The organism is Bacillus infantis NRRL B-14911 (assembly GCF_000473245.1).
GTDB lineage: Bacteria > Bacillota > Bacilli > Bacillales > Cytobacillaceae > Bacillus_AB > Bacillus_AB infantis.
In genome coordinates, this window is sequence record NC_022524.1 from 3,199,312 (window position 1) to 3,429,997 (window position 230,686).

At 46.9% G+C, this 230,686-nt stretch carries 239 protein-coding genes, 1 tRNA gene, 1 other RNA gene and 2 riboswitches (1 of these 243 cut by a window edge); of the genes, 43 read left to right on the forward strand and 198 right to left on the reverse strand.

Features of this window, described 5'->3' with window-relative positions:
- Together N288_RS16245 and N288_RS16250 are read right to left on the reverse strand one after the other, a co-directional pair.
- On the reverse strand, window positions 1-180 hold the 5' end (the start) of the coding sequence (locus tag N288_RS16245) for a CoA transferase subunit A (protein WP_009794740.1). 510 nt of this gene lie to the left of the window's left edge; the window shows 180 of its 690 coding nt (coding positions 1-180); the start codon lies at window positions 178-180; its stop codon lies off the left edge, out of view.
- 59 nt (window positions 181-239) lie between these two features.
- Entirely contained in the window at window positions 240-1,427 is a 1,188-nt protein-coding gene (locus N288_RS16250; RefSeq protein ID WP_009794739.1) for an acetyl-CoA C-acetyltransferase, read from the reverse strand.
- 180 nt (window positions 1,428-1,607) lie between these two features.
- Here N288_RS16250 and N288_RS16255 point away from each other — a divergent pair, with 180 nt between their 5' ends.
- From N288_RS16255 to N288_RS16260, 3 genes are all read left to right on the forward strand, one after another.
- The gene (locus tag N288_RS16255) at window positions 1,608-2,534 is read left to right on the forward strand and encodes a hydroxymethylglutaryl-CoA lyase (RefSeq protein WP_009794738.1); all 927 of its coding nucleotides are present in this window, start codon (window positions 1,608-1,610) and stop codon (window positions 2,532-2,534) included.
- A 73-nt stretch (window positions 2,535-2,607) separates the two neighbouring features.
- On the forward strand, window positions 2,608-2,739 hold the full coding sequence (locus N288_RS25720) for a hypothetical protein (protein WP_009794737.1): 132 nt from the start codon (window positions 2,608-2,610) through the stop codon (window positions 2,737-2,739).
- Window positions 2,740-2,890: 151 nt separating this feature from the next.
- The gene (locus tag N288_RS16260; RefSeq protein WP_009794736.1) at window positions 2,891-3,823 is read left to right on the forward strand and encodes an alpha/beta hydrolase; all 933 of its coding nucleotides are present in this window, start codon (window positions 2,891-2,893) and stop codon (window positions 3,821-3,823) included.
- Window positions 3,824-3,891: 68 nt separating this feature from the next.
- On the opposite strand, the gene N288_RS16265 is transcribed toward N288_RS16260, so the two are convergent.
- The 5 genes from N288_RS16265 to N288_RS16285 all read right to left on the reverse strand — a co-directional run bounded on the left by N288_RS16265 (window position 3,892) and on the right by N288_RS16285 (window position 7,135).
- Window positions 3,892-4,440 (reverse strand): hypothetical protein, encoded by a 549-nt coding sequence (locus N288_RS16265; protein ID WP_022544167.1) that lies wholly within the window; start codon window positions 4,438-4,440, stop codon window positions 3,892-3,894.
- 402 nt (window positions 4,441-4,842) lie between these two features.
- Window positions 4,843-5,169 carry an iron-sulfur cluster biosynthesis family protein gene (locus N288_RS16270; RefSeq protein WP_035403064.1) on the reverse strand — a complete coding sequence of 109 codons (327 nt, stop codon included), beginning with the start codon at window positions 5,167-5,169 and terminating at the stop codon, window positions 4,843-4,845.
- A gap of 144 nt (window positions 5,170-5,313) precedes the next feature.
- Window positions 5,314-5,466, reverse strand: a complete 153-nt coding sequence (locus tag N288_RS25415) for a hypothetical protein (protein WP_009794732.1) — start codon at window positions 5,464-5,466, stop codon at window positions 5,314-5,316.
- Between the two features lie 61 nt (window positions 5,467-5,527).
- A complete protein-coding gene (locus N288_RS16280) occupies window positions 5,528-5,863 on the reverse strand; it encodes a YolD-like family protein (protein ID WP_009794731.1) in 336 nt (111 codons plus the stop codon).
- A gap of 12 nt (window positions 5,864-5,875) precedes the next feature.
- On the reverse strand, window positions 5,876-7,135 hold the full coding sequence (locus N288_RS16285) for a Y-family DNA polymerase (protein ID WP_009794730.1): 1,260 nt from the start codon (window positions 7,133-7,135) through the stop codon (window positions 5,876-5,878).
- Window positions 7,136-7,405: 270 nt separating this feature from the next.
- Between N288_RS16285 and N288_RS16290 the strand changes: the two genes are divergently transcribed.
- Window positions 7,406-7,612 (forward strand): YqzH family protein, encoded by a 207-nt coding sequence (locus N288_RS16290; protein WP_009794728.1) that lies wholly within the window; start codon window positions 7,406-7,408, stop codon window positions 7,610-7,612.
- 236 nt (window positions 7,613-7,848) lie between these two features.
- On the opposite strand, the gene N288_RS16295 is transcribed toward N288_RS16290, so the two are convergent.
- Both N288_RS16295 and N288_RS16300 read right to left on the reverse strand, forming a co-directional pair.
- Window positions 7,849-8,643, reverse strand: coding sequence for an SDR family NAD(P)-dependent oxidoreductase (locus N288_RS16295; protein ID WP_035403059.1), 795 nt, complete (start codon window positions 8,641-8,643; stop codon window positions 7,849-7,851).
- A 12-nt stretch (window positions 8,644-8,655) separates the two neighbouring features.
- Complete coding sequence (locus tag N288_RS16300) at window positions 8,656-9,621, reverse strand: MBL fold metallo-hydrolase (RefSeq protein WP_009794726.1); 966 nt, start codon at window positions 9,619-9,621, stop codon at window positions 8,656-8,658.
- A 581-nt stretch (window positions 9,622-10,202) separates the two neighbouring features.
- Between N288_RS16300 and proC the strand changes: the two genes are divergently transcribed.
- From proC to namA, 3 genes are all read left to right on the forward strand, one after another.
- Window positions 10,203-11,048, forward strand: coding sequence for a pyrroline-5-carboxylate reductase (gene proC / locus N288_RS16305; protein WP_009794723.1), 846 nt, complete (start codon window positions 10,203-10,205; stop codon window positions 11,046-11,048).
- A gap of 55 nt (window positions 11,049-11,103) precedes the next feature.
- A complete protein-coding gene (locus N288_RS16310; RefSeq protein WP_022544169.1) occupies window positions 11,104-12,246 on the forward strand; it encodes a glycosyltransferase family 2 protein in 1,143 nt (380 codons plus the stop codon).
- Between the two features lie 83 nt (window positions 12,247-12,329).
- Window positions 12,330-13,346 (forward strand): NADPH dehydrogenase NamA, encoded by a 1,017-nt coding sequence (gene namA, locus N288_RS16315; RefSeq protein WP_009794721.1) that lies wholly within the window; start codon window positions 12,330-12,332, stop codon window positions 13,344-13,346.
- 385 nt (window positions 13,347-13,731) lie between these two features.
- Here the strand turns inward: namA and N288_RS16320 are convergent, their stop codons facing one another.
- Together N288_RS16320 and rnz are read right to left on the reverse strand one after the other, a co-directional pair.
- Window positions 13,732-14,277: a histidine phosphatase family protein gene (locus tag N288_RS16320; protein ID WP_009794719.1), complete on the reverse strand. Its 546-nt coding sequence runs from the start codon at window positions 14,275-14,277 to the stop codon at window positions 13,732-13,734.
- Between the two features lie 12 nt (window positions 14,278-14,289).
- The gene (gene rnz / locus N288_RS16325; protein WP_009794718.1) at window positions 14,290-15,216 is read right to left on the reverse strand and encodes a ribonuclease Z; all 927 of its coding nucleotides are present in this window, start codon (window positions 15,214-15,216) and stop codon (window positions 14,290-14,292) included.
- 428 nt (window positions 15,217-15,644) lie between these two features.
- On the opposite strand from rnz, the gene zwf reads away from it, so the two are divergent.
- Window positions 15,645-17,147, forward strand: coding sequence for a glucose-6-phosphate dehydrogenase (gene zwf / locus N288_RS16330; RefSeq protein ID WP_041825238.1), 1,503 nt, complete (start codon window positions 15,645-15,647; stop codon window positions 17,145-17,147).
- An 82-nt stretch (window positions 17,148-17,229) separates the two neighbouring features.
- On the opposite strand, the gene gndA is transcribed toward zwf, so the two are convergent.
- From gndA to mce, 6 genes are all read right to left on the reverse strand, one after another.
- Window positions 17,230-18,636, reverse strand: coding sequence for an NADP-dependent phosphogluconate dehydrogenase (gndA, locus tag N288_RS16335; RefSeq protein WP_009794716.1), 1,407 nt, complete (start codon window positions 18,634-18,636; stop codon window positions 17,230-17,232).
- A gap of 162 nt (window positions 18,637-18,798) precedes the next feature.
- Window positions 18,799-20,097 (reverse strand): DNA polymerase IV, encoded by a 1,299-nt coding sequence (locus N288_RS16340; protein WP_009794715.1) that lies wholly within the window; start codon window positions 20,095-20,097, stop codon window positions 18,799-18,801.
- Window positions 20,098-20,302: 205 nt separating this feature from the next.
- Window positions 20,303-20,782 carry a chemotaxis protein CheW gene (locus N288_RS16345; protein WP_035403057.1) on the reverse strand — a complete coding sequence of 160 codons (480 nt, stop codon included), beginning with the start codon at window positions 20,780-20,782 and terminating at the stop codon, window positions 20,303-20,305.
- Window positions 20,783-20,937: 155 nt separating this feature from the next.
- The gene (locus N288_RS16350; RefSeq protein WP_009794712.1) at window positions 20,938-22,062 is read right to left on the reverse strand and encodes a M20/M25/M40 family metallo-hydrolase; all 1,125 of its coding nucleotides are present in this window, start codon (window positions 22,060-22,062) and stop codon (window positions 20,938-20,940) included.
- A 148-nt stretch (window positions 22,063-22,210) separates the two neighbouring features.
- Window positions 22,211-23,761: an acyl-CoA carboxylase subunit beta gene (locus N288_RS16355; protein WP_009794711.1), complete on the reverse strand. Its 1,551-nt coding sequence runs from the start codon at window positions 23,759-23,761 to the stop codon at window positions 22,211-22,213.
- Window positions 23,758-24,174 (reverse strand): methylmalonyl-CoA epimerase, encoded by a 417-nt coding sequence (gene mce, locus N288_RS16360; RefSeq protein WP_022544170.1) that lies wholly within the window; start codon window positions 24,172-24,174, stop codon window positions 23,758-23,760. The genes N288_RS16355 and mce overlap by 4 nt, the downstream gene beginning before the upstream one ends.
- Before the next feature lie 144 nt (window positions 24,175-24,318).
- Here mce and prli42 point away from each other — a divergent pair, with 144 nt between their 5' ends.
- Complete coding sequence (gene prli42, locus N288_RS25215) at window positions 24,319-24,414, forward strand: stressosome-associated protein Prli42 (protein WP_022544171.1); 96 nt, start codon at window positions 24,319-24,321, stop codon at window positions 24,412-24,414.
- A 360-nt stretch (window positions 24,415-24,774) separates the two neighbouring features.
- On the opposite strand, the gene N288_RS16365 is transcribed toward prli42, so the two are convergent.
- The 17 genes from N288_RS16365 to N288_RS16445 form a co-directional block, all read right to left on the reverse strand.
- The gene (locus N288_RS16365) at window positions 24,775-25,317 is read right to left on the reverse strand and encodes a L,D-transpeptidase (RefSeq protein WP_009794991.1); all 543 of its coding nucleotides are present in this window, start codon (window positions 25,315-25,317) and stop codon (window positions 24,775-24,777) included.
- A 53-nt stretch (window positions 25,318-25,370) separates the two neighbouring features.
- Complete coding sequence (locus N288_RS16370) at window positions 25,371-26,339, reverse strand: aromatic acid exporter family protein (protein ID WP_009794990.1); 969 nt, start codon at window positions 26,337-26,339, stop codon at window positions 25,371-25,373.
- 155 nt (window positions 26,340-26,494) lie between these two features.
- Window positions 26,495-27,217, reverse strand: a complete 723-nt coding sequence (locus N288_RS16375; protein WP_009794988.1) for an amino acid ABC transporter ATP-binding protein — start codon at window positions 27,215-27,217, stop codon at window positions 26,495-26,497.
- Entirely contained in the window at window positions 27,210-27,869 is a 660-nt protein-coding gene (locus tag N288_RS16380; RefSeq protein WP_009794987.1) for an amino acid ABC transporter permease, read from the reverse strand. Before N288_RS16380 ends, N288_RS16375 begins: the two co-directional genes overlap by 8 nt.
- Before the next feature lie 158 nt (window positions 27,870-28,027).
- A complete protein-coding gene (locus tag N288_RS16385) occupies window positions 28,028-28,831 on the reverse strand; it encodes a transporter substrate-binding domain-containing protein (protein WP_022544173.1) in 804 nt (267 codons plus the stop codon).
- Window positions 28,832-29,129: 298 nt separating this feature from the next.
- Entirely contained in the window at window positions 29,130-29,567 is a 438-nt protein-coding gene (locus tag N288_RS16390; RefSeq protein WP_009794984.1) for a BrxA/BrxB family bacilliredoxin, read from the reverse strand.
- Between the two features lie 257 nt (window positions 29,568-29,824).
- On the reverse strand, window positions 29,825-30,946 hold the full coding sequence (gene meaB / locus N288_RS16395; protein WP_009794983.1) for a methylmalonyl Co-A mutase-associated GTPase MeaB: 1,122 nt from the start codon (window positions 30,944-30,946) through the stop codon (window positions 29,825-29,827).
- Window positions 30,946-33,141, reverse strand: a complete 2,196-nt coding sequence (gene scpA, locus N288_RS16400; RefSeq protein ID WP_009794982.1) for a methylmalonyl-CoA mutase — start codon at window positions 33,139-33,141, stop codon at window positions 30,946-30,948. The genes meaB and scpA overlap by 1 nt, the downstream gene beginning before the upstream one ends.
- The gene (locus tag N288_RS16405; RefSeq protein ID WP_022544174.1) at window positions 33,134-34,993 is read right to left on the reverse strand and encodes a methylmalonyl-CoA mutase subunit beta; all 1,860 of its coding nucleotides are present in this window, start codon (window positions 34,991-34,993) and stop codon (window positions 33,134-33,136) included. The genes scpA and N288_RS16405 overlap by 8 nt, the downstream gene beginning before the upstream one ends.
- 191 nt (window positions 34,994-35,184) lie before the next feature.
- On the reverse strand, window positions 35,185-36,489 hold the full coding sequence (locus N288_RS16410; protein WP_009794980.1) for a dihydrolipoamide acetyltransferase family protein: 1,305 nt from the start codon (window positions 36,487-36,489) through the stop codon (window positions 35,185-35,187).
- A gap of 378 nt (window positions 36,490-36,867) precedes the next feature.
- Window positions 36,868-37,851, reverse strand: coding sequence for an alpha-ketoacid dehydrogenase subunit beta (locus tag N288_RS16415; protein ID WP_009794978.1), 984 nt, complete (start codon window positions 37,849-37,851; stop codon window positions 36,868-36,870).
- A gap of 12 nt (window positions 37,852-37,863) precedes the next feature.
- Window positions 37,864-38,859, reverse strand: coding sequence for a thiamine pyrophosphate-dependent dehydrogenase E1 component subunit alpha (locus N288_RS16420; protein WP_009794977.1), 996 nt, complete (start codon window positions 38,857-38,859; stop codon window positions 37,864-37,866).
- Window positions 38,860-39,090: 231 nt separating this feature from the next.
- The gene (gene lpdA / locus N288_RS16425; RefSeq protein WP_009794976.1) at window positions 39,091-40,512 is read right to left on the reverse strand and encodes a dihydrolipoyl dehydrogenase; all 1,422 of its coding nucleotides are present in this window, start codon (window positions 40,510-40,512) and stop codon (window positions 39,091-39,093) included.
- Between the two features lie 11 nt (window positions 40,513-40,523).
- On the reverse strand, window positions 40,524-41,630 hold the full coding sequence (gene buk / locus N288_RS16430) for a butyrate kinase (RefSeq protein WP_009794975.1): 1,107 nt from the start codon (window positions 41,628-41,630) through the stop codon (window positions 40,524-40,526).
- Window positions 41,631-41,760: 130 nt separating this feature from the next.
- Window positions 41,761-42,855 (reverse strand): branched-chain amino acid dehydrogenase, encoded by a 1,095-nt coding sequence (gene bcd / locus N288_RS16435; protein ID WP_022544175.1) that lies wholly within the window; start codon window positions 42,853-42,855, stop codon window positions 41,761-41,763.
- 31 nt (window positions 42,856-42,886) lie between these two features.
- Complete coding sequence (gene yqiS / locus N288_RS16440) at window positions 42,887-43,789, reverse strand: phosphate butyryltransferase (protein WP_035403056.1); 903 nt, start codon at window positions 43,787-43,789, stop codon at window positions 42,887-42,889.
- A gap of 134 nt (window positions 43,790-43,923) precedes the next feature.
- A complete protein-coding gene (locus tag N288_RS16445) occupies window positions 43,924-46,002 on the reverse strand; it encodes a sigma-54 interaction domain-containing protein (protein ID WP_009794972.1) in 2,079 nt (692 codons plus the stop codon).
- Window positions 46,003-46,150: 148 nt separating this feature from the next.
- On the opposite strand from N288_RS16445, the gene N288_RS16450 reads away from it, so the two are divergent.
- Together N288_RS16450 and N288_RS24800 are read left to right on the forward strand one after the other, a co-directional pair.
- Window positions 46,151-46,411: a DUF2627 domain-containing protein gene (locus tag N288_RS16450; RefSeq protein ID WP_009794971.1), complete on the forward strand. Its 261-nt coding sequence runs from the start codon at window positions 46,151-46,153 to the stop codon at window positions 46,409-46,411.
- Between the two features lie 154 nt (window positions 46,412-46,565).
- Window positions 46,566-46,700: a YycC family protein gene (locus N288_RS24800; RefSeq protein ID WP_009794970.1), complete on the forward strand. Its 135-nt coding sequence runs from the start codon at window positions 46,566-46,568 to the stop codon at window positions 46,698-46,700.
- A gap of 7 nt (window positions 46,701-46,707) precedes the next feature.
- Here the strand turns inward: N288_RS24800 and N288_RS16455 are convergent, their stop codons facing one another.
- The 14 genes from N288_RS16455 to accB all read right to left on the reverse strand — a co-directional run bounded on the left by N288_RS16455 (window position 46,708) and on the right by accB (window position 61,997).
- Entirely contained in the window at window positions 46,708-48,282 is a 1,575-nt protein-coding gene (locus N288_RS16455; RefSeq protein WP_156917016.1) for a DUF342 domain-containing protein, read from the reverse strand.
- A gap of 234 nt (window positions 48,283-48,516) precedes the next feature.
- Window positions 48,517-49,305 carry a sporulation transcription factor Spo0A gene (gene spo0A / locus N288_RS16460; RefSeq protein WP_009794968.1) on the reverse strand — a complete coding sequence of 263 codons (789 nt, stop codon included), beginning with the start codon at window positions 49,303-49,305 and terminating at the stop codon, window positions 48,517-48,519.
- 267 nt (window positions 49,306-49,572) lie between these two features.
- Window positions 49,573-50,868: a SpoIVB peptidase gene (spoIVB, locus tag N288_RS16465; protein ID WP_009794966.1), complete on the reverse strand. Its 1,296-nt coding sequence runs from the start codon at window positions 50,866-50,868 to the stop codon at window positions 49,573-49,575.
- Window positions 50,869-50,980: 112 nt separating this feature from the next.
- On the reverse strand, window positions 50,981-52,672 hold the full coding sequence (recN, locus tag N288_RS16470) for a DNA repair protein RecN (protein ID WP_009794965.1): 1,692 nt from the start codon (window positions 52,670-52,672) through the stop codon (window positions 50,981-50,983).
- A gap of 16 nt (window positions 52,673-52,688) precedes the next feature.
- Window positions 52,689-53,138 carry a transcriptional regulator AhrC/ArgR gene (gene ahrC, locus N288_RS16475; RefSeq protein WP_009794964.1) on the reverse strand — a complete coding sequence of 150 codons (450 nt, stop codon included), beginning with the start codon at window positions 53,136-53,138 and terminating at the stop codon, window positions 52,689-52,691.
- A gap of 157 nt (window positions 53,139-53,295) precedes the next feature.
- Window positions 53,296-54,141 carry a TlyA family RNA methyltransferase gene (locus tag N288_RS16480; protein ID WP_009794963.1) on the reverse strand — a complete coding sequence of 282 codons (846 nt, stop codon included), beginning with the start codon at window positions 54,139-54,141 and terminating at the stop codon, window positions 53,296-53,298.
- Between the two features lie 3 nt (window positions 54,142-54,144).
- Window positions 54,145-56,037: a 1-deoxy-D-xylulose-5-phosphate synthase gene (dxs, locus tag N288_RS16485; RefSeq protein ID WP_009794962.1), complete on the reverse strand. Its 1,893-nt coding sequence runs from the start codon at window positions 56,035-56,037 to the stop codon at window positions 54,145-54,147.
- A gap of 373 nt (window positions 56,038-56,410) precedes the next feature.
- On the reverse strand, window positions 56,411-57,307 hold the full coding sequence (locus N288_RS16495) for a polyprenyl synthetase family protein (protein ID WP_009794960.1): 897 nt from the start codon (window positions 57,305-57,307) through the stop codon (window positions 56,411-56,413).
- On the reverse strand, window positions 57,307-57,540 hold the full coding sequence (locus tag N288_RS16500; RefSeq protein WP_009794959.1) for an exodeoxyribonuclease VII small subunit: 234 nt from the start codon (window positions 57,538-57,540) through the stop codon (window positions 57,307-57,309). The genes N288_RS16495 and N288_RS16500 overlap by 1 nt, the downstream gene beginning before the upstream one ends.
- 5 nt (window positions 57,541-57,545) lie before the next feature.
- Window positions 57,546-58,886: an exodeoxyribonuclease VII large subunit gene (gene xseA / locus N288_RS16505; RefSeq protein ID WP_009794958.1), complete on the reverse strand. Its 1,341-nt coding sequence runs from the start codon at window positions 58,884-58,886 to the stop codon at window positions 57,546-57,548.
- A gap of 211 nt (window positions 58,887-59,097) precedes the next feature.
- Window positions 59,098-59,490: a transcription antitermination factor NusB gene (nusB, locus tag N288_RS16510; protein ID WP_009794957.1), complete on the reverse strand. Its 393-nt coding sequence runs from the start codon at window positions 59,488-59,490 to the stop codon at window positions 59,098-59,100.
- 216 nt (window positions 59,491-59,706) lie between these two features.
- Window positions 59,707-60,111: an Asp23/Gls24 family envelope stress response protein gene (locus N288_RS16515; protein ID WP_009794956.1), complete on the reverse strand. Its 405-nt coding sequence runs from the start codon at window positions 60,109-60,111 to the stop codon at window positions 59,707-59,709.
- 14 nt (window positions 60,112-60,125) lie between these two features.
- Window positions 60,126-61,484 (reverse strand): acetyl-CoA carboxylase biotin carboxylase subunit, encoded by a 1,359-nt coding sequence (gene accC, locus N288_RS16520; RefSeq protein WP_009794955.1) that lies wholly within the window; start codon window positions 61,482-61,484, stop codon window positions 60,126-60,128.
- A gap of 12 nt (window positions 61,485-61,496) precedes the next feature.
- Window positions 61,497-61,997 (reverse strand): acetyl-CoA carboxylase biotin carboxyl carrier protein, encoded by a 501-nt coding sequence (gene accB, locus N288_RS16525; RefSeq protein ID WP_009794954.1) that lies wholly within the window; start codon window positions 61,995-61,997, stop codon window positions 61,497-61,499.
- 1,108 nt (window positions 61,998-63,105) lie between these two features.
- Here accB and N288_RS25880 point away from each other — a divergent pair.
- Entirely contained in the window at window positions 63,106-63,705 is a 600-nt protein-coding gene (locus N288_RS25880; RefSeq protein WP_404802209.1) for a methyl-accepting chemotaxis protein, read from the forward strand.
- 314 nt (window positions 63,706-64,019) lie between these two features.
- Here N288_RS25880 and N288_RS16535 read toward each other — a convergent pair whose 3' ends face one another.
- From N288_RS16535 to spoIIIAA, 8 genes are read right to left on the reverse strand one after another with little or no spacing between them, the layout of a single operon-like run.
- Entirely contained in the window at window positions 64,020-64,583 is a 564-nt protein-coding gene (locus tag N288_RS16535; RefSeq protein WP_009794951.1) for a SpoIIIAH-like family protein, read from the reverse strand.
- A 1-nt stretch (window position 64,584) separates the two neighbouring features.
- A complete protein-coding gene (gene spoIIIAG, locus N288_RS16540; RefSeq protein WP_009794950.1) occupies window positions 64,585-65,250 on the reverse strand; it encodes a stage III sporulation protein AG in 666 nt (221 codons plus the stop codon).
- Window positions 65,250-65,870 (reverse strand): stage III sporulation protein AF, encoded by a 621-nt coding sequence (gene spoIIIAF / locus N288_RS16545; RefSeq protein WP_009794949.1) that lies wholly within the window; start codon window positions 65,868-65,870, stop codon window positions 65,250-65,252. Before spoIIIAF ends, spoIIIAG begins: the two co-directional genes overlap by 1 nt.
- 11 nt (window positions 65,871-65,881) lie before the next feature.
- The gene (spoIIIAE, locus tag N288_RS16550; protein ID WP_009794948.1) at window positions 65,882-67,081 is read right to left on the reverse strand and encodes a stage III sporulation protein AE; all 1,200 of its coding nucleotides are present in this window, start codon (window positions 67,079-67,081) and stop codon (window positions 65,882-65,884) included.
- Between the two features lie 37 nt (window positions 67,082-67,118).
- A complete protein-coding gene (gene spoIIIAD / locus N288_RS16555; RefSeq protein WP_087944257.1) occupies window positions 67,119-67,508 on the reverse strand; it encodes a stage III sporulation protein AD in 390 nt (129 codons plus the stop codon).
- A 14-nt stretch (window positions 67,509-67,522) separates the two neighbouring features.
- Window positions 67,523-67,729 (reverse strand): stage III sporulation protein AC, encoded by a 207-nt coding sequence (spoIIIAC, locus tag N288_RS16560; protein ID WP_009794945.1) that lies wholly within the window; start codon window positions 67,727-67,729, stop codon window positions 67,523-67,525.
- A 56-nt stretch (window positions 67,730-67,785) separates the two neighbouring features.
- Window positions 67,786-68,301, reverse strand: coding sequence for a stage III sporulation protein SpoIIIAB (spoIIIAB, locus tag N288_RS16565; protein WP_009794944.1), 516 nt, complete (start codon window positions 68,299-68,301; stop codon window positions 67,786-67,788).
- Window positions 68,298-69,227: a stage III sporulation protein AA gene (spoIIIAA, locus tag N288_RS16570; RefSeq protein ID WP_022544178.1), complete on the reverse strand. Its 930-nt coding sequence runs from the start codon at window positions 69,225-69,227 to the stop codon at window positions 68,298-68,300. The genes spoIIIAB and spoIIIAA overlap by 4 nt, the downstream gene beginning before the upstream one ends.
- A gap of 188 nt (window positions 69,228-69,415) precedes the next feature.
- Between spoIIIAA and N288_RS16575 the strand changes: the two genes are divergently transcribed.
- Window positions 69,416-70,141, forward strand: a complete 726-nt coding sequence (locus N288_RS16575; RefSeq protein WP_009794942.1) for a uracil-DNA glycosylase family protein — start codon at window positions 69,416-69,418, stop codon at window positions 70,139-70,141.
- A 68-nt stretch (window positions 70,142-70,209) separates the two neighbouring features.
- Entirely contained in the window at window positions 70,210-70,875 is a 666-nt protein-coding gene (locus N288_RS16580) for an SIMPL domain-containing protein (RefSeq protein ID WP_069358519.1), read from the forward strand.
- A gap of 41 nt (window positions 70,876-70,916) precedes the next feature.
- Here N288_RS16580 and ssrS read toward each other — a convergent pair.
- Window positions 70,917-71,099: non-coding RNA, 6S RNA (ssrS, locus tag N288_RS24805), on the reverse strand.
- Between the two features lie 125 nt (window positions 71,100-71,224).
- On the opposite strand from ssrS, the gene N288_RS25420 reads away from it, so the two are divergent.
- Window positions 71,225-71,386, forward strand: a complete 162-nt coding sequence (locus N288_RS25420) for a hypothetical protein (RefSeq protein ID WP_009794940.1) — start codon at window positions 71,225-71,227, stop codon at window positions 71,384-71,386.
- Window positions 71,387-71,449: 63 nt separating this feature from the next.
- Here the strand turns inward: N288_RS25420 and efp are convergent, their stop codons facing one another.
- The 4 genes from efp to N288_RS16600 form a co-directional block, all read right to left on the reverse strand.
- On the reverse strand, window positions 71,450-72,007 hold the full coding sequence (efp, locus tag N288_RS16585) for an elongation factor P (protein ID WP_009794939.1): 558 nt from the start codon (window positions 72,005-72,007) through the stop codon (window positions 71,450-71,452).
- Between the two features lie 24 nt (window positions 72,008-72,031).
- Complete coding sequence (locus N288_RS16590) at window positions 72,032-73,093, reverse strand: M24 family metallopeptidase (protein WP_009794938.1); 1,062 nt, start codon at window positions 73,091-73,093, stop codon at window positions 72,032-72,034.
- Window position 73,094: 1 nt separating this feature from the next.
- Window positions 73,095-73,535, reverse strand: coding sequence for a type II 3-dehydroquinate dehydratase (aroQ, locus tag N288_RS16595; RefSeq protein ID WP_009794937.1), 441 nt, complete (start codon window positions 73,533-73,535; stop codon window positions 73,095-73,097).
- A 78-nt stretch (window positions 73,536-73,613) separates the two neighbouring features.
- Window positions 73,614-74,129 carry a YqhR family membrane protein gene (locus N288_RS16600; RefSeq protein WP_009794936.1) on the reverse strand — a complete coding sequence of 172 codons (516 nt, stop codon included), beginning with the start codon at window positions 74,127-74,129 and terminating at the stop codon, window positions 73,614-73,616.
- A gap of 247 nt (window positions 74,130-74,376) precedes the next feature.
- On the opposite strand from N288_RS16600, the gene N288_RS16605 reads away from it, so the two are divergent.
- Together N288_RS16605 and N288_RS16610 are read left to right on the forward strand one after the other, a co-directional pair.
- Window positions 74,377-75,321, forward strand: a complete 945-nt coding sequence (locus N288_RS16605; protein ID WP_009794935.1) for a DUF1385 domain-containing protein — start codon at window positions 74,377-74,379, stop codon at window positions 75,319-75,321.
- A gap of 47 nt (window positions 75,322-75,368) precedes the next feature.
- Window positions 75,369-75,749, forward strand: coding sequence for an SA1362 family protein (locus N288_RS16610; RefSeq protein WP_009794934.1), 381 nt, complete (start codon window positions 75,369-75,371; stop codon window positions 75,747-75,749).
- An 89-nt stretch (window positions 75,750-75,838) separates the two neighbouring features.
- On the opposite strand, the gene N288_RS16615 is transcribed toward N288_RS16610, so the two are convergent.
- From N288_RS16615 to N288_RS16630, 4 genes are all read right to left on the reverse strand, one after another.
- Window positions 75,839-76,726: a patatin-like phospholipase family protein gene (locus tag N288_RS16615; RefSeq protein ID WP_009794933.1), complete on the reverse strand. Its 888-nt coding sequence runs from the start codon at window positions 76,724-76,726 to the stop codon at window positions 75,839-75,841.
- A 102-nt stretch (window positions 76,727-76,828) separates the two neighbouring features.
- Entirely contained in the window at window positions 76,829-77,854 is a 1,026-nt protein-coding gene (gene splB / locus N288_RS16620) for a spore photoproduct lyase (protein ID WP_009794932.1), read from the reverse strand.
- A 138-nt stretch (window positions 77,855-77,992) separates the two neighbouring features.
- Entirely contained in the window at window positions 77,993-80,542 is a 2,550-nt protein-coding gene (locus tag N288_RS16625) for a vitamin B12-dependent ribonucleotide reductase (RefSeq protein WP_009794931.1), read from the reverse strand.
- A 356-nt stretch (window positions 80,543-80,898) separates the two neighbouring features.
- Window positions 80,899-81,735 carry a lipoate--protein ligase family protein gene (locus N288_RS16630; protein ID WP_009794929.1) on the reverse strand — a complete coding sequence of 279 codons (837 nt, stop codon included), beginning with the start codon at window positions 81,733-81,735 and terminating at the stop codon, window positions 80,899-80,901.
- A gap of 240 nt (window positions 81,736-81,975) precedes the next feature.
- On the opposite strand from N288_RS16630, the gene N288_RS16635 reads away from it, so the two are divergent.
- Window positions 81,976-82,359: a rhodanese-like domain-containing protein gene (locus tag N288_RS16635; protein ID WP_022544180.1), complete on the forward strand. Its 384-nt coding sequence runs from the start codon at window positions 81,976-81,978 to the stop codon at window positions 82,357-82,359.
- 226 nt (window positions 82,360-82,585) lie between these two features.
- Here N288_RS16635 and gcvPB read toward each other — a convergent pair whose 3' ends face one another.
- From gcvPB to gcvT, 3 genes are read right to left on the reverse strand one after another with little or no spacing between them, the layout of a single operon-like run.
- A complete protein-coding gene (gene gcvPB / locus N288_RS16640; protein ID WP_009794927.1) occupies window positions 82,586-84,049 on the reverse strand; it encodes an aminomethyl-transferring glycine dehydrogenase subunit GcvPB in 1,464 nt (487 codons plus the stop codon).
- Window positions 84,042-85,388 carry an aminomethyl-transferring glycine dehydrogenase subunit GcvPA gene (gcvPA, locus tag N288_RS16645; RefSeq protein WP_009794926.1) on the reverse strand — a complete coding sequence of 449 codons (1,347 nt, stop codon included), beginning with the start codon at window positions 85,386-85,388 and terminating at the stop codon, window positions 84,042-84,044. Before gcvPA ends, gcvPB begins: the two co-directional genes overlap by 8 nt.
- A gap of 14 nt (window positions 85,389-85,402) precedes the next feature.
- On the reverse strand, window positions 85,403-86,509 hold the full coding sequence (gene gcvT, locus N288_RS16650) for a glycine cleavage system aminomethyltransferase GcvT (protein WP_009794925.1): 1,107 nt from the start codon (window positions 86,507-86,509) through the stop codon (window positions 85,403-85,405).
- Window positions 86,510-86,626: 117 nt separating this feature from the next.
- A riboswitch (glycine riboswitch) is annotated at window positions 86,627-86,704 on the reverse strand.
- 3 nt (window positions 86,705-86,707) lie between these two features.
- Window positions 86,708-86,795, reverse strand: a riboswitch (glycine riboswitch).
- A 245-nt stretch (window positions 86,796-87,040) separates the two neighbouring features.
- Here gcvT and N288_RS16660 point away from each other — a divergent pair.
- Together N288_RS16660 and N288_RS16665 are read left to right on the forward strand one after the other, a co-directional pair.
- Window positions 87,041-88,729: a DEAD/DEAH box helicase gene (locus tag N288_RS16660; protein ID WP_009794923.1), complete on the forward strand. Its 1,689-nt coding sequence runs from the start codon at window positions 87,041-87,043 to the stop codon at window positions 88,727-88,729.
- Window positions 88,707-89,501, forward strand: a complete 795-nt coding sequence (locus N288_RS16665) for a YqhG family protein (RefSeq protein WP_009794922.1) — start codon at window positions 88,707-88,709, stop codon at window positions 89,499-89,501. The genes N288_RS16660 and N288_RS16665 overlap by 23 nt, the downstream gene beginning before the upstream one ends.
- Before the next feature lie 58 nt (window positions 89,502-89,559).
- Here the strand turns inward: N288_RS16665 and N288_RS16670 are convergent, their stop codons facing one another.
- The 10 genes from N288_RS16670 to comGA all read right to left on the reverse strand — a co-directional run bounded on the left by N288_RS16670 (window position 89,560) and on the right by comGA (window position 94,492).
- Window positions 89,560-89,721, reverse strand: coding sequence for a hypothetical protein (locus tag N288_RS16670; RefSeq protein ID WP_156917017.1), 162 nt, complete (start codon window positions 89,719-89,721; stop codon window positions 89,560-89,562).
- A gap of 71 nt (window positions 89,722-89,792) precedes the next feature.
- Window positions 89,793-89,987 (reverse strand): YqzE family protein, encoded by a 195-nt coding sequence (locus tag N288_RS16675; protein ID WP_009794920.1) that lies wholly within the window; start codon window positions 89,985-89,987, stop codon window positions 89,793-89,795.
- A 38-nt stretch (window positions 89,988-90,025) separates the two neighbouring features.
- Window positions 90,026-90,526, reverse strand: a complete 501-nt coding sequence (locus N288_RS16680) for a shikimate kinase (RefSeq protein WP_009794919.1) — start codon at window positions 90,524-90,526, stop codon at window positions 90,026-90,028.
- A gap of 15 nt (window positions 90,527-90,541) precedes the next feature.
- The gene (comGG, locus tag N288_RS16685) at window positions 90,542-90,931 is read right to left on the reverse strand and encodes a competence type IV pilus minor pilin ComGG (protein WP_009794918.1); all 390 of its coding nucleotides are present in this window, start codon (window positions 90,929-90,931) and stop codon (window positions 90,542-90,544) included.
- Window positions 90,918-91,400 carry a competence type IV pilus minor pilin ComGF gene (comGF, locus tag N288_RS24360; RefSeq protein WP_022544181.1) on the reverse strand — a complete coding sequence of 161 codons (483 nt, stop codon included), beginning with the start codon at window positions 91,398-91,400 and terminating at the stop codon, window positions 90,918-90,920. Before comGF ends, comGG begins: the two co-directional genes overlap by 14 nt.
- The gene (locus N288_RS16695; RefSeq protein WP_009794916.1) at window positions 91,345-91,665 is read right to left on the reverse strand and encodes a hypothetical protein; all 321 of its coding nucleotides are present in this window, start codon (window positions 91,663-91,665) and stop codon (window positions 91,345-91,347) included. The genes comGF and N288_RS16695 overlap by 56 nt, the downstream gene beginning before the upstream one ends.
- Entirely contained in the window at window positions 91,652-92,089 is a 438-nt protein-coding gene (gene comGD / locus N288_RS16700; RefSeq protein ID WP_009794915.1) for a competence type IV pilus minor pilin ComGD, read from the reverse strand. Before comGD ends, N288_RS16695 begins: the two co-directional genes overlap by 14 nt.
- The gene (comGC, locus tag N288_RS16705; protein WP_009794914.1) at window positions 92,082-92,417 is read right to left on the reverse strand and encodes a competence type IV pilus major pilin ComGC; all 336 of its coding nucleotides are present in this window, start codon (window positions 92,415-92,417) and stop codon (window positions 92,082-92,084) included. The genes comGD and comGC overlap by 8 nt, the downstream gene beginning before the upstream one ends.
- Window positions 92,407-93,438, reverse strand: coding sequence for a competence type IV pilus assembly protein ComGB (gene comGB / locus N288_RS16710; protein ID WP_009794913.1), 1,032 nt, complete (start codon window positions 93,436-93,438; stop codon window positions 92,407-92,409). The genes comGC and comGB overlap by 11 nt, the downstream gene beginning before the upstream one ends.
- The gene (comGA, locus tag N288_RS16715; protein WP_022544183.1) at window positions 93,425-94,492 is read right to left on the reverse strand and encodes a competence type IV pilus ATPase ComGA; all 1,068 of its coding nucleotides are present in this window, start codon (window positions 94,490-94,492) and stop codon (window positions 93,425-93,427) included. Before comGA ends, comGB begins: the two co-directional genes overlap by 14 nt.
- Window positions 94,493-94,619: 127 nt before the next feature.
- On the opposite strand from comGA, the gene N288_RS16720 reads away from it, so the two are divergent.
- Window positions 94,620-94,691 (forward strand) — tRNA-Gln (locus N288_RS16720).
- Between the two features lie 52 nt (window positions 94,692-94,743).
- Here N288_RS16720 and N288_RS16725 read toward each other — a convergent pair.
- Window positions 94,744-95,124, reverse strand: a complete 381-nt coding sequence (locus tag N288_RS16725; protein ID WP_009794911.1) for a Spx/MgsR family RNA polymerase-binding regulatory protein — start codon at window positions 95,122-95,124, stop codon at window positions 94,744-94,746.
- A gap of 200 nt (window positions 95,125-95,324) precedes the next feature.
- Between N288_RS16725 and N288_RS16730 the strand changes: the two genes are divergently transcribed.
- Both N288_RS16730 and N288_RS16735 read left to right on the forward strand, forming a co-directional pair.
- A complete protein-coding gene (locus N288_RS16730) occupies window positions 95,325-96,026 on the forward strand; it encodes a helix-turn-helix transcriptional regulator (protein ID WP_009794910.1) in 702 nt (233 codons plus the stop codon).
- Between the two features lie 84 nt (window positions 96,027-96,110).
- Entirely contained in the window at window positions 96,111-96,356 is a 246-nt protein-coding gene (locus tag N288_RS16735; protein ID WP_009794909.1) for a DUF2626 domain-containing protein, read from the forward strand.
- Between the two features lie 120 nt (window positions 96,357-96,476).
- Here the strand turns inward: N288_RS16735 and N288_RS16740 are convergent, their stop codons facing one another.
- Both N288_RS16740 and N288_RS16745 read right to left on the reverse strand, forming a co-directional pair.
- Entirely contained in the window at window positions 96,477-97,541 is a 1,065-nt protein-coding gene (locus N288_RS16740; RefSeq protein ID WP_009794908.1) for a class I SAM-dependent methyltransferase, read from the reverse strand.
- Between the two features lie 28 nt (window positions 97,542-97,569).
- Window positions 97,570-98,202 carry an MBL fold metallo-hydrolase gene (locus tag N288_RS16745; protein ID WP_009794907.1) on the reverse strand — a complete coding sequence of 211 codons (633 nt, stop codon included), beginning with the start codon at window positions 98,200-98,202 and terminating at the stop codon, window positions 97,570-97,572.
- Window positions 98,203-98,312: 110 nt separating this feature from the next.
- On the opposite strand from N288_RS16745, the gene N288_RS16750 reads away from it, so the two are divergent.
- Both N288_RS16750 and N288_RS24810 read left to right on the forward strand, forming a co-directional pair.
- Entirely contained in the window at window positions 98,313-98,801 is a 489-nt protein-coding gene (locus N288_RS16750) for a hypothetical protein (RefSeq protein WP_009794906.1), read from the forward strand.
- 83 nt (window positions 98,802-98,884) lie between these two features.
- On the forward strand, window positions 98,885-99,058 hold the full coding sequence (locus N288_RS24810) for a DUF2759 domain-containing protein (RefSeq protein ID WP_009794905.1): 174 nt from the start codon (window positions 98,885-98,887) through the stop codon (window positions 99,056-99,058).
- A gap of 87 nt (window positions 99,059-99,145) precedes the next feature.
- Here the strand turns inward: N288_RS24810 and N288_RS16760 are convergent, their stop codons facing one another.
- The 15 genes from N288_RS16760 to N288_RS16830 all read right to left on the reverse strand — a co-directional run bounded on the left by N288_RS16760 (window position 99,146) and on the right by N288_RS16830 (window position 114,858).
- Window positions 99,146-99,466 carry an MTH1187 family thiamine-binding protein gene (locus tag N288_RS16760; RefSeq protein ID WP_009794904.1) on the reverse strand — a complete coding sequence of 107 codons (321 nt, stop codon included), beginning with the start codon at window positions 99,464-99,466 and terminating at the stop codon, window positions 99,146-99,148.
- A gap of 95 nt (window positions 99,467-99,561) precedes the next feature.
- A complete protein-coding gene (locus tag N288_RS16765) occupies window positions 99,562-100,722 on the reverse strand; it encodes a YqgU-like beta propeller domain-containing protein (protein WP_022544184.1) in 1,161 nt (386 codons plus the stop codon).
- A 122-nt stretch (window positions 100,723-100,844) separates the two neighbouring features.
- Window positions 100,845-102,032, reverse strand: a complete 1,188-nt coding sequence (locus N288_RS16770) for a M14 family metallopeptidase (RefSeq protein ID WP_022544185.1) — start codon at window positions 102,030-102,032, stop codon at window positions 100,845-100,847.
- Window positions 102,033-102,141: 109 nt separating this feature from the next.
- Window positions 102,142-104,019: an LTA synthase family protein gene (locus N288_RS16775; protein WP_022544186.1), complete on the reverse strand. Its 1,878-nt coding sequence runs from the start codon at window positions 104,017-104,019 to the stop codon at window positions 102,142-102,144.
- 350 nt (window positions 104,020-104,369) lie between these two features.
- A complete protein-coding gene (locus N288_RS16780) occupies window positions 104,370-105,335 on the reverse strand; it encodes an ROK family glucokinase (protein ID WP_009794898.1) in 966 nt (321 codons plus the stop codon).
- An 18-nt stretch (window positions 105,336-105,353) separates the two neighbouring features.
- Entirely contained in the window at window positions 105,354-105,557 is a 204-nt protein-coding gene (locus N288_RS16785) for a YqgQ family protein (RefSeq protein WP_009794897.1), read from the reverse strand.
- Window positions 105,558-105,886: 329 nt separating this feature from the next.
- Window positions 105,887-107,347 carry a spore germination protein gene (locus N288_RS16790; RefSeq protein WP_009794895.1) on the reverse strand — a complete coding sequence of 487 codons (1,461 nt, stop codon included), beginning with the start codon at window positions 107,345-107,347 and terminating at the stop codon, window positions 105,887-105,889.
- Between the two features lie 164 nt (window positions 107,348-107,511).
- Complete coding sequence (locus N288_RS16795) at window positions 107,512-109,047, reverse strand: rhomboid family protein (RefSeq protein WP_022544189.1); 1,536 nt, start codon at window positions 109,045-109,047, stop codon at window positions 107,512-107,514.
- A gap of 226 nt (window positions 109,048-109,273) precedes the next feature.
- Entirely contained in the window at window positions 109,274-109,465 is a 192-nt protein-coding gene (locus N288_RS16800) for a hypothetical protein (RefSeq protein WP_009794893.1), read from the reverse strand.
- A gap of 85 nt (window positions 109,466-109,550) precedes the next feature.
- Window positions 109,551-110,342 (reverse strand): DUF92 domain-containing protein, encoded by a 792-nt coding sequence (locus N288_RS16805; protein ID WP_009794891.1) that lies wholly within the window; start codon window positions 110,340-110,342, stop codon window positions 109,551-109,553.
- Window positions 110,332-110,889, reverse strand: a complete 558-nt coding sequence (locus N288_RS16810) for a 5-formyltetrahydrofolate cyclo-ligase (RefSeq protein ID WP_022544191.1) — start codon at window positions 110,887-110,889, stop codon at window positions 110,332-110,334. Before N288_RS16810 ends, N288_RS16805 begins: the two co-directional genes overlap by 11 nt.
- A 144-nt stretch (window positions 110,890-111,033) precedes the next feature.
- Window positions 111,034-111,183 (reverse strand): 50S ribosomal protein L33, encoded by a 150-nt coding sequence (rpmG, locus tag N288_RS16815; RefSeq protein ID WP_022544192.1) that lies wholly within the window; start codon window positions 111,181-111,183, stop codon window positions 111,034-111,036.
- Between the two features lie 111 nt (window positions 111,184-111,294).
- A complete protein-coding gene (locus N288_RS16820) occupies window positions 111,295-111,870 on the reverse strand; it encodes a hypothetical protein (protein WP_009794887.1) in 576 nt (191 codons plus the stop codon).
- A gap of 41 nt (window positions 111,871-111,911) precedes the next feature.
- The gene (locus tag N288_RS24815; RefSeq protein WP_198018080.1) at window positions 111,912-114,254 is read right to left on the reverse strand and encodes a glycosyltransferase; all 2,343 of its coding nucleotides are present in this window, start codon (window positions 114,252-114,254) and stop codon (window positions 111,912-111,914) included.
- Window positions 114,208-114,858: a DUF4912 domain-containing protein gene (locus N288_RS16830; protein WP_022544193.1), complete on the reverse strand. Its 651-nt coding sequence runs from the start codon at window positions 114,856-114,858 to the stop codon at window positions 114,208-114,210. Before N288_RS16830 ends, N288_RS24815 begins: the two co-directional genes overlap by 47 nt.
- A gap of 322 nt (window positions 114,859-115,180) precedes the next feature.
- On the opposite strand from N288_RS16830, the gene N288_RS16835 reads away from it, so the two are divergent.
- On the forward strand, window positions 115,181-115,552 hold the full coding sequence (locus N288_RS16835; RefSeq protein WP_009794884.1) for a hypothetical protein: 372 nt from the start codon (window positions 115,181-115,183) through the stop codon (window positions 115,550-115,552).
- Window positions 115,549-116,082 carry an endolytic transglycosylase MltG gene (locus tag N288_RS16840; protein WP_009794883.1) on the forward strand — a complete coding sequence of 178 codons (534 nt, stop codon included), beginning with the start codon at window positions 115,549-115,551 and terminating at the stop codon, window positions 116,080-116,082. The genes N288_RS16835 and N288_RS16840 overlap by 4 nt, the downstream gene beginning before the upstream one ends.
- A 94-nt stretch (window positions 116,083-116,176) precedes the next feature.
- On the opposite strand, the gene phoU is transcribed toward N288_RS16840, so the two are convergent.
- The 10 genes from phoU to N288_RS16890 form a co-directional block, all read right to left on the reverse strand.
- A complete protein-coding gene (gene phoU, locus N288_RS16845; RefSeq protein ID WP_009794882.1) occupies window positions 116,177-116,836 on the reverse strand; it encodes a phosphate signaling complex protein PhoU in 660 nt (219 codons plus the stop codon).
- A 53-nt stretch (window positions 116,837-116,889) separates the two neighbouring features.
- Window positions 116,890-117,717 carry a phosphate ABC transporter ATP-binding protein PstB gene (gene pstB / locus N288_RS16850; RefSeq protein WP_009794881.1) on the reverse strand — a complete coding sequence of 276 codons (828 nt, stop codon included), beginning with the start codon at window positions 117,715-117,717 and terminating at the stop codon, window positions 116,890-116,892.
- Between the two features lie 96 nt (window positions 117,718-117,813).
- Window positions 117,814-118,692, reverse strand: a complete 879-nt coding sequence (pstA, locus tag N288_RS16855; protein ID WP_009794880.1) for a phosphate ABC transporter permease PstA — start codon at window positions 118,690-118,692, stop codon at window positions 117,814-117,816.
- On the reverse strand, window positions 118,692-119,666 hold the full coding sequence (gene pstC, locus N288_RS16860; protein ID WP_009794879.1) for a phosphate ABC transporter permease subunit PstC: 975 nt from the start codon (window positions 119,664-119,666) through the stop codon (window positions 118,692-118,694). Before pstC ends, pstA begins: the two co-directional genes overlap by 1 nt.
- Before the next feature lie 52 nt (window positions 119,667-119,718).
- On the reverse strand, window positions 119,719-120,708 hold the full coding sequence (locus N288_RS16865; protein ID WP_009794878.1) for a PstS family phosphate ABC transporter substrate-binding protein: 990 nt from the start codon (window positions 120,706-120,708) through the stop codon (window positions 119,719-119,721).
- A 363-nt stretch (window positions 120,709-121,071) separates the two neighbouring features.
- Window positions 121,072-123,240: a peptidoglycan D,D-transpeptidase FtsI family protein gene (locus N288_RS16870; protein ID WP_035403010.1), complete on the reverse strand. Its 2,169-nt coding sequence runs from the start codon at window positions 123,238-123,240 to the stop codon at window positions 121,072-121,074.
- A gap of 146 nt (window positions 123,241-123,386) precedes the next feature.
- Window positions 123,387-124,604 carry an MFS transporter gene (locus N288_RS16875; protein ID WP_009794875.1) on the reverse strand — a complete coding sequence of 406 codons (1,218 nt, stop codon included), beginning with the start codon at window positions 124,602-124,604 and terminating at the stop codon, window positions 123,387-123,389.
- A gap of 129 nt (window positions 124,605-124,733) precedes the next feature.
- Window positions 124,734-125,342 carry a superoxide dismutase gene (locus tag N288_RS16880; RefSeq protein WP_009794873.1) on the reverse strand — a complete coding sequence of 203 codons (609 nt, stop codon included), beginning with the start codon at window positions 125,340-125,342 and terminating at the stop codon, window positions 124,734-124,736.
- A 184-nt stretch (window positions 125,343-125,526) separates the two neighbouring features.
- Complete coding sequence (locus N288_RS16885) at window positions 125,527-126,009, reverse strand: DUF456 domain-containing protein (RefSeq protein ID WP_009794872.1); 483 nt, start codon at window positions 126,007-126,009, stop codon at window positions 125,527-125,529.
- 83 nt (window positions 126,010-126,092) lie between these two features.
- Entirely contained in the window at window positions 126,093-127,727 is a 1,635-nt protein-coding gene (locus tag N288_RS16890; RefSeq protein ID WP_009794871.1) for a Na/Pi cotransporter family protein, read from the reverse strand.
- 225 nt (window positions 127,728-127,952) lie between these two features.
- On the opposite strand from N288_RS16890, the gene N288_RS16895 reads away from it, so the two are divergent.
- Complete coding sequence (locus N288_RS16895) at window positions 127,953-128,726, forward strand: DUF1189 domain-containing protein (RefSeq protein ID WP_009794870.1); 774 nt, start codon at window positions 127,953-127,955, stop codon at window positions 128,724-128,726.
- A gap of 91 nt (window positions 128,727-128,817) precedes the next feature.
- Here N288_RS16895 and N288_RS16900 read toward each other — a convergent pair whose 3' ends face one another.
- On the reverse strand, window positions 128,818-130,578 hold the full coding sequence (locus N288_RS16900; RefSeq protein WP_009794868.1) for a methyl-accepting chemotaxis protein: 1,761 nt from the start codon (window positions 130,576-130,578) through the stop codon (window positions 128,818-128,820).
- A gap of 171 nt (window positions 130,579-130,749) precedes the next feature.
- Between N288_RS16900 and N288_RS16905 the strand changes: the two genes are divergently transcribed.
- Window positions 130,750-131,088, forward strand: coding sequence for a hypothetical protein (locus N288_RS16905; protein ID WP_009794867.1), 339 nt, complete (start codon window positions 130,750-130,752; stop codon window positions 131,086-131,088).
- A gap of 150 nt (window positions 131,089-131,238) precedes the next feature.
- The gene (ispG, locus tag N288_RS16910; RefSeq protein ID WP_022544197.1) at window positions 131,239-132,354 is read left to right on the forward strand and encodes a flavodoxin-dependent (E)-4-hydroxy-3-methylbut-2-enyl-diphosphate synthase; all 1,116 of its coding nucleotides are present in this window, start codon (window positions 131,239-131,241) and stop codon (window positions 132,352-132,354) included.
- 76 nt (window positions 132,355-132,430) lie between these two features.
- On the opposite strand, the gene N288_RS16915 is transcribed toward ispG, so the two are convergent.
- On the reverse strand, window positions 132,431-132,862 hold the full coding sequence (locus tag N288_RS16915; protein ID WP_009794864.1) for a DUF308 domain-containing protein: 432 nt from the start codon (window positions 132,860-132,862) through the stop codon (window positions 132,431-132,433).
- Between the two features lie 166 nt (window positions 132,863-133,028).
- On the opposite strand from N288_RS16915, the gene N288_RS16920 reads away from it, so the two are divergent.
- On the forward strand, window positions 133,029-133,598 hold the full coding sequence (locus N288_RS16920; protein WP_022544198.1) for a nucleotidase: 570 nt from the start codon (window positions 133,029-133,031) through the stop codon (window positions 133,596-133,598).
- A 39-nt stretch (window positions 133,599-133,637) separates the two neighbouring features.
- Here the strand turns inward: N288_RS16920 and N288_RS16925 are convergent, their stop codons facing one another.
- The 3 genes from N288_RS16925 to N288_RS16935 are packed head-to-tail and all read right to left on the reverse strand — an operon-like array spanning window position 133,638 to window position 135,759.
- Window positions 133,638-134,051 carry a Fur family transcriptional regulator gene (locus tag N288_RS16925; protein WP_022544199.1) on the reverse strand — a complete coding sequence of 138 codons (414 nt, stop codon included), beginning with the start codon at window positions 134,049-134,051 and terminating at the stop codon, window positions 133,638-133,640.
- 56 nt (window positions 134,052-134,107) lie between these two features.
- A complete protein-coding gene (locus tag N288_RS16930; RefSeq protein ID WP_009794860.1) occupies window positions 134,108-134,971 on the reverse strand; it encodes a metal ABC transporter permease in 864 nt (287 codons plus the stop codon).
- Window positions 134,968-135,759: a metal ABC transporter ATP-binding protein gene (locus N288_RS16935; protein ID WP_009794859.1), complete on the reverse strand. Its 792-nt coding sequence runs from the start codon at window positions 135,757-135,759 to the stop codon at window positions 134,968-134,970. The genes N288_RS16930 and N288_RS16935 overlap by 4 nt, the downstream gene beginning before the upstream one ends.
- A 170-nt stretch (window positions 135,760-135,929) precedes the next feature.
- Here N288_RS16935 and N288_RS16940 point away from each other — a divergent pair, with 170 nt between their 5' ends.
- A complete protein-coding gene (locus N288_RS16940) occupies window positions 135,930-136,184 on the forward strand; it encodes a DUF2624 domain-containing protein (protein ID WP_022544200.1) in 255 nt (84 codons plus the stop codon).
- Window positions 136,185-136,782: 598 nt separating this feature from the next.
- Here the strand turns inward: N288_RS16940 and N288_RS16945 are convergent.
- Together N288_RS16945 and N288_RS16950 are read right to left on the reverse strand one after the other, a co-directional pair.
- Window positions 136,783-137,679 carry a deoxyribonuclease IV gene (locus N288_RS16945; protein ID WP_009791421.1) on the reverse strand — a complete coding sequence of 299 codons (897 nt, stop codon included), beginning with the start codon at window positions 137,677-137,679 and terminating at the stop codon, window positions 136,783-136,785.
- A 28-nt stretch (window positions 137,680-137,707) separates the two neighbouring features.
- Window positions 137,708-139,018: a DEAD/DEAH box helicase gene (locus N288_RS16950; protein ID WP_009791420.1), complete on the reverse strand. Its 1,311-nt coding sequence runs from the start codon at window positions 139,016-139,018 to the stop codon at window positions 137,708-137,710.
- A gap of 383 nt (window positions 139,019-139,401) precedes the next feature.
- On the opposite strand from N288_RS16950, the gene N288_RS16955 reads away from it, so the two are divergent.
- A complete protein-coding gene (locus N288_RS16955; protein ID WP_022544201.1) occupies window positions 139,402-139,974 on the forward strand; it encodes a YqfQ family protein in 573 nt (190 codons plus the stop codon).
- A gap of 195 nt (window positions 139,975-140,169) precedes the next feature.
- Window positions 140,170-141,111 carry a 4-hydroxy-3-methylbut-2-enyl diphosphate reductase gene (locus N288_RS16960; protein WP_009791417.1) on the forward strand — a complete coding sequence of 314 codons (942 nt, stop codon included), beginning with the start codon at window positions 140,170-140,172 and terminating at the stop codon, window positions 141,109-141,111.
- A gap of 36 nt (window positions 141,112-141,147) precedes the next feature.
- On the opposite strand, the gene N288_RS16965 is transcribed toward N288_RS16960, so the two are convergent.
- From N288_RS16965 to rpsU, 27 genes are all read right to left on the reverse strand, one after another.
- The gene (locus N288_RS16965) at window positions 141,148-142,263 is read right to left on the reverse strand and encodes a Nif3-like dinuclear metal center hexameric protein (protein WP_009791416.1); all 1,116 of its coding nucleotides are present in this window, start codon (window positions 142,261-142,263) and stop codon (window positions 141,148-141,150) included.
- Window positions 142,250-142,972 carry a tRNA (adenine(22)-N(1))-methyltransferase gene (locus tag N288_RS16970; protein ID WP_009791415.1) on the reverse strand — a complete coding sequence of 241 codons (723 nt, stop codon included), beginning with the start codon at window positions 142,970-142,972 and terminating at the stop codon, window positions 142,250-142,252. Before N288_RS16970 ends, N288_RS16965 begins: the two co-directional genes overlap by 14 nt.
- Before the next feature lie 171 nt (window positions 142,973-143,143).
- Window positions 143,144-143,509, reverse strand: a complete 366-nt coding sequence (gene cccA / locus N288_RS16975) for a cytochrome c550 (RefSeq protein WP_009791414.1) — start codon at window positions 143,507-143,509, stop codon at window positions 143,144-143,146.
- Between the two features lie 194 nt (window positions 143,510-143,703).
- Window positions 143,704-144,843, reverse strand: coding sequence for an acyl-CoA dehydrogenase family protein (locus N288_RS16980; RefSeq protein ID WP_009791412.1), 1,140 nt, complete (start codon window positions 144,841-144,843; stop codon window positions 143,704-143,706).
- Between the two features lie 96 nt (window positions 144,844-144,939).
- Window positions 144,940-145,461, reverse strand: a complete 522-nt coding sequence (locus tag N288_RS16985; protein ID WP_035401200.1) for a hypothetical protein — start codon at window positions 145,459-145,461, stop codon at window positions 144,940-144,942.
- Window positions 145,462-145,557: 96 nt separating this feature from the next.
- A complete protein-coding gene (rpoD, locus tag N288_RS16990) occupies window positions 145,558-146,682 on the reverse strand; it encodes an RNA polymerase sigma factor RpoD (RefSeq protein WP_009791410.1) in 1,125 nt (374 codons plus the stop codon).
- A 48-nt stretch (window positions 146,683-146,730) separates the two neighbouring features.
- Complete coding sequence (gene dnaG / locus N288_RS16995; RefSeq protein WP_009791409.1) at window positions 146,731-148,542, reverse strand: DNA primase; 1,812 nt, start codon at window positions 148,540-148,542, stop codon at window positions 146,731-146,733.
- Window positions 148,543-148,587: 45 nt separating this feature from the next.
- On the reverse strand, window positions 148,588-149,055 hold the full coding sequence (locus tag N288_RS17000) for a YaiI/YqxD family protein (RefSeq protein ID WP_224951682.1): 468 nt from the start codon (window positions 149,053-149,055) through the stop codon (window positions 148,588-148,590).
- Between the two features lie 278 nt (window positions 149,056-149,333).
- The gene (locus N288_RS17005; RefSeq protein ID WP_009791407.1) at window positions 149,334-150,152 is read right to left on the reverse strand and encodes a pyruvate, water dikinase regulatory protein; all 819 of its coding nucleotides are present in this window, start codon (window positions 150,150-150,152) and stop codon (window positions 149,334-149,336) included.
- Window positions 150,153-150,176: 24 nt separating this feature from the next.
- Window positions 150,177-150,809 (reverse strand): helix-turn-helix transcriptional regulator, encoded by a 633-nt coding sequence (locus N288_RS17010; protein ID WP_009791406.1) that lies wholly within the window; start codon window positions 150,807-150,809, stop codon window positions 150,177-150,179.
- Between the two features lie 188 nt (window positions 150,810-150,997).
- Window positions 150,998-153,070, reverse strand: a complete 2,073-nt coding sequence (glyS, locus tag N288_RS17015) for a glycine--tRNA ligase subunit beta (RefSeq protein ID WP_009791405.1) — start codon at window positions 153,068-153,070, stop codon at window positions 150,998-151,000.
- Window positions 153,057-153,953 (reverse strand): glycine--tRNA ligase subunit alpha, encoded by an 897-nt coding sequence (gene glyQ / locus N288_RS17020; protein WP_022544204.1) that lies wholly within the window; start codon window positions 153,951-153,953, stop codon window positions 153,057-153,059. Before glyQ ends, glyS begins: the two co-directional genes overlap by 14 nt.
- Window positions 153,954-154,752: 799 nt before the next feature.
- Entirely contained in the window at window positions 154,753-155,514 is a 762-nt protein-coding gene (recO, locus tag N288_RS17025; protein ID WP_009791403.1) for a DNA repair protein RecO, read from the reverse strand.
- A gap of 29 nt (window positions 155,515-155,543) precedes the next feature.
- Window positions 155,544-155,687, reverse strand: a complete 144-nt coding sequence (locus tag N288_RS24820; RefSeq protein WP_009791402.1) for a YqzL family protein — start codon at window positions 155,685-155,687, stop codon at window positions 155,544-155,546.
- A gap of 156 nt (window positions 155,688-155,843) precedes the next feature.
- The gene (era, locus tag N288_RS17030) at window positions 155,844-156,773 is read right to left on the reverse strand and encodes a GTPase Era (protein ID WP_009791401.1); all 930 of its coding nucleotides are present in this window, start codon (window positions 156,771-156,773) and stop codon (window positions 155,844-155,846) included.
- The gene (locus tag N288_RS17035) at window positions 156,766-157,164 is read right to left on the reverse strand and encodes a cytidine deaminase (RefSeq protein ID WP_009791400.1); all 399 of its coding nucleotides are present in this window, start codon (window positions 157,162-157,164) and stop codon (window positions 156,766-156,768) included. Before N288_RS17035 ends, era begins: the two co-directional genes overlap by 8 nt.
- A gap of 312 nt (window positions 157,165-157,476) precedes the next feature.
- Window positions 157,477-157,872: a diacylglycerol kinase family protein gene (locus tag N288_RS17040; protein ID WP_009791399.1), complete on the reverse strand. Its 396-nt coding sequence runs from the start codon at window positions 157,870-157,872 to the stop codon at window positions 157,477-157,479.
- A complete protein-coding gene (gene ybeY / locus N288_RS17045; protein WP_009791398.1) occupies window positions 157,850-158,320 on the reverse strand; it encodes an rRNA maturation RNase YbeY in 471 nt (156 codons plus the stop codon). Before ybeY ends, N288_RS17040 begins: the two co-directional genes overlap by 23 nt.
- A complete protein-coding gene (locus N288_RS17050; RefSeq protein WP_022544205.1) occupies window positions 158,317-160,497 on the reverse strand; it encodes an HD family phosphohydrolase in 2,181 nt (726 codons plus the stop codon). The genes ybeY and N288_RS17050 overlap by 4 nt, the downstream gene beginning before the upstream one ends.
- A gap of 194 nt (window positions 160,498-160,691) precedes the next feature.
- On the reverse strand, window positions 160,692-161,654 hold the full coding sequence (locus tag N288_RS17055; RefSeq protein WP_009791396.1) for a PhoH family protein: 963 nt from the start codon (window positions 161,652-161,654) through the stop codon (window positions 160,692-160,694).
- Window positions 161,651-162,844: a sporulation protein YqfD gene (gene yqfD, locus N288_RS17060; protein ID WP_009791395.1), complete on the reverse strand. Its 1,194-nt coding sequence runs from the start codon at window positions 162,842-162,844 to the stop codon at window positions 161,651-161,653. The genes N288_RS17055 and yqfD overlap by 4 nt, the downstream gene beginning before the upstream one ends.
- A gap of 70 nt (window positions 162,845-162,914) precedes the next feature.
- Entirely contained in the window at window positions 162,915-163,199 is a 285-nt protein-coding gene (gene yqfC, locus N288_RS17065) for a sporulation protein YqfC (protein ID WP_022544206.1), read from the reverse strand.
- A gap of 82 nt (window positions 163,200-163,281) precedes the next feature.
- Window positions 163,282-163,749, reverse strand: a complete 468-nt coding sequence (locus tag N288_RS17070) for a hypothetical protein (RefSeq protein ID WP_009791393.1) — start codon at window positions 163,747-163,749, stop codon at window positions 163,282-163,284.
- Window positions 163,750-163,784: 35 nt separating this feature from the next.
- Window positions 163,785-164,783, reverse strand: a complete 999-nt coding sequence (gene floA, locus N288_RS17075) for a flotillin-like protein FloA (RefSeq protein ID WP_009791392.1) — start codon at window positions 164,781-164,783, stop codon at window positions 163,785-163,787.
- 51 nt (window positions 164,784-164,834) lie between these two features.
- A complete protein-coding gene (locus tag N288_RS17080; protein ID WP_022544207.1) occupies window positions 164,835-166,175 on the reverse strand; it encodes an NfeD family protein in 1,341 nt (446 codons plus the stop codon).
- Window positions 166,176-166,401: 226 nt separating this feature from the next.
- Entirely contained in the window at window positions 166,402-166,845 is a 444-nt protein-coding gene (locus N288_RS17085) for a GatB/YqeY domain-containing protein (RefSeq protein ID WP_009791390.1), read from the reverse strand.
- A gap of 17 nt (window positions 166,846-166,862) precedes the next feature.
- On the reverse strand, window positions 166,863-167,036 hold the full coding sequence (gene rpsU / locus N288_RS17090) for a 30S ribosomal protein S21 (RefSeq protein WP_009791389.1): 174 nt from the start codon (window positions 167,034-167,036) through the stop codon (window positions 166,863-166,865).
- A gap of 243 nt (window positions 167,037-167,279) precedes the next feature.
- On the opposite strand from rpsU, the gene N288_RS17095 reads away from it, so the two are divergent.
- Window positions 167,280-168,200, forward strand: a complete 921-nt coding sequence (locus N288_RS17095; RefSeq protein WP_009791388.1) for a Na/Pi symporter — start codon at window positions 167,280-167,282, stop codon at window positions 168,198-168,200.
- Window positions 168,201-168,249: 49 nt separating this feature from the next.
- Here N288_RS17095 and deoC read toward each other — a convergent pair whose 3' ends face one another.
- The 13 genes from deoC to gpr all read right to left on the reverse strand — a co-directional run bounded on the left by deoC (window position 168,250) and on the right by gpr (window position 183,525).
- Window positions 168,250-168,921, reverse strand: a complete 672-nt coding sequence (gene deoC / locus N288_RS17100) for a deoxyribose-phosphate aldolase (protein WP_022544208.1) — start codon at window positions 168,919-168,921, stop codon at window positions 168,250-168,252.
- Window positions 168,922-169,152: 231 nt separating this feature from the next.
- Window positions 169,153-170,505 carry a tRNA (N(6)-L-threonylcarbamoyladenosine(37)-C(2))-methylthiotransferase MtaB gene (mtaB, locus tag N288_RS17105; protein WP_009791386.1) on the reverse strand — a complete coding sequence of 451 codons (1,353 nt, stop codon included), beginning with the start codon at window positions 170,503-170,505 and terminating at the stop codon, window positions 169,153-169,155.
- Between the two features lie 5 nt (window positions 170,506-170,510).
- A complete protein-coding gene (locus N288_RS17110) occupies window positions 170,511-171,257 on the reverse strand; it encodes a 16S rRNA (uracil(1498)-N(3))-methyltransferase (protein ID WP_009791385.1) in 747 nt (248 codons plus the stop codon).
- 143 nt (window positions 171,258-171,400) lie between these two features.
- Window positions 171,401-172,339, reverse strand: a complete 939-nt coding sequence (prmA, locus tag N288_RS17115; protein WP_009791384.1) for a 50S ribosomal protein L11 methyltransferase — start codon at window positions 172,337-172,339, stop codon at window positions 171,401-171,403.
- 21 nt (window positions 172,340-172,360) lie between these two features.
- Window positions 172,361-173,482 carry a molecular chaperone DnaJ gene (gene dnaJ / locus N288_RS17120; RefSeq protein WP_009791383.1) on the reverse strand — a complete coding sequence of 374 codons (1,122 nt, stop codon included), beginning with the start codon at window positions 173,480-173,482 and terminating at the stop codon, window positions 172,361-172,363.
- A gap of 331 nt (window positions 173,483-173,813) precedes the next feature.
- A complete protein-coding gene (gene dnaK, locus N288_RS17125; RefSeq protein WP_009796260.1) occupies window positions 173,814-175,643 on the reverse strand; it encodes a molecular chaperone DnaK in 1,830 nt (609 codons plus the stop codon).
- 30 nt (window positions 175,644-175,673) lie between these two features.
- A complete protein-coding gene (gene grpE, locus N288_RS17130) occupies window positions 175,674-176,297 on the reverse strand; it encodes a nucleotide exchange factor GrpE (RefSeq protein WP_009796261.1) in 624 nt (207 codons plus the stop codon).
- A 133-nt stretch (window positions 176,298-176,430) separates the two neighbouring features.
- Complete coding sequence (gene hrcA, locus N288_RS17135) at window positions 176,431-177,462, reverse strand: heat-inducible transcriptional repressor HrcA (RefSeq protein WP_009796262.1); 1,032 nt, start codon at window positions 177,460-177,462, stop codon at window positions 176,431-176,433.
- Between the two features lie 84 nt (window positions 177,463-177,546).
- A complete protein-coding gene (gene hemW, locus N288_RS17140) occupies window positions 177,547-178,686 on the reverse strand; it encodes a radical SAM family heme chaperone HemW (protein WP_022544210.1) in 1,140 nt (379 codons plus the stop codon).
- A 123-nt stretch (window positions 178,687-178,809) separates the two neighbouring features.
- Entirely contained in the window at window positions 178,810-180,645 is a 1,836-nt protein-coding gene (lepA, locus tag N288_RS17145) for a translation elongation factor 4 (protein ID WP_009796264.1), read from the reverse strand.
- Window positions 180,646-180,786: 141 nt separating this feature from the next.
- Window positions 180,787-181,128, reverse strand: coding sequence for a YqxA family protein (locus N288_RS17150; protein WP_224951539.1), 342 nt, complete (start codon window positions 181,126-181,128; stop codon window positions 180,787-180,789).
- A gap of 11 nt (window positions 181,129-181,139) precedes the next feature.
- Window positions 181,140-182,330 (reverse strand): stage II sporulation protein P, encoded by a 1,191-nt coding sequence (spoIIP, locus tag N288_RS17155; protein ID WP_009796266.1) that lies wholly within the window; start codon window positions 182,328-182,330, stop codon window positions 181,140-181,142.
- A 70-nt stretch (window positions 182,331-182,400) separates the two neighbouring features.
- Window positions 182,401-183,525, reverse strand: a complete 1,125-nt coding sequence (gpr, locus tag N288_RS17160; RefSeq protein WP_009796267.1) for a GPR endopeptidase — start codon at window positions 183,523-183,525, stop codon at window positions 182,401-182,403.
- Window positions 183,526-183,819: 294 nt separating this feature from the next.
- Here gpr and rpsT point away from each other — a divergent pair, with 294 nt between their 5' ends.
- Window positions 183,820-184,086 (forward strand): 30S ribosomal protein S20, encoded by a 267-nt coding sequence (gene rpsT, locus N288_RS17165; RefSeq protein ID WP_009796269.1) that lies wholly within the window; start codon window positions 183,820-183,822, stop codon window positions 184,084-184,086.
- Window positions 184,087-184,169: 83 nt separating this feature from the next.
- Here rpsT and holA read toward each other — a convergent pair whose 3' ends face one another.
- On the reverse strand, window positions 184,170-185,210 hold the full coding sequence (holA, locus tag N288_RS17170; RefSeq protein WP_009796270.1) for a DNA polymerase III subunit delta: 1,041 nt from the start codon (window positions 185,208-185,210) through the stop codon (window positions 184,170-184,172).
- A gap of 301 nt (window positions 185,211-185,511) precedes the next feature.
- Between holA and N288_RS24825 the strand changes: the two genes are divergently transcribed.
- Window positions 185,512-185,646 carry a YqzM family protein gene (locus tag N288_RS24825; RefSeq protein WP_009796271.1) on the forward strand — a complete coding sequence of 45 codons (135 nt, stop codon included), beginning with the start codon at window positions 185,512-185,514 and terminating at the stop codon, window positions 185,644-185,646.
- 107 nt (window positions 185,647-185,753) lie between these two features.
- Here the strand turns inward: N288_RS24825 and N288_RS17180 are convergent, their stop codons facing one another.
- The 3 genes from N288_RS17180 to N288_RS24830 form a co-directional block, all read right to left on the reverse strand.
- Window positions 185,754-188,081: a DNA internalization-related competence protein ComEC/Rec2 gene (locus tag N288_RS17180; RefSeq protein WP_022544211.1), complete on the reverse strand. Its 2,328-nt coding sequence runs from the start codon at window positions 188,079-188,081 to the stop codon at window positions 185,754-185,756.
- Window positions 188,082-188,098: 17 nt separating this feature from the next.
- A complete protein-coding gene (locus N288_RS17185; protein WP_009796227.1) occupies window positions 188,099-188,686 on the reverse strand; it encodes a ComE operon protein 2 in 588 nt (195 codons plus the stop codon).
- Between the two features lie 83 nt (window positions 188,687-188,769).
- Window positions 188,770-189,420: a helix-hairpin-helix domain-containing protein gene (locus N288_RS24830; RefSeq protein WP_022544212.1), complete on the reverse strand. Its 651-nt coding sequence runs from the start codon at window positions 189,418-189,420 to the stop codon at window positions 188,770-188,772.
- 84 nt (window positions 189,421-189,504) lie between these two features.
- Here N288_RS24830 and comER point away from each other — a divergent pair, with 84 nt between their 5' ends.
- Window positions 189,505-190,329, forward strand: coding sequence for a late competence protein ComER (gene comER / locus N288_RS17195; RefSeq protein WP_022544213.1), 825 nt, complete (start codon window positions 189,505-189,507; stop codon window positions 190,327-190,329).
- A 109-nt stretch (window positions 190,330-190,438) separates the two neighbouring features.
- On the opposite strand, the gene N288_RS17200 is transcribed toward comER, so the two are convergent.
- From N288_RS17200 to N288_RS17235, 8 genes are read right to left on the reverse strand one after another with little or no spacing between them, the layout of a single operon-like run.
- A complete protein-coding gene (locus tag N288_RS17200) occupies window positions 190,439-191,185 on the reverse strand; it encodes a class I SAM-dependent DNA methyltransferase (RefSeq protein WP_009796231.1) in 747 nt (248 codons plus the stop codon).
- Complete coding sequence (gene rsfS, locus N288_RS17205; protein WP_009796232.1) at window positions 191,182-191,538, reverse strand: ribosome silencing factor; 357 nt, start codon at window positions 191,536-191,538, stop codon at window positions 191,182-191,184. Before rsfS ends, N288_RS17200 begins: the two co-directional genes overlap by 4 nt.
- The gene (yqeK, locus tag N288_RS17210; RefSeq protein WP_009796233.1) at window positions 191,539-192,108 is read right to left on the reverse strand and encodes a bis(5'-nucleosyl)-tetraphosphatase (symmetrical) YqeK; all 570 of its coding nucleotides are present in this window, start codon (window positions 192,106-192,108) and stop codon (window positions 191,539-191,541) included.
- Window positions 192,098-192,667, reverse strand: coding sequence for a nicotinate-nucleotide adenylyltransferase (locus N288_RS17215; RefSeq protein ID WP_009796234.1), 570 nt, complete (start codon window positions 192,665-192,667; stop codon window positions 192,098-192,100). The genes yqeK and N288_RS17215 overlap by 11 nt, the downstream gene beginning before the upstream one ends.
- Before the next feature lie 45 nt (window positions 192,668-192,712).
- Window positions 192,713-193,003: a ribosome assembly RNA-binding protein YhbY gene (gene yhbY, locus N288_RS17220; RefSeq protein WP_009796235.1), complete on the reverse strand. Its 291-nt coding sequence runs from the start codon at window positions 193,001-193,003 to the stop codon at window positions 192,713-192,715.
- On the reverse strand, window positions 192,997-193,836 hold the full coding sequence (gene aroE / locus N288_RS17225; RefSeq protein WP_009796236.1) for a shikimate dehydrogenase: 840 nt from the start codon (window positions 193,834-193,836) through the stop codon (window positions 192,997-192,999). The genes yhbY and aroE overlap by 7 nt, the downstream gene beginning before the upstream one ends.
- Window positions 193,837-193,854: 18 nt before the next feature.
- Complete coding sequence (yqeH, locus tag N288_RS17230; RefSeq protein WP_009796237.1) at window positions 193,855-194,958, reverse strand: ribosome biogenesis GTPase YqeH; 1,104 nt, start codon at window positions 194,956-194,958, stop codon at window positions 193,855-193,857.
- A 3-nt stretch (window positions 194,959-194,961) separates the two neighbouring features.
- Complete coding sequence (locus tag N288_RS17235; RefSeq protein ID WP_035403638.1) at window positions 194,962-195,477, reverse strand: YqeG family HAD IIIA-type phosphatase; 516 nt, start codon at window positions 195,475-195,477, stop codon at window positions 194,962-194,964.
- A gap of 558 nt (window positions 195,478-196,035) precedes the next feature.
- Between N288_RS17235 and N288_RS17240 the strand changes: the two genes are divergently transcribed.
- A complete protein-coding gene (locus N288_RS17240) occupies window positions 196,036-196,176 on the forward strand; it encodes a sporulation histidine kinase inhibitor Sda (RefSeq protein WP_009796240.1) in 141 nt (46 codons plus the stop codon).
- Between the two features lie 91 nt (window positions 196,177-196,267).
- Here the strand turns inward: N288_RS17240 and N288_RS17245 are convergent, their stop codons facing one another.
- Entirely contained in the window at window positions 196,268-197,053 is a 786-nt protein-coding gene (locus N288_RS17245) for a phosphatidylserine decarboxylase (RefSeq protein ID WP_035403641.1), read from the reverse strand.
- Window positions 197,054-197,178: 125 nt separating this feature from the next.
- Here N288_RS17245 and pssA point away from each other — a divergent pair, with 125 nt between their 5' ends.
- Window positions 197,179-197,718: a CDP-diacylglycerol--serine O-phosphatidyltransferase gene (gene pssA / locus N288_RS17250; protein WP_009796242.1), complete on the forward strand. Its 540-nt coding sequence runs from the start codon at window positions 197,179-197,181 to the stop codon at window positions 197,716-197,718.
- A gap of 53 nt (window positions 197,719-197,771) precedes the next feature.
- Here pssA and N288_RS17255 read toward each other — a convergent pair whose 3' ends face one another.
- Window positions 197,772-199,568, reverse strand: a complete 1,797-nt coding sequence (locus N288_RS17255) for a M3 family oligoendopeptidase (protein ID WP_009796243.1) — start codon at window positions 199,566-199,568, stop codon at window positions 197,772-197,774.
- 107 nt (window positions 199,569-199,675) lie between these two features.
- Window positions 199,676-199,816 (reverse strand): hypothetical protein, encoded by a 141-nt coding sequence (locus N288_RS25425; protein ID WP_009796244.1) that lies wholly within the window; start codon window positions 199,814-199,816, stop codon window positions 199,676-199,678.
- A gap of 489 nt (window positions 199,817-200,305) precedes the next feature.
- Between N288_RS25425 and N288_RS17265 the strand changes: the two genes are divergently transcribed.
- Entirely contained in the window at window positions 200,306-201,274 is a 969-nt protein-coding gene (locus N288_RS17265) for a F510_1955 family glycosylhydrolase (RefSeq protein WP_009796247.1), read from the forward strand.
- A 41-nt stretch (window positions 201,275-201,315) separates the two neighbouring features.
- Here N288_RS17265 and sigK read toward each other — a convergent pair whose 3' ends face one another.
- A complete protein-coding gene (sigK, locus tag N288_RS17270; RefSeq protein WP_009796248.1) occupies window positions 201,316-202,038 on the reverse strand; it encodes an RNA polymerase sporulation sigma factor SigK in 723 nt (240 codons plus the stop codon).
- Window positions 202,039-202,231: 193 nt separating this feature from the next.
- Between sigK and N288_RS25220 the strand changes: the two genes are divergently transcribed.
- The gene (locus N288_RS25220; protein ID WP_009796249.1) at window positions 202,232-202,396 is read left to right on the forward strand and encodes a hypothetical protein; all 165 of its coding nucleotides are present in this window, start codon (window positions 202,232-202,234) and stop codon (window positions 202,394-202,396) included.
- Window positions 202,397-203,088: 692 nt separating this feature from the next.
- Here N288_RS25220 and N288_RS24835 read toward each other — a convergent pair.
- The 6 genes from N288_RS24835 to N288_RS17295 form a co-directional block, all read right to left on the reverse strand.
- On the reverse strand, window positions 203,089-203,229 hold the full coding sequence (locus tag N288_RS24835) for a YrzI family small protein (RefSeq protein ID WP_009796252.1): 141 nt from the start codon (window positions 203,227-203,229) through the stop codon (window positions 203,089-203,091).
- 450 nt (window positions 203,230-203,679) lie between these two features.
- Window positions 203,680-203,940: a YrhC family protein gene (locus N288_RS17275; RefSeq protein WP_009796253.1), complete on the reverse strand. Its 261-nt coding sequence runs from the start codon at window positions 203,938-203,940 to the stop codon at window positions 203,680-203,682.
- Window positions 203,941-204,065: 125 nt separating this feature from the next.
- Complete coding sequence (locus N288_RS17280; RefSeq protein ID WP_009796254.1) at window positions 204,066-205,202, reverse strand: bifunctional cystathionine gamma-lyase/homocysteine desulfhydrase; 1,137 nt, start codon at window positions 205,200-205,202, stop codon at window positions 204,066-204,068.
- 1 nt (window position 205,203) lies between these two features.
- The gene (locus N288_RS17285) at window positions 205,204-206,127 is read right to left on the reverse strand and encodes a PLP-dependent cysteine synthase family protein (RefSeq protein ID WP_009796255.1); all 924 of its coding nucleotides are present in this window, start codon (window positions 206,125-206,127) and stop codon (window positions 205,204-205,206) included.
- 28 nt (window positions 206,128-206,155) lie between these two features.
- Complete coding sequence (gene mtnN, locus N288_RS17290) at window positions 206,156-206,860, reverse strand: 5'-methylthioadenosine/S-adenosylhomocysteine nucleosidase (protein ID WP_009796256.1); 705 nt, start codon at window positions 206,858-206,860, stop codon at window positions 206,156-206,158.
- A gap of 15 nt (window positions 206,861-206,875) precedes the next feature.
- On the reverse strand, window positions 206,876-207,514 hold the full coding sequence (locus N288_RS17295; RefSeq protein WP_009796257.1) for a class I SAM-dependent methyltransferase: 639 nt from the start codon (window positions 207,512-207,514) through the stop codon (window positions 206,876-206,878).
- A 216-nt stretch (window positions 207,515-207,730) separates the two neighbouring features.
- Between N288_RS17295 and N288_RS17300 the strand changes: the two genes are divergently transcribed.
- On the forward strand, window positions 207,731-207,940 hold the full coding sequence (locus N288_RS17300; protein WP_009796258.1) for a YrzA family protein: 210 nt from the start codon (window positions 207,731-207,733) through the stop codon (window positions 207,938-207,940).
- 191 nt (window positions 207,941-208,131) lie between these two features.
- On the opposite strand, the gene N288_RS17305 is transcribed toward N288_RS17300, so the two are convergent.
- The 23 genes from N288_RS17305 to N288_RS17405 all read right to left on the reverse strand — a co-directional run bounded on the left by N288_RS17305 (window position 208,132) and on the right by N288_RS17405 (window position 230,467).
- Entirely contained in the window at window positions 208,132-208,824 is a 693-nt protein-coding gene (locus tag N288_RS17305) for a DUF1510 family protein (protein WP_022544215.1), read from the reverse strand.
- Window positions 208,825-208,930: 106 nt separating this feature from the next.
- Window positions 208,931-210,691, reverse strand: a complete 1,761-nt coding sequence (locus tag N288_RS17310) for a peptidoglycan D,D-transpeptidase FtsI family protein (RefSeq protein ID WP_009791708.1) — start codon at window positions 210,689-210,691, stop codon at window positions 208,931-208,933.
- Window positions 210,692-210,763: 72 nt separating this feature from the next.
- On the reverse strand, window positions 210,764-211,240 hold the full coding sequence (greA, locus tag N288_RS17315) for a transcription elongation factor GreA (RefSeq protein WP_009791707.1): 477 nt from the start codon (window positions 211,238-211,240) through the stop codon (window positions 210,764-210,766).
- A gap of 166 nt (window positions 211,241-211,406) precedes the next feature.
- Entirely contained in the window at window positions 211,407-212,042 is a 636-nt protein-coding gene (udk, locus tag N288_RS17320; RefSeq protein ID WP_009791706.1) for a uridine kinase, read from the reverse strand.
- Between the two features lie 4 nt (window positions 212,043-212,046).
- Window positions 212,047-213,315, reverse strand: coding sequence for a peptidase U32 family protein (locus N288_RS17325; RefSeq protein WP_022544216.1), 1,269 nt, complete (start codon window positions 213,313-213,315; stop codon window positions 212,047-212,049).
- A 47-nt stretch (window positions 213,316-213,362) separates the two neighbouring features.
- Entirely contained in the window at window positions 213,363-214,292 is a 930-nt protein-coding gene (locus N288_RS17330; RefSeq protein ID WP_009791704.1) for a peptidase U32 family protein, read from the reverse strand.
- Window positions 214,293-214,297: 5 nt separating this feature from the next.
- Entirely contained in the window at window positions 214,298-214,936 is a 639-nt protein-coding gene (locus N288_RS17335) for an O-methyltransferase (protein WP_009791703.1), read from the reverse strand.
- Window positions 214,937-215,345: 409 nt separating this feature from the next.
- On the reverse strand, window positions 215,346-216,479 hold the full coding sequence (gene mltG / locus N288_RS17340) for an endolytic transglycosylase MltG (RefSeq protein WP_009791702.1): 1,134 nt from the start codon (window positions 216,477-216,479) through the stop codon (window positions 215,346-215,348).
- A gap of 370 nt (window positions 216,480-216,849) precedes the next feature.
- Window positions 216,850-217,137 (reverse strand): DUF1292 domain-containing protein, encoded by a 288-nt coding sequence (locus N288_RS17345; protein ID WP_009791701.1) that lies wholly within the window; start codon window positions 217,135-217,137, stop codon window positions 216,850-216,852.
- A gap of 12 nt (window positions 217,138-217,149) precedes the next feature.
- Window positions 217,150-217,566 carry a Holliday junction resolvase RuvX gene (ruvX, locus tag N288_RS17350; protein ID WP_022544217.1) on the reverse strand — a complete coding sequence of 139 codons (417 nt, stop codon included), beginning with the start codon at window positions 217,564-217,566 and terminating at the stop codon, window positions 217,150-217,152.
- A gap of 6 nt (window positions 217,567-217,572) precedes the next feature.
- Complete coding sequence (locus N288_RS17355) at window positions 217,573-217,839, reverse strand: IreB family regulatory phosphoprotein (protein WP_009796225.1); 267 nt, start codon at window positions 217,837-217,839, stop codon at window positions 217,573-217,575.
- A 127-nt stretch (window positions 217,840-217,966) separates the two neighbouring features.
- The gene (gene alaS, locus N288_RS17360; protein ID WP_009796224.1) at window positions 217,967-220,600 is read right to left on the reverse strand and encodes an alanine--tRNA ligase; all 2,634 of its coding nucleotides are present in this window, start codon (window positions 220,598-220,600) and stop codon (window positions 217,967-217,969) included.
- A gap of 418 nt (window positions 220,601-221,018) precedes the next feature.
- On the reverse strand, window positions 221,019-222,089 hold the full coding sequence (locus tag N288_RS17365; protein ID WP_022544218.1) for an AI-2E family transporter: 1,071 nt from the start codon (window positions 222,087-222,089) through the stop codon (window positions 221,019-221,021).
- Window positions 222,090-222,162: 73 nt separating this feature from the next.
- Window positions 222,163-222,297, reverse strand: coding sequence for a YrzQ family protein (locus N288_RS24840; protein ID WP_022544219.1), 135 nt, complete (start codon window positions 222,295-222,297; stop codon window positions 222,163-222,165).
- 17 nt (window positions 222,298-222,314) lie between these two features.
- Window positions 222,315-222,506, reverse strand: a complete 192-nt coding sequence (locus tag N288_RS17370) for a hypothetical protein (protein WP_009796221.1) — start codon at window positions 222,504-222,506, stop codon at window positions 222,315-222,317.
- Window positions 222,507-222,561: 55 nt separating this feature from the next.
- Window positions 222,562-223,035: a PRC-barrel domain-containing protein gene (locus N288_RS17375; protein ID WP_022544220.1), complete on the reverse strand. Its 474-nt coding sequence runs from the start codon at window positions 223,033-223,035 to the stop codon at window positions 222,562-222,564.
- 350 nt (window positions 223,036-223,385) lie between these two features.
- Window positions 223,386-223,547, reverse strand: coding sequence for a hypothetical protein (locus tag N288_RS25430; protein WP_009796218.1), 162 nt, complete (start codon window positions 223,545-223,547; stop codon window positions 223,386-223,388).
- 61 nt (window positions 223,548-223,608) lie between these two features.
- Complete coding sequence (recD2, locus tag N288_RS17380; RefSeq protein WP_009796217.1) at window positions 223,609-226,029, reverse strand: SF1B family DNA helicase RecD2; 2,421 nt, start codon at window positions 226,027-226,029, stop codon at window positions 223,609-223,611.
- Window positions 226,030-226,072: 43 nt separating this feature from the next.
- The gene (locus N288_RS17385) at window positions 226,073-226,723 is read right to left on the reverse strand and encodes a tetratricopeptide repeat protein (RefSeq protein ID WP_009796216.1); all 651 of its coding nucleotides are present in this window, start codon (window positions 226,721-226,723) and stop codon (window positions 226,073-226,075) included.
- A gap of 195 nt (window positions 226,724-226,918) precedes the next feature.
- Window positions 226,919-228,031 carry a tRNA 2-thiouridine(34) synthase MnmA gene (gene mnmA / locus N288_RS17390; RefSeq protein ID WP_009796215.1) on the reverse strand — a complete coding sequence of 371 codons (1,113 nt, stop codon included), beginning with the start codon at window positions 228,029-228,031 and terminating at the stop codon, window positions 226,919-226,921.
- A 90-nt stretch (window positions 228,032-228,121) separates the two neighbouring features.
- Window positions 228,122-229,264: a cysteine desulfurase family protein gene (locus N288_RS17395; RefSeq protein WP_022544221.1), complete on the reverse strand. Its 1,143-nt coding sequence runs from the start codon at window positions 229,262-229,264 to the stop codon at window positions 228,122-228,124.
- A gap of 94 nt (window positions 229,265-229,358) precedes the next feature.
- Window positions 229,359-229,778, reverse strand: a complete 420-nt coding sequence (cymR, locus tag N288_RS17400; protein WP_009796213.1) for a cysteine metabolism transcriptional regulator CymR — start codon at window positions 229,776-229,778, stop codon at window positions 229,359-229,361.
- Window positions 229,775-230,467 carry a YczE/YyaS/YitT family protein gene (locus N288_RS17405; protein ID WP_009796212.1) on the reverse strand — a complete coding sequence of 231 codons (693 nt, stop codon included), beginning with the start codon at window positions 230,465-230,467 and terminating at the stop codon, window positions 229,775-229,777. Before N288_RS17405 ends, cymR begins: the two co-directional genes overlap by 4 nt.
- Window positions 230,468-230,686 lie beyond the last annotated feature (219 nt).

Sequence of the window (230,686 nt, forward strand, 5' to 3'; positions counted from 1 at the left end):
ACCCCAATCGTCCACTCCGCAGTTGTTGGAGATAACGGTCAGATCCTTCACCCCTTTTTCCACGAGGGCAAGTATTAGATTCTCAGGAATGCCGCAAAGTCCGAAGCCGCCCACCATCAGTACCGCTCCGTCCTGGATGCCGGCAACTGCTTCCTGGAAGGATGTATGTATTGTTTTCATCGTTTCTCTCCTCTCATTTTTTTCTTTTTTTGCTGTTCTTCCCCTCAGTGCAGACGGGACTAGGCAAGCTCAACCACTGTCGCTACTCCCTGGCCGCCGCCAATGCATAGTGCTGCCAGCCCTTTCTCTGCATTCCGCTTTTTCATTTCATGCAGGAGCGTAACAAGGACCCTTGCACCGCTGGCGCCAATCGGGTGGCCAAGCGCAATTGCCCCGCCGTTTACGTTCAATATTTCATTGTTGAAGCCGAGCTCTTTTCCTACTGCAAGCGATTGAGCGGCAAAAGCCTCATTTGCCTCGATCAAATCCAGTTCTTCCATTGAAACTCCTGCCTTCTCCAGCACCTTCTTGACCGCCGGCACCGGTCCGATTCCCATGATGCTCGGATCTACGCCGGCACTTGCGTTCGCTCTGATGACAGCAATCGGCTGGACCCCGAGCTCTTCCGCCTTTGCCCTGCTCATCACAACAAGGGCGGCTGCACCGTCATTAATGCCCGATGCATTGCCGGCAGTAACTGAGCCATCCTTTTTGAAGGCCGGCCTCAAGCCGGCAAGCTTTTCGGCTGTCGTCCCTTTTTTCAAATATTCGTCGCTGTCAAAGATGACCGGATCCCCTTTGCGCTGAGGAATTTCGACAGGCACAATTTCATCCTTGAAACGCCCGGCCTCTTGTGCTTTCTGCGCTTTTTCCTGGCTCCATGCTGCAAATGTGTCCTGCTCTTCCCTGCTGAGGCCATACTGCAAGCAGAGTTTTTCCGCTGTCATGCCCATATGGTAGTCATTGAATGCACACCACAGCCCGTCAGAGACCATGCTGTCCACCAGCTTCTGATCGCCCATCTTAAACCCATCGCGGGCGCCTTTTAGCAGGTAAGGGGCCTGGCTCATATTTTCCATGCCGCCCGCAACGACGACTTCTGCATCCCCTGCCATAATCGCCTGATAGGCAAGATGCACTGCCTTCAAGCCGGAGCCGCAGACTTTATTGATCGTCATAGAGGAAACGCTTTCAGGAATCCCCGCCAAAATAGCTGCCTGCCTTGCCGGATTCTGGCCCAGCCCCGCCTGCAGCACGTTTCCCATGATAACTTCATCCACCTGTTCTGCCTCAAGCCCTGCCTTTTCCAATGCACCCTTTATGGCAGCGGCCCCAAGCGCCGGAGCTGAAACTCCCTTCAGGCTCCCGTTAAAGCTCCCGATCGCCGTCCTTACAGCACTCGCTATTACGATGTCTGTCTGCTTCAAGCTATTCACCCTTTCTAACTGCAATATGTATTAGTTCGAGCCAAAAATGAGAAATTCCTTTTATTTTGTCAAAATTTCTATTATTCTTGCTTTTTATTTTTCTTTTCTCCTACAATATAAGAAAGCCCTTTCATTAATCTTGCAATCTACAAATAAAAATATGTTGTCAGGAGTGAAATCATGACCCTCTGCCTGCCAAAGAAAGCGACCATCATAGAAGTAGGCCCGCGCGACGGGCTCCAAAATGAAAAAACGTTCATTCCAACCCCTGTTAAAAAGGAATTCATATCCGCGCTGAAAAAAGCCGGCTTTGCCGAGATGGAGCTTACCTCCTTCGTCTCACCTAAATGGGTGCCGCAAATGGCGGATGCAGCTGAAATTGCCGCCAGCTCTATTGGATCAGGTGTGCGCGATTTTGTCCTTGCCCCCAACAGGAAGGGCATTGAACGCGCCTATATGACCGGCTGCCGCGCGATTGCTGTCTTCGTTGGGGTAAGCGACAGCTTCAACAAAAAAAATATCAACAAAACAACAGCAGAAAGCATGGAGGAAATCCTGCCGCTGGTCAGGGAATTGAAGGAAAAAGGCTACTTTGTGCGCGCCTGCATCTCGACCAGCTTCTACTGCCCTTATGAAGGCAAAATAGAGGAAGACAGGACTGTGGAGCTTTGCCGCCAATTTACTCTCGCCGGGGCAGATGAGCTGAGTGTTGCCGATACGATCGGCATGGCTGCCCCGCATGAGGCATACTCCCTGTTCAGCAGGCTGAAGCACGAATTTCCGGATGTTTTGCTGACAGCGCATTTCCATGACACAAGGAAAATGGCTTTGACGAATATCTTTGCCGCTCTCCAGGCAGGGATCGACCGCTTCGACAGCTCTGCAGGCGGCCTTGGCGGCTGTCCGTTCGCTCCAGGTGCGGCAGGTAATGCGGCAACCGAGGATGTTGTGAATATGCTTGAACGGATGGGAATCAGCACTGGCATCAATTTGGACCTCCTTATGGATGCCATTGATATTGTACAGCCCCATCTCAGCCGGCCGATTGAAAGCGCGATTTACCAGCTGTATTTGGGAGAGGCATCCAGGGAACGAGCAGGTTCATAATCTGTTTTATCTGCATAACTTCCGCCTTTGTGAGCACTTTAAGAATTAATGCTAAATCAAAGGAGGAATTAGCATGAGCCAGAAGCGGGACAAAGGGAACAGCCAGAAAGGCAAGCCTGCAAGCGATACTGTCAATCATACGATTGCGGCTGAAGAGCTGGAAAAAGCCATTCACCCGGCAAGGGGCCAGAATTCTCCGCAATAGCCGTTCAGCAGCCGCGATTGCCGCGGCTGTTTTTCGTTCACAGAGCAGAATTTTTCTTTAGGAAGAAAACGATGATTTTCCGTCCGTTTTCATTTCGAAGAGCATCTGCTAATGGTAAAATAAAGAAAAACCTTATTTTGGAGGGATCGTCTTGAGAAAGGCATTCCGTTACCTTTTTTCACTCCTTGTCTTTTTAACCTCGATCGGTGTGTATTTTACCAATCGGATCATGTATATGAAGAAAAAGGATGACAGCTTTATCCTCAACAGGGAAACTGAAGCCGGAAGGGTAGATCCTCTTTCCTTCAGCAGCCTTGCAAAAAAGGAGGTTTTGATCCCATCCCCTTTTGGTTACTCCCTGAAGGCGGTTCTCGCAGAGCCGCACTCTTCGAACAAATATATTATCATCTGCCACGGAGTGACAGAAAATAAAACAAACAGCATTAAGTATATGAATCTGTTCCTCAACCGCGGATTCAACGCCCTCATCTATGACCACCGCCGGCATGGAGAATCCGGCGGCAAGACGACGAGTTATGGGCACTATGAAAAATTCGACCTTCAGGCCGTTGTCCAGTGGCTGAAAAAAGAGAAAGGCGATGACCTGCTCCTGGGGATCCACGGCGAATCGATGGGAGCGGCCACCATGCTGCTGTATGCCGGAATGCTGGAGGATGGAGCCGATTTTTATATAGCCGACTGTCCGTTCTCGGATTTCAGGGAGCAGCTTTCTTACCGGCTGAAAACAGAAATGAAGCTGCCGCCACAGCTGGTTCTTCCGGTGGCAGACATTTTCCTGCGCCTAAGGGAAAAATATTCTCTGAACGAAGTATCCCCCATCGCTGTCATCGACCAGATCAAAAAGCCGGTGCTGTTCATCCACAGCACGAAGGATGATTTTATCCTGCCCACCATGACAGAGGCCCTTTTCCTGCGCAAGCCCGGCCCGAAAAAACTGTTTCTTGCCATGAACGGGGTCCATGCCCAGTCCTTGAATGAAAACCGCAATGACTATGAGAAAGCCATCGACGAATTTCTTGAAGACTATATTTTTAAAAAGGGGCCGATGGCCGCCGGTTCTTAAACAGATAGGGAGGAGGCTTTTTGAAAGCCTCCTCCCTTTATGCTCCCGCAGCATAACAGCCGCCGTCACTATCTGTTTTTCTGCTGGCTGACGGCCTTCCCCTCGGCAGACAGGCCCCTCACGAGTTCGAACTCACCGGCCGCAAAATAAAAGCGCCCCTCTTCCGTCTCTATCAGCTTCGCCGGCTGGAATGAATCCTTCTTTCCCGCTTCCACTGCTGTTATGTCATTGTTCAGGATCCGCCCAAACACAATCGGCACTTTATGCTTCAGATTGCCTTCTGTGTCATACTGATAGAAGGTTTCCGGATAGACCGTCATATGATCGTTCTGCTTATATTCCCAATGGTTATGGCCCGCGTTCTTCCAGCCGGCCTTCTTGCTTTCCTGCAGATAGGCGGCGGCAACTGCCTGCACCTTTTCCGCCCCATTGTCCGCTTCCCGCTCCTGCTCTGTCAGATACAACACAACCGTGCCGCCCTTCACCTTTTCTTTATGTATCACCTTCTGGACATTGAAAGGCACTTCTGTACTCATCGCTTCCTCGAAGGTTTTAGGCTGGCATGCTGCAAGGAAGATGGCCGCCAGCATGATCCATAAGCCTGCCTTTTTCTTCATTCTCCCGCCCCCTTTAGCATCTCTTTTATCATTAAATGAAGGAACAGCCTGTAACATGCGCCAAGGTGCGCTATGGTTCTCTAGCCTTATTCGGCTTTTTTGAAACCTGAATTGATAAAAAATTCCATTTTGAGTTTTGAGCCGGAACAAAAGCGCAAGCGCCTTGATCACCTTAAGGAACGCAGACTAAGAACGCCACGTCCTGTGGCAACATCTGCATGACCAGCTTCCTGGGGGCCTCAAGACGAACCTCCCGGAAAGGCGTTCTTTGCCTTTTTGGGAGGTTCGGCTTATGACTTCGGCGCTGCTGCTGGACGTGGATCAAGAATTGAAAATTATCCACAAGTCTTCCAATTTATAAATTCTTCAACTACAAAAAAACAGACCGCATTGCGGCCTGCCTCAGGAAATCTTATTAATGAAGCTCATTCTCGGATTCAAGTATTGATTCGGGCTTTTCAGCTGAAAACAATTGGCTTGATCGGAATAATCGATTGTCATGCTTTCATCGAAAAAGACTTCTTTTGATTTTTCTATATAGATGCTGCCGGCTTCGGTGCTGATTTCCCTGTCGCCGGAATCCACTCCATCCACCAGCCATAAGGCGCTTACGCCGCTGACAACACAGCCGCAGCCTTCTGTATCATATTTTAATTTTAAATAGCCTTCTTTTCCGGCTGTTTTTTCTTTGAGTTTTTCCTGTGCTGTTCTAGTGACTGCAATTTTCATGGGAAAATCACCTGCTTTCGTTTCATAATCCCATTCTAGCATAAAGCAGGCATTCCACCTTTTCATGTGCTCAGCACTTCCGCCCTGCTGGACAAGCCGGCCCGCCGGTATGGGAATAACCCGGCAGGTGACAGCTCTGCCGGATCAAGGCTGGCTTTTCCCGGCATCTTCCGGACGGGGCTGGTCTTTCCGCTCCATTCCGCTGAGCGAATGGCGGTTAAACCTTCCTTTATCCGCCCCTGCTCCCGGAGCAATATTGGACATGGGCAGCTGCTCAAGCTCTTTGCCTCTTGGCATAAGAAACACCTCCTGCCTTTAAGGTGCTCCCCCTGCGCAAATCCATTCTCTTTTCCTGCCGCTATTCCCCGGCGGCCCTGACATCGGCAACCGTGTTCAGCGGGATGCGGTGGACCTCGCCAAAATGGTCTATGACATGAAGCTTTTGGCCGATTTCATCCCAATAGTGGATGTTTCCGATTACGAGTTCATGACGGTGAGTGCGGAAGTGGGTGATGGCAACCGCCTGGCCGAACTCCATCGCTTCAGCAAGTGTCTCATTCATCTGTTCAAGCTGCTGCTCATCCAGTTCTTTCGGCTTTTCATAGGTGTCCTCTTTCGCCCAGTCCCGGAGCAGCTTTACATGCTCTGGGAGCATCATCGACGTCCATTTTATCCTTCCCCTGTCCCGGATCATATCTCTGCCTCCTTACATTTTATGGCCCCCGACCAGTGTAGCCCGATGTTTGGCTGTCCCTGCCGCAGTATATGATATCGCCCGCAGCAGCGCACCGGATCCGAAACGGCGGCGGATGCTGTCGACGGTGTATCCGAGCTCCCTGCTTTTCCAGCTGTTCAGGTCAAAAAGGCTGAGCTGGAATTCATGGTCATCCACAATATTGCCAAGGGCCATTGAAATTTTCCTGACCGTCTTCCCAGAGTAATTTTCCTGAAAAAGTTCCAGGCAGACCCGGTAAATATCCATGGTGACATTGGTCGGCTGATCGATGGTGCGCGACCGGTAGAAGCCGCCTCCAAATTCATCCTGGCTGTATCCCACGCCAAAGCTGACTGTCCTTCCCGCCTTGCGGTGGTTTCTGGCCCTCCTTGCCAGCTCTTCGCACATTTCAAGGATCACCTGCTTGATTTCCCCTTCATCCTTATAATCGCGCAGCAGGATCTGGCTTTTCCCAAAACTGATCTGCCCCTCCATGATCGGCGCGCCGATGTCGGAAAGATCAACGCCCCAGGCATGGTGGTAAAGCTGGTTCCCCATGATGCCGAATTTCTTTTCCAATGCTTCCAGATCATAGCGGGCCAGCTGCCCTACAGTGAAAATGCCCATCCCGTTCAGGGTCTTCTCCACCCTTCTTCCGATCCCCCACATGTCCCTCAGGGGCGAAACCTTCCAGAGCTTCTCCTTGACATCATCGTATGTCCATTCAGCAATCCCCTTCTGCTTCGCCTCAAGATCAAGGCACAGCTTGGAGAGCAGCATATTAGGGCCGATGCCGATGGCACAGGGCAGCTGGAACTCCCTTTCAATATCATCCTTGATTTTCTCGGCAATGGTATAAGCGCCTCCCCAAAGCTTTGCAGCTCCGTCAACTTTGATGAAGCTTTCATCCACACTGTAAGTATGGATGCTTTCCTTCGGGACATAGCGGTGGAATACACGTGTAATCTCGGTGGAAATTCTCAGATAGGTGGCCATTTTCGGTTCTACCACGATAATGCGGGGATCTTTCGGGATTTCAAAATAGCGGGTTCCGGTCTTGACGCCAAATTCTTTTTTCATCCGCGGGGAGGCGGCGAGGACAATGCTTCCTTTCCGTTTTTTATCACCTACTACAGCAAGATAGCATTCAAGCGGGTCGAGGCCCTCCATCACAGCGGAACAGCTTGCATAAAAGCTTTTCATATCCACACATAAAATTTGGTTGTTCGGCATCGTGCTGTAATCGATCATTTCTTTTCTCTCCCTTGGCGCTTGGCTGCATTCCTCTTAGGCCCAATTAGCTTACAGATTCAGATATCCAAAAAGAACATCTGTTCTAATTCATTATACCCACTATATTAAGCGAATATGCGTTCGCATTCAATGGAAATTTTACGACGAATTTCTTGATTCCGGTTTGCCTGCCAGCAGATAAGCTGTTTTTCCATTGTTTCGCAGCCTGACGGCCCGGGCTTCCATTGGGGGAAAGATTGGCTATAATGGCAGGAGGGAGGAATCTCGATGGACAGAAAATTGATATACAAAATGGCGGCCGGCTGCCTTGGCCAGTACGGCTTTGACGGCAGCTTGATCAAGCCTGGCAGCAGGGAATTTGAAGAACTTTACAGGCGTATTGAGGAGAAGAAAAATGAAGATGCAGAAGCGGATTTGCACGAAATAGTCGAAGATGCGGTATATGGATTTGTCACCGGGTCTCCTTACTTTTAAGAACAGCAAGAATGAAAAACAAACAGGACCCTCTGCTGGAGGGCCCTGTTTGTTGGCGAAAGGCGGATTTTTGACTTTATTAGCAAGTTTTTCAGTTTATTAGCAACTTTTTTATTTTATTAGCAAGCTTTTCAGTTTATTAGCAAATTTTCCCGTTTATTAGCAACTTTCCGGTTTTATTAGCAACTCTGCAAAACTGAAGGCACTATTACAATTCCCTCCAAAAAAAACCGCACTCATTTTTTATTGAATGCCCGCCGGCCGGCCTTTTCAAAAAGGCGCGGGAAAAGGGCATAAATGGTGCTTCCGGCATTCATCCAGCGCGGGAGATTGATTTCCCTCCGGCCCGTCAGCATGCTGTCCACCACTTTTTCTGCCACATAGCGCGGCTGCAGCATAAAACGCTGGACATTTTTCACATAGGTCCCTTTTTCATCTGCAATATTAAAGAAATTAGTGGCAATCGGGCCCGGGTTGACAGTCGTCACATGCACCCCGAGATCAGCAAGCTCCATCCGGAGGCTGTTCGAATAGCCCAAAACAGCGTGCTTCGTGGCAGAATATACGCTCGATTTTGGCGTAGCGATCTTTCCTGCCTGGGATGCGATGTTAATGATGTGCCCGCTATTCCTGCTTCTCATAGAAGGCAGGACCATGCTCGTTGCGGCCATCAGCCCGATGACATTAACATCGAACATCCCTTTTATTTCCTCGATCGGCGCTTCATGCGCTTCCCGGAATACCCCGAAGCCGGCATTGTTCACAAGCACATCGACATGTCCCCACTCACCCAGGATCCGGGCGAAAACGGCCTGGACCGCATCTGTATCCGAAACATCCAGCCGGTCTGTATTTACTTCAGCACCATAGCGGGTTCCAAGTGCACCGGCAATCTCCTCCAGCTTTTCCTGATTCCGCGCCAAAAGCCACAGCCTCGCTCCTCTTTCCGCGCAAAGGGCAGCCATTTCCGCTCCGATGCCTCCTGATGCCCCGGTGATGACAATATTCTTTTCTCTAAGACGTCCTGACAGCAAAAAACCACCTCATTCAGCAATTGTATAAAAGAAGGCGCCGTCTTCCTCCTTAATAACAATTTCTCCTAACGACTCCAAATAGTCAAGCTGGGCTACTGTCTCCGAGAGAGTCAGGGTGAATTCCCGTTCATAAACGGCCGGAAACAGCCTCTGGCATACTTGGAAGGCAGTAAGCGGCCCTTCCTCAAGCCATCCTTTAACCTGCATTGCCCGGTCATGCTGGCGGCCGAGCCTCTTTTCAATCAGCGGGGGAACTTCGCTCACTTCAGGTCCATGGCCCGAATAAACAAGGCTGATAGGAATCTCCAGCAGCTTTTTCAGTGACTCATTATATTGAAGCATCGGCCTTGGACGTTCTGTTTCTCCAGAAAGCGGAGGCTCGAGGAGAGGATTTGGAGAAATACTGGCAAGCAGATGGTCTCCCCCGATGTAAGTGCCATCCTTTTCGCGGTACAGGCCTATATGGCTTTGTGCATGCCCCGGAGTTTCCACCACACTCCAGCCCGGCAGGCCTGGCGGTTCATCGCCTTCGCAGATCGAGCCGGTAAGAGAGCGGCTGCAGGAAAATCTAAGCGTTTTCTTCATCAGGGCAATGAACGGCAAATAAGCATCCGGAATGCCAAATTCGCGGAAAAGCCCCATGTAAAAACGGTCATGCATATCAAAAAAGGCCTCTGTCCTGTTCAGCCAGCGTTCATTTGCAGAATGTCCGTAAACCTCGAGTTCAGGGGAAAAATAATCAAGCAGGCCGGCATGGTCGGGGTGGTGATGGGTGAGGATCACCTGTTCAATATCCTGCGGCTTCAGCTTCAGCTCCTTCAGCTGATGGTTCAGTGCTTCCCATGCTTCTTCTGTTTTGGGGCCGGCGTCCACCAAAGTCAGCCTGTCGCCTTTAATCAGGTAAACATTCACATCTCCAACCGGAAAAGGGGTGGGGATGACTAACTTCGCGATATCATTCTTCCATTCAGCCATTTTTCTTAACTCCTTGAAATTATATTTAAATAAAGTAATGGATATAAAAACACTGGCTTCTCCAGCAGCACCATCATTTCAGCGGAAAATAAACAGGGCTGCTGCCGGAAAAAACACAGAATCTATGTATACTTTGGAAAATTGGCAGACAGTATATACTGTAAGTTTAACTTTATTCGAGGTAATTGTCATTATTTTCACATAACTTTTCTTGAGTGGTTAAAAAAATCCTGATGAAAGCCTATTGACAGGTCCGCTCCTTTTCTTGCATAATCACAAAAACATCTTTTTTATAAAGAACGAAGCGTTGAATAGGGCCAGTAAATGGGAAATGGCGAAAGAGAGTGAAGCCCGCCGGCTGAAAGGCTTCACCGCCCGCTTGAACATTGAACCTACCTTATGAGCTGTCAGGAAAACCTGACGTCCCGTCCCGGCGTTAACGGGCGCTAAGCTGCATCAGACCTGAACAATGGCAGGCCTGGTGAATGAAGGTGGTACCACGGAAGCAAAGCCTTTCGTCCTTTACCGGACGGAGGGCTTTTTATTTTTAACGGACCAAAAACAGAAAGGATTTGATCACTATGAAAAAACTGGCGGTCATCGGGGCAGGATCCATGGCGGAAGCCCTGATTGCAGGAATGATAGAAAATGGGCTTGTGAAAGCTGAGCGTATTTATGTGACCAATAAAAGCAATGAGGAACGGCTTGAAAGAATGGCAGGCACTTATGGCGTACACGCCACCCACAGCATGGTGGAGGTGATGTCCGGAGCGGAAGCAGTCATCCTGGCCATGAAGCCAAAGGATGCGGCAGAAGCGATGGAGCGCCTTGTTCCTTATCTGAATGAAAGTATGCTGATTATTTCTGTCCTTGCAGGCGTGCCGATGGAGAGCATTGAAAGACTTTCCCGCCTCAAGCCTGCCATCATAAGGGCTATGCCTAATACATCTGCAGCTGTCTGCAAATCGGCCACAGCCCTGGCGGCAAATCTTAAAGCCACCCAGGAACAGGCTGCACTCGCCAGGGAAATTTTCGAGACTGTCGGGACGGCGGTGTTTGTGGAGGAGGAACAGCTGGACGCAGTGACAGGCCTGTCGGGGAGCGGCCCTGCCTATATCTATTATTTGGCGGAAGCAATGGAGAAAAGTGCAGCCGAGGCCGGCCTCGATCAGCCTGTAGCAAAGGAGCTCATCATCCAGACACTGGCAGGCGCAGCGGCCATGCTAGCCCGATCTGATAAAGAGCCAGAAGAGCTGCGGAGGAATGTCACCAGCCCGGGAGGCACAACAGAGGCCGGTATCCGTGTGCTCGACAGCCATGGCGTCCAGGAAGCTTTCATGTTATGCATCAAAGAGGCGGCCCTGCAGTCAGGACGCCTTGGCAAAGCGATTACGGAAGAGCTGCGGCAGAAGAATAGCCAAAGTTGAACATCTCCTCCCCTTTCCTTAAAATGGAGCCAAATACAGGGAGGGAGTGAAAAAAATGCTGGCCATTCTTCTGGCACTCTGCATGATCATCTGGATATGCGCCATAGCTGATGCTTTTTTGGGACTGCGGAGGCTTGACCAGCTTGAAGAGGAAGAAGAGCTGGCTTCCGGCCCCCTTCTGTCAATTGTCACAGCAGCACGAAATGAAGCAGCCGTGATCGAAGAGAGCATCCGCACTCAGCTTTCACAAAATTACACACACCTCGAATGGATCCTTGTGAATGACCGGTCAGAGGATGGCACGGGGGAGATCATGGAAAGGCTGGCCCAGGAAGATGCAAGAATCAGGGTTCTTCATATCCATGACCTGCCTGATGGCTGGCTCGGGAAAAACCATGCCCTGTGCAGAGGAGCAGGAATGGCAAAGGGAGATATAATCCTCTTTACTGATGCCGACGTAATGTTCCGGAAAGATGCCATCGGCAGGGCACTTTCTTATTTCAGGCGCCAGGGCCTCGATCATCTTACAGCTGCCCCGGCTTTGAAAGCACACAGCTTCTGGCTCAAAGCGTTCATCGGCTTTTTCCTTTTCGGTTTTTCCTATTATAAACGCCCCTGGCAGGCCAACCGGCCACAATCAAAAACGGGGATCGGGATCGGCGCATTCAACCTTATTTCCAAAAAAGCTTACGAAGATGCCGGCACACATGAATCCATCCGGATGAGGCCGGATGATGACCTGATGCTCGGTATGCTGATGAAGAGGCTCGGGTACAGGCAGAAAATCGCTGCAGCGCTGGAGCTGCTTGAAGTCGAATGGTATACAAGCCTGGGAGAAGCATTCAGGGGCCTTGAGAAAAATACATTCGCCGGCCTCCATTACCGAATCAGCATGGTGCTTTTGGCCATTGCCGGCACTTTCATTTCCCAGGTGGTTCCCTTCTTTGCCGTTTTTTCGCCGGATCGGCTTGTCATGGGGCTAAGTGCGGCAAACATCATTCTGCTGGGGGGCCTTTATACGATGATTTCAAACCGCATGACCCCCTTTTCCTCCGCCCTTTTTCTCGTTTTTCCGTTAACGGCGCTTCTTTTCATCTACAGCATCATGCGCGCAAGTTTCTTGACGTTTAAGAGGGGAGGCATCGTCTGGCGGGGTACAAAATACAGCCTGAAGGAGCTGCGCCGAAAAAATAAATAAGCGCGAGCGCTTTCTTTTTCCTTCCCTTCTGCCCCCTGCTATACTAAAAGTGTTTAGCTGCACGAAATAAGAAGGAGGCAATTATGGACACAAAGTTATTTTCTTCATACACAGTGAAAGACGTCACACTAAAAAACCGCATCGTCATGGCGCCGATGTGCATGTATTCCAGCCATAATGAAGATGGAAAAGTAGAAAACTGGCATTTGACCCATTATACAAGCAGAGCTGTTGGACAGGTTGGCCTGATCATTGTGGAAGCGACCGCTGTAACTGCGCAGGGCCGCATTTCACCACAGGATCTGGGGATCTGGAGCGATGATCATATCGAGGGGCTGCAGCAGCTGACAGGCATGATGAAGGAGCATGGCACCCGTGCCGGCATCCAGCTTGCGCATGCAGGCAGAAAAGCGGTTATTGAGGGCGAAATCATTGCTCCATCTGCCGTGGCTTTCAATGAAAAAATGAAAAAGCCTAAAGAGATGACAAAAGAAGAGATTAAAGAAACGATCGAAGCCTTTAAGGAAGGCGCTGTCCGTGCTAAAAAAGCAGGCTTCGAGGTTATAGAAATCCATGCTGCCCACGGCTATCTGATCAATGAGTTTCTATCCCCGCTTTCCAATCTGCGGGAGGATGAATACGGCGGGATCGCAGAAAACCGCTACCGCTTCCTGAGGGAAGTCATCGACAGCATCCAGTCTGTTTGGGACGGACCTCTCTTTGTAAGGGTATCAGCGAGCGATTATAACGAAAACGGACTTGATGTTGAGGATTATGTCACGTTCGGGCGCTGGATGAAAGAGCAGGGCATCGACCTGATCGATGTAAGCTCCGGAGCACTGGTGCCGGCCCGCATTCACGCTTATCCAGGCTACCAGGTCAAATTCGCTGAAACCATCAAGAATGAGGCAGACATCCCGACAGGCGCCGTCGGCCTGATTACATCCGGACTGCAGGCTGAAGAGATCCTGCAAAACGACAGAGCAGACCTTATCTTCATCGCACGTGAGCTGCTCCGCGATCCATACTTCCCAAAAACCGCAGCCAAACAGCTCGGCACCGAAATCGAACCCCCGAAACAATATGATAGAGGGTGGTAAGAAAAGCGGAGGGCGCTTGCCCAGCCCCGACTAGCATAAGACGAGCAGGGCGGAAGGTTGTTCTTTAACCTTCTGGCCTGATTGGCTTATGACTCGAGGGGCTAGCGCCCGGAGCTGGACACTAAGAAAAGCGGAGGCGACTGTTCAACTAAGGAACGCAGACTAAAAACGCCACGTCCTGTGGCAACGTCTGCATGACCCACATCCTGTGGGCCTCAAGCATAAGACGCTTTGGAATTGAAGGTGTTCTTTACCTTCGGTTCCAAAGTGGCTTATGACTCGAGGCTCTAGCCGATGGAGCGGGACAATAAGAAAAGCGGAGGGCGCTTGCCCTCCTCGAGATACAAAAAGAGCGTGCAGCCACATAAGGCTGCACGCTCTTCTTTCATTCTTCCTTCCAAATCCGCTCCAGAACATGTCCCTCACCACTGATGGCAATCCTGAAAACATCAGGATTGGACATTTTCATCAGCACATCAAAGCCGCTCTGTTCGTCGAAATATCTGAGCAGGAGCGTGCTCAGATTTCCATGGCTGGCAAGCAAGATATGCTCCTCCGGGCGCTGGAGGGCTTCTTTCAAGACGGATGCAGCCCTTGCCATCCCCTCTTCCTGGGTTTCTCCGTCTTCAAAGCGCAGTCCGAAATCATCAAAGCTCTGCATAAGCTTAGTCTGCCAGTCATCAAAATAGAGAGAACTCAAAATCCTTTCCCCTAGCCGCGGGTCAGCAGAAACATCAAGCCCTTTAGACTCAGCAAGAGGCCTGACCGTCTCCAGGGCCCTGATGAAAGGGCTGGAATAGATAAAATCAACAGGCTTATCCTCAAAAAAACCGGCAAGCTTCACCGCCTGCTTTCTTCCCTCTCCAGTCAGCCGGGATTCAAACGGCTGGCCTTCGGCTTTGGCATGGCGAACGATATATAGTGTCTTCAAGCTTTCGCCCCCTTACTTATTCACCGGGATATGGAATTCCTTAAAATCCTCTGCTATATCGGCATCTGGAAACACTGTGCGCGCTTCATCGGTGAGCATTGCCCAGTCTGCTCTTTCGTAGCGTGCACTGATATGTGTGAGGCATAATTTCTTTGCGTTAGCCTGTTTGGCTATTTCCGCAGCCTGAACGGTTGTAGAATGGTAATAGTCGCGTGCCATGGTTTCTTCGCCCGCCTGGAAGGTCGCTTCATGGACAAGCAGATCAGCATCTCTGGCAAGTTCTAGGGCGGTTGCGCACATCCTTGTATCACCAAGGATCGTGATGACCCTCCCTTTAATATCCGGACCGAGAAAATCTGCCGGATTCAAAACAGTGCCGTCCGCCAGCACAGCAGGAATCCCATTTTTGATATCCCTGTAAATCGGACCCGGCATGACTCCCGCTTCCTTCAGCTTATCAGCCTGGAGAGTGCCCGGTTTGTCTTTTTCCATGATCCTGTAGCCAAGAGAAGGGATTCCATGGTCAAGAAGCTTTGCCTCCACTTTAAAATCTTCATCTTCGAAAATAACGCCCTCTATTGCCTCAATGATCTTCAGCGGATATTTTAAGCAGGTCCCGCTCACCGAAAGGCTGATTTCAATATAATCCTTCAGCCCCTTTGGCCCATAAACCTCCACCTCTGTCTCGCCTCCCTGGAAGGAGCGGCTTGAGAGAAGTCCGGGAAGCCCGTATATGTGGTCGCCATGCATATGGGTTATAAAAATCTTTTCGATCCTCCTGGGCTTCAGTGATGTATGCAGGATTTGATGCTGGGTAGCCTCGCCGCAGTCAAACAGCCAGACTGTGCCCCGCTCTTCCAGAAGCTTCAATGCCATTGAGGTAACATTTCTAAGCTTTGCCGGTATTCCTGCCCCCGTTCCTAAAAATAATAAATCCACCCATGCCCCCCCCTTTACCTGGTAAATATGTTCACTTGCCGTTAAATCGAGTTTTTATAATCAACACTATATCATAAATGCCGGCAGAAAGGTCCTCCCCGACTTCATCCCCATAAAAAACGGATAGTTTCCCGCCCTATTGCGGAAACTAATCAGGCAGCAGCCAAAGGCAGCGCTTTCGCAGGAGAAAGGCGCATATTATTTGCGATTTCATTGGATAAGCTATAAAATTTTATACTTGTATGGGTGTTCTTTTAATGGAAGACTTTTTATAGCCTTTGTTTGTGTCAGGGGCTTCATCCGGGTTGGACCCGATCCAGTGAGCGTGCCGGCATAAAAAGAGCTTTTTTAAAGATAAATCCCGCTGCAGGCCTACAGCATAAGAACTTACATATATTGAAATTTTGTTGAAGAGAGGTTTATGTACCGTGAAACAGAACGAAAAACCAACAGGATTAATCATGATTTTCGGAGCTACCGGCGACCTTGCCAATCGTAAACTGTTCCCTTCCCTCTACAGGCTTTTTGAAAAGGGAAATCTTTCAGAGCGTTTTGCTGTCGTCGGAGTTGCAAGAAGACCGCTTTCCAACGAGGAATTTCAGGAAAATGTAAAAAATTCCGTTCAGTCTGCGATAAAGGACAGCACCAGGCTGGATGAGTTTGCATCCCATTTTTACTATCACTCACATGATGTGACAGATTCAAGCTCATATCTAGCTTTAAAGTCAATGGCTGAAGATCTTGATAATACCTATGGCCTCGAAGGCAACCGTATTTTCTATCTGGCCATGGCACCGGAATTCTTCGGCACCATTGCGGTTCATTTGAAGCAGGATGGCCTGACCGAAACCAATGGATTCAAGCGCCTTGTCATAGAAAAGCCGTTCGGCCATGACCTCGAGTCTGCAAAAGAACTGAACAGCCAGATCAGGCATGCTTTTTCCGAAGATGAAATTTACCGTATTGATCACTACCTTGGTAAACAAATGGTCCAGAATATTGAGGTAATCCGTTTTGCCAATGCACTGTTTGAGCCGCTCTGGAACAACCGCCATATTTCCAATATCCAGGTGACATCAAGCGAGGTCCTTGGGGTAGAAGAACGCGGCCGCTATTACGAAAAGAGCGGGGCCTTAAGAGATATGGTTCAGAATCATATGCTGCAAATGGTGGCACTGCTTGCGATGGAGCCGCCGATCCGTTTGACGACCGATGAGATCCGCTCAGAGAAAGTAAAGGTCCTCCGTGCGATGCGTCCGCTTGAGGGCGATATGGTTCACGAACACTTTGTGCGGGGACAGTATGGCAAAGGCATGCTTGACGGCGAACAAGTGCCGGGATACCGTGAAGAACCAATGGTTGACAGCGAGTCCAATACCGAAACTTTTGTGGCCGGAAGATTGACTATCGACAACTTCCGCTGGGCCGGCGTCCCAATCTATATCAGGACAGGAAAGAGGATGGCCGTCAAGTCAACGAAGATCGTCATCCAATTCAAGGATATTCCGATGAACCTGTACTATGAAACAGGGCAGACAGTCAATCCGAATCTGCTGATCATCCACATCCAGCCTGATGAAGGGATCACGCTTCACCTTAATGCCAAAAAGTCAGGAAACCAGCTTGAAGCGAATCAAGTCAAGCTGAACTTCTCGAATAAAAGCGGCAGCGGCATAAACACGCCGGAAGCCTATGAGAAGCTGCTGTATGACTGCATGAGAGGCGATGCCACAAACTTTACCCACTGGGACGAAGTGGCATTATCCTGGAGCTTCGTGGATAAAATTTCCGAAGTATGGGAAAACCATAAAGCGAAAAACTTCCCTAACTATGAAGCCGGGACAATGGGACCTGAAGAAGCAGATCAGCTGCTTGCAAAAGAAGGATTCTCCTGGTGGCCTGTGGCAGACTTAGACGTGGATAATTGCTAATACAAAAAATCCCTTCGGCTACCCGGAGGGATTTTTATCATTCAAAAAGCCGCCTCGATTGGCGGCTTTTTGAATGCATGTATTAAATCCAGTTCGTATGGAACGTGCCTTCTTTGTCCGTACGCTGATACGTATGGGCCCCGAAATAATCGCGCTGTGCCTGAAGCAGATTGGCCGGGAGGGTTTCCGTCCGGTAGCTGTCATAATAAGAAAGCGCGGCTGAGAAGCATGGAACCGGTATTCCGTTCTGTACAGCAGAGCTGATGATTTCCCGCAGGGCTGCCTGGTAGCTTTCGGCGATTTCCTTGAAATATGGATCAAGCAGAAGATTTTTAAGACCCGGTTCCCTGTCATAAGCTTCTTTGATTTTCTGCAGGAACTGGGCGCGGATGATGCAGCCTCCGCGGAAAATCATGGCGATATCCCCGTATTTCAAATCCCAGCTGTATTCATCCGATGCAGCCCGCATCTGGGCAAACCCCTGTGCATAGGAACAGATTTTGCTCATATATAAAGCTTTGCGGACAGACTCAATGAATGCTTCCCTGTTTCCTTGAAAGCTCTTCGCTTCAGGTCCTTTCAAAAGCCTGCTCGCGTGGACGCGCTCCTCTTTCATGGCCGAAAGGAAGCGTGCAAAGACGGACTCAGTGATAATCGGAAGCGGGACACCTAAATCAAGGGCACTTTGGCTTGTCCATTTCCCTGTACCCTTTTGGCCGGCTGTATCGAGGATCACATCCACGAGCGGCTTGCCTGTTTCCTCATCCTTTTTAGTAAAAATATCTGCTGTGATTTCAATCAGATAGCTGTCGAGTTCGCCCTTATTCCAGTCTGCAAAGACGGTGTGCAGCTCTTCTGCCGACAAGCCGAGTACATTTTTAAGAAGGAAATAAGATTCGGAGATCAGCTGCATGTCTCCATATTCGATCCCATTATGGACCATTTTGACATAATGTCCTGCCCCATCCGGACCTATGTACGTTGTACAAGGCTCGCCATTCACTTTTGCAGAAATATCCTTAAAGATTGGTGCGACAAGGTCATAGGCTTCCTTTTGCCCGCCAGGCATGATGGACGGCCCTTTCAGTGCGCCCTCTTCTCCCCCGGACACCCCGGTTCCGATAAAATGGATGCCAAGCTCGCTCAGCTCTTTATTCCTCCGCTGTGTATCAGCGAAAAAAGTATTTCCGCCATCTATCAGGATATCACCCTTTTCAAGATGAGGCTTAAGCTGCTCAATCGTTGCGTCCGTTGGGCCGCCCGCTTTGACCATCAGCATAATTTTCCGCGGCTTTTCAAGGGAATTGACAAACTCTTCAATCGAGTAAGTTCCGGTAATATTCTTCCCTTCGGATTCTTTAAGCATTTCTTCCGTTTTTTCAGAAGATCTATTGTAGACAGAAACAGCATACCCCCTGCTTTCAATGTTCCAGGCAAGGTTTTTTCCCATAACGGCAAGGCCGATAACTCCTATTTCCTGTTTAGTCATATCATTCTCCCTTTCTGCTTCTGAAGCTGGTATCTACACCCGGCAAGCCACGCCATCGAAAGGCTGCTGCCAATAATAATGTCTCAAAACGGCAAAAGGAATGCAACTAATCAAACTTGGGCTTTCCCTTCTTAGTTTGACGTTCCATTCCTTTTATAAACATTATTCATGATTTTTTTGAGCCGGATGCTGGATTTGGCGTTTTCCCGCACCGTGGAGGAAATCCTTATTGAAGCTGGTATCTGTCCCAATTACAGGTTTGTCCGCCTCATCGCCCCCAGCTCCGGCAAGGTCGATGATTTTATCCCCGAATTTGGTCCGCAGATCGGCCAGGGTTTTGAAAAGCGGCTCTTTCCTGGCCTCTTTCTCATAAGAAAATAAATCAAGCTGGCGGACAGCCTGGTCCTGCTCCACGAGTTCCTGAGCCGTAACCCCGAGGAGGCGGACGGGATCTCCATTCCAGTGCCTAATGAACAGCTTCCGGCTGAAAGCAGCCAGATCTTCCTTTAAGCTGACAGGGTTATCCAGCTTCCTGCTCCTTGTAATTGTCTTTCTGTCTTTATAGCGGATGGTGATGCCCAGGGCTGACGCATATACCTTCTTTTTTTTCAGGCGGACAGCTACCTTTTCCGACAGCATATCAAGCACCTTAAAGAGCTCCTGCTGATTGGACACATCCCTTGGGAGCGTAGTAGAATTGCCCACACTCTTAAATTCAGCTGCAGACTCCGGGTCTACGGGCCTGCGGTCGATCCCGTTCGCCCTCTCTTTCAGTCGCGGCCCGTTGATGCCAAGCAACCCTTTCAGCTGAAGATCATTAGCTTCGGCGAGGCTGCCAATCGTCTCAATCTGGAGGGTGCGAAGCTTCTCGGCTGTCTTTTTGCCGACTCCATGCATTACCTCCACAGGCATCGGCCAAAGGATATTTCCTATATCGCGTTTCCGCAGCACGGTGATGCCCATCGGTTTCTTCATATCTGAAGCCATTTTAGCAAGAAATTTATTGGGGGCCACCCCTATGCTGCAGGGCAGATCAAGCTGATCAAGTATCTGCTTCTGGATGCTCCCGGCAATTTCAAGCGGCGCTCCATACTCATAGCTATCTGTAATATCGACATACCCTTCATCGATGGAGACAGGCTCAACAAGCCCGGAATATTGGCCGAGTATATTGAACATTCCCATAGAGGCAGCGCGGTACCGTTCAAAATTCGGTGTCATTACGATCAGCTGCGGGCACAGCTTTTTGGCCTCCCATAAGGGCATTGTTGTCCTGACGCCGAACTTTCTTGCTTCATAGCTGCATGTGACGATTATTCCCCTTCGCTCTTCTGCATTTCCGGCAATCGCCAGCGGCTTCCCTTTCAGCTCAGGATTATAGGCCATTTCGACTGAAGCGTAGAAGCTGTTCATATCAACGTGCAAAATGACCCGCCCGTTCTTTGGATATAATTCTCTCATGCCTCTGCACTTCCCTGACTTAATGATAGCTATATTTTATCAAAATTCCGCATCCAAGGCTAAGAAAGCAAAAGAGCCTGCAGCAGCAGGCCCTTCTAAAATGCGCAAGCGCCCTGGCCATCCTTAAGGAACGAGGGGACATCAGGCGCAGCTGCTAGACAGTAATCAAAGTCGCAAAAGATATATACTTACTTTGATAAAAAAGTTAGACAGCCTCTTCTTTCCTATCTTTCATAAACTCTTTGATTTCGCGGATGCCTTCAAGCGCTTGTACGAGCCTGAGAGGATCGATGATTGTGATAAGCCGGCTTCCTAAGGCTGCAACTCCGCTGAAGTAGGTGGTTTTCTGATAAGCAGCAAGTCCAAGTTCTTTGACAGCTTCCTTTGGCATATCAATAATTTCCTTAGCCTCTGCTACCGAAGCCCCAAGGGAAAGCTCTTCTGTCTGCAGCACAATCATTCTGGCTGCATCAGAATCTGCCTGGCTGCGGTCATAGAGAATATGCTCAAAATCAATGACAGGAATCAATTCTCCCCTTACCTTTGAAATTCCCTTCACATATGCAGGGAGATGAGGTATCGGTGTGATATCCTCAGCCTTTTCGATTGAAATGACATATTCAATCGGGATCGCATATTCCTCTTTGCCTACCTGAAACACAATCATTTTTTTATTTTCATCCATTGCTTTTGTCCCTCCGTCCGCTAAAAGTCCCTGGCGGCTATGCATATCTATTACAAATATACCATATTTTTTACTGATCCGGGAATTAACTATGTAAAATGTACCTTCTGTTAAGAAGAAAAAACGGGAGGAGCCGCTGGCCCTCCCGCTGATCATTATTCGTTGCCGGATACTTCATTGATGATTGCTACAACCATTTCTCCAAGCTTGTTCAGCTCTTCAACCGGCATGCGTTCATTGGTTGTATGGATTTCCTCATAGCCTACAGCCAGGTTGACTGTCGGGATGCCGAAGCCGGCAATCACATTCGCGTCACTGCCTCCGCCGCTATGGAGAAGCTCACTGCTGCGGCCGATTTTGGCTGCAGCTTTCTTTGCTACTTCCACCACATGATCCCCTTCTCCATATTTGAAGCCTGGGTACATAACCTGGATTTCAACATCGGCTTTGCCGCCCATTTCTTCTGCTGCGCTTTCAAATGCTTCCTTCATCTTGGCTGCCTGCGCTTCCATCTTTTCGCCAATAAGGGAACGGGCTTCTGCCAGGATGTCGACACGGTCGCAAACGATATTTGTCTGCTGACCGCCTTCAAATCTGCCGATATTGGCAGTCGTTTCCTCATCAATGCGTCCAAGCGGCATGCGGGCCACTGCTTTTGCTGCGATGGTGATGGCAGAAACGCCTTTCTCAGGTGCCACACCGGCATGAGCAGTTTTGCCTTGGATGACAGCTTTCACCTTGGCCTGTGTCGGAGCTGCTACAATAATATTCCCAACCTTGCCGTCGCTGTCGAGCGCATAGCCAAACTTGGCCTTTACAAGGGAACGGTCAAGCGCCTTCGCTCCGACCAGCCCTGATTCTTCGCCGGCTGTGATGATGAACTGGATGGTACCATGCTCTATATTCTGCTCTTTAAGAACCCTGACGACCTCAAGCATAACTGCAAGGCCTGCTTTATCGTCTGCACCAAGGATGGTAGTTCCGTCAGTCACCACATAGCCGTCCTTAATTGATGGCTTGATGCCCTTCCCGGGAACAACAGTATCCATATGCGAGGTAAAATAAATAGTATCAACGCCCTCTTTTGTGCCTTCAAGCGTGCAAATCAGATTTCCGGCACCATGGCCTGTTTCAGCAGTCGTATCGTCCTCAAAAACATCGACTCCAAGATCAGTGAATTTCTTTTTCAGGACTTTGGCGATTTCTGCTTCATGCTTTGTTTCGGAATCCACCTGGACAAGCTCCAGGAATTCATTTAGTAAACGCTCCTGATTGATCATAATGTTAAAACCTCCAATATGTATGCGTACTAACCTAGTATACCGCTCACATCATTCAACAGCAACCGGAGAGCCTGCCTGGGGAGAGGACTGCAGACTGGTGCCATAAGAAAAAAGGAAGGGAGTATTCCCTTCCAATCAACAGCATTTATAAGGGGATATTCCCATGCTTTTTGGCCGGCCGCGACTCCTTTTTATTCCGGAGCATCTCAAGTGCCTGAATGAGTTTAATTCTCGTATCCCGTGGATCAATGACATCATCCACCATGCCGCGGCTGGCAGCCACATAAGGATTGGCGAACTTTTCGCGGTATTCTTCGATTTTCTGTTCCCTGACTGCTTCGGGGTTGCTGCTGCCCTGGATTTCGCGCGCAAAAATGATATTGGCTGCTCCTTGAGGGCCCATGACCGCAATTTCAGCATTGGGCCAGGCAAACACAAGGTCAGCGCCGATGGATTTGCTGTTGAGGGCAACATAGGCGCCGCCATAGGCTTTCCGGAGGATCACGGTCAGCTTCGGAACAGTCGCCTCCGAATAGGCATAAAGGATCTTGGCCCCATGCCTGATGATCCCTCCGTGCTCCTGCTTGATGCCCGGGAAGAAACCGGTTACATCTTCAAAGGTAATGAGCGGAATGTTGAAGGAATCGCAGAAGCGGATAAATCTTGAAGCCTTATCGGAAGAATCAATATCAAGCCCGCCTGCCATTACCTTGGGCTGATTGCAGACAAGACCGACTGATTCGCCTTTGATCCTCGCCAGCCCGACAACAATATTCCTGGCAAAATCCTGCTGAACCTCCATGAACGATCCTTCATCCACAATCTGTTCCACTACTTTGCGGACATCATAAGGCCTCAGGCTGTCAAATGGGATGCAGTCAGTCAGATCAGGCCGGTAATCGTCCTCTTCATCTGCTGAAAGCCGCGGCGGCTTTTCCCCGCTGTTCTGGGGAAGGTAGCTGAGAAGCCTTCTTACCTGCTGGAGGACTTCCTCTTCTGTTCCGCCCATGAAGTGGGCATTGCCGCTTATTGAATTATGTACCTCTGCGCCGCCAAGGTCTTCTGAAGAAATCTTTTCGCCTGTGACGGTCTCAATCACTTTCGGGCCGGTAATGAACATTTGGCTCGTTTTTTCGACCATAAAGACAAAGTCTGTTATAGCTGGCGAATAAACGGCCCCGCCTGCACACGGGCCCATAATGACAGAAAGCTGCGGAATCACGCCGGAATAGATGCTGTTGCGGTAGAAAATGTGGCCATAGCCGTCAAGCGACACAACCCCTTCCTGGATCCTTGCCCCTCCTGAATCGTTCAGCCCGATGAAGGGAGCGCCGTTTTTGGCAGCAAGATCCATAACATTTGCGATTTTCTTTGCGTGCATCTCGCCAAGTGCGCCGCCAAATACGGTGAAGTCCTGGGAAAATAAGTAGACAGGCCGGCCGTTTACCTTTCCATAACCTGTAACAACCCCGTCTCCCGGCCCCTTTGCCCTGTCAAGGCCAAAGTCTGTCGATCTGTGCTCAATAAAGGGATTCAGTTCCACAAAGGTCCCTTCATCCAGCAGCAAGCCGATCCTCTCCCTTGCAGTAAGCTTCCCTTTCTCATGCTGCTTCTCTATCCTCTCGTCGCCTCCGCCCAGTTCCACCTCCCGGCGCCGGTCGTACAGCTCATTGATTTTTTCATAGATGTCCGTCATGCTTCTTCCAGTCCTTTCTTCTCGCAGAATTCATAGAGTACGCTCCCGGATGACTTTGGATGGATAAACGCCACCTTCGCACCGCCTGCGCCTTTCTTTGCTTCATCATTAATCATTCTGATGCCTTTTTCTTTTATCTCTGCTATTCTTTCATTGATAGAGTCCACACCCAGTGCAATATGGTGGATGCCTTCTCCCCGCTTTTCGATGAATTTTGCTATTGGGCTGCCTTCTCCCAGCGGTTCGAGCAGCTCAAGCTTTGCATTTCCTGCAAGAAGGAATGCCACCCTGACCCGCTCAGATTCGACATCTTCCACACCAAGCAGCTCGAGGCCGAGCACATCTGTATAAAATGGAAGAGCACTGTCAAGCGAGCTGACAGCGATCCCAATATGATCCACTTTGTTAATCATTTATGAACCCCCCGCTTGCATAATACTCTTAATATTCGATAAAAATGTCGAAATTCCTTCAAATATTGAGCGGTTGTTCATTTTGAATTTTCTTAGTAGAATAGAGTAATAATAGATTAGAATGTCAGAAGGAGGGGCTCCTGCTTGTCTAATAAAAAATTCCGCAAGATCATCGTATATTTAATGATTTTTGCCATGCTCGCATCCACCCTTGCTGTTGGAGCAGCCATGTTTTTATAGAAACGAAAAAAAGGATCGCCTTATGGCGGTCCTTTCTAACTATAGATAGATTCAATGAAATTTGAGCTTTACCATGATTTCTTTTGGTAATGAGAATGTTGATTTCCGTTCCAGGCACTTCGCTTTCCGCGGGGCGGCGCTGCAATCACGCAGGAGTCTACGTGCCTTCCACTCCAATCGACAGATTTACAAATTTTTATGGCATTATGTGGCCTATTTAAGGGCATCTGATCCTTTAATACAACAACGAATTCAAAAAGGCCGTCTTAGGAAGCGGATCAGAAAGGTTTCTATTGGGCCCGCTTTTAAGCACGATCTTTTTTATTTGGAGATTTGCCTGCTGCTCTTATTTTAAGTATTTTACTGCTTATAAGGCCACACTGTATTTAGTTCACTGATAGCACCGTACTCTTTACCCAGCTCTTCAAAGCTTTGGCCGGTTGATACAACCAGCACTTTGGTCCCGATGGGGATGAGTTCGAACAGGGACTCGATTGCTTCATTCTGCATGCGGACACAGCCGGAGGAGACATATTTGCCGATGGATCCGGGCTCATTTGTCCCGTGTATCCCATATATCCGCCCGTCCGTCTCCTCAGCATCAAAGCCGATCCATCTCGTTCCGAGAGGATTTTCCGGAGAACCGCCAGGAATGTTTTTTCTTCTGTAATAAGGCTCCTTCGCCTTGACTGTGACAGTAAAAAGCCCCTCCGGCGTCAAATCAGCCGTCTTGCCGGTGGCAGCGCTTATGACCGTCTGGACCCTGTTTTCGTCAACAAGCGCAAGCTCATTTGTCTGTTTATTGATGATGACGAAAGGGTCTCCAGGCAGCGGATTGGGCCCGATCGGCCAGATAGGAGAAAATGAAAAAGAAAGCGCAAGGATCGAAAGCATTTTAAGCATCCATTTCACCAGCCTGTATCATTTTTGAATAGCTTCTGCCTGCATGCCCCCGATTATGCGCTTTTCTCTTTTTTCAATCCTTTAAAAGAGCTTTTAATGACCAAATATTGTTCCATTTCTTTAACAAAATGCAGGAGGGCCGCACGCGCTTCAAACTCCTCCCTTGTTCGTGGGAGGTCGCTCTCTTCGAAAGAAAGCTTCATCCGCAGCAGCTTTTCCAGATACACAATCGCTGTATTGCCGGGATGAATATTGTTTGACAGCTCTTCGATGAAATCAGCGACAATCTCTCCCTGCTCCACAGTAAGGCCGATCGATGTAACGGTCGGCAGCACCCTTTCAATGATTTCAAATTGCTTTTCCCTCATTTTAAAATAATGGTAGTAGGAGTTTTCATTGCGCAGGAAGTGATTTTCAACATCCCTGAAGGCAAGGGTCTTGGCTTCCGAGATCAGCCTCTCTGTACCGGTGATCTCCCTGCCGTCCCAGTCACTTTCATTGGTTCGGAGATAGGTGATGATTTCATCAAATATCCTTTTGAAGTTATCTTCAATCTGAAGCTGATATTTTTCAAGCTTTCTGTCAAGGCTTGGCATATACAGATTCGCCAGCAGTGCCACTCCTATCCCGACAGTTATGATTCCAAGTTCATTCAAAAGCAGGCTGCCAGTAACCTCGCCCGCAGAATAAATATGCAGGGTGATTACACTGCTGGACACCACCCCTTCACTTGCCTTCAGCATCACAGCCGTGGGGATGAAGAATAACAGCAGCAGCCCGATCACAGCCGGATGATATGCAATACCTTCAAAGAATACGGTGGAAAAGACCATAGAAAGCAGACAGGCCAGGAATCTGGCCCAGGAAGCTGTAAGCGACCTTTTTTTTGTCACTTGGATGCATAAAATCGTCAATATGCCTGCAGATACAAAGTTATTAAGCCCAAGCATTTGTGCAATGATAATGGAAACAGCTGTCCCGGCAGCAGTTTTAATCGTTCGGTATCCTATTCTGAATTTCATATCATGCACTCCTATACAAGCAGCCATTCAGCGGAAATGAATACCCCTGAAGGCTGTAAATAAACTTATGTAAAGCCTCCCCGATATGCCGTGGGAAAAGCCGGCCAATTGAAAAAGAAGATGATCTGGGACCATCTTCTTCCTAATTATACGTTTTAAAGCACTTTTTGCAAGAAGTCTCTTGCCCTTGGACTTTTGGGACTCGAGAAAAATTCTTCCGGAGGAGAATCCTCTACAAGAACCCCTCCATCCAGAAAGAGGACCCGGTCTGCCACTTCCTTGGCAAAGCCCATTTCATGGGTCACGATCACCATGGTCATACCGCTGTGGGCAAGGGATTTCATGACGTCCAGCACTTCCTTGACCATTTCGGGATCCAGGGCAGATGTCGGCTCGTCAAACAGCATCATGTCCGGCTGCATAGCCAACGCCCTGGCAATGGCCACCCTCTGCTTTTGTCCCCCTGACAGGCGGTTCGGATATTCATTAGCCTTCTCTGAAAGGCCAACCTTCTGCAAAAGCCCGGTGCCGATTTTTTCAGCTTCCTGCTTGGAAACTCCTTTTACTTTCATCGGGGCATATGTGAGATTCTCCAGCGCTGTCATATGCGGGAACAGGTGGAAGTGCTGAAAAACCATGCCTACTTCCTGCCTCACCTTCATAATATCCGTTTTCCGGCCGGTTACTTCCTCTTTGCCGATGAATATCCTGCCATCCGTTGGCTGCTCAAGCAGATTCAGGCACCGCAGAAATGTTGATTTCCCGGAGCCGGAAGGGCCGATGACCGCCACCACTTCACCGTCCTGGACCGTTGTGCTGATCCCTTTCAGCACCTCCAGGCTGCCGAAATTTTTGTGCAGATTCTCTACCTTAATCACTTCGCCTCATCCTCCTTTCAACCGCTTTGCCGATGATCGTCAATGTGATGACCATTACATAATAAATCAGGCCCGCAATCAGAAGAGGCTCAAAGAAGGAATATTTCTCGGCGCCCACCTGATAGGAACGGCGCATAATATCCATGACTCCTATTGTTGTAACGATCGCTGATTCCTTCGTAAGTGTGATAAATTCATTCATGAGGGCTGGAAGGATGTTTTTCAGTGCTTGCGGGAGGATGATATCCCACATCATCCTTTTATAAGGAATCCCAAGGGCCATTGAAGCTTCCCGCTGCCCTTTGTCCACCGCCAGTATCCCGGCTCTGATGATCTCTGATATATAAGCTGCGGAGTTAAGTCCGAAAGACAGCACTGCTGCTGCATAAGGCTCTATTTGAAAGCCGAGGATCTGGGGAGATCCATAATAGATGAGCATCAGCTGAAGCACGAGCGGCGTTCCTCTAAAGATGGAAGTATACGCATCCGCCAGCCAGCCAAGATACTTTAAAGAGCTTATCTTAAATAATGCAAGAATAATTCCGAGTGCAAAGCCAAGAAGGCCGGCAAGCAGCACAATTTGCAGGGTGACGCCAATCCCTTTTAATATATATGGCATTGATGGGATAAACTGAGCAAAATCCAAATTCATAACCTGTCTCATTCCTCTCTTTCTGAGGCGCATTCAATGGCAGCCTGCTTATCTTCGGCAGCTTGTCCATTCGGTTCGCTAGCCCGGACTGAAAGGCTGTCCATTCCAGCGGATGCAAAATGTCCAGCAGGAATTCCTGCTGAACATCAGCCACAAAATTACTCTTCTCCGCCAAACCATTTCAGTACTAATTCTTCAAGCTCGCCGCTGTCCTTCATTTCCTGAAGGGCTTTGTTGAAATCGTCTGTCAGCTCGCTGTCCTTCGGAAGGGCAATAGCAGATCCAAGCTCCTCTTCATCTTCAATGACAAATCCATTGAGATCTTCATTTGATTCAAAATAGCCTGTTGCTACTGTATCTTCAATGATGGCAGCATCAAAGCGGCCGGTCATCAACTCCTGAACAATCTCAGGGATACGGTTGCGGTTTTCAACTTTGATATCGATCTCTTCAGCAATGTCGTTTGCTTTCCCTTCCTGGATGGATCCCAGCTGGACGCCGACTGTCTTGCCTTTTAGATCCTCAAGCTTTTCGATCCCGCTGTCCTTCTTTGTCACAATCATATGTCTCGCAGTGTAGTAGATATCTGTAAAGTCAATATTCTTTTTGCGTTCTTCAGTCGGAGACATTCCCGCCAATACAATATCTACCTGGCCGGATTTCAGCGCTTGAACGAGCCCGCTGAATTCAATATCCTCAACCTGAACTTTATAGCCAAGCTTTTCTGCCAATGCATTTGCAAGATCAACATCGAAACCGATAATATCATCGCCTTTTGCAGTATCGATGTACTCGAATGGCGGATAATCAGCCGAAGTACCCATAATCAGCACCTTTTCATCATCTGATCCTGAATCTCCCGCTTCACCGCCGCTTGAAGCAGGCTGTTCACTCGCCCCGCAGGCTGCCAGGATTCCAGCTGCCAATATACTTACCAAAAACAGCAACATACTCTTTTTCATTTTACTTTCCTCCTATAGTTTTTAGAAAATTAATTATTTTCATAATTAGTAGTATTTTATAGTGTTAGATCCTGTTATTTCAAGTAAAAACACTAAGTTAATACTTATTCACTACAATGAATTTTAACACATATTAATATTTATGCAATAATATAATTAAATATAAATATATATTTTAATTATATTATTACTATTTAATAAAAGTTTTATAGCTTTTTTCCGGAGAAATCAGGGTTTGCCGGTTTACTGCACGAAAAAAAAAACCCCTGCGTTCAGCAGGGGTTTTCTTGTATGATACTTAAACTTCTTCGCAATATTTATCAAAAGCATCCTGAAGCTTTTGGACTACTGCCATTGGTTCGTGCCCTTCAATTTCATGACGCTCCACCATTGTAATAATTTCTCCGTCTTTCATAAGTGCGAAAGATGGTGATGATGGAGGGAATCCGGTAAAATAAGACCGCGCCTTTTCTGTCGCTTCCTTGTCCTGCCCCGCAAAGACCGTCACAAGCTGGTCAGGGCGCTTATCATAATGCAGAGAGTGAGCTGCAGCAGGGCGTGCAATCCCGCCGGCACAGCCGCAGACAGAATTGACCATTACAAGCGTCGTGCCTTTCTGGGACAGCGCATGATCAACATCCTCCGGAGTGGTGAGCTCTGTATATCCGGCTGCCACAATTTCCTGGCGGGCCTGGCGAACGACATCGTTCATAAACAAATTAAAATCCATATTCATTCTTTATCGCCCCTCATATAAATAGTTAGACTTATATCTCTTCTAATAATAGCAACTTCATGCTGCTTTTTTCAATGCATTCAACTCAAAGAAGCCTGCTTAGGCCAAGTAACAATAAAATCCGCCCACTAAAATCCAATAAAATTCTAAAATAAAGTTTATTAGCCAGATATTGGGGAATGATAACAGTACAGCTAGATCCATACCCCTAAACTCCCTAGATATGGCCGGTGTTCCGTTGAACACCGGCCGCTTTTTTATTCTCTCGCCTCTTTAAAAAGAGCAAATAAATGCTCAACGGCAGAAGCAACCGTCCTTCCGCCGGAGATCACTTCATTTTCCATTTGCGGCAGCTCTTTTCTGACCTCTGGATGCTGGAAGAAGCTATATTGAAGCTGATCCATGATCATGCTGTTTATCCATTCCTTCGACTGCTCCCGCCTTCTCTGGCTGAACACGCCGGAATGGGAGGCAGAGTCCTTAAAGCTTTTAATCTCTTCCCAAATTTCCAGGATGCCTTTGCCGGTCAGGGCAGAGCAGGCATGAGCTTTCGTTTCCCAGCCCTTTGTAGCCGGCTGAAGAAAATGGACAATGCGTGAATATTCTTCTCTTGTCTTCAATGCCTGGGGTTCATTAGCACCGTCTGCTTTATTGACGATGATGGCATCTGCAATTTCCATAATGCCTTTTTTCATCCCCTGGAGTTCATCTCCGGCCCCGGTCAGGACAAGCAGCATAAAGAAATCGACCATTTCCCTGACAATGATTTCGCTTTGGCCAACCCCGACTGTTTCAACAATAATCACATCATAGCCTGCCGCCTCGCACAAAAGCATGGTCTCCCGGGTTTTCCGGTGCACGCCGCCAAGCTTGCCACCTGCAGCTGATGGCCTGATAAAGGCATTTGGATTTCTCGAGAGATTTTCCATCCGCGTTTTATCGCCAAGAATGCTTCCGCCGCTGATGCTTGAGCTCGGGTCGACAGCCAGCACTGCCACTGAATGCCCTTGCCCGCAAAGAAGGCTCCCAAACGCCTCGATAAAGGTGCTCTTTCCTGCCCCGGGCACTCCAGTAATGCCGATTCTGATCGAATTGCCGGTGTGGGGAAGAACCTCCTGCAGCAATTCCTGAGCAGTTCTGAAATGGCGCTCTGCATTGCTCTCAACCAGCGTGATTGCTTTTGCCAGAAGGCTCCTGTTTCCTGAAAGGATCCCCTTCTTCAGCTCATCCGCCGACAGATGGTCCGACTTCTTTTTTTGGAATTTCGGGCCCTTCTGTACAAAAGGCTGGGGAGCAGCCATCTCCTTCCCCTCACGAAGGGAAGTGGAGAAAAGGTCTGGCGGCCTGCCATCATGCCAGCTCGGCTTCTTGTCCTTCATTATTCAGCCACTTCCTCATAGCCAAGCTTTCTGTAAATCTCCTGCACGACTTTCTGGGCAGCGGCAGGAATGACCGTCCCAGGCCCAAAAATGGCGGATGCCCCGTTATCGTATAAATATTGATAATCCTGAGCTGGTATCACTCCCCCGATAATGACGAGTATATCCTCCCTGCCCAGCTTTTTTAGCTCTTCAACCAGCTGTGGAAGAAGTGTTTTATGGCCGGCTGCAAGCGAGCTCATGCCAATCACATGAACATCATTCTCCACTGCCTGAAGAGCTGTTTCAGCCGGAGTCTGGAAAAGCGGTCCGATATCCACATCAAAGCCCAAGTCTGCAAATGCCGTGGCAATTACCTTCGCTCCCCTGTCATGGCCATCCTGGCCCATCTTGGCAATAAGGATTCTCGGGCGCCTTCCTTCATTTTCAAGAAACCCGTCCGTAAGGCTCTTCACCTCGGCAATTTCTTCTTCATTGGTAAAAGCAGAACTGTACACGCCGCTGATAGAACGAATGACTGCTTTATGGCGCCTCGCTGACTTTTCGATAGCAAAAGAAATCTCCCCAAGAGTCGCTCTGGCCCTGGCAGCCTTCACGGCAAGATCTAAAAGGTTCCCTTCTCCTGTATCTGCAGCTTTCGCCAGGGCTTCAAGCGCCGCGGCAGCTTTTTCACTGTCCCTTGTGTTCTTCAGCTTTTCAAGCTTATCCAATTGCTTAAGCCTTACGGCTGTATTATCAATATCAAGTATGTCGATCGGGTCTTCTTTTTCAAGCCTGTATTTATTCACTCCGACAATGGTTTCTTTCCTGCTGTCAATCTGGGCCTGCCTCCTGGCAGCCGCTTCTTCAATCCTCATTTTCGGAAGACCGGTTTCAATAGCTTTGGCCATGCCTCCAAGGCTCTCAATCTCTTCAATATGCTGCCACGCCTTTTGGATCAGCTCATTGGTCAAAGATTCTACATAATAAGATCCTCCCCATGGGTCGATCACATCCGTGATGCCTGTCTCTTCCTGCAGGTAGAGCTGGGTATTGCGGGCAATCCTTGCGGAAAAATCAGTCGGGAGCGCGATGGCTTCATCCAGTGCGTTCGTATGAAGCGACTGGGTATGCCCCATCGCCGCAGCATGGGCTTCTATCAGCGTCCTTGTTACGTTATTGAATGGATCCTGCTCTGTGAGGCTCCACCCCGATGTTTGGGAATGCGTCCGCAAAGCCATGGATTTCGGATTTTGCGGGTCGAAGGATTTCATCATTTTCGCCCAGATATACCTTGCCGCCCGCATTTTTGCCACTTCCATAAAATAGTTCATCCCAATTGCCCAAAAGAAGGAGAGCCGAGGGGCAAAAGAGTCAATGCCGATTCCGGCCTTCAGCCCGGTCCTGACATATTCAAGCCCGTCTGCAAGCGTATAGGCGAGCTCAATGTCTGCAGGTGCTCCCGCCTCCTGCATATGGTAGCCTGATATACTGATAGAGTTGAACTTTGGCATATACTGGGATGTATATTCAAAGATATCCGCAATGATCTTCATCGACATGTCAGGCGGATAGATATATGTATTGCGGACCATATATTCCTTAAGGATATCGTTCTGGATCGTGCCTGACAGTTTTTCCTGGCTCACACCCTGCTCCTCGGCCGTTACAATAAAGAATGCCATAACAGGCAGGACAGCACCGTTCATCGTCATCGACACAGACATCTGGTCAAGCGGAATCCCGTCAAACAGGGTCTTCATGTCAATGATTGAATCAATGGCCACCCCCGCTTTTCCTACATCCCCCACCACCCGCGGATGATCAGAATCATAGCCGCGGTGTGTAGCCAGGTCAAAAGCAACCGATAGTCCTTTTTGCCCCATGGCCAGGTTTCTGCGGTAAAACTGATTGCTTTCTTCTGCTGTTGAAAAGCCGGCATACTGGCGGACTGTCCATGGCCTGTTGACATACATGGTCGCATAGGGACCCCTTGTGTACGGAGGAAGGCCGGGCTTATCATCCAGATGGTCCAGTCCTTTAATATCCGATTCCGTATACAGCGGCTTGATCCCAATATGTTCATTGGTCTCGAACCGCAGGCTGCCGGCATCCCCTCCAGCCAGCCTGCCGGCCTCCTGCTTCCACTCATATTCCGCTTCCTTTTGGCTTGCGCCGAACAAACTGATGCTCTTGAAATCCGGTTTGTTAGCCATTCATTTTCACCTCTGTTTCTTCTAGCAGCTTTCCAAGAATTGAACAGACATTGCTCTTGGCAGTTATGAAGTCATGAATGCCAAGCTCCCTCCATTCTTCCGCCGGTGAATCGGGATGCCCCGCAAGGTAAACAACCGATTCCGGATACCTCTCCTTTAATTCTCTTAGCAGCTGTTTGCCAGCCGTCTCATACTGCTGATTGGTTCCGCAAATACAATAGCAGGTATAATCCCTTTTCAGGAGCGCTTCTGCATCAGGGAATCCACTGACACCCGGGCTGTGTTCAGCAGCAATTCCCCCGGCAGCGAAAAAGCCGGCAGCAAAGTCGGTTCTTGTTTTATGCTCCTTTAATTCCCCGAGTGAAATCAGCCCCGCCTGCAATTGCCCGCCGCCGCGTCTCAATTCCTGGGCCTTTGTCCTGATATTCTCAAATGTGGCTGATAGCCTCTCCTGGTGAAGCGGCCTAATTGTCCAGCCGGAGTTAGCCCCCTCTTTAAGCCTGCCTCCCCTGTCAGGCAGCTTATCCTCAAGATTCGCATAAACATTTGTGCCAATTATACTTTTCTTCCTCGTCTCGGCATCATGCTTCTTTTTCTCCAGGATTTCTCTTGTCTGCTCCTGGATCCATCCTTTCTCCAGCGCATCAGCCATGCCGCCGAAGGATTCAATCTGAAGGAAGATATCCCACGCTTTTTCCGCCAGTTCATTTGTCAGGCTTTCAATATACCAGGATCCCCCTGAAGGGTCTGCCACCTTCAGAAGATGCGCCTCTTCTCTGAGAAGCAGCTGTATATTGCGGGCAAGCCGCTGCGAAAAAGATCCTGAACTCCCCAAAACTTCATCAAATGCTCTCACCTGCAGGTACTGGACTCCTCCAATCACCGCGGCAAAAGCTTCATTTCCTGACCGAAGCAGATTGACATAAGGATCAGCCATCGTTTTTGTGAAATACGATGTTTCTGCTGCAATGACCATTTTTTGCATGTCTTTTGGTGCTCCGAAGGCAGCTGCGATTTTCCCCCATATAATTCTGGCGGCCCTCAGCTTGGCAATCTCCATAAAGAAGTTTCCGCCTGACGCGAAGCTGAAAACCAATTTTGAAAGTATATCCTCCAGGGAAAGATGGCGGTCCAAAAGTCTGCTCACATGCTCTGTCGCTGCAGCGGCTGCAGCTGCCACTTCAAGCGCAGCATGGGCTCCCCCATTATGATAAGGGACAGCATCGGCAAGAATCGTCCTAAGCTTCGGCATCTCAGCCCCCGCTTTCTCCAATGTAACCGCCCAATCATCATAAAGCCCTTCCACCATTTGATCTCCTGGAAGACCCTCTGATGCAGCTTCAGCCAGCGGGTCCCTTCCTATATAACCGTGTATCTCCTTAGATTGCGGCAGGTTTTCCAGAACAGCAAGCATGCTGGATTGGCTGCCCGCAGCATTGATGGCAAAAGGGTATTCTCTATGTGCTCCATCCAGTATTCCCGCAAAGCTTTCAAGGAAATGCTCTTCAACAGGAAGAACAATAGCATTCTGGCCATTCTCCAGCGCCCGCTTTAACTCCTGCTTCAGGTCTTCTGCAGTTTCTCCGGAAATCCTTTGGGCAATTTTCCAATCAGCTTTGCTGTAGCCGAGAGGTTCAATGCCCCGCCGGAAATCCTCCTGCCCCGGATATTGCGATTTTGGAGTAAGGGCTGATGTTTCTGCAGAATAAAGCGGTTTCAATTTTATGTTTTCATATGTAAGCCGGTCTAATGACTCTGCCGCCCTTCCTTTTAAAGCGGATTCTGCTGCCCGCTTCCAATCTTCCATCGTTTTTTCGGGAAATGATATTTTCTCCATCTCTTGATAACTCATAGAACGCTGCTTGTGACAGCAGCTTCCCTCCTCCCAGGAACTGAAATTCATCAATATTCTAAATTATTTTTCTAATATTATTGTAGTATACAAGAGCTAAACTGGCAACGAAGGACAAAGGACGTTCTCCCTTTTCAAATAAAGCCAAAAAACGCTGCAGCTTGATTAAACTGCAGCGCCTTTCGTTCTTCTTAATACACAGATGTATTTTCTTTTGATGTGTTCTCAAGTATCTCTTTAACCCTCTGCAGAAACCGTCCGCACACAAGGCCATCAAGGACACGGTGGTCCAGCGACATACAAAGGTTGACCATATCCCGGACTGCGATCATGCCATTGTTCATGACGACCGGGCGCTTAACAATCGATTCAACCTGCAGGATTGCAGCCTGAGGATAGTTGATGATGCCCATTGACTGGACAGACCCAAATGAGCCGGTATTATTGACTGTGAATGTGCCGCCCTGCATTTCTGCTGAAGTCAGCTTGCCGCTCCGCACTTTGCCGGCAAGCTCTGCGATTTCACGGCCGATGCCTTTGATCGTTTTTTCATCAGCATGCTTGATTACTGGCACAAAAAGCGCATCGTCTGTTGCGACTGCAATGGAGATATTAATATCTTTTTTCTGGATGATCTTGTCCCCTGCCCACATTGAATTAATCTGCGGATATTCCTTAAGGGCCTGGGCTACTGCTTTGACAAAGAATGCAAAGAAAGTCAGGTTGAATCCTTCCTTTGTTTTGAATTCATTTTTGATGGAGTTGCGGTAGTCGACAAGATTCGTAACATCCACTTCCATCATTGTCCACGCATGCGGTGCTTCATGCTTGCTTCGGAGCATATTTGCGGCAATTGCCTTACGGACACCTGTTACCGGAATTTCTATATCACCAGGCACGACTGGAACATTCGGCGCAGCAGCTGGCTGCTTTGCTGCCGGCTCAGCTTGAACCTGAGTCTGTGCAGCAGGCTCTTGTGCCTTCTGTGAGGCTGCCGGCTCTTCCTGCCTTGCCTCAGCCTGAGGAATATCCCCTGAATCAATCAGCTTCTGGAGATCCTTCCTTGTAATGCGGCCTCCTGCACCTGTTCCGTTCACCAGGTTCAGGTCGATGCCGTGCTCTTGGGAGAGCTTTAGCACTGCAGGCGAATATCTTGCCTTGGATGGACTGCTTTCTTCCAGCTTTGTTTCTGAAGATGCCGCTTTTTCTTCTGTCTTGAAATTCTCTTTTCCAGCTGCCTCGTCAGTATTCCCGCCTTCAACCTCAATCGTCAGGATCACTTCACCCACTGCAAGTGTGTCTCCCTCCCCGGCAATCAGTTCTTTTATTACACCGGTAAAAGAAGATGGGACTTCTGCATTCACTTTATCTGTCATGACCTCAGCTAAAGGGTCGTATTTATTTACTGTATCGCCGACAGAAACAAGCCACTTGGAGATGGTGCCCTCTGTCACACTCTCACCAAGCTGCGGCATTTTTATTTGTTCAATAGCCAATTGGCATACCCTCCATTGCTATAGATATTTTATGGGCGGCGCTGCTAAGGCAGCGCCCTCCGCTTTTCTTACTGTCCAGCTCCGGCTCCTAGGTACTCGAGTCATAACCCAATCAGGCCAGAAGGTTAAAGAACAACCTTCCGTCCTGCTCGTCTTATGCTGGGCCCGCAGGACGCGGGTCATGCAGGCGTTGCCACAGGACGTGGCGTTTTTAGCCTGCGTTCCTTAATTCTGAACAGTCGCCTCCGCTTTTCTTACTGTCCAGCTCCGGCTCCTAGGTGCTCGAGTCATAAGCCATTCAGGCCAGAAGGTTAAAGAACAACCTTCCGTCCTGCTCGTCTTATGCTTGTCGCACCTGAACAGTCGCCTCCGCTTTTCTTAGTACTCAGCGAGTTCTCTCATGGCTTTTTCTACTTTGTCAGGGTTGACCATGAAGTATTTTTCCATCGTTGGCGCATATGGCATTGCCGGGATATCAGGCCCTGCAAGGCGCTTGATTGGCGCGTCAAGTTCAAACAGGCAGTTTTCGGCGATAATGGCAGACACTTCGCTCATAATGCTTCCTTCTAAATTATCTTCTGTAAGGAGAAGCACTTTTCCTGTTTTGGAAGCAGCTTCAATGATTGCTTCCTTATCAAGCGGATAAACAGTCCTCAAATCAAGGATATGTGCAGAAATGCCATCCTTCGCAAGTCTCTCTGCAGCCTGGAGGGCAAAGTGAACACAAAGGCCATAAGTGATGACTGTGATGTCTTCGCCTTCCCTCTTCACATCTGCCTTGCCGATTGGAAGCACATAATCATCATCTGGGACTTCGCCCTTGATCAGGCGGTATGCCCGCTTATGCTCGAAGAACAGGACCGGATCTTCATCCCGGATAGCTGCCTTCAGCAGCCCTTTTACATCATAAGGAGTAGAAGGCATGACAATCTTCAGTCCTGGCTGATTGGCAAATACGGCTTCAACTGACTGGGAATGGTAAAGGGCACCATGGACTCCCCCGCCGTATGGGGCACGGATGACCATCGGGCAGTTCCAGTCATTGTTTGAACGGTAGCGGATCTTGGCAGCTTCCGAAATGATCTGGTTAACGGCAGGCATGATGAAATCGGCAAATTGCATTTCTGCAATCGGGCGCATTCCGTACATCGCTGCACCAATTCCAACACCCGCGATGGCAGATTCAGCAAGCGGGGTATCGATTACGCGTTCCTCGCCAAATTTTTCATACAGGCCTTGAGTCGCTTTAAATACTCCGCCTTTTTTCCCAACGTCTTCCCCTAGAACAAATACTTTTGAATCTCTTTCCATTTCTTCGCGGATTGCCATAGTTACGGCATCAATATAAGAAATTACAGCCATTTTCTTTCCCCCTTACTTCTCAGCATAGACATATTTCATCGCATGTTCCGGATCAGCATACGGTGCGTTTTCTGCATATTCAGTTGCTTCATTAACCAGTTTCATCACCCGGTCATTGATTTCTTTTTCCAGCTCATCATTCATGAGGCCTGTTTCCTTCAGATAAGCGCCAAAAGTGATGATCGGATCCTTTGTCTTTGCTTCAGCCACTTCATCCGGTGCACGGTAGCTGCGGTCATCATCGTCTGATGAGTGCGGTGTCAGCCTGTATGATACTGTTTCAACAAGTGTAGGACCTTCTCCGCGGCGGCCGCGGTCGGCAGCTTCCTTCACAGCCTTGTATACTTCAAGCGGGTCATTGCCGTCAACAGTCACGCCAGGCATCCCATAGCCGACAGCACGGTCGGCAACATTTTCGCATGCCAGCTGTTTTTCAATCGGGACGGAAATGGCATATTTGTTATTTTCACACATGAAAATGACAGGAAGCTTATGGACCCCTGCAAAGTTTGCACCTTCATGGAAGTCACCCTGATTGGAGGATCCTTCTCCAAAGGTAGTGAAGGTTACAAGGTCCTTTCCTTCCATCTTTCCTGCAAGGGCAATTCCTACAGCATGAGGAACCTGTGTTGTAACTGGGGATGAGCCCGTTACGATTCTGTTTCTCTTCTGCCCAAAGTGGCCCGGCATCTGACGGCCTCCCGAGTTCGGATCTTCAGCCTTTGCAAAACCTGACAGCATCAGCTCTGTTGCCGTCATCCCGAATGTAAGCACTACGCCCATATCGCGATAGTATGGCAGTACATAATCCTTATCAGTGTCAAGGGCGAAAGCAGCGCCTACCTGTGCTGCCTCCTGCCCCTGGCAGGATATAACGAAGGGGATTTTGCCTGAACGATTTAAAAGCCACATCCGCTCATCAATCCGGCGGGCAAGCAGCATGGTCTCATACATTTCCAATACCTTATCATCGCTTAGCCCTAAATCTTTATGACGATTTTCAGCCATTTGTTTGCCTCCTCAAAATTCAATATGTAGCAGGAGCACGAGACTCCTTTTTGCTGTTAATGATCTTATAAAATCAGATATAAGCGGGTAAGCATCCTCCGCTTTTCTTTCTGTCCAGCTCCGGCGGCTAGAGCCTCGAGTCATAAGCCACCCAAGAATTAAAGGCAAAGAACGCCTTTTATTCTTGGGCGTCTTGTGCTTGTCGGCTCTGGGCAAGCCGCCTCCGCATTTCTAGCCATGTATAGCTTTGCCGTCTACTGCGAGGGCTGCTTCTCCGATGGCTTCGGAAAGGGTTGGGTGCGGATGGATGGTGTGAGCTACTTCCCATGGTGTAGCATCCAGCACCTTTGCCAGTCCGGCCTCGGAAATCATATCTGTGACATGAGGGCCGATCATATGGACCCCAAGGATATCATCTGTTTCTTTATCAGCGACAATTTTGACGAAACCGTCCGATTCCCCGAACACAAGGGCTTTGCCGATAGCACGGAAGGAGAATTTGCCTGTCTTTACATCATGGCCCTTTTCCTTTGCTTCATCCTCTGTCAGCCCCACACTCGCAGCTTCAGGTGAGCTGTATATGCATTTGGATATCAGGCTGTAATCCAGCGGTGAAGGATTTTCATTTGCGATATGCTCCACTGCAGTGATTCCTTCATGGGAAGCCACATGGGCGAGCTGCAGTCCGCCGATGACATCGCCAATTGCGTAGATATGCGATTCTTTTGTCTGAAAATATTCATTGACCGAAATAAACCCTTTTTCAATCTGGATGTCGGTGTTTTCAAGACCGATGCCTTCCGTATTAGCCTGGCGGCCCACAGAAACGAGGAGCTTTTCAGCAGAGAATTCCTTCTTCTCGCCTTTAATTTCAGCAGAAATTTTCACTTCTTCACCTTTTTGGAGCGTTTCTGGAAGGACCTTGGCCCCAACAGCAAACTTAACGCCTTTTTTCTTCATCAGCCGCTGCATTTCCTTGGAGATCTCCCTATCTTCTGTTGGAATGATGCGGTCTGCATACTCGATGACTGTAACTTCTGATCCGAAATCGGAAAGCATGGAAGCCCACTCAATGCCAATTACTCCGCCGCCTACAATAATAATAGACTTTGGAATCTCGGTCATCTCGAGTGCTTCGTCAGATGTCATCACCTGGGTTCCATCTATTTCGAGTCCAGGGAGCGTCCGCGGGCGGGACCCCGTGGATACGATGACGTTTTTGGGAATCAGCATTTCATTCTCGCTGCCATTGTTCATTTCAACTGAAATGGTTCCCGGCATAGGAGAAAAAATGGATGGGCCCAGGATTCTGCCAAGACCTTCGAAGACATCGATTTTCCCTTGCTTCATCAGATGCTGGACACCTTTATGGAGCTGGTCAATAATCTTGTTTTTCCTTTCCTGCACCTTGCCGAAGTTGACCGAAACATCTCCTGTTAAAACGCCGAACTCTTCAGCATGGCGGGCGGTGGCATATACTTCTGCACTTCTAAGGAGCGCCTTGCTCGGGATGCATCCGTTATGGAGGCAAGTGCCCCCCAGTTTCCCTTTTTCGACAACTGCCGTCTTTAGGCCCAGCTGTGAAGCGCGGATGGCGGCTACATAGCCCCCTGTGCCTCCGCCTAGTATGACTAAGTCGTATTCTTGTGCCAATTCTATTCCTCCTAAACCGTTGCTTTATTTTTTTCCGAGCCGGGATAATTCTTTTCTGCTTCCTCGCCGCGCAGCACCCTCAGGGCTCCTTCTGCCAGTGCCTGAAGCTCGTTCTCACCAGGCTGCACAATGACATCCGCTATCCAATTGATCCGGCTGCTTATATCCTTGATGAATTCCTTCCCGTAGGCTAGTCCGCCTGTCAAAATAATGGCATCCACCCTGCCGGATAGGGCTGCACCTGCCGATCCAATCTCCTTGGCGACCTGATAGGCCATCGCGGAGTAGACCAGCTTAGCTTCTTCACTGCCCTTTTCAATCATTTTTTCGACCTCGACCGCATCGTTCGTCCCCAAATAACCGACAAGGCCGCCCTGGCCAACAAGCTTTTTCATGATTTCATCGCGATAGAAGTCCCCTGAAAAACAAAGGTCCACCAGATCTCCTGCCGGGACGGTGCCTGCCCTTTCCGGGCTGAATGGGCCATCTCCATGAAGCCCGTTGTTCACATCAGCGACTTTTCCCATCTTATGGACGCCCACAGTGATCCCGCCGCCCATATGGGCAACGATCAGATTTAAATCTTCATATTTCCTGCCCAGCTTTTTAGCGACCCGTCTGGCTACCGCTTTCTGATTAAGGGCATGGAAGATGCTCTTTCTTTCGATCAGGGCAAATCCTGAAATCCTCGCAATATCTTCAAGCTCGTCCACTACGACAGGATCTACTATATAAGAAGGAATGTTAAGGCCTGACGCTATTTCGAAGGCAATGATCCCGCCGAGATTGGATGCGTGCTGGCCTGAATAGCCTTCCCTCAGATCGCGGAGCATCTCTTCATTTACCCCGTATGTGCCCCCCTCGATCGGCCGCAGAAGACCGCCGCGCCCGCAGACGGCATCAAGCTTGGAAATATTCATGCCTTCTTGGTCCAGTGCTTCGAGGATTGTCCTTTTCCTGAAGGCATATTGATCGATGATTTTTTCAAATGAATTGATTTCCCCGGAATCATGGCGGATCGTCTTTTCAAAAATGGATATATCATTATCGAATACTCCGATTTTCGTGGAAGTTGAACCTGGGTTGATTACGAGAATTCGATGGTTGTGTACCTGCAAGATTAAACCTCCAATTCAGATTGTCTCTTTCTATCATTATAGCCGCTGGATATGCTGCTATATCATTAAAATCAAAGAGGCTGAATAAATTATTCAGCGCTCTTGTTGTCCTTTTTCAGCAGTCCCCGGGTTAGCGCCTGCTAAGGATGTGGTGCCCGTTCTGAAGAAATTGGCTCCGTGAATTACGCATTCTTTCAATTCTTTCCTCAGCCATACGGTCAGCGGCCTTATAAGTAGGAATAGCGTCTCTTTTGGCGATTTCAATTACTTTTTCAATATTGTTGTAAATGGTCTCAACTTTTTTCATAGCCCTGTCGCGGTTATACCCGTACAGCTCGTCAGCTACATTGATGACCCCGCCGGCATTGATGACATAATCAGGGGCATAGACGATTCCCATTTCATGGATCAGATCACCGTGAGCAGTATCTTTCAGCTGGTTGTTGGCTGCACCGGCAATTACCTTGGCCTTCAGCTGAGGTATGGTTGAATCATTGATGACAGCTCCCAGGGCACATGGTGCATAGATGTCACATTCTACTCCGTAAATCTCATCCGGATTCACTGCCTTTGCACCAAACTCATCGACTGCGCGCTGAACTGCCTCTTTGTTGATATCAGTCACAATCAGACTTGCGCCTTCTTCATGCAGATGGCGGCAAAGATTGAATGCCACATTTCCTACTCCCTGCACGGCAATGACTTTCCCTTCCAGTGAATCGCTGCCGAAAGCTTCTTTTGCAGCTGCCTTCATTCCGCGATATACGCCGTATGCCGTGACCGGTGAAGGATTTCCGGAAGAACCGAAAGCCGGTGAAATGCCCGTGACATAATCTGTTTCCTCATGGATCATATCCATGTCTGCTACCGTTGTGCCTACATCCTCGGCAGTAATATAACGGCCGTTCAGCCCTTGGATATAGCGGCCGAACGCACGGAACAGCTCCTCATTCTTGTCCTTGCGGGGATCTCCGATGATGACCGTTTTGCCTCCGCCCAGATTCAGGCCGGCTGCTGCATTCTTATAAGTCATCCCCCTGGCCAGGCGCAGGGCATCTTCAATTGCCGCCTCTTCAGACTCATACGTCCACATGCGCGTACCGCCGAGAGCCGGTCCAAGAGTTGTATCATGGATGGCGATGATTGCCTTCAGTCCTGATTGTTTATCCTGACAGAATACAAGCTGCTCATAATCATAAGTCTCCATATATTTGAATAGTTCCATTTTCATATTCCTCCCCTGTTTTTCAAAAAAATTAAGATGATGCAGAGCAAAGGGCCAAAGCGAGTGAGTTCAGCTTGCTATCTGCCGAATCAGCCCGTGATGTCAGGACGATCGGCGCTTTGGCGCCTGCAATGACTGCCCCGACCTTTGCACCTGCGAAATACATAAGCGATTTATATAAAGCATTGCCTGTCTCAATAGCAGGGACAAGCAGTATATCTGCATTTCCTGCAACTTCGCTGCTGATTCCTTTATGCTCGGCTGCCGCTGGCGAGATTGCATTATCCAGTGCAAGCGGGCCGTCAACAATGCAGTTTCTGATCTGGCCCCTTTTATTCATCATGGCCAGAGCGGCAGCATCCAAAGTTGCCTGCATAGAAGGATTGACCGTTTCAACGGCAGCAATCGGAGCCACCTTTGGATTGTCGATGCCTATGCTTCTCGCAATCTTGACTGTATTATTAATGATTTGCTCTTTCTGCTTCAAATCCGGCGCAATATTCATGGCTGCATCCGTAATGATGATGAGCCTGTCGTAGCCAGGCACTTCAAAAACAGCTGCATGGGAAAGGACACTGCCCGTTCTAAGCCCATAATCTTTATTAAGCACTGCTTTTAATATGATCGAAGTTGAAAGATTGCCTTTCATCAGCACACTGGCTTCTTTTTGGCTTACTGCCCTTACAGCCATTTCAGCTGCTGCTTCTGCTGTTCGTGCATGGATAACTTCTATCCTTCCACCCGCAGCCGCAAGATTTCTATTATAGATCAGTTCTTCAATTGCTTCTCCGTCGCCGAATAATTTAAAATGAGCCAAATTGCGCTTGGCCGCTTCCGCTACTGCGTCCATTACTTCATGGTCTTCTGCTGCGGCAACTGCGACTGTCTGTTTTCTGTTTCCTGCTGCTTTTTCTATGAGCGAGCTCAACCTCAATTTGTTTTCAACCCCTTTAATCAAATGCTGCGACACCAATATTATACTATGCAAGAAATGTGCCAGCCTACATTTACTGAAAACGCTTTATTCATCCCACTAAAGAACCTGCAGAATTTTTCACGCTATGAAAATTATTGCACGCCATTATTTGCAAGGTTATATTTTTCAAGCTTATAATACAAATTCCGGACAGACAATCCCAGGCTTTTGGCAGCTGCCGTTTTATTGCCATTATGCTTATCCAGGGCCCTTTTAATCATGGAGGCTTCAAAGTTTTCGACAAGCTCGGCAAGCGGGGCGTCATTCCCGCCATATTCTTCCGGAACTGAACTTGCTGGCGTTTCACCCTTATGCTGCTTCAAAATCATTTCAGGAAGATGCCTTACTTCAATTTCCGTTTCATGATAGCCCATAAAAATAATGGCGCGCCCCAGAATATTATCCAGTTCCCTTACATTGCCCGGCCAGTCATAGGACATAAGTGCTGATATAGCCTCTTCCGAAGCCTTATCGACATTGCGCCCATATTCCTGATTGATCTTCTGGATCAGCCTGCTGCAGAGCTGTGGAATATCCTGCTTTCTATTCCTTAAAGGAGGAATATGTATCGGCATCCTGTTTATCCGGTAATATAAATCCTCACGGAAAGTGCCGGCAGCAATCCCCTTTTCCAGATTTACATTGGTCGCAGCAATGATCCTTACATTTATCGGAATCGGCTTAGTGCCGCCAACTCTTGTGATCTCATTCTCCTGCAGCACCCTTAGCAGCTTGGCCTGTGTATTGGCTGTCATTTCGCCAATTTCATCGAGGAAAATGCTGCCGTTATGGGCCTCTTCAAACAGGCCGCGCTTCCCTCCCCGTTTGGCGCCGGAAAAGGCGCCCTCCTCGTAGCCAAAAAGCTCGCTTTCCAGCAGGGTTTCCGACAAGGCCGCACAATTGACCCTTATAAATTTATTGTATTTTCTCCCGCTAGCATTGTGGATGGCATGGGCAAACAATTCCTTGCCCGTTCCGGACTCTCCCCTGAGAAGAATGGTTGCCGGCGTTTTAGCCCCCAGCTTTGCCTGCTCAATCGCCAATGTCATTTCTTCGGATGTGCCGATAATATCCTCAAAAGAATATTTTGCTTCAAGCGTACGGATAATTTGCCGTGCCCTAGTAAGTTCCCTGTTCAGGCTTTTGATTTCTGACATATCATGGATGACACCTACGCTGCCCTTCAGCTTGCCGTCCACAATTACCGGAGCGACATTGACAACCACTTCCTTTTTGCCGGGGCCGACTCTCATCGCCGCCCCCCTTACTGCCCTTCTCGACTGAAGGACCTTCATATGTACACTTTCTCCTTCAGAAATATCTGCCGTTGCCGGCTGTCCGATTACCTGCTCCTCTGTCAGTCCAGTGATCCTTGTATAAGCCGGATTGATCAGCAGCCCCTTTCCATTTTCATCCACCACCGAAATCGCTTCATCGCTTGATTGGATGATAGCCTGGAGCATGGTTTGTATTTCTTTCAGGTTTGTGATTTCTTCGGCGAGATTGACTACTTCGGTAATATCCTTAAAAACAGAGAACGCACCGATCAGCTCTCCCTTTTCCCCAATCATCGGTATCCTGGTCGTTATGATTTCCAGTCCATTCGCAAGCACAAGCTCCTGATTCAGCTCTGTCCTTTTCGTTTCCAGTACCCTCGGAAGGCAGCTGCCTGGTATCACATCAAGTACGTGTTTTCCGATTGCCTTTCCGCCTGGGATGCCTGTCATCCTTTCGGCGCTTCGATTAAAGAGGATGATCCGGCCTTCTCCATTGACAACGACCATTCCATCGTCCGTAGAATTGAAAATCAGGTCATGCTTATATGTTTCATTTTTGAATTCCTCAATAAGCTCTTCTTTTTCCTCAAGCAGCTTGCTGATAAGAAAGGCTACACTTCCGGGAATAAGCACTGTATTTTTCGACCGTGCTTCCCTGAGATCGATAAAAACCTTCTCTTCACCCGTCACTTCAATGATGATATCTGGATCTTCTTTTATGTATTCTCTCCAATCGGGACCGGTCCGAATCCCTTCCAGGCGTGCAAGCTGGATTCCCGGAGCATTGTCATTGATATCGACAACTGCCGATACATCAAGGACCGCCGTTTCTCTCAGGAGCCGCAAAATGGCCGTTCCGCCTTTTCCGGCACCGACTATCATAACTGTCTGCATGGCTATCCCTCTCTTAGTACGAAGATTTTTTCACTGATAGTCTGCAAGATCTTTCAATACTATTGTAATTATTTTCTCCATGCTTGACAAATTTCTTCTATAATTTATCATTACCGATGAAGAGACTTTTTTAAATAAGGGGCAAAATATGATAAGAATCGCTGCATTAGTTGTTTTATTGATACCCGGCTTTATTGCTGCCATTGGTGTTAAACTGATGAGGGATATGGTATTTGGCATTCTCCAAAGCCCTTTCCCCTATTTATGGCTTCAATTCCTGGCCGGCCTGCTTTTCTTTTTGCTGGGGCTGGGGTTTGTCGCCGGCTTCATACTGTACCGCGACCGAAAAAGGAATAAGGTGCAGGACCGTTTTAGAAGAGAGAGGATCCAGGCTAAAAAGGCTGATTGATTATTTACACAGGCAACCCGGGAGCACAGAATATTTCATTCCCGTTATATAAAGAACAGCACCCCGTTCGCTGCCGGGGTGCTGTTCTTTGCAGATAAGTATTATTATTGGAAATTTATCATTTGCTGCTGATATTCAGAAAGGAGGGACGGAGATGAAGCCATTGCAGATTTCCCCCGAAACGGCAATCAAGCTTGCCGAGAAGCTCAATGTTCCACTAGAGCAAATCATGCACATGCCCCAGCATATTTTAATACAGAAGATGATGGAACTTGAAAAAAAGAATTGATTGAGGACTATTCGAAATGCATGCTGTTCCTGACAGCATAGAAGGTGCCCCTGACTGAAGTATCCAGCTTTCTTGATTGGCTTTTAATCTGGAGCTGTGTTTCCGGATATGCGACCTGCAGGATGGATACTTCCCCTTCACCCTTCGTCTCAAGCAGGCCCGTCAATATCTTCCTTTGATGGTCAAGTACGGCGATTTCCTCCATCTGCCTCTCAAACAGGCTTAATGTCTGTTCATACTGCTTCTGCTGCTTGTCGCTCAGCTGATTTATGTATTGTTCGAAGATTTCAAGCTGCTTTTTGCCTTTTTCCATTTCAGCGGCCCTTTTTCGGTATGCAAGAAGGAGTGTCTCAAGCTCTTCGTTGACTGTATTTCTGTCAAATCCTTCAATCTGTATAATCGTTTTCCTTTCCAGCCTGTTGCCGATGATGCCGGCCTGCACCCTTCCTTTAGCCTCTATCAGGCCTCCTATCAGCTTTCCTTTTCTTTCATCCGCAAAGATGTTTCTTCCTTTCAGGATTCCGCCGATCGAATAATAGCCGATATGAATATCACCGCCTGCTGTCAGGCTGCATTCATTAGAGTGCTTTATATAAATATTCTTTCCCGCCTTTATCATGCCGGATCCCTGGCCGAACGCGCCTCCTTTAATGAAAATATCCCCTTTTTCCGAAACGATTTCTTTAAACCCGCTGATGCCGAGTTCTCCTAAAATAGAAATGTCAAGAGAAGCATTGACGCTGTAGCCCGGCTTGACAATACCCCTGACTGTAATGCTTCCATCAAATTCGATATTGCCTGTTTCAGGGCCTGCATCGCCTTCTATGACTAGATGGCGGCCTACAGATACCTTGCCGCCCCGGAATGTGACAACACCGTCGCATAACGCCCTCAGCACCATTTTACCGTCCTCTTCACAAGCTTTTACCGTTTTTTTGTCATAAAGCAGTTTTTTATCTTTTCCTTTTAACGGAGGAACCGGATCTCCTGTCAGCGTTTCACCAAAAACCCCTTCTTCTGCAGGAATTTTCTCGCCGAGCCAATCCCCTTCCTGAACCTCATCAATGAAGTTCATATCATAATAATTCACGGTGCCGTCTTCCCTTATGGCGGGCTTCCTTTCACTCTGCTCAAAATAGCAGATGACAGCATCGCTTCCATGCCGGGGAGGAAGGCCCTTTGCAATGACAGCTTCCTTTTGCACAGGGACGCTTCTCAGCACATCCTCCTCAATCGCATGTTCCACCCCGAGTTCCTGAAGCTGTAAGGCTATTTGATCGGCTATAGCCTTAAATTCTGCATTGAAATAAGCTTCCGTGCAGTTCAGCCGGAGCTTTGCTTCCATCATGTCCCTGCTAAGGCTTACAGCTGCCAGGGGTTTCAGTTCGCCAATAAGCTTCCTTCCTGAATCGGCCAGTTCAAGCGCCTCTTTCAGTACCATAAATTTTGTAATTGAAATTCTCGGAAAATTCAACAGTTCTTTTTCCAGACTTTTTAAAGAATAGCCTTTTCTGAGAACAGTTATATAAACTTCATCTTCTTCACATTCAATTCTTAGCGACTCATCAGAAAATATTTCCATATGACTATTCCCTTTCCAGCAGGCATTTGTATTCATTATAGCGGAAAAATAGGCATTTTGGCAGGTTCCTTCATAAACTAACAGAATATTTGCCATTATCCTGTCCTTTTAGCCAAAATAAAAAGCACCCCAGAATGGAATGCTCTCCTTTAAAAGTATATGATTTCATTTTTAAGGCCTTCTTTCAGGCAGTCGCGGCATAAATTAAAAAAACCTTAAAAATGCCTAGCCCTTTCAAGAAGCTTTATGCTCCAGGCGCAGTTTATCAGCAACCATCGCGATGAATTCCGAGTTGGTGGGCTTGGCTTTTGTCATGCTTACAGTGTAGCCGAAAAGAGAAGAGATGGAATCGATATTCCCCCTGCTCCATGCTACCTCGATCGCATGGCGGATTGCCCTTTCCACCCTGCTGGCAGTGGTATTATACTTTTTGGCGATATCCGGGTAAAGAACCTTTGTAATGGATCCGAGCAGTTCAATATCGTTATAGACCATGGATATTGCTTCGCGCAAGTATAAATAACCTTTAATGTGGGCAGGCACACCAATTTCATGAATGATGCTTGTGATGCTTGCATCAAGATTTTTAGGCTTGGATTCTTGGCTTCTGTAGGCGGATGACTGGGACTTGCGGATGACCGGGTTGGACTTGCCGCTTACCTGGCGGATATGTCCGGCGAGATTCTCCATATCAAATGGTTTGAGGATGAAATAGGAAGCCCCAAGATCCACCGCTTTTTTCGTAACATCCTCCTGGCCGAAAGCTGTAAGCATGATGACATTCGGCATCGATGATCTCCGTGATTCACGCAGCTTTTCAAGCACTCCAAGCCCATCCAGATGCGGCATGATTATATCAAGGACTAGAACGTCCGGTTCAGTTTCTTCCAGTACCTCCAGGCATTCCTGGCCATTATGGGCCACCCCGCTCACTTCCATATCATCCTGGGATGCGATATATTCCTCCAGAAGCCCGACAAGCTCGCGATTGTCATCCACGATACATACTTTTATTTTTCTCACGTATTGTTTCCTCCTCAAATCCATTTGTGGTCTCTTTTTCTATCTAGTTCTATTCTAAATGACAAATTCGACAATGCAAACGAAATTCCTTTTGTTTTTTGAATTTTTCTTAAAAACCTGATAAAACCTTTATTTTTCTTCTGTTTTCTTCCTCATTCGACTTTATTCGCATATACATTGATCATTTGGCTGGTTTTTGTCGATTTTTCTTTAGAGCTCACAAAAGAAAAAAGAAGGCCCCGTGCACGCCTTCTTCCTCCACACATTTCAGCTTGCTTTTTCTTCGCTTTTTTCATAAATATCTATTCCTGCTTCATTGAGCATCCACTCGATATGGACTCCGTACCCGCTGGTAGGATCATTCACGAATACGTGCGTGACTGCCCCGACAACCTTTTCGTTCTGAATGATCGGGCTCCCGCTCATCCCCTGAACAATACCGCCTGTTTTATCCAGCAGTTCAGGATCTGTCACTTTGATGACCATCCCTTTTGTTGCAGGGAACTTCTGAGGTATAGTGCTGACAATTTCAATATCAAACAGGTCTACCTCGTCATCATCTACAACTGTAAGAATCTGGGCCGGCCCCTCTTTCACCTGATGCGAAAGCGCTATAGGCATCGGCTTGTCAAGCACGCCGTTTTTCATGCCCCTGTTCAGTTCGCCAAAAATGCCAAAGGGACTGTTTCTTTTAATATTCCCAATAACCTGTTTATCTGAAGAAAATCTTGCGAGCTTTTCGCCTGGATTCCCGTTGCTTCCTTTTTCAATGGATGTAACAGTCGAACGGACAATTTGTCCATCATCGACCACTATCGGTTTTTTTGTATCCATATCACTTATAACATGGCCGAGGGCCCCATACTTCATAGAACCTGGATGATAAAAGGTCATGGTGCCGATTCCGGCTGCAGAATCCCTAATATACAGGCCCAGTTTAAAATTATTTTCCGCCTTATCTTTAAGGGGTGTCAGTTCGGTGCTGATTTTGCCATTTTCCCTTGTAAGTGTGATCTTCATTGCCTTGCCCGTCTGTCCGGCTTCCTGGACAAAGGGTGCCACATCGGACATCTTCTCAATATTTTGTCCGTTTATCTGCGTGATGATATCTCCTACTTTAATCCCTGCAGTTTCGCCGGGGGAAGCTTTGCCGTCTTTTGCATCCACAAGGTGATGGCCGACAACCAGCACCCCGACCGTATTCAGTTTAACCCCGATTGACTGGCCTCCGGGAATGACCTTAAAATCCCTCAATACATTCACATCAACTTTTTTAACTGGAAATCCTGCCAGTTCAAGCAGCATTTCGTCTTTTCCAATTTTCTTTCCCTTTACGGCAACCTCGCTTCCCTCCTGCTTGAGAGCTGCCGCCGCTTCTGTTTTCATTGACGCAGACACAGGTGCCGCCTTGCTGAAATTGTATGTTTCACCTTCAAATAGGGTAATCTCTTTGGGAATGCTGATATATTCTTGAAAGGGTTTGGAAAACCCTGCTGCAATTAATGAAACAAGGAGAATTCCACCAATTATTCTTCTTAGTAGCTCTAAATTCAAAACCTTCACTCTCCTCGCTTCTAGTCCACACGTCAAATGGCTACATCTTTAATTTTGCCTCCTTAGTGAGAACTTATAACCTTTGGCCATATAAAAAAAGCTACCCTCTTTGGATAGCTTTTCAAGTTATTTTTATTTGCTGGGCAAGCTGGAGCAATTCCTTAGCATGCTCTTTCGTCAAATCAGTGATTTCCACCCCGGATATCATCCGGCCGATTTCCTTGATTTTATCCTCGGAATTGAGCGGTTTCACTGTTGTTTTAGTTCTTCCATCACGCGTAGACTTTGCGATGAACAGATGTGTATCTGCCATTGCAGCAACCTGTGGAAGGTGGGAAATACAGAGAACCTGTGAATCCCTTGAAACATGGTGAATCTTCTCAGCGATTGCCTGTGCGACGCGTCCGCTGACCCCTGTGTCAACCTCATCAAAGATAATCGATGTGACCCCCTGATGCTTCGAGAAGATGCTTTTCAAAGCCAGCATGATTCTGGACAGCTCACCGCCCGAGGCGACTTTGGAAAGGGGCTTGAGCGGTTCGCCCGGATTGGTGGATATATAAAATTCTATCTTGTCAGCACCGTTGCGATGGTAGCCCCGGCTGGACAATTCCTCAAATTTCACTTCGAACACCGTTTTCGACATATACAGCTCTTTCAGTTCCTTATGGATGAGAGAGGTCAGCTTTTTGGCGCTCTTTCTCCGAAGCCTGCTTAATTGCTCGGCTTCAAGGCTTAAATCCTTCTGAAGGGAAGAAAGCTCCTTTTGAAGCTGATCAATATGTGTTTCCTTATTCTGCAATGTCTCAATTTCTTCTTCTATCCCTGATGCATATTCAAGGATTTCCTCGATTGTCTTGCCGTATTTCCTTTTGAGCTGATTGATTTCTGTCAGCCTTTCTTCAATCTCATTCAGCCTGGCAGGATCATATTCAAGAAAATCAAGCTTGCTCCTCAGACTGCTTGAAACATCCTCAAGCATATAAAAACTGTTGGATACAGCATCTGCCATTTCCTTATATTCAGGATCCAGTTCAGCTGCTTCCTGCAGATGGCCCATAACAAGGCCGATCCAGTCCAGCCCCTTTTGCTCCCCTTGAAGAGCAGTATAGCCAGCCTGCATGCTGTCATAAATCCTTTCGAAGTTCCCCAGCTTCGTTTTTTCTTCATAAAGCTCTTCGTCTTCGTTGATTTTCAGCCCGGCTCCCTCAATTTCCTCCAGCTGAAATTGAATCAGATCAAGCCTGTGGGCCATCTGCTGTTCGTTCTCACTCAAATTCTTGAGCTTTTTGGCTGTTTGTTCATAAGATTGGAATACTTCCCGGTATTCATGCAGGGCCGGCATGATTTCCTCAGAGCCAAACTGGTCAAGCAAAGATAAATGCAGGGTTTCATCCATCAATTCCTGGTGCTCATGCTGTCCATGGATGTCGATGATCGTAGATCCGATTTCCCGGAGTGCAGAAATGGTCACCAGCTTTCCATTGACCCGGCATACACTCTTGCCTGTCCGTGAGATATCCCGGCGAAGGACCACCATCCCGTCCTCGATGTCAATCCCAAATTCCCTTGATTTTTTATAACAGGGATGATCCTGGCCGTCTATTTGGAAAAGACCCTCGATCTCAGCTTTCTGCTCGCCGTGCCGGACAAACTCCGAAGACCCCCGTCCGCCCACTAAAAGGTGGATGGCATCGATGATGATCGATTTGCCTGCGCCCGTTTCCCCAGTCAATACAGTTAAGCCCTTTTCAAATGAAACAGAAAGGGCTTCTATAATAGCGAAATTTTTAATGGATAATTCACTTAGCAAAGATTTTCACCCCAATTTAAAGCATATCGATGAAGCGGTTGGATATCACTTCAGTATCTTCAGGTGTTTTGCAGATGATCAGGCAGGTATCGTCGCCGCAAATCGTACCGAGAATTTCTTCCCAGTCAAGATTGTCTATCAGTGCGCCGATTGCCATCGCATTCCCGGGCAGCGTTTTCATAACAAGCAAATGGCCGGCAGTATCAATCCGGACAAAAGCATCCATTAAATTGCGTTTTAGTTTCTGCAGCGGATTGAACCTTTGATCCGCCGGCAGGCTGTATTTATATCTTCCATCCATTAAAGGAACTTTTACAAGATGAAGCTCTTTTATATCTCTTGACACAGTTGCCTGGGTCACATTAAAACCGGCATTTTTCAGCTCGTCCACAAGATCATCCTGTGTTTCAATATCATTATTGGCTATGATGTCTCTTATTTTGATATGTCGTTGTCCTTTATTCACTTTATCACCTCTATAGGCAGTCGAAACCTGATTTCTATCCATATGTTAGCCGATTTTCTGCTGAATGTACAATTTTTTCTGCAATAGACAGCACGAATAGCCAAGAACCGCCATAATTCGATGGTCCAGCGCCGAAAAAAAGGAATAAGCATGATGCTTATTCCTCTTCTTTCTGCTGCTTTGATTTCAGCTCGGCATGAGCTTCCTTGACTATTTCATCCACGGAAGCAGAAAGTCCGTTTATGCCTGTTTCCTTTTCCCCTTCCCACCTCAGGTGAAGAAGGAACTCAATATTGCCGTCCCCTCCTGTTATCGGGGAATAGGAAAGGTTTCTGACATCATATCCCTGTTCCAGGGAAAAGCGGATCATGCGGTCAATGACGTCGGCATGGACCTTGGGATCGCGGACAATCCCTTTTTTTCCGACCTGCTCACGTCCTGCTTCAAACTGCGGCTTTACAAGCGCAATAACATCACTCCCGGGAACCAGCAGGGTTTTTAGAACAGGCAGAATAAGCTTCAAGCTAATAAATGATACATCAATCGACGCAAAATCAGGCATTTCCCCTGCCAGATCGGCAGGAGTCACATAGCGGAAGTTGGTCCTTTCCATTACCTCCACCCGCTCGTCCTGCCTCAGCTTCCAGGCAAGCTGATTATAGCCTACATCCAATGCATATGACATTTTCGCCCCATTCTGCAGCGCACAGTCAGTGAAGCCGCCGGTTGATGCTCCTATATCAAGAAGCACCTTGCCTGAAATGTCCACATCGAACTCTTTGATCGCCTTTTCAAGCTTCAGTCCGCCGCGGCTGACATAGGGGATCAGCTTGCCTTTCACTGTGAGCGGAATATCGGCGCCTACCTTTTCACCAGGCTTATCGAGGCGGCTCTCGTTCGTATAGACAAGTCCGGCCATGATGGCGCGCTTTGCCTTTTCCCTTGTCTCGATAAGCCCTCTTTCTACGAGCAATACATCTAAACGTTCTTTCTTACTTTTCATCTGTTAAGCCCTTTTTTGTTTTTTTCTCGCCAGTTTTGCGAGCTTTTGTACGGCCATCTCAGAGGTCAGGCCGATTTCTTCGAGCAGTTCCTTTACGCTTCCATGTTCAATATACTCATCAGGGATTCCCATACGCTCGATTGCTGCCTGATGGAAGCCGTTTTCATGGGCAAACTCAAGGACGGCGCTTCCGAAACCGCCCTGCAGGATGGCTTCTTCTATGGTTAGTATCGGCATATTCAAACCTAATATTTCTGTCAGCATTTTTTTATCCAGCGGCTTGATAAATCTGGCATTGACGACTTTGATAGAGTAGCCCTGCCTTTCCAGCTGGGCTGCTGCGTCCATCGCCATCGGGATGGTTGTTCCAAAGGTAAGGATTGCAGCATCGTCCCCTTCCTTCAGCACTTCCCAAGTGCCGATAGGAATTTTGATCAGCGTCTCATCCATCGGCACACCGATTCCGTTGCCCCTCGGGAAACGCATCGCAATCGGGCCGTCATCATAAGCAAGAGCAGTGTTGACCATATGCTGGCCTTCATTTTCATCTTTCGGCATCATCATCACCAGATTTGGCACATGCCTCATGAAGGCGATGTCAAATACACCCTGGTGGGTTTCACCGTCAGCGCCCACAAGGCCTGCGCGGTCGATTCCGATGAAGACATTCAGGTTCTGGCGGCATATGTCATGCACCACCTGGTCATAGGCACGCTGCAGGAAGGTCGAATAGATAGCCAGGAACGGCTTCATATTTTGTGTGGCAAGCCCTGCTGCGACAGTTGTTGCATGCTGCTCCGCTATACCCACATCAAACATGCGGTCCGGGAACTCGCTGGCAAAGCCTTCAAGCTTTGATCCTACAGGCATGGCAGGAGTGATTGCAACAATCCTGCTGTCCTTCCTCGCCAGCTTCCTTACGGTTTCACTGACAAGCTTGCTCCAGGCAGGCGGCGGGTTGATCGGTTTAACAAAGTCGCCTGTATCAATTTTGTATGGGCCTGTCCCGTGCCAGGTCCCGACTGTATCCTTTTCAGCAGGGGAATAGCCTTTCCCCTTCTTAGTGATCACATGCAGAAGGACAGGACCTTCTGTTTTCTTTGCATAGCTGAGCGTTTCAAACAGCTCTTCAAAATTATGGCCATCGATCGGGCCTAAGTAGGTAAAGCCCATTTCCTCAAAAAACATGCCCGAAACCAGAAGATATTTCAAGCTGTCTTTTACTCTTTCAGCAGTTGAAGCAAGCTTTCCGCCGACAGCAGGGATTTTTTTGAGGAGAAGCTCGAGCTCATCCTTCACCCACTGATACTTGCCGGCTGTCCGGAGTTTCCCGAGAACATTGTGCAGGGCCCCGACATTTGGTGCAATCGACATTTCATTATCATTGAGGATGACAATCATATTCTTTTGCTCGTGTCCGATATGATTGAGCGCTTCAAGCGCCATCCCGCCTGTCAGTGCGCCATCCCCGATGATCGGGACGATATGGGAATCCTCTTTTTTCAAATCCCTCGCAATGACCATGCCCATGGCCGCTGATAAAGAAGTCGAGCTGTGGCCGGTCTCCCAAACATCATGTTCGCTTTCAATCCGCTTCGGAAAACCGCACAGTCCTTTATACTGCCTGAGGGTATCAAATTCACAGGCTCTGCCTGTAAGGATCTTATGGACATAAGACTGGTGGCCCACATCCCAGAGAAACTTGTCCTTTGGGCTTTCAAAGCATTTGTGGAGGGCGATCGTCAGTTCAACGACTCCTAGGTTGGGTCCGATATGGCCGCCTGTCACTGAAAGTTTTTCTATAAGAAAATTCCTGATATCCTGGCTGAGATCTTCCAGTTCTTTATTGGAGAGCCCTTTTAAAAATGAAGGGTCCTTAATCGATAATAGATCCATGTCTTGGATCACTCACTTTCATTTCTTTTTAAATCACTGTTATTATTAATTCTCTTTTATTATAACGATATGACAATTTTCCACAACAAAATATAGCATATTCCCTGCATTGTACCATAAGAGTAACGCATTGCAGGCGATTTTCCAACTGATTTCCCTTATGGGACATCCAGATCTGCTGGAGGGCAGGAACCGTTTCACTAAAGAAAAGCATAGCTGCTGAAAGCTGCTGAATGCAAAAAGGGAATTCTGTCCTGTCTATAAGCTGAAAATCAATCACTTCCTGACCAAAGAAAAAGCCGTTGGCCCGATGCGGCAAACGGCTTCCTTCTCATATCCGGCAGCTGCAGGATCAGCAGAAACTGCCAATTAATCAGTGATCCCTGTTCGCCACCAGATTGGTTATCTCTTCCAGCAGCTGGATTTCAAGGCCTGTTTCCTGCAGCCGGGCCTTTGCCATCCCTATATGATGTTCAAGCGCCTTGTTTGCTCCTTCCATAGTGAGAATGGATGGGTAGGTGCTTTTATTGTTGGTTTCATCACTGCCAACCGGCTTTCCAAGGACCTCTTCATTTCCTTCCAGGTCGAGGATATCATCCCTGATTTGGAAAGCAAGGCCCAGATGGTGGGCAAATTCATTCAGGCTTTTCAGCCTGCTTTCCTCTGCACGCGAGAGGAGAGCCCCTGCTGCTACACTGAATGCAAGAAGCTTCCCGGTTTTGTGCACATGTATGTATTCAAGCTCTTCAAGATCAAGGTCTTTGTCCTCTCCCTCAATATCTGCCGTCTGGCCGCCTACCATGCCTTCAGCACCCGAAGCCCTTGCAAGCTCATTGATCAAAGCAAGCTTCACTTCCGCATCAGCATCCTCAGGAGCCATCTGTGCAAGAAGCTGGAAGCTGTATGTCAGCAGTGCGTCTCCAGCAAGGATGGCATTTGCCTCGCCAAACACTTTATGGCTGGTCGGCTTCCCCCGCCTGAGATCATCATCGTCCATGCTTGGGAGGTCATCATGGATAAGGGAGTAGGTATGGATCATCTCCACAGCAGCTGCAGCCTGCAGGCCTTTTTTTGTATCTTCCCCAAAAGCCTTGAGAGTAGCGAATACGAGGAGCGGCCTGATCCTTTTGCCCCCGGCCTGCAGAGAATAATGCATGGCCTTTTTCAGAACCTCCGGGGCGGCCAGTCTGCTGACACTTTCCTCCAGCTCACGCTCAAGCATCTTTATATGGACCTCTGAAAAAGAATCAAGCTGTACATTCGGCACCATTACTCCTCCTCCTCGATGACAAACGGTTCTTTCCTGCCTTCTTCTGTCAGAACCTCCGTCAGCTGTTCTTCCACTCTTTGCAGCTTATCATGGCACAGCTTGGACAGCTCCATGCCCTGCTTATAGATGGCAATGGCCTCTTCGAGCGGCACATCGCCTTCTTCCAGCTTTTCTACAATTCCTTCAAGCTTTTTCATCGCTTCTTCGAATGTGAGTTTTTCTTCTGCAGCCATTTCTATCACTCCTCTTTGCCTGTCACCTTGCAATTAAAAGTTCCATCAGCCAATTTCACCTGGACATCATCGCCCTTTTCAACCTGGGAGACACTCTTCAGGAGCTCGCCTTCCCCGCTATAGGCCAAGCTGTAGCCTCTGTCCATAATCTTAAGCGGGCTCAGCGCCTCAAGGGTTGAAACCATGCCGCTGAATTCCTTCTGCTTCTTGGTCAAAACTTCTTTCATAGCCCTGCCGAGTGCACGGCTGCCGCGTAAATGGGTTTCCTTCGCTTCCTTGTACAAATCATTTGGATGATTCCTCAAGAGCCTTTGCAGCAGCCTGTCCCGCTCCTCGCGTTTCAGCTCTGCAAGCCTGCCTGCGCTCTTTTTCAGCTGTTCTGTCATCTTGTCTGCCTGTTCTAGCTTCTGTTCGTACAGCCGCTGCGGATAGCGGAAGGCATATGATTTCTGCAGTCTGCCCAATCGTTCCCGCTGCAGGACTGCTCTTTCCCTCATCGCTCTGATAAGCCTGGACTGGCGGTTTAAAATCCTTTCAGCCAATTCATCGATGTGCGGAACCGCCATTTCTGCCGCCCCGGTTGGTGTGGGGGCGCGATGGTCGGCTGCAAAATCGGCAATTGTAAAGTCGGTTTCATGCCCGACAGCCGAAATGACCGGAATGTCCGATCCAACGATCGCCCTTGCCACCTGCTCTTCATTGAAGGCCCATAGCTCTTCGATCGATCCTCCGCCGCGCCCGACGATCAGGACATCAGCCTCGGCCTGCAGGTTTGCAAGTTCAATGGCGCCAGCAACAGAAGGAGCTGCCTGGGCACCCTGTACAAGTGCCGGATAAATCAATATATTGGCGATCGGGAAGCGCCTTTTGATTGTTGTGATGATATCTCTTACTGCAGCTCCTGTCGGGGACGTTATCACTCCAACAGTTTTCGGGAATTTCGGGATGGGCCTTTTGCGTTCTGAAGCAAACAGCCCCTCTTTCTGGAGCCTTTCCTTCAGCTGCTCAAAGGCCAGGAAAAGATCCCCTACTCCATCCGGCTGCATCTGCTTGACATAAATCTGATATTGTCCGCTCGGCTCATAGACAGAGATCTCACCGCTGATCAGCACCTTCATCCCGTTCTCAGGCTCAAACTTCACTGAACGTGCAGAACGGGAAAACATGACTGCCAGGATCCGGGATTTCTCATCCTTCAGCGTGAAATACATATGTCCGCTCGAATGCCTCTTAAAATTAGAGATTTCGCCTTTGACAAATATCTCCTGCAAATGCGGGTCATGGTCAAATTTTCTTTTTATGTATAGAGTTAGAGCGCCTACGGTCAGATAACGCTGTTCCTTCATAGCATACTCCTTTTAAAGGGCTGGGTATCCACATGCCATTTGCTGTTTGTTCTGTACAATAATCTAAACAGCGTAAAAAGCCCTTCCCTATTATAAGTTTAAATAAGGCCATCCGTCACGCCAAAACGGCTAAAACAGGCATATCGCACATTTAAACTGGATAGAGACAGGGCAATGAATGCTTTTGGTCCGGCCGGGACAGGCAGGACGCTTAAGAGTCCAGGCTATCCTTCACTTTCGAGAGGACACCGTTGATGAAACGGCTGGAATTGTCATCGCCAAATATCTTCGCAATTTCAATCGCCTCATCAATGACAACATTGGCCGGGACCTCTTTGCTGTATTTCAGCTCATAGACTCCTTGGCGGAGAAGATTTCGATCAACTGTTGCAAGGCGTTCCAGCTTCCACTTTTCAAGATACTGCTTGATCAGACTGTCAATTTCCTCTTTATTTTCAAGTACACCGGTTACCACAAGTGTCAGATATTCGTCCCCTTCTTCTCCCTCAAGCACATGGTCGATTGCTTCCGAAGGGTCTGCCTGGCTCACATCAATCTGAAACAGGGCCTGTAATGCTTTTTCTCTCGCTGTTCTTCTTTTCATTATATTCTTTAACTCCTTTTAGGCATCTTTGTCCAAATAACATAAGAAGATAATAGCATAACTAAAGCGGGTTCGCACTGTGTTCATCAATATTTTTGCCATTATGCCTTATATTCATAGGTGTTTTTTAATACTATCTGCAAGAAAGTTCCCTATCCTTCTGCAGGTCCAGTAATGGAAAGAGCCAAAGACATTAGCTGTCTTTGGCTCTTCTGATCAGATTTCCTGTTCAATTTCAGGCTCAAGCTTCTGGTTTTCAAATAAGATGCCCACCACATGAATATTGATTTCCTGTGCTTCAAGAGCAGTCATGTTCAACAGGGCCTGGCGGATATTATCCTGGATTTCCTGGGCGACGGCGGGGATTGAGATGCCAAATTTCATCAGGCAGTACACCTCTACCTTGATGCCTTCCTCAGTCAATTCAACCTTGACGCCTTTACCATGATTTTTCTTGCCTAAACGCTCGACGACTCCTGAGGCGAAATTGCCGCGCATCTGTGCAACCCCTTCTACCTCAGAGGCAGCGATCCCTGCAATCACTTCAATGACTTCAGGAGCTATTTCTACTTTTCCATGCCCAGTATTCCCCTGGCTCATTTCCAAAATGTTCTCGCTCATTACAGCACCTCCGGTTAATCTTCAGACTTCATCACTTCGTACAACTCAAGGAACTTGGTATTGAACTGTCCTTCCACAAATTTCTCGTGGCTGAGCAGCTTAAGATGGAATGGAATGGTCGTGTGTACACCTTCGACCACAAATTCGCTTAAAGCCCTCTTCATGCGGGAAATGGCTTCTTCCCGGCTGCTGCCATAGGTAATGACCTTTGCAATCATGCTGTCATAATAAGGCGGAATCATATAGCCCGGATAAGCTGCAGAATCGACCCGGACGCCAAGGCCTCCTGGAGGAAGGTACATACTGATCCTCCCGGCTGAAGGCATGAAGTTCTTCTCCGGGTTTTCCGCATTGATCCTGCATTCGATCGCCCAGCCATTAAAAGTAACTTCATCCTGGCGAAGGGCAAGCTTTTCTCCGGATGCAACCTTGATCTGTTCTTTGATCAGATCGACCCCCGTCACCATTTCTGTGACAGGATGCTCTACCTGTATCCTTGTGTTCATTTCCATGAAATAGAACTTTCGGTTCTGATAGTCATATATAAATTCTACAGTGCCGGCGCCTGTATAATCAACCGCTTTTGCAGCTTTAACAGCGGCAGCCCCCATTTCTTCGCGGATTTCTCCGTCAAGTGCGGGAGATGGCGTCTCTTCAAGGAGTTTTTGAAGCCTTCTTTGAATCGAACAGTCCCTCTCGCCCAAATGAAGTGTATTGCCATAGTTATCAGCAAGCACCTGAATTTCCACATGGCGGAAATCTTCAATATATTTTTCAATGTAAACGCCAGGATTTCCAAAAGCAGTAAGGGCCTCCTGCTGGGTGATATTGATTCCCTTTACCAGTTCTTCCTCGGTGCGGGCTACACGGATGCCTTTGCCCCCTCCGCCGGCCGTGGCCTTTATGATGACGGGATAATCAATCTTTTCGGCCAGTGCCTTGGCGTCATCCACGTCCTTTACGACACCCTGTGAACCAGGGACAATCGGCACTCCCGCTTCCCTCATTGTTTCACGGGCAATATCCTTCGTGCCCATTTTATTGATGGCTTCGGGAGTCGGGCCTACAAAGATGATGTTGCATTCGCGGCACAGTTCTGCAAAAGCAGCATTTTCCGCCAGGAATCCATAGCCGGGATGGATGGCATCACACCCTGTCAGTTTAGCAACACTAATGATATTCGTAAAGTTAAGATAGCTGTCTTTGGAGGCTGTCGGGCCGATGCAGTATGCTTCATCCGCCAATTGTACATGCAATGCTTCTTTATCAGCTTCCGAATAGACAGCAACAGATTCTATTTCCATTTCCTTGCAGGCACGGATGATCCGTACCGCAATTTCCCCTCTGTTTGCAATTAATAATTTTTTTATCATCGAAAGCTCTCCTTACTCAGGCTTCACCAAAAATAATGGCTGTCCGTATTCGACCAGCTGGCCGTCTTTCACCAGTATTTCCACAATTTCCCCATTCACTTCTGCTTCGATTTCGTTGAACAGCTTCATGGCTTCAACGATGCAGACAACAGAATCCTTTGATACCTTTGAACCTGATTTAACATATACATCGGCATCAGGCGATGGTGAAGCATAGAAAGTCCCTACCATAGGTGAGGTGATTTTATGTAAGTCTGCCTCCTGTACAGTTTCCTTTGGAGCTTCCTGGACGGCAGCCGGAGCTGTTTCCTGAATAGAAGCCGCAGAAACTGCAGGCTGCTGGACAGGCACCTCAATGGGCCTTTGCACTGCCGCAGGCTGGACAACAGCAGCCTCTGCAGCCGCGCTTTTCTTCATTTTAATTTTAGATCCTTCGTGCTCATATTCAAATTCATCGATAGTAGACTGATCAACAAGCTTAATCAGCTCGCGTATTTCTTGTACTTTTAACATACCATTCGGCACCCCTTGTCCTAAATAAAATTATGACTAGATACTAATATCATACGATAAGACCACACCAAAGTTCAACCGGCTTCTTTCAAGCAGCAGGACCTTTTTGCATCCTGCCCTTCTATTTTAATGTTTTTTTCAATTTTTGTGAAATTCCTCAAAGGAAATATGACTGTGCACAGCGAAACCTTACAGCATTAGACTTATTTCGACGGAGGACACCATAATGGACAAGCTTGAGAGCATAAAAAGGGAAGATTTGGCCCGAAAAAATTCACTGATTGTTAAATCGGCTTTTGTAAGCGTTATCTTAGCGGCTGCTGTAGATATTATAATGAAAAAGGAACTGGCTGTCATCCTTGCCATTCTGATTGCCGGGGGCATTGGCCTATGCATTGTTTGGTTGCTCCACCGCATTCCATCTGCCATTCATATTGTTCCGTATACAAGCATGATCCTGATTACCGCCGTCATGTTCATCATCATGGAAAACAGTGTCTCGCCAACAGCTTTTTTCCTCGCATACTTCATCATTGCCGCAGCAGCCATCTATATGGATACAGTCTTGCTCTGGCTGGCATTTTTTCTTGGAAACACACTCATTACAGCTTTTGCAGCACTTCATCATGGCACCCTTCCATTGGAAATGAAAAATTATGTGACAATTTATCTGCTTTACCTTTTAGTAACGGTACTCCTTTCATTTCAATTTTCCATATCGCGCAAGCTTGCCGAGAACATAGTTCTTTCTCAGGAAAAGACAGCACAGCTCCTGAAAACCGATCAGGAAATCAGGAGGGCCATAGACAAGGGCACAGCTGATATTTCTGAAATGATTGAACAGGTGAAAGAGAGAAGCGGCAAAAATTTTGAAGCTGCATACAGCATGTCCCGATCTATTGCCGAGGTTTCCGCCGGAATGCAGACCCAGTCTGAGGCAATCATGGGCATTAACCAATCCCTGTCAGTCGCAAACAAACAGGCAGAAGACACCACCCTGCTGTCAGAAAAGCTCCATCAGGATGCGGCTTCAGCCGAGCTGATCACCCGGACAGGCGATGCCCTGGTCGGCAGATTGGCGGAAGAAATGGGCGTTTCTTATAAGGAAATGCAGAACGCGATAGCGAAGATGAGCAGCCTCTCACTGCGGATACAGGATACCTCTGCGTTTACCGATTCAATCCAGGAGATAGCATCTCAAACAAATATGCTTGCATTGAATGCATCTATTGAGGCTGCCAGAGCAGGAGAACGCGGGAAGGGATTCGCAGTAGTGGCAGATGAAGTCAGAAAGCTCGCCGACCTGACAAGGAAAACGGCCATCATGATTTCTGAAAATCTGCAGGAGGTTATTTCGGAGACAGAGGCAGCAAAAGAAGACCTGGGAGCTGCAGGAAAAACCATTACCGGCAACCTGACGCTCACTTCGGACACCCAGCAGGCGTTTGAGGAAATCTTCACAGCCTTCATCAGGCTGAAAGAGGATATTGCCAGCTACAGCTCCATGACAAGGCAAATCAAGGAATCCTCCCATTCAATCGGGAATGCAGTTACAGAATTCAGCTCTGTGATCGAGCAGGCAAGCGCTTCACTCGAGGAGCTTTCTGCTTCTGTCGGAGAGCAGGCAAAACAAAACGAAGACATCTTCTCGTCGATAAAAAAGGCTCATCATTCACTGGAGGATCTGGTGGAGTTTCAGAAAAAGTAAGTGAAACCCGGCAGATTTATTATCCTAGTGTGCATCAAACATTAAAGAGGCAGTGCATTCAGTGATGCACTGCCTCTTTTCAGCATATCTGCAAGAGTGGTGTTTTGAGAGAGCGCCCTCCGCTTTTCTATTTGTCCAGCTCCGGGAGCTAGCCCCTCGAGTCTTAAGCCAATCAGATCAGAAGGTTAAAGAACAACCTTCCGCTCTGCTCGTCTTAAGCTTGAGGCCCGCAGGATGCGGGTCATGCGGACGTTGCCACAGGACGTGGCGTTCTTAGTCCGCGTTCCTTTATTGAGCAAGCGCCCTCCGCTTTTCTATTTCCCAGGTTCAAATTCTACTGATGCTACCTGCAGCTGCGGGATTTCGCCTTTTACCATTTGGATGATTTCGTTGGCAGCTGTTGGCGAGTGTTCTTTTGATTTGATGGTAATGCGGACTTTTTCTCCGTCTGCCCTTACAAGGACGTCTTCATAGTCCATGGCTTTAATGACTGTTTCAAGAAGGATTTCTTTCTGTGCAACATCTCTAAGCTGGTCGATTTTTTCCTTCGCTTCGTTTCGTTCTTCAGCGGAAAGATCTGTGGAGGCCATGACATTGGTGAGTTCCTCTTCCATCCGGCTGCGCTCATCTTCCATCTGCATGCGGAGCGTTTCGAACATTTCATCGCTGGAAACACCGGAGATGACTGTTTCGCCATCTTCAGAAGCAGTTTCTTCAGCAGATGACTCTTCTGCACCTGCGGTTTCTTCATTTGCCTTTTCCTCGACTGCGGCCAGATCATTGCTTTTTTGTTCAGGAGTAGTAATGTAGTAGACAGAGAGCACGACGACTAAACTTAGCATTGTTAAAAGCCAGACTGTTTGTTTTTTCAATAGCATTTCAGGATTCCCCCTTAGATTTTTTTGGCATTACAGCTACACGGTGGCTTGGGACATCCAGCGACCGCGTTACAGCCTCAATGATCCACTTTTTTACTTGTATGTTATCGGCCCCTTTAGCGACGACGAGTACTCCCCGTATAACAGGTTTTTTCGTTTCCACCACTATCGGAACCTCTTTTTCTCCATCTCTGATAATCACCAGCTGGTCTTCCTTGGACAAATCCTCCACTTTCCTTTTACCTCCCTCCCGATCGGTTTCATCGGTCGTTTGGGACTTGGTTGTGGAGTTCTTTTCCAATACCTTCTTCTCAGTTGCATCCACATTGACAACAACCGTGACATCATCGACACCAATTATGGAATCGAGCGCTTCCTTCAACTGGGCTTCATACGCTTTTTCATAATCAGTGATAGACCCGTTCCCGCCTGTCTTCTTTTGGCCAAAGGCCGGGACATCTTCAGTTTCCTTCCCTTCCTGGCTGCTGAAAGCCGGAAGCACCCCGCCAGCTTCTTCCTCCTTGAAAAAGGAGCTGCTGATGAGCATGATCGCTGCCCCGAACAATAGGGCGATCAGCAAATATTGATATTTTCCCTGCTTCTTATTTTCACCGCTTCCCATCAGGTGTTTCTTTATCCAAGCCAGCGGCCCCTTTTCATTGTCCATTAATCCTTGTTCCCCCCTTCTATCATGACTTCGATAGATTCTTCCTTTATATTCCATTTTTGAGCAAGAAGTGAAGCGATATCGTTTGATTCATCTGTTTCTGCGCTTGATGGAAAGGGTTGGTTCGTATTGATTTCTACCATGGAGACCACTTCGACTGCTTTTTCTTCAGGAACCTGCTGCTTTAGCTGGATGCTGACCTTCTCCAGATTCTCAGGGAAGGCACTCTGATTATTTTCATCCACGACTAGACTTACATCACTAATTTCCAATCCGTACTGTTCCATCAGCTCCTTTTCTGCGTCCGTTTTCAATTGGACAGCCATTTCTTCTAAAATATATGCACTGGTTGAAGCTTGTATTTCTTTTTTCTTCATTTCTATTAAATTTTCCATATTATGATCTTCCGCTGTTTCAGTGATATTTATTTTTCCAATGGCTTTTTCAAAATCCTGGGTGAACAGCTTGAGGACCGGGGACAGGATGATGGTGATCAGAAGCAGACCGGTCACCATCTTCGTATACTTCTGCAGGCTTGAATTCGGCAGGAGCATGTCCACAACAGTCGCCAGCAGAACAAATAATATGATGTTTGTAACCCACTCTTTTATGAACTCCATATCGGTCACCCCTATCTCATCATCATGGTCAGATTTCCTGCAGCGATTATGACGGTTATGCTTAAGAAAAACATAAGAGACACAAGGGCGAGTGCCGCAAATACGTAGATGACGCTCTTGCTGATGATGTCGAGGCAGGCGATGACCGGGCCCCCGCCGAGCGGCTGGAGGACAGCTGCTGCAAATTTATATATAAAAGCAATCATAAGAATCTTGATTGCCGGAAACGCTGCGATAATCAGCAGAATCGCGACTCCCGCGATCCCCACTGTATTTTTCAAGAGCACTGATGCACTGATGACTGTATCTGTGGCATCCGTGAACATCCTTCCGATGACGGGGATGAAATTTCCTGTGATGAATTTCGCGGTCCTCAAGGTCACGCCGTCCGTAATTGCGGCAGAAGCTCCCTGGACTGAGATGACCCCAAGGAAAATGGTCACGAACAATCCCAGAAGGCCTATGCTCCAGTTCCGCAGAAGATTGGCAAGCTGCGTCACCTTGTAATTTTCTGAAAGGACACTCACGATGCTGAGTACCGCTGAAAGAAATAGAAGGGGCAGCACCGCATATTGGATGAACAATCCGCTGATATTCATCAAAAACAGTATGACAGGATGGAAAAATGCAGCCGACACCAGCCCGCCAGACGAAGCGATCAGAGCCAAAAGGAGCGGTACGAGCGCCAGGATGAAAGAGGTCATTGTGCTGATGGCTTCGATGCTGTAATCAACCGCAACCCGGAAGCTGTTCAGTGCGATGATCACCAGAACCATAAAGATGATGGAATAAGCGGCTTTGCTGACAGAGCTCTTTTCAAAAGAATTCTGAAGGGACTGCAGAAACATGCTGAAGACCGTCAGGATGATGAGAGAGCCAAGAAGCTTTCCATTTACGAGAAACTCATGAAAGAGAAACTTCAGCCCCCCGAGCATCCATTCCTTCAGGGAGAATTCTTTATCTCCCTTAATAAATTCATATAAACTGCCTTTCTGGCTTTCCGGCAAAAAGCCGCCATATTCATTTGAAACTTTTTCCCAGAAACCTTTCAGCTCATCAAGCTCAAGGGTTTCAAGCTGGGCTTCAACCAGCGCCTCAGCTCCCTTTGGCCCGTTCTCTCCTTCATTTTCCCTGGAAGCTTGTACATCTGGCATCACACAGAAGGTGGCGAGAAATAATACTAGAAAAATAAACGGCAGCCGCTGCTTCATCTATTCACCTCATTTAAAAAAACTGATTGCTGTGACTTTAACTTGGTATCAGCTGAATGATCGATTCAATCAGGACAGTCAGGATCGGGATGGCCATCGCCAGAATCAGTATTTTGCCGCCGAGCTCAATTTTCGAGGCAATTGCACCCTGTCCTGCATCCTTCGTAATCTGGGCCGCAAATTCCGCTATATAAGCGATCCCGATAATTTTGAGGATCGTTTCTACATAGACAAGATTCACTTTGGCATTTACCGCAATCTTTTCAAGCATATGGATGATGGCATAAATCTGGTCAACGAGAAACAGGAAAATGCTGCATCCGGTAAAGACAACGAGCAGAAAAGCAAAGTTGGGCTTCTGCTCTTTTACGACGAGTGCAAGGAAGGTTGCAACCAGCGAGATGCCTGCTATTTGAAAGATCTCAATCGCTGAGCCCTCCCTTATCCTTGAAATAAAAATACCGACTTAATTTTTTGAAAGAGGTCGTCCACAATCGAGGCAACCATAAACAAGATATAGATAAAGCCGAATAAAGTGACCCACTGTGCGTACTCTTTCTTTCCGACCTGGTCCAAAATGGTGTGCAAAAAGGCGACTACGATCCCTACTCCGGCAATTTTAAAAATAATATCAACCTCTAATCCCATCATTTCTCCTCCTATACGCTGCTTAAATATTCCTTGCATCGTGTGCGAGCCCTGGTTTAAATCAATAGAATGATCAACAGGAGACCTGACAGGAAGCCAAGGCTTTTTACCATTCGTTCGTATTTTGCCTGTTTTTCATAAGCATCGGCTTCTTCCCTTTCCAGATGAGAGAGTGCCAGCATGATTTGTTTCTGCTGGGAAAACCGGTCATGGCGGCCGAGGGTCTCCCCGAACTGCTTCATGATCTCAAATTCTCCCTGCTTGAAGGCCGTCAGCTTCCACACCTCTTTCAGGCTTTCTTCCCAGGCTGCCCTGACGGTTGTTTCCGAATCTGTAAGCTTCTTTGAAAAAGATTCAAAAAACCAGGAAAGCGGCTTTGAAAGCTGGGCAGCCAGCCTTCTTGCCGCTTCGTGGAGCGGTGTATGCCCGTACATGATTTCCGCTTCCAGCGATTGAAGCGCTGACTTAAGCTGCCGCAGCTGGCGCGGTCTCTCATTCAAATGTTTTGATGCCTCAAATCCTGCCCATGTAGTGGCTAAGATGATGAAACAGGCGCCGATGATCTTCATCATGCCAGGTTCACCGCCGCTTCCCGATGGATTTCCCTGCCTGACTTGTCCAGAATTGATGCAATATTTCCGGGGCCGCCTGTCCGGTCCAAAATCACATATCTTTCAAAAATTCCGCTTTCAAGAATCTGCTTTAATGTCGGTCTGTTCTTTATTTCCTCCCATGAACGTCCATGGGTTGTCATCATCAGCTTGATTCCCGCATGGACAGCCTCCATGATGGCCTCCCCATCCTCCTGCCTGCCGATTTCATCAACGAGCAGGACATCCGGGCTCATGGAACGGATCATCATCATCATCCCTTCCGCCTTCGGGCAGGCATCAAGGACATCCACTCTTGGCCCAAAGGTCATCTGGGGAATGCCGCTGACACTTCCGGCAATCTCAGACCGCTCGTCCACTATGCCGGCCTTCTGTGCCGCAATAGCTGGATTCGCTGCACCAGAGGAGACAATCCGGGCAATATCCCTCAGCAGTGTGGTCTTGCCTGTCTGGGGCGGGCCGACTACCATAGTGTGGAGCCAGCCGCTGCTATATAAATAGGGTATCAGCCTGTCTGCTGTCCCGATCTTCTCTCTTGCCACCCTGATATTGAAGGAAGAGATATCACGGATGGCCTTGACTTTCCCTCCATCCAGAATAACTTTCCCGGCAAGCCCCACCCGGTGTCCGCCTTCTATTGTGATATAGCCCCTCTTAAGTTCCTCTTCCAAAGTGTAGATTGAAAAATGGCTGATTTTATTCATTAAGTGGACGGCATCTTCGGCTCCGACTGTATAGGGCAGGAAGCAGGGAATGCCTTTGGCTGTCACTTCAAGCGGCCTGCCGATCCTGATCCTGATTTCCTCCAGATGCTCCATCATTTCAGGAGGGACATTTTTCAGCTTGTCTGATAAATTTTTTGGCAAAAAGGCTGCAACTGTTTCCACAAAAATCCTCCTTATAGCTTTACTGTCTTTTATTTTCGCTACTAAGAAATGTATGTCGTTCCAGGAGCAATATGACAATATTTGTCCCTTTTCCATAAATGGTTTTTCGGATAGAAACAAAGGAAAAAGATTCTTTATCATGCAGAGAATATGGGTATCATGAATAATGACAGGGAAAGGAGAGGGATATGCTGTTTACCAGGTATAAAGAGGAAATTAAGAAGCTTCCTTTAAAAGAAACATATACAAAAGAAGACCTGCTGCATCCGGGATTGCTGATTGAAAAATATGGTGCTCTTCAGATCTATTACTCGCCCCATAATGAATATGTGAATAGCAGAGCTCAAGTGTTGATACTTGGCATTACGCCTGGATGGGCGCAAATGAACAAAAGCATCACGCTCGCAAGGCATTTGATTGGAAAGGTTCCTGACTCAGAGATGCTGAAGAGGGTGAAAGCAGAAGGACGCTTTTCAGGACCCATGAGAAAAAATCTGGCGGAAATGCTGGACAGCATTGGCCTGGCCGAGTGCCTTGGCATCGATTACTCCATGAAACTCTTTCATGATGATGATTCTATCCTTCATACATCCTCACTTGTAAAATATCCTGTTTTCAATAAAGGAAAGAACTACACAGGCCATGCCCCGGAATTAGGCCGGAGCCCGTTTCTGCTGAGCTATGCAGAAGAAACATTCAGAACGGATATACAGCCGCTGGATTCTCCCTTGATCATCCCCCTCGGCAAGGCGGCTGACAGCATATTGGAAGGATGGATAAACAGCGGGCTGATCAAACCTGAACTCTGTTTATCTGGATTTCCCCATCCCTCCGGGGCAAATGGACATCGTTTCAGACACCTTGAGGAAAAGAAGGAGGAGCTGGCAGGCAAAATCAGAAAGTATTTTAGCTGATGAATTTGTTCTGCTGCCGGCCGGAAACCAATAAATTAAAGCAAGAAGGATTAGGGGGAGGACAGTATATGTATAAAAATCAAGGCATTTCAGGGCAGCCCCTCCAGAAGCAGGGCCGGAACACCATCAGGGTCACAGGAAAGGGAACCGTCGAAGTAAAGCCAAGTAAAGCGGAGACCATCTTTGGCGTTTCGGCCGAGAGCAGTTCCCTGGCTGAGGCACAGGCGGAAGCGGCCCAGACGATCTCCAGGATTCAGGACGCTTTAATCAGGATTGGACTGCCGGAAGAAAGTATACAGACAAGCAACTATTCCGTTTTTCCGCAATACGATTTTCAGGATGGGAAACAGATTTTCAGAGGGTATAAGGCAGAGCATTTATTAAGGGTGATTGTTTCACCTGTGGAAGCTGCCGGCCGAGTATTGGATACCGCTGCAGAAAACGGAGCGAATATCATTTCTTCCGTCAGGCTTTTAGCCGATGAAGCAAAGCCTCAGAAGCAGGCTCTGTCACTCGCGGTCATAGATGCCTATGAAAAGGCTTCTGTTATTGCAAAGACCCTTCATGTACAGCTGGTTAAAACACCAGCAGCAGTCACTGAAGGAATCATTGCCCCCGGCCAGCCAATACAAGGGGAAGCCGGCATGTTTGTAAAAAGCGCGGCCGCTGGTACTTCAATAGAACCTGGCACTATGGAAGTTACTGCCTATGTTACAGCAGACTTTGTATATTAAAAAAAGCAACAGCCGATTGGCCATTGCTTTGGGATAACATATTAAGGGCCGCAGTTGCCGCCGATTTATATGGAGTTTCAAACCTGCTCCAACAGGTGGGTGTCCGCAGGAATTCTTTCCGGGTGTCCTCTGTATAGAGGCATGCCGTCCTGATTCCGATTTAGGGCTCCCTATTACTACATAAAGGTTGAAACTTCATATACAAACGAACAACGCAGCTTGTATTAATTATATTACAATAACATTTCTATAAAGGCAATAGCTTTAAGCCATTTTTTCATAAGCATGATTTTAAAAGCGCATACTAAAAAGAGTGCGGCAAAAAGAGTACCGAAGGGGTGGCTACCGAATGGTAAATGAAAATCATCAAAAATTTTTAAAAGAGCAGCAGGATCCGGACCAATATCTTGGCGGAACAAAAAGCAACAGCAAACCGGCATCCTCTGACCCGGAATATAATAATCCCGGAAATACCGATCAATCTCCGGGAACGACCGGAAAGAAGCTTTAACAGTTTAAATCAAAAAAATACCCGCTGGCAAAATGCCACGCGGGTATTCCTTTTTTTCACCGATTAGGCTCTGGACACATAAGAGCTTTCAGTTGTGTTGATGATCAGGACATCTCCCTGGTTGATGAAGAAAGGAACCTGAACAATCAGGCCGGTTTCAAGTGTAGCAGGCTTGGTTCCGCCAGAAGCAGTATCACCTTTGATTCCAGGCTCAGTTTCTGTCACTTCAAGCTCAACAGTGTTTGGAAGTTCAACACCAAGCGTTTCTCCCTGATACATCATGATCTGGACTTCCATATTTTCTTTAAGGAACTTCAGCTCATACTCAATAGAGTTTTCAGGCAGTTCAATTTGCTCGTAAGACTCGTTGTCCATGAATACGTGCTGATCGCCGCTTGCGTATAAGTATTGCATTCTGCGGTTATCAATCTGCGCCTTGCCTACCTTCTCGCCGGCACGGAAGGTTTTTTCCTGGATAGCGCCGGTGCGCAGGTTGCGGAGCTTTGAACGAACAAACGCTGCGCCTTTTCCTGGCTTAACATGCTGAAAATCCATTACTCTCCAAATGCCGTTATCTACTTCGATTGTCAATCCTGTACGAAAATCATTTACAGAAATCATGTGTTATGTCCTCCTAATATGCAATTACAGAATGATTAGTTCTTTAGTTGAATGAGTGAGCTTTTCGTTATGGTCCTTTGTAATGATTGTATCATCTTCAATGCGCACACCGCCAAGACCAGGGATGTAGATGCCAGGTTCGACTGTGACGACCATCCCCTCTTCAAGGATGACATCAGATCTGGATGCAAGCCCAGGACCCTCGTGGACCTCAAGACCGATTCCATGTCCTGTCGAATGCCCGAAATACTCTCCATAGCCTTTGCTGCTGATGTGGTCGCGGGTCAGGGCGTCTGCTTCTTTTCCGGAAATGCCCGGTTTGATGCCTTCAAGACCCTTAAGCTGAGCTTCAAGGACTATATGATAGATATCCTTCAGCTTGCTGTCCGGCTCACCCACAGCAAGGGTGCGGGTAATGTCGGATACATAGCCATTATAATAGGCGCCGAAATCAAGTGTAACCATATCCCCTTTTTCAATTACCTTATCGCTTGCCACTCCGTGCGGAAGGGCAGATCTATATCCGGATGCAACAATGATGTCAAAAGAAGAAGAGGCTGCACCTGCTTTTCTCATAAAGAATTCCAGTTCATTCGAAACCTCCAGCTCTGTCCTGCCGGGGCGTATATAGTCCAGAATATGAGTATATGCCTTATCGGCAATGCTCGCAGCTTCCTTTAATATCTTAATCTCTGACCCCGTCTTAATCAAGCGTAACTTTTCAATTGCCCCGCTTACCGGAACAAGCTCTGCTTCTGCTGCTGCTTCATAGGCTTTGAAGGAAGCAAATGATACATGATCCTGCTCAAAGCCAAGCTTCTGGATCCCCAGATTCCTCGCCTGCCTGGCCGCCTCTTCGACGATATTGCCTGAATGCTGAACGATTTCAAAGCCTTCACACTGCTTCCCGGCCTGTTCGACATAGCGGAAATCTGTGATGAACTGTGCTTTTTCCCCGCTGATCAGCACCACTCCAGCAGAACCGGTGAAACCGGTTAAATATCTTCTGTTATAATTGCTTGTAACCAGCATCCCATCGATTGAATGCTGTCCAAATGCAGCGCGAAGCTTCTGTAATTTCTCCATCCTAATTTCTCCCCTTTTCCAGTAGTGCGGATAATGCCAGCTCATATCCCTTGAGCCCCAGGCCGACGACCTGCCCCGCCGTAACCGCTGCGGTGACAGATACATGGCGGAAGGGCTCCCGGGCGTGGATATTCGATATATGTACTTCAATGACAGGCACGCTTATGCCTGCTATGCAGTCCCGAAGGCTGTAGCTGTAATGTGTGAAGGCTCCGGGATTAAAGATCACGCCATCGAACTCAGCCTCATTCGCTTCATAAAGCTTATCGATGAGCGCCCCTTCATGATTGGACTGGCAGGCTTCCAGTTCTGCCCCGTATTCGCGGGCCAGCTCTGCAATCCGCTCTTCCAGCTGCTTCAGTGTGGTCTCCCCATAAATACCGGGCTCCCGCTTGCCCAGCATATTCAGGTTCGGCCCGTTTAATAGTAGTATTTTTTTCATAAATAGGCTCCCGTGAAAAAAAGAATGTCCATAAGAACATTCTATCACAATTGAAATCGGCAGCACACCGAAACCATATTATGTTGCAGTTTCTTTTTCCTTATCTTCCCTGAACCTGATTTCATTTTCTTCATAAGAAATAGAGAAGCCGACGAATACTCCATAAAGAATATAAAAACAGACAGAGGCAATGATTGTATTTTTATCCAGATCCCTCAGCGGGCTGATGCCTGGAAAAATGGGATTCAGTACAAAAAAGACCAGCAGGAAAAGCGCAATTCCGTAGGCTGCCCCCGCAAAGATGCTTTTGATCTTTCTAAGCAGGGCATAATAGATGATGGCTGCCCCGATGGAGACAATCCCTATGAATACAAGCGAAATGACCGTCCCAAGCCACGTCTTCTTCCATCCGCCTATAGCCCATGGCTCCAGGATGACCCTTGGATGGATTTCAGTCAGGTTAAAGACGTAAGCCAGATAAGCCAGCCCGCTCCAAAGCACTCCCCCGACAAATCCAGTGATGATGACCATAGCCATGAAGGACATCGGCTTTTCCCTCTGATTTTGTTCAAGCTTTGCATGTTCTTCCTTCATTTTTCCACCTCCATTGCTTTAGTATGCCCATGGTTATTTTTTCAATTACATCAAAACCAAAAATTGAAGGTTCATCGGCTGCGAGGCTGAAATAATCTTACTTTCGCTCCGCTCTAGAGGTTTTATCCGTTTTTTAGTAGAATAAATATAGGTACATTCAGCTTATGCAAAAAGTGCCTTTCAGGCACGATCCACTTTTTTCAATATGCTGTTTCGGCCCAGTACACAATAGGTTGGTGTTACATATATGTCTAAAGACCAAAAGCCCGTTTATGGCGGCCAGGCGGTAGTTGAAGGCGTCATGTTCGGCGGCAAGCATCATTATGTCACAGCAGTCAGAAGGAAGGATGAATCTATTGAATACTTCCATCTGCCGAGAAAGTCCAATCCGTCTCTCCGGACGATCAAGAAAATCCCTTTCCTTAGAGGGATAGCAGCCATTATTGAAGCAAGTGCGAACGGTTCGAAGCACTTGAATTTCTCAACAGAGAGATTTGATCTTGATCCAAGCGAGGATCATACCTTAAAAGAAAAGGAGCCATCCAAGCTGACCATGTGGCTCGGCGTGGCAGCCATAGGGGTCATTTCATTCCTGTTCGGGAAATTTATCTTCACCCTTGTTCCGGTATTCCTGGCGGCCTTGACAAAGCCGATTTTTTCGAGCGATTTCTCCCAGGTATTGGTAGAAGGATTTTTCAAACTCATCCTTCTGCTTGGCTATATTTATTTCGTTTCATTGACCCCGATCATCAGGCGGGTGTTTCAGTACCATGGTGCAGAGCATAAAGTAATAAATGCTTTTGAAAACGGCAAGGAGCTGACGGTCGAAAATGTGCAGGCGCAGTCCAGGCTCCATTATCGCTGCGGCAGCAGCTTTATCCTCTTCACCGTCATTGTCGGCGTCTTCATTTATATGTTTGTGCCGACCGATCCGCTTTGGGTCAGGATTTTAAACCGCCTTGCCCTGATTCCAGTCGTTCTCGGAATCTCCTTTGAGGTCCTGCAGCTGACGAATAAGGTCAGGCATGTGCCTGTTCTGAAATGGCTCGGCCTTCCCGGACTCTGGCTTCAGCTCCTGACGACCAAAGAACCGGATGATAAACAGACAGAAGTTGCCATTCTTTCGTTTAACGAACTGCTAAAAAAGGAAAAGGAAACCGAGGACGCTAATAAAACAGAAGAAATTGTATAAAATATAGTTTAAAAGCAAGTGAAAATGCTCATCATGCTCATAGGGAGGTGGCTTTTTTGAATAACCGGACTTCATTGTACATTGTTGCCGGCCTCATTGGCCTCGCAATAATCGGAATAACAGGCAGATTGGTAAACGACCCTGCCGGTTTTTTGCAGAGTATAGCCGTAATGGCCCTCATTGGTGCTGCCGTATACTTTCTGTTTCGCCGTTTCTACAAAGCTGGCCCTATGAAAAAAGAGCAGCAGGCATTTGTTAAAGCAGCTAAGAAATCTAAAAGGAAATATCAGAAAGAACCTGCCAGCACCAGGAAGGCAAGTGTCGGTTCGCTCACATCCTTAAGGAAAACAAAAGCCCGCAAGTCTCCATCTCATTTAACCGTCATTGACGGAAAAAAAGGCAAAAAAAAGAACCGGGCCTCCCTTTGATGCCCGGGCAGATTAGTATTACTCCTGCTGGCTGTAAATGGCCGGCCAGCGGAAGCACTGCCAATATGGGGCAGTGCTTTTTAATTCCCTCAATAGGTCCATTGAGAAAAAAACTTCCTCGCTGACCGCCTCCCGAGCTCCAGCAGCTCTTCTTTTCTTTCAGCGGTAAGGCCAAATTCTGTAGAAACGATGCCCTCTGTCGGAACAAAAATGATATTCTTTGCATGCTTCCGGGAAATATAGCGTGCATCATGGGCATCCTTCATTGTCTCAAAGAGCGCCTCATAGAGCTGGATCGCATTATTGATTTTATTTTTCTCCCTGTTCAAGACATCATGGCTCAGCTTGATCCCAAGTACTGGCCGGAGCTTTTTGACATTTTCCTTGTCAAAGAGCCACATCGGAAAATTGCTCAGCACTCCCCCATCGACTAAGAGACTTGTTTCTCCTTCATAAGACTTCAGTTTGACCGGTTCAAAAAAATAAGGCAGGCTGCAACTCATCCGGATAGCCTTCGCTACGGAGAATCGGCCAGGGTCGACCCCGTAGCTCATTAAATCATCCGGTAAGACGACAAGCCGGCCGTTGGTCAGATCTGATGCAATGACTCTAAGCTTCTGTGGTGCGAGGTCGCCAAATGTACGGATCCCCCTTGCAGCGAGCTTTTCTGCAATCCACCTTTCCAGCTCGTTTCCCTTGTACAATCCAAGTCGCCAATACAAGAGCAGCCACTTAGCTGCCGAAAATGGAAGCAGCGTCCTCCTGGCATCCAGCAGCTTTTTCAAGTCAAGTTCATTCATCAGATCGAACATTTCGCTGCTTGTGTATCCTGCAGCAGACAGTCCGGCAACAATCGAGCCCGCGCTCGTGCCGGCCACCCTTTCAAAGCGGAATCCTTTCTGCTCAATGACCTCCAAAGCACCGATCAGCGCAAAGCCTTTAATGCCGCCGCCCGAAAAAACGCCGTCTATATACATGCAAGCCACCCCCGTCGATGATACCTGCTTGATACATCTTTAATCGGGCAGCTGCAAAAATAGTACGGCGGACAAATTAATTATTCAGGATAAAATATCAGGTTACGTAAAATACTGGACTTCTGCTTCCGGAAAAAAGGAATGGACATAACTTCGGATGGTTTCTTCCATTTCCTTTGCTTCATCGTTCTGGTATACATATTTTCCTATTCCGTAGCGGCCCCACTTATATTTCCGCTTTTCTTCATCCATTTCAAGCTTTGTTTTCGGATAGCGTTTTTCTATGACCTTCTTGGCAGGCTTAGTGAAACGGTGCTGAATAAGTTCAAAAGTAAGATCTTTAAGCTCTATGCCATCCAGCGACTGCTTCAGCCTTTCAAAAAGCTCATAATATCCTTCTTTCCAGTTTTCATGAAGATAGATTGGCGCCACGATAAAACCTAAAGGGTATCCCGCCCCTGCAACCTTCCTGGCCGCTTCGAGCCGTTCATCGAAAGTGGAGGTGCCCGGTTCAAAATTCTTGATTACATATCGTGAATTGACGCTGAAGCGGAACCTTGTCTTGCCGTTATGCTTGGCATCAAGCAGATGGTCGACATGGTGGTACTTAGTCACAAAGCGGAGTCTTCCATACTCTGTCCCGCCGATGAATTCAATCGTCTTTTTCAATGAGTGCGTCAAATGGTCAAGCCCTACAATATCCGAGGTACAGGCAGCTTCAAATCGGGTGACTTCAGGCGCCCGCTCCTCCATATATTTTTCAGCCTGAGCAAAGATATCCTCAAGGTTTACATATGTGCGGATATACGGCTTGCTCCCAAGGGTTGTCTGCAGATAGCAGTAATGGCAATGCCCCATGCATCCTGTTGCAAGCGGGATGGCATACTCGGCTGACGGTTTGGACGTATCGAATTTGAGCGTCCTCCTGATGCCTACTACGAGTGTCGATTTTGCATTCCGGTACTGCTGAAGCTCATTATTCCCCGGGATGCCGCGCACCTGGTTGTGGGAAGTGGTTTCGCGGATTTCGATGCCTAGCTCCTCAAATTTCTCCTTCAGCTCCTTTCCCAAAGGATATTCAAGCGCTTTCGGTTCTATATACACAAGCTGCGGCATGAATGGTTTCATCTTTATAACCCCGTTTCTATGTTTGCTTGGCTCAGGCATGTCGCCGGCACTTTTTTGTAGTATGAGCATTATTGGGGCAAAACCAAAAAAAGAGGACGGAAAAATTTTTCCATCCTCTTTTTACTGTTTATGAAAATTTTACAAGCCGCATTTCAATTGGGCATTACAGTTTGTGCAGGTATTGCAGCCGCCGATTTCTTTTACCTTGCCCTGGCGGCATACCGGGCAGGTGTTGCCTACTTCCGAGCCGATGGTTACATCTGTCGATCTGAGGTCACTGATTGTGTCAACCAGCACAACACGCTGTTTCGGCTTTTCTTCTTTCGTTTCTTCCTCATCGAAGGTGTTTTCTTCCGCTTTCAGCGTAAGGACCTGCGAGTCGCGGGAACCGTCGACATATACTGTTCCGCCTTTCGCTCCGCCGCGGTACAGGCGTTCATACACACCTTCCACCTGTTCAACGCTATAGCCCTTCGGTGCATTGACCGTCTTGCTTATAGAACTGTCAATCCAGCGCTGGATGACACATTGAACATCAGCATGCGCTTCAGGGGAAAGCTCCATAGCGGAAATAAACCATTCCGGCAGGTTCTCAGGATCTGCGTCAGGGTTGCGGTCAAGATACTCTTGTACGATATCTGCCTTCACCTCAATGAACTTCCCTAATCGGCCGCTCCTGAAATAAGAGAAGGAGAAGTATGGCTCAAGCCCTGTAGACACCCCGACCATTGTACCTGTGGATCCTGTCGGTGCTACAGTCAGCAGGTGGGAATTGCGGATTCCTTTTTCAAGGATGGACTGTCTCACATCTTCTGGCATTTTCTGCATAAATCCAGCCTCTGTGAAGTTCTGGCGGAGCCTGCTTGTTTCTTCATCCGTTGCCCCTGTAAGGAACGGGAAGCTGCCTTTTTCACCTGCCAGCTCAACTGAAGCTTTATATGCGGTTACAGCAATCGTTTCAAATACTTTGTCGATCAGTTCGTTGCCTTTTTCTGAACCGTATTCTGTTTCACAGTAAATCAGCAGATCATGCAGCCCCATTACACCAAGTCCGACACGGCGCTCTCCCAGAGCCTGCTTTTTGTTTTCTTCAAGGAAGTATGGTGTCGCGTCAATGACGTTATCCTGCATGCGGACGCCAACTTCAACAGTGCGGGCCAGCTTTTCAAAGTCGACCGTTTTGTTTTCCTTGTCAGCCATTTCAGCAAGATTGACAGCGGCGAGATTGCAGACAGAGTAAGGCGCCAGCGGCTGCTCTCCGCAAGGGTTTGTCGCTACTACCTTCTGTCCGTAGGCTTGTGCATTTGTCATATCATTCGCATTGTCGATGAAGAAAATGCCTGGCTCCGCTGAATAAGTTGCGCAGATATTGATCAGGTTCCAAAGCTCTTTTGCCTTGATTTTGCGGTAGGTGCGCACTTTGTGGCCCAGCTTTTCCCATTCGCGGACATCACCGATTTTATGCCATTCTTCATTGTAGATCTTCATCGTTTCAGCATCATATGACTCCACATCAGGGAAGCGCAGCTCATACTCTGCATCTTTTTCAACGGCATCCATGAAATCCTTTGTCAGGCACACGGAAATATTGGCGCCAGTCAGGAACTCAGGATTATGGACAGTATAATTGCCTCCGGCAGCAAGCTTATTTTCCGCATCCTTGATGATTTTCTCGCTGAAGCCGCCAAGACCGGGGATTTGCTTATAGTTGATGATTCCCTGATACATATTGGTCTCCTGCTCAGTCAGCGGAGTGAACTTCAGCTTTTCACTGGCATAGCGCTTGATTGTTTCATCCTGTGTGTTTTCCAGCAGGAAACGGAGGATGCGCGGGTTTTGCATTTTTGAGATGATGAATTCGATGATATCAGGATGCCAGTCGGTGAGCATGATCATTTGCGCACCTCTCCTTGATCCGCCCTGTTCAACCAAATGAGTCAGTTTCGCAATATCATCAAGCCATGAAACCGAACCGGAAGATTTGCCGTTCACTCCGCGGGCCAGCGTGTTGCGCGGCCTTAAGGTCGATCCGTTTGTTCCGACGCCGCCGCCCCTGCTCATGATTTCCATTACCTGCTTGCGATGCTCTGAAATCCCTTCCCGGGAATCCTGTACAAACGGCATGACATAGCAGTTAAAGTAAGTAACATCCGTATCCGCGCCAGCACCGTAAAGCACCCTTCCGGCAGGGATGAAGTTCAGGCTCACAAGCTCGTGGTAGAATTTCTCAAACCATTCTTTGCGCTTCTCTTCTGTTGCCTCTGCAGCTGCCAGGCCTGTCGCATTGCGCTTTGCAATCTGCTCATAATAGATTTCAAGCGGCTTCTCAATCACATCCAGCGATTTCGTAATCACCGGTTCGTCCGGATTATCCAGTACTCCGCGGAATTCTTCCTCCACCAATACTTTGGCTGTCTTGTTCTCCCAGTCAATCTCCTGGATGAAGCCGAGGCCGCGGGCAGGGAATTTTGGATCTTCTTTGACCGTCAGGACAACGAAGTCCCCGTTCGCCAGAGTAATCTTTTCTGTATCCTTGAAAGTATAGCGGTCCAGCATGACCAGACGGGAAACCCCTTTATGGGTGATTTTCATATCAGGGGTGATCGGATGCACCTGGGGAAATAGGCGGATATCCTTGTTTAATTGTTCGATGTTCACTTTTGCTTTTTGTCCTAGAACGACAGACATACACACAGCTCCTTCAATGTATCTTTCTATTAATAATAGAAAGCCAAGCTTCTATTTGTTTTTTTGAATACCCTAAAGTTATCATATCTAAAACCTCAAAATCAATATATAGTGTATAAAATATTTTCGACACCACTATATATTGTATTAGAGGTCAAATCAATTTGATTTTGTCAAACGCAGAAAAAACTAGATTTCAGAGATAAGAAGAGATATTGTCCGATTAATGACAGTAAACGATTATTTTCGGCAAATTTCGGGGCTTGCGTTTTATATGCGGACCCCTTGGAAAAATCTTCATATTCTGGGTGTGCCAATTTCTGCATCAAACAGAAAAAAAGCGACAGGGCCGCTTTTTATCTTTTAAAGTTCCATTCATCGTTTTCATATCGGTCTTTTGCAATTTTGTTCACATATTCCATTTCTTCGGCGGAAAGCTCATAAGGTTCAAGATGAATGTCAAGACCTTCTTCAAAGCCCTTTCTGAAGGCTTCCTTGGCCTGCCCGATTGTAACTTTGTCCCGGCTCAGCTCGTTGATGGCAACGGCTTTGCTTTTGAACGCTCTCTGCATCCTTTCCTTCACACGGTCATTCGGATACTTGAACAGGCTGAAAAGCTTATCTTCATCAAGGTCGAGGAGGATGGATCCATGCTGGAGGATAACACCCTTCTGCCTTGTCTGGGCGCTTCCGGCAACCTTTCTTCCCTCAACAACAAGCTCATACCAGCTTGGTGCATCAAAGCAGACGGAGGAACGCGGGTTCTTCAGCGACTCCCTTTCCTCGGCTGTCTTCGGAACAGCAAAATAGGCATCCATTCCAAGATTGTGGAATCCCTTAAGGATTCCTTCAGAAATCACCCGGTAGGCCTCTGTGACTGTTTTCGGCATTTCAGGATGGTCCTCTGAAACGATGACGCTGTATGTGAGCTCATGTTCATGCAGGACGCCCCTTCCGCCTGTCGGACGGCGGACAAACCCCAGCCCGTGCTTTTTGACTGCATCCATATCGATTTCCTTTTCCGCTTTTTGAAAATAGCCAATGGAAAGCGTTGCCGGATCCCATCCGTAGAAGCGGATGACAGGCGGGATCTTTCCCTCGCTGTTCCACTCGAGGAGTGCCTCATCCAAAGCCATATTGAAAGATGGGGAACCATATCCCGAATCAATAAATCTCCAAGTTTCTTTTAGCATATGTAACCCTCTTTTTCATGTTATGAGTCTTGCACATGTTCTCTAGTCTATCAAAATGGGCGGAAAAAACAAAGCAAACAGCCCTTGCCTAATATTTCAATTTACCGTCTCGCCCGCTTTGTCTCCAGCAAATCCGAAAACGTGAGAAATACGTGAATTTTGCAGGAATTCCTTTACTCACATGCCTGCCGGCTTATATAATAAAAGCTGGCGTAGCTATACGTGAAAGGAGAAGTCACATTGGAAACACTTTATATTCTTTTAATCATTATCGGGGGCTTTGTTACCTACTCTGTCGTTACATGGCTCTATCAGCGCAAAGTCGTCAAGACCCTGACAGAGGATGAATTCCGTGCAGGATACCGGAAGGCTCAGCTGATTGATGTCCGGGAGCCGAATGAATTCGATGCCGGCCATATCCTCGGGTCCAGAAATATCCCGTTATCCCAGATGAAAATGCGCATGAAGGAAATCCGTCCGGACAAGCCTGTGTATCTGTACTGCCAAAGCGGGATGCGCAGCGGACGTGCAGCCCAGTTTTTATACCGCAGAGGCTATAAAGATCTCCACCAGCTGCAGGGCGGCTTCAAAAAATGGTCAGGCAAAATTAAAGCGAAGAAATAAGGGAGGCACTTCCCTTCTATACATGAGCAAGAAAGGGTCCAGCCTTAAGGCGGGACCCTTTTTCCGTGTGATCATATGAAGCATTACTCCATATCAAGAATAAATATGCGTTAGAAACAGAGTTTCACACGAATGTGCCCAAAATCAGCAGGGAACATAATAAGCCAAAAGAGATAGGGCGAAGCACAGCGCTGATGCCGTGTTTCGCCCCTCAATGCCATGAAACTTAAGCTTCTTTCTTATACCGGAGGACCGGTTTTCTTGCAGCCAGGGTCTCATCCAGGCGGCCGATGACCGTCGTATGCGGCGCTTCCTGCACGATTTCAGGATTTTCCTCCGCTTCCCTGGCAATCTGGATCATGGCTTCAATGAAGCTGTCCAGTGTTTCTTTTGATTCTGTTTCAGTCGGCTCGATCATGATGCATTCTTCTACATTCAGCGGGAAGTAGATGGTAGGCGGATGATAGCCGAAGTCGAGCAGGCGCTTCGCAATGTCAAGCGTTCTGACGCCAAGCTTTTTCTGGCGCTTGCCGCTGAGTACAAACTCATGCTTGCAGTGCCTGTCGAATGGCAGATCGTAGTATTCCGCCAGGCGCCTCATCATATAATTCGCATTCAGGACTGCGAATTCGGTGACATTTTTCAAGCCGTCCGGCCCCATTGTGCGGATATAAGTATAAGCGCGCACATTGATGCCGAAGTTTCCATAATACGGTTTGACCCTTCCAATCGATTGCGGTCGGTCATAATCAAGGACAAATTCCTCACCGCGCTTAGCAACGATCGGTTTAGGCAGATAGGGTATCAGGTCTTTCTTGACGCCGACCGGACCTGACCCGGGTCCTCCCCCTCCGTGAGGTCCTGTGAATGTTTTATGGAGATTCAGATGGACAACATCGAATCCCATATCTCCAGGGCGCGCTTTGGAAAGGACCGCATTCAGGTTGGCACCGTCATAATAAAGCTTGCCGCCGGCACCATGCACAATCTCTGCCATTTCAAGAATGTTTTCTTCAAACAGTCCAAGCGTGTTCGGGTTCGTCAGCATCAGGGCCGCTGTATCGGATCCGACTACCCGGCGCAAATCCTCAAGGTCTACTAGGCCGTTCTCATTCGATTTAACGGTGACGGTTTCAAAGCCGGCGACCGTTGCTGATGCCGGATTTGTCCCGTGGGCTGAATCCGGGACAATAACCTTTGTCCTGCCGGTGTCGCCATTGGATTCATGGAAAGCCCTGATCATCATCAGCCCTGTCCATTCCCCGTGTGCACCTGCTGCCGGCTGCAGCGTCACTTCGTCCATTCCGGTAATCTCAATCAAATGCTCCTGAAGGTCATACATCAGCTCCAATGCACCCTGGACAGAGCTTTCCTCCTGCAGGGGATGAATATGGGCAAAACCGTTAAAGCGTGCTACATTTTCATTGATCTTCGGATTGTATTTCATTGTGCATGATCCCAGCGGATAAAAACCTGAATCCACGCCATGATTCCTTTTTGAGAGAGCAGTATAGTGCCTCATGATGTCCAATTCCGACACTTCCGGAAGCTCAGGCTCTTCTTCACGCAGGTATCCTTCAGGCAGCAATTCAGCCACATCCACTTCAGGTACATCGAGTTCCGGCAGGCTGTAGCCTGTGCGGCCCGGCTTGCTTATTTCAAAAATCAGCGGCTGGTCTTGATTATGCATGGTAATCCCCCAATTCTTTAACAAAAGTATCGATTTCTTCTTTCGTGCGAAGCTCTGTCACGGCAACCAGCATATGGTTTTCCAGTGAACGATAGCTTCTGCCAAGATCATAGCCGCCGATGATTTCTTTATCGAGCAGGCTTTTATTGATCTCCTTGACTGGTGCATTCAGCTTTACGACAAATTCATTAAAGATCGGGCCTTCAAAGGCAAGCTCGAATCCGGCCTTCTTGAACTGATCCCTGGCATAGCGGGCTTTCTGCATATTCTGGACGGCAATATCCCTGACTCCCTTTTTGCCGAGGGCTGTCATGGCGACAGATGCAGCAAGAGCATTCAAGGCCTGGTTGGAGCAGATGTTGGAAGTCGCTTTATCACGGCGGATATGCTGTTCCCTTGCCTGAAGGGTAAGTACGAAGCCGCGGCGGCCTTCTTCATCAATCGTCTGCCCGACAAGGCGGCCCGGCACCTTTCTCATCAGTTTGGAGGTGACGGCAAAATAACCGCAATGAGGTCCCCCGAATGCCGTAGGGATCCCGAATGGCTGCGCATCCCCTGCCACAATATCGGCGCCAAACTTGCCTGGAGGCGTTAATGCGCCCAAGGAAAGCGGATTGCTTGATACAACGAACATGGATTTTTGGGCATGGATGACTTCCTCAAGCTCTTTCAGCGGCTCTATGCGGCCGAAGAAGTTAGGGTATTGAACAATGACTGCAGCTGTATCGCTGTCCATCTGCTCTTTCAGCGCATCCATATCTGTGATTCCGTCCTTATGCGGAATTTCAACAACCTCTATATATTGCCCCTTTGCATAACTTCTGACAACATCCTTCGATTCCGGATGTACAGCCTCGGAGATCAGGATTTTCTTGCGGCGCGTCTGGCCAGCTGAAAGCATGGCTGCCTCAGCGAGGGCAGTGCCGCCGTCATACATGGAAGAATTGGCTACATCCATGCCAGTCAGTTCGCAGATCATCGTCTGGAATTCAAAGATGGCCTGCAGCTCCCCCTGCGAAATCTCCGGCTGATACGGTGTATAGGCCGTATAGAATTCGGAGCGGGAAATGACGTGGTCCACAATCACCGGCATATAATGATCATAGACACCGGCTCCGAGGAAGGATGAATTGGACCTGAGGTCGGCATTCTTTCCTGCCAGCTTGGTAAGCTCCTTCAATAATGCCGTTTCCGGCTTTGCCGGTTTAATATTGTACTCTCCCTTAAACCTGACAGCTTCAGGTATATCACTGAACAGTTCATCAATCGAACTTGCCCCGATCTTCTCAAGCATTTCCTTTTTGTCTGTTTCTGTCATAGGCAGATAGCGATGCGTCATGTTTTTCCCCTCCGTCACTTCTTATCTCTTTTATAAAAAGGTGTGGCAGCTATAACTGCTTTCAGCCGTTTGCCGCGGATTTCAACTTCTACCTCATTGCCAAGCTCCGCATATTGGGTCTTGATCAGGGCGAGGCCGATGTTCTTCTTCAGGGTCGGTGATTGTGTGCCTGTCGTCACTTCGCCGACCTGCTCTCCATCCGCCAGCACCGGATATCCGTGGCGCGGGATTCCCCTGTCAATCATTTCAAGCCCGACCAGCTTTCTCGGCACACCATTTTCTTTTTGCTGCTTGAGGACAGGCTTGCCGATGAAATCAGCTTCTTTATTAATCTTTACAGCAAAACCGATCCCGGCTTCAAGGGGGGTAACGTCTGGCGACAGCTCCTGCCCGTACAGCGCAAGGTTTGCTTCAAACCTCAGGGTGTCGCGGCAGCCGAGCCCGCAAGGCAGCACACCTTCTTCTTTTCCGGCTTCAAGGATATCATTCCAGATGCTTGAGGCATCATCCGAATGGCAGTAGATCTCGAATCCATCTTCGCCCGTATAGCCGGTGCGGGAAACGAGCGCTTTCTTTCCATTCAGATCCACGTCACTGCTGAATTTAAAAAAGCCAATTTCGCTTAGATCCTTTTCGCCTGCAAGCTTCTGGAGAATCCCTTCAGCTGCAGGTCCCTGCAAAGCAAGCTGGGCAGTCTGATCAGATAGATTCCTGATGTCAGCGCCGTCAATCAGATGATCTTCAAGCCACTGATAATCCTTTTCTATGTTTGCCGCATTGACAACCAGCAGATAGTGATCATCCTCGAATTTATACACAAGCAAATCGTCAACAGTGCCGCCGCTTTCATAGCACATCGCGGTATATTGTGCACCGCCGCTTTTGAGCTTGGAGATATCATTGGTCATCATTTTTTGCAGAAAATCCTGGCTGGCTTGCCCTTTCACTTCTATCTCTCCCATATGGGATACATCAAACAGGCCTGCTTTTGTTCTTACGGCTTCGTGCTCATCTTTGATGCCAGTGAACTGCACCGGCAGGTCCCAGCCGCCAAAATCGATGGTTTTTGCTCCAAGCTTCCGGTATTCCTCATATAATGGTGTACGTTTTAGCTGCGACATTCACTTGTCCCCCTTGATCCAAATAATAAATACAAGATTGCTAACCATGAGGCTTGAACGCCTGAAGGTTTTGGGCACGAAAAAAGGACAGAGAAATCCCCCGTTCCTAACGAGGGTCTCTGTCCTGGCACCTGAAAGTTTACCTTTTACCGGTTTTCCCCTTTGGTGGCTTCCTAAATGAAGCACTCTCCAGAGCCGCGTCCAACAAGGGTTCTTTTGCCTGAGAGATTCACATGAATGCTTGCTCCTTCGGCGCTGTATACACAGTCTCTCCCCTTATTCTCATCCGCATTTATAATTTTTTCCAATATGGCCATACTATTCAATGAAGAATCCGCAGCATGCTGCTGATGGCCGTTCGGAGCCAAAATTTGTTTAATGACAAATTTCGAAACATTCAAAGCTATTATCATCCTACCATCCTATTTCAGATTGGGCAATATATAATTTGAGACGCTTCTTTTTACCCGCAGGACTCCCCGGGGGCATTGCCAAGAGGGGCTTAACTACAAGCGAAGGAGCTGTTTTACCATGCCAGTCCAGATCGATTTTGATTCTACATGGCAAACCGAGTTTCTATCAAGAATATCCAATGACGGACCTTGGGGGAATTGGGAGCTTTACAGACTTGCTGCAGAGGTCGAGCAGCATACCATCATCCCCGAATTCAATGGCCTCCAGGCTCCGGGGCACTTGCCGGACCTGACGCCGCTGCCCCACCAGCTGGAAGTTGCCAGGCAGGTAGTTGAGAATATGAACGGAAAAGCGATATTGGCCGATGAGGTCGGGCTCGGAAAAACAATTGAAGCGGGACTGATACTAAAAGAATATATGATTAGGGGTCTCGTGAAAAAAGTCCTTATCCTGGTTCCAGCCTCTCTTGTCACCCAGTGGGAAATCGAGCTGAACACAAAATTCTACATACCGGCAGTTGCCCAGCGCAAGGCTTATGTGTGGGAGCAGTGCGATGTGGTGGTATCTTCCATAGATACAGCCAAAAGGAATCCGCACCGCGACATCATTTTTTCACTTGATTATGATTTGATTATCATCGATGAAGCTCATAAGCTGAAAAACAGCAAAACGAAAAACTATGAATTTGTCCAGAGCCTGAAGAAGAAATTCTGCCTTCTCCTTACTGCTACACCGATCCAGAACAGGATAAGCGAGATTTTCAACCTCGTTTCTCTCTTGAAGCCTGGCCATCTGGGTAATGAAACAGCTTTTTATGAAAAGTATAAGAAGGATTCACGCTCGCTCGATGACAATGCCCACCTGAAAGAGCTGGTCAATAAAGTGATGATCCGGAACAGGCGGGCTGATACCGGGATTGAATGGACAAAACGGCATGTAGAAACCATCCCGATTGAATTTTCCAAGGAAGAAAGAGATCTGTACGAATCTGTTACAGAATTGAGAGGGGAAGGAGATTGGGTCAATTCAAGCCAGTTCTCCGTCATGACCCTGCAGCGCGAGGCCTGCAGCAGCCGGGAGGCAGTCTTTTATACGCTCCGCAATATGGTTTCCAGGCAGGAGGCCCCTTCTGATATGTTTCAGGAACAGATTCAGTTCCTGGTCAGCAAAGTGGAGAAGGTTCAGAGAAATTCTAAAGCAGAAAAAGCGCTCGAGCTTATCAAAGGCATTGACGATAAGGTCATCATTTTCACAGAATACAGGGCGACCCAGCTTTACCTACAATGGTTCCTGAAGCAGCACGGCATCAGTTCTGTCCCTTTCAGGGGCGGTTTCAAAAGGGGTAAGAAGGATTGGATGAGAGAGCTGTTCAAGAACAATGTCCAGGTCCTGATTGCGACAGAGGCCGGAGGTGAAGGGATCAACCTCCAATTCTGCAACCATATTATCAATTATGACCTGCCATGGAATCCGATGCGTCTTGAACAAAGAATCGGAAGGATCCACCGTTTGGGCCAGGAAAAAGATGTGATGATTTATAATTTCGCAGTCAAGGATACAGTTGAAGAACATATTCTCAAATTGCTGTATGAGAAGATTCATCTGTTTGAAAAAGTCATCGGGGAGCTTGATGATATCCTCGCCAAGCTTGAGTTCGGAAGCATCGAGGACCATCTGACAGATATTTTTGGAAGATCGGCTTCAGAGGGAGAGATGAGAATCAAAATGGAGAACTTGAATAGCATGATACAGCTTGCTGAAGAAATGAAGGAGGGCGGCGCACATGCAGCAGCAGGAAATACGTAAATTCCTGGCACGCTATTTTACCGCAAACGGCTGTGATATCACTGAGGAGGGACCCGGCTATATGACAGTCCAGTTGACAATTGAGCTTGATAAAGAGCTGATGAACCGTCCTTTCTACTGGCATTATCTTGAAAAAACCGGAGGCATCCCGAACCCGATGAAGCTGACGTTCATTACTAACCGGCAGCTTGCGCCTTCCGACTTGAAGGGAGAAACGATCCATTTCGGTTCTCCGCGCCTGCATCAGATATTTCAATCAGCACGGAGCCTTGCAGGCTACATCCGTCTGTACGAACAGCATTCTTCCCCGCCGGGCAGGCAGACGCCTTTAAGGCCGTGGCTTTGCATGAATGTAAAAATTTCTTATCAATGCGACCGGAAAAGAGATGTATTCAAATCGATCGGTCTGCAGCTGCTCAATGGCCAAATGGTTGAAAACTTCCATGACCGCCTGCTTCAGCTGCAGCTTACACCGAAGATCCCCGACTATTCGTTTACATTGTCGCCTCTGATCATGCCAAAGAGCGGCATCAGCAGGATCGAAGGATTCCTGAAGTCGCAGATTGATTCAGAGGAGCACGGCTGGGCTGACGAGGCAAGGGAACGATGGAAGAAGGATCTTGATCTGCTTGAACATTTTTATGAAGATATGGAAGAACGGAACGAGACCTACGAAAATGAAAAAACCGCCCTGCAGGAGCAATATGAGCCAAAAGTCAATGTCAGCATCGTGAATGGCGGGCTTTTCTATCTGACAGATACGGCCGTTTAGGCAGAAACAGCATGGCTTTCACACATTTTCGATGCTTGTCCGGTATTCGCCGCTCCTCTTATCCTGCTGCAGCATAAGCTGGTACAAGATAAGGGAGTATCTTAAGGCTGTACTTCCTTATCATCACCCCTGGATAGTTTCCAGTATATACTTCTTCATCTCCCGAAAAAAAAGAGAAGTGCAGGCCCGGCCCGCACTTCTCTTTTTTTATTTCCGGCATATCATACTCCCCGCCGCCGGACTGGAGCATACTCTCCTATTTCTCAGGCCAGGCTCCTCATAACGCTTTTTCTATTGCCGTTTTGCCGCTTTACCTTTTTTCAGCCCAGCCAGCAGTGCATATGGGATGATTCCGAACCATTTGAATAGGAACGGCTCTTTTTCATCCTTGCGGCTTTCCTTCTGTTTTTTCCGCTCATCCTTCGGCTGGTCCATATACTTCACAAAAGTCTGGGTGACATATTTCACATAATCATTGGTTTTCATCGGACACACCTCTCTTTAGTCAAAGTATGTCCCGGCCGTCAGCTTTTCAAACACAGCTGCGCTTCTGCCGTGATGGAACCGATTGTCCTCCCATCAGTCTCAATAATATGGTCGGCAGCTTCCTTATACAATGGAAGCCTCGATTGATAGAGAACTTTTACTTTCTGTTCAAGCCCGCCCTCGAGCAGCGGACGTGCCGTATCAGCAGCAAGCCTTTTAATTGTTTCCTCAGGAGAGGCATGCAGGAACAGGACAGTCCCGGTGTTTTTTAGAAGGTCGCGGTTTTCCTTCCTTAAGACGACACCTCCCCCTGTAGTGACGATGATGTCCCTTGCCGACAAACGCTTCAGCATTTGCGTTTCCAGCTTACGGAAATATTCCTCGCCTTTCTGGGCAAACATCTCCTTGATGCTGATGCCTGCTTCCTTTTCTATTTCCTCATCCATATCAACTGCAGGCTTCCCAAGAACACAGGAAAGCTCTCTGCCGACAGTGGTCTTCCCCGCTCCCATAAAGCCGATTAAGTAGATTGTATCCATCAGGCGGATCTCCGTTCACTTTTTTTCTGTCCATTTTATCATTTTTCCGCGGTCTCTGTCATAAAACGCATATGAAACAATCGGTTTCTGGGATTCTATCGCCAGGGTAAAGGAGATTTCGAAGAGAGAGCCCGCCAGTTCTGTCATAGAATATGTCACAGTCCCTTCTTTAAATATAAAGCTGCCAGGCTGGAGGGTTTCATCCTCCTCCACATCCGCCAGGTGCCTCTCAAGCCTTTTGACAGAGCTGAGCAAATAATAATCCTGTTTAAGGATTTGTTCTTTTTCGTTCAGCAATTCTGCTTCTGACACATTCTGCCCCAGCAGGATAAGAAGCGATAAGCAGGAAGCCAGAAGAATGCTCAGAGACACAGGAAAAGCAAACCCTTTTTCATTCCGGAGCATTCTGGTTCACCTCTATAAATGGCACAATCACTGTGTGAAAATTTTCCCCGTTGCGGCTTTGCGCCTCTACGAGAAGGCTCTTGCCCTGAAAGGAAAACGAGGCCGCCTGGATATTCTGCAAAACCACTTCATGCCCTTGCCCGTTGACTCTCCTTCTTAGATTGCTGCCGTACCTTTCAAAGCTGACAGACTCACCGCTCCCCGCAAGCGTCAGCCGCCCTTCATTTACTTCAATATTTACGCTCATATGAACCTCTTTTTTCAGCTGTGCAGAAAAGATTTCCCATTCCATTCTTTGAAGCCTCATTTCCGATGCTTCCCCATCAGCCAGGTATCTGAGCGAAAGAGGGAGCAGTGAAGCAATGATGAGGAAGATGCTAAAGCCGAAGAGCATCTCAGCCAGCGTAAAGCCATTATTCCTTAAAATAAATGTCACAAATTCTTTCGTGTTTCCCGTTCTTTTTCTCATAGTGAACACAAACCTCCACACTCAGTCCATCCAATTCCATCTCCTCTATGGGATAGTCTTCATGGTGAAGCACAGAATGGGCCGATCCCGCAGCTTTCATCTGAAGATATTCATATAAGGCCTGCACCGCTTCAGAGCTTTTTCTGTGTTCCTCCGCCTGGTCTGAGGCATGGAGGAACAGCGGAAACAGCACACAGGCAGAAACGAGCCAGGCAGACAGGCTGAGGATAAGCTCCGCAAGAAAGAAGCCTTTATTCTTTAACAATATAAAACCTTCCTTTCCCTATTAAAAACGTGATCCTGTATGTTTCCCCGCCGGCTTCGGCATACAGTGAACCGAAGCTGCTTACATTCCCGCTTGGGAGAAAACGGAAGGATAACTTCATTGTATCTTCGTATATGGCGATATCCTCCTCATAGCTTCTGTCGATAATAGCGGCAGAATTGGGCGGGGTGGCGATATAACGGTTTTCGTCCGGAAATATATAAAAGGAAATGGTCTCCTGGCGGGAAATCGCATATTGCTGTGCGAAAAAGAGGTCTGATTGAAGCTGAGACAAAAACAGCCTGCTTTCAAGCCGGCTTGCCTGAGGGACGATATAAACAGCAGCCAGAGAAGAGACCAGAAGAAAAATTGAGAAGATAAGCAGTGTTTCAACTAGTGTGAATCCACCTTCACCTTTAGCCATTATTCAGCTGCGTGACCTCCCCATCCGCACTGATAGAGATGCTGCTGCCGTTCGGACAGGATGTTTCACCTTCTTTTAAATATCCCTCGCTTACAAGCTCCTCTACTCCCGAAGGATACTGTTTATGCTCTATCTCATATGACTGGACCTGGGCCTGGACCATCTTGATGTAAGCCTCGCAGCCTTTGCTGTTGATCTTGGAATTATGCTTGGTGATATTCGGCACGGTTATGATGAGCAGGACAGAAATGACAAGCAGGACGATCATCATTTCAATAAGGGTAAAACCTTTTTCGTTTTTCACTATTTCATCTCCTTTATAAACCATTTAGTAAATGAAACATGGGGAGCATCACGGCCAGATACATGGAAATCACGAGGGCGCCGATGAGGGAGAATAATACTGGCTGGACGATTTTGAGGCCTGAAGTGACCTTCTGCTCGAATGCCTCCATGCAGTGGATGCTGTAAAACCTCAGCTCCTGTCCAAGCTTGCCGTTTCTCTCGCCATGGCGGATGATTTGGCACAGATCTTCCTGGAAAAAAGCAAAGCCGGACAAAATATCATCCAGTTTCTCCCCGGTTCTGAGCCTGATTTTTATGGATTCCCCCAATTCACTGTAAAAAGGCTGCTGGGGATTTCGCTGGAATAAGAGGAGAGCCTCAGAGACTGAGAGCCCCCCTCCTAGCAGATAGCCAAGCTGGGCCGTGAAATACTGGGTATAAAACAGCCGGAGCAGTGGGCCGGCTGCAGGGAGCATGGCAAGGCGCCGTTTCTGGTCCATCTGAGGAAGATGCCTGAACCTGAAAGAATAATACAATAATGAAGCTGCAGCGAAGGCAAGGAAAAGGACAGCAAAAATGGGGAACAGGGTCCCTGCAAGCATTACCGCTTCAGTAAAGAAATTTGTGTCTAAATCCATGGAAGAAAAAAGCGAAGTAAATCTGGGGAGAAGCGTCTGCTGGACAATGAAAAATAGAATAGATGTGGCTGACATCAGAAACAGCGGATAATAGAGGATTTTTCTCAGGCTGCTGATTTCCTTGCTTCTTTTCTCCATAATAGCGCTTCCGTCTATAAAGGCTTCTGCAAGGCCGCCATGCTGTTCGGCAAAATAGACATAGCCGATCAAAGTGGGGTTGAACTTGAGGTTTGTGAGGACCCGGTAAAAAGGATGGCCCTCTTTTAAATCATTGAGACTATTTGAAATTGCTGCTTTTCTGTAATCAGGCAAATGATAGGCCAGGGATTCGATTGCTTCGCTGAGCGGGTAGCCCCTCTGCAGAAGTTCGCCTGTCCTCTTCAGGAATCCCGCCTGTTCGTCCAGCGTCCATTTACGAGTCCTCATTATACACCCACCGATCCATTTCAGCCTCCTTAATATACCCCAGCGCAATTCCTTTGAGAATGGCGTTCTTCAGAGTAGGATACTGATAGGCGCTCCCTTCCCCTCTGGCCTCCTTCATGACCGCAGAAAGGGCTTTGCCTGTCAATAATTCAAACACACTCGCCCTTTTTCCCGCAGCGGCACCCCGGCAGTGAGGCGGACAGGTACCGCTGCAATACGGGCATGACAGCTCCACGAGACGCTGCGCTGTTACAGCTATCAGGGTCTGCTCAATTTCCTGCCATCCTACCCCGAACTCACAAAGCCGGTATATAGCACCCTTGGCATCCCTGGTGTGCATCGTACTCAGCACAAGATGGCCTGTCAGCGCTGCCCGTACGGCAATTTCAGCTGTCTCTGCATCGCGTATCTCACCGACCATAATGATGTCCGGATCATGCCTCAGGATGGCCTTCAGCCCTGAAGCATATGACACGCCCGCCTTTTCATTTACCTGCACCTGAAGTACGAGGTCGCTGTCCTTCTCGATCGGATCCTCAAGCGTGATGACATTTCTTTTGAATAAGGATGAAGTTTCATGCAGGAGGGAATAAAGGGTAGTTGTTTTTCCGCTGCCGGTCGGCCCGGTAAACAGGACCAGCCCATGGGCATGCTTCAGCAGTGCCAGGAGCTTATTCGACATAGCCGGAAACAGGGAGATCTTTGAAATGTGGATATTGTCTTCCTGGGGAAGGATGCGGATGACCAGGCTTTCATGATGGGAAGAAGGAAGGGTGGACAATCGGAGGCCGATCAGCTTCTGATCAATCTCCAGTGAATACGCGCCGCTTTGCGGGCGCCTGCGGTCGCCGATATCCATTGAAGCAGAGAACTTGAAATGGGCAATCAGCCTCTCACAGTCATCAGTCGGCAGAACCTGCCGCGATAAGAGCCTGTCAGCGATCCTGAGCTGGATCAGGGTATCATGCCTGCGCGGGAGGATGTGGATATCCGAGGCATTTCTCCTGACCGCATCACATACGATACTGTCGGCCAATCTTTCAATTTTACTCAACCATATAACACCGCCTTTCTTTGGGATACTACTTATTTCGACAGTTCCTGCAAATGTCCTCCTGATATTTTTATTTTTTTTGCATAGGACTTCCGTTTTTCCATATACTATTTTTACACAGCAGCATTGGGCTATAGCCAAGCGGTAAGGCAACGGACTTTGACTCCGTCATGCGTTGGTTCGAATCCAGCTAGCCCAGTTTCAGAAGGCAGAAAAAGGGGAATCAGCATGGCTGATTCCCCTTTTTCTGTTCAGCTGCTCAGCTTCAGCGGTTCTTTCCTGCTGGCAATCCCCTTTAAAGCATCGGGATTATAGCCGACAACCAGCTTTTTCCCGTCAGTCAGAATGGGCCTTCTCAGCAGCTTCGGCTCTTCCACGATCATTTTGACAACCTCTGACAGGGAGAGTTCATTCACATCAATGTTCAGATTTTTAAAGGTGCTGCTGCGGGTGGCCAGAACCTCATCAAGGCCTTCTGTTGTCAAAGACAGGATCTCAAGCAGTTCTTTGCTGGATGGAGTTTCGCGGAACAGATGCCTTTCTGAAAAGTCGATTGAGTTTGCCTTGAGCCAGCTTTTGGTCTTTCGGCATGATGTACAGCTCGGGTACGTGAAGAAAGTCAGTTCATTCATTTTTATCCCTCACTTTTCTGGTTTTTTAGTTAGTTAGTTTGTTGTTAAATGAATTGTACATCATTTGTATAACCTTTGTACAGTATTTTACACTCCTTATTTAATACTTTTTTGTGAACTTTTTTCTAACATTCATTTTTGTCTTACCTGTTTCTGCTGCCGCTGTATTATAATGGAATTGGATCGGTGGAGGTGATGAAATGGATCAAACGTTAAAGGTGACAAATGTGCTGGCAGATCCAACCCGCTATCATATTTATCAGTTCATAACAAAGAAGCACAGCGACGTCACTGTCCAGGAGATTGCTGAAAACTTCAGCATTCATGCGAATGTTGCCCGCCTGCATCTGTCTAAATTGGAAGATGCCGGTTTATTGGTTTCCAAATCCGGCAAGACGGGAAAAGGGGGAAGGCCAAGCAGGCACTATAAGCTCTCCGATGAATTGATCCAGATGAATTTCCCTTTCCGGGATTTTCAGCTGCTTGCAAGAATCTGCATTGAATCAATGATGGGCCTCGGTGATGCCGGCAAAAAAGCCCTGAAGGAGACCGGAAGAAAATTTGGCAGGGAGCTCCTTATACAAGAATTGAACAGGCAGGAAAAAAAAGAGGAAGACCTTTCTTTTGACGAAAGATTCTTCTTGCTTAAGGGTGCGGCCATGGCGGCCGGTTTTTTCCCGGAGTTCAGCATGAATCCGGAAAAAACTAAAATATACTTCCAAATTTACAACTGCCCTTTTAAAGAGGTGGCAGCCAAACATCCGGCAGATGTGTGCGACATGCACTTCGAATACCTGCAAGGGATGCTCAGCGCACTTTTTCCTTCTGCCGAACTGGCTGAAACGGAAAATATGATGAATAACTGTAAATCGTGCTCATACTATGCAGCGGTTACAAAGTAACAGCAAAGAGTTGTTTACTTTTTAATAAGAATTACTTTATAATATGGTAGTGATTGAACTGCTTGCTTTAAAGGAGGGATACATATGGATCGCATGTACAGAGTATTGGGATTCTGGACGGGCATTTTTGCTGTCATGTTCTTCTTGGGGGACATGTATACAACGTCTCTAATCTTCTTCGGCCAAACAGGATTTTTCCTGCTTCTAAGCTATTTAAAGCTTTCCGAACGTATGTATATTTATATTTTTGGCGCTTATTTAACCGTTTTCTTTGTTGGCTTCACCTACTGGTCAACTTTTATGATGACCCCAGGAGCCGGTGGGCACTAAAGTGCGCAAAAGAAAAAGCGATGGAATTCCCATCGCTTTTTTTATTTCAAGTAAAATTATATAACTCCGATTACTGTCCACAGCTGCGTTCCTTAACGAAGCAAGGCACTTGCACTCTTTCTATCCTTCACCCAGCCCTTTCGTCTGCACGATGCTATGAAAGGCAGCACTCATCCCGGAAGGCAGGATCAGCTGCCTGATCGCCCGGTTCCGCCTGCTGGCTGCAGAAAAGGGATCAGGATCGTCATGATTTAGCAGATCCTCCAGGATACCGCAGGAAAGTAGGAATTCATCCTGCCTGTACTTCCCTTCAAATTTCAAGTCCCGCTTCTCTCCCTCACGGATAAAAGAATCGAAATGGACATGGCTTGTTATGTCCATTTTGCCGGGGCTGCGCAAGAAGTCATCGATCAGCCTGTGATTGGAATAGCCCCTCAAGCTTCCTCTTTTCCTGGCAGGGTCCATCAATTCTTCATCTGTATATCCATAATCCACAGTCAGGACAATCCCCTTCTGAAGCATTTCAGAAATGGAAGATATTAATCCAATCATCCTTAAAGGGATTTCCAGTCGCTGATTTTCTTTTAGCTTTAAACCGTTTTCCCTTATGTAGGACAGCACAGAAGGATCCCCAAGGGGAACAGCTTCTTCCTTGAGCTCCCCGCTTTCCATTGCTACCATAACTTCCATCATACGCCCCTGCTGTTTTTCAACCACTCTGACCGGCAGGGCATCGAATAATTCATTAGAAAAAATCAAACCGCAAAAAGGCTTAAGTTCCTCGAGAGAATCGACCTGCTGCACACGGGCTCCTATAAGAGAAGACTGCAGGCCTTTATGATATGGGCTTTCTTCTTTGACAAAATATGTGACAGGATCCCCGGACAGTTTATTCCACTCGTCAATGAATGCTGAAGCAAAACGGCCGTCCCCTGCCCCGATTTCACAGACACGGGAAGGGAGTCCCCGCTCCTGCGTTTGGCGGAAGTACCATTTGGCTACCGCCCTTCCATATATATCAGAAATATTTGATGTGGTGATAAAATCCCCGTTACGCCCGATTTTCGGCTTGGGTACCATATAATAGCCTTTATTTTCGTCGTATAGTGCGATATCCATAAACTGCTCAGCCGTTATCCTTCCCGATGGGCTGCGGCTGATGATTTCAGTCAAAAGTTCCAGCACCCTTCATCCCCGCCTTTTACTTGATAGCTCAGAATCCATTAAGGAATGGATTGGAATCCATTTCCTGTCCAATGTAAGTGGCAGGCCCGTGGCCGGAGAGGACCAGGGTATCCTCCGGCAGTACCAGAAGCTTGTCGTGGATGCTCTTCAGCAGCTTTTCCTGGTTTCCGCCGGGAAGGTCTGTCCTTCCTATGCTTCCGCTGAACAAAGCATCACCTGAAGCTACCAGGCTTGCTTCCGGAAAGTAGAATGAAACACTTCCAGGCGAATGGCCGGGCGTCTCAATAATTTGGAACGAAAACGCGCCGATTTTCATTTCCTGATCTCCTGCAAGAAGATTATCCGCAGGCTTGGCAGTGACCTTGCCCATCCTGAAAAACTGTGAGCCGTTCAGGGAAGGATCACGCAGCCATGAGGATTCCTTTTTATGAAGATAAGCAGGACAGCCGAATTCTTCCCTGATTTCATCCAATGCACCAATATGATCAAAATGGGCATGTGTCAGCAGGACAGCAAGCGGCTTCAGCTTATTGCCCTTAATATACCCTGCCAGCTTTGACGCTTCACCACCCGGATCTATAATCAGGCAGGTTCCATCCTCTCTTGAGAGAACATAGCTGTTTGTCTGAATCGGTCCTAAAGGTATCTGTTTCCACTCCATTATATAAAGCCTCCAGTTGAACATTTATTTATGTATATTTTACACTATTACTAATACCACCTAAAGCTGATTGCATAAAGAGGATAAAAATAAACCGGGGGGATGCTGAATTGAAGATTTTTTATGCTGCTGAGGCTTCAAGCCTTATCGGGGAATTGCCTGAGTTTGATCTGCTGCTCAGAAATGAAACAAGCCTGAAGGATACAGCGGGCACCCTATATTTGTTCGAATCTGAACAGGATAGGGAGACAGCGGTCTTTTTGCTGAAAGAAGGGCATCTGTTCGAAGACCGGCACCTCCTCATATACCTGGAAGATGCCATTATGGGGGAACATTTTGATGATTGCGGAACCATTTCAGAAAATGGGGAATATTATCTTTGGATGGAGCTTGTTCGCCCATTTGCCATAACAGCCGGGGAGGCGGCCCAGCGGGAGATGGCCCTGCTGCAATTTGAAGAGCATCTGGCTGCATCGTCTTCTCTCACGTGCGGGCGCGTTTATTTTATCGGGGTACACCTGGAGGAGCTGGCTTTAGGGATTGCAAGGGCATACGACATAGAAGTGTCATTTTTAGACCTCGACAAATTGGGTATATAAAATATATAATAATAACGAATGTAAACCATTACTTACATACAGATTTTACTAATCTGATCATACGATAAAGGGGGCTTTTCAACATGGGCTTGGTCATTGTCTTTGCTTTAGTTTCATTGCTTGCAGCATACGGCACCTTCTCTGCGCTTAAAAATAAGAATCTCCTGGGAATTGTGTTCGGAGGAGGCTCTTTTGCCGTTTTCGGCTGGTTTGCAGTTATGACCCTTATCCACCACGGTTTTCCGGCGGCACACTAATGCATTGAAAAAAGCTTCTGCCTTGCAGCAAGCTTTTTTTATTTTCACAGAAAAACAGGACTGCTTGAAAGCAGCCCTGTTTTTCTGTTATTCCAATCCCTCCAGGCGGCTTTGCACCCTCGCTACCTTGTCTTCCATCTTTCTTGCAACATCCCGCCTGTCATCAATACGGATGTTGGTTGCAGCTCGTGCAAGGCCTTTTTCAAACGGCACTTCATGCATGGCTTCGATAACCTTGAATAAATCCGGCAGCTCTCCTTCAATAAGCGTGCTCATAGGGGTCAGCTCAAACCTGATCAGCCCTTCGCTTTCAAACTTCTGCAGGACTCTTTGAATATCTGCCACATATGCACTGACACTTGGCGAACCAGTTCCGATCGGAATGATTGTTACATCTGCAATAGCCACTTACATCACTCTTTCAATCTTATTCAAAGCCTCTATAGCGCATAGAGGATTCATTTTGTATTGTAGACCTTTCCTTTTATAAACAAAAGGGAAAACTATTCTTTTTTCACAAGATCAACTGTTGTTTTATCAGCCATATTCAGAAGCTTTTCAAAATAAAACCCGTACAGGCACCAGCTGCCTTCTGGAGCGCAGCTCAAAGGCTCGTTTTCCATCTCCTCGAAAATGGTATCCTTTATCTGTTCATCAGGACTGTAGCTGATCAGCCTGAAACCTTCTGCGTATGCATCTGCTTCTGTACTGTAGAGCGGTTCAAAGGTATAAAAATGACCGGCGGATTGATCGTATGCATAGTAAGGAACCAGCCAATCTGAATATCTTGTTAAATGAGGCATCGAAAAAGAAGATACACGCCGGAAGCCCCCGTCATAGAAGGTATACTCAGCCATCCCTTCCTGTTCCTGATCGACAGAAAGCGCCACTATCCCTTCAGGCAACGCTTCTGCTTTAATCAGATCATCAAGGACAGTTTTGGCCTCTCCATTCAAAAGCCCCATCGTTTTCATAGGAGCAAAGAGAGAAGGGCTTTGCTCGCTCCAATCCAGATAAAACAAATCGTCCTTGGATATCCATTGGGCAAAAGGCTCTGGCAATCCGATTTTTTCAAGCAGATTCCCGCTTATTTGAAAATGGTAAACCTGGAACTCCCAATCCTCATTAAACACAGAGAGCAGGAGGCTGTTCTCATCAAAAGGATTCCATTCAACTGCAAGCTCATACAGCTCCATCGTTTCTTCAGCTAATTGGGCTCCTTCATGATCAATGATGGTAAGGGTGCTTTCATTGCCGGCCGGTGACTGGATGAGCAGATATTTCCCTGATGGGCTGACTGTTACAGCCGCAATCGGTTCCTCATCCTCATAGATTGTTTGCTGCTTCCCTGTTTTAATATTATGGGTAATCACTTTTGTTCCTTCCTGTTCCGCAACAGTAAAGGCAAGTATGTTCTTTCCAACCCATCCGTTGATGGACTGGATTTCCCCCTCTTCGACGGTTACAGGCTTCACCTTGAATTTTTCTTCCTGGTCTCCCTGCCCCTTGCCAGCTGTCTGGGCCGAATGACCTTTCCCATTTTCCCCGCCATCCCGGCTGGCAGGCTCGGGGCTGCACCCGAATAGGATGAGTGTGGATAAAGCAAATATAAACAGGAATGGGCCTAAAAACTTAAAAAATGGGTGAGAGTCTTCATGTTTCATTCCACACATCCTTTTTCCCTTCTGAGCCATAAATGGTTTCAAGTAAATTTATCTTTTATATTACAAATATATTATATTTTAATAACAAAAATTTTTAAACCGATAATCGGCGAATATGTGAATTACATATATATGGAAGCGAGGAAGATACCGAGCGTCTCTTCATATATTTCATCAAACTGCGACAACGGAAGCGGGTTGATCCCTTTTCCCAGTTCGATCGTGAAACCGGGCCTCTGGAATTCTTTTATAAACCAATCCTTGTATCCTGCAAAACTGTCCACATACTGGATGGCCTCATAGCCGCTTACCCTTGCAAACTCGCTGGCAAGCGCGGCAGATTCAGGCGGTTCCAGACCCTCATATCCCCAATAGAACTCCTCTCCCTGGGTATGATAGGCAAGAATCCTTCCAAATTCCCGCTCCCTTGCAAGTGCTGCCATCGCCTGAGCCTCTGGCTCTGTTAAAGGGGCAGTCCCTGGAAAATCCCTTGGTGCAGGAGCCTTTTCTTCTGTCCGCTCTTTTTCTACTTCCCACTTGGCGGGAAATTGATTGTTCAGGTCCACTCCCCGGATATTGGCTTTCCAGCCTGTAAAATCTGTGCTACCCCTGTTAATTTCTGCCAGTTCTGCTTCCATTCCTCCGGGAGGACCTTCCAGGACCAGGTTTACCCCATCCGGGTTTACCATCGGTACGATGGATAGATCGACTGAATCATATAAAGGAAGTGTGCTGATGCCCCTTATGGGCGTGCTGTTCGTTAGAGATAGCAGGAATGTGTTCAGTTGGAGCATTAATACAGATGATGTGATCCATTCATTGGCATGGAATGAAGCATTCAGGTGCACCTTCTTGCTCCCATTGCCGAGCCTGATTTCATATAGGGTTTTCCCGAGGACGCTTTCCCCTGCTGAACCTATCTTTATGAAGGGAAAGATGTCGGCAAGCTCCCTGATATCATTTTCAAGCTGGTCAAATGTATATTTTATCCGCCCATTTACGACTGGGGAAACGGCCCTCACAGGAATCAGTATTTCCTCTCCGGGCTGTATCCTGTTTGGATTGACATCCTGGTTCAGGAGAAGCAGCGCATCCACTGAAAGGCTGCGGGACGCGCTTATTTTCCAGAAGGTATCATTTTCGCGGATTATATAGGATTGTACAGTAAAGCCGGGAATCGCTATTTCCTGGCCGATTTGCAGCATTGCCGGATCCACTCCAGGGTTGGAGTCAGCCAAAAGCCCTGCTGGAACCATAAAAAGACTGCTGTAATACCAAAGCGTATCGCCTGATCGGACTGCTACTTTCATGAAGATCCCCCTTTCCATCTTCTCATATGTATGACAGAAAGAGGCCCATCATTACGGTCTATAAAAGAAGGGCTGCATTTTTTCTTTGCAGCCCCTTTTTCCGTGTGATTCAGTTATCGCCCTTTTGTTTAATATACGGAGAATCCTCATAAAACCTCAGGAGGTCGCCATAAATAATTTTATCGGAATATTCAAGTTCATTTTTTGCTTTCTCTATATACGGCTCACAGGCTGCAGCGTCCGCCGGTTCAGCGGTTTCCTTGCTGTAGCAGGTGTCCCTTGTATAAATGTAGTCTTTTGTAATGAAGCTGCCATCCCTAAGCACCGTAAACTCCTGGCGGTCATTTGCAAACAGATCTGATCCAAAATCGATGTCATCCCTGGTGTCTATGCCAAGGAGATGGAGTATAGTCGGCTTTATATCGATCTGCCCGGACACTTTCGAAATCGTTTTTCCCTCCTGGCCGGGAATGTGTATGATGAGAGGGACCCGCTGCAGCTGGGTGCTTACAAACGGAGTAACCTCTGTGCCAAGGAACTCTCCCATCGCTTTATTATGGTTCTCTGAGATGCCGTAATGGTCACCATAAAGGATGATGATGGAATCTTCATATATCCCCTCATCTTTAAGCTTCTGAATGAAATTTTTAATGGCTTCATCAGTGTAGCGGACAGTAGGGAAATAGTTATCAACCGTTTTGTTGCCGGAAGTATATGGTTCAATGAACTGATCTTCTTCCCCAAGCTCGAAGGGGAAGTGGTTGGTCAGCGTGATGAACTTTGCATAATAAGGTTCAGGCATTTCTTTTAAGTGCTGTATTGACTGTTCGAAGAAATCGATATCTTTCATCCCCCAGCCGACTGAATTGGTTTCAGTCACCTCATAATCCGGAAGAGAATAAAACCGCTGATAACCAAATGAATCATACATGATATCCCTGTTCCAGAAGCTCTTATTGTTGGCATGGAGTGACGCTGTGTAATATCCGTTCTGATTCAGGATTTCAGGAGCAGCGGCAAATTTATTCCCGGAATGGGTGAAAAATACTGCTCCCCTGCTGAGCGGATAAAGGGAATTATCCACAAGGAATTCAGAGTCAGATGTTTTCCCTTGTGCTGTCTGATGGTAAAAATTATTGAAATAGTAGCTTTCTTTTATGAAGTCATTCAGAAAAGGTGTGATTTCCTGCCCGTTGACTTTTTCATTTATGACAAAATTCTGGGTGGATTCCATTGAAATGAGAATGACATTCTTCCCTTTGGCAATGCCGAACATATCATCCGCCGGGGCAACGTAGCTGGCGCGGGCATAATTTCCTATGTCCGCCAATTCGCTCCCGTCAGCCAAGGCCCGCTGTGCTGAGGATTTTGACTGCAGGAACACATCGTAAATATGATAATTATAGGTGCCGATATTCTTGACCAGCATTTCCCTGTCAAAGGTACGTGTCAGCAGCTGGGGACGCTCGGTTTCTGCAAGCCCTAAATTAAAGAAGGCAATGGCAACGGCAGCCAGGAAGAATGCCCTCCGGTTCTTTTGGGAATGTTCGCGGTACACCAGTGCCTGGGGTCTGAACATCATGATGATGGCCAGAATAATAAAATCTGCAAAATAAAGCAGATCAGTCAAATTAAGCAGCTCGCTTACACTGCTTCCAAGATCGCTCATATTGCTCGTTTGGAACAGAACCGGGACTGTCAGGAAATCATTGAAAAACCGGTAAAAGACCACATTTGCAAAAAGGATGGCTGATATAATGAAACTGGAAATTACAACATACCTGACTTGATTTTTCTTCTTCAGAAAAAGTCCGAATCCCAGCACAAACATTAAAAAGCTAAGCGGATTGATCAGCAGGATTAATTCCTGTTTGAAGTTCTCAATTTTTATATCGAAGCTAGTTTTATAGGCGATATAGGTTTTAAGCCAGAGCACTGCTACCGCAAATCCAATCAGGTTAAGCGCAGGCCATCTTTTATTCCCCATGATCATACCTCCCTGCATTGCCGATTGAAAGACAAGCGTATGCTAAATTATGGAAGATCAACAAAGATAATCTTAATGCTTTCTCAATAAAAAATCAATTTTACATTTACATTCTGAATGTATAATAGGTTATTGGCTGATTCCTTCTTACCCATCTTATTAGACGTTTCAAACAATGAAAGGTTTCCGGTTTGTCCTGTTCTGCCAAAAATGCTTCTATAGTCCGATGACTGTCTCCCGCCATAGGGGGACTTTTTACTATGCTATTATGGTTTCCTTTTTCCCAACCTTAAATCCTCCGGTTTTCTTCACAAAAAAAACCTTCTGCGCAGGCAGAAGGCTTTTTATAATCATTTATTTTTGATAAGCCAGGCAGCGCCAATGACTCCGGCGTCATTGCCAAGAGTGGCAATATCAATTGACGTGGACACCGCAACCCTTGGAAAAGCAAAACGGGCAAACTGAGCTTTGACAGGATCCAGCAGTATGCTTCCGGCTTTGGAAACGCCGCCGCCGAGCACGATCTTCTCAGGGTTGAGTGTATTGGCAATATTGGCCAGCACAAGCCCCAGATGGAAGGAAACTTCTTCAATAACCTTGCCGGCTGTATCGTCTTCCTGTCTGGCTGCATCGAAGACATCTTTAGCAGATAAGAATCCATAATTCCTGTGCAATTCATGCAGCATGCCTTCATCTTGTCCCTTTTTCATCTTGTCCAGCGCAATCCTCACAATACCAGTAGCCGAAGCGATCGTCTCCAGGCAGCCGGTTTTGCCGCAATTGCAGGGAGCTCCGCCTTCAGGAATAGCGGCAATATGACCAATTTCCCCGGCCGCTCCGCTTGTTCCCTGGACTATGTCGCCGTTGGCGATTACCCCTCCGCCGACTCCAGTTCCGAGTGTGACACATACAAGGTCTTTAGCGCCGTCCCCGGCACCCTTCCACATTTCACCCAGCGCGGCACAATTGGCATCATTATCTATGATGACCGGCAAAGAGGTTTCCACTTCAAGCAGATCCTTTAAAGGATAATTATCTTTCCAGCCAAGATTTACAGTATTATAAACGACACCTGAAGCAAGATCTACCGGGCCGGGCGCCCCCATTCCGATGCCGGCAACATTTTCCTTGCTGTGATCCAGTTCTTCAAGCTTCAGATCAATTGCTTTGGCAATATTAATGGTGATATTCTTGCCATAATTAGAATTATCAGTCGGTATCTCCCATTTATGAATGATTTCTCCGTAAAAATTCAAAAAAGCCAATTTGGTTGTCGTTCCTCCCAAATCCACTCCGATCAGCCATTTTTCAGCCATTATTGTCACCTTTTCCTTCTATCGTTTGTTTTTAAGCTGCAGCTGCCTTTCGTGCCTGACGAGCAAAAGAGCAGTCTGAAAATCCTTTGGATCAATCAGCTGGGACTGCCGGAGCTCCATCAGCTCCTCTTCCATCAGCTCAAGGTCAGCCGACCTGTCTCCAATATAAATGAAGGTCCCATACTTTTTTAGAAATTGCTGTACATCATAAATGCTTTTCATTCTCAACCCTCTTACTATTGGTTTGCTTTCATATTTTTGCAGCGGTTACATCAAAAGTATAATCGAAAAACATAGCTATCTCAATGGAAAACAGCAGCTTGAGATCTTTTTAAGGCTGAACAAGACAAACGGCTCAGCAGGCAGCAGCTCAAGCAGCCTTCCAGAACAGATGGGCCGGGGGATAAGCTTTTTCATATTGCACCAAACCAAAAATACCATGTTGATTCATCAGCAATGATAATTAGAGTTTCAACAAATAAGCCCAGCAATTTGGATACAAAAAAAACCCCTCACATCAAGAGGGGCTTTGCCAATATCCAATGTATCTTTCAACGATCAGGATCTTTGGGATGAAGAAACCGCGGACGCCTGTTTTTCAGGGGAATCGGCGATCTTAGCAGCACATCCCTGAATGCCCTTAAGTTGAACGGAAGAAACGGCCAAAGGTAAGGGACACCAAATGAATTGATTCTCGCAAGCATAAAGATAAGGAATGTTACCGCAAGCATGAATCCATATTCATGGAATGCTGCTGTGGCCAGCAGCAGAAATATTCTGACAAGCCTGTTGGCGAGGCTCATTTCATAGCTTGGAGTTGAAAAGGTGCCGATCGCTGCAATGGCGAGGTACAAAACTACCTCATTGATGAACAGCCCAACCTCTACGGCCACCTGGCCGATCATCAGGGCGGCGACAAGCCCCAAGGCTGTCGCAAGGGCGGAAGGAGTATGTATGGCAGCCATCCGAAGCATATCAAGTCCAAGCTCAATGATCAAAAACTGAAGGATAAGAGGCAGCTCACCCACTTCATTCGGTCCGATATAGGCAAGGTTTTCCGGGAGCAATTCAGGCTTTACGGCCAGCAGATAATAAAACGGCAGCAGGAAAATCGACGCCCAGACTGCAAGAAAACGGACAAATCGCAGATACGCTCCAATCATCGGCTTGTTCCTGTATTCTTCTGCGTGCTGTAGATGGTGCCAGAAGGTGGTCGGGGTTATCATCACACTTGGCGAGCCATCGATCATAATGCATATATGGCCCTCAAACAAGTGGGTCGCTGCCGTGTCGGGGCGTTCGGTATACCTGACCATCGGAAACGGGTTCCAGTGCCTGCCTGAAATGAACTCCTCAATCGTTTTTTCAGCCATCGGGAGGCCGTCTGTATCAATCTTTGATAGAGCTTCCTTTATTTTCTTCACTGTATCCGGATCAGCAATGTCCTCGATATAGCTGACCACAATATCAGTCTTTGACCTTCTCCCCACCTGCATATATTCCATGCGCAAAGTACGGTCCCGGATCCGCCTCCGTGTTAATGCTGTATTGAAGACAAGGGTTTCAACGAACCCGTCCCTCGATCCCCTGACCACTCTTTCCGTATCAGGCTCCTCCGGCCCCCTGACAGGATAGGTCCGCGCATCAATCAGGATCGCTTTGTCCACGCCATCTGCAAATAATGCTGTGGGGCCAGACAGTACAGCATCCACGACCTTGTCAAGATCATCCAGAGTCTCTACCTCAACATACGGGATATAGGTTTTGACAAGCTTTGCCAGGGTGTCCCCTTCCAGCTGTTCTTTATCCAGGCTTGAAAGCAATTTCATCAGATAATGGAGAATATCATCTTTCACAAATCCATCAACCAGATACAGTGCCATTTCCCTTTCAGCATATTCCACATTCAGCTGAATCACATCAAAGCTCTTATCAACCCCGAGCGCTTCTTTCAGATAGGCGGTATTTTCCCGGAGAACGGGGCTGACATGCTTTTTCGTTCCTTCCATCATCAACACATCCTGACAGTATAAACATCTTATTCCAAATCAATAGTCTCATCATAGACAATGGATGGAAAAAACATACCATGCCGGGAAATTATCCAGTTCATCTTTGAGGAAGATATACTTGAGCAGTTAACCATTACGGACTGGCATACTAAAAAGGTACAGCTCTACTTGAGCTGCACCTCATTACCTGTGATTTCTTCCAGCAAAAGTCTATAACCCTCTTCAGAGGGGTTCAGTTCAATTGCCTGTTCTGCATATTCTTTGGCCTTTGCAGTATCCTGCTCATTATAGGAAATGACGGCAAGATAGTAATACGCCCCATCCAGATCAGGCTGTTCAGCGACAAGCTCTTCAAGCCTGTTCCTTGCCTTCTCTGCTTCTCCTCTCTCCAGCTCCAGATAAGACAGAAGCAGCCGCATTTCAGCAGAAGAACTTTCTGAGTTTTCCACCCTTTCACTAACAAGGCTGTACGCTTTATCATATTCCCTGTTCTTGGTGTATTCCTGCGCCATTACAAAAACAGATTCCTCATCAAGCTCCCTGTCAGGACTGAAGCCATAGGAGAGCCCTGAATAAATGACGGCAGATGCCAGTACAAGGAAAAGGAGCTGTATACCGAATCTTCTTTTTTTAGGCAAATGGACCATACCGGCTGCAAGGAAGCCTCCTGCAAGGCCGCCAAGATGACCGGCATTATCGATGCCCGGTACAGAAAAACCAAAAAGCAGATTGATGCCGAGTACAATCAGGATGTTCAGCCCCATGGTCCTGAAGAATAATTTGGGCTGAATCAGGCCGAAATAGAGAAGTGCACCGAAACAGCCAAAAATGGCTCCGCTCGCACCCGCAGAAACACTTGAGTTGAACAGGAAGCTGGCCAGGGCGCCCATGAAACCTGCCAGAATATAAATGAACAGGAACCGTGTGCTTCCATATATCCTTTCTACAGCTGTTCCCAGATAATAAAGGGCCAATGTATTCATGATCAGATGCAGCAGACCGATATGAAGCACAATCGGTGTAAAGAAACGCCACCACTCACCTTCTAGAATGAGCGGATTGTATTTTGCCCCATATTCAATCAGCACTGAGGTTATCTCGCTTCCTCCATTAGCTTCCAGCCAAAAGAACATGGCTACCTGGATAAAGATAAAAAGGTAGGTGAAAATCGGTCTGCCCTGATTAAAAACAGCCTTATCTGCTTTCACTTTATCAGCTGCATTTCCCAGGGCAGCACGCTTTACGTTTTCTACTTCTGCTTCTTCATACTCCTGCTTTAAGTCAAATGAAATGGAAGTGCCGAGAAAATCCCCTGCTTTCTTCAGCCCATCTTCATAGCCTGCCCGGTCAATCAGGATATTGGCCACCTTCGTTTTGCCCCCTGCACCGGAAGGCGGATCAAGCCTGAATGTATAATCATCAACCGGCGGATAAGCCGTTATATATATATTGAGGATAGTCAGCTCTCTTTTTCTGACCTGCTTCCTTATGTTTTCTCCATTCGCTGCTGTGAGGTCAATATCGCGCTGGAGCGAATTTCCCCAATCCAGATTTCTCCGCAGCAGCCTGACTACCTGTGTATCCTTGCTTTCCAGTTTTTCGAGCCAGATTTCGTTCTGGTTCTTCGACATCTGCACAAGCCTGTAGTCTTTTTCGGCAATCAAAAAATAGGCCAGCCTCCAAAATAAATAATCTTCCATATATACCAATGCTTCCCCTACTTTCTTTGGCAACTCCGGCGCATTTACCCTCTTACACTATAGGCAATGCCCTCTCCTTTTGTCTAGCACCTGCTCCCGAACGTTCAGCAGTTATACATTTTTTCCTTATTTGCGCCCATCCTAAACAGACTTAAACAAATTGAACGGCATTTTCCCAAAATAAAAAGGCCCTTACTGGACCTTTTTTCGGGCAATTCCGGCAAGCTTACCAGCCTGTGTTTCCGGAAAACACCGATTTCATCATTTTATTCCTTACGCCTGGCACATTCATCAATGAAGTAACAAACAGGCGGCGCAGGACAGAGCTTCCCAGCACTGTATTCACCACTCGAAAACGGTTTTGATAAAGATAATATCCCCCGATGCCAATGGCTAATATGGAAATAATCCGTGACATACATCATCCCTCCTGAGATTATTTTTAACGAAAAACTCCATATTATCCATCAGCATTAAATGTTGCAGCCGGGTGCCTGTATGTATTATGACAGCCAAAGCAGGCAGCCGATCCACAAAAGAGAAGCAGCTGACCCGCTTGCAAAATTAACAGCATCGTTGGTCATCCATCTGAACCCGGAAACCAATTCAGACCTGTTTCCGCAATGTTTGCTTTTTTCCATCTCGGCCCCGCAGAATCCACATCTGTATGAAGCCTGCCAATAGGCGCCGATAAAGGTATCCAGTATATTACCGATGCATCCGAACAGAAAGATGGCCATCATATGCTCTGAAGAAAAGGAAAAAAGCAAAGCTGCTCCCCCAGCTATAACCAGCGAGCCTGCTGCACCTGCTGCCGACCCAAGGACGCTTACTGCCCCGGATGTCCCTGCTGATGCTTTTCTCCATGTCCTGATGGAGATAGGGGAGGATTTGCTCAAAGCCCCTATCTCTGAAGACCAGGTATCCGAATTGGCGCTGGCCAGGGAAATAGAAAAGGCAGAAAGCCACAGGATCTGCGGATCAAAAGCGTATATGATGCTGAAGAGTGCAGCAAGCCCCCCATTGGCTGCGACCTGAAGCCAGTTTCTCTGCGCTCCCTTTCCCTGCTTTTCTTCCATCGCTGTTTTTTGTTTCTTTTTATATACCGACCAAAAGCTGGATGTTAAAAAAAACAGCCCCAGAAGAGCCAGCCCCCGCCAGCCGGTCCCCATAACTATGCATATTCCCGCTGCTGCGGCTGCAATGCTCCCTGACGGAGCCAGAAGCCGAAGCTTCAGGCTTAGGAAAGCTGCGAGCAGCACAAAAGCTGCCGGCCATAAAAAATCAAACATCATCAGGAGCTGTAATAATCATATCAATTTTTTTGTCGTGGGGCTCAACAGGCATTTCAGGAACCATTTGCATGCGGAAGGCAAGGGAAATGGTGTCCCCGCCATATCCGGCTAGCCAGCGGTCATAATAGCCTCCTCCGAAGCCAAGCCGCAAGCCGCCGGAACAATAAGCAAGGCCGGGGACAATCATCAGGCCGAATTCCTCCGGCTCAATCTTTTCTGTCAATGCTTCAATAGGTTCCAATAAACCGTAATACACGGATTCCAGCTCGAGGAAGGAAGTCAGCCTCCTGAATTCCATCTTTCTATCCGCAGGAAAGCATTTAGGGACTGCGACCCTCTTTCCTTCCTCCCAGGCGCGGCGGATAATTTGCAGGGTATCCGGTTCAGGAAACCTGGAGACTGTTATCCCGATTGTATCTGCCTTTTTCCAGCTTTCTTCATTATATAGCCTTTGTGCCAGCTGATAGGACCATTGTTCATATTCCTGTTTCGTTATTTCCGAAAGCTTCTCTTTCACTTCTTTCCGAAGCTTATTTTTATCTGCCAAGTCATTTCCTTCCCTTCAGAGCCTTTTTCTTCATCATAGCATAATAGGGGATATGAAGAGGAATATACGGATGAAGAAAAAAAAAGCCCGGACAAGTCCGGACTCTAAAAATGAAAACAAAAAAACAGTGGAAGAATCCACTGTTTATTTTGTTTCGCGGTGCAATGTAACACGCTTCAATCTTGGGCTGTATTTCTTAAGCTCAAGACGATCTGGGTTGTTACGTTTATTTTTTTTAGTAATATAGTTACGATCACCAGTCTCTGTGCAAGCCAACGTAATGTTCACACGCATGTAATTTCCCTCCAAACTATGTTTCATCCTAGTTCGTTCATACGACTTTTCTATAATATCATTAATTCAGCTTAAATGCTAGTCCGTTTTTTCATGACTTTTAATTTTTGATCAAACATTCTTATCCAGCGGCCTTAGCGAAACAGAAGCCCCTCCATGGACCATATTTTTTGCTGGTATGGAAATCTCCAAAAGCAGCACACTGGAAGTCTCCCCCCTGATCATCGGGACATAATTCAATATTCCCCTTTTTTCATGCTTCCAGATTTGTCCGTCCAAAGCAGCACTCATGGACAGGGCCGAAAGCTGTGTCCGATTCCTGCAGGGTGAATCAGGAGTGATCAGGAACAGCTTGTTATTACATGCGTGATAAATCGCCTCTCTTGAAGGTGAAACAAATGAAAAAGCCTCGCCCGCTGCTTCCTGATAAAAAGCAAACAATAATTTAACAGAGATGGAAGATGCTTGTTCATTTGCCACTTTCGCAAAAAATAAATCAGATTCTGTTTCGGCCTTTTCTTGGCTAAAAGAGACCGTAACTCCTTTTTTAAGAAAAATCTCCCCGCCATATCCCTTTTCCTGCCAGCAGGTCCGGCCTTCCAGCCATACTCCCTGCCTGACGAGCAGCTTCCCGCCTGCCCGCCTGCTGTCTTGGTCCAAATCTTGCAGATTGGCTGATTGTCTCATTGCCTCGCACCTTTATCCCTTCTATATAGTCAGATGGCCCGCTAGATTCTGCAGCCCAGCACACAGTCTTCAATCACCCGTTTGGTTTCTTCAGCGATCCTGTCCCAGCTGAACAGCTGCAGAGCCGCAGTCTTTCCCATGCTTCCGATCACTTCGGCTTCTTGTTCATTGCAAAGGAGGAAAGCGGCTTGTTCCTTAAAGCTTTGAGCACTTCCCGGCTCCATCAGCAGACCTGTTCTTCTATGGCTGATAATCCCTTTCAGGCCGCCTGTGTCTGACACGATGGTAGGTTTGCCATGCATCATCGATTCCAGCGCCACTATACCAAAAGGCTCATATTCACTTGGAAAAACCGCAACATTACATAGTGAAAATAAAGCGTTGCGCTGCTCATCACCAATGAATCCTATAAAGAATACGGTCCCGGACAGCCCCATTTCTTCCGTTTTCCTTCTATAGAAATCCAATAGCGGACCTTTTCCAGCTATAAAATAATACACATCCGGAAACTCTTCTTTCATGAGGGCTGCTGCTTCCAATAGGGTATCAAAGCCTTTTTCCTTCACCATTCTGCCAAGGGAAAATACTAGCCTTCTGTGCGGGTCAACTGGCAGCTGGCTTAAAACATCTTTTTCCGGCTGGCGAAAATCACCAGGATGAATTCCATTGGCTATGATGTGAACAGGCTTTCCTTCTATATGAAAGATTTTCCGGATCTCATCTCTCATATATCTGCTGCAGACAATCAGCATATCTGCAGCCTCAGCCAGCCTGCTTTCCTTCTGATGAATGAACTTCTGTATTTCCGTATATATGCCCTTATTCCTTCCATATTCCGTTGCATGTATCGTTGCCAAGAGCGGTATGCCGAGCTCAGATTTCAGCGATTCTGAAGCTGGTCCTGCAAGCCAGTCATGTGCATGTATGAGGGAGAAGCGGTGGATACGTGCCAGCTCCAGCCCTTTTTCAGCCATAGCCAGATTCAGGCTCCCTACCCAGTACAGAAAATCTTCTTCTGCAGCAGCAAGCGGCTTCACCCGATGGACAGTGACTCCATCTGCACTCTCCTCCTTCGGCGCGCCGTCTGTACCGGCAGTAAGAACATGAACGTCGAAGCCTTTTCCTGCAAGGCTGGTGGCCAGTCCATGGACATGACGGGAAAGGCCTCCGACGATATTGGGCGGGTACTCCCAGGACAGCATCAGTATCTTTGGCAAACTGCCCTTTTCGGCAATATGCTCTCCTCTGCCTCCAATTGCTGCAAGGATGGGTGATTTCACCTCCAGTTCCTCCAGGAAGGCCTCTCCTCCCTCCCCAGCCGCAAAAAGCTTCTCCAGCTTCCGGAATGCTTCGGCATGGTTCTCTGATTCGCCCCGGTAATCGGGATGTGCTCCAAGGGTATTCAAGAAAAACATCCATTCTCTTGCCATTTGTTTATAAATCCTCAGCTCCCGGCTATTCATCAAAGATTCTGCAATCTTCTCAAGTTTCCTTTCCTGGAAGAAGCACTCCTCCCATAAGCCGGATATCTCTTCAAATGGAACTCCGCAATTTTCTAAAAATGATGAGGAAAGGTGCACCCTTTCCAATTCCTCAGCTCTTTCCTTGGCGGAGGAGACTGATACAGCGGATAGTTCTTCAAGGTTAGAAACATAGAGATCATGCAGGCTGACCGCCGGCATACCATCTTCCTTTTTTTCTGTCCCCTTAAAGTGATAGACAGGAATCATGATTACCCCGTGGGGAGATAAGACCTCTCTCTTCCTTCCATCCTGCGGCGCCGGGTCTGCATAGCCGATCGTCCTGCCGTTTATATAGCTGTGAAGGATACCTGCTTCAGCCAGATAAAGATCCAGCCCTTGCTCATAAGCCCCTTTTGGAAACCAGAATCCTGCCGGATGGATGGAAAAATAATCATTTATGATGGAAATCCCAGAATCAATCTGCATTCTTATTCCATGCTGAGTCGAAAGAAAAGGGAGGATCGCTGAACATGACGGAGAAGCAAGGAGCTCCAGCTGGCCGCTTTCGGCAAGCTGGCGCACAAAGATATTCAGCCTTCCCTGATGCTTCTCCCAAATTTGAAGCACCTTTCCAGCCCGCTTATCCTTGTTTAAATAGTCAGCCATTTTCTGCTGAAAATCAGGCTGATCGAGAAGTTCAAAGTAGATGGGAGTTACCGCCAGCTTAATCCCTTGTTTTTCCTGAACATTGTCGAGAAGCAGAACGAACTTCTCAGTAAAAGAAAAAACTTCATCCTGCATTTCCCGGTTCTCTGAATAAAAGTTCATGACAGGCGCTTCTGCGTATACGATAAATCCTTCTGTAGCAGCCAGTTTAAACGCCTCCCTTTTCATTTGTATAAAAGCTGTATGTGCTGACATGTTCAATCCAATTTGGCGGGGACCCATTTTCGTGTGCTTTTAGATCTTCCATAAGACGCCCTGCCTGTGCTTCGGAATTCCTCGGTATTTGAACTGAATTGGATCTCATAAAGGGTATGAATCTGCCGCGAATCCTGGCTCCTGCTTCAATGCAGTAAGACCGGTCAGGGGCCAGGTTTTTAAAAATGCTGGAGTTCTGCCCTTCAGCGAGGATATGTTCCTGGATACTGTGTGCATTGCTGCCATTAAAGATTATGCTGGTGATATCATAAAGCCTGATTGCATCCTCCAGTTCACTTACATGAACTTCAAAATATGACGCAGCAAGGGATTTCTTCATGGCTGCCGTCCTCCAGAAGGAATATATGCATCCATCCTGCACTTGCCAGGCAGCTATCCCTTCTTCTTTCATCAAACAATCCGGCGGTACCCGGCCCGCTTCTGTCACACTCTGTTTTTGCTCCTTTTCATCCTCTTTCTCCTCCGTCTCTTTCAAGTGTTTCATCCACTGATACTGAACTTTTCCCCGGGTTGTACCGAGCTCTTTTGCAATATTCCTGAAAGAGAGCCCTTTCTCCCTTAATCTGATAATTTCAGATTGCATGGTGCACCTCCTGCCGGCCAACCTGCCATTATATGCCCTGCCGGCCCGTCTTATTACTCTCATGTTATCACTGAACATGCGCCCCCACAATGAACGCATTTTGTCGTATTATGCAGGTCCTTTGAGCACTGGCACCGGAGGGCAAATTAATTTTTCTGCATGAGTTTAGAACCAGTCATTCCGGCCGGATTCTGTTTTAAACTCGGCCAAAAGTACGGATTATGCAGATAAACCTTCTTTTCCTGCTAGATGGAGTCGAATTTTGTCATCTGTAATGGTAAAATTACTAGGGCACTAAAAAATTATTATTGAGGTGAATATAATGGGTTATGTAATGATCGGCCTGATAGCCGCGGCAATATTGCTTCTCATACTCTCGTTTTTCCTGAAAGATCCATATAAAAGCATTCGTGAAGAAATCGACCAGGTATCAATCCATCAGATACAGGAACTTTACTTGATTAAGAAAAAGCTGAAGGTGCTTGAAGAAGAGCTATTAGTTGACGGAGCTGCTGCCAAACCGGCAGGCCAGCCGCTCTCTTCCGGGCCAGTCAATCCCATATTGAAGAATCAGGTTCTCTCCCTTTCACAGCAGGGGCTGTCCATCGACCAGATTTCAAAGCAGTCCTCCCTTTCCAGAAACTCTGTACAGGAGATCGTCAATGAATTTTCTGCAAGGAGAGAGTACTCATGAACAGACTGACCTTGCGGGCATTTTCACTTGGGATGCTGATTACAGCGTGTCTCATTGGTGCTTTTTATTTCTTTTCAAAAGACGATTATATCAGTCTCGCAGATGCTAAAGCTGCCAAGGCAAGCGTAAAGGAAAATGGATATGTCCTCTTAACGGAAAAAGAATACAATGAATTGAAGGGCAAACCTGCTAATGAAACAGAAGGCAGCAAGGCAGAGGGCCAAGCCGCTGAAAAGCCATCCAATGAAGGCGATAAAAAGGCAGATGCAGAGGAAAAAACCAAACAAGATGAGCAGGAAAACGAAGCTGAACCAAAGGTGATTACCTATAAAATCACGATTTCAAGCGGAATGGATACCGGAGAGATTGCAAGCCAGCTGGCTGCAGCAAAGATCATCACCAATGAGTCAGCATTTAAGCAGTACCTCATTTCCAGCGGCATGCATACAAAGATCCAGCTTGGCACGTTTGAACTGAACAATGAAATGACTTCCCAGCAGATTGCAACTGTCATTACCAAAGGCAGATAAAGAAAGAAGCGGATGGAGAGGCACTTGCCCTCCATCCATTTTCATTCAAATAAAAGAGCCCTGCAGAATCCGGGATCCTGCAGGGCTCTTTGCTTTAGCTGTTCAAATCATAGTGCCTTCCTTTAACAAGATAAAACACGCTTTCGGATATGTTGGTCACATGGTCTGCGGCCCTTTCAAGATAGCGGCAGATAAAGGACAGCTGGGTGATCTGCGGCAGGTATTCAGGCTTCTGCAGATTGATCTGCAGGAGCTCCTGTATCGTCTGGCCGTACAAGTCATCAACCTGATCATCCATTTCTGCCACTTCTTTTGCTTTCCTGACATCTTCTTCATTGAAAGCCTCAAGCGACATCTTAAGCATCCTGGAAGTGATTTCGTACATTTCTTTAATATGGACGATCGGCTTAACATGCTCCTCGCTTCCAATGCGGATGGTTGATTTTGCGATGTTGACGGCAAAATCAGCTATCCTTTCAATGTCGGTGGCAATTTTGATCGCCACAATGATTCTTCTTAGATCAATTGCGACCGGCTGCTGCTTCGCTATCAGAAGGATGGCAAGATCATTGATTTCCTCATACAGCACATCAGCTTTTGTATCGTCCTCCATGATTTCAAGCGATGACTCAATATCCTTGCTTTCAAGGGCATTAATCGCCCGGAGCAAAGCCTGATCGGCAAAATTGCCCAGTTCCATCAATTTATTCTGCAGCTCTTTTAAATCATAATGAAATTTTTCGCGGATTGCCATTTTATAAGCTCCCTTCTTTTCCTGTAAAGTGTGTTTTCCTTTTTAACCGGGCATCAACCAAATCGGCCTGTAATATAATCTTCTGTCCTCTTGTCAACAGGATTCGAGAAGATCTTATCTGTATTGGAAAACTCGATCACTTCACCATTTAAAAAGAAAGCAGTCTTATCTGAAATACGGGCAGCCTGCTGCATATTGTGGGTAACGATGATGATGCTGAATTCTTTCTTCAGCTCCTGCACAAGCTCCTCAACCTTCAGTGTGGAGATAGGGTCCAGGGCAGAGGTCGGCTCATCCATCAGGATGACATCAGGTTCAATGGCGAGGCAGCGGGCGATGCAGAGACGCTGCTGCTGGCCTCCGGACAGACCAAAGGCATTCTGGTTCAGCCGGTCCTTCACTTCATCCCAAATAGCTGCTCCCTTCAAGCTCTTTTCCACAATCTGATCAAGAATTTTTTTATCGCGGATCCCATGGATCCTTGGCCCGTAGGCGACATTTTCATAGATGGATTTCGGAAAAGGATTAGGCTTCTGGAATACCATGCCTACTTTTGTACGCAGCTCTTCCACTTTATAAGACTTATCAAAAATATTCCTGCCCCTGTAAGCAATTTCTCCTGAAGTCCTGACTCCGGGAACAAGCTCAATCATCCTGTTCAGCGTTTTGATATAAGTTGATTTTCCGCAGCCTGAAGGGCCGATGATGGCTGTCACTTCATTTTCATAGATATCCAGATCGATATTCTTCAATGCATTATTGTCGCCATACCATAAGTTCAGCTGGCTCGTTTTGTATACGATGCTTTTTTCATTAACAGACCCCTGGGTAGTGCCTTTTCTGACTGCTGGTGCATTCACTTTATCTTTTGTTGCGTTCATTATGAAAAACTCCCCTTCATCCTATATTATTAGCCCGTCTGATTGGATGCCCATGAAAAATGGGCAAGCTGAAATCTGATCAAACATTTAAGAGCCTTAATATCTTTTCTGAAATTTATTTCTGATCAGGACGGCAACAGAGTTCATGCCGATCAGAAGCACGAGCAGAACAATGATTCCTGCAGCTGCAAGCGCCTGAAACTCCTCCTGCGGCCTTCCGGTCCAGTTATAAATCTGCATTGGCAGTACAGTGAACATATCAAACACAGACCTCGGCAGGAACGCCAGGAACAGCGGAAGTCCCAGGACGACGAGCGGAGCTGTTTCCCCGATTGCCCGGGACAGCGCCAGGATGCCGCCTGTCAGTATGCCGGGCACCGCAGCAGGCATAACAACACGCACAATGGTCTGCCACTTGGTGGCACCCATTCCGTAAGAAGCTTCTCTAAGCTCTTTGGGAACGGAACGGATCGCTTCCTGTGAGGCTACAATGATGATCGGCAAAACAAGCAGGCTCATAGTCAGCCCGGCAGCAATAACACTTGTGCCAAATCCTGCTGCTCTTACAAATACAGTCAGACCGAGCAGCCCGAAAACGATCGATGGCACACCTGCAAGGTTTGAGATATTCACTTGGATGAAATCAGTAAACTTATTTTTCTTCGCGTATTCTTCCAGGTAGATCGCCGTTCCCACTCCAAGCAGAAGTGATACCGGGGCAACGACGCCCATGAGCCAAATGGTTCCGATCAAAGCTGTTTTAACCCCTGCCAGTTCAGGCTTTCGGGATGGCAGGCTTTGAAGGAACTGCATATCAAGGTAGCCGGCTCCTTGAGTGAGTATCCGATACAATAAGATTCCTAAAATCAATAATCCAAACATGGTAGCTGCCAGGAATATCAATTTAAACAGTACATTCTTATACAGCCTTGGTTTCATTTTGTTAACGACAGATGTATGGTCAATCAGCTTCATCAGTATTCCTCCCTAAAGCGGCGGGAAATGAACTGGGCGAACAGATTCATTACTAAAGTGAACAGGAAGAGTGTAAATCCAACCGCGTATATGCTGTAATAGATCGTTGTCCCGTAGCCGGCATCACCCTGGCTGACCTGGACAATATAGGCTGTCATGGTTTGGATGCTGTTTGTCACGTCCCACGAAAGGTTCGGAGTCGATCCGCCTGCCACTGCTACAATCATTGTTTCTCCGATTGCCCTTGATACTGCAAGAACAACGGAAGCAATAATGCCTGATAATGCCGCCGGCAGGACTACCTTAAAGGCCACCTCCAGCTTAGTTGATCCCATCGCAAGAGCCCCTTCCCGCATCGCACGCGGAACCGAAGACATAGCGTCCTCCGAAAGGGAAGCTATCATCGGCGTAATCATGATGCCGATCACAATTCCCGGGCTCAGGGCATTAAAGATTTCAAGAGAAGGAATAATATCCCGAAGGATTGGCGTTACAAATGTCAGTGCAAAAAAACCGTAAACAATCGTCGGTATGCCGGCCAGAACCTCAAGGACCGGCTTAATGATCCTTCTTGTCCTGTCAGATGCATACTCACTCAAAAAGATGGCCGATGCGAGGCCGATTGGCACCGCAACTATAACAGCAATGGCTGTTACTTTCAATGTTCCTGAAACAAGCGGCAGAATCCCATATGAACCCTGTGATTCAGAGAAAGGATACCATTTCTGGGCGGTCAGGAACTCACCTATGCTCACCTTGTCAAAGAAGATGAATGTTTCTACAATAAGAGTCATGACAATGCCGATCGTCGTCAGCACTGAAACTGCAGCTGTCAGCAGCAGAAGCCAAGGTACGAGCTTTTCAATTATATTTCCTGCATTTTTCTTTTGCTTTTTTTCCTGAATCATTTCCTGGACGGAAAATGTGTCCGATGACTTTAATAGTGCCAAAATGAAAACCCCTTTCATCCGCATAGCAAGATGAGAAGCACAGGTGACGCGCTTCCCATCATAAAATTGTTAAATATTATTTAAGGCCTTCTAATGTCTTCATTGCCTCATCATACTCTTCATCCTTCAGCTTTACATAGCCTACATCTTCTGAAAGGACGCCGGCATTCTCGATCGTATATTTGACAAACTCATAAACTTCTTCATTTTTAAGAGATTCGTTTTTCACATAAGTGAAGAGCGGCCTTGACAATGGTGCATATTCTCCGCTTTCTACTGTTTCATTGTTCGGTTCAACAGGGCCGTTTCCGCCGTCAATCGGAACAACCTTCAGGCTGTCTTTGTTTTCAGCATAATAAGCATAGCCGAAGTAGCCAATAGCGTTTTTGTCGCCTGTTACACCTTGTACCAGTACGTTGTCATCCTCAGAAAGTGTGGCTTTTTCAACGATAGGCGCTTCTTCAAGGATTACTTCATCAAAATAGTCATATGTGCCGGAATCTGTACCTGGTGAATAGAATTTAATTTCCTCTTCAGGCCAGCCTTCACGGATATCGGACCATTTTTTCACTGATCCATCTTCAATCCACATTTTCTTCAGTTCTTCAACAGTCAGGTGATCAACCCAGTCATTGTCTTTGCTTACTACAACAGAGAGGCCGTCATTGGCAAGTTTGAATTCTGTGTATTCAATTCCTTTGCTTTCAAGCTCTGCTGCTTCTTCTTCTTTAATCGGACGGGATGCGTTGCTCAAATCTGTGTCACCGGCGATGAATGCCTTAAAGCCTCCGCCAGTACCTGATGATGCAACAGAAACTTTTACTCCAGGCTGTTCCATTCCGAACTCTTCAACGACAGCTTCCATGATTGGATATACAGTAGAAGAACCATCGATATTAATTTCGCCTTGAAGCTGCTTATCTTCATCACTTGCTTGCTCTGTGCTGTTGCCTCCGTCTGTTTGGGAACCATTTGTTGTTCCTTCTTCAGAGTTGCCGCAAGCTGCTGTGAATGCTAGCACTGCCCCGATCATTGCTGATAGTGCCAAGTACTTAAAGCTTTTCATTTCTTTATTCCCCCTAAGAGATTTGGTTGTTTTGTCCTACGAGTATTAGAATAAGGCTTTTCTATTAATCTGGTTTTAACTAAATGTAAAGCTTTTGTAAATGAGGTCTCCTTTTGTATTAAAATGTCGGATTTGAGGGAATGAAGATAAATTTGAACATAGAAAAGCCTGTCCCCGGAGGAGACAGGCTTATACTTATAATGAAAGATTTATATAGCTGCTGATTTGTTCCAGACACTTCGCTTTCCGCGGGGTCTCAAAAACTCTGCTGCCTCCTGCAGGACGTTGAATCTGCTTCTTCAAACTGCCCGCGCAGGAGAAAAATGCGCATGCATTTTATGATGAGTCTGCGTGCCTTGCTTATTACAGTCCAGCTTCCTCACGTTCAGCTTCCTGGCCTTCTTTTACATCTTCAATATTCTCCACTTTTTGGACTGCTTCTTCTTTATCTTTATTTTCTTCGGCACGCTTCTTCTTCAGATCGAAATAGGCATCCAGCACACGCTCGCCGATTTTTTTGTTGGCTCCATGATCGACGCTTCCCTGGTAGGCCCATGGGACTAGAACAGCCATGGCTACCTCAGGATTATCTGAAGGTGCATAGCTTACAAGGCTCAGGTTCATGGTTTCAGGCGGCTCCTTGCCGAAATCCTCTCTTCTTGGTCCATCGTAGAAGGCCTCCGCAGTCCCCGTTTTCCCTGCCGGCTTATAAGTTTTCCCTTTTCCGCCAAAGCTTCCGTAAGCTGTGCCGCCCGGCTCCTGCATAACCCTCCTGAAGCCTTCCTGGACGCGTTCAATCCAGTTTTCTTCTACATCAAGCCTGTTCAAGACCTTCGGCTTGATTTCCTCAAGAATCGGCCCGAGTTCACTGTTGTCCATCAGAGGCTCACGGATTTCTTTGACAATATGGGGCTCCATCCGGTTGCCGCCGTTGGCGATAGTGGAAACATATTGGGCAAGCTGCATATTGGAATAGGTGTCATACTGCCCAATTGCAAGGTCAAGCATAAAACCGGGCTTGTCGCTCATCCCCTTGAATCCGGTCTGCTCATTCGGCAGGTCGATTCCTGTCCTGACCCCAAGGCCAAATTGCGCGAAGGAATCCCGGATTGTATCAAACCCTTCCTCATTGAGCGGGAGCGGCCTGTCCGGCTTATAGACACCGTCCCCGATCCTTATGGCTGTCTGGAACATATAGACGTTGGAGGAATATTTCAGCGCATTGATATCATCTAGCGGCCCAAAGTTCTTCCATGATTTTTTTATTGGAGTGCCTTTGATTCGCAGAGGCCCGTCGAAGATGACTGACCCCGGCTGGATGACCCCTTCTTTATAGCCCGTAAGGATGGTGGCACCCTTTACAGCTGATCCGACATTATAGGTCGTCGTAATATTTCCCAGGGCATCATCCTGCATCTCGCCGTCAACGATTTTCTTGCCGGCCATCGTCAGGATTTCCCCGGTCATCGGATCCATCAGGACGGTATATGCCCTGTCTAGAAGTGCGGTTCCAGGGGAACGCTTGGCGGCCCTGAGCTCTTCCTCAAGGATCTTTTCCACTTCCTTCTGAAGTTCCATATCGATGCTCAGGACCAGGTCCTTGCCCCTTTGCCCTTCGCTGATCGTCTCAGTCTTCAGAAGGCTTCCGCCTTTATCGGTTATATTTTTAACCTTTGCTTTCTGGCCATGAAGGACATCCTCATATTGCAATTCGATATAGCTTTTCCCGACCCTGTCATTGCGGCTGTAATCTCGTGCCAGGTAATAATCCACCTTTTCCGCAGGCAGGCCTTCATCTGATTTTGAGATCCTTCCCAGCACCGATTGCAGCGTGCTGCCAAAAGCATAATATCTTTCCCAGTCAGTTGTCGTGTCCACGCCTGGAAGGAATTGAAGATTTTCACTGACAACTGCAAATTCTTCATTGGTGACATCTTTATTTTTCACGATTTGCGGAGTCAATGCATATCCGCTTGTGAAATCCCTGTAGATCGCCAGAATTTCTAAATCTTTATCTGTGAGGGAACTCAGCTCTTCCTCTGTGATGCGATCCAGTTTCAAATCATATACTTTTTTATTGAACTCTTTATCATCTTCATATTTTTCCTTTAAGGCATCAAGCTCTTTTTGTGTTACTTTTGCATCTGCCTTTTCCTGGTTCTTTATGATCCAGTAATCTTTCTTATCCCTCTCCTGGACTTTTTCTGTATCCTTCTGAATCAGGCTGGCCAGATTTTCCGCTACCTTAAGCATTTCCTCCTGGCTTGCGCCTTTATTTGTGTAAGTGATGGCATTCTGCGGCGTATTGTCCACAATTACCTTGCCAGTGCTGTCAAACATCTTGCCCCGCGGAACAGGGTTATTGACAGTCACGTCCTCCGTCCTCTCAATTTCCCTTTTGTAGTCATCCCCATACACAATCTGAACAACGCCAAGGCGAAGGATCAGCATGGAAAACAGCAAAAATACAGCAAAGAACAGCATGTTCAGCCTCATAGGCACATGGTTCTTCTTTTTTCTCTTTTTATTCAAAACAGCAGCACACTTCTTTCCTCATGAATTGTCTTCTTATATTGTAAAAGAAAGTAGAAAATATTTCTATAAACAGCCTGCTGGTTTTAACAGGAAATAATTAGCTTTCGGCACACAAAAAGAGGAGGGCAGGCTCCCTCCCCCTCCTATGCAGGCTTGATTTGAATTTTACGATAGAAGAAGTAAATCACTGAATGGCCTGCCCCCACGAACAGCAACAGAATGGGAATACTCTTTTCCTCGCTGAAAAAAGTTACTGCACCGAGGAAGCAGAGAATGGATACAACCCTGCCCATATTCAGAAATACTTCCCTGACGACAATATACTCAATCCTCATCTCAGCTGCTCGCCAGCCTGTTCCGATAACATCATAGGTCATGGAAACATAGGGAACAAGCAGCAGGGGATAAGCAATGGCAATCGAAGCCGCATACATGAGCAGCCTTGCGTACGTAACATCAATGATGATAAAAAAGATGCTGGCATATAGAATCAGTCCGCCAGCCAGGATCGATTTTATGCGGTATTTCTTTTTTATGAGCCTTGATGCAAGATAATACGCTACAAAGGCAATGCCCGAATTGATCAGCCCGAATGTCCCAAGAGCCATTTCACTGCCTGTCGATATAAAAACGAAGACAGAGATGACAAACACGAAGGTCCCCTCACGAAGCCCCTGAAAAAAATGTGCATTGGTGACAAGCTTCCAGTTGGGGTTATTATTTCTTTCTTTAAAGATGCGGACAAACCAATAGCCCCCTTCTGCAGGACGGCGCTTCAGAAAAAAGCTTAAAAAGACAGCAAGTGAGAACAGGACTAGAGAAAGTCCAAAAACAATCGAATAGCCTGTGAATTTTTCCAGCCTGGAAATGATGAAGCCTGCTGAAATGGGTCCAATCATCCCTCCGACTGAAGAAAGGATCCCAAGAAATCCGTTGAAAAAATCCCGCGTATCCGGCTCAGTAATTTCAAAGGTAAGCACATTAAACGCCAGCCAATAGAAACCATATCCCATTCCAAGCAGCGCTCCAAGGAGCAGCAGGAATTGGGATGCCTTTGTGCCGATGATCAGGACAGTCAAATAAAACAGAGCCAGGCATATGACGCCGATCCTCAGGACAATGACCCTGTCAATCTTCTTTGCCCATCTTCCTGCAAGTATAAAGGTAAGCGGCTGAATGACGACAATCGATAAATTATACAATCCCAGATCCTTGAATTCCCCTGATTGCTTCCATAAATAAATATTTACAAAAGTGTTTGAAAGAGCAACACTCAAAGAATAAAGCCCCCCGATTAATAGCAGCAGGGTCAGGTCTTTATTCAGCTCAATATTTCCGATCAGCTTATTCAATTTGCTCATTTTATAAAAACTCCCCTTTGTTTCTAAGGGTAGTCTTCTACAATGGGGACTTGCTTATTCATCCCTGAACGCTTTGATTGCATGCAAAAAGGCAGCAGACGAATCTGCTGCCTATCCTGGATGGAAAGATTATTTTGCTGAGCTGTAGCGCTTGGACACTTCTTCCCAGTTAACTGCATTAAAGAAGTTATTGATATATTCCGGACGGCGGTTTTGATACTTGAGGTAGTATGCATGCTCCCAAACATCAAGGCCAAGGATAGGCGTTTTGCCTTCCATCAATGGAGAGTCCTGGTTTGGAGTGCTAGTTACTTCAAGCTCGCCGTTGTTGACTACGAGCCAAGCCCAGCCAGAACCAAAGCGTGTAGTTGCAGCTTTTGCGAACTCTTCTTTGAAGCTTTCGAAGTTGCCGAATTTGCTGCTGATGGCGTCTTGAAGCTCGCCAGTCGGCTCGCCGCCGCCATTTGGAGAAAGGATCTGCCAGAATAAAGAGTGGTTGGCATGCCCTCCGCCATTGTTTCTTACTGCTGTGCGGACTGATTCAGGAACAGCATCAAGATTCGAAACGACTTCCTCAACTGTTTTTGAAAGAAGCTCTTCATTGCCTTCCAATGCATTGTTAAGGTTAGTTACATATGTGTTATGGTGCTTCGTGTGGTGGATGTTCATTGTTTCTTTGTCAATGTTTGGCTCCAGCGCATCGTAAGCATAAGGTAATTGCGGTAATTCAAATGCCATAATAAATTCCTCCCTATGTATCATTATTTAGCTTCCGAACGGCATCTATTCCATTTTTCAGAAAATAGAATCGTTCTAAAAGTCTTTAATGTTAGATTACCAAACTTGGGTAATCCTTTCAAACAAAATGCTTTGCCTGACAGATATACAATACCCTCTCTTCTCCCTTTTATGCATGCAGCGGTCATAAAACGAGAAACAGGAAGTACACAATCATGACTGTCTGAATGAAACCCTTTGCCGCAATGCTGCTGACAAAGCCGACAACCGATCCCATCCCGATTTTTGCAGCTTCCCTGATGCCCTTCCTATGGACAATCATTTCAGCGGCGATGGCGCCGATGAAGGGGCCGATCAGTATCCCTAAAACCGGGATGACAAAAGGGCCGGCCAGGATGCCGATCGTGCTTCCCCAGATTCCCGCCTTTGAACCTCCGTATTTCTTGATGCCAATCATATTGGCCGCATAATCGGCTCCGAACAGAAGAAGGACAAACATCCCCTGGACGAGCCAGAACAGCCACCCGAAGGGCTCAAAAGAATAGGACAGCCCATAAACAACAAATCCTCCGATGATGAAAAGGACGCTTGGGATGATGGGCAGAAAGAGGCCAATAAAAGCAATCGCAAATAAAATAATGATAATCGTCCAGTATACATATTCCATTAGACCAGCACCTTCGACTTTTTATTTTTCTATCCACTCTGAAAAAGGAAAAAGCAAGAGGTTTCCCTCTTGCTTACTATACACTAATTGTCTTCTCCTAAAACAGCCTCTGCAATGTTCACAGCATGATCACCGATACGCTCCAGATTGCTGATAATGTCCACATAAACAATTCCCGCCTGTCCGGTGCATGTCCCTTCATTCATCCTGATGATATGCTGCTTCCTCAGCTTTCTTTCCATCTTGTCAATTTCCTCTTCTTTTTTGACAACATGCCTTGCAGCTTCCTTATCATTATGGTCAAGCGATTCGAGGGATTCCTTTACCGTTGAAATCGTCAAAGCGAACATATCTTCAAGGTCATTCATCGCCGATTCAGTGATTTTCACTTTATTGGCCTGCTGATATTCAATCAGTTCAATGATGTTTTCAAAGTGGTCGCCGATCCGCTCGATGTCCCTTACTGTATCCATCAGGACTGTATGTTCTTCAGACTCATTTTCAGAAAGTGAGCTTGTTGATAGATTAATCAGATAATCTGTAATCTTGCGGTCAAGATTATTGATAGCTTCTTCAAGCTGATAGGTACTGTCTGAATGCTTTTTCAGCTTTGTCTTTAAGAACAGGTTTGTTTCTTCAAGGCCTTTAACCGCAAACGATCCCATCCTGAGCACTTCTTCTTTCGCCTGGCCAAGGGCAATTGAAGGAGACTGTTCTATAAACACCGGATCAAGATGCTTCGCTTTATAGTCAACAACTGAATCTTCGCCCGGAATCAGCTTTGTGACTATGAAGGCAAGCGCCGCTACAAATGGAAGCTGAATCAATGTGTTGGACGCATTGAAGATCCCGTGTGCAAACGCAATTGTCATTTCCGGATTGAGACTAAGCTTATCCTGTAAAGCTGAAATCAGCAGATTGAACGGATGAAGCAGTATCAGGAATATGGTTGTCCCGATCAGATTGAAAAGGACGTGTACAGCTGCCGCTCTCCTCGCTGCGACAGAGGCCCCAATGGCTGCCAGCACGGCAGTAATGGTTGTACCGATATTATCCCCGAAGAGGACTGGCAGAGCTGCATCAAGATTGATCAGATTCTCAGAGAATAAGCCCTGCAGAATCCCGATTGTCGCACTCGAGCTTTGGACGATGACCGTGAACAATGTACCGACCACTACACCAAGGATCGGGTTGGAGCTCATATTGACTGTTAGATCGTGGAATGCCTCAAGCCCCCTGAGCGGTTTCATTCCCCCGCTCATCAGTTCAAGTCCATAAAATAATGCCCCGAATCCAAAAACGATCTGGCCGGCATTATGTACTTTTTTATTTTTAAAGAAGAATAGCATGATCGAGCCCAATGCTATGATTGGAAGTGCATATTCCCCAACATCAATACCAATGATGAACGCCGTTACCGTCGTTCCGATATTTGCACCCATGATGACGCCAATTGCCTGGCGCAGGGTCATGAAGCCGGCACTGACAAGACCGACGGTGATGACTGTTGTAGCAGAGCTGCTCTGGATAAGGATCGTGACAATGATCCCCGCGAGAACACCCATGACCGGATTGGTAGTAAACTTGTCCAATATATCCCTAAGTTTATCACCGGCCGACTTTTGAAGGCCGTCGCCCATGAATTTAATACCGTATAAGAAAATACCAAGGCCGCCCAAAAATTCAAAAAGCATTTGCTGGATGTTTAGTTCCACCATTTTTCAACCCCTATAACTTTTTAGATTCGACATTAATCTACAAACCCCACATCATTATGTATGATGGGTAAATAAAAAGTAAAGATTCCTTCAGCCAAATTTACAATACCTTAACATTTAAGCCTAATGTTACAGTTGTGTTACAAATCTGTTTATGGATCATACTTGTACATATAGGGCTCTGCGGCTAAAATAAATGGTGAATCTTTTTAAGGGTGTGTCAAAATGAATGTATTTAAACAGTTTTTTAAAAGTCTTTATTCCCCAAGGGATATAGCAGCCTTCCGTTTTCAGGGAATCGGGAAGACAATTTTCTATGTTTTCCTCCTTACCCTCCTGTCTGTCCTGCCAACCATCTATTATTTCAGCACGGCCATCATGTCAGGAGCAGATGCTGCCCGTGAGAGTCTGGCAGAGGATATCCCTGACTTTACGATTGAGAACGGGGAACTGAATTCCGATCAAAAAGCTCCGATCATCATCAATAAAAACAGCTTTACCATTGTATTTGACTCAACAGGCACCGCCAATAAAGAAGAGCTGGCCGATTCCAATATGGCCCTCGCTATGCTAAAAGATGAATTTATGTTTGTTGCAGGCGGGCAGGTGCAAACGTATTCTTATTCAATGGCAGGCGATCTGACTTTGACGAAGGAAGACGCAGTATCCTTCCTGGATTCCATTGATTCAGTCCTGGTCATTTTCATCATTATTATGGCTTTAGTCATTTACCTGTTCAGCACCGCGGTTAAATTCATTGAGGTTTCCGTACTGGCGCTGATCGGCCTCCTTCTCCGCAGCATTGCCGGCCGCCGCCTGCAATACAGGCACTTATGGCGGATGGCCGCATACAGCGTCACGCTGCCGACTGTCTTCTTTGCGGTCATGGGCGCTTTGCAGACAAATGTGCCAAGCGGCTTCATGATCAACTGGTTTGTGTCCATCATCATCCTGATGCTGGCAATAAAGGAAGTGCCTATGCCAAAAAGCAAGCAATAAGCGTCAGTAATCAAGCTGTATTCTCAGCCGGATTACCCTTCCAATTTGCATATGAAAAAGGCGGACCATTCGGGCCGCCTTTTTTCATTCATTAATATTTAAACAATGATATGGTTTCCGCAAGCGACCCGGAAAGGGAGATAAGGCTCTCACCCGCATCATGGCTTCTTTTAGTCTTGGCTGCCTGCTCATTGGAAGCTGAAATCATTTGTTCTGCACTTGCAAGTGTTTCCTGGCTTACGGAGGCAAATCCTTCTGCTGCAGCCTCGGCTTCAGGCACTATCCCATTCAGGACGGCCAGTCCCTTCTCGGACTCTTTAATCATCATGCTTACTGATGAAATTTCCCGCATGAGTACATCAAATGTGTTCCTGCTTTTCTCCGCTGCCTCCAGATGAATCTCAAAGTTTTCCTGCATCTCCTGGAAGCCATCTGAAGCTTTAGCAGAAATACTCTCCATCTCTGCTATAGTTCCTGTTATATTTTCAGCAGCTTTTGAAGACTGCTCTGCCAGCTTCCTTACTTCATCAGCCACAACCGCGAAGCCTTTTCCTGATTCCCCTGCCCTTGCTGCCTCTATGGCCGCATTCAGGGCAAGAAGCTTTGTCTGCCCGGCAATATCCTGAATCAGCGTGACCACTTGTGCGATCTTATCTGAATAATCCCTTACCTCCTGTACAGAGGCAGAAACTGCTTTAAACTCCTTCTCATAGTTTCTCACGGTATGAACAAGATCCTTGATGCTTTCTTCACCTTCTGATGCGGATGTATTCATTGAGCTTGCGCTGGCAGTCATACTTCCCATCATCTGAGAGATGCTTTCGATTGAATTTTTCATTTCCTGAAAAAGCTGAATGCTTTTCTCTGAACTTCCTGCGGTTTCTTCTGCCCCGGCCCTTACCATGCGGATGGCTTCATTAAGGTGTTCCTGCTCTTCCAGAACCAGGCCGGAAATTTCCTGCAGATCAGCACCTGTCCATGTCAAATCCCTGGATGTATCCGAAATGCGGATGATCAGCTCCCTCATCTGGCTCATCATGCTATGAAAACTTTTTATCAGAGATGTAATCTCCGGGATTGTGGTTCGTGATTCTGCTTTTAAGTCAAGGTTACCCTTCCTGGCCTGCTTCATAATATCTCTTAACGTATTAAGCGGGCCTGTAATGCTTCGGACCAGCAGCAAGATGAGGAGGGCAGCAGCCGCTATACTGGCAATCGCTGCAATAAGTATGTATGTAGCCATGTCATAAACATTGTGCAGGTATTGCTCTTGCGGGATGGCTATTAAAAATACCCCATTAAGCTCCTGGACATTGTGATAGGAAAGGGTATATTCCTTTCCATTCAAATTTTCATGGGCAATCCCGGTTTTTGTTTCCTGGATGCCGGCCAAAAGCTTCTCCGGAAACTTCAATGAAGATTTTTTACTGACATCAAAAGCTTCCGCCTTTCCTCCCGAAATAAGAAAATATTCACCGTGCAGCCCATCTTTTGCCAGCTCCGCTTCCTGTCCCTTCAGCACCTGGTTTACCTTTTTGCTGAACTCATCTTCTTTTCCCACGTAAATGAACATCAAGTTCTGTGCAAGCTGGTAAAAGGTTTTTGTTTCTCTTTCCAGCCTTTGCTCCATAAGCTCTACCGCTGTATCTTTTGACTTTTCATATGAGATATAGGCAACTGCTGAAATGGCCGCAACAAGCAGCCCCAAAGTCAGGAACAGAAGCCTGAATTGCAGCGGCATCCTTGCCATGAGATTTTTCCCGGTTATTCTTAACTTCATACTCTGCAATGGCCTGGCAAAACGTTTGCCAGCCTTTTTAAGTTTGATGAAATACTGTGATGTTTTTGCCAAAATACATCTCTCCCCCTCTAATACCTTCAATTATAGAGAGGGATTGTTAAGCTTTTGTAAAAAAGCAGTAATATTTTCCTAAATCATTTTTCGTATGCATAGCTTGTTCTATCCTTGGATGTACAGGCATACATTCAGTATAAAAATACTGCGGATCGGAGGCTGTGCCCAATGAAACGGTTTGCTGCGCTGCTGATTGCTGTTCTTGCCATATATATTATATTTTATGATCTGAGCCGCGGGACCCTTCCTGCCCCTGACCAGGCCCCTGCCCTTGAAGCCTCTTCCATTGTGGAGCCGGATGAGGATGCTTTGGCCTATTTTGAACAAAAAGCAGTTCCCGGGGAGACTGTCCTGACAATCGTCGAGAGGCATCTGGACAGCTCAGTTCCCGTTTCTATCTCCCGGGTAGCAGCAGATTTTGAAAAGCTTAACAGCGGAGTGAAGGCCGGGAAGATTCAGGCAGGCAAAATTTATAAATTTCCGGATTACGCAAAAACTAGCAATTGAAAAGATAAATGCCAGAACCATCATTCTTGTCAATTCAGCAGGTTCATTGATACAATAGGATATAGTTTGACAGCGGCAGGACTTTGCAATGCGCTGCTGAAAATTCATTTTATATTGTTCCAATTCCATATTTAAAGGAGCGAATCACCATTGAGTGAAATTATACATCGTACCAAAACCCGCCCGGTCAAAGTAGGCAACCTGACCATCGGCGGCAATAATGAACTTGTAATCCAAAGCATGACGACCACTAAGACGCATGATGTGGAAGCTACTGTTGCTGAAATTAAACGGCTTGAAGAAGCAGGATGCCAAGTGGTCCGGGTGGCGTGCCCTGACGAAAGAGCGGCAAATGCGATCGCTGAAATAAAGAAAAGGATCAATATCCCTCTTGTAGTGGATATCCATTTTGATTATAAACTGGCTCTTAAGGCTATCGAGGGCGGAGCTGACAAAATCAGGATTAATCCTGGTAATATCGGCCGCCGTGAAAAAGTGGAAGCAGTTGTTAAAGCTGCAAAGGAAAAAGGGATCCCGATCCGGATCGGTGTTAATGCCGGTTCACTGGAAAAGCGGATCATCGAGAAATACGGCTATCCGACTGCCGACGGTATGGTGGAAAGCGCCCTGCATCATATTAAAATCCTTGAAGACCTTGATTTCCATGACATCATAGTTTCCATGAAGGCTTCTGACGTCAACCTGGCCATCGAGGCTTATGAAAAAGCAGCCATGGCGTTTGATTACCCGCTTCACCTTGGAATTACAGAATCAGGGACCTTGTTTGCCGGCACGGTGAAAAGCGCCGCGGGCCTTGGTGCCATATTAAGCAAAGGCATCGGAAATACTTTAAGGATTTCCTTGAGTGCCGACCCTGTCGAGGAAGTAAAAGTCGCCAGGGAACTTTTGAAGTCATTCGGACTTTCATCCAATGCTGCTACACTCATTTCCTGCCCGACCTGCGGCCGGATCGAGATCGATTTGATCAGCATTGCCAATGAAGTGGAAGAATATATCCAGAAGATCAAAGCACCTATAAAAGTAGCTGTGCTAGGCTGTGCTGTAAACGGCCCTGGAGAAGCCCGTGAAGCAGATATCGGCATCGCCGGCGCCCGCGGGGAAGGCCTATTGTTCCGTAAAGGAAAAATAGTCCGCAAAGTCCCTGAAGATACAATGGTCGAAGAATTAAAAATCGAGATCGATAAAATCGCTGAAGAATACTATGCTAAACAAGAAGCTGAAAAGCAGCTTCAAATGAATGATTAAGCGGCTTGCCGCCCCTTCAGCTGAAGCAAATAAAAGACCGGCTCAATTGTGAGCCGGTCTTTTTTCCCTTCTCCGCCTAAAAGAACGGAAGGATAAAGATTCCGATGATAATGGAGACGGCACCGATGCCGATTGCCCAGGCCCCGGTTGTGCGCGCCCCTCTTCTGCGCGCTATGAAGCCGAGAATGATGCCGGCAGCGCCAAACAGAATTGGCAGGACAAACAGTGAAAGAATCGAAAGCGCTAAAGCTCCATACCCCATCATACCGCCAGAAAGGTCCATCCCGGCATTTTCTTCCCCGCGGTAGTCCTCCCCGCTGCTGTTTCTTCCCAGCGAAACAGGTGCTGCGATTTCGGCGGCTGTTTCTTCTGTATAATTCCTTGATCCATATTCATTATTTTCGCCAAGCTCTTCGCTGTGACGAAGGTCTTGTTCTTGCTGTGAGCGTTCTTGATCTGCCAATATAATCCCTCCGCTTTCAGAAGCCTGATTTGTTAGTAATGGCAAATTAGCTGCCCCCTTCTATAGGGGCATTATTTATTATCTGCTCTTTCCCCCTGTTTTACGATGCTAATGTATGGATAAAAAAACAGGCATTTCTCCTGCAATCCTTTTTGGCGGGCACTAGTTCTGTTAAGATGGTATGAGACATCCATATAAGGAGAAAAAACATATGAAAAGATTTGGCATTGATATCGATGGGACAGTGACCTGCCCTTCCTCGATCATCCCCTATTTGAATGAAGCGTTTCAATTAAACCTGACCCTGGAGGATGTAAAAGAGTATGACTTAAATCCCCTGGTTGACATAAGCGAAGAAGAATTTGCAAAATGGTTCCTTGATAATGAACCAAAGATTTATGCCAACTCCCCGCTGGCTTCAGGAGCAAAACAGGTCCTGAAAGAATGGGAATCAAAGCATGAGCTGTACTTTATCAGTGCACGCGGCTCTACCCTGCAGGAATTGACCGAAGAATGGTTTCTTGAAAACGAGCTTCATTTCCATCATGTAGAATTGATCGGCTCTCATGATAAAATCAGTACTGCAAAAAAGCACAAAGTGGATATATTCTTTGAAGACAAGCATGATAATGCAGTTGCGATCCATGAAGAATGCGGCATACCCGTCATCCTTTTTGATACACCTTATAATCGCGACCCGATCCCTGAAGGGGTTATAAGGGTGAAAGGCTGGTTTGAGGCGAAGGCAGCAGTTGAAAAGTGGCTGAAAGCTGAAAAATAAAAAACGAAAAAACCGGCCCCCAGGCCGGTTTTTCATTTATTAATGAACACAATCCGGGCAGCGGCCATAAATCTCGAATTTATGGCCGGAAACATCGTATCCCTTCAGGTTCTCCTGAAGCCCATTCATTGGGCAAGTATCAATCTCCTTTGTTTTGCCGCAATCAAGGCAGATAAAGTGATGGTGATGGTGATGGTGCGAGCATGTAAAACGGAAATGTTTCTCTCCGGACAGCTCGGTCATTTCAAAAATCCCCAAATCCACAAACAAAGAAAGGTTCCGGTATATAGTGTCAAAGCTTAACCCGGGATAATCGTCCTTCAATTTATCAAGTACATCTTTGGCAGTCAGGTATTTATTGCTGTCAGAAAAGAACTGCAGCATTTCCTCACGCTTCCCTGTATGTTTATATCCTTTTTCTTTTAAAAGAATCAAGGCTTCTTCCACATTCATTGCAATCACCTCTTTAAATCGCGCTGCCTTCTCCCGGCAGCTGTTCTTGGCCCTTCCTATGCCCCGGCTTTTTCAGAACCGGCTGCAAGTTTCAGGAGCAGGGATTTTATTAAAATGGTCAACACAAGAATTAGGACGGCAATCATTACAATCGTCCCTCCTGGAGCGAGATCCAGGTAATATGAAACCGACAGTCCCCCAAGGACAGAGATTTCACCAAAAATCACCGAGAAAAGAATGGTTTGCTTAAATCCTTTCGCAATACGGATGCTGGCAGCTACCGGGAGTGTCATCAGGGACGAAACAAGCAAAATCCCGACAATTCTCATGGAGGCCGCAATGACCAGGGCAACCATTACGATAAAAATGAAATGGACACTTTTTGCGGCAATCCCGGATGCCTTTGCATGCTCTTCATCAAAGGAAAGCAAAAATAGCTCTTTATATAATAATACTATAAGAATTGCCACAACGGCGCTAATGATTAAAATTAACCACAGGTCTGTCCTGCTGACGGCACTTACACTTCCAAACAGGTAGCTGAACAAGTCTGTATTGAAGCCGTCCGCCAGAGAAATGAAGATCACTCCGATCCCGATGCCTCCTGAAAGAATGATCGGTATCGCAAGCTCCTGATAATGCTTATAAACAGCTCTCAGCTTTTCAATAAAAAGTGAGCCTGCAACTGAAAATGTCATTCCCATATACATCGGGTTCAGGCCGCCGGATAGCATAAGTTTCTTTTCCAGGAGGAGGCTGGCAGCAATCCCTGCAAGTGTAACATGGCTCAGGGCATCGGCTATCAGCGACAGCCTGCGGACAACAATGAATACACCCAGAATCGGGGCAATGATGCCGATAATAATGCCGGTCAAAAAAGCATTCTGCAAAAATTCATATTGAAGGATTGCGGAAATCATAATGTCCCTCCTTCATGGTGGTGATGGTGATCGTCATGATGAAGGACGTGAAGCCCGTGACCGTAAAACTCAGAAACCTCATTCCGATCGAATTCTTCAAATTCTTCTGTCCTTCCATGAAAATGAAGATGCTTATTCAGGCAGGCTACATGCGAAACCTTATCGGTTATCGTACCAATGTCATGCGTGACAAGAACAAGCGTAATGCCCAGTTTTTTATTTAAATCCTCAAGCATCTGATAAAATGACTGCACATTCTGTGCATCAACCCCGACAGTCGGTTCATCAAGAATCATCAGTTTTGGGCTGCTGACAAGCGCTCTCGCAATGAAGACCCGCTGCTGCTGCCCTCCGGATAGCTCCCCTATATTGCGTCCGGAAAAAGCAGTTAAACCGACTGATTCGATCGCTTCCGCAACTTTTTCCCGCTCCTGCCTGCCGGCAAAACGGAACAGGCCAAGCTTTTTCGTAAGGCCGCTTGAAACCACCTCAAAAACAGTCGCAGGAAATCCGGTATTGAAGGAGTTCGCCTTTTGGGAAACAAAGCCGATTTTTGATTGGTCCCTGAATTTTCCGATTGGCTGTCCAAACAGAAAAATGTCACCTTTCTGGGGCTTAAGAAGCCCCAGGACCATTTTTAGGAGAGTGGATTTTCCTGAACCATTCGGTCCTACTATCCCAAGGAATGCCCCTTCAGGTACAGTTAAATTTATATTTTCCAGCACATTTTCTTTTTCATATCTATAAGTGAGATTTGATATCTCAATTATGGGAGTTTGGTCTTTCATTTTTATCACCTTTTTAATATAAGAATGATTCCGATTTAACTTAAGTAGTATAACGGAACTTTTCCCTAAAGTAAAGAGAAGCGGGCTGAATGGTTTAATTTTATTCTGGAGGCAATTTTCAGTAACATTTCCGGGCTATTGTACATATGGTACAGAGGAGGTGGGAGAAAATGAAAATATTCGAAAACATCATCAATCATAAAGTCAGCACGATAACGACTGAAGAGCTTTTAAAATACGCTAAGCAATTCCAAATATCCATAAATCAGACACAGGCAAAGCAGATTGCCAATTACTTAAGAGGTAAACAGGTAAACATCTTCCAGGATTCAGAACGCTCCAAAATCATTAAGGAAATTGCCAAAATTGCCGGACCCGACACAGCAAGGGAAGTAAACAAGCTGTTTATGCAATTTACGAAATAGAAATGCGGAAAAGCCTTGCTCAGCCCCAACAAGCATAAGACGCTTGGGAATAGAAGGCGTTCTTTGCCTTCAATTCCCAAGTGGCTTATGACTCGAGGGGCTAGGCTTTGGAGCTGGACAAATTAAAATGCGGAGGCGGCTTGCCCAGAGACGACAAGCATAAGACGCCAGAGAATAAAAGGCGTTCTTTGCCTTTAATTCTCTGGTGGCTTATGACTCGAGTCTCTAGCCGCTGGAGCTGGACAAATTGAAATGCGGAAAAGCCTTGCTCATCAGAGGAACGTATACTCAAAACTTCAGTTTAGTCTGCAGCCTATACCCAATATAAAGAACCATAGATGTTAGTATGGGCTGTTGATTTCCGTTGCAGGCACTTCGCTTTCCGCGGGGCGAAGTTGAGCCTCCTCACGCTCCGCGCTGCGGGGTCTCAACTTTTTCGCTGCAATCCCGCTGGAGTCTACGTGCCTTCCACTGCAATCAACAGGGTTAATGTAATTCTTTTCTGCTTAACACCTAATCGGCAGGGAATGATTACCTCTTTAGCCTGAAGCCTCTCTCATAAAAAATACAGCTGCAGCACCCTGCAGCTGTATTTCATTTATTTGCCTTCCATGATGTCCGAAAGAAGGTTTTCATTGAATTCCTTATTCCTGAGCATCTCAATTTCGTATTTGTATGGAGGCATTTTGCTGTTCTTATCTTCCCCGACAAATGGCGTCTCAAGGATTTTCGGGACTTCTGAAAGCTGCGGATGATGGACGATATAACTTAAAGCGTCAAAGCCGATATGTCCGTACCCGATGTTTTCATGGCGGTCCTTTTTCATTCCCCGCTCATTTTTGCTGTCATTGATATGAAGCACCTTCAGGCGGTCGAGCCCGACAATTTTGTCGAACTCATTCAAGACGCCATCAAAGTCTTCTACGATATTATAGCCGGCATCATGCGTATGGCATGTATCAAAGCAGACGGATAGATGATCATTATACTTGACCCCATCGATGATCATGGCCAGCTCTTCGAAGTTTCTCCCGCATTCAGAGCCTTTGCCTGCCATTGTCTCCAGAGCAATCTGGACATTTTCCTCGCCATTCAGGACTTCATTCAGCCCTTCAATGATTTTTTTGATGCCCTCTTCTGTTCCTGCACCAACATGCGCACCGGGATGAAGGACGATCTGTCGGGCGCCGATTGCTTCAGTCCGGTCTATTTCCGAACGCAGAAAGTTGACTCCCAGCTCAAAGGTCGAAGGATTTGTGGTATTTCCTATATTGATGATATATGGGGCATGGACAATGATATTGTCAATTCCATTGGCCTCCATATGGCGCCTGCCTTCCTCAATATTCAAATCCTCAATCTTTTTCCGGCGTGTATTTTGAGGGGCTCCTGTGTAAATCATGAAAGTGCTGGAGCCGTAAGATACAGCTTCCTCACTTGCGGCAAGGAGCATTTTTTTCCCGCTCATCGACACATGCGAACCAATTTTAAGCATTTCATTCTCTCCCTCCGGCAGCCTGCCTTTATTTCTTTTTAAGCCTTCTTTGGCGTTTCTTGATGCTCTCTACTTCTCTTTGTATTTTCTTTTTATAGCCTGGCTTTACATTTTTCGGTTTTTTCACACGGGATTGAGCATGGGCATCAATCTCATCCGTCTGCCTTTGCCGCTTTTTCCGTCTATTGCGGTCGCCCAAATCAATCCATTCACCCTTTTGAAGATCAACATGCTTGAACTCGATCCCCAGCTTTTCCAGCCTGTTCAGCGCATCTTCATCTGACGTATCATAAATCGTGAGAGCGATGCCGGAAGATCCTGCTCTTGCCGTGCGGCCTACACGGTGGATGTAAAAGTCCAGATCGGTCGGCAGCTCATAATTGATCACATGGCTGATTCCCTGGATATCGATGCCTCTGGCAGCAAGATCGGTCGCAACAATATACTGGAATTCCAGATCCATAATCTGCTTCATCATCTTCTTGCGCTCACGAGGGCTGAGATCTCCGTGAATGCGGCCTACTTTTAAGCCTTTTTGCATAAGGGCATCTGCGACTTCATCAGCCTTTTTCTTAGTATTTGTAAAGACGATCGCCAAATATGGATTAAATGCCTCCAATGCACGAAAGACAATTTCCGTCTTATTTTTGTGCTTTGAAGGGAGCAGATAATGCTCAATTTTTGCAGCTGCAATCTGCTTGGGCTCTATTTGGACGAATTTTGGATTTTCCAGATACTTTTTCAGAAATGGCTTCAGCTTTTCCGGGATTGTTGCCGAGAATACAAGCATTTGAAGCTTTTCAGGCATCTTGCCTGCAACCTGGTCTACATCTTCAAGGAAGCCCATATCCAGCATCAGATCAGCTTCATCCACGACCAGCATTGAAGCGGTATGGACGAGAAGTGCATTTTCCTTGACCAGGTCGTTGATCCGGCCCGGTGTCCCTACTACTACCTGGGGCTGCACTTTCAGCTTCTCAATTGTCCTCTGTTTATCTGTTCCCCCTATAAACAGTTTGGAGCTGATTTCCTCATCGCCATCAGCCTGCTCTGTTACTTTAAGTACTTCCTTATGGATCTGGGTGGCCAGCTCCCTTGTCGGAGCAGTTATGACAGCTTGTACCCCCTGCCTCGAAGGATCAATTTTCTGAAGGATCGGCAAAATATAGGAATGAGTCTTCCCGGTGCCTGTCTGGGACTGTCCAATCGCACTATCCCCTTTAAGGATAATCGGGATCAGGCGTTCCTGTATTTCTGTGGGCTCATAAAACCCGAGCTTTTTGACAGCTTCTATAATAAATGGCTTAAGTTCGTAGCGTTCGAATTTCGTTTCCGTCATAATTAACTCCTTATAGTTAGTGGCCGCAGCCTGAGTGGACAACTTGCCTCACCAGTCTTTGTCCATCATATTATTATAATAAAGTTTCATGCAAAAGACCACCAATACCGCTGATATAATTATTTTAGCCATTCAGGGAGTTTTTAATAGGCTTTGGCATTGTTCCAACTTTATTTGGGACTCATCCAGCCCGATATTGTGCATGCCATGTGAAATCTGGATCACAAAAATAAGCACGGAATCAGCAGAAATGTTCCGCAACAGGCACTTACTAAATGCCCGGCAAACATGAAAATAGGGAAACATCCGCAGAAACCTAAACCAATTTCATGACAGGTGCATAGCTTACATAAGGAGAAACTTTTAAGTAAAGGAGGCAAATTATGCAGCCTAGACCCCGTTTTCCGATGCAGGGCGGAGGAATGCCGCCGCAATTTAGAGGCCCGATGCAGGCCAGGCCCAATTTCGGCCCCATGATGGGACCTATGCAGCAGACACGCCAGGGAGGCGGAGGACTGCTGGCCAAGCTTCTGGGCAAAGGCGGGAATCCAGCATCTGCAGCCGGTGGTTTGAATAGCATGCGCGCCGCAGCTCCGGGCGCTGCCAATGCAGCCGGTTCAGGCGGATTCCTGAAGTCGATTGCCAACCCGTCCAGCATTTCGGGATTCTTGTCAAATACACAGAAAATGCTCAATACAGCTCAGCAATTCGGACCGATGGTACAGCAGTATGGCCCAATGGTCAAAAATCTTCCGGCCATGTGGAAACTGTACAGAGGATTGAAGAGCTCCGGAAATGAAGAAAGTGAAAAGGAGGCAGCTTCTGAAACAAAAAAAGCCCCCTCCCCGCCTGAGAAAAGAAAAACTGAAACAGCCGGGTCCCACCAGCCTTCAGAAGCTCCCAAACGTGCCAAAGCTCCTGGAAAGGGCAGTTCCTCACCCAAGCTGTATATTTAGAATCCGTGAAGAATGCAGCTTTTTGCGCATTCTTTTTGTTTTGGCCTCATTCATCCAGCTTTTGAAAAATGCAATGATTTTTACTGCCAATTGAATGCCCCCTTTTGTAATATCTCTACAAGTCTTATATAATGTAGGGGCAGTTGATTCTCTTAAAAATAAGTTTCAGTTCCACTGCAATGGGAGGATTGGAGAATGGATGTTTTAAAAATTTCGCCGCGGGGCTATTGCTATGGGGTTGTCGATGCAATGGTCATAGCAAGGAATGCCGCTTTGGATAAAAACCTGCCGCGGCCGATTTATATACTGGGCATGATTGTCCATAACAAACATGTCACCGATGCATTTGAAGAAGAAGGCATTATAACGCTGGATGGAGAAAACCGTAAAGATATCATTGAAAAAGTCGACAAAGGCACTGTCATTTTCACGGCGCACGGCGTCTCCCCTGAAATCCGCGAAATTGCTAAATCAAAGGGGCTCGTAACGATTGACGCCACCTGTCCGGATGTGACAAGGACCCATGATCTTATCAGGGAAAAAGACGCTGAAGGCTATCAGATCATTTACATCGGCAAAAAAGGCCATCCTGAGCCTGAAGGCGCCCTTGGAGTTGCTCCGCATGCAGTATCTCTTGTACAAACTGCAGAAGATGTCGGCAAGCTCACCCTGGACAGCAGCAAAATCATTGTTACCAACCAGACGACTATGAGCCAATGGGATGTCGTCACTGTCATGGATAAGATAAAAGAGAAATACCCTCATGCAGAGTTCCATAAAGAAATATGCATGGCTACCCAGGTGAGGCAGGAAGCGGTCGCTGAACAGGCAGGAGAAGCCGATGTACTGATTGTAGTCGGTGACCCAAAGAGCAACAACTCCAATCGCCTTGCCCAGGTGTCCGAGGAAATTGCAGGCACCACCGCATACCGGATTGCCGATCTTTCTGAACTGAAGATCGAATGGCTGAAAGATGCCAAAAAGGCGGCTGTCACAGCAGGAGCTTCTACTCCTACACCAATAACAAAAGAAGTCATCACTTTCCTTCAGCAGTTCGATCCTAATGATCCGGAAACGTGGAAAACCGAGAAGAAAGTGCCTCTCAGCAAAGTGCTTCCAAAAATCAAGAGAGCTTAAAGAAAAGAGCTGCAGCAATCGCTGCAGCTCTTTTCTTTATATAAATTTGAAAGGATCTGTATGCACTTCTGAGGAAATAAAATTCACATCATATCCCTTTTCCCTGGCCATTTTTTCAAGGATATGAGCCACACCCTTCTTCATGACCTTTTCTACATTATGGCCTGGATCAATAATGTTCAGGCCCATCATCATTGCATCATGCGCAGTATGATAATACATATCCCCTGTTACATACACATCCGCGCCTTTGAACTTGGCCTGGGTAAAATATTTATTTCCATCCCCGCCCAGGACAGCCACTTTCCTGACAGGAGAGTTCAGATCTCCGACTACCCGGACCCTGTCAAGCCCGAATGCCTCTTTAATTTTTCCAGCAAATTCTTCAAGCGTTGTTTCAGGAACTGTTCCGACCCGTCCAAGCCCAAGTGATTGGCCTTTATTATCAAGGTGATAAATATCATAGGCAGGCTCTTCATATGGATGGGCTTTAATCATTGCAGAAATCACTTTCTTTTCCAGATGATCCGGAAAAATTGTTTCCACCTTGACTTCCTTTACCTTTTCCAAGCGGCCTCTGGTCCCGATGTAAGGGTTGGCTGAGTCCCCGGGCATAAACTGTCCGGTTCCTTCCGAAGAGAAGGCACAGAAGCTGTAATCTCCAATTGCCCCGGCACCTGCCCTGCCCAGCGCCTCTCTCAGAGCCTCAGCTGCTTCAAGCGGTACGAAAACAGCCAGTTTCTTCAGGCTGGTTTCATGTGTGGGCACAAGCACTTCTGTGTTCTCTAAACCAAGAGCTTCCGCCAGGAGGTCATTCACGCCGCCCTCAGCCACATCAAGATTCGTATGAGCCGCATATACGCTTATATCATGCTTTATGAGCTTCTCGATAATCCTTCCGGCTGCTGTATCCGTATTGATTTTCTGCAATGGCCTGAAGATCGGGGGGTGATGGGCGATGATGAGCTGCACATTCTTTTCGATGGCTTCATCAACGACCTCCTCCAGCACGTCAAGAGCAATCATGACATTTTGCACCTTATTATTCAGTCCGCCAATCTGCAGTCCGATTTTATCGCCTTCCATTGCCAGGTTCTTTGGAGAGAACTCCTCAAACAAAGAGATGATTTGATGGCCGTTAACTTTTTTCACTCTTTACTGCCTCCTCTGCCATAGAGATTTTTTGGCCGAGCTCCAGCCTCCTTGTCCGTGTTTCTTCCGAGTCTGCAGCTTTATCCAGTTCCTGCAGAATCCTTTGCCAATTTTTCATTTCATGCTGCCATTTTTTCTGGAAGGTATCCGTTTTTTGCGCTGTAAGGAAGGGGCCAAAAAGAAAGGCGCTATTCTCATCCTTCCCCTTGTAGGGACGGAGCGGCTCTCCATGCTCTGCAACCAGGATTTCGTATATCTTTCCATCCTCTTCAAGGATATCCTCTTCTATAAGCTCCCAGCCGTTTTCAATAAGCCATTTACGGATTGAAATGGCGCTTATATTAGGCTGAAGGACAAGCCTTTTCACTGAAGACAGCTTTTCTTTTCCCTCTTCCAGGATACTGGCAATCAAGGCGCCTCCCATACCCGCAATGGCTACACAATCGACTTCTCCGCCTTCAATCACTTCCAGGCCATTCCCTTTCCTGACAGCTATCTTATCGCCCAGCCCTTCCTGGTTGACTTGATTCCTGGCAGACTGAAAGGGACCCTCTGCCACTTCGCCTGCGACTGCGAAGGGCACTTTGCCCTTAGAGACAACATGGCATGGAAGATAGGCATGATCTGAGCCTATATCAGCGAAGGCTGCACCATCCGGAATATATTCAGCGACACGTGCCAGCCGCTGTGATAATTGTTCTGTATTCATCTCTTACATCACACCACTTTACATAGATTCAGGTACATAATTATTCTCTTAGTATAAAAAAGCCGGAAAGCAATGTCCAGCAGCCCGGCAGGACTTATATCCAGGAGTCTGATCGGAGCTCCAAAATAAAGAAAAGCCTTTCAAAAGAAAGGCTTTTCTTTAACTGTCACATTATTTCAGGCCTGCCAGCCATTCAGCCATTTCGCCTGCTTTTTCCTGCGGAACAAGCCCTGGCGGCATGGATCCTTTACCGTTAACAACGATGTCAGCGATTTCATCCTGTGAATAGCGGTCGCCAACGCCTGTCAAAGCAGGACCTACCCCACCCTGATACTGGTCGCCGTGGCAGCCGATACAGGTTTGTTTATAAATGTCTTCCGGGTTGGCTGCAACCTCTTCAGTCTGTTCTTCTCCGCCGCCTTCCTGCTCAGCCGCAAGGTCCTTAGCATCGCCCAGCCCTTTGAAGGAAACGAGGAACATAGCTCCAATGCCTAGCACAGCAATCAAAAGAAACGGAATTAATGGATTTCGGTTCATGTTTTAACCTCCCTTATGTAAGAACATCTCAGTCAAGTATATTATATAATACAAACAATCTCTATTTTACTTGAAAACCCCTGGAAGGAAAAGCCCTAAACTGAACTTTGTCACAGTATGTTCGAAATTGGAAGATTCCGCCTCTGTTTTGCCAGCTAAATTAAAAAGCTCCATATAAATGGAGCCAGTTGTCCTTAACAGCCGATCTGCCGCGCAATCACCATACGCTGTATCTCTGATGTCCCCTCTCCGATTTCCGTCAGCTTTCCATCTCTCATATAGCGTTCTACATGATAGTCCTTCATATAGCCATAGCCCCCATGGATCTGGACTGCCTGGTCAGCCACTTCCATGCAGATTTCCGATGCATACAGCTTGCACATGGACGCTTCTTTCGTAAATGGCTTTCCCTGGTCCTTGAGCCATGCTGCTTTATAGACCATATTCCGGGCAAGCTCGATTTTCATCGCCATATCAGCGAGCTTGAACTGGATAGCCTGGAACTGGGACAGAGAGCGGCCAAACTGAGTCCTCTCTTTTGCATACTGCAATGCTTTTTCATAAGCAGCCTGGGCGATTCCGACAGCCATGGCGCCTATCCCTATCCGGCCTCCATCCAATGTAATCAGGAATTGCTTGAAACCTTCGCCTTTTTTGCCGAGCAAGTGCTCAGTCGGCACACGCACATCTTCCATCACAAGCTCTGTGGTATTAGAAGCATTAAGCCCCATTTTTTCGTAATTATCGATCACCTTGAACCCTTCTGCATCTGTCGGCACAATGATGGCGCTGATTTCTTTATCCGCCCCGCTTCCCCCCGTGACCGCTGTAATGGCCAGATGCTTTGCATAGCTCGCATTTGTAATATAACATTTGCTGCCATTTATGATGAACTCCCCATCTTTTTCTGCCGCGCTCGTCCTTGTACCGCCTGCGTCTGATCCCGCGTTAGGCTCTGTAAGCCCAAAAGCCCCGAATGATTCTCCAGTGCAGATCGGAACCAGATACTGTTGCTTTTGCTCTTCAGTCCCAAAAAGATAAAGGGGGGCCCCGCCAAGGGAAATATGGGCTGAATAAGTGATCCCCGTCGAACCGCATGCCCTGCTGAGCTCTTCAGTCACAATGGCAAAACTGACTGTATCAGCCCCTCCGCCGCCGTATTCTTCAGGGAATGGCAGCCCCATCACACCCATATTAGATAATTTGTTAAATATTTCTTTAGGGAATTCTTTCGTCCTGTCCCTTTCCAGTGCACCGGGAGCAACTTCTTCATCAGCAAACTCCCTGATCATTTTCAGAATCATATTTTGTTCGGCAGTCAATTCAAAATTCATGCAAATCCCCCTCGAAGTTTTGTATACGCTTTCATTACCATTATACGAGGAAGGAATTAATTTTCTCAACATTTAAAAACTTTAAAATTTAATTTATTATATGAAAATAGAAATAACAATGATGATGAGTCCTACCAGGCCGGATATTCCAAAATAGTGCTGACGGAATTTCCAGGCAGCCGCAATCCAAAGCAGACAATTAAGCATTAAAGCTCCATACAAGGCTGTATTATGATGCGGGAAAAAATGAGATGCCATTTCAACCGATATCAAAAGCAATATTAAAGCCGAAACAGCGAGAGGCAGTTGCGGCGCAATTCCTTTATTAGTAAAATAAATAGCAAGAGAAACTCCAGTAATTGTAAAAAAAATCAGAAGGCCCATTTGCAAAATGAAAGATAATTCAGTAAAATAAATGAATAACAGCGACAGAGGAATCAGCAGCAAGAGAATGATATTGAGAAAATAAAACCCTTTTGCCTTTCGAGCTTTATCCTTCGGCCGATTCCCTTCTGTATACAAAGCAAGCAGATAATCACAATAATGCTCAGGAAGCATGCGATTATCCTTCCAGTATAAAATTTCTTTTACAATCATGTCTTTTCTCGCTCTATCCATATCCACCCATCCCGTCCGGAAATCCAAAGGCATTTTTTTCAAAAAAAATAGTTTACCTCTATTTTAAGAAGTAAACTATTTTCTGACAATGTTTTTTTATTCGAGGAAGTCTTTAAGCCGCTTGCTTCGGCTTGGATGCCTCAGTTTGCGAAGTGCTTTCGCCTCGATTTGGCGGATACGCTCCCTGGTTACGCCGAAGACCTTTCCGACCTCTTCCAGAGTGCGCGTACGCCCGTCATCAAGCCCGAAACGCAGCCTCAGGACATTTTCCTCACGGTCTGTAAGCGTATCAAGGACGTCTTCAAGCTGTTCTTTCAGGAGCTCATATGCAGCATGCTCAGATGGCGAAGTCGCATCCTGGTCTTCAATGAAGTCGCCGAGGTGAGAGTCATCTTCTTCCCCAATCGGTGTTTCAAGTGAAACAGGCTCCTGGGCAATCTTAAGAATCTCCCTGACCTTATCCGGTGTCAGATCCATGTCTTCTGCAATTTCTTCCGGAGTCGGTTCGCGGCCGAGATCCTGGAGAAGCTGACGCTGCACCCTGATAAGCTTATTGATTGTTTCCACCATATGGACAGGGATCCTGATCGTCCTTGCCTGGTCGGCAATCGCCCTTGTAATGGCCTGGCGGATCCACCATGTTGCATACGTACTGAATTTGTAGCCTTTACGGTAATCGAATTTCTCAACTGCCTTGATCAGGCCCATATTCCCTTCCTGGATCAGGTCAAGGAACAGCATGCCCCTTCCGACATACCTTTTGGCAATGCTGACTACGAGCCTCAGGTTGGCTTCCGCCAGCCTTCTCTTTGCCTCTTCGTCGCCTTCCTCGATCCGCTTGGCCAGGGAAATTTCCTCCTGTGCAGAAAGAAGATCCACACGCCCGATTTCTTTCAGGTACATGCGGACGGGATCATTAATTTTAACTCCTGGAGGAACGCTTAAATCGTTTAAATCAAATTCCTCTTCACCCTTGGCAAGCTCCTGGACATTAGGGTCCGCATCATCGTTGTCGCCGACAAGCTCTACCCCCTGATCTCCAAGAAACTCATAAAACTCATCCATCTGATCGGAATCCAATTCAAAGTTGGAAAGCCTTTCCGCGATATCGTCATATGCGAGCACCCCGGTTTTCTTTCCTACTTCCGTTAACTGTTCCTTCACTTGCTCCATGGTCAACTCTGAATCAACCTCTTTTGAACGGGCTGACTTTTCAGCCATAAGTCCCCCTCCTTCCAAAAATCACAAACCAGTCGTATAAAAGCTTATCTATAGCAATTTACGCAGTTGAATAATTTCCATTGCAATCGATGCAGCCCTTGCAAAGTCATTCTGCCGTTCGGCTTCCTTCCCTTCAGCCTGCTTTTCCTTTATCATTAACATCTTTTGATAATTCAACACCTGCTTAATATAGTCATTGAGCTCCTGCTCAGTCAGCTCATCATTAACCGACATCATCTCGATATCCGCAATGATCCGCTTAAGCTTTGCATCTTCAACGAAATTTAAGAAGGCACTTGGATCGGGGCTATTCCCCTTTTCGTAAAAAGCAAATAAATAAGTAATGATAGCCTGATGATCATCAATGTTAAAGGTGCTGCCTCCGAGAAGCTCCTGGACTTTATAAGCAGTATCGCTGTTTCTCAGCATATGGGCAATCAATCTTCTTTCAGCTGTATGAAAAGCAGGCTTGAGCGAATCCTGGCGCCGTGAAACGATCATATGCTTCTTTTGTGCTGGGGCAGAACTGCCCTGGTTTTTTCGTTTCTCGGCAAAGTATATCTGCTTTTGCTCCTGCTTCAGCGCTTCCAGTGACAGAGAAAATTCATTAGCCAGCTGGCGCATGTAATGATCTCTTTCAACAGCCTTATCAAGAAGGCTGATTTCCTTAAGTACTTCTTCTATATATAGAAGCCGATCTCCTTCATCCTGGAGCTTTTTGCCCCTTCTATAATAAAGAAACTTGAACGCCATGTGGGTAATGCTGGACTCGATTACATCATTGCGAAACTTTTCAGCTCCGTGCTGTTTGATGTAGTCATCCGGGTCCATGCCATCAGGCAGCATGGCAACCTTGATGCCGCAGCCAGCCTCAGACAGCATTTTAGCGGCTTTAAAGGCCGCCTCTATTCCGGCATTATCCGAATCATAGCAAATGGTGACAGACTCAGTATTTCTCCTGAGCATTGCAACATGTTCAGGCGTCAATGCAGTCCCCATTGTGGCAACCCCGTTCTCAACAGAAGAACGGTCTGCAGCAATAACATCCGCGAACCCTTCAAAAAGGACCGCCTGGTGTGTCTTGCGGATTGCCGGTCTTGCCAGGTGGAAATTATACAAGATTTTACTTTTATTAAAGATTGCTGTCTCCGGACTGTTCAGATATTTGGGCTCATTTCCGGCCCCGAGCGATCTTCCGGAAAAAGCAATCGTGTTTCCTTTGCGGTCAAAGATCGGAAACATGATCCGATCGCGGAAGCGGTCAAAATAACTGCCATCTCTGTCCCTTTTGATGATAAGCCCAGCTCTTTCCATGAATTCAGGATTGAATTTCCTTTTTACAAGGAACTTGCAAACAAAATCCCATGAATCCAGGGAATAACCGATCTGGAACTTCTCAATCGACTCTTTGGTAAAGCCTCTGTCAAGCAAATACTCCAGTGCGTGCTGGCCATCCTTTGTGTTCATTAACAAATGATGGTAAAATTTCCGGAGAAGCTCATGCGCCTCTATCATCTGCTGGAGATTTTCGGGCAGCGAGCTCTGCTTTGCGGATGCGGCTTCAATATCAAGCTGAATCCCCGCTCTTTCTGCAAGTTTGACAGCAGCTTCCTGAAAAGAATAGCCTTCATGCTCCATCAGGAACGAAAACACATTCCCTCCGGCTCCGCAACCAAAGCAATGGTAAATCTGCTTTTCCGGGGAAACAGAAAAAGATGGCGAGTTTTCTCCATGGAATGGACATAAGCCAAAATAGTTCCGCCCCTGTTTCTTGAGCTGAACATGATCACCGATTACATCGGCAATGTCTGTAGCCTGCCGGATTTCATCCAGTTTCGCTTCGGAAATTCGCTCTGCCATGAGAACAACTCCAATTTTACTTATGAGGTATTCGTGATAAAAAAGCTATTTTCCTGCAAGATTCGACAAAATCTTTGTCAATTGCTTCACAAACCTGCTCCGGTCTTCCTGGGTGAAAGGCTTAGGGCCTTTTCCATATTGCCCCCGGCGCCTTGCTTTGGCACTGAGATACCTCATATCCAGAGCTGTATGGATATGCTCTTCTTCGTATAAGGTTCCCCTGGGAGAAAGAACATAAACCCCTTTAGGCAGCAGCGTTGAGGCTAGGCCGATATCCTGTGTGACTGCAACGTCCCCCTTTTTCACATGATTCATGATGAACAGATCTGCTGCTTCTTTGCTTGAATCAACAAACTTCCAGACAGCCCCGCCAAAGTCATTTACCATATGTGCGTAGGAAGCGACGAAAACCGGTTCGATTTCAAAGCCTTTGGCAATTTCGACAATTTCCATCTTAACAGGACAAGAATCAGCGTCAACCAGGATGCTTCTTTTCCCTAATGTACTAGTAATTCTACATCACTCCGCATATTCCTTCTTTAATAGAGCAACTTTTCATAAGAGATTCATGTCGAATTTTTTTTAGATGCCTGCCTTGACTTCTCACAATAAATAGTTTATTCGTTATGTGGTAAGTCTAAACCTAATGATGAATATTTTTATCACAATTTTTTATTATAGTGCATAAAAGTCAGTTTTGCCATTATTTTTTACTGTACAGCCCTAATTTTCTCATTAACCGGAATGTACTGCCTAAAATTAGAAAAAGCACATATTCACAAGAGTATGTGCTACTTTGCAGAAATATTTCTCCGGTAAAGGTCAAAAATGACGTTTGCCGTTTCTTCCACTGCCTTATTTGTAACATCGACCACAGGACATCCGATCCTGGTTACAATCTGGTCAAAATAGCTGATCTCGCTTTTGATCCGTTCAAGATTGGCATAGCTGGCATTATCGCTCAAACCGAGTGAAATGAGCCTTTCCCTCCTGATATTATTCAGCTTTTCAGGGCTTATTTTTAAGCCAAAGCACTTGGAAGGCGATACCTGGAACAGCTCTTCAGGCGGATCAACTTCCGGAACGAGCGGGACATTCGCGACTTTAAGCCGCTTGTGTGCGAGATATTGGGATAAAGGCGTCTTCGAGGTCCTTGAAACGCCGACAAGAACAATATCAGCCTTAAGGATTCCCCGTGGATCGCGGCCGTCATCATACTGCACAGCAAACTCGATTGCTTCCACCTTTTTAAAATAGTCATCATCCAGCTTCCTGACAAGGCCCGGCTCATACAAGGGGGTTTCCCCGCAGATCGACTGGATCCTGTCCATCAATGGCCCGATGATGTCGATCGCATAAATATTTTCCCTGGCTGCTGCTTCTGCCATATAACTACGGATTTCAGGCTTTACCAATGTAAAAGCAATCATTCCCTGGTCCATTTTCGCGAGCGATAATACCTCATCGATATTAAATTTATCTTCAACATAAGGAAATCTTTTTATTGTCAGATCGCTGCCATTGAACTGGCTGATGGCCGCTTTCGTCACTAATTCTGCTGTTTCCCCCACTGAATCGGAAACAACATAGATGATCGGCACTGTACCCATTGCTCATCCATCCTCTCTTCTAAATCACCTTTGTTCTGCAAGAGCAAGGAACGCCCTTGTCAAATTGGTCTTTGTGATCCTGCCTGTTACTTCAAAGCCCTTATCGGTTTCTTTCACGACCGGCAAAGCGTCTATCTGTTTTTCGATCAGCAGATTGGCTATTTCAATCAGCAGATCGTCTTTTTTGCAGGTTGTAATATTAGGCATCCTCGTCATGATGATATTTACCGGAAGGGCTGTGAGCTCTTGATTTCCGATGCTTGCCCTCAGCAGGTCCTTCCTGGACAAGACGCCGACCAGCAGAGAAGATTGATCGACAACGAATAATGTACCGACATCCTCCAGGAACATCGTAACTATCGCATCATAGACCGATACATTTTCATTCACGACCACCGGGATGGACTGATAATCCTTCACCAGCAGCTTCTGCAGGCTTTCAGTCAGAAGCTGGGCACCTGTCTTGCCAGTATAAAAATAGCCTACCCTCGGCCTTGCATCCAGATAGCCCGCCATGGTTAATATGGCCAGATCAGGCCTTAAGGTTGCCCTTGTCAGGTTCAGCCTCTCTGCAATATGTTCACCTGTGATTGGTCCATTTTCTTTCACGATATCCAATATTAATTCTTGTCTTTTATTAAGCTCTATTGTCCTCACCACCTTGCTTGCCAGCTAATAATGTTATACTTTTATAAAAATATTATATACTATTTGCTATAAATGAAAAGAATGTTTTAACATTTAACCTGGCATATAGGAAAAAATTTCAAAGAGCCTGTCGGAATTTTTGACAGGCTCTCTGCATAATCATATCTTTTAGCAAGCTAAAAAGCAAAAATTACTTCTTACTTGACTACTATTTCGTTTACCTTGGCAAATGCCTGGATCAGTGATGCGATTTCGGCCATCATGCTTAAACGGTTTTCCTTCAAAGCAGTGTTATCGGCCATGACCATTGTATTTTCGAAATAGGCACCGATCTCAGGTCTCATAGATACGAGCAGCATATAGTATTCTTCCTCTTCAACACCATTGCCGATCTTTGCGGAAACTTCAAGGAAACGGCTGTACAGCTCCGTTTCTTCCTTATTTTCAAAAAGCCCCTGATCAACTGCTGCAGGGTGTTCTGCTTTGGAAGCAATATTCAGCACACGGCTCAAAGCCTCCATGCTCTCTTTAAAACCGTCTTCTCCTTTGTGGGCATTCAATACTTCCGCTCTCTTAATTAAAGAAGCCATTGAACCGATCTTTCCTGATAAAACGGCATCAATAATATCGTAGCGGATGCTGCGCTCCTGCAGAGTATGCTTGATGCGGAGTTTAAAGAAGGACAGCAGTTCATCATATACCTGCTCTTCCTCTTTCTTTCCGACGCCTGACTCTTTGACAAGTGCAAGCGACTTCTTGATCACTTCTTCAAGCTCAAGCTTCCATCCCTTAACAGCGAGGATCTGGACGATGCCTGCTGCCTGCCTTCTTAAAGCGTATGGATCCTGCGAGCCGCTTGGAATCATGCCAATTGCAAAGAAGGAAGAAATCGTATCCAATTTCTCTGCAACTGCAAGGACTGCACCTTCATTGCTTTCAGGTGCAGAATCCTCTGCATTCCGCGGCATATAATGCTCATTGATGGCTTTAGCAACAGCGGCATCCTCACCTTTTTGGGCAGCATATTTTTCACCCATGAAGCCCTGCAATTCAGGGAACTCATATACCATCTGTGATACCAGATCAAACTTGCTGATTTCTGCGGCACGGTCAACCGTTTTCTTTTCTTCAGGATTGAGGGAAAGCGATTCTGCCAGCTCATTGGCAAGCTTTCTAACTCGTTCAACTTTCTCAGCAAGGGTACCGATCTCCTCATGGTAGACGATGCTGCCGAGCTTCTGAAGCGCTGACTCAATATCCATCTTCTGGTCTTCCTGGTAAAAGAAAGCTGCATCAGCGAGTCTGGCGCGAAGCACTTTCTCGTTCCCCTTTGCCACTTGTTCAAGGTGGTTATGGTCACCATTGCGCACAGTGACAAAGTAAGGCAGCAGCTTTCCTTCTGCAGACTTGACAGGGAAATAGCGCTGGTGCTCTTTCATGCTAGTGATCAGCACTTCCTCAGGAATTTCAAGAAACTCCTCCTCAAATTTTCCGAAGAGCGCCGTTGGATACTCGACAAGGTTTGTTACTTCCTCCAGCAGATCCTCATCCACTGGAATCACCCAGTTATTTTCCTCTGCCAAGCGTTCAATCTGGCTGCGGATCCCACTTTTTCTTTCTTCTGCATTGACAAGGACAAACTGGCCAAGCAGGCTTTTTTCGTATTCTGCAGGCTCAGTGAGCTCCACCTTTTCCCCAAGAAAACGATGACCGAGAGTCCAGTTGGATGCAGGCACCCCGGCTATTTCAAACGGGATTACATCTTGGCCGAAAAGAGCCATAATCCATTTAATCGGCCTTACATACCTCATATCCCTGTCTGCCCAGCGCATATTTTTAGGGAAAGTAAGGCTTTCCGTGATATCCTTCAGCTCCGGCAGGATAGAAGCAGTCTCGGCTCCTTTAATGAACTTATTTACATGTGCATATTCAATGCCATTTATTTCTTTAAAATAAATATCATCCACGTCCATGCCCTGGCCCCGGGAAAAGCCGATCGCAGCCTTTGACCACTCTCCAGCCTCATTCTGGGCAATTTTTCTGGCCGGACCTTTCGCCTCTTCATGGATATCCTCCTGTGTTTCACTAACATCCTTTACAAGAACAGCAAGACGGCGGGGAGTTGAAAAGGCGCTGATGCCTCCGTGCGGCACCTTCTTTTCCTCCAGCCACTTTTCCACTTTGGAAGCAAGCTGGTTGATGGAATCTGTTACAAATCTTGCCGGCATTTCCTCAAGGCCGATTTCAAGCAATAAATCACGCTTCGCCATTTTCAATCTCTCCCTTCCGCTGTAAAATCGGGAAGCCTAATTTTTCCCGTTCTTCATAGAATGTTTTTGCGACCTTCCGCGCCAGGTTCCGGCAGCGTCCAATATAACCGGTCCTTTCTGTTACAGAGATGGCTCCCCTCGCATCAAGCAGGTTGAAAACATGGGAGCATTTCAGCACATAATCATATGCCGGATGAACCAAACCTTCTTCCATCTGCCTGTGGGCTTCTTTTTCATAAATATTAAACAAGTTAAAAAGCATATCCGGATCAGAGGTTTCAAATGTGTACTTGGAATGCTCATATTCAGGCTGCAGGAAGATGTCCCTTACAGTAAAGCCTTCAGTCCACTCAAGATCAAAGACATTCTCTTTATCCTGGATATACGAAGCAAGACGCTCGATTCCGTATGTGATTTCCACAGAAACAGGCTTACATTCAATGCCGCCAACCTGCTGGAAATAGGTGAATTGCGTAATTTCCATTCCATCAAGCCACACTTCCCAGCCTAATCCGGCACATCCCAGGGAAGGATTCTCCCAGTTATCCTCCACAAACCGGATATCATGCTCCAAAGGATTAATTCCAAGGGCGCGAAGAGAATCCAGATACAGTTCCTGGATATTGTCAGGAGACGGCTTCATGATCACCTGGAATTGATGGTGCTGATAAAGGCGGTTTGGATTTTCGCCATATCTTCCATCCGCCGGGCGGCGTGAAGGCTCTACATAGGCCACATTCCATGGCTCAGGCCCAATTGCACGCAAAAACGTGTACGGGCTCATCGTTCCTGCACCTTTCTCGACATCATAAGCCTGCATAAGGATGCAGCCCTGCTCTGACCAGTGCTTTTGCAAAGTCAGAATCATATTTTGAATATTCATCCTGGCACCTCCAATAGGTATTTGTGTAATCAGAGCATTGGGAAAAAGCACAAAAAAACTCCCATCCCTATGCTCCAAAAAGCATAGGGACGAGAGTTACCCGCGGTTCCACCCTATTTGCTGCCATTCAATGCAGCCACCTTATGTGCCCAAAGCACGCAATCCGCTCAGGAACGCCCTTCATCCAACACCCATAATCCGGCTCACACCATCCCGGACTCGCTTCTACAGATCATTCGGACTACTTCTTTCCTTCATAGCAGAACTATTAATTATTGAGAATCATAAAACAAAACAAAATAAAAGTCAATGCAGAAAAGCGGAAGGCGTTTGCTCAGCCCCGACAAGCTTAAGACGAGCAGAGCGGAAGGTTGTTCTTTAACCTTCTGATCTGATTGGCTTAAGACTCGAGGGGCTAACGCCTGCAGCTGGACAATATCGAAAAGCGGAAGGCGTTTGCTGTCAAGGAACGCAGACTAAAAACGCCACGTCCTGTGGCAACGTCTGCATGACCCGCGTCCTGCGGGCCTCAAGCATAAGACGAGCCGGACGGGAGGTTGTTCTTTAACCTCCCGGCCGGATTGGCTTATGACTCGAGCCAATGGCCCCTGCAGCTGGACAATCGAAATGCGGAAAAGCCTTGTTCAGGCCCGACAAGCTTAAGACGCCTAAGGATGGAAGGCGTTCTTTGCCTTCTGTCCTTAGGTGGCTTAAGACTCGAGGGCCTAAGCTTTCCAACTGACAATCGAAACGCGGAGGGGGCCTGTATCGGAGAATGACTGTGAGCTCCCCTCAGGCATTATCCTTTTTCAAAGAAACCGCCCATCTTATCCATCTGGTCCAGGAACTTTCTGGTTTTCAGACTGAGGCCGGAGTATTCATTATAGTAGGCTGAGATAATTTTTTTCAGTTCCGCTTTGGTTTCCGGCTTTACTGATATATTCCCAAGCCTCGACAAATCAAAATAATAAAAAAGGCGCAGGAGTTTTAAAGCTGCCGGCGAAATCTTATAGTGGTACGGGTCTTTCTCCAGACAGCGGTGGCAAATGAGACCGCCCTCCCTGATGGAAAAAGAAAAATGCCCATCAGTGCTTCCGCAGACAGAGCATTTATCCAGGACCGGATAAAGTCCAAGGGAATTGAGCATTTTCATTTCGTAAATATTCACCATGATTTCAGGATCATAGCCTTCGTTCATATAATTCAAAGTCTGGTGAAGCAGTTCGAAATGGAACGGATTCGGCTTCTTCTCTTCGACTGTTTTATCAGTCAGATCCACAATATAGCTGGCATATGCCGTCAGGAAGATATCCTCCCTGATCGAGCGCATGGAGGAGACCATTTCCCCCTGCTGCATAAGCCCCAGCCCGCTGCTTCTCTGAACGAGGAAGTAGCCATAAGTAAAAGGCTGGGTGACAGCCGAAAGCCTGCTGTTAGGCTTTTTTGCACCTCTGGCCATCACGCCAACCTTACCCCATTCCCGGGTATAAAGAGTAACTATTTTATTGGATTCACCATAATTGACTGTTCTCAATACGATTCCTTCGCATTTTTCAAACACTTATGCCACCATCCCTGCAAGAGACAAACCTATGAGATGGGAAAATCAACTTCTGCTAGTTCATGTTCACTGCTTCCGGGCAAATCCTGAGTTTCTTTTTCAAGCTCCTTAAAAAGAAGATATGTGTCAATATTACCTGTCTGCTTGAAGACCTTCCAGGTAAAATCCAACATTGGAAACCCCACCTTTCAATTTTTAACTAGCAATTATTAATTCCATACCTTTATCATAGCCTGTCATTAGAAAATCATAAGACGTAATAATTGTTAATAAAAAGTCTGCATAATTCCAGTTGAGGTGAAATAGGTTAGTTATGGCTGAATCGCCCTTTAATATTCATCATCTCTGAATCCGAAATCACGCAGCTGGCTCATTTTGTTGCGCCAATCCTTCTGCACCTTTACCCATAGTTCCAGATAGACCTTCGAGCCCAGCAGATTTTCAATATCTGTCCTGGCCCGCTTGCCGATTTCCTTGAGCATAGCGCCCTGCTTCCCAATGACAATCCCTTTTTGGGAATCGCGTTCTACAATGACAGTAGCCATCACATTTATGACATCCTTGTCTTCGCGCCTCTCCATCTTGTCAATCACTACAGCAAGGGAATGCGGAATCTCCTCCCTGGTCAAGTGCAAAGCCTTTTCCCTGATCAGCTCGGATACAATGAACCTTTCAGGATGGTCTGTCACCTGGTCAGCCGGATAGAATTGCGGCCCTTCCGGTATATACTGCTTGATCTGCTCCAGCAGCGTATCCACATTGTTCCCTTCCAGCGCTGATATCGGGATGATTTCCTTAAAGCCGTATTTCTCTTTATAGGATTCAATGATGGAAAAAAGCTTATCAGGGTGAATCTGATCAATTTTATTTATGACAAGGAAGATGGGAGTCTTCACATTCTGAAATTTCTCGATGATGAACTCCTCGCCGCGGCCGAAGCCTTCTTCGGCATTCACCATAAACAGGATAAGGTCCACTTCTTTCAGCGTATTCTGCGCTATCTTCATCATAAAGTCGCCCAGCTTATGCTTTGGCTTGTGGATCCCTGGTGTATCAATGAATATAAACTGAGCATCATTGGTTGTAAGCACACCCTGTACCTTATTCCTCGTGGTTTGGGGCTTATCGCTCATGATGGCGATTTTCTGGCCAATGACTCTGTTCAAGAATGTTGATTTACCAACATTAGGCCGTCCGATAATAGATATAAATCCAGATTTATGAGTTTGTTCGCGATTGCTATTCCATTCTTTATTCATTAAGGTCCTCCGGTGAAAAAGCTCCAGGCAGCAGCTCTTCTACTGTTAATTCATTTATATCCCCTTTTAAATTCGCCAAAACCACTTTCATCGTATTTGGGCATAATTCTGAAATAACCTGGCGGCAGGCTCCGCATGGAGGAACCGGACGCTCTGTATCAGCTACAACTGCCATTGCTGTATATTTTTTGTCTCCTTCGGAATATGCTTTGAAAAGTGCAGTGCGCTCAGCACAATTGCACATGCTGTATGCCGCGTTCTCAATATTGCAGCCATGGTATATTTTACCGTCTTCAGTCAGAAGGGCTGCTCCCACCGGGAAATTGGAGTATGGCACATATGCTTTGTCCCTTGCTTTTTTTGCTTCTTCAATCAACACTTCCGTCTTCATCAGTCATTCTTCCTTTCGAAGGAGGGGAGTATTCTCCTTCTTATATTTTACCTTATTTTTGCAAGATTTTCATTGATTGTAGCAAAATCGTAATAAAAAATTTGAATTTTCCAAAAATGGACACACTATCTCAATACATGCTCTGTCATTTTAACCAAATCAGACAGCGTTTTCAAGAAAGCCCAAAATCCATTCCCGCTTTTCTTTTATAAAATTACAGGCAAGTTTGTAAATATCAGTATTTGATTGTACATACGGTTTCATTTCATTATTTTCCCTAATTTAAAAAAGAACGGCATGCTGGAGCCGCTCCTACTGAAAAAGTGACCATATCTTCGGGAGGAATATCATTGCACCGAGTGCTGCCGACGCAAAAGCAAACACCAGCACAGCCCCTGCTGCAGCATCCTTGGCCTGCTTTGCCAGCGGGTGCCATTCTTCTGTTGACAGATCCACAGCTCTTTCAATGCTTGTGTTGATCAGTTCCAGCGCAAACATCCCGGCAATGGCCAATATGATGAACATCCACTCGATCCGGCTTAAGGAAAAGCCGGCGCCTGCTGCAATGACCACAGCTGATGAAAGGGCATGAATCCTCATATTCCTTTCCTGCTTCAGTGAATTGCCGATACCGGCAAAAGCTGCAGCAAAAACAGGCCACAAGCCTTTCCCGGCACCCGGCTTCTTATCGCGTGAGCCCGTACTCATCAAGGATGTCCTTCTGTCTGCCGAACATTTCTCTTTCTTCCTCATCTGTTTCATGGTCATATCCAAGAAGATGGAGGAATCCGTGAACAGCAAGGAAACCCAGCTCGCGTTCAAAAGAGTGTCCATATTCACCGGCCTGTTCTTCTGTCCTCTGAATTGATATGATGATATCGCCGAGCACCCTTGGAATACCTTCCCCGGCAATTTCTGTTTCTCCTTCCCCAAGCTCTTCCATGGCAAAGGAAATAACATCAGTAGGTTTGTCTTTATCGCGGTACTCCCTGTTTATTTCCTGGATACGGTCATTCGTTACAAAGGTTACGGACAATTCCGAACCAGCTTCAACATTTTCCTTTTCTGCTGCAAAATTCAGCAGCTTTTCAACCTGTTCAATATGGCTGCTTTTTACTTCATTTGTTTCATCCAAAAAATCAATATTTAAGCTCATGCTTGCTTCACCTTCTGTTTCGTGGATTCTGGATATTCTATTCTGGAATGGAAGATCCCCTTTAGAGTTTCACAAAAAGTGTGTGCAACGATTTCCAATTCCTTCAGTGTTAAGTCACATTCGTTCAGCTGTTCATCCTGAAGCCTGTCTGAGATGATATTCCTGACAAGCCCTTCAATTTGTTCAGGTGTCGGATTGGACATGGACCTGACCGCTGCCTCGACACTGTCGGCAATGCCGATGACGGCGATTTCCTTTGACTGTGCTTTTGGCCCCGGATAACGATAGTCCTCTTCATTGATATCCATACCGTTTTGTTTGGCCTTATGGTAGAAATATTTGAGCAAAGAGGTGCCATGGTGCTGTTCGGCAATATCGACGATTTCCTTCGGCATTTTGTGCTTTCTCAGCATTTCAGCTCCGTCGACCGCATGGGCAATAATGATATTTTTGCTTGTCTGCGGCGGCAGCCTGTCATGCGGGTTTTCGATATTCATTTGATTCTCAATAAAAAAATGCGGTCTCTTTGTCTTCCCGATATCATGATAATAGCAGCCTACCCTGGCAAGGAGGCCATTTGCCCCGATTGCTTCACATGCTGACTCAGCCAGATTTGCCACCATTACACTATGATGGTAGGTCCCCGGCGCCTCAGTCAGGATTTTGCGGAGCAGCGGATGGTTCGGGTTTGACAGCTCAATCAGCCGCATGGCGGAAAGGATGCCAAAGCTCCCCTCAAAGAACGGAAGCAGGCCGATGGCCAGCACAGATGAAGCCACACCGGAGATCAATGCTGTCACTAAGTGGAAGCTGTATTCAACCGCCTCGAAATGAGTATTTCTAAGCAGCATGAGGGCGATGATCACAACAAGGTTCACCCCTGCTGCAAACAGCCCTGCCTGAAGAATCTTGGACCTGTTGTTTTGCTTGTTTAAGAATAATATACCCGCAAAGCCTGAGCAAATGATATAGATGCCCATATTTATATTCAATGTTCCGGCAGTGCCTTCATTGAACATGACGCTTCCGCAGATGGCAAGGACTATCGTAATCAGAATGGCAAGCCTTTCATTGATCAGGATTCTGATCAGCATGGCTGCCATTGCAGCCGGAAATATAAAGCCAATTTCCGGATACTGGAGCAGCTGCAGGAGGCTTACGCATTTCATCAGCAAAAGCGAAAGGATGAAAATCAGGCTGAACAGCAGGAGGTAATTCTGTTTCAGCTCCTTTTGAACATTCAGCTCATAAAAGTAATAATAGAGTGCAGCCAGAATGATGGCTACAATCAGGCCCAGCCCCAGAAACGGCTGTATGCTTTTCTGGTTGTCCAGAAGCCCTGTAAGCTCCAGCTGCCTGTAGATTTCCCTGTTGATCAGCTGGCGCTCTTCCGCGATGATCTGGCCTTGGAGGATTTTGACCGGTTCTACATTCTCTACTGCCTGCTGCCTGAGTTCTTCAGTCGCAGCCGGGTCATAAAATTCGTTCTGGATGACAGCATATCTGCCAAGCTCAATAGCCGAGCTTCTCAAATTCGTGCTCAGACTGGTATATTTCAGCTCTTCCTCCACCCTCTTTTTGCTGTTTTCAACTTCATCAGCAGGGATTTTACTGCCCATCACATTGTTGATCGCCGTTACAGTAAGGTCCCTTGCAATCGTAAGCTCGTCCTTGGACGCCTGCAGAAGCGGTGACAGGACCGCATCAGAGACTTCCTTCGTCACATTATCTGTCAGCTTTTCCTTGAGCATTTTCAGTTTTTCCGAAGAAGAAGGCGGAACATATGCAGTTTCCTGTTCTCCATCACCCTGTTCATTACCGCTTTGTGCCGCTTCCTCGCTTATCTCTTCGTTAACTTCCGCTGCGGAATCAAATATGGAAGTGATCAGATCGACACGGTTCTGATTGATTTCCTTTTTGACTATGTATACATCGGTCACCTGGTCGGCGGCCGCCTTCTTTTCCTTCTCGGTGTTCGCCTTGTCTTCTATTGTAATCGGTGAGCGGATTGTCTGTTCAGCCACAGAAAATAGGCTTATGTCGAGCTTTTCGGGCTTTACATTGCTGAACATGGCGGCATATAGTACGATGCCGAGCAGAAGAAATAAGACGACTCTAAAGAATGTCATATCCAACAGGTTTCTGACCTTTGCCAACTGGCGCTGTAATTTTTCCATGCTTCCCCCTCCTATCCAGGCATAAGCAGGGCCGGATAAGCTCACATTTAATTTGAACTACGATTATGTAAAATGATAACAGTTTTTCCGTCAAGTTTCACCCTCTATTCACATCAACTTGGCGAAACAGAGGGTTTGCCTGCCGGCAGGTCCTTTTCAGACAGAATAAAAACCGCCCACCAGGACGGTTTTTATTATTGGTCTGTTTTTTCGTAAGCTGAAATAATCCGGGCTACAAGCGGATGGCGGACGACATCGCTTTGCTCCAGGTAAGAGAAGGAAATTCCTTTTACAGCAGACAGGATATCTTCTGAAGCAATCAGCCCGGAACGGACTCCCTTCGGAAGGTCGACCTGTGTACGGTCACCGGTGATGACCATCTTGGAGCCGAAGCCCAGCCTGGTCAGGAACATTTTCATCTGAGCCTGTGTTGTATTCTGTGCTTCGTCAAGAATGACAAATGCATCATCAAGCGTACGGCCCCTCATATAGGCAAGGGGGGCTATTTCAATGGTACCCCTCTCGATCAGCCTTTGAGTATGTTCGGCGCCAAGGATGTCATGCAGGGCATCGTAAAGCGGCCGCAGGTAAGGATCGACCTTTTCTTTCAGATCCCCAGGAAGGAAGCCAAGGCTTTCGCCTGCTTCAACAGCCGGCCTGGTCAGGATTATTCTCTTTACATTCCCATTTTTCAATGCATTGACTGCCATCACAACAGCCAGATAGGTCTTGCCTGTACCTGCAGGGCCAATTCCAAATACCAGATCATTTGTTTTAATCGCATTTATATATTGGCGCTGCCCAAGCGTTTTTACCCTAATGGACTTGCCTTTTGCATTCTTCGTTATTTCCTCTTCATACAGGTCGCTGAAATATTCAAGTGTGCCTTTTTTGGCCATCTGGATACTGTACATAACATCCCTGCCGCTGATATTGATTCCTTTGCGGATCACATAAATGAGTTTGTCCAGGATTTGGCCGGCAAGCTCGACAGCATCTGCCTCGCCGGACACGAAAATCGTTTCTCCCCGTGTGACGACAGACACATTCAGTTCCTGTTCGATTATTTTCAGGTTGGCATCCGAATTCCCGATCAGTGCTATTGCTTCATTAGGATCTTCCAGATGAACATTCATGGTTTTTAAGTCTTCTGTCATTCTGTGTCTCCTTGGATAATGGATTGTCCTTCTGCAATATTCTCAATAATTTGGAAATGTATTGCTATAAATACTTTACCATTCTCTACGGATTGGTGCAAAATTTTTTCTCCCTTGATCTTAGCATCCTCACTCAAGCTGTTTTTTATATCTTTTCTGGCCAAATCTTTTGCCACTTCAAAGGCTTCCTCATTGGAGTAAATCCTTGTAACGGTTTCACTTTCCCGCATGGTCCTGCTTGTAAAGCCGAGAGGGAGGGTCCATTTCAGGAATTTAATGTCCTTTCTGTTCTCTTCTATCTCATATTCACTGAATTCCGGTTTGCCAAACCCCCAGACAGGAATTGAAAAATTTCCTATGTCAAAATAATATTTCCTTTTTTCTCCTCCGCTGAACACCTGGAGGGTGCTCTTAAGCGGAAGTTTCACCTCGGATTTATACCAGGTCTCCCCCCAGATTTCCCCTTTTGCCGGTACCGTCTGTGTTTGGTCGTCCTGGCCGATGATGCCTGAAACCAGAAGCTGGCCTGGGATGACATGGTCATTTACGCTGACAACAGGCTTGCCTTCTTCCACGAACATGTCCAAAATCACAGCCTTCTTTTTGGCAACCAGGTGTCTTGGGCTCAAAAGCTCCGGCTTATCCGGCTCGTTTTTCTCCACCACCTGGAAGTGGTAGGTTGTCCCCTTGAGCTCCACACCTACCCAGGTGATCTCATCCACTTCGTTGGATAGCTCACGCTGGATTCCTTCTACATTTTTGACAAAAAACTGAAGTTTACCTTTGCGGATGCCCATTTCGTCAAGCTGCCTGCGGATTTTATATTCAGTAGCAGGATCTGCCCCTTTGATTTCAATTCCCCATACCATATTGGACAAAAGGATCAGGATAACAAGGAAAGAGGCGGCACCAAAAAGAAAACCGCTGTTTTTGAGACTTCTTTTCAGCAGAAAGGGCAGGCCTGCTCGATGAAGGAATTCAATCCTGCATCCGCTCTTCCTTACTGACGCACGGAGCCGCTTTACGTCAGTCAGCTTTATTTTAAAGGTAACCGCTTGCTCTCCATGCCTTTTTACCTGCCAGACCATGATGCCGTTCCTGGTCAGTGAGTTGATCAGCCGTTCAATGCCGGAGCCCGCAGCCTTTACAGTGATTATTCCAGAATAAAAAGCAATCCATTGATTCTTCATTTTCCTTCCCTCCGGATCTCTTTTTCAGCCAGCCCTGCGGTTCAAAAGAATCACCGCATGGCACTGGCCATTATTCGTCTATATACTGCACCTGGTCGATTTTGCCTTCCAGCAGTATCTCTTCAGGGAGTATGGTCTTAATGACAAAGGTGCTTCCTTTGATGAGCAGCTGCCCTTGCTTGAGCAGAAGCCTGAGCTCTTTATCACTAAAAGCAATCAGTCCGCGGTGGTTCTCAATATATATATGAATTTGCCCAATCATTGTTATCCGGGGTAAATCCATCATGACATCTTGAGGAAGCTCCATTTGGTTGGTCATCCAGCTGCGAATGTATTGTCCCCACTTTTTAGCCATAAAAAAAAGAACCCCCTTTCATCTCATATGTATGAGATGGAAGAAGGTTCTAGCACTCTTTTTATTCGTTAATGCCGCCCGTTCAGCGTCTGTGCAGCCTGCGCGGGTTCTTTGACCGGGGGGGCCCGAGGATTTCTGACCAGACTATTGCGTCCGCAAGCTTTTCCCGGCTTACTGCAGCCCGTCCGGCAGGTTCAGCTTTAGTGCTCTTCTCAGGTTTTCCAGCAGCATTGCGTGCATTCTGAACCCTTCTTTCCAGCAGATCCTGCCTTTCAGAAAGCCTCCTTGCGCGTTCTTCTGCCTGCACTTTTCTTTCCTGATAATAAGACTCCATGCTTTCGAGCGTTTGCCGTCCTGCTTCCTTAACCGGTACAGCCGGTTTTTCCTCCGGCTCATACCCGGCATCGGCATACGGTCCCGGTTCAGGCTCCGCATTCCCCTGCTGCTGTGCCGGTCCCGTAGTGCCGCCGCGTTTTGCCTTGCTGAAAAGTGAGGAGATGATGCCGATCAGCACAACTAGAATAAATGGATTTTCCAATAAGAATTCCAAGGAGAATCCTCCTTTCCCAGCATATTCCCGGCTAGTTAGTCATTATTTTTCCCATCCATGCCTGGATCTGTTGTTCTTCCAATTGAACCCCTCATATCCGTATCAGCAGATATATTCTGGATGTTCATGTAATCCATCACCCCGAGATTACCTGACCGGAGAGCTTCTGACATCGCAAGGGGGACTTTGGCTTCTGCTTCGACAACCTTTGCTCTCATTTCTTCTACTTTTGCTTTCATTTCCTGCTCCTGGGCAACGGCCATTGCACGCCTTTCCTCAGCCTTAGCCTGGGCGATCTTCTTATCTGCTTCCGCCTGCTCAGTCTGAAGCTCAGCACCGATATTCTTGCCGATGTCCACATCCGCGATATCAATGGACAGGATTTCAAATGCCGTGCCTGCATCAAGGCCCTTGGACAGAACTGTCTGAGAGATCATGTCAGGATTTTCAAGTACTTTCTTATGATTATCCGAAGAACCGATAGTCGAAACAATCCCTTCACCTACACGGGCTACGATTGTTTCTTCCCCGGCTCCCCCTACAAGCCGCTCAATATTTGCCCGGACCGTGATCCGCGCTTTAGCTTTGACTTCTATCCCATCCATTGCCACACCGGCAATGAACGGTGTTTCAATCACCTTAGGATTGACGCTCATTTGTACAGCTTCCAGAACGTCACGTCCAGCAAGGTCGATAGCGGCGGTTCTCTCAAAGCTCAATTCAATATTGGCCCTGTGTGCGGCTATCAGTGCGTTTACAACCCTATCCACATTACCTCCGGCCAAATAATGGCTCTCAAGCTGATTTGTTGTAACATCCAGACCCGCTTTATGGGCTTTAATCAAAGGATTGATGACCCTATTCGGGATGACCCGGCGGAGCCTCATTCCAATCAACGTGAAGATGCTGACCCTGACGCCTGCCGCCAGGGCGGAAATCCAGAGTGCCACTGGTACGAAAGTAAACAGCACCGCCAGCAGAATAACGGCCAAAACCACGGCTACTAAAATAAATACAGTTCCTTCTCCTAACATTATGTTCCTCCTTAAAATCTATTTGTCATCCCTGTTTCCACGGGAGTCCATTCATTGATCGGCTTTTTTTTCCATATCAAGCATTTCTCTCACAACAATCCGGGAGCCTTCTGCTTTTACGACCCTTAACCTTGCCCCTTTCTGGATAAAACCGCCTTCGCTGACAACATCGATTCTTTCATCCTCGAGCACAGCCGTCCCGGCCGGCCTTAATGCAGTCAGAGCATAGCCTTCAAGACCAATAAGCTCTGCACGCGTCTTGTTTGAGATATACCCTTTCTCAGTGCTTGTCGAATCGCTCAATATAATTTTCCTGAAGAATTTCATTTTTTTACCAAACACCTTTATCATTAAGATGGATACCAAAATAGAAATGCCAATGGCAATCAAAATGGATACGGCCGTATGGACAACGTTGTCAGTTGCAAGAAACAAGCTTCCTACAACCGAAACAAGGCCTATTGCCCCGGCAATCCCTCCTGGAAGGAAAAACTCCAGTATGATCAGCCCCAGGCCGACCAAAAACAAAACGATGGACTCATATCCTGCCAGGCCTGCAACCATATGGCCGTAAAAAAACAGCAGGAGGGCAGCAAGTCCCATCGATCCCGGGATGCCGAATCCCGGCGAGTAAAGCTCAAGCACAAGTCCCAGGCTGCCGACAGACAAGAGAATCGGCACAACAACCGGGTGGGTGATAAAACGGGCTATTTTCTCTGCAAAGCTTTCATCCAGGCTCCTGATCTCTGCCCCTGAGTAGCCAAGAGTGTCCAGCAGTTCATCAAGAGATGAAACAGTGCCTTCAGAATACCCTGCCTGCTCTGCCTGCTCTGATGTCAAAGTGAGAAGCTTCCCTTTTGGGGCGCCATATTCCGGCAGATCAACCGACTCATCCGCCATGGCCAGTGCTATCTCCGGATCCCTGCCAGACTGGTTAGCAGCACTCTTCATTGCACTCAGCCAATAGGATTCCGCTTTCTTTCCTGCGGTGTTCCCTGATTGATCGATAATGGCAGCAGATCCCATGACAGCACCAGGCACCATGTATATTTCATCCATATTCAAAGAGATATAGGCACCGGCCGACAGGGCCTGATTATTGACAAAGGACACCGTCTTCAATTCTGTTTCCGCAAGCAGCTTGCCTATTTTCCCGGCAGCATCCACTGCGCCCCCAGGTGTATCCATTTCAAAAATAATGGCAGAAGCCCCATTCTCTTCAGCGGTGCTGACAGCCCTGTTCAAAAATGCATAAAGGCCTTTTTCCACTGTTTCTTCAATGGGAACAACATATACCACTTCATTATCAGCATTCCCTTTTTCGGGAATCAGCATAATCATCAGGATGCCCAAAAACGCCAGCAGAGTGACTGCCCTTCTGAGAGCCACCATTTTCTCCTCCTTTCCCAAACAAAAGTTAATCTTCTTTTACTTACGTTTTAAAAAGAAAAAAGATTCATTTTTAGCACATTTTCTCTGTTCGGCATTATTTTTTCCTATGTAATAGTTTTTAACAGCGGCACACCTTCCATACGTACCCTGAATTTATTGCAATATGCCGCTCACAAGCAATAAAAAGACCGCAGGCAGATTGCTTGCGGTCTTTTGGCATACTTTTTCATGAAAGGTGTTGTTGTACAAGTTTATTTACAAGTGAGCCGTCCGCTTTGCCTTTTACTTTAGGCATAATGGCAGACATCACTTTTCCCATATCGGCTTTTCCTGATGCTCCAGTTTCTTCGATTGTCTCCTGGACAATCTTTGATACTTCATCCTCAGACAGCTGCTTGGGCATATATAGCTCGACGAATATCAATTCGTTCCGCAATTTTTCAACAAGGTCTTCACGACCTGCTTTTTCAAATTCATGGAGGGAGTCCTTGCGTTGTTTCACTTCGCGAGAAAGGACAGTTAACTCCTGCTCTTCGTTAAGCTCTCCGCCAAGCTTGATGGCTTCATTCTGCAGAGATGCTTTAATCATCCGAATGACAGTGAGTTTATCTTTTTCTTTGTTTTTCATCGCTTGTTTCATATCATCATTTAAACGCTCGAGAAGACTCATAGTTGATACACCCTCTCTTAGAACTTACGTTTTCTAGCAGCTTCGGACTTCTTCTTGCGCTTTACACTAGGTTTTTCGTAGAATTCGCGCTTTCTCGCCTCTTGTAAAGTACCTGTTTTAGATACAGAACGTTTGAAGCGACGAAGAGCATCTTCAAGCGATTCGTTCTTTTTAACGACTGTTTTAGACATTCTCTTTCCCTCCCTCCGAGCACAACACACTTACATCAGAAACATAGATTTCCATGTACCTTGCAATTATAATATAACAGTGATACAAGGTCAACTGTAATTCATCACGGGCAGGTGCAGTTTTTTTTTTGCAGGCTCTGTCCTTTCATTTAATTTACCATAGAAGCGGTAAAATTAAACCCTTTTCGCAAGGCATGTCCAGTCCCGTTCCTTCATAGAGTTTAAATGAAGGAGTGAGAACGCATGCTGCTGATTATCCTGTTTTTATTGTTGATTATTTTTTTCATATACGGAATGGCACTGTTAAGATCAGGGTTATACGGACTTTCCGGTGATTCATTCAAGCGGAAGATCGCCGCTTACACCCATTTCCCCTGGCAGGGGATGCTGGCAGGAATGCTGATTACTGCTGTCCTGCAAAGCAGCTCTGCTGTTATGGTGTTGACTATCGGCCTTATTTCCGCCCGGATCCTGACCTTCCCCCAATCGATCGGCATCATCTTGGGAACAAATATTGGAACGACGTTTACAACAGAATTCATCACCTTCAATATCGAGTCTCTCATCATCCCCCTGGCAGCAGCCGGGTCGTGCCTTATCTTATTTGGCAGAAAGGCACTGAAGCATATTGGCATGGGAATCCTTGGCATCTCCATTGTACTTTCCTCGATGAAGGGCTTTGAATTTCTAGCTTCCCCGCTGCAGGGTGTCCCTTTTCTGACCGATATTCTCGGGCTTATGGAGAACAGCCATCTGACCAGTGCGGCAGTTGGCATGGTGCTGACAGCGATCATCCAATCCAGCACTGCGGCTGTGGGGATCATCATGGGGTTTCTGAACGGCGGGATCATAGAATTGGATACAGGCATAGCCTTTATGCTCGGAGCCAATATCGGGACCTGCCTCACTGCCTATCTTGCATCCATTGGCGCAGGGAAGGAGGCGCGCCTCACTGCCTTTGCACATATCTGGCTGAATATAGCGGGAGCAGCCCTTTTCCTCCCTTTCATAGCCTCCCTTTCCTCATTCGGCGAATGGGCAGCGGCCGAACCGGATGTCCAGCTGGCACATGTGAGTGTATTATTCAATGTGCTCACTTCTTTAATGGTACTGCCGTTTGCTGAACATTTTGGAAGGTTAATTATGAAGATCCATGACAAATAAAAAAAGACAGGCCAGCAATTGATGCTTGCCTGTCTTTTCCATTTAGTAATCAGTAATCTGAATCGCTCGTTAATCCATTAACGATCGCCACTCCGGAGCTTGCACCGATTCTTGTAGCTCCTGCTTCAATCATCTGCTGAGCATCTTCGGTGCTGCGGACACCGCCTGATGCTTTAACACCGATTTCAGGACCGACTGTTTTTCTCATCAGCCTGATATCTTCAACGGTTGCGCCCCCGGTAGAAAAACCTGTAGAAGTTTTAACAAAATCTGTGCCTGCTTTTACAGCCAGCTCACATGCCAGGACCTTCTCATCCTCTGTAAGGAGGGATGTTTCAATAATGACCTTTGTAAGTGCCTTCCCTTTTGCCGCCTCAACGACTGCACGGATATCTGCTTCTACAAGATCACTGCTGCCGCTCTTTAATGCACCGATATTAATAACCATATCTACTTCAGTTGCGCCGTTCTCAATGGCATTTTTAGTTTCAAATGCTTTTACCTCAGGTGTTGACGCCCCCAGCGGAAAGCCGATGACAGTGCAGACATCTACGCCTGAACCCTCCAGCAGTTCACTCGCGTAGCTGACCCACGCAGGGTTAACACAGACAGACGCGAAACTGTATTCTTTAGCTTCTGAACAAAGTACCTCAATCTGTTCTTTTGTCGCATCTGCTTTCAATAATGTATGATCGATCATTTTTGCTACATTAGTTGCCATATCAATGGTTCTCCTTTCAACAAACAAGTTGTCCGTACCTCTACATCATACCATTGTCTTATCGAAAAAAGTAGCTGAAATTATGGGTTTTAATCGTTTTTTGCAATCGTTTTCTTCATCCCGTCTATTTTTTCTATATTAAAAGGGAAATATGTAGCCCGAAGAGTCCTCCGGCCGATTTTTGACAAAAAAAAGAATGGGGAACACTCCCCATTCTTTTTTATCACATACTTAGACAGCCGCTTCTTCGTATACAGCATCCTCGTCAACGACCCGGACAAACTGTCCTTCATTAAAAGGATAGCCTGCCTTGGATATCTTGACTTTCACGATTTTCCCTACCATCTCTTCTGATGCTGGGAATACGACTTTCAGGTAGTTGTCAGTATACCCGACATAAAGCCCGCTCTCAGGATCTTCCTTGTAAATTTCCTCAGGAATGACTTCAAGCACCTCATTTTCAAACTGTGATGCATATTCCTTTGCCAGCTGATCGGAAAGGGAAATAAGGCGGTGCACCCGCTCATTCTTAATTTCCTCATCAATCTGGTCTTCCATCCGGGCTGCAGGTGTCCCGGTCCTTTTTGAATAAGGGAACACATGCAGCTCCGAGAATTTATGCTCTTTGATAAAATTGTAGGTTTCCATAAACTCTTCTTCGGTTTCACCAGGGAAGCCGACAATAACGTCAGATGTGACGGCAAGGCCGGGAAGCGCCTCTTTTAGGCGGTCAAGGCGCTCTGCAAAGAATTCCATTGTGTACTTTCTTCTCATTCTCTTAAGTACAGTATTAGAGCCTGACTGCAGAGGAATATGCAGGTGCCTTACGACCACTTCAGACTTGTCCATCACCTCAATCACTTCATCAGTGATCTGGCTTGCTTCGATAGAGGAAATGCGAAGACGCTTCAGGCCTTTTACCTGTGCCTCGAGATCCCTTAGCAGCATGGCAAGATTGTAATCCTTCATGTCTTCTCCATAGCCGCCTGTGTGGATGCCGGTCAGGACAATTTCCTTATAGCCTGCATCGACAAGCTGCTGCGCCTGGCGGATGACTTCCTGCGGATCGCGGGATCTCATCAAGCCCCGTGCCCACGGAATGATGCAGAATGTACAGAAGTTATTGCAGCCTTCCTGAATTTTCAGGGAAGCGCGTGTCCTGTCCGTGAAGGCAGGAACATCCAGTTCTTCGTACACACGGTTTTTCATAATATTTCCGACAGCATTGATCGGTTGGCGTTCTTGTTTATACTGTTCGATATACTCCAGCATCTTGACCCTGTCCTGTGTACCCACGACGATATCCACACCAGGTATGGCCATTATTTCTGCAGGCGAGGTCTGGGCGTAGCAGCCTGTTACACAGATTACGGCATCAGGATTCTTCCTGATCGCCCTTCTGATGACCTGGCGGCTTTTTTTATCACCTGTGTTTGTTACTGTACAAGTATTGATTATATATACATCGGATGCAGATTCAAAATCTGTCCGTTCGTAGCCTTCTTGCTTAAACAATTGCCAGATTGCTTCTGTTTCATAATGATTCACCTTACAGCCAAGTGTATGAAAAGCAACTGTTGCCATTGTATTCACCTCATTAGTTCAAAATGATAAGAAACAGCCGCAAGCGCATATAGCGGCGCTGTTTCAGTACGCAATATCCTCGGGCCAAGTCCGCATGACAAAAATCCATTGTCCTTTAAGAGTGCAACTTCCTTTTCCGAGAGGCCGCCTTCCGGGCCAAACACCATGAGAAGGGACTGCCCCTTTTCCATGCCCGACAAAAGAGATGCAAAAGCAGAGCTTTCCCCGTCTTTGGCATCTTCTTCATAGGCAATCACTTTACGGTCATAGCCCTTGCCCAGGTCTATCAGCTCTTTCATGCTCACAGGCTGGAGCACATCAGGCTGCAAATCTCTATGAGACTGCTCAGCCGCTTCTTTGGCGATTTTCTGCCAGCGTTCTGTTTTCTTTCCCGCTTTCTTCTCATCCCATTTTACAATCGAACGGGCTGCAGTAAAAGGGATAAACACTGAAGCTCCAAGCTCTGTCCCCTTTTGGATGATCAGTTCGAGCTTATCCCCTTTAGGCAATCCGCTCGCTATTGCAGCTTTGATTGGAAGCTCTGAGCTCGCTTCCTTCCATTGTACTACTTCCGCAATCACTTGTTCATCGGTAATTTCTTCAATCCGGCATACCGCACTCCTGCCGCCGCGGACGGCACAAATAATGCTGTCCCCTTCCTTCATGCGCATGACCCTTGTAATATGGTGGAAATCGTCGCCTGCTATGATGAATCTGCCATCCTTATCCCGATTTGTAAAATATCGCTGCATGGCTGCACCTGCCTACCTTTCCTTATTGCAAATGCCGTATGGCTGCTGCAAATCCGCCAAACGGAAAAAAGGGATTTTGAAGGACATGGGGTGTATCCCAGCTTCAAGTACTCCCGTTTTTCCCGTCCAGTCAAATATTTGTCTTATTTATTTTTGGCAATGATGGCGACCCAGTCTTCCATCTGCAGGATTTCTTCAATTTCGAACCCGGCCTGGATGATTGCCTCTTTGACCTGCTGCTTTTTCTGCTGAATGATGCCAGATGCAATGAAGCGTCCGCCTTTTTTCACCGTTTTGGCCACTTCATCTGTAAAGCGCAGGATGACCTCGGCCAGAATATTGGCAACTACGACATCGGCCCCTTCCTGGACTCCGTTTAACAGGTTGTTCTGCGAAACACTTACAGTCTCATGCACCTTATTCAGCTTAATGTTAAGCCTTGCAGACTTAACAGCCACTTCGTCAAGATCAAGTGCTTCCACTTTTTCCGCCCCGAGCATGGCGGCAGCAATGCTGAGCACACCTGAACCGGTTCCGACGTCAACGACTCTGTCCCCTTGTGCCACCGTACGCTCCAGCGCCTGGATGCACATGACTGTCGTCGGATGTGTCCCGGTGCCAAAAGCCATGCCCGGATCAAGCTCGATAATCAATTCATCGCTGCTTACAGGCGTATAATCCTCCCAGGTCGGCACAATGGTGAACCGTTCAGATATTTTAACAGGATTATAATATTTTTTCCAGGCCGTGGCCCATTCCTCTTCGTTCACTTCACTGATCGTCACTTTATTAAGCCCGATATCAATATTGTAAAGGATAAGGCCATTGATGGCTTCCTTAATTTCATCCACCGTCTCGCCCAGGAAGCTGTTGACCGGAAGATAGGCTTTCACAATAACGCCTTCCTCTGGGTAATCTTGCGGATTGAGCTGGTAGATTTCACCGAATTGATCTTCTCTGTCTTTAATCAAATCAAACGGATCCTCAATGACTACTCCGCTTGCTCCGGCTTCATGCAAAATGTTTGAAATCGGTTCAATCGCCTCATTTGTTGTATGAATGCTGATTTCTGACCATTTCATTCTCTACCAACTCCCATTCCTTTATTCACCCTTAAAGGCTCTTTTTACCTTTGCGAAAAAGCTTTCTTCCTGTTCACCCTGCGGCACTTGGCCGCTCACTTCGCCAAACTCCTGCAGAAGCTGTTTCTGTTTTTCTGTCAGTTTTGTCGGCGTGACAATCCGCACAAGTATGTGCTGGTCGCCATTTCCATAGCCCCTCACATTCGGCACGCCTTTTCCTTTCAGGCGGAAGCGGGTGCCTGTCTGAGTCCCGGCAGGAACCTTCAGTTTCACTTTTCCGTGGAGGGTCGGCACCTCGATCTCATCACCAAGTGCTGCCTGGACAAAAGTGATTGGCATTTCACAGTAAATATCGTCAGCTTCACGTTCAAAGAATTCATGGCCCCTGACATGGAATACTACATATAGATCTCCTGGAGGACCGCCGTTAATTCCTGGTTCCCCTTGTCCGGTCACGCGCAGCTGCTGTCCGTCATCAATGCCGGCCGGAATTTTTACATGGATCTTCTTCCGCTTGGTCACTTTGCCTGTGCCGCCGCAAGTTTGGCATTTTTCTTTGATTTCTTTGCCTGTGCCGCTGCAGTACTGGCAGACCCTTCTGTTGACAATCTTGCCGAACGGCGTATTCTGCTCAACATTCAGCTGGCCGGAGCCATGGCAATGCCGGCAAGTTTCAGGCTTAGTGCCAGGCTTGGCCCCTGAACCGTCGCAAGTCTCGCATGTTTCTTCCCTCGGTATTTCAATATCAGTTTCTTTTCCGAATACCGCTTCTTCAAAAGAAAGGGACATTGTATATTGAAGATCGGCCCCCTGCCTTGGTGCATTCGGATCCTTTCTCCTTCCACCGCCTCCGAAGAAAGTACTGAAGATATCCTCGAATCCGCCGAAGCCGCCTCCGAAATCTCCTCCTCCAAAGCCCTGGTTGGGATCTGTATGGCCAAACTGGTCATAGTGGGCGCGTTTCTGATCATCACTCAAAACTTCGTATGCTTCTTTTACTTCCTTGAATTTCTCATCTGCGTCCGCTTCTTTATTAATATCAGGATGATACTTTTTTGAAAGCTTGCGGTAGGATTTCTTTATTTCATCCTTGCTGGCACTTTTGCTGACCCCCAGGACCTCATAATAATCCCGTTTGCTCATGAATTTCACACTCCCCGGTCATTTCACATAAAGATTATTGTATCACTCTATAAAGAAAAAGTGCAATAGTTAAACTAAAAGCGGAGGCGGCTTGTTCAGGCCCGACAAGCTTAAGACAAGCAGAGCGGAAGGTTGTTCTTTAACCTTCTGATCTGCTTGGCTTAAGACCTCGAGGGCCTAGCCGCCGGAGCTGGATAAACTAAAAGCGGAGGGCGCTTGCCCTAATAAGGAACGCAGGCTAATCACCTGGCCTAATCACTGCTCCAGATTAAGAAAAAAAGCCAAAGTCAAGTGGAACCTGACTTTGACTTTTATATCCTGCTGCCTGCTATTATTTTTTGTCGTCGTCGTTTACTTCTTCGAATTCTGCGTCCACGACATTGTCATCTCCGCCTTGGCCTTCAGCACCCTGAGCTGCCTGAGCCTGCTTCGCTGCTTCTTCGTAGAGCTTCATAGAAAGATTTTGCACGATTTCCTGAAGGGCGTCCTTTGCAGTGCGGATCTCTTCCAGCTCGTTCTTTTCGATTGCCGCCTTCAGTGCATCCTTAGCTTCGTTCGCTTTCGCAACTTCCGCTTCATCCACCTTGCCTTCAAGATCCTTTAAAGTTTTTTCAGTTGTGAAGACTAGCTGGTCTGCCTCATTGCGAAGCTCCACTTCTTCTTTGCGCTTTTTATCTGCTTCTGCATTTTCTTCTGCTGCCCTGACCATTTGCTGGATTTCATCGTCAGAAAGGCCTGTGGAAGATTTAATTGTAATTGTCTGCTCTTTGTTTGTTCCAAGATCTTTGGCGCGTACATTGACGATGCCGTTTTTGTCAATATCGAAGGATACTTCGATTTGAGGTATGCCGCGCGGTGCCGGCGGGATATCAGTCAATTGGAAGCGGCCAAGAGTTTTATTGTCAGCTGCCATTGGGCGTTCACCCTGAAGCACATGAATGTCAACAGCAGTCTGGCTGTCAGCAGCTGTAGAAAATACCTGGGACTTGGAAGTCGGGATTGTTGTGTTGCGCTCGATCAGCTTTGTGAACACTCCGCCCATTGTTTCGATTCCAAGTGATAATGGCGTTACATCCAATAGGACTACATCTTTAACATCTCCGGAAATGACTCCGCCCTGGATCGCTGCGCCCATAGCAACAACTTCATCAGGATTTACGCCTCTATGAGGGTCTTTTCCAACTTCCTTCTTGATTGCTTCCTGAACTGCAGGAATACGGGTTGAACCGCCGACAAGGATGACCTTATCGATTTCTGATGGAGAAAGCCCGGCATCTTTGAGCGCCTGGCGCGTAGGTCCCATTGTACGTTCTACAAGGCCCGCTGACAGTTCATCAAACTTCGCTCTGGACAGTGTAACCTCCAGGTGAAGAGGACCTGCATCCCCTGCAGTGATGAACGGAAGGGAGATTTGTGTAGAAGTGACGCCGGACAAATCTTTCTTCGCTTTTTCAGCTGCATCTTTCAAGCGCTGAAGCGCCATTTTGTCTTTTGAAAGGTCGATGCCGTTTTCTTTTTTGAACTGTTCTACTAGATAATCAATGACTACCTGGTCGAAGTCATCCCCTCCGAGACGGTTGTCGCCGGCAGTTGATTTAACTTCAAAAACTCCGTCGCCAAGCTCGAGGATGGATACATCAAATGTACCGCCGCCAAGGTCATAAACAAGGATTGTCTGGTCTTCGTCCATTTTGTCAAGACCGTATGCAAGAGCCGCTGCTGTAGGCTCGTTGATGATGCGCTCTACTTCCAGGCCGGCAATCCTGCCTGCATCTTTTGTCGCCTGGCGTTCAGCATCATTGAAATATGCTGGAACTGTGATAACAGCTTTCTCAACCTTTTCACCAAGATAATCTTCTGCATAGCCTTTAAGATACTGAAGGATGATAGCAGACATTTCCTGCGGCGTATATTCCTTGCCTTCTGCTTCCACTTTATGGTCTGTACCCATATGGCGTTTAACAGAAATGATCGTGTTTGGATTTGTAATGGATTGGCGCTTAGCTACCTCGCCAACCTGGCGTTCGCCGTTTTTGAATGCGACAACTGATGGAGTTGTACGGTTTCCTTCCGGATTCGGAATTACTTTAGGCTCTCCGCCTTCTAGAACGGATACACATGAGTTTGTAGTACCCAAGTCAATGCCAATGATTTTGCTCATGTTCCTTACCTCCCGATATATGTAGTTTTATTATTGGTTTACTTTTACCATTGCCGGACGGATGACCCTGTCCTTTAGCATGTAGCCTTTTTGGAATTCTTCCACAACTGTGTTGGATGCAAAGTTTTCGTCTTCAACCTGCATGACAGCCTGGTGCAGATGCGGATCAAACTCTTTTCCGACAGCCTCGATTGCTTCGGCGCCTTCTTTCTTGATCGCCTCCGCAAGACTGCGGTAAACCATTTCCATTCCCTGCTGGAGCGTTTTGGCCTGCTCATTGTCAGTTTCCATTTTCAGCGCTCTTTCGAAATTGTCAAGGGCTGGAAGCAGTTCAGTGATCAGTTTTTGTGCTCTATATTTTTCAGCCGCCTCCTGGTCAAGCTTTGCCCGGCGCCTGGAATTATCAAAGTCTGCCTGAAGACGGAGATAGCGGTTTTCTGCTTCCCCCAATTTCGCCTCAAGCTCTGCAATTTTTTCGTGTGTAGCCTTCAGCTCTGCTGAGTCTTCCTGGCCCATAGATGGCTCTTCACCATTTTCACCAGTTTCAGATGGTGCAGCTGATTCTCCGAAAACTGCTTCGATTGGCTCATTGCTGCCTTGTGCAGCGGCTGCTTCTTGTTCTTCTTCCTTTAAAAAGTCCTTATTGTCTGCCAACTAGTTCACCTCCCTTAAAGGTTAAGCATGCCTGGCGTGACTTGCATGCCATAGGACGCTGATTGGATATAAATATTTACACGCAATGAAAGGGATGGAAGACAGCTTCCACCCATCATCAATATTACCCGCGTCAGCTCTTTTGATACAGCTTCGTCAGGACGTCAGTGAGGTCTGCGCTGATAATCTGCAGCAGGCTGATCACCCTGGAATACTCCATCCTCGTCGGCCCAAGGACCGCGATGGTCCCCAGCTGCTCTGCCCCCATTGAATAGGTGGCAGTAATGAGGCTACAGTTTTCCATGGCCGAGTTCTCATTCTCTCTGCCGATTTTAATATTGATTCCTGATTTATCTTTGCGTATTAAATCATAGATGCTTTCTTCCTGCTCAATCATATTCATCAGATTCCTGATTTTATTGATATCATGGAATTCCGGCTGGCTGAGCATGTTCGTCTTGCCGCCGAAAAAGAGTTTTTCATTGGCTGACAGCTTTAATATGTCAGCAAAAGAATAGAGCAGGAGATCATAGTGATTGACATGCTGCCTGAGCAGTACAGCCACTTCTTTATAGATTTTATCGTTGAGATTATCTATAGGCACACCGGCTAGCCGCTCATTCAGGATATTGACCAGTTTTTCTATTTCCCCAGGGTGGATATTCTCAGGTATGCTGAACATTTTGTTTTCCACATGCCCTGTATCAGTCACAATGATGGCTATGGCCGTATCCTTGTTCAGAGGGACAATCTGAATTTTTCTCAGCTTGTTTTCTTTAACGGCTGGACCAAGGACAATTGACGTATAGCTCGTCAGTTCTGACATGATTCTGGCAGATTTCTGCACAATCTTTTCGAGCTCATAAATCCGCTCTGCAAAGAGGGACTTAATGGTGAATATATCCTGCTGGTTCAGCTTCTGGGGTGACAAAAGATGGTCAACATAATAGCGATAGCCTTTTTCAGAAGGAACCCTTCCGGATGAGGTGTGTGTTTTCTCGATAAAACCCAATTCTTCTAAATCAGCCATTTCGTTTCGTATAGTGGCCGAACTGAAAGAAATTTCTTCTTTTTTCGACAGGCTCCTTGAACCGACTGGCTGGGCAGACCGAATGAAATCATCAACAATCACCTGGAAAATCAATAATTGACGATCTGTTAACACGTTTATCACCTCTGTTAGCACTCTTCAACAGTGAGTGCTAAATCTAATAATAAATTATCAAATTTATAGGCGCGATGTCAATCATTAGATTACACCGATGAAGGATTGAAATACTTCGTTCCCAAGAAGGCGCCCTTTTCGCGTCAGCCGGATCGACTTCCCGCCAGCTTCGATCAGTTCTAATGTCTGAAGCCTTTCCAGCTCGCTCCTGAACAGCTGAAGGGGATCTTCTTCAAATTTCTCCATAAAGCGGGAAACTTCTACACCTTCCGTCTTTCTAAGCCCCAGGAACATTTCCTCTTCCATCCTTTCAGCTTTTGTCACAATATGCGATTCCATGACAGGAAGTTTGTTTTCCGACAAGGGCTCCATATATTTCTTCAGCGGCCCGTAATTGGCATTCCGGCTCCCGCCTGCATAGCCATGGGCCCCGGCTCCAAATCCATAATACTCTTCATTATTCCAGTATGTCAGGTTATGCCTGCTTTCAAAACCGGGAAGCGCAAAATTGCTGATTTCATATTGCTTAAATCCTTCAAGATCCATCCTTTCCATAAGAAGCTCATACATCGCTGCCTCTGCATCTTCACCCGGGGAAGGAAGCTTCCCTTTTCGCATAAGATTATAAAAAACCGTCTTCGGTTCAATGATCAGTGAGTATCCGGAATAGTGCTGGATATCCAGTGTAAAGGCAGTATCCAGCGTTTCCTTGAAGTCAGCGATGGTCTGGCCCGGCAAGCTGTAAATAAGGTCTACACTGATGCTGCTGAACCCTGTTTTTTTCGCAAGTTCAATTGATGCAAATACATCCTTGGCCCTGTGTGTTCTGCCGATCCTCTTCAGCAATTCTTCATTGAAGGTCTGGACTCCAAAGCTCAGCCTGTTTACCCCGGCATCATAAAGCGCCTTCAGCTTATCTTCAGAAAGATCGCCCGGGTTTGCTTCGAAGGTGAATTCTGCCCCTTCTTCAAGAGGCATATGCTTTCTGATTGATGCGCACAGCATCTCGAGCTGGCGTGCATCCAAGGCAGTCGGGGTGCCTCCGCCAACAAAAATTGAACGGAAAGGGCTTGAGGGACGATCCTGAAGGGTCAATTCCATTTCTTTTTCAAGGGCCTGCAGATATTCATCGACCGGCTGGCCTTTAAGAAACACTTTATTAAAATCACAATAATGGCATATATGTTCACAAAACGGTATATGGATATAAGCCGCATTTATCATACGTGTCGTCACAACCTTTAATAATTTGCTCATCGGCAGATCTTTTTTTCAATGAAAAAGAGGTTAGAGCTGCTTGTATGCAAGCATATCTAACCTCCGGCAACAAATCAAACCTGGAGCCTGTTACTTTTTGGGAGTCGTATCGTCCATTTTCAGGACTGCCATGAATGCTTCCTGCGGAACTTCGACAGAGCCGACCTGCTTCATGCGCTTTTTCCCTTCCTTCTGCTTTTCAAGCAGCTTTCTTTTCCGGGAAATATCTCCGCCGTAACATTTCGCCAATACGTTCTTCCTCATCGCTTTAATCGTTGAACGCGCAACGATTTTTTGCCCGATTGCAGCCTGGATCGGCACCTCAAACTGCTGGCGGGGAATCAGGTCCTTCAGTTTCTCTACAATCACTTTTCCACGTTCATATGCGAAATCTCTATGGACGATAAAGCTGAGCGCATCGACTTTTTCAGCGTTAAGCAGAATGTCCATTTTGACAAGCTTGGATTCTTTATAGCCAATCAGCTCATAATCGAATGAGGCATAGCCTTTTGTGCTGGATTTAAGCTGATCGAAGAAGTCATACACAATTTCCGAAAGCGGAATTTCGTACACAATGCTGACCCTGGTCTCATCCATATACTGCATATCAATGAAAATACCGCGTTTTTCCTGGCAGAGCTCCATGATTGCACCGACATAATCATTTGGCGCCATCATCGTCGCCTTTACATAAGGCTCCTCTACACGGTCAATTTTCTGTGCGTCAGGCATATCTGACGGATTGTCCACTTTCAGCAAAGTGCCGTCAGTCATGACAACATCGTAGATAACGCTTGGTGCAGTTGTGATCAGGTCTATCTTGAATTCCCGCTCAATGCGTTCCTGGATGATTTCCATATGAAGCAGTCCAAGGAATCCGCAGCGGAAACCGAAGCCCAATGCCTGGGAAGTCTCCGGCTCAAACTGAAGCGCAGAATCGTTGAGCTCCAGCTTTTCAAGCGCTTCGCGCAAATCATTGAATCTGGCGCTGTCAATCGGGTACAGGCCGCAGTATACCATTGGATTCAGCTTCCGGTAGCCTGGCAGGGGTTCTGCAGCTCCATTTTTCGCGCTTGTGATCGTATCGCCGACACGTGTATCGCCGACATTCTTAATTGCTGCTGTCAGGAAGCCTACATCACCTACAGAAAGCTCAGGCAGCGGAGTTGATTTCGGTGTGAAAACGCCTACCTCCGTGACTTCGAACTCTTTGCCGGTCGCCATCATCTTGACTTTATCACCGACCTTCACTGTTCCTTCAACAACACGGATATAGGCAACAACGCCTCTGTATGCATCATAAAGGCTGTCAAAGATCAACGCCTTCAGCGGGGCATCTGGATCTCCCTGTGGAGCTGGAACCTTCTCAACGACCTGTTCCAGAATCTCCTCAATTCCGATCCCTGCTTTTGCAGATGCCAATACAGCCTCACTGGCATCAAGCCCGATGACGTCCTCGATTTCACCGCGCACCCGTTCAGGATCTGCACTTGGAAGGTCGATTTTGTTGATGACCGGTACAATTTCAAGGTCATTATCAATGGCAAGGTACACATTTGCCAGAGTTTGGGCTTCAATGCCTTGTGCAGCATCCACAACAAGCACTGCGCCTTCACATGCTGCAAGGCTTCGGGACACTTCATAAGTAAAGTCTACGTGCCCTGGGGTATCAATCAGATGAAAAGTGTAAATTTCTCCATCTTTTGCTTTATATTTTAATTGCACAGAATTCAATTTGATTGTAATCCCGCGTTCTCTTTCCAGGTCCATGGAATCGAGCAGCTGGTCCTTCATTTCCCGCGCCGTCAAGGCATTTGTTCTTTCCAGGATTCTGTCAGCCAGCGTTGATTTCCCATGGTCAATATGGGCAATTATTGAAAAATTCCGGGTTTTCGATTGTCTTTCCAGTCTGTCTTCTCTATTCATAGCGTTCACTCCTACTATACTCGCGCATATACACTATTTTTGATTATATCAGCAGGGGTTGGAACATTCAAGGAAAAGCGGAAGCACTGAGAAGGCCACTAAAATAAAACAGCCATCTCCCGGATGGCCGATTGTTCTCTATTATTTTATCAGATCCGCCACTTTCTGTATGGCGGTGTCTGCGGCCTTTGATAGCCCTTCGGCAAGATCCCTGCCGGCAGAGGAAAAGAAATTATATGCCTTCATCTCTTCCAGCTTTTCTCTTTTCTTTTCCAGGTCATGCGAAGATACGTCCTGGCCGAGTATGGAGGCCTCCAGCTCCCCTGTACTGCTTTCATTAATGGAGAAAGCAGGATTCAGCCCTTTTTCATCATAGCCTCTCATAGCCCTCGTCCCCTCATTGGCATGCTGCATGCCAAAAAGGACGGAAATGAACATCAATGCTGCAGCAAGGAAAGCTTTTACCATAAACATTTTCATCATAATCACCTTTTTCATTCTTTGCCGGCAGGGATATTTCCGGAAGAATCTACTTTCTCTGCCTGCCAGTAATATTCACTGAAAACTTCTGCCAGAGCTTCAGCTGATCTGTACAGCTCCTCGAAGGTATTGTCCACCCCTCCGATTTCAACCAGAATCGCATGCTCGGATAAATCCTGATTGAATTTACCGTTCGTCAGGCTTCCTTCCTTTGTTAATGCCCCCCTGCTTAAGCCTTTATATTTTTTTTCCAAAAGATTATGAAGTTCATTGGCAAATGAAAGATTCTGCTCATAACCTTTATGCTCTGCACCAATGATAAAAGCGACTTTAGCAAAATCGACATCATCTATTTCAGTCGTGGTATCACTTTTCCTTTTGGCATCCCGATGGATATCAATTAAATAAGACAGATGTTGATCAGCTGCGAGTGCAGTTTCGACGGCTTCCCTTGACTGGTCATATGACTGTGAATAGCTCCAGCCTTTTCTGCTTAAGTCAGCCTGGATGTCAGTCTTGTCCACCGCTGCGCCAATGCCCTTTGCCTCCAGGGCTGATTTCAGGCGTTCTCCCACTTTGGTGATATTCTGTTCAGGATGAAATGCCTGATCAATATCCTTCACTCCATCCAAGTAAGGAAGGAAAGATTCACGATTATGCGAAAAATAAATATAAACGATCTTTTTGCCTCCGGTCGTCATCCTTGTTTCTTCATCGATACCCGCCATTTTTCCGCCGTTCATCAGGGAAGCTTCCTGTTCAGCCCGCAGCGATTCAATCGGAGGCGGGGATTCAATTGGCATATTGGAATTATTCGTTTCTTCACCCGCTGTGAGGAGTGCGCCTTCATAACCTCGAAAGGCAGGCAGTTCTCTTCCAAGCAGACTGCCCGGGTCATTCAGGCGTACATTCGTGGACAGTTCGAATAATAGGCCTGAAAGGGGAGGGGGCACCGGTCTATCCGGCAGCGCTGCATGGAAATGGTGATTCTCCAAACCAATCAGCTGGTACAGCCCCTCTGCTTTCATATTGGACAGCGCAGCCCTGATAGATTCAGGGACAGCCCTATATTCATTGCCCGGAAAAGCAACAGCCCCGCTGACCGCAAATACCAGGCCGGAAAACAGCAGACAGGCTGTGCTTGCCTTCAGAAATCCAGACCCAATCATCCCCGGGCGGTTATCAGTTGGTTTCGCTGTTTTCATAGGTCCACCTCTTCAGCTTAAGTCTAGTAAATCTTATGACTGTGCTAGAGTAGATAGAACCTCAAGAAGGCTACCTAGTATAAAAACCGGAATTTTCCTGGTTGATCCTGCTATGGAGGGCAGCATTCAGCCCATTGGCTACCAGATTGGACATATCCTCCATAAACACATCCACCTCTTTCGGTGTTACCATCAGATTATGGCCGATAGGAGAAAGCACCTCATAAATCAGCTTTCTCTTTTCTTCATCTGGAAGTGTGCCGACAATGCCAAGGAAAGTCTGCCGCTGCTGTTCTTCTGGCAGGTCTTCCTCTGTGAGCTTCTTCCTTTTCCCGAAATTCATGCCTGCAGGGGCCAGCGCCCGGGATGGCCTGTCACCTTCCTTAAGCTCCCTGCCGAAATGCTTAAGAATAAAATCAATTGTATCGCTTGTGATGCTGACTGCATCCACGACGGTCGGCACCCCAATTGCAATCACTGGAATCCCGAGAGTTTCCCTGCTGAGCTCCTTCCGCTTGTTGCCTACTCCTGAACCCGGATGGATGCCTGTATCAGAAATTTGGATGGTAGAGTTCACCCTTTCAATTGAGCGGGCGGCCAGGGCGTCAACTGCAAGCACAAAATCCGGCTTCGTCTTCTCCACTACCCCAAAGATGATATCGCTTGTCTCGATCCCGGTCAGCCCCATAACGCCAGGGGCAAGGGCACTTACTGGCCTGTAGCCCTCTTCAACATTTTCCGGCTGAAGCTGATAAAGGTGGCGTGTGACCAAAATATTTTCACAAACCTGGGGTCCCAGTGCATCGGGCGTGACATTCCAGTTTCCGAGACCAACGACAAGGCAGCTTGCATCTTTCTTGATCCCCATCCCCTCAATGAAACGGGCCAATTCGCTTGAAAACACATTTTCGACCTTCTGCTGAAGCTCTGTGTCCTGCTGCCTGATACCCTGGACCTCAATGGTTAGATACTTGCCTTCTTTCTTCCCGAGGGATTTGGCGCCTTCTGATGTCACCTCAACATAAGATATCTTGAGATCATCTTCTTCTTTTTCTTTAATTATGACCCCTTCAAGCTGAGAGAGATTCTCTTCTTTCCCAAGGTTTTTTGAGCGTTCATCCATTACTATCTCCCTGGCTTCAATGGCAAGGTCGGTTCTTATTGAATAGCTGCTAAGATCTAATGGTTCTTTCACATTGCTGCCCTCTTTTCTTCAATCCGGCCTGGGCCGGTGCTTTTTCCTAGCTTTGCCTGAACCGCGCCAATTCATTCAGAAGCTGTCCCGCCTGGAGCCTATGTTCATTTGCTTCCCTAAAATGATCAAACTGCTTTTGGGTCCTTCCCGGCAAAAAGAATTGATTTTAAACTACAGTATTGCATTATTAGCATGCCTTTGATAAAATAGCACTTGTTCTTAATTATTGTTAATGAATGATATGAAAGTCGAGTTAATATAATCTCGATTGCTTTTTTCTAGGAGGTGAATGGAATGCCAAACATTAAATCTGCTATTAAACGCGTAAAAACAAGCGAAGCCCGCAATGCTCAAAACGTGACTGTTAAGTCTTCAATGCGTACTGCTGTCAAGAAAGCTGAAGCTGCAATCGTGAACGAAGATACAGCTGCTGCTAAGACTGCATATGCGAACGCAGTCAGCCAGCTTGACAAAGCTGCTGCAAAAGGCCTTATCCACAAAAACGCTGCTGCACGCAAGCAATCTCGTCTTGCTAAAAAACTAAACTCTTTGAACGCGTAATCGTTTAAAGATTCCCGGCTATCTTCACAGATAGCCTTTTCTTATGCCGTAAAAATGAAAAAATGGCCTTTTGGGCCATTTTTTTATTTTGTCTGTTTGTGGAGGGCATGGTCGTGGAGCCTGAACAAAAACATCTCAATAAGCATTTCCTTGTTCATCCCCCCTGTTTTCATCTCATAATCTGCTTCTGCCAGAAGCTTCATGATGCGGGACAGTTCTTCATCTCCGAAAAGCTGGGCCTGTCCGGCTGCAAGCTTGACCCTGAAGGGATGGACCTTTAAGTATCCGGCCGTCTGCTGCTGGCCGTATCCCCTTCTCGAAAGCTCCTTCACCTGGTAGATCAGCCTGAATTGGCCGGTCAGAATGGAAAGAATTTTAATCGGCTCTTCATTTTGCTTTAAAAGATCATAATAAATCCGCAGTGCCTCATCTATTTTTCTGTGGACCACCTTGTCGACAAGGGTGAAAATATTCTGCTCAAGCGACCTGGCAACCAGCTTGTCAACTGCCTCGGCATCAATCAGCTTTTCCTCGTCGGCATATAAGGCCAATTTATCAATTTCACCTGTCAGCATAAAGAGGTTGGTACCTGCCAGAGTCAGCATAAGCTGCACGGCATCCTCCTCAATCTGGACGCCGTTCTGGGCAGCCCTTTCCCTGATCCAGACTTTCAGCTCCTGCTCCCCCAGTTTTTTGGCCTCAAGGACACTTGCTTTTTTCTTCAGTTCCTTCGTAATCTTTTTTCTATCATCCAGCTTTTCATAGGGTGCCGCAAACACAATAATTGAATATGGCGACGGCTCTTTTAAATAGGATTCCAGCTTGGCCAGATTATGCTCAGTCTTCCCCTTTGTCTTTTCGGAAGTCAGAAAAGAGGGGTTGTGAAGAAAGATGAGCCTCTTATCCCCCATGAAAGGGAAGGTCTCTGCATCCTCAAGTGCCGCTTCTATTGGTGTTTCCTCCAAATCATATGTAGACAGATTAAAATCGCTCTCGTCTTCAGCCAGCACATTGTTGATAAGCAGCTGTTTTGTTTCATTAATCAAAAAGCCTTCTGTTCCGTATAATAAATATATCGGGGTAAATTGTTTGTTATTTATTTGCTTCCACACATCTAAAACCAATTGTCTCGCTCCGTTCAATACTTTTTTTCCTACTCCTATCCTAAAGAAGACCGGACGATTTGACAAGCATTCAAAGGAACCGGGCTCGCCGATGCCCAGTTCCCCATCTATATTGAACGTCGCCAGCCAAGGCCTAGGATACTTGATTGGCGGCGGTGCGAAAACATTGTGATGTTATTTTCTGCTGCGCGAAATCAAACTATTTGTGACAACTCCTTCTAGTCCAGGAAAACGCACACAGGAATTGTGGATTTTTTTTTATATATCGCTTATACTAAAAATGATATAGGAGGGGTAGACTGTGAACGAATTTGAAAAGAACGTCCAAAGCAAACGCAACGATGCTGTTGATTCCGGCGTAGGGTTTGCCGTATCTTTCGGCTTTTTCGCATTATTGTTTGTTATTGCAACAGTCATTAAATTCATTGGAGCGTAAAAACAGCTACATAGCGTAAATTTATGGAGACTGCATACACATGCAGTCTCTTTTCATTTCTGCTTATGAAGCCTGCGGTGAATGGGAAGGGCTTTCTTAATCTTATATTATGGGAGCTTGAGGGAAAACGTTCCTGCCTTTTCGGTAAATGTGTAGGTAATTGCCCCATGAAGATCAGTTCTCAAGATTTTTATTTTCTCGGAACTCAATCTTGAAAGTACTTCTTGGTGAGGATGCCCATACCGATTGTTCCTCCCGGCAGAGATGACGGCCGCTTTAGGCTCAATTTGCCGCAGAAACTGGCTCGAACTGGAGGAATTGCTTCCATGGTGCCCCGCTTTGAGTATATCTGCCTTTAAATGAGGATATTTTTGGATGATCCTGCCTTCTCCCTCCTCCTCAAGGTCGCCTGTAAAAAGCCAGCGCAACCCTCCGGCTTTCGCCAGGATGACAAGAGAACCGTCGTTTTTACTTCCATATTCTCTGCCCTGGATGGGGGAGATGATTTGGAAGCTGCTGCTGCCAGCCTGCCATCCGCTCCCTGATTCAGCATAGACCACTGGTATGGACAGTTCATCCGCCCGCTGGATCAGCAAATTTTCAAGCTCCCCGCCCTCACCCCCTCTAGGGAAGACGATTTCATTGATTTTAATCTCATCCAGCACACCAGCTGCTCCCCCTATATGATCAGCATCCCCATGGGTCAGGATCAGTCTGTCCAGCCGGGAAATTCCTCTGCTCTTCAAAAATGGCACCACAATATCCTTCCCTGGATCAAATATATCTTTTCTTTTTTCCCATTCTTCGGTTTCAAACTGAAGCCTGCCGCCTGTATCGATTAAATAATCTCCCTTGCCATAGGGCAGGGAAACCAAAATGCTGTCACCCTGCCCTACATCCAGAAAGGTGATTTCCCCTTTTGGAGAGAATTTTTGTTCCAATGGCTGAAAGGAGAAAAGCAACAGCATGCCTGCGACCATTTTAAGGGTAAAGTGCTCTTTCTTCCTTTCCCATATGATCAATAATGCTGGTACTCCTGTTATATACATGGCCAAAGCAGGCCCGGATGGCTTCCCCAGCACCAACACAGCACCAGGCAATGATCCAAGCTTTCCGGCGGCCAAATTGGCCATGCCTGCGCTCCACTCAAGCACCTGCAGGATCAGGCCGGCATTCCCACCTGAAAGTATATGCAAAAGGAATCCCAGCAGGATGCCAGGCAAGAGGATAAATGAAAAAAAGGGGATGTAAAGAAGATTGGCGAAGAGAGCGAAAAGCGATATCTCATAAAAGAAGAAGAGAATGATCGGGGCGGATGCAAGCTGGGCAGCCAATGAAACAGCCACGCTTTGGGATATCCAGTGGTTCAGATTTTTAAAGATTGAGGGAGCTGAGATAATAAGGGCAAAGCTGACACAAAAAGACAGCTGAAATCCGGGTTCGTAGACTATATGAGGGGAGAAGAAAAGGCAAACGGCAAAAACAGAGCTTACGGCATCAATCGGCTGAAGCTTCTTCTTTCCTCTTGCAGCCAGCGAATAGATCAGCATACACATCAACATCAGTACAGCCCTGGTGACAGAAGGAGCCCCGCCGGTCAGGACGGCGTAAACGGGCAAGAACAGCAGCAGCAGGAATTTCATCCTTTTACTGGGGACGCCTGCTCTTTTCCCTATATAAAGGATCATGGCTGCCAGGAGGCCGACATGAAGGCCGGATATCGCCAGAAGATGCACAATGCCGAGCTTCTGATAGTCCTCCAGCAGACTGGTGTCCATCAGGCCCCTTTCTCCAAAAACAAGGGCGGCTGCCAGCGGTGCAAGGCTCCCGGGGAATTCCGTTTCAATATAAGCGATCCCTGATTGCCTCAGCCTCTTTATTTTTGCAACAGGATGGCTTGCCGTGCCGGAACACCGGCTGAGCATCAGCGAATCAGCTTCAAGAATCCAGAACGTCTGCTTTCTTTCCAGATAAAGCCTGTAGTCAAATCCATTCGGATTAGCTGCCTGCATGGGCTTTTCGAGAATGCCATCCACGTGGCATACCAGCCCTGGAACCAGATTGTTCCGCAGCAGCTGCTTTTCTTTCTGTGAATCCAGCTTATAGGCAAGAAGCAGTTTTTCCCCTGTCTTTCTGTCGCGTGAGTTTACAGAAAGGCTGTTTCCATCAATCTTCATTTCTGACAGCTCCAGCTGAAACGTTTTCTCGGCTCCGCTTAATACACTGTGATTTCCCTTTTCTGCAAAATAACCTCTGCAGGCAAATATCAGCAGCGTAATAAATAAAAGAAGAATCAACATTTTTGAGAATCGTTTTATTAGTGCAAATAGGTACATAAGGAATACGGCAAATAGCGATAATGCTATGTTCCCTTCCAGCACGATCACCAGTCCAGCCAGGGCAGCAGCAGCAAAATAAAAAGAATTCCCCTTCACTGATACCTCCTGTCCAGTTACTTAGCTGTAATGCCAGCCCCGGTTCCAAAAAGCTCCCCGGCTTCTGCCTGAAGTTTATCAATCCGCTCATGGTCTGTCCCGTTTTGCTTCATCTCTTCCAACAGGTTTTTAATATATTCAGCCTTTTCCGCACGGTTAAATTCGAGAGAAATTTCTTTGTGCATTACCTGCTCCACCCTGACGCCTGCCTGTTCAAACAGCTCAATTGCATACGGATGGTTTTTGTAGGCTTCAGCGTAATACACTGTTGCAATGCCAGCCTGTATGATAGCCTTGCAGCATTGAAGGCATGGGAAATGCGTGACATAAATATCCGCTCCTGCAGTGGGCACACCGAATTTGGCACATTGCAGGATGCTGTTCATCTCAGCATGTATAGTCCTGACGCAATGATTATCGATGACATAGCAGCCGTGGTCGATGCAATGGTCTCCTCCTGCTATCGAACCGTTGTATCCGCCTGCAATGATGCGTTTGTCGCGGACAATTGTAGCCCCGACTGCCAGCCTTGTACATGTGCTCCTTAAAGCCAGCAAATGGCTTTGAGCCATAAAATATTGGTCCCATGATAAACGCTGTTCCATTTTTCTCCTCCTAAAATCTCTTTGTTATAGAATAATCTCCTGGTACAAGTTTAATCTCTTTTTCAAAAGCACGTCAATGAGGCTCATTTCAATTTTATATAAGATTTAAGCTTTTCAAAGGTTTTTTCACCTATCCCGCTAATCTGCATCAAGTCCTCAAGCGACTGGAACGGACCTTCCGTTTCCCTGTACTCAATGATGGCAGCTGCTTTTGATGGGCCAATCCCCGGAATATCCTGAAGCTCCTCACTCCCCGCACTGTTGATATTTACCATTCCATCTTCTCCCGAGGCTGCACTGATAGCCTGTGCTGGTTCAGTTCCACCTGACAATTCCTCCCCCTCCTCCGGTACGTAAATAACCATTTCATCGCCCACTCTCTGGGCAAAGTTTATCCGGGCCTCATCTGCGTTTTCTGTCAGCCCCCCTGCCTTCTGAATAAGATCAGCCACACGCTCTCCGTCAGCTGCTTCATATAAACCCGGGTTCCTCACACTCCCCTTCACATCAACCTTAATGACAGGCGGAGCAGCTTCTTTTTCTTTTTCTTTTTCTTTTTCTTTTTCCTCTTCCTCCCCCAGGCCAGGCAATGACTCCAGCTCCTCCTCCATCTGCAGACTTTCAAGAGGGTCACCATCCCCTTTGTTTCCCTGAAGAAAAAAATAAAACAGCAAAATTAATAAGAAAGCCGCACCAATCCCAGCCAGCGGGCGGCGCTTGATCCAATCCAGCATGATCGCATCCCCTTTCAAGGTATATTTGAGTTTTCAATTTCATATCGTTATATGAGATATCTTGCTGTCAAAGGAGGGTTATTTATGAATGTCGGATTTATCGGTACAGGGAATATGGGGAAAATTCTTATCCAGGCCTTGCTTGATGCCAAAGCCGTTCCTCCCTCCTCTGTGACGATTACAAACAGAACTTTGGAGAAAGCGGCAGAGATACAGAAAGAGTACAGCGGCCTGAAACTTGCGGAGGGAGCAGCCGAAACGGCTGCCAATTCGGATTTGATTTTCATTTGTGTGAAGCCTCATGATTTTGCGGATGTGATCCAGGAAATCCGGCCATATTTAAGTGATGAGGATTGCGTGATTTCAATAACAAGCCCTATCAGCGCCGAACAGCTCGAATCTTTTGTCCCCTGTTCAGCAGCACGGGTGATTCCAAGCATCACCAACAGGGCACACGCCGGTGTGGCTCTTGTTACTTACGGGGAGCATTTCAGGGATGAATGGAAGCAGAAACTCATGCCGCTTATCGAGGCCATTGCCAAGCCTGTGGAAATAGAAGAAGAAATAACAAGGGTATCATCTGACATCGTAAGCTGCGGACCTGCATTTTTCAGTTATCTGACACAGCAATTCATTAATGCGGCCGTTGCGGAAACAAAAATAAATCGGGAGACTGCCACTGTTCTTGCCAGCGAAATGCTGATCGGGATGGGAGAGCTGCTGAAAAAGGGGCATTATACCCTTCCTGCCCTTCAGCGGAAGGTCTGTGTTAAAGGAGGAATAACCGGTGAAGGAATAAAGGTGCTGGAGAAGGAATTAGGTGATGTTTTTCGGCATGTGTTCCAGGCAACACATTCTAAATTCGAGGAAGATCTTACACAGGTCAAAAAACAGTTCACTGTCCATTAACATTCTCTGCTTCCTTTCAAAATTCCTTCTGCTCCGCTGACTTTTTTTGATCAGCCTTACAGGAATACGAAAAAAAGCAAAAGCCGCCCCCCATCGGGAGCGGCTTTTGCTAGTTTTTGCGGCAAATGAAAAAGATCCTTTCCGACTCTTGCGCCGGGAGCTCGGTCTCAAAATCCGCTGTTATTTCCAGCAGGGTAAACCCTGCTTTTAAAAGCCAGTCTTTATAGATATCTATAGGATAAGTGCGCTGCAGATGGAGCTCATCATATCTGTCATATTTCATGAGCGAAGGGTCCAGCTGAAAGAAAGTCAATTCATGTTCAACACTGAAAGGATGCTCCCCAGGGAAGCATTCCCATATATAAGAGATTTTATCTTCATTCAAGGCAAAGGTCTGATCCCTGAAGATATGCTCCATCTTATAGACTGAATGCACATCAAAGATGAACAAACCGCCTTCCTTCAGGTGCCTTCCCACACTTTCGAATGTCTGCTCAACCTCTTTTTCGCTCTGAAGATAGTTCAGGGAGTCACAGAAGATCCCTGCAATATCATACTCGCCAAGCCCCTCGAGTTCTGACATGTCCTGCTGATAGAAAGAGATATCTGCCCCCTGCTCCATCGCTTTTGCCTGGGCGACAGCGAGCATATCCTCCGATAAATCAACTCCGGTTACATCGTATCCGGCTTGTGCGAGACGGACAGAAAGCTCCCCGGTGCCGCAGGCAAGATCAAGAAGGCGCTTCCCTTCAATACTGTACTTCTCCGTACTGCTTTTTACTGTTTCCACCCAGCCTTCATAAGGCACATCCTTCATCAGTGCATCATAAAGGTAGGCGAACTTCCCATAGGTCATTGTCCAAGCACGCTCTGGACATCCACTGAAGGTGCATCGCCCCACAGGCGTTCTAAGTTATAATAGCTTCTCTCATCCTTATGGAAAACATGGGCTACAACATCCCCGAGGTCAACGAGTATCCATCTCGCCTCGTCAAATCCTTCCATCCGGTTGACTGTATAGCCAAGCTCTTCGCTCTTTTCTTTCATTTCACGGGCGATTGCCTGGACTTGCTTATCAGAATTACCGTGGCAAATCAGAAAATAATCTGAGATGAGGGAAATCCCTTTCATATTCAATACCACAATATCTTCTGCTCGTTTATCATCGGCTGCTTTTACAGCCATATCTAATAAGGCGCGTTCACTCATTTAATCAGTCTCCTTTTTCATTACAAGATCATTATACGACAGAAAAGTCAGCGGAAACACCGGCTGATTCTTCTTCATTAAAAACGTGATAGTATTCTGCATTGCTTTTATTAAGGCTGAATCAAGATCTGTTTCAGCCAGTTTCCGGACTTCATCCACACCCGGAAAATGCCGGCCGGGTTCAATATAGTCGGCGAGATAAATGATTTTATCAAGTAAGGGCATTTGCGGCCTTCCTGACGTATGATACCGGATTGCATCCAGGATTTCAGGATCGGTCACCCCTGCCTCTGTTTCAGCAAGGTAGGCACCAGCAGGGGCATGCCAAAGCTCGCTGTTGTACATAAGGAGCTCCTCAGGCATTTTTTGCTCTATGATAATCCTCTTCATTTCATCCTTCGGGCGGAACTTGGCATAATCATGGAGAATAGCTGCCGTTTCAGCCTTCTGGATATCAGCCCCAAAGGTGCGGGCAAGGCCGATTGCCGTTTCCATCACACCGATTGTATGCTGGTAGCGGTGTTCTGTTAACTGTTTCTTTACTATTTTTAGATAAAATTCACGATCCATACAAACGATTCTCCTCAATATACTTCCTGACGCTTTCCGGAATTAGATAGCGCACGGTATCTCCCTTGCTGAGCCTTTCCCTGATCATGCTCGATGAAACATCCATCTGCGGCACATCAACCGGGACAACCGGATAGTCAGTACGGCTGCTATAGGAAGGCCTGCCGACGCCGGCAAAGACGGCAAGCTCAAGGAGGTCATTTATTTTATACCATTTCGGCAGATACTCAATCATATCAGCCCCGATGATAAAATAGAATTCGGTATCCTTATTCTGCTCTTTAAGCAGCTTCATTGTATCATAAGTGTAGGATGGCCCCCCGCGTTCCATTTCAATCGTCTGGATTTCAAAGCGCGGGTGCCCCTCAATTGCAAGCTCCAGCATTTCTACCCTTGCTTGATCAGATGCAGCTGAAGACTTCTTTTTATGCGGGGGATCCTGGTTTGGCATAAACCAGACCTTGTCCAATGAAAGGGAATGGAGCACCTCATTTGCGATCAGCAGATGGCCATGATGGGGAGGATTGAATGTACCTCCAAGAATGCCGATTCTCTTCACCTGCAGTCCTCCTTTTGCCGCCTCTTGGCTGCAAACATGCCTTCATTATGGCAGCTGGATTTGTTTGTTTTCTTTTGATTCTTTATAAAGGACGATCATATTGCCGATGATCTGCACCAGCTCTGCTTTAGTCCCTTTAACGAGCTTCTCAGCCACTTCGTCTCTATCTTCATCACAGTTCTGCAGGATGCTTACCTTCAGCAATTCCCTTGCCTCGAGCGCTTCCCCGATCTGTGATATCATATTTTCGTTCACCCCGCCTTTTCCAACCTGAAAAATCGGGTTCAAGTGATGTGCTTTTGAGCGCAATAATCTTTTTTGTTTTCCTGTTAACATGTTTGTCCTCCCAGTTGTGTAATAACGCCTGCTTCCATCCTGTCTGTATCCGGAAAGGTTCCAGTCCACCTTTCAAAGGCCAATGCCCCCTGGCAGACAAACATTTTCAGGCCATTCTGGATGGATGCACCTTTGTTTTTAGCTTCCCGCAAAAATTTAGTTTCAAGCGGGTTATATATTATATCGCTGACAAAAGCACCGGCCTTCAGATTATACAGTCCAAAGGGCAATGCATTTACGTCGGGCAGCATGCCGATCGGTGTTGTCTGGATGATGATATCATACTCAGCCAGTTTTTCTTCTGCCTGCTGAAAGCCTAAAGCATCCGTTCTGACAGGAAAGGGGCATTTATCCGCAAGAGCCTCCGCCTTTGCTGCTGTCCGATTGCAGATATCTATTGCCTGAACGCCTTTTTGTGCGAGCGTATAATAGATTGCCTTTGCCGCTCCGCCTGCTCCGGCAATCAGGATTTTTTTCCGGCTGAAATCAGGCACCTCAGAAGCGAGGCCTCTTACATAGCCCTCCCCATCCGTGTTGTACCCAATCAATTTCCCATCTTTATTAAGGACAGTATTCACCGCCCCGATTGCCTCTGCCAGCTGATCGATTTCATCCAGGAATGGCATGATTTCTGTTTTATGGGGTACAGTGACATTAAACCCTGCAACCCCGATTGCCCGGAGCCCCTTCACTGCGTCCCCTAAATCTTCCCGTCTGACTTTTAGCGGAACATAGCAGGCATCCAGTCCATATATACCAAACAGATCATTATGCATCGCCGGCGACATTGAGTGGCCAATCGGATCGCCGATTACAGCAAAGAGCTTTTTCAAGTCCCTCTCCCCTTTCTGTTAAATCAGGGATTTCCTTACCATCGCCTGCACTCCTTTTGGTACATAAGCGGCAACCTTCGTTCCCGGCTCACTCACTGTAACCCAGCCCAAACCAGAAATCACAATATCGGTTTTCCCTTCCTTGACAGTGAATTCATGCCTGACAAGCTCAGGAAATTCATCCATCTGTTCAGGGCGGGGCGGCGTCAGCATTTCCCCTGCGTGCTTCTCATACAGTTCATCTGCATTCTCAAGCTTTGTGCGATGGATATTGATTTCGTTGGATACGTGGCAAATGAATGCCTGTCTGCTTCCGCTGATAAAATCAAAGCGCGCCAGGCCGCCAAAAAATAAGGTCTGCCCTTCATTAAGCTGATATACCTTTGGCTTGATTTCCTTCTTAGGCATAATCACCTTAAAGTCACGCTTATCGACAAAGTGGGCCATCTGATGATGGTTGATGATGCCCGGTGTATCAACAAGAGCTTTGCCGTCCTCTAAAGGTATCTCGATAATATCCAAAGTTGTCCCTGGAAAATGAGAAGTTGTGATGATATCCCCTTCTCCTGTTACCTCCTTAAGAATCCGGTTGATGAAGGTTGATTTGCCGACATTTGTACAGCCGACTACATACACGTCCTTGCCTTCCCTGTACTCATCTATCGCAGAAGCCACCTCCTGGATCGACTGCCCTTTCGCAGCACTGACAAGGAACACATCTTCCGGCCGGAGCCCCAGATTTTTAGACTCCTGCTTCATCCAGTTGATCAGTTTATTTCGCTTCACTGATTTTGGAAGCAGATCCGCTTTATTGCCGACCAAAAGAACCTTGTTGTTCCCTGTAAAACGATGCAGCCCCGGAAGCCAGCTTCCATTGAAATCGAAGATATCGACAATCTTGACGATCAGAGCATCGCTTCTTCCGATTTCATTCAGGATTTTTAGAAAATCATCATCAGTTAAGCTGACATCCTGGACCTCATTATAATGCTTGAGGCGGAAACAGCGCTGGCAGACAATCGCCTCTTTCTCTAAAGCTGATTTTGGCGCGTAGCCGAGCTCCTCGGGATTTTCTGTCTGGACCTTCACTCCGCAGCCTATACATACATATTGTTCACTCACGCATTAATCCTCCCATTGAATCTTGCCTTTTTTTCTGAACCAATTTAGAATCCGCCTTTCGACTTTGCGGTTAAATCTTGTTACAAATCCGTCCGTCTGGGCAACCGGGACGACAAGGATCGTATGGAACCCGCTCCTGTTGCCGCCAAGAACATCAGTCAGCAGCTGGTCACCTATGACAACAGTTTCTTCTTTTTTCAGGCCCATTTCACCCAAGGCCCTGTTAAATGCCTTTGTCATCGGCTTGCGCGCCTGGAAGATGAACGGAATGCCCAGGGGCTCAGAAAAGGCCTTTACACGGTTTTCTTTATTATTCGAAACAATTGTCACCTTAATATTCTGATGCTTCATTTCCTCAAACCATTTGATAAGCTTCGGGGTAGCAAGAGGCCTGTCCCACTCAACAAGCGTATTGTCCAGGTCAGTGATGATTCCCTTTACTCCCTTTGCCTTAAGGCTTTCGGGTGTTATTTCAAATATATTCTTAACATGCTGATCAGGCAAAAAATGCTTTAACATTGAAAACACCTCATTATTTTCATCCATTTTTGCAATGTATCCATCATACCCAATTTTAACCGCCAGTTCAAAATAAATCTTGCAAAGAGTGATCCATTTCTAAAAAGATGCCTAACAGGCTGCAAATAGATGCTCGTCTTTATTCCAAAGGTTGTCTTAAACATTGTTGTTGATTTTGGGCTCATTTGAGCCGGATATTCAGCTGTGCTTTGAAATGAAATGCGTGTGAAACAGAGTTTCCCAGGAATGAGGCCAAAATCAGCATGAAGCAATGAGAAGGCCATTCCAAAAAATAACTAAATATTTTTCGACAAAATTCAAAGCGCTTCCAGCATGTGGATAACTTTATTCACAAAACCCACTATGTTTTATATAATATTTTCCCCTTTATAAACAAAATAATCACAGGTTATCCACCGGTCTATGTGGATAATCAGAACGGTTGTTCCTGCCGTTTATTTCTGATAGAGTAAGGGTACAACAAAACATCTTACATTATATGTATATAAATATGCTTTTTAGAACCGTTATTTTACCGGACAGGAGGTACGGATTTAAATGCGCAAGCTGTCGGACGAACTGCTGATTGAATCTTATTTTAAAGCCAGGGAGCTGAACCTCAGCCCGGACTTCATCCGCCTGATTGAAACAGAAATCCACAGGCGTTCATTGACACATAAGATAAGGGTTTCCTCTTAAACAACAATGATACATACACATTCCAGACAGCATGAAAGAACAGAGGGTGAGCCCAGGGCTCACCCTTTTGCTTTGCTCTATATATCAGGAATCACTGCTGCACAAATTCCCCTATTGCTTCCCCGACCTTGATATGCGCTGGAAGCTGAAGATTGTCCGCAGGCTTGAAGGTGCCTGCTTCAAATAGAAGGACCACGGTCGACCCAAAGGAGAAATAAGCCATTTCTTTTCCTTTTTCAAGCTGTTCTCCTCTATGTGTCGCTTCAATAGTATTGACAAACATCGCGCCAACCTTAACAATGGCCAGATGGCCAAAAGCGTGTGCTACCTCGGTAACAGTACGATAATTTTTGGATAGGGGAGCTTTACCATATTTCAGTCCATGCTTATTGACTGGATAGGATTTGCCGCCCAGGGTCCATTGCCCTTCTACAGTCCCTGTCACCGGGCTGTGAATGCGGTGATAATGGCTCGGGCTTAAGTAAAAAATCATATAATGACCATTCCTGTATTTCCCCAGGGCATCCTGATTGCCAAGCATTTCTTCAATGGAATAGACCTTTCCTTTTACGGTGATCATGTGGTCATCCTGAATGATCCCAATATCTTCGATCACTGCATCAACCGGGCTGCTTGCAGCAGCCGGACTTGCGTCCGCCGGGCGCAGCCCTCCCTTCAGCTGCCGGATGAAGAAGTCGTGAAGTGTAGGATATTCGTCGATGGACCTGTCCATTTCTTCCATATTAATATTATAGGCATTTGAAAATGGCCGAATCATGATGCGGCTCTTTTTCGAGCGTGCAAACCTGCGCAGAAGTGCAGAGGTTCCTTTGCCGTTAGTAAGTTCAATGAACATTCGATATATTGGACGAATCAAGGTTTCAGCCTCCAGTGTTTGAGAATGCTCTTTACGTACATGCATAAAAGACTTAAAATAAAATATTATTATATAACAAATCGAAAATAAGTTGTATCCTTTCCGGCTTATAAGGAGTGAAGAGATTGTTCATATTGGAGGTTTTTGACAGCACGGTCAAAAAATTAAAGACCCAGACAGCGAATGCTTTAACACTTCTCAATCTTTCGCTCGGCGGTTTTGCCATCATTTACAGCCTTAAGGGCAGCCTGAATCTCAGCCTTTTGCTCATTTTTATCGCTGCGCTTGCCGACCGCTTTGACGGCATGGTGGCCAGAAAGCTGAATATTGAATCAGAGCTTGGCAAACAGCTGGATTCCATGAGTGATATTATATCATTTGGCGTGGCACCGGCGTTACTCATTTATCAATCTGTTCTGTTTGATTTCGGGGCTCCCGGCTCCTTTTTCACCGTCTTTTATATAGCATGCGGTGCTTTCAGGCTGGCCCGCTTCAATATTTCAGAGAATACCGGCTATTTTACCGGGCTGCCAATTACCGCGGCAGGCTGCCTGGCCACACTCAGTTTTCTTGCTGTCCCATACTTTCCTCAGCATTTTTATTTATACCTCATGATGCTCCTTTCCCTTCTGATGATCAGCCCATTCAGGCTGAGGAAAATGTAAAAGCTAAATTGCATTTAAAAAACCGCACAGAATATGTGCGGTTTTCTTTGTTATCACTTTTCAGTCAGATTCAGGAATTCTTCTACATCGTCCATACACAGCTTTACAGCTTTTTCCCAGAAATCAGGCTTAGTCAAATCTGCATTCAAATGCTTCATCGCCAGATCCTCGACTGTCATGGAAGCTGTATCTTTAAGCAGGCTGATATATTTTTCTTCATACCCTTTGCCTTCCTCCAGTGCATTAGCATAAATGCCAAGAGAGAAAAGATATCCGAATGTATAAGGGAAATTATAAAACGGAACCCCGGTAATATAGAAGTGAAGCTTAGATGACCAGAATGACGGATGATACTCATCCAGAGCATTGGCGTAGGCTTCTTTTTGGGCATTGAGCATCAGTTCATTAAGGCGCCTGCCGCTTACCATGCCATTTTTGCGCTCATTGTAAAAGCTTGTTTCGAAAAGGAAACGGGCATGGATATTCATCAGGAGTGCCACAGAACGCTGAATTTTGTCCTCCAGCAGGGCCAGCTTTTCCTCTTCTGTTGCCGCATTTTTAACAGCTGCGTCCGCCACGATCATTTCAGCAAAGGTAGAAGCCGTCTCCGCGACATTCATGCTGTAATTCCTGTTAAGCGGATGCAGATCTTTCATGGCATAAGTATGGAAGCCGTGGCCCAGTTCATGCGCAAGCGTGGACACGTTTGAAGGAGTCCCGGAATAGGTCATGAAAATTCTGGACTGGCTGCTTTCAGGGAAGTAAGTATGGAAACCTCCTGGACGCTTGCCGGGACGGTCCTCAGCCTCGATCCACTTATTTTCGAATGCCATTTTTGAGAATGAGGTCATTTCCCCGCCAAATTTAGAGAAATGATCCAGAATGAATTCCGCTCCCTCCTGATAAGGCACCTTAGTCTCTGTAGAACCAAGCGGAGCATCAAGATCATACCAGCTGAGTTTTTCAAGCCCAAGCAGGCTTGCCTTGCGGTTCAGGAATTTTACCAGCGGCTGTTTGTTTTTGGAGATAACTCCCCACATTGCATCCAGTGTTTCTTTTTTCATCCTGTTGATTTCAAGCGGCTCTTTCAGAACATCGTCCCAGCCGCGCATTTTGTAAACATTCAGCCTGAAGCCGGCAAGATGATTTAGTGTCTTTGCCAGATAATCCTGTTCTTTGTCCCAGGCATTTTCCCATTCTTTAAATACATTCTTCCGGACACTTCTTTCCGGGCTTGAAAATTTATTGGCTGCCTGGCCGACAGACAAAAGCTGTTCCTGCCCTTTATCACTGAAAGGAATCCTGATTTTTCCGACGATTACATCATACATCTGCCCCCAGCTGTGATACCCGTCGATACCGAGTGCATTGATGAGGGATTCCTCCTGCTTGGACAGCTTTTCGGCTGCCCTTTCCCGGCGCTCTGTCAGGACGAACTCGAGCTCTGACAATCCATCCGCCTGCAGGAGCTGCTTCCAGTCCTCGTCAGAAAAACCGGCCAGCTTCTCGTCAAAATCAGTCAGCGCATTCTGAAATCCTGCACTTAGTACTGTGACTGCAGCACGGAGCTCATTGGCTTTGCTGTCAGCCATATTCTGTGCTTCAAGGCAGCTTACAAAGGCTCCTGCCTGGCGCAGTTTCTTGGTGGTGCCTTCAAATTTCCCGATCAGATTCAGCAGCGTCTGCTGATCCTGCTCTGCCGATGATGGCTGCCAGCCTTCTGTCAATGCGATAAATTCATCGATCAGCTGCTTTGTCTGATCTATATGTACGGCAAAATCCCCGGAGGAGCTTCCCCCTTCGAAAAAAACATCCAAATCCCAAACTTCTGAATATAAAGCTGTTGCCATTGCAAGTCCCCCCTTATGTATTCTAGTCTATTATAGGTTTATTTTTCCGAAATTTCTATCAATATGCATGATTATAAGGGAAGGCCGGTCCACCTTCCCCATCGCTGCTAGCAGTTGCCATAATAGGTCCATCCCCCGAACACGATCAGCAGGATCAGGAGTACGACAATCAGCGCATACCATGCGCCACCTGCCCTGTAATAAGGCACTGGCGGAGGCGGCGGATAGTACGGATATGGATAATACACTGCTCCCTTACCTCCCTTCAGACTAAGCTTCCAGATGAAAATATTCAGACTTTCTGATGTATTTTATGCTGTACAAATGCCCCTGTTTGGGCAAACATGCCGGTTTCCGCTAAAAAGAGCACAAATTTGTAGCAATTCATGGCCGGGTGAATACCCTGCATTATAGCTCACTGGAACGGGGGGTATTCCATGAAGATCATTTCCATCTGCCGGAGATGCAAAGGAACAGGCCGGTCTTCAGCTTGCAGGCTGTTCAAGAAAACCTGCTCTCTTTGCGGAGGATGCGGAAAAATAAAAATCACCATCTCAGATCGGCAAAAAAGCACTGGGCACTCATAAAGTGTTTCCTTCCTATAGAAGTACAGATTTTCAAATGGACAAGCATATGGCATCTTTAGGCTCTTTTATGTCTTTTCTGATATAATATTGTCAGCGCACAGGCTTATTGGGAAGCCTGTGCGCTGACTATACATAGCTGGAGTGGATACAATGAAGCTGAGAATAGCATTAATTCTCCTGTTTTCCTTCACCATTCTCATCATGCTGACTGGATGCACCCCTGAAAAAGAGGAGCAAAACAGCAGCCAGGAGAAGGAGCAGGAAGTGACAGAGGAAGCTTATGACATTAAAAAGGCAGAAAAACAGCAAATCAGCAATATTTATGGCCTTGGCTATCCTGGTAATGATGACGCGCTTTATACAGCAGAAGAAGATGGCCTGAAGTTCTATAAAGACGGACAATGGTTTGAGCAAAATAAAAACAAGCATATGTATACGGGCTTCCAGGCAGTCGAAAACGGATTTATCTCAAGCGGAAAGCCTGCAGAAGGAGCTGGACTAAGAAGCCCGCTCGGCATTATCAAGAGCGATGATAAAGGAGCTACCCTGTCACAAATCAAGTTTTACGGCAAAGACCAGTTTTACTTCGTGGCCGCAGGCTTCAGCGGAGAGACCCTGTATATCATAAGCCAGGAGCCTGAATCAGAGCTTGGTGCCGGTGTTTTCCGTTCCACTGATAAAGGAGAGAACTGGGAGCCGGTGGAATTGGAAGGAATGGAGTCTGATACTCTAGGAATGATAGCTGTCCACCCTTCAAAGGAAGGCATGATGGCCATGTCTACCCGCTCAGGGATCTTCCTGTCCAATGATTTCGGAAAGACGGTCCAAAAAGTCTCAGATCCTGTCATGACAACTGCACTGGCATTTACGGAGGACCGTCTGATCTATTCTTCAGTAGAAAATGAAAAAATCCTTTTAAAAAGCCTTGACCTTGCCAGTTTGGAAACTGAGGGGCTTGATATCCCTTTTCTGAGTTATGACAACCCGATTACTTATATTGCTGCCAATTATAAGAAAGCCGGCACCATCTCGTTTTCCACCTATTTATATGATATATACGAATCTGCTGATTCCGGAGCACATTGGAACCAGCTGCTGAAGAACGGAAGAATTAAATAAAGAAGAGCACTATCTCCAGTGCCCTTCCTGTTAAGCAGGGATTATTTATCCCCGCTTTTTCTTTTCTCTTTTTCTGCCCGGTAAAATTCGTGGAACATTTTCATGAGCGCCCGCTTCTCAATCCTGGATACATAGCTCCTCGATATCCCGAGCTCCTTGGCAATTTCCCTCTGGGTCTTTTCTTTCTTTAAATCAAGCCCGAATCTGCCGATGATGACTTCTTTCTCCCGGTCATCCAGCACATCAATATACTCCTTAACCTTCTCCAGTTCCATATTCAGCTGAATCGTGTTAATAACATCCTCCGACTCAGACTTCAGCACATCAATCAGGGAGATTTCATTTCCTTCTTTATCCTGGCCGATCGGATCATGGAGAGAAACATCCTTCTTTGTTTTCTTAAGGGCCCTGAGATGCATGAGGATTTCATTTTCGATACAGCGTGCGGCATAGGTTGCAAGCTTTGTGCCTTTCCCTTCCGAATAGCTTTCGATCGCCTTGATCAGACCGATGGTGCCTATAGAAATGAGATCTTCTGAATCCTCTCCCGTGTTTTCAAATTTTTTCACAATATGCGCCACAAGCCGCAGATTATGTTCAATCAGCATATTGCGTGCATGGGCATCGCCTTCCGCCATGAGCCGCAGATACTTCCTCTCGTCGGCAGCTGAGAGCGGCTGGGGAAAAGCATTGTTTTTTACATAAGAGACAAGGAAAACAATCTCCTTTACCAAATAGCCAAGTGCTGTTGCAATTCCTGACATAAATGCACCCCCGCTTTCTAGGACTATTGCCTATAACTAATTCCTATGAAAGCGTAAGCCATGTTTTGTCTGTCCCACATATATTTTTCCAAACAATCTTGCCGGGCAGTGCTGCCCGGCCAGCTGTACAGCATTAGACAAAACAGCTTATTCTCTATAAAATATAAAGACATGATATGAAAGAGGTTAAGTTATGTCACCGCAAAAATTAATCATTTTATTGGTTCTTATTATAGTCTTATTATCAACCGCAGCGGAGTTTATCTTTGAAGGGATTTCGGCAAGGGGGCTCTTCCTGCTGGCAGCGACTGCCGGCTTGACGTTTTATCTGTGGAAGCGTCCGGAGAGAGAGAAATAAGCTTAAGCGGGGATTTTTCCCGGATGAAGCAGAATAGTGGTCCTACCTCACTCCGCTGGAACCGCTATTTCCGGAATAAAGCAGAATAGTGGTCCTACCTCACTCCGCTGGAACCACTATTTCCGAATTAAAGCAGAATAGTGGTCCTACCTCACTCCGCTGGAACCACTATTTCCGAATTAAAGCAGAATAGTGGTCCTACCTCACTCCGCTGGAACCGCTATTTCCGGAATAAAGCAAAATTGTGATCCCGGCTCACAATTCCCAATTCGCTACTCAAAAAAAAGCACAAGCAGGTCCCTGGGTATCCCCCCAGTCCCGCTTGTGCTTCTTTTCAGTCACTCCGCCCCTACCTCGGCTGAGATGATCAGGCCGGCTGCACAGCAGACTACCAATCCCATTACAATCATGAACATGGTCAGCACTCCCTTGGTTTGTTATTTCCTGACTTGAATTTACCATATGGAAGCATCATGACAGCGCCCTTGTTGTGAAAGTTTTGTTAACCTTGTTTTTTAGCGGCCTTTTTCCGAAAATGCAATGTCAGCAGCAATACGTTCAATAGCATCATTCATTCCTCCCAACCGAACAGTTAGGTGGAGTCCTTCTCCACCCAAAAGATTGCTTGACGGCCCTGCATTAAATAAATCATCTAAAATTCCACCTTTCGCGAAGTATTTTTTCATTAAAGATTAAAATGGACGGTACATTGAATATTGGCGATCTTTGTTTTGGTCATGGATCTTTTTGGCTTGCTCCTGCATCATAATTTCTTCTGCAGTCATCGTTCGCTTTCTGATCGTAATGGATAAAAATAGAATATTAAGTGTCATAATGTCTCACCTCCCTTGTCATATCCTGCGGGCACGCAAAAAGGCCGCAGAGGATTATCCCCTGCGGCCTTCAAATAGACATAAAAAACCGCAGGGCACGATTCACCCTGCGGCACGGATATGCTAATTTATGCTATGCATTGAAATTAAGCGTTCCATTCCTTTAAGGCTGAATACGTGTTAAATTTAGTTGTTTTTGACTTCATTACAATTACATTGATCATTTCGTTCAGCCTCCTTTTTCCAGAAATATTCGCTTACATTGGTAAGTATATCCACTTTTAATCCTTTTGTAAACCTAAAATCTGCCTTTTTTTTAATTTTTATTTTTTTCTTATCAGGCAGCTGTAAAAAAGCAAGGAGAATAGCATTGGGAAGTATCAGGATAAGCTTTATAAAAAGTAAAAGGGCTCGGAGTATATCACCCCGAACCCTGCTATCTATAAATCTTTATTTTTTCATCAAAAATTCTTCGCCTTCATCCATCTCGCTGAGCTTGCTCCGCAGCTTTCTGGAAACTGAGAAGAAATATATAGAACCAAGCAGAAACACCATTGAAGCAGCAGCCATGATATTAAGGCTGAAAGCTTCCTTCGCTTCCTGCGGAATGATCACACCCAAATAGAAAAACGCGCCGACTGCCAGTAAAGCAATTGCAAACCTCTTATAATCTACCATTTTCTGATAAAGCTGTTTTGCATGTGTCTTCAATGCGTTCACCTACTTTTCTAAGCTATGCATCTACCATAACATAATTATGGCAGCTATTCGATGTAAATATCTGTTAAATTACTTTCTGATAAAAAAGGAGAGCCCTATTCAGGCTCTCCGCTGTTTTACTTTTCCAGTGCGTTTTTCAAGTCTTCAATCAGGTCTTCACTATCTTCAAGTCCGACAGAAATACGTACAAGCCCGTCTGTTATGCCGAGTTCAGCACGGCGCTCCGCTGGGATGGATGCATGCGTCATCCTGGCCGGCACTGAGATCAGGCTTTCAACTGCTCCAAGGCTCTCTGCCAGGGTGAAGTACTTTACCTTGCTGAGGAGCCTGTCGGCATTCTCTTCGCTGCCGACATCAAATGAGACCATTCCGCCAAAGCCCTGTGCCTGTTTTTTGGCCACTTCATGGTTTGGATGCGATTCAATGCCAGGATAGTAAACCTTGCTTACAGCAGGGTGGTTCTGCAGGAATTCAACAATTGCTTTTGTGTTTTCTTCTGTTTCTTCCATGCGCACCCCAAGTGTCTTGATTCCGCGCATCAGCAGCCAGCTGTCCTGCGGGCCAAGCACCCCTCCTGTGGAGTTCTGGACAAAATGAAGATCCTCTGCCAGCTTGCTGCTGTTCACGACTACGAGGCCGGCTACTACGTCACTGTGGCCTCCGATATATTTGGTGGCGCTGTGAAGGACAATATCCGCCCCAAGACTGATCGGTGTCTGCCAGTATGGAGTTGAGAATGTATTATCGACGATAGTCAGCAGGCCATGCTTCTTTGCAGCTGCTGCAGCCCCTTCAATGTCTGTGATTTTAAGAAGAGGGTTTGTCGGCGTCTCAAGATAGACAGCCTTTGTATTGGGCTTAATTTCAGCTTCAATGTTGTCAAGATTGCTTGTATCTACAAATGATGACTCTATCCCAAAACGGTTAAGTACTTTGGACATAACGCGGTAGGTGCCTCCGTATACGTCATCTGTCATGATGACATGGTCACCGCTGTCGAACAGCATCATAACGGCTGTAATGGCTGCCATGCCGGAACCGAAGGCAAATCCTGCCTCGCCTCCTTCAAGGTCCTTGATCAGCTCTTCAAGCGCATGCCTTGTCGGGTTTCCTGTCCTGGAATATTCAAAGCCCTTATGTCCCCCGACACCTTCCTGCTTATATGTGCTTACCTGATATATTGGAATATTGACGGCCCCAGTATGCGGGTCTCCTGCAATCCCGCCGTGTATGAGTTTTGTTTTTCTTTTCATATTAAATGCCTCCTTCGTAAATCTTCTTGCTCAAATAGCGTTCACTGCTGTCAGGGAATATCATGATGATATTCGTCCCCGGTGCTGCTTCCTTCGCTTCAGCCAGCGCTGCATGGAGGGCGGCGCCTGAAGAGCTCCCGACCAGGAGACCTTCTTTTTCTGCAGCCTCCTTCACAAGCCTGAACGCATCTGCATCAAGGACAGTATGGATGCTGCTGAAATAGGCTTCATCCATATAATCCGGCAAAAATTCCATGCCGATGCCCTCCGTTTTATGCGGCCCTGATTCTCCGCCATTCAAAATAGATCCCTCGGGCTCCACAATGACGGTTTTGATATCAGGATTTTGTTCCCTTAAGTATCTTGCCGTTCCCATGAAAGTTCCGCCAGTGCCTGCTCCTGCCACAAACACATCAACGTTTCCGGCCATCTGCTCCCAAATTTCGGGGCCAAGCGTCTTATAGTAGGTTTCAGGGTTGGCCGGATTGCCGAACTGCCTTGGACAGTAGGAGCCCGGAATTTCCTTCAATAGTTCATCAGCCTTTGCGATTGCGCCTTTCATTCCAAGCTCAGTCGGAGTATTGATAACCTCCGCTCCCAAAGCCCGCATCAAGTCCTGCTTTTCCAGGCTGAATTTCTCAGGTACGATTACTTTCAAGCTAATGCCTTTATTCAGGGCTGCCAGAGCAAGGCCAATCCCGGTATTTCCTGCTGTAGGCTCAACTACCGTACCGCCTTTTTTCAGCTTGCCGCTTTCAAACGCTTCATTCAGAAGCTCCATCCCGAGACGGTCCTTCACACTGCCTCCGGGATTCATGAACTCCAGCTTGGCAAACAGCCTGACTCCTTCAGGCACTTCGAAATGCTGAAGCTCTATGATCGGTGTATTTCCAATAAGCTCATGGACACTTTTAAAAACTTTCAAAGAGGCTCTCTCCCTTTTTTCGCCTTCCTTATGCTTTCTCTTTAAGCGAAGAAACGATTTTCATAACGAGATTTGCTGAATGCAGGGCCGCTTTCTCCAGGAACTGGTCGAATGAAACATCAGATTCTTTCCCCGCTATATCTGATAAAGACCGGATGACCACAAATGGAGTTCCAAATTGGTATGAGACCTGTGCGATTGCTGCGGCCTCCATTTCTACAGCCTGCAGATCCGTAAATTTTGTCCTTATTGCCTCGACACGCTCATGATCACTCATGAAGGAATCGCCAGTTGCAATCAGGCCCCTTACAGTTTGTATATCGCTGATTTCCCTGGCACAGTCCTCGGCAATCCTGATAAGATCCTGATCTGCCTCGAATGCTGCAGGCAGCTGGGGCACCTGTCCGTATTCGTAGCCGAACGCCGTAACATCGACATCATGGTGGCGGACTTCCGTGGAAATGACCACATCTCCGACATTAAGCTCAGGATTGAAGCCGCCGGCTGATCCTGTATTGATAATATAGTCGGGCTTGAAGCGTTCGAGAAGAATGGCACTGGACATTGCCGCATTTACTTTGCCGATCCCGGAGCGAAGGAGGATAACCTCGGCTCCATCCATTTTTCCTGAAGTGAATTCACAGCCGGCAATCGTTTCTGCTGCTGCCTCTGAAATATTTTCCCTTAATAGAGTCACTTCTTCTTCCATTGCTCCAATGATTGCTATTTTCATGATAGAACCTCTTTCTTAAATTTTTTCACCTTCCATCAGCCAGACAAAGTCATTGCAGCGGGCAAAACTTGCCTTAAAACCATTCTGTTCCAATATCCCTCTAAGGACCGGGATGGTTGTGTAATATTCACGCTGCAGATCCTCTGCAAGATTGTGGAAGCCTTGTTCTTCTGCATCTGATATCGCTTTCTTATAGGCTTCTTCAGACTCATACATTGTATCCGCAAAAACTATTTTACCACCTATCGCAAGCAGGTGGCTATATGATGCAACCGCTTCGTTCTTTTCTGCATCGGTCAAATGGTGGAAAGCATAAGTAGACACAATCGTATTGACCGGATCCTGATCAGGATAGGATAGAAAATCTCCCTCTACGATAGACGCCTGCTCCCCAAGCTTTTCCCTCGCAATCTTCCTCATGGCAGGAGAAGGCTCAGCACCAGTTACCCGGAGCCCTTTTTCCAGAAGCTTTGCCGTCAGGTTGCCAGTCCCCGGGCCGAACTCCAGTACATGACCCGATGCGCGGCCGGCTACTGCATCCAGGATCCCTTCATAATTTCTGAAAACCTCTTTATATTCAAGATCATGTCCGGTCACACTGTCATCGTATGAATCCGCCCATTGCTCAAACAGCTCAATAAATTCTTTCCCCATTTTTTTCACTCCTGTTTTTGTATACTCATAAATCCTATAAGTATACTATGAATTAAAAAGTGACTTGTTCTCAATTTATCACAGACTATTTTTTTATTCAACAGAAATCATCCAGGAACTTTCTGCACAATCCTGTCCCAAATCTGGGCCGGACTGTACAAAATCTGCGGAACTTCCTGTAAAATAAAGGTGACAAAGCAAGAAGGGAAGATTCTCATGAACTTTCAATTTGATATGATTGAAGATAAGGTTGAATTTTTTGAGGCGGAGAAATTAAAGGATCTGGAGAAGAAAATAAACGATCAGATTGAAGTAAACAAAGCGATCCTGCTGACTGTCCACCATGTCTCCCATCAAATGCATGTGGATGAGAACGGAAGGACTTACTTTTCTGCCGTCGTTCTCTTTAAATCTAAACATAAATAAAAACCGGCCCCCCGGCAATCTGTTTATACAGATCACCCGGCGGGCCGGTTTTTCCTTTAGGCTTTTTTCGTTTAGATTGCTGCTTTCGGAAAAAGACTTTCTCTTTGTAAAGAGAGCAGCTCTTTTCTTATCATGATATTTCATGGTAAGCATTAATGGAAAACAACAAAGTTTAAGAAAAGAGCCTTACTTTATTGGACGCTGTTCAGCTCTTCCATTTTAACAGGCTTCCATCCTTGTCCGTCCACCCATTCAATATAGACACGGTATTTTTCCTGCTGGTCTTTGGTGGAGACGGTACCGACCGATTGATTGGGGCCGTTATTCCCTAAGAACCAGATGGTCATATTGCTCTCAGGTATTCCAGTGGCATAGGTGATGGCCTGGACCATCTCATTCCAGTCCACGCCTTCATAGACGGCTGTGTGCTCGCCTGTCTGGGAAGTGCCGACCGGCTGCCATGAAGGATTAACAATGGTCTTTTCGACATCAGGAGCACTGCCGCCGTCGGTGACCTCTGCATCTTCCTCAATATCCTGGTCTTCTTCCGCTTCTTCTCCATTATCCTCATCTGCATTTTCAGCATCTCCGCCATCCTGGGCGGAATCCTCAGCCTGGTCTGCTTCTTCTTCCTGGCCTGCTGTTTCATCAGATGTATTATTATCATTATCCTTATCATTATTTTCTGGATCGGCTTTTTCAGACGCCGGTGCCTGCTCGGCTGCTTCATCATCATTGCCGCCCAGGAATATCGCGGCAGATACAATAATGATCAATAAGAGCACAACCCCGATCAGCGTATTTAGAATAATATTGGTTTTTCTTCTTTTAGCCCTTTTCCCTGAGCGGGATGACCCGTTTGATTCTTCGAAATTGCCATTCACGTGTTTTTCTCCTCCCCATATATATGGTTGTCAACATTCTACCATGAGTGCCGGCAAAACATGAAGGAATTTGATGTTAGAAAAACTTGCCGGCTGCGGGCTTCTTCTATTCCATTTCTTCATCAAACCCATGGACAGCTTTAACCATATCCGCAAAAAGCGGATTGACTCCCCCTTCGTTCTCTTTGACTCCAAGATTGACTGCGACAAGGGCGTATTTGGGTTTTTCGTAAGGGAAGTATCCCGCAAACCATTTATTATGCAGCTGCTCGCCATCATCGAACTGTCCTGTCTCCGCAGTTCCTGATTTGCCGGCCACTGAATATGGAAGCTCTTTGAACCATCTTCCGGTTCCTTCTTCATTGACAACAACTTCTCTCAAAAGCTTCTGCAGTTTCATAGCCGTATAAGGGGATATTTTGCCGCCCCCTAAATCTTTGGACGGAAATTTCAGCAGCGAGGTTTCATTTTTATATTCAATTTCAGAGGCAACACGAATGCTTTCTTTTTTTCCGCCTTTGGCAATGGTGGCCATCATATTCGCCACCCCAAGCGGAGTGGCCCTCACTTCATGCTGTCCGATGCCGGTCAAGGCGACAAAATTGCTGTCCTTCTTGGCATCCTCTGAGTAAAATACCCGGCCTTCATCCTCCCGCGCGAGCTGATGGAAATCAGTGAAGTGATAGATATCCCCTTCCCAGCCTGACTTTCCTGTAAGAGACAGCTTTCCGGCATAGTCCTCCAGTATGGCAGGATCTATCTCTTTCAGTTCCTTGGCAATGGTTGCAAATGTATTATTGCAGCTCCTGGCAAAGCTGTCTGTAAAATTTAGCATTCCATGCTGGTAAATCGTGTCCGGCTGGCCATTGATTTTCCGGCTGCAGTCAAACTGCCTTTCCGGGCTGTCCAGGTTATAATCAATGGCTGCAGCTGCCACCACCGTTTTAAAAACGGATCCGATAATCTGCTGTTTGGTCATTGCATTCACCAGGCCCCCGTCTTTATAAGGGGCCGTCTTATTGATCTGCGGCCTGGACACCATGGCAAGGACGGTATTATTCTCTATATCCAACAAAACCATCCCCCCATTCCGGATTCCATGCACATCTGCCAGCCGTTCTGCTTCCTCCTGAAGGGCCGCATCCAGAGTGGTTTTGATGTTGACAGGATAAAAAGGATTTGCAGGCTCGACATATTTGACGTTTATCCCAAACAGCGGGCCTCCTGCCGCATCCACATGGTAGACAAGTTTGGATTCGCCATCGGGCATCAGAAACTCATCAAAGCTTTCTTCAAGACCGGAAACGCCGATCACGGTATCTTCAGGAAGGTTTTTGCCGGGATAGCGCTTTTGCACCGCTTCTTTATTCTGTCCGGTGATGCCGATCAGCTGTTCTGCCAGATTATTGGCTAGGCTGTATTTTTTTTCAACAGCAAATACACCAGGTATCTTAAGTGAATTGATTTGTTCAGCTTGTACATCGGTCAATTCAAGAGGCTTCGGCTTGCCATAGGCAAACGGCTCTTTTGCTCCTTTGATGCTATATAAAAGGGCAGTTTCCGATATGCCTGTGATGGAGGCGACCTTTTGCGAATCCCAATCCATATTTTTTAAAAATGGAAATAAAACCAGTACAGGTATTTCCTGATGGGTCAGGGGCTCGCCATTCCTGTCCAGGAAAGAGCCTCTCCCGCTGTCGATCACCATCTCCTGGGAACGCTGCCTGACGCTGGCATCCAGAAGATTGATATTATGAGCAGAAAAGTGTTCTGCTGAAACAAGCTGGATCTGGATGAGCCGCCCGATCAGCAGAACAATCCCCAGCATGAATATACTTATGACAATGATGGCCCTTTTTTTCCACATAAAAAACACCTCGTCAAAAGTGTTGACGAGGTGTGCCCATTTCAAACCATATTTATGAAAAAGACTGGTTCCTTATTTAATGCTTGTAATGCGGACGCTCATATCCCCGCCCGGTGTCTGAACTGTCACTTCATCCCCGACCCTTTTGCCCATCAGGCTTTTTGCGATTGGAGAATCATTGGAAATCTTTCCTTCAAACGGATCTGCCTCTGCACTTCCGACAATTGTGTAAGATTCTTCTTCTCCATCCGGAAGTTCAACAAATGTAACAGAGCGTCCTAGTGTCACTGTATCGCCGCTTGCCTCATCCTCTTCGATGATCTTTGCATTGCGGATCATATTTTCAAGGGTAGTGATGCGCCCTTCTACAAATGCCTGCTCTTCTTTCGCTGAATCATATTCAGAGTTCTCGGAAAGATCGCCGAAGCTGCGGGCGATTTTGATACGCTCTACAACATCTTTACGCTTTACTGTTTTTAAATGCTCCAGTTCCTGCTCAAGCTTTTCTTTTCCAGCCTGTGTCATTGGGAATACTTTTTCTGTAGCCAATATCCTTCACTCCTTCTAGAATCACAACCCCCATTTAGATTGTGCATTGGTAAGTATGTAAGCATCTGCTTTATTCGCAAATGCACAGGAGCGCGTCCTTTTGACAAAGGGCGCGCATGCTTTCTGTTCATTAGACTTATCTTAACATTTTTTCTATGCTATTGTTTCATAAAAATGACTTTTGTTCAAGAATTGTATGAATTTTTGTTACCATCAGGTCAATGGCCACATGGTTATGGCCGCCCTCCGGGATGATGATATCTGCGTATCTCTTCGTCGGCTCGATGAATTGGTTGTGCATCGGGCGTACAACATTGACATATTGCTCAATGACTGAATCCATCGATCTGCCCCGTTCCTTAATATCCCTGAAAAGGCGCCTGATGATGCGCAAATCTGCATCGGTATCCACAAAAAGCTTCATATCCATAAGGCTGCGGAGCCTTTCATCCTCCAGTACAAGTATGCCTTCTAGGATGATGACATCCTTTGGCTCCACATGGATGACGTCAGTGGACCTTGTATGCATGGCATAATCATAGACAGGCTTCTCAATGGGTTCATAGCTCTGCAGCTTTTCGATATGCTCAATCAGAAGGTCGTTATCAAATGCAAGCGGATGATCATAATTTGTTTTCAGCCTTTCTTCAAAGGGAAGATGGGTCTGATCTTTATAATAATAATCCTGCTCAAGCATTAAGATCGAATGACCCTTAAAGCTTTCATAAATCGCTTTTGTGACACTTGTCTTTCCAGAGCCGGATCCGCCGGCAACACCAATAACAACAGGTTTGCGATTCATTATGTTAAAACTCCTTCCGCATCATGTTGTTAGGGTATACCGGCTTGTCCAGTTTAAACTGGACGATTTGCAGCGGATGGCGGGCAGCGTCAAGCTCGTTGCCTTTTTCATCCCAGATTTTATCGACCACCTGTGTAAAGTTCTCGATTTCCGGGCCGAAAAATTCCACTTCCTGCCCCGGTGCAAATTTATTGCGCTGCTGAAGTGTGACGATTTGCGTTTCTTCATTATATCCAAGGACCAGGCCGGCAAAATCATTGGTCGTCTTTTTGCTATGATTTCCAAACATCTGCTCTTTATACCCTGGTACCCCTTCAAAGAAGGCAGGCGCCGTTTCCCTGTTCGCACACTTGTCCAATTCCTCCAGCCATTCCTGCCTGATCACAAAATTATCGGGATCCGCACAATAAGCATCAATAACCTTGCGATAAACACTGACAACTGTAGCCACATAATGGATCGACTTCATGCGGCCTTCAATCTTGAGGCTGTCGATGCCCAATTCAATCATGCGCGGTATCGATTCTATCAGCTTCAGATCCTTAGGGCTCATGGCAAAAGGTGCATCCTGTTCCTGGAATAACGGCACTTCCTCAGAGCCTTCCAGCTTGTACAAATCATAATCCCAGCGGCATGACTGGCAGCAGCCTCCACGGTTGGAGTCCCTTGCTGTCATGTGGTTGCTCAGCGTACAGCGGCCTGAATAGGCGATGCACATTGCGCCATGGATGAATGTTTCAATTTCAATATCCACTTTTTCCTTCATTTCACGGATTTCTTCGGCACTAGTTTCCCTTGCAAGCACAACCCGCTCAAGCCCTTCTTCCTTCCAGAACTGAACGGCCTTCCAATTTGAAAGTGACTGCTGGGTGCTCAGGTGAACCTCGATTTCAGGGGCAACCCTGCGGCAGGTTTCAATGATAAGGGGATCAGCTACGATAATTCCAGCCACTCCCGCTTCCTTGAGGCCGAGAAGATAGTCCTCAAGCCCGTCAATATTTTCGTTATGGGCAAAGATATTGGTCGTTACGTAAATTTTTGCACCATAGCTCTTCGCGAACTCTACGCCTTCCTTCATTTCCTCAAATGTAAAATTGCCGGCATTTGACCGGAGCCCATACTCCTGGCCGCCGATGAAAACGGCATCTGCGCCATAGTGTACGGCAATTTTCAGCTTTTCCAGGTTTCCGGCCGGAGCAAGAAGCTCAGGCTTTTTGACGATTACCCTTTTGCCGTCCACTATTTGCGAGATATTATCTTTAATTGCGTTCACGATAAAACCTCCTGATTATAAGTCAAAATAGGCTTAATAGTTTTGAATTAATATACGGTTTCTTTAAAGAAGAAGCCTGTATCCAGCGGCCTGCTGGCAGGCTGGATTTCTTCCGCCGCGTTCAGCAGGTCATCTTTCACTTCTTCGTATTCTTCCGGACTTTCTGTGCACAAATCGATTGCTTTGCGGTAGAGCTTTGTGATTTCCAGGATATAATCTGCAGATTTTAAGATACCGTCAATCTTGAATGAATCCACACCGGCCTCGACCATTTCCTGGAGCTCATCAATAATGCAGATATCATTAGGGCTCATGATATGGGTCCCGTTTGCGTCTTCAAAAATCGGATATTTATTTTCCCGTTCTTTATCATGAAGGAACATATTCTGCTCTTTCGCCCGGTTTTCGACCTTCATCGCTTTTCCCTGGTATTCATAATAGTTCCCGAGAAGGGAGCGCTTAGATTGGAACATGGCAGTCATGCCGTGAACCTGGACCTCGATTTCAACTTCTGCGTTTTCCTTGATTTCAATAATCGAATCCATATTGATTTCACGGGCAAGCACAGAGCGCTTGGCACCTTTTCTTCCCCAGTAGTTGCATGTATACCAGTTTGTGGCTGTTGTTTCTGTATTCCAGTGCAGCTTCATGTCAGGTGCTGCCTCACGTGCTGCCATCAATACAGCCGGATCGCCGAAAATAACCGCGTCTGCCCCTGATTCCTGCACAAAACGGATATAATCGCCAAGCTCGTCCACTGTTTCATTATGGAAAATGGCGTTCATAGCCACATACACTTTTTTGCCTTTTGAATGGGCCAATGTGATTGCTTCTGCTACTTGTTCCCTGCTGAATTCGCCGGCCAGCCTCAGGCCGTATCTCTGCTCGCCAACTACAAAAGCGTCTGCCCCAGCTTCCGCAAGCGGGATGATATCTTCTGTACCTGTTGGAGTAACAAGCAATTCAGGTTTTTTCATTATGGTCACCTCTTTTTACTGATTGCAACGCCGTCGCCGACCGGAAGAATGACAGTATCATAATCCGGATGGTTCATCAGCCATGCGTTGAACTCGCTGATTTTCTTCACAAGACTGCGAATGCGCTTATTCTCGATCTCACTTTCACAGACTAGCCCTTTAAACAGGACATTGTCCGTTATGATCAAGCCGCCATCTGATAGCTGACGCGCATAGATCTCAAAGAATTTTTTATACTGGCCTTTTGCCGCATCGATGAATACCGCATCGTAAGGACCATATTTTAATGTTTCTCCCTCGAGCTCAAGGGCGTCACCCTCAAGCAGGGTGATCTGGTCTTCCCGGTCTGCAGCCCTGATATATCCGCGGGCCGATTCAATCCGCTCTTCATCCCTTTCAATTGTCACAATATGTGCATCAGGGATCGCGAACGACATCCGGAGAGCAGAGTATCCTATTGCTGCACCAACTTCAAGTATTTGCTTCGGCTTTTGAATCCTGAGCAGCTGGAGAAGCGCTTCTATCCCCGGCAGCTCCATGATGGGTACACCATTATCTTTTGCATACTCCTCCATCTCAAGGAAAAGTCCCGGCCGTTCAGGAATCAGTCCCTCTATATATCCATGTACTTTATCTGTCAGCAAGCAGTCTTCCCCTCCATCCTTTTACCGCCTGCAGCCCTCCGTTTCAGGCATGAAAAAATAGCGCACAACAGAGCGGATGTTTCGCAAAGCCTTAAGGAAGGCCGTACAGAAAAGGGCTTAAGTGTAGCCAATCCATGCTTGTCTGTGGTTCACGCTATCACACATGCGTATGAATGATGCACAGGCTTACTGTGCAGAAAGATAATAATCGCTATATAGGCATCTGCCGGCAGTTCCGCTGCAGCGTGCCGGGCAGAAAGAATCCGCCAATTAAACAGTCTGTATAAAACACTTGAACTATTTTACCATAAACAAAAAGGGAATGCGAGTGTTTCCGCATTCCCTTTTTCTGGCCTCCCGAAACGCTTCTGAAGCAATTGCAGCACGTGCCGGGAGCCCTGAGTCATTTCTAATTATTTGTTATGTGTTCTGCTTTCTTCTCATTATGCTCATCAAGTGTGCTGGAGAATAGGACTTCTCCCTCCGGGGTGGCAAGGAAGTACAGGAAATCCGTGTCCTCCGGGTTAAGGGCCGCTTCAATTGACATGGTGCCTGCGTTGGCGATCGGACCAGGGGTCAATCCCGTGTTTTTGTACGTATTGTACGGTGAGTCCACTTCAAGGTCCTTATAAAGGACTCTCGACTTGTGTTCTCCCTTTGCATAAAGGACTGTCGGGTCAGTCTGAAGCGGCATGCCCGTTTCAATCCTGTTGTAGAATACGCTGGCGATTTTATTCCGGTCCACCTGCTGGGTAGCCTCTTCCTCGATGAGAGAAGCCATGGTCAAAAGCTGGTGCGGAGTCATATTCTGCTCTTCTGCCTGAGGGCTGTACTCTGCAAGCACCTCTCGTGTCTTATCGAGCATAACTTTCACAATCTCTTCCATAGTTGGATCTTCTTTATAAAATGGGTATGTTGCAGGGAAGAGATATCCTTCCAGCGGATATTTGATATTTTCATTCAGTATTTCTTCTGTCAGCACCTCTGGATATTGTTCCATCAATGTGCTGATGAATTCCTTATCATTAAGCTTGGCAAAAACATCCTCTTGCTTCTGCCCGGTTTTATCGGCAATAATACCGGATATCTGGTCAAGCTGATTGCCTTCAGGAATAGCCAGCTTAAACACGGCTTCCTGCACGACCTTTCCAGTCTTCAAGCTTTCAATAATTTCAGGGATCGTCATTGACGGATTCAGAGGATAATCCCCTGCCATGAATCCGGATTCGTTTTTAAGCTTAACATAATACTTGAAGACGCGGGCATCCTTGATGAGCCCTTTATCCTCCAGCAGGCGTGAGATCTCGCCAACGGAAGACCCGATCGGCACTTCAACGGGAATTTTCTTCTTATTGCCCGGATCAGTTGGCTCAAGAGCCGACTTTATGTAAAAGTAGCCTCCTCCGGCAACCAGGCCGACTGTAAGCACAAGGACTGCCGCAATGATCAGCACAATCTTGCGGACTACCTTTGCCTCACTCTGACGCTCCAGCATCTTTTGCCGAATCAGGTCTTTTTTAGAATTCTTTTCTTCAGCAGACATCTAATCCCCCTCAGTGTACAGGATTCTAAGGCTGTTTGGCCTGTTCCTTTATATAATCTCGCATTATTATACTATACTTTCAAAATCAGCGTGCGAAATTTAGCGAAAAACCAAAAATTTTCCACTCTTTTCCTTGAGAAAAGCGTAAGCGCCTTGCTCACCCTTAAGGAACCCAGCCTAATAACGCCACGTCCTGTGGCAACGCCTGCATGACACCCATCCCCGGGGGCCTTAAGACAACCCCCCCCGGAAAGGCGTTCTTTTTGGGAGGATTGTCTTGTGACCTCGAGGGGGCAGGCCCAGCTGCTAGACAGTGATTAAATTAGAACAGAAAAGAAAAACCGGTCCCTCTAAAGGACCGGTTCAGCTCTTATTCTTCGCCTTCTTCTTCATCAAGGAAGGTATTGAGCATTTCCTCAATCATATCCCACTCTTCATCTGTTTCAACCGGCAGCAGGTCGCCTTCTTCACTTTCCCCAGGCACATATGCAGAAGCATGGATCTCGATGTCATCCTGATCATCTTCATCTGCTCCTACAGGATAGTATAATACGTAAGACTTGCCAAATTCCTCAGAGTCGAATGTGAAGAGCACCTCACATAATTGTTCGTTGCCGTCTTCATCTACGATTGTAATGTTCTTTTCTCCGTGTTCCATTATGCCACCTCATCATTTCCGGCTGTCCAGATATCCTTGAAGGATCATGCTGGCAGCCATTTTATCGATTACTTTTTTCCTTTTTTTCCTGCTTACATCAGCTTCAAGCAAAACGCGTTCTGCTGCCATTGTAGTCAGGCGTTCATCCCAAAGGACGACAGGAAGCCCGAAGAGCCTTTCTAGCTCGCCGGCAAAAAACTGGCTTGCTTCTCCCCGGGGACCAATCGTCCCGTTCATGTTCTTAGGGAGGCCTACCACAATGGTGCTGACATCGTACTCTTTAATTATTTTACCTAATTGATCAAAACCAAACTCTTTTTCTTCTTCACTAATGCGGATGGTCTCCAATCCCTGCGCAGTCCAGCCAAGCTCATCGCTCAGCGCTACGCCTACAGTCTTGGAACCCACATCCAGCCCCATGCTTCTCATAATAGTCTATCCCTCTCGCTGCTGCTTTAAATACGATTTGACCAATTCTTCAATTATCTCGTCCCGTTCAAGTTTCCGGATGATATTTCGTGCATCTTTATGGCGCGGGATGTATGCAGGATCTCCTGAAAGAAGGTACCCGACAATCTGGTTAATGGGGTTGTACCCTTTTTCTTGAAGTGCTTCATAGACTTGCAGAAGAACATCATTTACATCATGTTCAAATGGCTCCTCAGGAAAATTGAATCTCATTGTCTTATCAAATGAGCTCATCACATTACACCTCGCTTTTCTGCATTGCGGCCGGAACCGGCACAGCTCATGAAGCTTGTACCGGCTTTTCGGCCCCGCACAGCAAATGTTAATAGTTACCTACATTCTACACTACTTTCAAACGATATCAAACGGATTTTACCCATTCTTCCACAAATTGAAGCGCACTTTCCAGTTTTTCAGGATCTTTTCCGCCTGCCTGTGCCATATCCGGACGGCCGCCGCCTCCTCCGCCGCAGCGTGCTGCCACCTCTTTGATGACTTTTCCGGCATGATAGCCTTTTTCGATATAGTCCTTTGTCACAGCTGCGATGAGATTCACTTTCCCTTCATTCACACTGCCAAGCACGACAACTGCCGAACCGAGCTTCTGCTTCAGATCATCCGCCATATTGCGGAGGTTGTTCATATCTGCTGCCTGAACCTTTGCAGCCAGATAAGTGATCCCATTCTCTTCCTTGGCTTTTGAAACAAGGCTTCCAGCTTCAATATTGCCCAATTTGGCTGAAAGGGATTCATTTTCGCGCTGAAGCTGCCTCATTTCGCCGAGAAGTGCATCCACCCTGGAAGCCACATCCCGCGGGCTCGACTTCAGTGAAGCTGCGGCTTCGGTCAGGATATTGACCTGTTCCTTAAGAAGCTTGTAAGCTGCTTCGCCAGTCGCTGCTTCAATCCTTCTTGTTCCTGCGCCTATTCCGCTTTCAGAGATAATCTTGAACAAACCAATGGCCGACGTATTGCGGACATGGCAACCGCCGCAGAGCTCAAGGCTGTAATCGCCCACTTGGACCACTCTGACAACATCTCCGTATTTCTCTCCGAATAATGCCATTGCCCCCATTGCCTTCGCTTCATCGATTCCTTTGTTTTCTATGACGACATTCAGGCTGCTCCAGATCTTTTCATTGACGATTTCTTCGATTTTTTCCAGTTCATCTTCCTTCACTTGCCCGAAATGGGAGAAGTCAAAGCGAAGGCGGTCCGGACCAACAAGTGAGCCTGCCTGGTTTACATGCGTGCCAAGCACATCCTTGAGAGCCTGGTGCAATAGATGGGTAGCTGTATGGTTCTTAATCACTTTGTTCCGGGAATCCGGATCGACTTTCGCCGTGACGCCGGCTTCGGTTTCCAGAATGCCGCTTTCCACTACTGCACTATGCAGGTTCTGGCCGTTCGGCGCTTTTTGGACATCTTTAATGATGACCTTAACCCCTTCGCCCTCAAGAACGCCATTATCGGCAATCTGCCCGCCGCTTTCTGCATAGAATGGAGTCTGGTCAAGAATCAGCTGCACTTCTTCGCCTGCCCCGGCTGCTTCGGCCACTTGCCCGTCCTTGATGATGACAGCGACGACAGATTTTGCTTCAAGTCCCTCATAGCCGACGAACCGGCTTTCAGTCTTGATGTCGCCAAGCACACCTTCCTGGACCTTCATAGAGCCGACGTCCTGGCGTGCTGTACGCGCGCGTTCACGCTGGCCTTCCATTTCAGCTTCAAAGCCGTCCTGGTCGATCTTCATGCCTTCTTCTTCGGCATATTCCTCTGTCAATTCAACAGGGAAACCGTAAGTGTCATACAGGCGGAATACGTCCGAGCCCGGAATAATATTGCTGCCCTTTTCTTTTTCCTTCTTAATGACAGATGAAAGGATGGAAAGGCCGTCATTCAAAGTCTCGTGGAAACGCTCCTCTTCATTCTTGATGACCTTTTTGATGAATTCGGCCTTTTCCGTTACCTGCGGGTAGAAATCTGCCATGATTTCCCCGACAACATCTACCAGCTCAAACATGAATGGGCGGTTAATATTGATCTGCTTTGCATAGCGGACTGCCCTGCGAAGGAGTCTGCGCAGTACATACCCTCTGCCTTCATTGGAAGGAAGGGCACCGTCCCCGATTGCGAATGCAACTGTCCTTATATGGTCAGCTATAACCTTGAACGCTGTGTCCTGTTCATTGCTTTCCCCATATTTGCTTCCTGAAATCTTCTCCACTGCATGGATGATCGGCATGAACAGGTCTGTATCAAAGTTTGTTGCCACGTTCTGGACAACAGATGCCATGCGTTCAAGACCCATGCCTGTATCAATGTTCTTCTTTGGGAGCGGTGTATAAGTGCCATCCGGGTTATGGTTGAACTCGGAGAATACCAGGTTCCAAACCTCGAGGTAACGCTCATTTTCGCCGCCTGGATAAAGCTCAGGATCATTTTGGTCATCCCCATACTCTGGTCCCCTGTCATAGAAAATCTCGGTGTTCGGTCCGCTCGGGCCTTCCCCGATATCCCAGAAGTTGCCCTCAAGGCGGATAATCCTTTCTTCAGGCACTCCGATTTTATTCGTCCAGATGCTGAAGGCTTCTTCATCTTCCGGGTGGATGGTGACTGACAGCTTTTCTTTGTCAAATCCAATCCAGCGCTCATCCGTCAGAAACTCCCATGCCCAGTCGATTGCTTCTTCCTTAAAATAGTCGCCGATCGAGAAGTTCCCCAGCATTTCAAAGAAAGTGTGGTGGCGCGCCGTTTTGCCGACATTCTCGATATCATTTGTGCGGATTGATTTTTGGGCGTTGGTAATCCTTGGGTTTTCCGGTATCACCCTGCCATCAAAATACTTCTTCAATGTTGCCACACCGCTGTTGATCCATAGCAATGAAGGATCATCGTGGGGCACAAGTGGCGCACTCGGTTCTACAGAATGGCCTTTTTCCTTGAAAAATTCTAAAAACAGCCGGCGTATTTCTGAACCTGTAAGATTTCTCATTAGAATTTCCTCCTGATCTTATTTTGCCGCCATTGCTTCAAGTGCAGGGCAGCGAAGAATTCTTTAAAAACAACACAAAAAGCCCTCATCCCTGGACAGGGACGAGAGCTTGCTCGCGGTACCACCCTGATTACGAAAGTAAACTTTCGTCTCTCAAGCTCCTTAACGCGGAGAACGGCAGGGATTAGCTGCACTCAGGATTAGCGTTCTGTTATTCTTCATCCGGAATCCTTTCAGCCGCGGAATTCCTCTCTGGTGCACCACTTATAAAAGAGATGCCAGGATGGTCTATAACATACTCGATCCTTCTTCATGTTGTTCTTATCTTCAATTATCGTATAGTCGCATTATACTGATATGAAAATTGATTTGTCAATCTGTTCTTTTCAGGCGGTTTCATTTTTACTCCTGACATCCGCTATTCGGCTGCCGGTTTTGCTGTAAAGTGCCTTCTCGCATGGATGGCGCCTACTTTAAGGACGGCCAGCACTGGAACTGCCAATATAAGGCCGGCAACACCGGCGATTTCCCCGCCTGCCAGCAGGGAAAACATAATAAGGAGCGGATGCATATGCAGGCTCTTGCCTACAATCAGCGGAGACAGGATGTTTCCTTCCAGGAATTGAAGAACCATGACGATGACTGCCGCAAAAATGATCATTTTTACTGACATGGTAGAAGCAATCAGTACAGCCGGCACCGCCCCGATGATCGGGCCAAAATAAGGTATAACATTCGTTGCCCCGATGATTGCCCCTAAAAGAAGCGGATACTTTATGCCAGCAATCCAGAAGAACAGGGAACTCAACGCACCGATGACTGCACATACAAGCAGCTGCCCCCGTATATAGCTTCCCAATGATTTATCAGCATCCCGAAGGAACAGGCTTCCGCTTTCCCTCCATTTTTTTGGCGTGAGATACCAGACTGCTTTTTTCATCAGCAGGAAGTCCTTCAGCATATAAAAGGATATAAACGGAATAATGATCAGAATCAAAGCAAAGTTCAGAATAGCCCCTGCAAATGCCATCGCCCTTGAGAGAAGCCTGTCAAGAGAGGCTTCTAGCGACTGGATTCCTTCATCGATCCTGAGCTGGACAGGCTCAGGCCATTGGGACGTCTTCGACTGGAGAAGAAGAAGCCACTCCCGGTACTGGTCGGCCAGCTGCGGAGCGTGCTCAGCCAGGTCCCTGATCTGGACTATAATGGCCGGAAGCCCCTTGTAAAGCGCATAGCCTGTTCCCCCAAAGAAAAGGGTATAGATGATGATGACGGCCAGGCCGCGATGGAGGCCTGCTTCATGGAGACGCTCAACTACCGGATGAAGAAGATATGTAATAAACGCTGCAGCTGCAAATGGAAAGATAATAATAAAAAGCGTCCTGATGACCGGGAGCCACAACGGCTGAAGCTTTAAAAATGTAAATAAGACAATGAAAAGCAGCAGAAGGAAACCAAGCCTGTAAAACCATTTCAACCGGATATCCATTTTTCCCACCTCATTTGTAGTGTGAAGCAGGAAGCTTAAAATATGCAAAAATCCCCCGGAATGGGGGATAGAATCATGAAAATGAACGAACAATCCTGTTTTGAAGTTTCTTCATCTGCCTTGAAGACATGATGTCATTTTTTTGTATATAATTTTGGGCTGCCATTCCGGCGCCGATGAGAAGAGCTGTTGTCATTAGTCTGTTCATGCTGTCACCTCTTCTATTCATAGTATATAGCGGCGGTCATCTTCATCAAACAGGTCATCCAGGGAGCTCAGGGTCCCGTCTTCCTCTACCTGATGGGTGCTGATGACTCCTTTTGACAAGGACAGCTCAATGAAGCAGCTCCAGCAATAATATTGGTTTATCCCGATTTTTCCAATATCTTTGCTTTGGCAGTTAGGGCATTTTAACATATGGTGGACACCTCGCATTGTTTGGCAAGCCAGCCTGTTCAGATAGAGCAAACGGCTAATTCTTAGCGTTAACAATGATGGCATCTTTTCCAAATGCAGGCGGTTCATCTGAATTGACTACCTTTTTTCCTTCGGTTATATCCGAAAAGAAGCCATCTGATAACTCATACCCTACAATCGTGCCCAATTCTTCCAGAAAATATACATCCTCCAGAAGGCCGAGCTGCTCCCCCTCACGGGAAATCAGCATCTTACCGCAGATCCGATGCTGATTTTCAAAGGTATAGCCGGAAAGACGTTTTACCGGAGAAAGCCCGGAAGCTGTTTTAATCATCACTCCGCCGCTGCCAAAGCTTGCAATGGATGCAAAGGGAATCAGAAAATTTTTCTTCAGAAATGCGCCTTTGCGGAGGAGAAGACCGGTGATGCTTCCTTCCTCTGAAATGCATATATCATGCACTTCACCGACTGAAGTCCCGTTCTCCATGTCAAAGACAGGCATCCCTTTCAGCAAGGAAAAAGTCCGCAAAGATCGTCCCACCTTCCCGAACATTATTATTGTCTGCCCCCGCCCTTGAATTATGAGGCTAAAAATTTACCTTAACTAACAGGAACAAAAGTGTAAGCGCCTTGATCACCTTAAGGAACGCAGACTAAGAACGCCACGTCCTGTGGCAACGTCTGCATGACCAGCTTCCTGGGGGCCACAAGGCAAACCTCCCGGAAAGGCGTTCTTTGCCTTTTTGGGAGGTTTGCCTTGTGACCTCGGCGCAGCTGCTGGACGTGGATCAAGAGTTGGAAATTTTCCACAAGTCTTTCAAATTGTAAAATCTTTAACAGAAAAAACCTGCCAGGCGACTGCGCCGGACAGGTTCATTCTCATTCTTTTTCAGCTCTTTCAATGATTTCATTTCTTTCTCCGCCATCTGAAAGCTCTTCAGAAAATTGGAGTTCTTCTCCGTTTCCGATCAGCTCTGATGATTTAATTTCTGCTGCGGGGAGATTATTGTTCGGAGCGCTTTCCTGATTCCATTTTCTCATTTGCCAGCACCTCTATAACTGAAATAGTGATATTCTTCAGTCTGTTCAGGAATCTGCCGGATTATGCTTTCTCTTCCAAAAAGTCATAAGGAGTGATGGATCCCATGCCTATCATGGGATCTGCATTCATGAGCTTTACTTCGTATGGAACCTCTTCGGCTTCTTCGCCTGCTTCTTCCTGGCCTGTCTGCTCTGGAGCTTCCCCAAGTGCATCCTGAAGCCGTTTTGTCAGGGAAGTCAGCCTTGCCTGCTCTTCCGCCCTCTGCACCCCGGATCTCAGCGCTGATTCTTCACCGCAAAGGATGAGAAACTGTCTGCTTCTCGTAATGGCTGTATAAATCAGGTTCCTTCTGAGCATGCGGTAATAGCTCCGGACGATCGGCATAATGACAATCGGAAACTCACTTCCCTGTGATTTATGGACAGAGCAGCAGTAGGCAAGCGTAATCTGGCTGAGGTCCTGCCTTGTATAGGTTGCTTCGTTACCATCAAAAGAAACAACGATCATATCCTGCTTTTCGGTATTTTCCTTTGCATAGAAGACAGATACAATTTCGCCCATATCGCCGTTAAATACGTTATTTTCCGGCTGGTTGACCAGCTGTAGGACCTTATCGCCCACCCTGTATTTCACATCACCGAAAGATAGCTCCTTCCTGGTGCCATCAGGATTGGGGTTTAAAATTTCCTGAAGGATCTTATTCAGATTATCAATTCCTGCCGGCCCCCTGTACATGGGAGCGAGAACCTGAATATCCCTGGACCTGTAGCCTTTTTTCCTGGCATTCAGGACTACCTTTTCAACCACATCGGCAATCTGGGCAGGGCTGCACTTAAGGAATGATCTGTCGGCCTGCTGGACCGCGATATCATCAGGAAGACCGCCTTTTTTGATTTCGTGCGCCAGCTCAATGATGGATGAGCCTTCTGCCTGCCGGTAAATATCTGTCAGCCTGACAGTGGGCACTTTTTCTGAAAGAAGCAGATCCTTCAGCACCTGGCCGGGTCCGACTGAAGGCAACTGGTCTTCATCTCCTACCAGGATGACCTGGATGTTTTCCGGCAAAGCCTTGAACAGCTTGTTCGCCAGCCAGATGTCTACCATGGAGGTTTCATCGACTATCAGGATTTTCCCTTCCAGCGGATTGTCTTCATGGTGGTCAAAGCCTTCCGTTCCATTCCAGCCGAGCAGCCTGTGGATCGTTACAGCAGGAAGGCCGGTCGATTCGGACATCCGCTTGGCGGCCCTTCCTGTCGGGGCGGCCAGGAGGAACGGGAAAGGCTCTTCCTTTTTATAATCCTTCGGTTCCAGTGAGCAGCCATGCAGCTCAGCGTACAGTTCGACTATACCTTTGATGACTGTTGTCTTTCCCGTTCCCGGTCCCCCCGTCAGGATAAGCATGGGACTCATCAGAGCGGTCTGGATTGCTTCTTTTTGCGAAGGGGCGTACTGCACACCTATCCTTTCCTCAAGGCTGCCAAGGGCAAGCAGGAACTCCGACTCAGGGAATTGTTCATCATACTCGGTCTGCTGCAGCAGCCGCTTGATGCTCGTTACAAGCCCCTTTTCAGCAAAATAAAGTGAGGGCAGATAAATCCGTTTATCTTCTGCCATGATCTTGCCTTCTTCTTCGAGCTTGATAACTTCCTGGGAGATGGAGCTGTATTCTATCTGATCTCTTTTATTTTCCTCAAGAAGCGACCTGGCTTTTTCCAGGAGGGTGCGGGCATGCACATAAACATTTCCGTTCTGCATGCTTTCTGTTTCCAGGATATACAGGCATGCCGCCTTGATGCGGTCAGGATGGCTTCCTGAAATGCCAAGCTGGTAGCCAAGCTCATCCGCCCTGCCGAAGCCGATGCCTTCAATATCCTCAACCAGCTTGTATGGATTGGTCTGCAGAAGCTGGACCGTCTCATCCTTGTACATCTGATAAATCTTCATGCTCAGCTGGGGGCCGAAGCCATATTGATTCAGTGCAATCATTGCCTGTTCCAGACCCTGATGCTCCATAAGTGTGTCGTAAAGGAGCTTTGCTTTTTCAGAAGGTAGTTTCGGGATCTCGTCCAGGAGGGAGGGCTGGTTGAGGATTCTGGAAATCGCATTCTCCCCAAGTTTATCTACGATAGATTCTGCCGTCTTTTTCCCGATGCCTTTAAAAAGCTCGCCGGAAAGATAGCCTACTACGCCCTGCTTGGTCTGGGGGATATCCTTTCGGAAATGATTCGCCAGGAATTGAAGGCCGAATTTCGGGTGCTCCTTGAATTCCCCATAGAAAATATACGATTCATGGTCATGCACCTTCGGGAAATAGCCTGTGATGACAGCTTCCTTGTCGTCATATTCATGATTCGTCTCTTCCACCCGGATCCGGAGCACTGTATATAGATTTGATTCATTATGAAAAATAGTCACAAGATGCTTCCCTTTGATGAATTTGCCCTGTTCGGCAAAAAGATCCAGAGAATCCTGCTTCTCCATCATTATTCCCCCTTCCTAAAAGCAGGCTGATTTTTTCGGTTTGTCAGCTTTTTTCAATCAATTTCTTGCCATATCCAGCAAGCATGTGATCCGGCTGGATTTCCAGTGCTTTATCGAACATTGCAAGCGCCTTTTCAGCTTCTTCCTTGAATCCATATGCTACACCAAGATTGTAGTAGCCATCGGCATGATCAGGGTCAATTTCCACACAGCGGCTGAACTGGACGATTGCTTCGTCAATCAATTCCTGCTGGGCAAGGCAGAGTCCGTACTGGAAATGGGCTTCAGCATCCTCCCCATTCAGTTCAGTGCTTCGCTGCAGGTAAGGCAGAGCCAGCCTGGCCTGATCCAGCTGCATCAGTGTGAGTCCGAGCATGAAATAATTATCGGCTGATTCGAGCCCCTTTCTCATTGCCTGTTCAAACATATTTTTGGCCAAATCCAGCTGGTCTGCTTCGAAATAAAGATTGCCTGCACTGTAATAGGCAGCAGCGGCATTTTCATCAATTTCAATGGCCTTTTGATAAAATTTAAGGGCTTGTTCGTTTTCCCCAGCCGCGGCAAGAACATTGCCCAAATTTATATATGAAACAGGGTCAGTGCTATTTTCACTGATGGCCTCCATGAAGACCTTGGCAGCTTCCTCCCATTTCCCTTCTCTCATAAGCTCAATTCCATGCTGGTTTTTATCCATATAAACCACTCTCCATCTATGTAATGCAAGGAAGCACGCGCAGATGCGTCCCACCCTGTTTCCTTAAAAAGCAATATTGCACCATAAGGGCGTCTGCAGAAATTATATCATAAAGACGCGGCCGATTTCTGCTTGGCATAAGCCGATACTTCATTCCAGAAAAAAGCCCCGATTCCTGCTGGACCGGGGCATTGCTCAGCCGACATATGTCAGCATTTGTTCATTGTTGAATACGCGGTCGATTGTTCCGCCTCCAAGGCAGACTTCGCCATCATAAAACACGACAGCCTGGCCAGGTGTAACAGCTCTGATAGGCGAATGGAAGGTTATCTTTGCCTGTCCATTCTCAAGCAGTGTGACTGTTACTGAATTATCCGGCTGGCGGTATCTGAATTTTGCTGTGCACTCGAAAGTTTCGCCTGGCGCTTTTGAAACCCAGCTGACCTTGTCAGCAATGATGGAATCAGAATAGAGCTTTTCATTGTCGAAGCCCTGGCCAACGTATAAAACATTGCGCTTCAGGTCCTTCCCGATGACAAACCAGGGATCGCCTGCACCGCCGATGCCAAGTCCATGGCGCTGGCCGATTGTATAGTACATCAAGCCGTCATGTCTCCCTACCGTTTCGCCTTCCATTGTTTCCATGCTGCCGGGCTGTGCAGGCAGATAGTTGCCGAGGAACTCTTTGAAATTGCGTTCGCCAATAAAGCAGATTCCTGTACTGTCCTTTTTCGCAGCTGTGGCAAGACCGGCCTTCTTGGCAATTTCCCTTACCTCGGATTTCTCTATGCTGCCGATCGGGAACATGACCTTGGAAAGCTGCTCTTCAGTGAGCTGGTTCAAGAAGTAAGTCTGGTCTTTATTTTCATCAAGTCCGCGCAGCATCTTCACGCCATTTTCCCCATGCTCCACTCTCGCATAATGCCCTGTCGCGAGGTAATCTGCACCAAGGCTCATCGCGTGCTCAAGAAACGCTTTGAATTTAATTTCCTTATTGCACATCACATCAGGATTTGGCGTGCGGCCTGCTTTATATTCATCAAGAAAATACGTAAATACTTTATCCCAATACTGTTTTTCAAAATTAACAGCATAATAAGGGATGCCAATCTGGTTGCAGACCCTGATGACATCTTCATAGTCTTCTGTTGCGGTACAGACGCCGTTCTCGTCTGTATCGTCCCAGTTTTTCATAAAAATGCCGATAACATCATAGCCCTGCTCTTTAAGAAGCAGTGCGGCCACAGATGAATCGACACCTCCTGACATTCCGACGACCACCCGGGTATCTTTAGGGGATTTTGCCATCTTCCTCACCTCTCTTGTGTTTCGGCTTTTATCGTAAAGGGCAGAAATGTTTCCTTCTCCCCTTTGGCTGCTGCCAATATGACAGAGAGCTTATTTCCTAAGCCTCTGGATGATTTTTGCCGTTTCTTCCCCGGCTTTTGCAATCTGCTCCACGGAATTTGTAAATCCGAAGCTGAAGCGGATCGAATTGGCCAGCCGTCCGGAATTCTTTCCAAACATGGCTACAAGGACATGCGACGGATCGATCGATCCTGCTGTGCAGGCAGAGCCGCTTGATGCGGCTATCCCTGCCAGATCGAGATTGACGAGCATGCTTTCGACGTTAGTTCCGGGAAAGCTTAAGTTTAAAACATGGGGGAGCGTGTTATCAAGTAATCCGTTCGGGCAGAATTCCACACCGGCTTCCTCAAGCTTTGACATGAAGACCCGCTTGAATTCACGGTATTTCCGGACGCTTTCCTCCCTGTTTTCGGAGGCAATGCTGACAGCTTCCTGAAAACCGGCTATAGAAGCAACATTTTCCGTGCCTGCACGGCGCTTCCTTTCCTGTTCCCCGCCATACATCCTCGGGGAAAACAGCTTTGCAGCCTTGTTTTTATACAGGAAGCCGATCCCTTTTGGCCCATTGATTTTGTGGGCCGATACTGAAAGGAAATCCACATTCAGTTCATTCACATCCAGTTTTTCCAGCCCGTATGCCTGGACAGCATCAGTATGGAAATAGGCAGGATGATCCTTCAGGAGTGCACCAATTTCCCTGATCGGCTGGATGGTCCCGACCTCGTTATTGCCGTACATGATTGTCACGAGAATCGTGTCATCCCTCAGCGCTTTCCGGACATCTTCCACTTTTATAATCCCGGTTTCATCTACAGGGAGATAAGTGACTTCAAAGCCCTGCTGTTCAAGCTGCCTGCAGGTATGGAGCACTGCATGGTGTTCAATCTCAGTTGTTATGATATGCCCTCCGTCCGGGCGGCCTGCAGCTGTTCCTAGGATCGCCAGGTTATCAGCTTCTGTGCCCCCGCTCGTGAAGATGATATCAGTTGCATGCGCACCGATGCTCCTGGCAAGGGATTCCCTTGCTTCATCGACAATATTCCGTGCACTTCTGCCATAAAAATGGATGCTCGACGGGTTCCCGAAATCTGACTGCATTACTTCAAGCATCCGCTCAATGACGCGCGGATGCATGGGAGAGGTTGCAGCATGATCAATATAAATTCTATCCAATCCATTCACCTTCTAATTGAATTCCTTTTATACAGCTATGCCCAGCTGTGTGTTTTTTAAAATCCAGCCCGCTCGAAAAAAGCCGGTGCCGGGACTAAATATAAAACATATAAGCATCAGATTCGCCGCTGTCTGTATGGTTTGCCAGATCCTCCAGCGTCGTGCTGTCCAGCACTTCCTTGACAGCATCCCGGATCCTCATCCAAAGCTCTCTTTTCGCAGGCTCTTCGTCTTCAATGCCTTCGACTGGGCTGATCGGCCCTTCAAGCACCCTGATGATATCGCCTGAAGTGATATCGGCAGGCTCATGGCCAAGCACATATCCGCCATAGGCACCGCGAATGCTTCTGACAAGTCCGGCGTTGCGGAGCGGAGCAATCAGCTGCTCGAGATAGTGCTCGGAAAGATCATTTGTCTGGGCGATAGATTTCAAGGAGATCGGCCCTTCTCCATGTTTTTTAGCCAATTCAATCATAATAGTCAAGCCATAGCGGCCTTTAGTGGAAATCTTCATGAACTTGCACCTCGATCTTGTTCTTTTAATGAAGGAGCACTTATGCCTCCCTTTTTGCTGCGCAGCTTTTCAAGCCATTTATCTGTCAATGTCTGGCATTGCGGCAGGGCAAGCCCCACCAGCGGCCCGATGACAAGCGTATAAAGAATTGTCGCCCAGAAAATCGGTCCGCCGAGCAGCCAGCCTGCAGCCAGGACCAGCAGCTCCATAGCACCGCGGACATCGCGGATCTTCCGGCCTGTCTTGGCTGCCAGGGCAATCATCAAACTGTCACGGGGCCCTGCCCCGAATTGGGCGGAGATATAAAGCCCCATTCCATAAGCATTAATAATGATGCCAGCGACAAGCATAATTATTTTTCCACCCAGACTGCCTGGAGTCTGCATGAAAGGCAGCATCATGTAAAAATCAATGAACACTCCGATTAAAAGCATATTCAGAAATGCCCCGACTTGGGGGATCTCCCCTGAAAGCAAGGCAGCGGCCGTCAGAATGACGAGCCCTACAATGATTGACCAGCTTCCGATCGTCAGGCCTGCCTGATAAAAAAGGCCGACATGGAGGACATCCCAGGGTGTTGCCCCAAGCTCGGCCTTTATAAGGAGCACGATGCCAAGGGCCATAATGAGAAGGCCTGAAAAAAACACTGCAAAACGGGGCCCTGTCTGCCCCTTTCTTTTTCTTATCATTAGTTTCTTCTGCTCCCTGTGCCAGAATGGCTTTTATATTAAATTTTACCAAAATGCTTAGTAATTATATAGACTTTTGACATTATAGCATATTTTCGTGTCTTTATGCAGAAGGCGCCCGCCCTTCTGCTGCCGGCAGGAGCCTTCCTTTTTCCTTTAGAAACCCATTTGCGGTACACTAATGATAAGAATCGGATCGGGAAACCGCTCATCCGCTAT

Coding starts and splice junctions, on each gene's coding strand:
- N288_RS16450 (WP_009794971.1), top strand. CDS start 46,151: ATGATAAGAATCGCTGCATTAGTTGTTTTATTGATACCCGGCTTTATT.
- N288_RS16945 (WP_009791421.1), bottom strand. CDS start 137,679: ATGCTTAAAATTGGTTCGCATGTGTCGATGAGCGGGAAAAAAATGCTC.
- N288_RS16405 (WP_022544174.1), bottom strand. CDS start 34,993: ATGAGTTATCAAGAGATGGAGAAAATATCATTTCCCGAAAAAACGATG.
- N288_RS16795 (WP_022544189.1), bottom strand. CDS start 109,047: ATGGAAGATTATTTATTTTGGAGGCTGGCCTATTTTTTGATTGCCGAA.
- hemW (WP_022544210.1), bottom strand. CDS start 178,686: ATGATAAATGCGGCTTATATCCATATACCGTTTTGTGAACATATATGC.
- rpsT (WP_009796269.1), top strand. CDS start 183,820: ATGCCAAACATTAAATCTGCTATTAAACGCGTAAAAACAAGCGAAGCC.
- N288_RS16735 (WP_009794909.1), top strand. CDS start 96,111: ATGGATCGCATGTACAGAGTATTGGGATTCTGGACGGGCATTTTTGCT.
- N288_RS24810 (WP_009794905.1), top strand. CDS start 98,885: ATGGGCTTGGTCATTGTCTTTGCTTTAGTTTCATTGCTTGCAGCATAC.
- yqfD (WP_009791395.1), bottom strand. CDS start 162,844: ATGAAGAATCAATGGATTGCTTTTTATTCTGGAATAATCACTGTAAAG.
- N288_RS16345 (WP_035403057.1), bottom strand. CDS start 20,782: ATGGATGAAAATAAAAAAATGATTGTGTTTCAGGTAGGCAAAGAGGAA.
- efp (WP_009794939.1), bottom strand. CDS start 72,007: ATGATTTCTGTAAATGATTTTCGTACAGGATTGACAATCGAAGTAGAT.
- N288_RS16775 (WP_022544186.1), bottom strand. CDS start 104,019: ATGGGGAATAAAAGATGGCCTGCGCTTAACCTGATTGGATTTGCGGTA.
- N288_RS16830 (WP_022544193.1), bottom strand. CDS start 114,858: ATGCAATCTGAAATTATCAGATTAAGGGAGAAAGGGCTCTCTTTCAGG.
- spoIIIAE (WP_009794948.1), bottom strand. CDS start 67,081: ATGAAGCAGCGGCTGCCGTTTATTTTTCTAGTATTATTTCTCGCCACC.
- nusB (WP_009794957.1), bottom strand. CDS start 59,490: ATGAAAAGAAGAACAGCGAGAGAAAAAGCATTACAGGCCCTGTTTCAG.
- comGB (WP_009794913.1), bottom strand. CDS start 93,438: ATGAGGACTCGTAAATGGACGCTGGACGAACAGGCGGGATTCCTGAAG.
- spoIIIAF (WP_009794949.1), bottom strand. CDS start 65,870: ATGGAGTTCATAAAAGAGTGGGTTACAAACATCATATTATTTGTTCTG.
- xseA (WP_009794958.1), bottom strand. CDS start 58,886: ATGAAGGAACAGCGTTATCTGACCGTAGGCGCTCTAACTCTATACATA.
- N288_RS17095 (WP_009791388.1), top strand. CDS start 167,280: ATGCTGCTGATTATCCTGTTTTTATTGTTGATTATTTTTTTCATATAC.
- mtaB (WP_009791386.1), bottom strand. CDS start 170,505: ATGGCAACAGTTGCTTTTCATACACTTGGCTGTAAGGTGAATCATTAT.
- N288_RS16300 (WP_009794726.1), bottom strand. CDS start 9,621: ATGGCTGAATGGAAGAATGATATCGCGAAGTTAGTCATCCCCACCCCT.
- N288_RS16925 (WP_022544199.1), bottom strand. CDS start 134,051: ATGAATGTGGAAGAAGCCTTGATTCTTTTAAAAGAAAAAGGATATAAA.
- aroQ (WP_009794937.1), bottom strand. CDS start 73,535: ATGAAAAAAATACTACTATTAAACGGGCCGAACCTGAATATGCTGGGC.
- N288_RS16780 (WP_009794898.1), bottom strand. CDS start 105,335: ATGGCTGAAAAATGGCTGATCGGAGTGGATTTGGGAGGAACGACAACC.
- N288_RS17345 (WP_009791701.1), bottom strand. CDS start 217,137: ATGGAACACGGAGAAAAGAACATTACAATCGTAGATGAAGACGGCAAC.
- splB (WP_009794932.1), bottom strand. CDS start 77,854: ATGAAACCATTCATGCCGCAGCTTGTGTATATAGAACCGAAAGCGCTT.
- gcvPA (WP_009794926.1), bottom strand. CDS start 85,388: ATGACGCATCGCTATCTGCCTATGACAGAAACAGACAAAAAGGAAATG.
- N288_RS25415 (WP_009794732.1), bottom strand. CDS start 5,466: ATGCCAAGAGGCAAAGAGCTTGAGCAGCTGCCCATGTCCAATATTGCT.
- spoIIIAB (WP_009794944.1), bottom strand. CDS start 68,301: ATGATGAAGATCATCGGCGCCTGTTTCATCATCTTAGCCACTACATGG.
- gndA (WP_009794716.1), bottom strand. CDS start 18,636: ATGACTAAACAGGAAATAGGAGTTATCGGCCTTGCCGTTATGGGAAAA.
- N288_RS16500 (WP_009794959.1), bottom strand. CDS start 57,540: ATGGCTGCAGAAGAAAAACTCACATTCGAAGAAGCGATGAAAAAGCTT.
- cymR (WP_009796213.1), bottom strand. CDS start 229,778: ATGAAGATTTCCACTAAAGGCCGCTATGGCTTGACTATTATGATTGAA.
- N288_RS17385 (WP_009796216.1), bottom strand. CDS start 226,723: ATGGATAAAAACCAGCATGGAATTGAGCTTATGAGAGAAGGGAAATGG.
- N288_RS16835 (WP_009794884.1), top strand. CDS start 115,181: ATGGGTTATGTAATGATCGGCCTGATAGCCGCGGCAATATTGCTTCTC.
- N288_RS25430 (WP_009796218.1), bottom strand. CDS start 223,547: ATGAGAAAATGGAATCAGGAAAGCGCTCCGAACAATAATCTCCCCGCA.
- N288_RS16445 (WP_009794972.1), bottom strand. CDS start 46,002: ATGCAGACAGTTATGATAGTCGGTGCCGGAAAAGGCGGAACGGCCATT.
- N288_RS25420 (WP_009794940.1), top strand. CDS start 71,225: ATGGTAAATGAAAATCATCAAAAATTTTTAAAAGAGCAGCAGGATCCG.
- N288_RS16980 (WP_009791412.1), bottom strand. CDS start 144,843: ATGAATTTTGAATTGACTGCCGAACAAAATATGATTCTGAAAATGATC.
- N288_RS16985 (WP_035401200.1), bottom strand. CDS start 145,461: ATGGATAGAGCGAGAAAAGACATGATTGTAAAAGAAATTTTATACTGG.
- N288_RS16885 (WP_009794872.1), bottom strand. CDS start 126,009: ATGGAATATGTATACTGGACGATTATCATTATTTTATTTGCGATTGCT.
- N288_RS16265 (WP_022544167.1), bottom strand. CDS start 4,440: ATGAAGAAAAAGGCAGGCTTATGGATCATGCTGGCGGCCATCTTCCTT.
- N288_RS16950 (WP_009791420.1), bottom strand. CDS start 139,018: ATGACGGAAACGAAATTCGAACGCTACGAACTTAAGCCATTTATTATA.
- N288_RS16495 (WP_009794960.1), bottom strand. CDS start 57,307: ATGGTGCCGAATGTACAGCTTGATTCTTTTTCAGAGGTCCATATAAAG.
- N288_RS16415 (WP_009794978.1), bottom strand. CDS start 37,851: ATGGCTGTAATTTCTTATATTGATGCCGTAACTATGGCAATCCGCGAA.
- N288_RS16625 (WP_009794931.1), bottom strand. CDS start 80,542: ATGTCTGTCGTTCTAGGACAAAAAGCAAAAGTGAACATCGAACAATTA.
- namA (WP_009794721.1), top strand. CDS start 12,330: ATGGACACAAAGTTATTTTCTTCATACACAGTGAAAGACGTCACACTA.
- N288_RS17235 (WP_035403638.1), bottom strand. CDS start 195,477: ATGTTAAAGCATTTTTTGCCTGATCAGCATGTTAAGAATATATTTGAA.
- pstA (WP_009794880.1), bottom strand. CDS start 118,692: ATGAAGCTGATTGACCATACATCTGTCGTTAACAAAATGAAACCAAGG.
- N288_RS17080 (WP_022544207.1), bottom strand. CDS start 166,175: ATGGTGGCTCTCAGAAGGGCAGTCACTCTGCTGGCGTTTTTGGGCATC.
- N288_RS16290 (WP_009794728.1), top strand. CDS start 7,406: ATGGACAGAAAATTGATATACAAAATGGCGGCCGGCTGCCTTGGCCAG.
- N288_RS17050 (WP_022544205.1), bottom strand. CDS start 160,497: ATGGAAAAATTACAGCGCCAGTTGGCAAAGGTCAGAAACCTGTTGGAT.
- bcd (WP_022544175.1), bottom strand. CDS start 42,855: ATGGAACTATTCAAATATATGGAGACTTATGATTATGAGCAGCTTGTA.
- N288_RS16605 (WP_009794935.1), top strand. CDS start 74,377: ATGTCTAAAGACCAAAAGCCCGTTTATGGCGGCCAGGCGGTAGTTGAA.
- glyQ (WP_022544204.1), bottom strand. CDS start 153,953: ATGAATATTCAAAATATGATTCTGACTTTGCAAAAGCACTGGTCAGAG.
- proC (WP_009794723.1), top strand. CDS start 10,203: ATGAAAAAACTGGCGGTCATCGGGGCAGGATCCATGGCGGAAGCCCTG.
- N288_RS16905 (WP_009794867.1), top strand. CDS start 130,750: ATGAAACGGTTTGCTGCGCTGCTGATTGCTGTTCTTGCCATATATATT.
- N288_RS17310 (WP_009791708.1), bottom strand. CDS start 210,691: ATGTGGAAAAAAAGGGCCATCATTGTCATAAGTATATTCATGCTGGGG.
- glyS (WP_009791405.1), bottom strand. CDS start 153,070: ATGGCGAAGCGTGATTTATTGCTTGAAATCGGCCTTGAGGAAATGCCG.
- N288_RS16800 (WP_009794893.1), bottom strand. CDS start 109,465: ATGTCACGGATTATTTCCATATTAGCCATTGGCATCGGGGGATATTAT.
- N288_RS16940 (WP_022544200.1), top strand. CDS start 135,930: ATGAAAATATTCGAAAACATCATCAATCATAAAGTCAGCACGATAACG.
- N288_RS16745 (WP_009794907.1), bottom strand. CDS start 98,202: ATGGAGTGGAAACAGATACCTTTAGGACCGATTCAGACAAACAGCTAT.
- N288_RS16960 (WP_009791417.1), top strand. CDS start 140,170: ATGGATGTTTTAAAAATTTCGCCGCGGGGCTATTGCTATGGGGTTGTC.
- comGF (WP_022544181.1), bottom strand. CDS start 91,400: ATGAGAAAAAGAACGGGAAACACGAAAGAATTTGTGACATTTATTTTA.
- N288_RS16660 (WP_009794923.1), top strand. CDS start 87,041: ATGCCAGTCCAGATCGATTTTGATTCTACATGGCAAACCGAGTTTCTA.
- spoIIIAC (WP_009794945.1), bottom strand. CDS start 67,729: ATGGGATTAGAGGTTGATATTATTTTTAAAATTGCCGGAGTAGGGATC.
- N288_RS16535 (WP_009794951.1), bottom strand. CDS start 64,583: ATGCTATTGAAAAAACAAACAGTCTGGCTTTTAACAATGCTAAGTTTA.
- N288_RS16865 (WP_009794878.1), bottom strand. CDS start 120,708: ATGAAAAGCTTTAAGTACTTGGCACTATCAGCAATGATCGGGGCAGTG.
- spoIIIAG (WP_009794950.1), bottom strand. CDS start 65,250: ATGGACAATGAAAAGGGGCCGCTGGCTTGGATAAAGAAACACCTGATG.
- N288_RS17255 (WP_009796243.1), bottom strand. CDS start 199,568: ATGGCAACAGCTTTATATTCAGAAGTTTGGGATTTGGATGTTTTTTTC.
- N288_RS17150 (WP_224951539.1), bottom strand. CDS start 181,128: ATGATGAAAATGTTTATGGTAAAAGCTTTCCTTGCTGCAGCATTGATG.
- ruvX (WP_022544217.1), bottom strand. CDS start 217,566: ATGAGAAGCATGGGGCTGGATGTGGGTTCCAAGACTGTAGGCGTAGCG.
- N288_RS17330 (WP_009791704.1), bottom strand. CDS start 214,292: ATGAAAAAACCTGAATTGCTTGTTACTCCAACAGGTACAGAAGATATC.
- N288_RS16820 (WP_009794887.1), bottom strand. CDS start 111,870: ATGAGACAATCAGCCAATCTGCAAGATTTGGACCAAGACAGCAGGCGG.
- udk (WP_009791706.1), bottom strand. CDS start 212,042: ATGAATCGCAAACCTGTTGTTATTGGTGTTGCCGGCGGATCCGGCTCT.
- lepA (WP_009796264.1), bottom strand. CDS start 180,645: ATGAATAGAGAAGACAGACTGGAAAGACAATCGAAAACCCGGAATTTT.
- pstB (WP_009794881.1), bottom strand. CDS start 117,717: ATGAACGCAACAAAAGATAAAGTGAATGCACCAGCAGTCAGAAAAGGC.
- N288_RS25720 (WP_009794737.1), top strand. CDS start 2,608: ATGAGCCAGAAGCGGGACAAAGGGAACAGCCAGAAAGGCAAGCCTGCA.
- N288_RS16955 (WP_022544201.1), top strand. CDS start 139,402: ATGCAGCCTAGACCCCGTTTTCCGATGCAGGGCGGAGGAATGCCGCCG.
- N288_RS24840 (WP_022544219.1), bottom strand. CDS start 222,297: ATGAACAGACTAATGACAACAGCTCTTCTCATCGGCGCCGGAATGGCA.
- mce (WP_022544170.1), bottom strand. CDS start 24,174: ATGATTAACAAAGTGGATCATATTGGGATCGCTGTCAGCTCGCTTGAC.
- N288_RS16630 (WP_009794929.1), bottom strand. CDS start 81,735: ATGCTAAAAGAAACTTGGAGATTTATTGATTCGGGATATGGTTCCCCA.
- N288_RS16280 (WP_009794731.1), bottom strand. CDS start 5,863: ATGATCCGGGACAGGGGAAGGATAAAATGGACGTCGATGATGCTCCCA.
- N288_RS17110 (WP_009791385.1), bottom strand. CDS start 171,257: ATGCAGCGATATTTTACAAATCGGGATAAGGATGGCAGATTCATCATA.
- scpA (WP_009794982.1), bottom strand. CDS start 33,141: ATGGCTAACAAACCGGATTTCAAGAGCATCAGTTTGTTCGGCGCAAGC.
- N288_RS17040 (WP_009791399.1), bottom strand. CDS start 157,872: ATGAGTACGGGCTCACGCGATAAGAAGCCGGGTGCCGGGAAAGGCTTG.
- N288_RS16515 (WP_009794956.1), bottom strand. CDS start 60,111: ATGAGCGAGAACATTTTGGAAATGAGCCAGGGGAATACTGGGCATGGA.
- N288_RS16765 (WP_022544184.1), bottom strand. CDS start 100,722: ATGAAACATGAAGACTCTCACCCATTTTTTAAGTTTTTAGGCCCATTC.
- mtnN (WP_009796256.1), bottom strand. CDS start 206,860: ATGAAAATAGCAATCATTGGAGCAATGGAAGAAGAAGTGACTCTATTA.
- meaB (WP_009794983.1), bottom strand. CDS start 30,946: ATGAAGGACAAGAAGCCGAGCTGGCATGATGGCAGGCCGCCAGACCTT.
- N288_RS16385 (WP_022544173.1), bottom strand. CDS start 28,831: ATGAAAAAGAGTATGTTGCTGTTTTTGGTAAGTATATTGGCAGCTGGA.
- N288_RS16670 (WP_156917017.1), bottom strand. CDS start 89,721: ATGCCGGAAATAAAAAAAGAGAAGTGCGGGCCGGGCCTGCACTTCTCT.
- ybeY (WP_009791398.1), bottom strand. CDS start 158,320: ATGAGCTTAAATATTGATTTTTTGGATGAAACAAATGAAGTAAAAAGC.
- N288_RS25220 (WP_009796249.1), top strand. CDS start 202,232: ATGTCACCGCAAAAATTAATCATTTTATTGGTTCTTATTATAGTCTTA.
- N288_RS16365 (WP_009794991.1), bottom strand. CDS start 25,317: ATGCTTAAAATGCTTTCGATCCTTGCGCTTTCTTTTTCATTTTCTCCT.
- N288_RS16840 (WP_009794883.1), top strand. CDS start 115,549: ATGAACAGACTGACCTTGCGGGCATTTTCACTTGGGATGCTGATTACA.
- N288_RS16420 (WP_009794977.1), bottom strand. CDS start 38,859: ATGGCTGAAAATCGTCATAAAGATTTAGGGCTAAGCGATGATAAGGTA.
- N288_RS24800 (WP_009794970.1), top strand. CDS start 46,566: ATGAAGCCATTGCAGATTTCCCCCGAAACGGCAATCAAGCTTGCCGAG.
- N288_RS16390 (WP_009794984.1), bottom strand. CDS start 29,567: ATGAATATGGATTTTAATTTGTTTATGAACGATGTCGTTCGCCAGGCC.
- dxs (WP_009794962.1), bottom strand. CDS start 56,037: ATGGATCTATTATCGATTAAGGACCCTTCATTTTTAAAAGGGCTCTCC.
- N288_RS17295 (WP_009796257.1), bottom strand. CDS start 207,514: ATGGGGAAAGAATTTATTGAGCTGTTTGAGCAATGGGCGGATTCATAC.
- N288_RS17200 (WP_009796231.1), bottom strand. CDS start 191,185: ATGACCTATGGGAAGTTCGCCTACCTTTATGATGCACTGATGAAGGAT.
- accB (WP_009794954.1), bottom strand. CDS start 61,997: ATGTTAAAAGTACAAGAAATACGCGAGCTGATTAAGCTTGTTGATCAG.
- mltG (WP_009791702.1), bottom strand. CDS start 216,479: ATGTCTGCTGAAGAAAAGAATTCTAAAAAAGACCTGATTCGGCAAAAG.
- N288_RS16580 (WP_069358519.1), top strand. CDS start 70,210: ATGTATAAAAATCAAGGCATTTCAGGGCAGCCCCTCCAGAAGCAGGGC.
- N288_RS16805 (WP_009794891.1), bottom strand. CDS start 110,342: ATGATGTTTGATTTTTTATGGCCGGCAGCTTTTGTGCTGCTCGCAGCT.
- N288_RS16725 (WP_009794911.1), bottom strand. CDS start 95,124: ATGAATGAACTGACTTTCTTCACGTACCCGAGCTGTACATCATGCCGA.
- dnaJ (WP_009791383.1), bottom strand. CDS start 173,482: ATGAGCAAACGGGATTATTATGAGGTCCTGGGGGTCAGCAAAAGTGCC.
- rpoD (WP_009791410.1), bottom strand. CDS start 146,682: ATGGCTGAAAAGTCAGCCCGTTCAAAAGAGGTTGATTCAGAGTTGACC.
- gcvT (WP_009794925.1), bottom strand. CDS start 86,509: ATGTCGCAGCTAAAACGTACACCATTATATGAGGAATACCGGAAGCTT.
- phoU (WP_009794882.1), bottom strand. CDS start 116,836: ATGGCAATCCGCGAAAAATTTCATTATGATTTAAAAGAGCTGCAGAAT.
- comGC (WP_009794914.1), bottom strand. CDS start 92,417: ATGGTTTATAAAGGAGATGAAATAGTGAAAAACGAAAAAGGTTTTACC.
- N288_RS16675 (WP_009794920.1), bottom strand. CDS start 89,987: ATGAAAACCAATGATTATGTGAAATATGTCACCCAGACTTTTGTGAAG.
- N288_RS16270 (WP_035403064.1), bottom strand. CDS start 5,169: ATGAAAATTGCAGTCACTAGAACAGCACAGGAAAAACTCAAAGAAAAA.
- N288_RS24820 (WP_009791402.1), bottom strand. CDS start 155,687: ATGTTGGATTTTACCTGGAAGGTCTTCAAGCAGACAGGTAATATTGAC.
- yqfC (WP_022544206.1), bottom strand. CDS start 163,199: ATGGCTAAAAAGTGGGGACAATACATTCGCAGCTGGATGACCAACCAA.
- N288_RS16930 (WP_009794860.1), bottom strand. CDS start 134,971: ATGATTTCCGCAATCCTTCAATATGAATTTTTGCAGAATGCTTTTTTG.
- N288_RS16970 (WP_009791415.1), bottom strand. CDS start 142,972: ATGAATACAGAACAATTATCACAGCGGCTGGCACGTGTCGCTGAATAT.
- N288_RS16785 (WP_009794897.1), bottom strand. CDS start 105,557: ATGAAAAGCATTTATGATGTACAGCAATTTCTAAAAAAGTATGGGACC.
- comER (WP_022544213.1), top strand. CDS start 189,505: ATGAATGTCGGATTTATCGGTACAGGGAATATGGGGAAAATTCTTATC.
- N288_RS16370 (WP_009794990.1), bottom strand. CDS start 26,339: ATGAAATTCAGAATAGGATACCGAACGATTAAAACTGCTGCCGGGACA.
- N288_RS17300 (WP_009796258.1), top strand. CDS start 207,731: ATGAACTTTCAATTTGATATGATTGAAGATAAGGTTGAATTTTTTGAG.
- comGD (WP_009794915.1), bottom strand. CDS start 92,089: ATGGCTAAAGGTGAAGGTGGATTCACACTAGTTGAAACACTGCTTATC.
- cccA (WP_009791414.1), bottom strand. CDS start 143,509: ATGAACCGAAATCCATTAATTCCGTTTCTTTTGATTGCTGTGCTAGGC.
- N288_RS17185 (WP_009796227.1), bottom strand. CDS start 188,686: ATGGAACAGCGTTTATCATGGGACCAATATTTTATGGCTCAAAGCCAT.
- N288_RS17035 (WP_009791400.1), bottom strand. CDS start 157,164: ATGAAGACGGAAGTGTTGATTGAAGAAGCAAAAAAAGCAAGGGACAAA.
- N288_RS16575 (WP_009794942.1), top strand. CDS start 69,416: ATGCTGTTTACCAGGTATAAAGAGGAAATTAAGAAGCTTCCTTTAAAA.
- N288_RS16895 (WP_009794870.1), top strand. CDS start 127,953: ATGAATGTATTTAAACAGTTTTTTAAAAGTCTTTATTCCCCAAGGGAT.
- pstC (WP_009794879.1), bottom strand. CDS start 119,666: ATGCGGATGAAAGGGGTTTTCATTTTGGCACTATTAAAGTCATCGGAC.
- mnmA (WP_009796215.1), bottom strand. CDS start 228,031: ATGGCAAAATCCCCTAAAGATACCCGGGTGGTCGTCGGAATGTCAGGA.
- N288_RS16920 (WP_022544198.1), top strand. CDS start 133,029: ATGAAAAGATTTGGCATTGATATCGATGGGACAGTGACCTGCCCTTCC.
- N288_RS16285 (WP_009794730.1), bottom strand. CDS start 7,135: ATGATCGATTACAGCACGATGCCGAACAACCAAATTTTATGTGTGGAT.
- N288_RS16790 (WP_009794895.1), bottom strand. CDS start 107,347: ATGATGGAAGGAACGAAAAAGCATGTCAGCCCCGTTCTCCGGGAAAAT.
- rpmG (WP_022544192.1), bottom strand. CDS start 111,183: ATGCGTGTGAACATTACGTTGGCTTGCACAGAGACTGGTGATCGTAAC.
- N288_RS24815 (WP_198018080.1), bottom strand. CDS start 114,254: ATGTCAGCACATACAGCTTTTATACAAATGAAAAGGGAGGCGTTTAAA.
- N288_RS25880 (WP_404802209.1), top strand. CDS start 63,106: ATGCAGAACGCGATAGCGAAGATGAGCAGCCTCTCACTGCGGATACAG.
- floA (WP_009791392.1), bottom strand. CDS start 164,783: ATGTTAGGAGAAGGAACTGTATTTATTTTAGTAGCCGTGGTTTTGGCC.
- N288_RS17240 (WP_009796240.1), top strand. CDS start 196,036: ATGCGCAAGCTGTCGGACGAACTGCTGATTGAATCTTATTTTAAAGCC.
- recD2 (WP_009796217.1), bottom strand. CDS start 226,029: ATGGAGAAGCAGGATTCTCTGGATCTTTTTGCCGAACAGGGCAAATTC.
- rpsU (WP_009791389.1), bottom strand. CDS start 167,036: ATGTCTAAAACAGTCGTTAAAAAGAACGAATCGCTTGAAGATGCTCTT.
- alaS (WP_009796224.1), bottom strand. CDS start 220,600: ATGAGAAATCTTACAGGTTCAGAAATACGCCGGCTGTTTTTAGAATTT.
- N288_RS16680 (WP_009794919.1), bottom strand. CDS start 90,526: ATGGATACAATCTACTTAATCGGCTTTATGGGAGCGGGGAAGACCACT.
- N288_RS16665 (WP_009794922.1), top strand. CDS start 88,707: ATGCAGCAGCAGGAAATACGTAAATTCCTGGCACGCTATTTTACCGCA.
- dnaG (WP_009791409.1), bottom strand. CDS start 148,542: ATGGCAGAGCGAATTTCCGAAGCGAAACTGGATGAAATCCGGCAGGCT.
- N288_RS24830 (WP_022544212.1), bottom strand. CDS start 189,420: ATGCTGGATTGGATCAAGCGCCGCCCGCTGGCTGGGATTGGTGCGGCT.
- N288_RS17370 (WP_009796221.1), bottom strand. CDS start 222,506: ATGTTAAAATGCCCTAACTGCCAAAGCAAAGATATTGGAAAAATCGGG.
- prmA (WP_009791384.1), bottom strand. CDS start 172,339: ATGAAATGGTCAGAAATCAGCATTCATACAACAAATGAGGCGATTGAA.
- N288_RS16770 (WP_022544185.1), bottom strand. CDS start 102,032: ATGAAAGTAGCAGTCCGATCAGGCGATACGCTTTGGTATTACAGCAGT.
- N288_RS24835 (WP_009796252.1), bottom strand. CDS start 203,229: ATGACACTTAATATTCTATTTTTATCCATTACGATCAGAAAGCGAACG.
- N288_RS17055 (WP_009791396.1), bottom strand. CDS start 161,654: ATGACAGAAGACTTAAAAACCATGAATGTTCATCTGGAAGATCCTAAT.
- N288_RS17265 (WP_009796247.1), top strand. CDS start 200,306: ATGAAGCTGAGAATAGCATTAATTCTCCTGTTTTCCTTCACCATTCTC.
- N288_RS16455 (WP_156917016.1), bottom strand. CDS start 48,282: ATGGAAATATTTTCTGATGAGTCGCTAAGAATTGAATGTGAAGAAGAT.
- N288_RS16355 (WP_009794711.1), bottom strand. CDS start 23,761: ATGACGGACATCTATGAAAAAATCAATGAGCTGTACGACCGGCGCCGG.
- N288_RS16600 (WP_009794936.1), bottom strand. CDS start 74,129: ATGAAGGAAGAACATGCAAAGCTTGAACAAAATCAGAGGGAAAAGCCG.
- spoIIP (WP_009796266.1), bottom strand. CDS start 182,330: ATGAAAACAGCGAAACCAACTGATAACCGCCCGGGGATGATTGGGTCT.
- N288_RS17005 (WP_009791407.1), bottom strand. CDS start 150,152: ATGGGTACAGTGCCGATCATCTATGTTGTTTCCGATTCAGTGGGGGAA.
- deoC (WP_022544208.1), bottom strand. CDS start 168,921: ATGGCAACTAATGTAGCAAAAATGATCGATCATACATTATTGAAAGCA.
- N288_RS16380 (WP_009794987.1), bottom strand. CDS start 27,869: ATGAATTTGGATTTTGCTCAGTTTATCCCATCAATGCCATATATATTA.
- N288_RS16350 (WP_009794712.1), bottom strand. CDS start 22,062: ATGATCAATCAGGAGCGTTTACTAAATGAATTCCTGGAGCTTGTCCAG.
- N288_RS16935 (WP_009794859.1), bottom strand. CDS start 135,759: ATGAAAGACCAAACTCCCATAATTGAGATATCAAATCTCACTTATAGA.
- N288_RS16890 (WP_009794871.1), bottom strand. CDS start 127,727: ATGGTGGAACTAAACATCCAGCAAATGCTTTTTGAATTTTTGGGCGGC.
- comGG (WP_009794918.1), bottom strand. CDS start 90,931: ATGCTCCGGAATGAAAAAGGGTTTGCTTTTCCTGTGTCTCTGAGCATT.
- N288_RS16310 (WP_022544169.1), top strand. CDS start 11,104: ATGCTGGCCATTCTTCTGGCACTCTGCATGATCATCTGGATATGCGCC.
- N288_RS16340 (WP_009794715.1), bottom strand. CDS start 20,097: ATGAGAGAATTATATCCAAAGAACGGGCGGGTCATTTTGCACGTTGAT.
- sigK (WP_009796248.1), bottom strand. CDS start 202,038: ATGTCAGGAATTGCAACAGCACTTGGCTATTTGGTAAAGGAGATTGTT.
- N288_RS17365 (WP_022544218.1), bottom strand. CDS start 222,089: ATGGATATCCGGTTGAAATGGTTTTACAGGCTTGGTTTCCTTCTGCTG.
- N288_RS16880 (WP_009794873.1), bottom strand. CDS start 125,342: ATGGCATTTGAATTACCGCAATTACCTTATGCTTACGATGCGCTGGAG.
- rsfS (WP_009796232.1), bottom strand. CDS start 191,538: ATGAGTGAACGCGCCTTATTAGATATGGCTGTAAAAGCAGCCGATGAT.
- era (WP_009791401.1), bottom strand. CDS start 156,773: ATGAATAAAGAATGGAATAGCAATCGCGAACAAACTCATAAATCTGGA.
- N288_RS17280 (WP_009796254.1), bottom strand. CDS start 205,202: ATGAAAAGAAAAACAAAACTCATACACGGCGGGATTGCAGGAGACCCG.
- N288_RS16615 (WP_009794933.1), bottom strand. CDS start 76,726: ATGTATATAGACGGCGTTTTTTCGGGCGGCGGCATTAAAGGCTTTGCG.
- N288_RS16590 (WP_009794938.1), bottom strand. CDS start 73,093: ATGGAGAAATTACAGAAGCTTCGCGCTGCATTTGGACAGCATTCAATC.
- yhbY (WP_009796235.1), bottom strand. CDS start 193,003: ATGTTAACAGGAAAACAAAAAAGATTATTGCGCTCAAAAGCACATCAC.
- N288_RS16875 (WP_009794875.1), bottom strand. CDS start 124,604: ATGAGCAAATTGAATAAGCTGATCGGAAATATTGAGCTGAATAAAGAC.
- accC (WP_009794955.1), bottom strand. CDS start 61,484: ATGATAAAAAAATTATTAATTGCAAACAGAGGGGAAATTGCGGTACGG.
- yqeK (WP_009796233.1), bottom strand. CDS start 192,108: ATGGATCGTGAATTTTATCTAAAAATAGTAAAGAAACAGTTAACAGAA.
- gcvPB (WP_009794927.1), bottom strand. CDS start 84,049: ATGCATAATCAAGACCAGCCGCTGATTTTTGAAATAAGCAAGCCGGGC.
- N288_RS17355 (WP_009796225.1), bottom strand. CDS start 217,839: ATGAGCTCATTTGATAAGACAATGAGATTCAATTTTCCTGAGGAGCCA.
- N288_RS17085 (WP_009791390.1), bottom strand. CDS start 166,845: ATGAGTCTTCTCGAGCGTTTAAATGATGATATGAAACAAGCGATGAAA.
- N288_RS16480 (WP_009794963.1), bottom strand. CDS start 54,141: ATGAAAAGTAAGAAAGAACGTTTAGATGTATTGCTCGTAGAAAGAGGG.
- N288_RS16255 (WP_009794738.1), top strand. CDS start 1,608: ATGACCCTCTGCCTGCCAAAGAAAGCGACCATCATAGAAGTAGGCCCG.
- N288_RS16730 (WP_009794910.1), top strand. CDS start 95,325: ATGGATCAAACGTTAAAGGTGACAAATGTGCTGGCAGATCCAACCCGC.
- dnaK (WP_009796260.1), bottom strand. CDS start 175,643: ATGAGCAAAATCATTGGCATTGACTTGGGTACTACAAACTCATGTGTA.
- N288_RS17405 (WP_009796212.1), bottom strand. CDS start 230,467: ATGATAAGAAAAAGAAAGGGGCAGACAGGGCCCCGTTTTGCAGTGTTT.